Origin of the sequence: Rothia sp. CCM 9418 (genome assembly GCF_048512825.1) — a bacterium.
Lineage (GTDB): Bacteria > Actinomycetota > Actinomycetes > Actinomycetales > Micrococcaceae > Rothia.
This window is the reverse complement of sequence record NZ_JBLXXX010000003.1, coordinates 1-230686: the sequence shown is the minus strand read 5'-3', so window position 1 is coordinate 230686 and position 230686 is coordinate 1. Positions and strand designations below refer to the sequence as shown.

Genomic DNA, 230686 nt, shown 5'->3' with positions numbered 1-230686 from the left:
GAGGGGTTGAACACGCCCGTTGGTGCGGGAGGTTCATATGTTTCTGGCGGACAACGTCAACGTATCGCGATTGCTCGCACTTTATTGACACAGTCTCCACTTCTTTTGATGGATGAACCGACCGCACATCTAGATGCCCCAGCAGCACGTGCTCTAATCGCAGAAGTGTCTCGTGGAACTAAAATAGATGCGGCCACGATGAAACATGTTGCTCAGCCTGGTTCCGGTCTTCAAATACCGCCAGCAGTCGTCTTAGTCTCTCATCGACGAGATGATATTGAAGCCTGCGACCGTATTGTTGAACTATCACCCTAACCCGTAGATACAAGAATGCCGTGGCCACTCATCTTCATGGGCAGCCACGGCATTCTTGTAGCAGAACACGTTATTTTCTACGAGAAGAGTGTTCCTTCAAGAGATAATTCAGCTTCACCTGAAGTTTTCTGGGAGGTTTGTTCTGCTCCAGAAGAACTACTGTTCGCTTCTGTTCCAGAGTTCGGCAACAACCATTGAGTGTATTGATATGAGGAACCTACCGTAGCAATAGACTGGGTGAGGGGGATACCTGAATCGTCACGAGCAGAAAACTCCGTCGGAACAGCTCGTGCTACACCTGCAGGGCTAACAGCTTTTAATGGTCCGCGACCAACGAAAGCTAACCTCAAAGAGGACTCACCCGATAAGAGACGGTGACAGCGAACGCCACCGGTGGCGCGTCCCTTCTGCGGGAACTGCTCAAGTTCTGTGACTTTTGCGCTATCTTCAGTACCGCCTTGAGCAACTGTTATAACAACAGCATCACTATGAGAAGGCGTAACACCAAAAGCAATGACACGGTCTTTTTCAGCTAGTTTGATACCGGCAATACCGCTACCACCTTTGCCTTGAGGACGTACCTTATCTGCTGTGAAACATAATAACTTCGCCTGCTCTGTCACAAACGTCAGAACATCATCCTCATGTGCGCATACTGCCACCGAGATAACCTGATCTTTAGGTTTAAGCGCAATAATATCCCAGCTATCAGCATTGAGCGGGTAATCAGGATTAACTCGTTTAACAACACCTTGAGCGGTGCCTAAAGCAATAATTTGATGAAGCGGAGCCAACCCAATAATCTTTTCAGAACGCCCTAACGAAACAATCTCGTCTAAAGGAACGCCACTAGAAAGTATTGGTGTCCCTTGAGAATTCTCAAGAACAGCAAGATCCATAACGTTTACCCGAACCATACGCCCTAATGAGGTAACTGCTGCTATCTCAGAACGGGCACTAGTAGCAATCACTGAAACTAACGCATCATGTTTGAGACGTTTTGTTGAATCTGTGAGTGCCACAAGACCATCAGGATACGGCGTACTTCTACCAATACGCCCCGTTGTAGAAAGAAGAACCCAACACGGGTCATTCGCAATTTCTAAGGCTAGGCTACCGCGTGCAATCTTCTGGTTAGAAGAGCTCTTTGCCTGAGCAATTTCTTCAGCTAAACGATCTTTTGATGTCAGAATCGTGCGTCGATCTGTCCCATAAGTATCTGCTACTTCTTGCAACTCATCAGAGACAACAGTATGTAACCGTTTCTCATGCGTTAAGATATCCTCTAATTCTGCAATAGCATGAAGCAACTCATCACGTTCTTTTTCTAAATCAAGACGAGAATACTTTGTGAGCTGACGGAGACGAACCTCCAAAATATAATGTGCCTGAACTTCACTTAAATCAAAGACCGTCATGAGACGGGCTTTAGCCTGAGAACTCTCATCCGAAGAACGAATAATTTGAATGACCTCATCAATATCAATAATCGCGATGAGAAGACCCTCAACTAAATGAAGACGTTTTTTCTTCTGTTCTAGACGGAACACGGTACGCCTGCGAACGACCTCAATACGATGGTTAACGTAGACACGCAAAAGATCTAGAAGACCGAGGGTCTGTGGCTGCCCATGTACTAAGGCAACATTATTAATGCCAAAGGAATCCTCTAAAGGAGTGTATTTGTATAGTGAGGCAAGAACAGCTTGAGGATTAAAACCATTTTTAACCTCAATGACCATACGCAAACCATTCTTACGGTCTGTCAGGTCTGCTACATCAGAGATACCTAGAAGTTTCTTTTTTTGAACCCCATCTTTAACTTTCTCAATAACTTTTTCAGGCCCTACCATATACGGTAACTCCGTAATCACAATGCCTTGTTTTCTGGCAGAAACCTGCTCAATAGTGGCTTTGGCACGTGTTTTAAAAATACCGCGACCATGAGCATAAGCATCTTTGATACCGTCAAGACCAACAACGGTTCCGCCGGTTGGAAGATCAGGCCCAGGAATAAACTTCATGATTTGAGAAAGCGTAGCGTCAGGGTTCTCAATCAGGTACCGCGCCCCAGCAATCACCTCACGAAGATTATGCGGAGGCATATTCGTAGCCATGCCTACTGCAATTCCCGAAGAACCATTGACTAACAGATTAGGGAAAGCAGCGGGCAAAACAGAAGGCTGCATCAATTGGTTGTCATAATTGGGAACAAAATCGACAACATCCTCATCTAAATCTGCTGTAAGCGCTAGAGCTGAAGACGCCATACGCGCTTCTGTATATCGAGATGCTGCAGGCCCATCATCTAAAGACCCAAAGTTGCCATGACCATCAACAAGAGGCATCCTCATCGCAAAAGGCTGCGCTAAACGCACCATTGCATCATAGATAGCACCATCACCATGAGGGTGAAGTTTACCCATCACCTCACCAACAACACGAGCACTTTTCACATGCCCTTTAGCAGGAGTCAAACCCATCTGCTGCATCATATACAAAATCCGTCGCTGTACCGGTTTGAGACCGTCTCTGGCATCAGGCAAAGCTCGGGAATAAATCACCGAATACGAGTACTCCAAAAAGCTCGTTTCCATTTCGGAAGATACATCAATATCGACAATGTTTTCTACGATATCTTCAGGGTAATCATCCTGCAGAGTTGTGCCGCGGCGGGCCATATAAACCTCTTCAATAGCTGACGGGGTAGGGTCATAAACATTCTACCGTTCGGTTCTGAGAATACTGTTCTTTGAAAGAACCAACACAACAGCAAATGCGCTCATGAGGATACCAAAGCCAAGAATGTCATAACAATGACCAACGAACTAGAACCTGTACGGTTTACAATAAATAAATATCTTATACACCTTGGAGGGATACCCATATGAGCAGTCCTCGTCTTAAATCTTTGGAAGAATCCATTACCAGATTAGGATTTTACCCAGAGCTGACAACAGACGCGGTAATAGATGGGTTAATAGGGCAAGATCCCCAATCACATCTAGTTCACCTAGAAACTCACTTTGAACACGGTACCATTCACCGACACATCACAGTATTAGCCTTAACCCAACACTATTTACTAGTAGTGCACCTCGATGACCACGAACATCACCAACCAGATGAAACAGCAACACACCTAAGCGTTGAGAGCTTTTCTATAGAACATCTAAAATCTGTATCTGCGAACTATGTATATCTGAACTCTTCTGAATACCAAAGCGGAACTATTCCATCTGAAGTGTCCATTGACATTGCTTGGACAGGAGCTCAACGCCTTGACTTACAACCGGCAGATTGCCCTGACCCTCAATGCCAAACTAACCACGGGTATACAGGTTTAGCGGTATGTGAAGATATCTCTTTACGTATTAGCTCAACAGCTGACGGAGAAGAATCTGTGAGACAAGCGTGTAACTTTGTGCAAGCCTTAAGAAAAGCGCAACGAGAAGCAGGGAGATAACCTCAATGTTCACAGATTATTGCGGAGTACCCCTGCCAGCTTCCGCACCCTACGGCAGCGCCACTATCGCTGACCTCTTCGAATCAGCCGGAACACTCGTAAAACAACGCACTATCACACCCGACCCCCACCCTGTATGGGGAGAAGGCGCTCATGACGCCATTGGCTTAGCCCAACGTTTAGAACAAGCTGGAATCGATCCTCATAAATTCCGTAGCATCTGTGTCGTGATGGTCGACGGGCTAGGAGAAGACCTTCTCCAAAAATATTCCTCGTATGCGCCATACCTGAAAAAATCTATTTCTTTAGGGACATTACACTCCGCAATACCTTCGACCACAGCAGCTTCACTGACTTCTTTTGGAACAGCTTTACCACCTGGAATACACGGAGTCGCTGGGTACGAAGTACGCAACCCCGAAAACGACACCGTGGTTAACCACCTCTCAGGGTGGGACACCTCCATTGACCCATATCAATGGCAACCATACCCCACCGTATTCGAACGCTACGAAAAACATTGCAATGTCGCAACAGTCTCCTTGAGCCGATACCAAAAGTCAGGGCTAAGCCAATTCGGATTACGCGGAGGAGAATTCTTCCATGCTCAAGCACCAACTGGAAGAATAACCCTTGGCACGAGTCTTCTCTCATCACGAAAACCATCTCTTGTCTATATGTATTGGGGAGAAATAGATCAAGCTGGCCATCGCTTTGGGACAGGCTCCACACAATGGCTTTATCAGCTAGAAGAACTAAATCTTTCGCTCAGAAAATTAGCAGAAAGAGTCCCCGCTCAAACGTTACTACTTTTATCGGCAGACCACGGAATGCTCGATATCGAACGCGAACACCGGTACGACTATTCTGCCGACCAACATCTGATTGATAACGTACGACTTACCGCAGGCGAACCCCGAATGGTTCAGCTCTACCTTAAAGACAACTCCAAAACTGCCAAAGAAAAAACTCTCAACGATTGGGCTGAACGTTGGGGAGAAAAAGCCTGGATTATTGATACTGAACAAGCCTGCGCACAGGGACTATTCGGTTCTGAGGTACGAGATCATGCGCGCGCTCGCATCGGTGATATTTTGATTGCTTGCCGTGAACCTATCGCCCTATACGATAAACGTCGTGCTAAACCTCATGCATTTGAGATGGTAGGGCAACATGGTTCTCTCACAGAAACAGAGACAACAGTTCCATTACGCGTATTACCTACACAGTAAATAGAGGGGAACACTTTTTGAAGTGTTCCCCTCTATTTATTTAGCCTCCTTGCACAGGGGCATGCGTTGGTACGTTATTTGCTTCTGGCGGTCTTACCGGAGCAGTAGGAGCGGTATTCTTCGTATCATCTTGTGTTGCGGCAGGAGCAGACGGCCCAGATGGAACGGGCTGAGGCTGTGCTGGTAACGATGAAGATGCTGGTGCTGTCGTAGGGTTCTGCTCAATAGTTTCTGTAGGCTCTTGGGTGGGAGTATTTTCTTGAGCTGTTGGCTCAGGTGCAGGAGTGCTTTCGGCAGATTCTTCTGAGGGGGTAGGCTCTGCGGTTGCGCTCTGAACGCTGGGCTCAGGTTCTTGAATAACAGGTGGCTGAGGTTCAAGAACAGGCGGTGGCGCTTGTTCAATAGGAACTTCTGGTACTGGTGGGTCTACGTACTCAATAGTTCCTGGTGCTACAGGTGCAGGAGTAGGGTCAAGATATTTAACTTCAGGCTTTTTAACTGTATGAGTGGGCGCGGGGGCTGGGGAGAACGTTGCTGAAGGTGAAGCGCTTGGTGTTGGAGTTGTTGTGGCTGGTTCTTCGACAGTGTGAGTGTTCGTCGGCGTAACGCTATCTGAACCGTGGTTGAAAGCGTAGACGGTGGCGATACCAGCTAGAAGAAGTGCGCCTACACCTAGAGCACCGAATACTAACCCTTTGCGTGATGTCGTTTCGGCAGTGGATTCTGCGGCTGCTTGGGTGAGGACGTCTCGTTCGTGAAGTGATCCTGTTGCGATAGCTCGTTGCCTCGCTGCTTTTTGTGCAGTTAGCCCAGCAATAGCTGCTTGACGAGCACGATACTCTGCTTCTTTTTGTTTGCGAGCTTTTTCTTCAGCATGTTGCTCGTTGCGTTCTCTAATTTTTTCGGCAAGGCTTTTCTTCTCAAAAATTGTTCCGTTTCTGAGCAATTGGTGGGAGAGAGAATCGTCTTCAGCGCCTTGTTCCACCGTATGGAGTGAATCTTCGGTGACATAAATATAACCGGGTTGTGCGATAGCCGTGATAGGTTCTGTCTGGGCTGATACATCATCTGAACTTTTATCCTGAGTATTTTTTGTTTCAGGGGTGTTGCTATCAGATTCGTGCTTTTCTAATGGTGCAGTGTCTTCTGATGATGTATCTATATGTTCAGAGTCATCGGAAGCTGTTGAATCAGCGCGACGTCGAGGGTTGGTCATATATGTACCTATCTGGGTGGTTCTCTCTATGTGCTAGTGATTGAGGCAAAGTCTTAAGACTTTACCGTTCATAGTACATTCTACGGATAAAGAGTAAAAATATGAGTCTTTATACCCCAAGAATGCTCTATCTCTGATGACGGGCTGTTAGAGAACCTGAACGTGTGTGGGTTAGCCTTGCCCTGGTGTTGGATTTTGAATCGGTGCAGGGGCAACGTTGTTTGCTGGTGGAGCTGGCGCTATAGGCTGAGCGGGTGCCACCGGTTGAACCGGCTGCACAGGAGCCACAGGTTGGGCGGGCGCTATAGGCTGGGCAGGTGCTACAGGTTGAACCGGCTGCACAGGAGCCACCGGTTGAACGGGCGCTACAGGCTGAACCGGCTGAACAGGAGCCACCGGTTGAACGGGCGCTACAGGCTGAGCAGGAGCTACAGGTTGAACCGGCTGAACAGGAGCCACAGGCTGAGCAGGAATAACAGGATCAGTCTCGACTTCTGGGGCTTCTTCTATAGGCTCCGGAACATCTGGCGCTACCGGCTCAGCTGGAACAAATTCTTCAGTTACTTGAGGAACCTGAACCTCAGGAGTCGGCGAAAAAGTCGGAGTCGGTGATAGAGATGGGGTAGGAGAATCTGAAGGGCTCGCTGTCACAGACGGTGTAGAGCTTGGGGTAGAAGTAGCATCCACATTTGGTGAAACTGACACTGTATGCGTTGTATTCTCACCAGCAGGAGAGATACTTGTCTCGCCCATTGGAAAGAACGTAAAAGCGGCTACAGACAATCCCAAAAGAGAGACCCCTAAAAACCCAAGAAAGGCCGTTCTCGTATGTTTTTTATGGGGAAGTTCGGTAACTTTAGGACCTGTCGGTAAATCAGGGATATGATCAGGTTCTTCAACATCTGACAGATGCTTAGGGGAATAAGAATGACTCATACAGTTATACCTAAAATATTGACTGGCGACTTTTAACGACGCTGGTTACCAAAAATAATGTCGTCCCAACTTGGTACAGAAGTACGCTTTGAACGAGATGAAGAACTTTCTGACTTCGAAGCATTGTCATTCGAAGCGCTGTCAGATGCTGAAGGCTTAGATGAATCAACAGAGTCCTCATCCGCAGCCCTGCGCTGTTGCTCAACATCAGAAGAACCAACATTTGTTGTTGACGCCTCTTGCAACTCAACATTTTCTCGAACAGATGTGTTCTCAACAGCAGGTGTTTCATCATTCGTGGGCTGAGACTCTTGCACCTCTCGATGCTCAGAAGAACTAAGAGCTTCTTCTGTGCGAGTACTTTTGCGAGTACTGCTACTACGGGCGCGTTCAAGCAATTCTGCAAGTTTACGTTCGCTAGCAGATGCAAAGTCACGGGTTCCTGCACCGTCAAGAGACTGTGATTTTTCGAGGGGAGTATCTACTGTTTGAGACTGTTGAAGGCGCTTAGCAAGTTCTGATTCGTCAGAGTGCACTGAGATATCTGAAAATTCTTCCACCGTAGTATGAGGCTCTTCTTCTGCAGTGTCATGCTGAGAATGAGACATCATCCCGGGAACTGGGGCGTCTTCTGGGTCTGCACGTTCCATCAAGAAATAAGCGGCCTCATTGGACGCATAGACGCTCTGATTTGCAGGGTTATACGTCCATCGTGCGGGGAAAACGACGGTTTGCGGAATGCGCTGCTGCGCATCATCACTTAGCTCAATATCAGCGCTAATGCTCCATTGTCCAGATTCTTGCTGATACGTGCTCCACTGAGCATCGTCAAGAGGGAGGTTGAACTTTTCACCAACACGCTCCATTAACTCATCTAAGGAAAGAGCCGGAGCATCTGAACGGCCATGAGATAGAACTGCCGGAGAAATACGTACAGCACGTGCTGCTGCGATAATATGGGCACGTTCTGCAATAATGGGCCACTCATACCGACGTACGCGCTCTGCTTCCCAACCAGATTCCTCAACGATTTGTTCAACACTTGCTCCTTGACGGAAACGAGCCTGAATATCACGGGGACCAAAAACACCGTTGCCAGGGCGACCGCGAAGAGGCTGAATGCGGCGAGCTTTAGCAATGCTGGTCCGTAGATTCTGATCGATAGGAAGAATATAACGTTCCCCCTGAACAGATTCTAAGACGAGGTGCTCACCGTCATCATGGATACCAGATAGTCGCAGCTCAAGCATGTTATCTCCTTGTTGGCAATAAAGTTCAAGAAAAGATTACCCCGAGACGCCCGTAACGCGCAGGAAACAACCACTCAAAAAACTAAAAAATACGTTTTTAATATGGGGTCACCAGCACAAAACTCTCCATAAGGTGTAAAAAAAGTCACATATTCAAAGATTTACACCCGTGAAAACCGCGAAAAATAAGGGTTCTTCCCCCAAAATAAGAGCCAATAGAAAAAATAGATAGCTTCCACAGCAAAAAATAGCTGTTTCTTACTAGACAACAGACAATATTTCGTGAAAAATGCTACGCGTTACCGGAAACTAAAGTAATACGTCTTTACTCAGCTCAGGTAACATTGTCCCACAGACTGCAGAAACTTCCCTAACGTACGATGGAAGGTATGCCTAAACACACGGAGCGTGAAAAACACTTTGGCTACAGACTACGACACACCTCGTAAACAGGACGAAGAAAACAACGAAGAATCATTTGAAGAGCTCAATAATCATCGCTCAGAAATGCAATCAGGTGCTGTTGACGAAGACGAAAATGCGGCAGCTGAAAGTTTTGAGCTACCCGGTGCTGATTTGTCTAACGAAGAACTCAACGTCGTTGTTCTTCCCGCACAAGATGACGAATTCACCTGCGGTTCTTGCTTCCTAGTGCGTCACCGTTCACAAATCGCTCATGAAGACGGCGGAATGCAATACTGCATTGATTGTGAAGGCTAAAACAGGCGCCACTTAAATACTGGGGCGGGGAAGAAACCCAATGGTTTCTTCCCCGCCCCAGTGTTTGCAGAACTCTTAAGATTCAGCTAAAGGATTGTCAGGAACGTCTTTTCCCTCATTGAGAATTTCAACAATACGTTCAGGATGCCGGCTAGAAGCTAACCAATAAGGGGTTGGATCAGCCGGATCAACAATATGGATTCGAACTTTTGGCTCAATCCAACCGCGAAAACACATAAAAGCACGACCATCTAACGCTGGACCTGCAACAACTCGCGCAGCATCACCATAAAACGCTTCAGCGTATCCCACATATTCGCGTTCAATCTGTGCCCGACCAACACGTAATACTCGAGGCGTAATCTCGATTCTTGGAGAAGAGACAAAAAGAACGCCACCGATGAGAAGCATCATGAAAATACCCACCACAATGCCAATAGGAATATTGATCGGGGCGGCAACAAGATAACTTGCACAACCCACACCAATAGCTACTAGCCACGTACCAAAACCGGGGGAGAGCCGTTCATAGTAGAGAACGTCAGTGGAATCAGAAGACATACATAAACCTTTGAGTGATAGCGAATAAGCATTAGCTGTGACAACTATCTTAGCGATATTTAACTGGTGATACTGGCTTCTGTTAGGCGCTTTGAGTTAAGAACCAAAGAACTCTATAACCATGAAACACCGAAGAACCATCAGATAGAGAGACATCACACGAAGTACTCGAACGATGCAGAATTCTAGTACAGTGAACTACTGTGACTGAATCTATTGATATACCCCTAAAAATGCTCGATGAAGGTATCCCCGCTCCATGCTATGCCCACGACGGCGATGCTGGCGCAGACCTTCGCTCTACCATTGATACCGTTCTCGCCCCCGGCGAACGCAAAATGATACCTACTGGTGTCTCCTTAGCGCTACCTGACGGATATGTAGCGTTAGTACACCCTCGTTCTGGTCTTGCTGCCAAACACGGTATCACCATCGTTAACGCGCCAGGAACCGTGGACTCCGGATACCGTGGAGAACTTATCGTGTGTTTACTCAACACCGATCAAACTGAAGAATTTACTATTAACCGTGGTGACAGAATCGCTCAAATGGTGATTCAACGCTTTGAAAAAGCAAAATTTATTGCGGTGAAGGAACTTCCCTCATCTGAACGAGCTGAAGCAGGGTTCGGCTCAACTGGCGTTCGCTAGAATAATGAGGAAACACCATAGAATTGCTGTACAGGTAAGGTAAAAGACATGTTTGGGTTTGGAAAAAAGAAAAAACACGAAGAATCAGCTCAACAGAACCTAGAACAGGTCACAGAGCAAGAAGAACAGCTCACAACAGAAGAGCCTAAAGCGCCATCAGAAGCCGAAGAAACGGCTCAAATGCCAGAAGAATCTCCTGAGGAAGAGCTCACCACCTCTTATCTCTATGATCGTTCTGCCGGACCGTGGGATGTCTCCGAACAGCAAGAAACAGAAGGCTACATGGACTTTGGTGCAATGCGCATCAAAATGGTCAACGGCCTCAATATGCGTTTAGACATCGAACAAAAAAGTCAACAACTTGTTGCCGTAACCCTCACCAAAGGTCAAGGCACCTTACAAGTACAGGCTTTTGCGGCACCTAAATCACGGGGAATTTGGGACGACATCCGACAAGAAATTGCCAACTCAGTACGTGAACAAGGCGGAAGCGTGCAAATCCTTGACGGGTCGCTAGGTCGACAACTCGTCTCCCGTATTTCTGCACAAACACCAGATGGACGTAAAGGCTTCAGAGTGGCTCGCTTTGCCGGTGTGGACGGACCTCGCTGGTTCCTTCGCGGAGTATTCGCCGGAGACGCTGCAATCAAACCAGAAGCCGTCGCCGAAATGGAAGAAGTCTTCCGCTCGATTGTGGTGGTTCGCGGACAAGACCCTCGTCCTCCTCGTGAACTTTTACCGATGACGGTTCCTGCCTCTATTCAAGAAGCCCAACAACAGGCACAACAACAGTCATCAGTTCAGGGGAAAGAAGAACCCCCTAAAATGCCTCGTCGTGGACCAGAAATCACAGAAATAGGATAAAAAATGGTGCCTACTGCGGCAGAGAATACTAGCCATGAATCAGTTCCGCGAAAACGTTTAGAACGTTATCCGGAACGTTTTCGTGCGCGTGTGGGTGGACGCGTCGTTCATGTGACGTTATCTGCACCAACAGAGCCACCACGATACACTGCCGTACTTGAAGTGCGCCGTTCTAAACCGCTGGCTCCTTCTAACTATCATCAGCTAACGGGAATCCCCATTATTGAGGTCCTTGAAGAAGATTCTGACGACGAAACTCAAGAAGTTATCGCCGATGACGACGATTCTCCTGAAGAGACTCTCACCGATATCGAAGAATATAATATTCCTCAATATCGTGTGAGCAGTTATCCGAAAACACCTGCCCCGCTATACCCAGAGTTTCCCCCTCTTGCTGAAGGCGATTACCTAGAACTCATCTGGCATGGGCAACGAAATGTTCCAGGTATTGTTGCTGGCACCTATATTCGCTGCAGCGGGATGCTTTCTCAACGGGTAACGCCTCACCGCATGTATAACCCACGATATGAAATCGTTCCATCTCATATTGCCTACGAAGAGAAACACAAAACACGATGACTCAAGAACAACCTTCTCAGCCTCAAGAAGATACCGCAGAAACTGCTCACAAAAAATCTTTGAACTTGAGTGCAGCATTTGAACAAGCGGGTACTCAACTACGACGTAAAGATAACGGACACGTCGATGTTCTTCACGCTGTAGGCGGTATTCGAGGTCTCGCTGAAGCAGCCCTTCCCGGGCTGGTCTTCTTGATTCTCTTCATGAGTACTGAAAAGCTCTTTATCGCTTTAGGTTTTTCCTTGGGTGTAGCTGGAATTTTTGCGTTCCTTCGTCTGCTACAACGAGATACCTTGATGCAAGCATTATCTGGTTTTATAGGTGTTCTCATCTGTGCTATTGTCTCGTATCGTTCAGGTAGCGCTACAGAGTTTTACACACCGGGTCTTTATCTTAACCTCATTTACGGTGTTGTTGTAGGTGCGTCTATTGTGGTGCGTTGGCCTATTCTGGGACTTTTTTATAGCTATATTCGTGGTGAGCAAGGTACCTGGCGTCAACGTCCAGAACGCCTACGAGCATATAATTGGGCAACAATTATTCTGTGTGCGATGTTTTTTGTGCGCCTTGCCGTGCAAGTTCCTCTATACCAGATGGACGCTGTTGCGGCGTTAGGTATTGCTCGTTTAGTGATGGGAATACCGCTATATTCTTTGGTCTTGTGGATAAGCTGGGTGATTTCTAAGCCTCAGGAGCAACAGACATTTTCCGCATAAAATGAGCTAACGTTCTCTGCGCCAAGATTTTAGAACAAGAAAACTCGTGTACGGTATGCATAGGCAAGGCTGTACACGAGTTTTCTTTTTAGCTAAAGAGAGCTTTAATGTCTTCTTCGCCATCGGCAGTGGTGATGAAGAATAGTTCGTCTTCACCTTCGATGGGTTCATCGGGGCTAGGGGGACGAGGAACACCATCCCGTAGTATGGCGGTTAGCGTGGTGTCTTCTGGCCAATGGATTTGAGATACGGTGTGCCCAATGATGGGGTGATCTGAAGGGACCGTGTATTCTACAAGCATTGCACCACCGGCTTGAAGCTGAAGCAAACGAACAACGTCACCGACTTCTACTGCTTCTTCAACCAAAGCCGTCATCAATCGTGGGGTTGACACCGCGACGTCAACACCCCATGACTCATCGAAGAGCCATTCATTCTTGGGGTTATTTACTCGTGCGATAGTGCGGGGTACACCATATTCTGAACGTGCTAGTAAGGACACCACGAGGTTTGATTTATCGTCGCCGGTGGCCGCAACAATAACGTCTGCTATTTCTGGTTTGGCTCGGCGAAAGACAGAGAGCTCGCACGCATCTCCAATAATCCATTGCGCATTGCGTAACTCAGAACGTCCAATGACTTCGGGTTTCTTGTCAATAATACGAACGTGGTGTCCATGTGCGGTGAGTTCTTTTGCGATGGAAGAGCCGACGGAACCTGCACCAATAATGAGAACGTGCATCGTGTTTATCTCCTGTCGTTTTCGTCGGTTGATTGTGCAGGTGGGGCAGCAAGAACTCGAGATATTTCACCAATATCTTCGGTGCGCATCATCGCGTGGACGACGTCTCCGTGCTGGTAGCTCGAGTCTGCACGAGGGAGGATGCCTTCACCGAAACGGGTGATATAGGCAATGCGAACCTGCGCGGCAGCTTCAATATCTGTAAATGGTCGTCCTGCCCATTCTTCGTGGAGCTGTAGTTCTGCAAGAATAAGTCGGCCTGAGGCTTCTCTGAAATCTCCTGTCATGGTTTGTTCTGGCAAGATACGTCGCAGCACTTGGTCTGTGGACCATCGCACTGCGGCGACGGTAGGGATTCCGAGTCGTTGGAAGAACTCTGCACGGTTGGGATCATTAATACGGGCAACGACGTGGGAGACACGAAAAGTTTCTCGAGCGACTCGAGAAGCAAGAATGTTCGAGTTATCTCCAGAGGAGACTGCAGCGAACGCATAGGCCTCTTCAATGCCAGCACGTTTGAGGGTTTCTCTGTCGAAACCTACTCCAGTAATTTTTTTACCAGAGAAGTCTTTACGTAATCGGCGGAAGGCTTGTTCGTCTTGGTCAATAACGGCAACAGTATGACCTGAATCTTCGAGGGTATGCGCAAGCATGACACCGACTCGGCCTGCTCCCATAATCACAAAATGCGGCATATTTGTCTCCTCTAAAAGCCCTCGCCATTTGCGTGCAACCTATAGCCTATTCTAGTTTTTGTGATGACGCTAAGCCTCTGAGGATGATTTTAGTGTTTTTTGGGCGGGGTAGCTGTTTTTTAATCTCTGAAATGGCTACTCTTAGAGGCTGTGAACAAAGTATGGGGACACATCAAACGTTCTATTTGGGGACGACCAACGCACCGAGCAAACGTGCGTTTTCTTGCGTTGCCTAAACGCCGTGCTTTTTCACTTTTTGGGGCAGATAGTGTTTCGTCGGTTGCTTACGCTCCAGACGAGATTATTCTTATGCTTTCTTTAACTGGTGCTGCGGGGCTTGTTTTTTCACCTCTTGTCGCTATTGGTATTGCTTTGACGTTGCTGATTGTGGTGGGAACATACCGTTATAACGTTAACCAGATTTCTGAGCATGGTGAATACGAGCTTGTCTTGCACCGTTTAGGGCCGACTCCTGCTTTGGCTCACGGCGCGTCTTCTATGGTGGATTATGTGCTGACTGTGGCTGTCGCAATATCTGCTGCTACTCACTATCTTTTGACGATTTTTCCTCATCTCGTGCCACACCAACATTATCTTGCAGCGTTGTTGGTTATTGCCGTGACTTGGTTGTGTATTCGAGGGCTTCGTTTTACAAGTAAAGCTTCGATGGTTCCAACCTACGCATTTTTGGGGATTCTTGCTTTTACCGGTGTGGTAGGCATCTACCAGTATTACACCGGTACGTTAGCGATGGCAGAAAGTAGCACCTATTATGTGATTCCTCGTGGTGGTTTAGAAAGCGTTGTGAGCGGTTTAGGGCTCGTTTTGTTGTTGGCACGGGCTTTTTCCTCCGGTGCTGTTGCGTTGACTGGTGTGTCAACGATTAATAGTTCTGCTAAGTTTTTTGCGGCTCCTCAGAAACGTAACGTTGCTACTGTTTTGATGATTTCAGGGTTTGTCTCTTCAGCTCTTTTATTGTTGGTGATGTTCCTCGTTCACGCGATTGGTGCGGTGGTCGTTCAAGAACCCGAAAAATATTTAATGGTTCAAGGACGTCTCGTTGGCGAGGGCTTCCGACAAAAACCGTTGTTGTATCAGGTTGCTGAAACGATTTTTTCCGGCTCTTTAGTACCTGTTCTTCTAGGGTGTGCAACGGTGGGTATTTTGCTGACTGCCGCATGTACTGCTTTCGCTGGTTTTCCTTTGCTGACTTCTTCTATCGCCGAGAATAAGTATCTACCGGTGCAGATGAGAGCGCTTCATTCTGCTCGTCTTCACGCGAATTCGGTACTTGTTTTGGGTGCTTTGTCTGTGCTTCTGGTGTTTATTTTTGGTGCAGATATTAATGCGTTGATTCAGATGTATATTGTGGGGGTTTTTACCTCCATGTGTTTGACTCAGAGCGCTATTTTGAGGCATCGCTGGCAGCAGTTGCGTGTTACTTTAGAGCGTTTTAAGCGGCGTAAGTTGATTCGTGATGTGTTGGTGACTTCTTTTGGTTTGGTTGTCACGGCAGTGTCGATGCTTGTGGTGCTTTTGACGAAACTGACTCAGGGCGCTTGGGTGAGCCTCATTCTTATTCTTTTGACGATGGGAATGATGACATTGATTCGCCATCATTATGATTATGTAGATAAGGATTTAATGTTGTCTCAGGATGAAGAGTCATTAGAGCAGGCTCGTGCGCTTCCTTCACGAGTGCACGCTGTGGTGTATATTCCTCGTTTACGTAAGCCGGCGGCACGTGCTTTAGCGTATGCGCGTGCTTCTAGAGCTTCGACGATTAGCGCTGTTGCTATTAACGTCGCTGAGCAGAGCACGAAGGAGTTACTGAAGAAATGGGATACACTAGGTGTTCCTGTTCCGCTTACTATTTTAGATTCTCCATATCGTGATAGGGTCACTCCGTTGATTGAGTATATTCGGCAAAAGAAAGCTCAGTCTCCTCGCGATATTGTGGTGGTGTATTTACCGGAGTACGTGATTACTCGGTGGTGGGAGCGTTCTATTCATCGAAGAACGGTGCATAAGCTTGCTCAACGTCTGCGTCATGAGTCTGGTGTTGTTATCGCTCATGTTCCGTGGTCTGTCGGTCAAGAACAAGGAATCATTCAATAATGCTTGAGGCTAGGCACCTTTTATAGGGACAATACTTTAAAGTTGTTGGTGCTGGCTATTCATAAGACTAAGGACGCTATGAGCACAGTAGATTTTCATGTGGGTGCGATTTTTCGTGTACGACCGGAACGGGTCGCTCACGGCGGGTTTTTTGTTGCCCGTCATCATGGACGGGTTATTTTTGTTCGTCATGGTGTAGTCGGTGAGGAAGCAACAGTTCGGATCACGGGTATTGGACCGAAGGAGCGTTTTTTCTTTGCCGATGTTATCGCGGTTGAGTCGCCGGCGCCTGCCCGTCGTGATGGTGTGTGGGAGCCTGCAGATGCTCTAGTTGCTGCCCAAGAGGGCAGATTGCCGGTGGGCGGTATGGAGTATACACATTTATCACCTGCCGTACAGAGAGAATATAAACGTGAGATTGTTCGAGAACAGTTGATTCGCTTAGGTGCGATGGACGCTTGTGATTCTGTATTAGAGGACTTAGTTGTTCAGCAGTTACCTGGGGGAGAATACGGGACACGAACTCGTATTCATTATTCTGTTACTGAGCAAGGTCGTATTGGGATGAGTCCTTATCGTTCTGCTGAGGTAGTAGCGGTGCAAGGATGCCCGCTAGAGGATGCTGCCATGGGGCAGTTACGTCTTCATGAGTTAGAGATTCCTGATGTTGCTCGGGTTGATGTTGCGGTGTCTTCAACGGATGAGCGTACCGTTCATTTTACTTTGCGTGATGGTGTATCTGTTGCCTCTGTGAAAGATGATCTTCTTGCGCAGTGCCAGATGTTGTGGTCAGATCTTTCTGGGGTGAAGCCTTCTATTCTTTGTTCTGCCGTTAACCGTTCTGGGGGGCTTTCGCAACCTGTGATTTTATATGGCCAAGAGACTTTGCATGAGTCGTTTGAGCTGTCGGGTCGTACTTATAAGTGGGAAGTTTCTTCTCGCGGTTTTTGGCAGAATCATCGTTGGGCGGCTCAGACTTTAAGCGCTGCTGTGTTAGAGGCTTTGCCGAGTTCTCTTAAAGGCGCTACGATTTACGATGTTTATGCTGGCGCTGGTTTGTTTACCGCTCTTGCTGCTGATGTCGTGGGTGCTAAGGGAACTGTTTTGAGTGTTGAGGGGTCTGCGATAACTCATAAGAATGCTCGATATAATTTTGCTGTTCCAGATGGTTTTTCTCGTACTGATCGTTCTGCTAAAACTCATATTGAGGTGCGTCGTGGTGACGCTCGGAAGGTTTTGGAATCTACGGTACGTCAGGTGAAAGCAGGGGAGTTTAAGGCTCCTGATGTTGTTATTCTTGATCCATCTCGTGAAGGTGCTGGTCGTGGTGTCATCCGTCAGATTGATATCTTGGCCCCTGCGCGCGTTATATATATTGCGTGTGATCCTGCGTCTTTGGGGCGTGATACAGGGTATTTACGCGCTTTGGGTTGGCAGATGGTTCAGCTGAGTGCCTTTGACATGTATCCGAATACTCATCATGTGGAGTCTATTGCAGTCTTCGAAAAGACACATAAGGGTGAATAGTATCACATTTTGTGTATTTCTTTGATATTTTTATTCTAAAAGTCGCTCTATTAAATAATCAGAAGCTTTCGCACCCCTCGAAAACCGCTAGTTTTCAGGGGTGCGATTTTTGTCTTGAAAAATATTTTTTGAAAAAAGACGTTCTATTTAGTCACGTTTCTTTTGCGAAAAACAACTTTGAGTGTGACACGGTACACTAGTCAATGATAAGAGTTAGTGTCAATGTGTCTCTAAGAATCGCATCACACCAGCACACAAACCACAGGTAGCGTCCACACACGCACTATCTGAAGGTAGAGAACGAACATAGAGACCACACCACACAAACTTTCCATAACAGTGTCGAGAGGAGTCCCACATGAGCACTGTGGATAGCTTTAGTTCCAAAGGCGCACTAGAAGTCAAAGGAACAACCTACGAAATCTATCGGCTCAACGCCGTCAAAGGTGCAGAAAAACTTCCATACTCACTGAAAGTTTTACTCGAAAACCTCCTACGCACCGAAGACGGTGCAAACATCACAGCAGAGCACATCCAAGCTCTCGCCCAATGGAACCCCAACGCAGAACCTAACACCGAAATCCAATTCACTCCTGCACGAGTCATCATGCAAGACTTCACCGGTGTTCCCTGCGTCGTAGACCTTGCCACCATGCGAGAAGCAGTTAAAGACCTCGGCGGCGACCCCAGCAAAATCAACCCACTAGCACCAGCCGAACTGGTGATCGACCACTCCGTGCAAATTGACAACTTCGGAACATCCGAAGCTATCACCCGCAACATGGACATCGAATACCAGCGCAACAGCGAACGCTACAAATTCCTCCGCTGGGGACAAGGCGCCTTTGACGATTTTAAAGTTGTCCCACCAGGAATGGGCATCGTCCACCAAGTCAACATTGAGTATCTGGCACGCACCGTCATGGCACGAGAAGTCAACGGCACCCTACGCGCATACCCCGACACCCTCGTCGGAACCGACTCGCACACCACCATGGTCAACGGTCTTGGGGTGCTCGGATGGGGCGTCGGCGGTATCGAAGCAGAAGCCGCCATGCTCGGACAGCCCGTATCCATGCTGATTCCACGCGTCGTCGGATTCAAGCTCACCGGCTCCATCCCCTCCGGTGCAACCGCAACAGACGTGGTACTCACCATCACACAAATGCTTAGAGAACACGGCGTCGTCGGAAAATTCGTAGAATTCTACGGTGAAGGCGTCAGCCAAGTTCCACTAGCTAACCGTGCAACTATCGGAAACATGAGCCCAGAATTTGGCTCCACCGCAGCAATGTTCCCCATCGATGAGGTCACACTAGAGTATCTACGCCTGACCGGACGCACTGAAGAACACATCGCATTGGTCGAAGCCTACACCAAAGAACAAGGACTCTGGCACGACCCACGTCAAGAAGTTCAATACTCCGAGTACCTCGAACTCGATCTTTCTGCGGTCGTACCCTCTATCGCTGGACCAAAACGTCCACAAGACCGTATCGAACTCTCTTCCGCACGCGAACAATTCAGCAAAGACATCCATAACTACACCCAACCTGGCAAAGAACACCAAGAAGTTGAAGTGTCCATGGCTGACGGGCGTCACTTCACCCTTAAAAATGGTGCCGTCTGCATCGCCTCCATCACCTCTTGCACTAATACATCTAACCCCTCAGTGATGATGGCAGCCGGTGTCCTTGCACGTAACGCGGCGGCCAAAGGACTTACCGCCAAACCTTGGGTCAAAACCTCTATCGCCCCAGGCTCTAAAGTTGTTACTGACTACTACGAAAAAGCTGGACTACTACCGGATCTCGAAGCACTAGGCTTCTACGTTGTCGGTTACGGCTGCGCCACCTGCATCGGAAACTCTGGTCCACTCGAACCTGAAATCTCCGAAGCCATCCAAGAGAATGACCTCTCTGTCACCGCAGTACTCTCCGGCAACCGAAACTTTGAAGGCCGTATCTCTCCAGACGTGAAAATGAATTACCTCGCTTCACCGCCGCTGGTTATTGCCTACGCGCTGGCAGGAAGCATGGAATTCGACTTCGAGAACGACACACTCGGCCAAGACCACGACGGAAATCCCGTCTACCTCAAAGACATCTGGCCACACCCTGCTGAAGTCGAAAAAATCATTGCAGAAGCAGTCGACACCGAGATGTACACCAAAGAATACGGAACCATCTTTGACGGTGACGAACGCTGGCAATCTCTTGAAACACCCACCGGAAACACCTTTGACTGGGACGAAGACTCCACCTACGTGCGCAAACCCCCATATTTTGAAGGTATGAGCATGGACATCGAACCGGCTCAAGATATTATTGGCGCTCGCGTGCTCCTCAAATTGGGGGACTCCGTAACCACTGACCATATTTCTCCTGCTGGTTCTTTCGCCGCTGATACTCCTGCCGGGCAATACCTCATCAAAAATGGAGTAGAACGTAAAGACTTCAACTCTTATGGTTCTCGTCGCGGTAACCATGAGGTGATGATTCGAGGAACCTTCGCTAATATTCGTATCAAGAATCAGCTACTGGACGGTGTTGAAGGTGGATTCACCCGAGACTTCACTCGTGATGGTGTGCAAAGTACCGTTTATGATGCTGCGCAGAACTACCAGCAAGCAGGTATTCCGTTGGTTGTCTTAGGTGGCAAAGAATACGGTACCGGTTCTTCTCGCGACTGGGCGGCTAAAGGTACAACTCTTCTAGGAGTTAAAGCTGTGATTGCTGAATCCTTCGAGCGTATTCACCGTTCAAACCTTATTGGCATGGGTGTTCTTCCGTTGCAATTCCCTGATGGAGAATCACATGAGTCACTGGGCTTGGACGGAACAGAAACTTTCACAATTTCTGGTGTTGAAGCACTCAATGACGGAGTAACTCCACGAACTCTGACTGTTACGGCTACTGCTGAAGATGGCACCGATACCGTCTTCGACGCTGTTTTGCGTATTGATACGCCTGGTGAAGCAGACTATTACCGTCACGGTGGTATTTTGCAATATGTGCTACGTAACCTTGTGAGAGAAAGCTAAAGAATCTGATTCTTTTATCGCATTCTTGAGTGTTGCGTTTCTATAAGAGAAATCGCCAGCTCATGGTTTCTGTATCTCTCGGTATGAGATGGTACTAAGCTATGAGCTGGCGATTTTTATTCCAAATTATATATTTTTTTAGATGAGCATTTGAGAGGAAAGAAAACGTCCTGCTCAAAACCTGTTAAGATAGTTTTTATGCTAAAACAACCCATCTGGAGCGCGGACTCACCGAATTTGGTGATACACGGGGATAACCTTAAAGTCATTGAACATCTGCCAGATGAGTCGTTTCAGCTCATCTACATCGACCCTCCCTTTAATACTGGAAAAGTTCAGAAGCGTCAGAGTCTGAAGACTGTACGTTCTGATGACGGCAACAGGGTGGGATATCAGGGGCAGCGTTATCAAACCATTAAAGGTGATATTGCCAGTTACGATGACTCTTTTGCAGATTTTTGGTCTTTTCTTGAGCCTCGTCTGCAAGAAGCTTGGCGTCTACTTAAACCAGAGGGAACTCTTTACCTGCACCTTGATTATCGAGAAGTTCACTATGCAAAAGTTCTTTTAGACGGACTATTTGGCAGAGAATGTTTTTTGAACGAGATTATTTGGGCTTATGACTACGGTGCTCGGACTAAACGACGTTGGCCCACAAAACATGACAATATTTTGGTTTACGTCAAAGACCCTAAAAAATATTATTTTAATAATCAAGAAGTTGACCGTGAACCATATATGGCTCCGGGGCTAGTAACTCCCGAAAAAGTTGCTAAAGGTAAACTACCTACTGACGTGTGGTGGCATACGATTGTTTCCCCCTCCGGTAGAGAAAAAACAGGCTACCCAACCCAAAAACCTTTAGGTGTTCTGCGTAGAATCATTCAAGCCAGCAGCGCGGAGCACGACTGGGTTCTTGACTTCTTTGGGGGAAGCGGAACGACTGGTGCTGCCGCGAGGGAGCTAAACCGTCGTTTTATTCTCATCGACCAGAATAAACAAGCAATTGATGTGATGCAGAAACGTTTTGAAAACTCTCCACCTGCTGAACCGTCATCGCAAGAGGCTGTGCCTGCTCCTGTGCGTTTTACGGTATTTCGGCAACGACCAGTTCGTTTGGTCGATAGAACATAAAAGATTATGATGCTCTACGTCGAGCAGTAAATAACGAACTATTTGGTGGCTTTAGCGTTCATAAATCGTTGTAGCCTTACCACAGCGGGTATCCTTGTATAATTATTGTTTCTATTTCGGGCCTCGTCTAAGGCACTGTGAACTAGTGCAGATACGACCTATCGGTGTTTAAAGGAGAGCAAGATGGGACTACTAGAGAATATCTCTTCCCCTGAGGATCTGCGGAGCCTATCACGGGATCAGATGAATACACTAGCTCAAGAAATCCGTGAATTCTTAATTAAACACGTTGCCCAAACTGGTGGACACCTTGGACCTAATCTTGGTGTCGTCGAATTGACACTTGGTATTCATCGGGTCTTTAACTCTCCTGAAGACTCCATTATTTTTGATACTGGGCACCAGTCTTACGTTCATAAGCTTGTTACAGGGCGTCAAGACTTTCAGACTTTACGCCAAAAAGGCGGTTTAGCGGGATACCCCGACCGTTCCGAATCTATTCACGATATTGTTGAGTCTTCTCATGCCTCATCTTCTTTGAGCTGGGCAGACGGTATTTCTCGGGCTCACGCACTCCAAGGAAAATCAGAGCATTATACGGTAGCTCTTATCGGTGATGGTGCGTTAACCGGTGGCATGGCTTGGGAAGCAGTGAACAACATTGCGGCTGATAAAAATCGTCGTGTGGTAATTATCGTTAACGATAATGGTCGTTCTTATGCTCCGACTGTTGGCGGTTTCGCTAATCATATGGCAGAGCTACAACAAGAATTTCAAAAGCATTTAGACTCTGTTCGTCTTGACCGTCGTTATGATCGAACCCTCGATAAGATGCGTCGTGGGTTGCAATCTACAGGGCCTCTGGGACAGATGCTTTATCGCGGCTTACACGGAATGAAAGCTGGCCTAAAAGATATCGTTGTTCCTAACGGACTTTTTGAAGATTTAGGGATGAAGTATGTCGGCCCTATTGATGGACACGACCAAGAAGCTGTTGAACAAGCTCTCAAATCTGCTAAAAACTTTGCTGGTCCAGTCATCGTGCACGCAATTACTGAAAAAGGTCACGGCTATGCTCCCGCCCGTGCTCATGAAGACGACCAATTCCATGCTGTTGGCAAAATTGACCCAAACACCGGTATGCCGTTATCTTCTTCTGGAGGTCAGTCTTGGACGAGTGTTTTTGCCCAAGAGATTAAAGACATCGCAGATGAACGTGAGGATATTGTTGGCATTACAGGAGCTATGTTAATTCCTGTTGGTCTTAAACCGATGGCACAAGCACATCCTGAGCGTGTCATTGACGTTGGTATTGCCGAGCAACACGCTGTTGCAATGAGCGCTGGGCTAGCTTACGGCGGTTTACACCCTGTAATTGCTCTCTACGCGACCTTCTTAAACCGAGGCTTCGACCAGCTTCTGATGGACGTTGCTTTGCACAAAGCTGGGGTGACTATTGTATTAGATCGTTCTGGCATTACTGGACCTGACGGCCCAAGCCATCACGGCATGTGGGACTTAGCGTTATTGCAGTTTATTCCGGGTCTGTATTTGGCTGCTCCTCGAGATGAACTTACTTTACGAGAAGAACTTCGTGAAGCTGTCAATATTAATAATGCGCCAACCGTGATTCGGTATCCCAAGGGGAATGTTGGTGCACCCATTGCGGCAATTGAACGATGTGAAGACGGTGTAGACGTGCTGGCACGTAACGGCGACCGTGATGAGAGAACCGGCCAACGCGACGTACTGATTGTTTCAGTGGGTGCGTTAGCACCTTTGGCGTTAGAAGTATCTGAAGCGTTAGCTCAAGCACAGGTGACAAGTACGGTGATTGATCCTCGATGGGTCATGCCTGTCGCTGATTCTGTGGTGGATGCTGCTCGTGAACATCGTATTGTGGTGGTGCTTGAAGACGGCGTTCGTGCCGGTGGCGTAGGCGCAAGAATCCGTCAAGTGATGCGTTCGCACGGTGTAGATACTGCTCTCAATGAGGTCGGTTTGCCTGTTGAATTTATTGCACATGCTTCTCGTGGCGAAATTTTTGAAGACGTCGGTTTAACTGTTGAGAAAATTACTGCCGATACCTTAGCTCAGCTTGCAGGGCAGATGGTTCCTTATGCGCGAACTAAAGGTGAGAAGCCCAAGCACGCAAAGAAATAACAAGGACTGTACCTTAAAATTCTTGGGGTGTTGGGATACCAAAATTTGGTATCCCAACACCCCAAGAACGTTAAAATTATGAGAGATTACCCAAAGATGTTGACGATATCGCCAATGAACTTAAGGATAAGGGTAGCTACCTGAATAATTTGGTTAAAAATCTCCATGAGGATGACCTTTCTGCGTTGGCATAAGCCAAAAAAATATAAGGATGTATTAGTGAAGGACTTAGGGAAACCTTACTAATGCACCTGAATATATCATTAGAAAGCTTCTGAAAGCTAGAGGAAGATAGTACCTTAATTAGCCCACAAAAATTCTGCCGTCTTTTACTTCTGTTGGATATTCAGGAAGCTGAGTAGGTGCAGGCCCTCCGATGACAGTGCCGTCAGCGATTGAAAACTGCGATGCATGGCAAGGGCAGGCAAGAATCGTTGCTTGTACATTGAGCTGACACCCTTGATGTGTGCAGGCCGAGCTAAAAGCCTTGAAAGTCCCTTCTTTTGGTTGGGTAAGCATAACGGTAACGCCTTCCGCCGTAGCTTTATAGGCTCCACCAACCGGAACGTCAGAAACGGATGCCATATCAGTGGGTTTCTGAGGCCCTTCGGCCTCTTGAAGCTGTGTATTCTCTTGAGCACAAGCGGTCAACGCGACACCTGCGGTGCCAACGCTTAGACTACCGAGTATAGTACGGCGACTCATCCCTTCATGGGGTATACCTGACATGATTTCTTCCTAAAAATAGTCTGAATAATGGGGTTTATGGTGTGTGAAACTTTTCGAATAACGGTAGCAAAACTGGCATCGTAAGTTGAACCTGCCACGGGCGAGCATCGAGTGCAATGAGCTCATTCTCGAGAGATTCCGGTGAGGACATATCAGGCAAATTCCAACAAACTCTACGTAACGTATCAGGAGTCAAAATATTATTGTGCGGAATCTTTATATCCTCGGAAAGCTGATTAACAGCAATCTTCGCTTCTTGAATGAGTGCTAGAGACAGCGGGCGACGGCACTCCCATGATTTAAGCGGAGGCGGACCTTGCGAGGGAATGGTGAAAGGAACATAATCTTTTTCTTGGCGCACTCGAGCAATAGCCCGTATCCATCGCGGTGCTTCACGAGCTAAAGCTCGTGTTTGGAAGCCTGGAATTTTTAGTAGTTGAGGAACGGTTCGAGGCGTCTCTAAGGCTGCTTGAACCAATGAAGCATCGGGAAGAAGACGTTTAGCTGCAATGTCTTTACACTCTGCTAGATGCTCTCTCTCGTACCATAGGTTACGTAAAACTGTTAGCTGAGCTCGCGTAGAAAGCTCATGAATACCTTTTGTCTTACGCCACGGATCGCGTGGTTTCTGCGGATGATTAGTGCGAACAATATAGTCGAATTCTTCCAAAGCATATTGAAGTTTCCCCTGCTCCCTCAATACTTCTTCGAGAGCATCTCGTAAATCGACGAGAATTTCAACGTCTAAGGCCGCATAGATGAGCCATTCTTTGGGTAATGGGCGAGAGGACCAATCTACCGAGGAGTACTCTTTTTTGAGGGTATAGCCTAGAAGCTGTTCAACCATAGAAGCTAAACCGACTTTTTGGTATCCAGCTAGACGTGATGCTAGCTCTGTATCAAAAATACGTCGGGGGATTAGCTCTAGTTCTCTGAGGCAAGGGAGGTCTTGCGTGGCAGCGTGAAGTACCCATTCTTGCGGTGCAAGGAATTGATAGAGAGGTTCTAAATCTATGGAGGCTATGGGGTCAATAAGAACAGGCGCTGTTCCTGCACGTTTGAGCTGTATCAAGAATGCGCGTTGACCATATCGAATACCTGAAGCACGTTCAGTGTCGATAGCTACAGGACCTGTGAGCGCTTTAAGCCGCTCAAGTGCACGGGTGAGACCAAGCTGTGTGGTGATGACAGGAGGAACACCGCTCGCGGGGGCTTCTAATAAGATAGGCGTTGTTGATGAGGGGCATGAATCTTCTGCATAGCTATCAGCTGCGGTACGTATGCGAAACTCATCTAACAAAAAATCACTACCTTGTGTATGTACGCTCAGATGCGAGGTGCCGTATATAAATTCTTTTCTATTCTAATCTGTTGTTGTTGGTGTAAACGATAAACAAAGCGAGTTAATACAGTACCGTTGGTCTGTTGGAGTGTTGTATCCTTCACCTTCGAAGACGTGGCCAAGGTGTGAATCGCACGCTGAGCACCGTACTTCCACACGTACCATGCCGAGAGAATAGTCTTTGATATAGCGGATTCGATCTTCTGCTAAAGGGCTGAAAAATGATGGCCAACCACAGTGCGTCTCAAATTTTTCGGTGCTACGGAATAACTCTGTATTACATGCTTTACATGAGTAGATACCTTCGCCTGTGTGGTTCCAATACTCTCCGCTGAAAGGTTGTTCTGTTCCGCCTTGACGCAATATTCTGTACTCTTCGGAGCGTAGTACTGTTTTCCAGTCTTTGACGATTTTTCCGACTTCAGGGTGTTCAGCATTCATGATGTCCTCGCGTATTCGATATTGTGTGGTAGTACCGGTCATCTGAATTTTACTCGTTCTACCTGCTCAAATGTGGTGGCTTATGTTGGCCTTGTCGAACGAAAAAGAACAGGACACTGTGAGAAAGATAACCTAAAGTGGATTGATGTTCGGGTTTGTCACTTATGATTAACGTGGCAATTAGTTGAACCGACGAAACCAACTAAGAGCGGAGGAAAAATGACCGACTCTCAAAAACAAGAAGTAGCCATATCAGATAACTCGCTACTACTCATTAGCGGTGTTGCTCGAAAAGCAGCACGCACAGGTGCTCTCGCAGGAGCTGCTATTACTGCTACCGGCATGCTATCAGCTGCTGCACTTTCTACCTACTTTGCACGACAAGTGGTGGTACCACCTAGCCGACCTGAAGAAAACCTTAAAGTGTTTTCTGTTGGTTATCCTGTAGAACCACGACGAGAAGACGAACATCCTACTACTATCACTCTTAACGCGACACCGGCTACACGAGCACCCGGTGAATACGGCCTCTACTTCGACGGTGGTACACATTTTGCTCATCTTGGTGAAGTGCTTTCTTACCAACCGTATGAAGAAAAAGTGGTTCGTCGTGTCATCTCCGTTGAATCTGGTGATTTATCAAAAATTGTTCGAGGGCGACTTTCTGGAGTTATCGCACGAACACCGGAAACTGCGGGGTATCGTGCTGAAGAAATTACCCTGAACTTGCCAGTAGGTGAAGCTCCTGCTTGGTTGGTTCACCCTCAAGCAAGCTATCGCGATTATCCTCAAGAGTCGACTCCTAAACCTTCTACGACATGGGCCATTATGGTTCATGGTATGGGCGTAACTCGTGCAGAGACTTTACGCGCCCTTGAGGCAACTCAAAGCCTAGGGCTTACCTCTTTGCATATCTCATATCGTAATGACCGTGACGCTCCGCCTTCAGACGACGGCCGCTATGGTTTAGGGTTCACCGAATGGCAAGATGTTGATACTGCCATTGAATACGCTCTAGAACATGGTGCTCAAGACGTTGTCCTCTTCGGATGGTCTATGGGTGGTGCAATTAGTTTGCAGACTATGGATAGAGCACGTCATCGTCGTGCAATTAAGGCTCTTGTCTTAGACGGACCGGCTATTGATTGGCTTCAACTCATCGAGTACCAAACAAAATATAACCGTCTGCCATTGCGTATCGGAGAGCTAGGCATTTCGATGATTTCTAAACCTGCTCTAAATATCTTTACCGGACTTAAACGTCCAATTGAGCTATCGAAGATGTCTTGGACTCGCCGCCCCGGCGATATTCGAGTCCCAACTCTGATTTTGCATTCTTTGGACGATACATATGTTCCAGCATCTAGCTCTCAAGAGATTGCCATGAAATCTCCGTTAGTGGACTTTATCCCGTTCTTTGGAGCAACGCACACACGTGAGTGGAACGTCGATCCTCAGAAATGGACGAATACTGTTATTGATTGGCTAAAAATTCGTCTCGGATAGTTGTTTCTCTGCGTCGCTGTTATCGAAGGTGGGTGTTTGCTAGGAGAGTAAACACCCACCTTTTTGTTGCATTGCGGGGGATATTAGGAGAGAGCAATTTTGGCGTAGGTGCCGTTTGTAATAGCTAATAAGTCTTGTGGGCTTAGCTCAACGTCTAGACCGCGTTTACCGCCAGAGACAAGTACTGTTGCAAAATCTTCAGCGCTGCTATCGAGTAATGTGGGGTGCGCTATTTTTTGTCCGATAGGGGAGATTCCACCAACAACATATCCGCTACGACGTTCTGCAATTTTTGGGTCTGCCATAGTCGCATTTTTCCAGCCGAGAGCTGCTGCCGCCGCCTTAAGATTGAGTTTTCCGGCAACGGGTACGATACAGACGGCATAGTTGTTATCGTGGGCAATCATGAGGGTTTTAAAAACTTGTTGTTCGCTTCGACCTAAGGCTGTAGCAGCTTCTAAACCGAACGAGGTCTCACCCTCACGATGTTCATATTCTCGTGGCTCAAAAATAATTCCAGCTTGGCTAAGTGCTTGTAACGCTGCGGTAGCTGTTGCTACGTTTTTCTTTTTCTTTGCCATGATTTCCGTACTATGACTTTCTGTGTTGTGGTGCTTACTTGGTATCTACCCTAGAAATGAGAGAGTGCTTTATCAAGAGTGCTATGAAGTAACACGGGTCATAGTTGGGTTTTTAATGAGGTAAGGAATTACACTGGTTGAGAACTTAAAACAGCATGACAACGATGCTGCTGTTTCCAAGCCAAGTTTTCAAGGAAGATACCCTATGGCTTCATATACGCACCTGATAGAACGTCGCCCAAATGTTTCGGCACAAGAACTACTTGCAGGATTTCGCCCTTCAGAGCGTTTTGGTGAGGTGTCTTTTGACACGTACCGCCCAGATCCCAGTCAGCTAAGTCAGGCTCAGGCAGTAGAGACCTTACGTGCTTTTGGTGCTACGGTAGCACCTACTCAAAAGAGCGGAGGATTTTTCTCGCGGCTTTTTGGGTCTTCCTCCTCATCTTCACAGAAGAAAACTGGCATATATCTTGATGGTGGTTTTGGCGTCGGTAAGACCCACCTTTTAGCCTCTTTGTGGCACAGCGTTGAAGGCCCAAAGGCTTTTGGCACTTTTGTGGAGTATACGAACTTAGTAGGGGCTTTGGGGTTTCGTTCCACCGTGGATGCGCTGAGTTCTTATCGTCTGGTGTGTATTGACGAATTTGAGCTTGATGACCCGGGCGATACGGTGTTGATGTCTCGTTTGATGCGTGAACTATCTGATGCTGGTGTTCGTTTGGCGGCAACATCGAACACTTTGCCTGGAGCTTTGGGGCAAGGGCGTTTTGCTGCGGCAGATTTTAAGCGGGAGATTCAGGTTCTTGCTGAACAATTTGATGTGTTACGGGTAGATGGTGAGGATTATCGCCATCGCGGTTTACCTCAGGCGCCTGAGCCTGTTGTGTTGGGTGCTGAAGAATCTTGTGCTCAGCAACGTTTTAGCGGGAGCGATGTAGTTGCCTGTGACGATTTTTCTGCGGTTATTGAGCATCTATCGGTGGTTCATCCTTCGCGGTATCGTCAATTATTAGATGGTCTTAGCGGTATTGTGTGGAAGAATGTTCAGACGATTACGGAACAGTCAGTAGCTCTTCGTTTCGTTGTTCTTGCTGACCGTCTTTATGACAAGGATTTGCCGATTATCTCTTCGGGTGTTCCTTTTGACCAGGTGTTTACGGAGGAGATGATGAATGGCGGATATCAGAAGAAGTATTTTCGTGCGGTGTCACGTTTAACGGCGTTGGCTCGTGAAGGAAATGGCTAAGGTCGCTACCGCAACACACCCAAAATGTGATGTATTGCACGATATGAAATATGGGGGTGTTTATGGTGTAAAAACTCTAAATACCCCTGTTTTTCCTTGAAAACACGGGGAATGCGGCGTGTTGTGTGGCGATTTGGCAAGAGTGAAAAAAGTGTGTAAAGTATTTACCTGTCAAGCCGAATGCAAGATGTTTTGTTGAGGTGTTGATATGCGGTTGTAGCTCAGTTGGTAGAGCACCACCTTGCCAAGGTGGATGTCGCGAGTTCAAGTCTCGTCAACCGCTCGCATGATGCTTATAAAGAGCACACGCCCTAGCTTCTAGCAAGGCTCGGTGAGGTGGTCGAGTGGTTAGGCAGCGGCCTGCAAAGCCGTGTACGCGGGTTCAAATCCCGTCCTCACCTCGCAGACATTATTTATAATGTTTAAGCGCGATTAGCGCAGCGGTAGCGCGTTTCCCTGACACGGAAGAGGTCACTGGTTCGATCCCAGTATCGCGCACAAAATGACCCCAGTTCTTGTAAAGGAACTGGGGTTTTGTGCTACCTGTAAGAAATACTCAGAAGTTGCAAAAAACAGTTTGCACAATACGTTTTTTGTGTGTATAGTATTTACTCGTTGCGCGGTTGTAGCTCAGTTGGTAGAGCACCACCTTGCCAAGGTGGATGTCGCGAGTTCAAGTCTCGTCAACCGCTCCAAAGCAGATAAGACCTCCAGAAACATCTGGAGGTCTTATCTTTTATTCACCATCAAAAAATTTGACCGCTTCAACTCCAAAAGAGTAGAGTTTTGCAGGGTAATCTGAGTAGTTGAACCTACAGAAAATACCCCTCTCAAGTCTTGCAACTTGCACCATGAGCTATCAAATCACTTGAACACCTAAGGTATAACGTGACATCGCCGAAACTAGCATCTGACACCGACCACGGCAGAATGTATGCACGAACTGAAGGCGGAGCTCTCGAAGTTCCTTCCATTACCACTATCATCGGGCAACAAGCTACAGATTTGAGCGGATGGCACGGATACATGGCAGCAAAAGCAGCCCTAGAAGACCGCCGTTCCTATCGAGTATCACAATCCTCAGGACTAAAATTCGCCATCATACGCGACGCCGCACAAGCCTCAGAAAGATATAGAGACGAAGCCGCCGCCCGCGGAGACCGCGTCCACAACTACGCCGAAAATGTTGCATTAGCAAAAATGGGCAAAGAACACCGCACCGAAGAATGCCGTGAAATACTTGTTAGCAACGGAGAACAAGCCTACGCAGACCGTTTCGATGAATGGTGGGATATATACAACCCCCGCCCACTAGCAACTGAAGTAACTATTTGGAACCATAGCGTCGGATACGCCGGAACACTCGACCTCGTCGCTGAAATCGCCGGACACATATGTATCATCGACTACAAAACTAAAGGAACCGACCGCAAAGGACGAGTCAAAGCTCTCGACCCTAAAGTCGTCATGCAACTCGTAGCAGGACTGAAAGCTGAAGAATATATCAGTGATGAAACAGATAACCTCTGGAAGCCGTGGGAATACTCAAAAGCACCTATCCTCATGGGAGTTGCCCTGGGGCAAACACAAGTCGTTCCACAACAAGCGAATCCGGTAACCTTAGAAAAAAACTGGTATAGATTCTGCGCTCTCAAACGCGTCTGGGACTGCACCCGCGATCTGGCAGAAAACGGGGCAGAAGCTCTAATGCCCGTTGTGCCACCACCTGCTACACCAACCACTACACCTATAACACACCTAGGCTAGAAAGAAGACACATGCCGATTCTTAGCATCCGCACCGTCGGAGACCCCGTACTACGTACCGTTTGCGACCCCGTAACAGTTTTTGACAAAGACCTCAAAACTTTAATTCACTCGATGCTAGATACCATGTACGAAGTCAACGGAGTGGGGCTTGCCGCACCACAAATTGGCAACACCAAACGTCTCTTCACCTACGGAAATATTGATGGACAAGAAGGACACATCATCAATCCTGTTCTAGAAATCGGAGAAGAACCTCAAGAAGGGTCAGAAGGCTGCCTATCAGTACCCGGTCTTTCCTCACCAACACCACGCACCAACTGGGCGCGTGTAACAGGCGTGGATTACAATAACCGTCCAATCGTCTTAGAAGGCGAAGGACTGTTCGCCAGAATGTTGCAACACGAAACAGACCACCTCGACGGACATCTTTATATCGATCGGCTCGTTGGAGAAGAACGTAAAACCGTGATGCGTGCAATTCGTAGTTCTAACTTTGACCATGTTACTGAACGTACCCAACGAGAACGAGCTACACGAGTTTCCTCCGGATTCGGCACCAATACCCAACCTGGCAGTAGTGCCTTTGGCAGTTCTTTCCTGAAAAAATAAGGTATGAGTATGAAAGTTTTATTCGCTGGAACACCAGAGACTGCGGTAACAGCCTTAGAAGGGCTTTTGACATCACCGCACGAAATCGTTGGAGTGCTGACCAGAGAAGATGCTCCGCAAGGACGTAAACGTGTGCTAACGCCCTCACCTGTTGCCCGTCGAGCCGAAGAGCTAGGGCTTCCCATCATCAAGGCAAATCGTTGGAGTCTAGAGGTTCAAGAGCAAGTGCAAGCACTTAAACCTCAGGTTGCCGCAGTAGTAGCTTATGGAACAATACTTCCTCAATCTGCACTAGATACACTCGAACATGGGTGGGTTAACCTTCACTTCTCAAATCTTCCTTTGTGGCGCGGTGCTGCGCCTGTTCAACGTGCCTTGATGGCGGGAGAAGATGAAATTTTCTCGTGTACTTTCCTCCTTGAAGCGGGGTTAGATACGGGCCCAATTTTCATGCAAGAATCTGCCCGTGTTCAAGGAGATGACACCGCAGCAGATATTCTGCACCGTCTTGCTCTGAGCGGAGGCTCCCTCCTATCCCAAACTTTTGAGAAGATTGAACAAAATATTGCTCCGCAGCCTCAGCAAGGTCAGCCCACGCACGCAGCAAAATTAGATGTGAGTGATGGAAAAATTACGTGGTCGGATACCACCGCAGAGATTATTGCACGATGTCGAGGTGTTATCCCTGAGCCGGGAGCTTGGTGCATGCTAGAACAGAACCGTATTAAAATAGCTATGGTTCGACCTAGTCTCGAAAAAGCAGCAGGCGAATACGGGACGGTACGTGTCCTTGCTAAAAAAGTTGTTGTTAGCTGTTCTGATGGTTGTGTAGAACTGACTCAAGTGCAGCCGGCAGGAAAGAAAATGATGAACGCTGCCGATTGGGCGCGTGGACTTGGAAAAGCTCTCAACGAACAGAAAGTAGTGCTGTCATGAGCGCAGAAAAACCTCGCCAGAAAAAATACTCAATTCGTTCTTCTCGTCAAGGAGAAAACACTGAATTAAAACGTGGCGGGGGCGGTCAAACCCGCCGTAACGCGCAGGGACGTGAACGTAACCGACGTGCTCAGCACGAACGTGCTTTCTCCGCTAGCGCGCCAAGGGCTCGCCGTCGCACCTCAGACCCCGCACGAAAAACAGCGTTTGAGGTCATTAATTCCGTGGCGCTTTCAGATTCTTACGCTAACCTTGTGCTACCTCAAACTATTCGTAAACATCGCCTAGACCAACGTGACGCTGGCTTTGCCACAGAGCTCACCTACGGAACGTTGCGTTATCAGGGTCGTTATGACGCAATTTTAACTCATTGTGTAGACCGCCCTTTAGAAAAAACAGGCGCTCAGATTCTGACGTGTTTGCGTATGGGGGTGCACCAGCTATTAGCGATGCGTGTTCCGGCGCATGCGGCGTTGAACTCTACCGTGGCGTTAGCCCGTGCCGAAATTGGAAGCGGACCTGCACACTTCATTAATGCGGTACTCCGTCGAGTCTCCGAAAAAACTCCAGAACAATGGGAAGAACTTTTAGTTTCAGAAGCGAAGGATGAACTGCATCAATTATCGGTGAGTTATTCGCATCCGACGTGGATTGTGCGAGCTTTCCGTCAAGCGTTAGTCGCTCATGGGCGTGACGTTCACGAGATTACCAAACTTTTAGAAGCTGATAATCTCGCTCCCGTTGTGAATCTTGTTGCTTTACCACAGTTAGGTTCTTTAGACGAAGCCTTAGCAAAAGGTGCTCAAAAAGGTGAACTTGTTGAGGGCTCTGCTCTTTACTCTCAAGGCGATTTAGGGCGTTTAGAGAGTGTTCGACAAGGTACAGTGCGTGCTCAAGACGTTGGATCTCAGCTTGTTGCTCGTGCTTTAGCGCAGGCTCCATTATCTGGAAAAGATGAGGCGTGGTTAGACCTTTGTGCAGGGCCTGGCGGTAAAGCGGCTCTATTGGGTGCTTTGGTTCAAGAACGTGGTGGTGTCCTGATTGCTAATGAATCAGCACCACATCGAGCAACTCTTGTTGAGAAATCTCTTAAGCCTCTTGATTCTCAACGGTATCGAGTGCTTACTGGAGATGGACGCGCTATCGCTCAGACTCTTAAGGCTCAGCCACATGTGCCAGAGCAGCTGCGTTCAAGTATGCTTTTTGATCGTGTCATGGTTGATGTGCCCTGTTCAGGGCTTGGTGCTTTACGTCGTCGCCCAGAGGCACGATGGCGTAAAAGTCCCCGTGATATAGCGGAACTTTTGACATTGCAGAAACAGCTTTTTGACGCTGCCGTGCAACAGACACGCTCTGGTGGGCTGATTGCGTATGTGACGTGTTCTCCTCATATGGCAGAAACTCGTAATATTGTTCAGGATATTCTGCGTGCTCACGATGTGCAGCTTCTTGACTCGGCTCAGGCGTTAGCTGAGGTTGCGTTAACAGATGCTCAAGGGCAATCTTTGCTTTCGGGTGAACGTGTTGTTGGTTGTGCTGTAGAGGGGAGCGGCGCTACGGCAACAACCGCTCAGCTGTGGCCTCATGTGCATGGAACGGATGCGATGTTCTTTGCTCTCTTTCAGAAGAAATAGATTTTCTTTTCTCTGACTTGAGCTGGCAGGGTTCTCTCAGGGGTATTTTGGGTATCTTTTCGGTTGTCGTGCTTGTTTTGAGTGTGCTATCAAGGCAGAATTGAACAGTGTTCAATAATACTTCTGATACCGAGAACAGTGCCAATAATCTGAAGAATATTCTGGCTCATCGCGATCGTGGAATGCTTTGGCACCCTTACGCCCCGTTAGAGACTAAACCTCTCTACGGAGTGTTATCTGCCCAAGGTACTCAACTGCAACTACAAGACGAAGAGGGCTTTACTCATACCGCTCTTGATGCGATGAGTTCATGGTGGTGTCAAGTTCACGGCTACTCTCATCCAGCATTAAACCAGGCATTGAGAGAACAAATAGAAAAATTTTCTCATGTGATGTTTGGCGGTCTAACACACGAGCCTGCAATTAATCTTGCAGAACGTCTTGTTCGTCTTGCACCAGGGGAACTCAACCACGTTTTCTTAGCTGATTCTGGGTCTGTGTCGGTAGAAGTGGCGCTCAAACTTGCTGTGCAATATCAGCGTGCGTTAGGACGCCCCACCAAAAACCGTTTTCTTGCTCTAGAAGGCGGATATCATGGGGACACTATCGGTGCAATGAGCGTATGCGACCCTATCGGAGGTATGCACAGTGAGTTCAGAGGGTTTATCCCAGAACAGCTCTTTGCGCCACGACCTCCTAGCGCAACTTACGATAACGCGCAGCAACAATGGTCCGTCAACGAACAATCTCAGCATAATTGGCAGAAAACGACGGAAGCTATCATCGCCAAAGAACATGATTCTTTAGCGGCTATTGTGGTTGAACCTATTGTTCAAGGGGCAGGTGGCATGCACTTTTACCACCCCCATACGTTGAATACTTTGCGTGAGCTTGCCGACCGTTATGAGCTCCTTCTCATTTTTGATGAGATTGCAACAGGTTTTGGACGCACTGGAAAATTTTTCGCTACCGAATGGAGCGATATTGTTCCCGATGTTATGACCGTCGGTAAAGCACTCACCGGAGGGTATCTGACTCAAGCAGCAGTGCTCGTGAGCACTAACGTCGCTTCAACAATTAGTGATTCTGAACATCGTGCTCTTTTGCATGGGCCAACCTTTATGGGTAACCCGTTAGCAAGTGCCGCTTCTTGTGCTTCCTTAGATTTGTTGACGGGAGCTCTTGAAGGATACCCACTGTCGTGTTGGGAGCAGAGCCTTCCTCGCCTTGAACAAGCCCTTAACTGTTCTTTAGCGCCAGCACAATCTTTAACATCTGTGCGTGATGTGAGAGTCCTTGGCGGTATCGGCGTGATTGAACTTTACGAGGATGTTCGTATTTTTGAGCTTACACAGGCAGCTCTTCGGAGAGGCGTGTGGGTGCGACCTTTCCGTAATTTGGTTTACACGATGCCTCCTTATATTGCTACGGAAGAAGAGGTACAGCATATTGGTCGTGCCCTCGTTGAATCTGTTGCAGAGGTGCACGGAGAGTAAGAATAATGTTTGAGTTACTAGAACATGTGAATGATGAACGACACCGACCTTGGTATGAGTGTTCTGTCGTGCATATTGTGGGTACTGATACAGATGTTGGTAAGACTATCGCTACAGCAGCTTGCGCGGCTGCGCTCATTGCTCATGGTAAAACTGTAGCAGTCTATAAGCCTGCTCAAACGGGGGTTCAGCCCAATATGCCGGCAGATGCTCAACTAGCAGCGTATCTTAGTGGTGCTGATTCCTATGAGGGGGTGCGTCTACCTGATGCGATGGCTCCTGTGGCGGCAGCAGAAAAAAATGGTTGCGTTTTGCCTTCTCTCGATGAGTACGCAAAAACAATTCATCAACTGCGAGATAGCTATGATGTGGTGATTGTTGAGGGTTCTGGGGGAGTAAGTGTTGATATTGGCACTGCCGTGAATTCGAGAGGGTGGGGGCATCAAGCTGATTTAATGTCCTTGATAGCTGAAGATGTTCATGATTCTTGTGCCGTAATTGTGGCACGTATTGGGCTGGGAACTCTTAACCACACACTTTTGACCTATGAGTATCTTCGTGTTCGTTCGCTTAACGTGGCGGGGGTTTTGATTGGGGCTATGCCGTCATCTCCAACAGAGATACATCGAAGTAACCTTGATTTTTTGGTGCGTTTAGGGTGCCCCGTGCTCGGTGCTATTCCTGAAGGTGCTGGAAAATCTTTTGTGGTGGGAGAAGACACCGAGTTTGTGCATTGCTTCGATGAGCTGCAGGAGTTTCGGAAAAATGCTTCTCGCTGGTGTGGGATAGAGTAGTGTTGAAGGCGTTTTTCAGAGAACGCTCAGAGCTTTTGGAACGGAAGAAAGAACCATGGACTGTCATATTCACCCCTCTATTTTGAGTGCAGATTTTGCGAACTTTGAACGTGACTTACAGCGTATTAGCTCAGCAGACGCTGTTCACGTTGATGTGATGGATAATCATTTTGTTCCGAACCTTAGCTGGGGTCCTGCTGTCGTTAAACGTCTTCGTGAGGTTTCACCGTTGCCGTTTGATGTACACCTCATGATTGAAGATGCTGACCGGTGGGCGCCAGAATACGCGCAGATGGGTTGTGAATCTGTTACCTTTCATGCTGAAGCCGCTCAAGCGCCTATTCGCTTAGCTCGTTCTTTGCGCGCAGAAGGGGCACAAACTGGTATGGCGTTACGTCCGGCTACCGCAGTTGAGCCGTATCTGGATATGTTGAGCGAGCTAGATATGTTGCTGATAATGACGGTTGAACCTGGTTTTGGTGGGCAGGCGTTCTTAGAGGTCACGCTTCCTAAGATTCGTCGAGCGGCAGAAGCAATTGCCGGTTCTGGTGCTCAGCTGCGTTTACAAGTTGATGGTGGTATTACCGAAGAAACGATTGTGCGCGCGGCAGAAGCTGGCGCTGATACTTTTGTTGCTGGTTCTTCTGTCTTCGGGGCAGAAGACCTGTCCGCTGCTATTAGTGCTCTACGAGAGAAAGCTCGTACCGTATAGCCCTTGGGACGCGTCGATAGGGCATGTTATGACTTGAACAACTCTTGAGCGATTGTTGTCCTCAAAAGATATTGGACTCTTTCACGTCTTGAAAACAGGTTACCCTAACCATAAAATATGGTTATCCTTATTTCTTGAGGGTGCTAGGAACCAGCTCAGAGATGACAACAGAGGCAGGAGTTCTCCAGTGGGAAAACGCGGCGCACGACGAGCAGCACATACCCCTTTAGGTTACGCCTGGGAAAAATACCATAACGGACAAAGATTCTTCCGCATACAAGATTATCCAAAAGCAATTCTCTGCTTTGAAAACGCTCTCAACGATTTTGTCCAACTAACAGATCAAGAAGGCGAAGCCACCTGTTGCTCAGCCCTAGCTGCAGCCTACGGCAATAACAACATGTACGAATTCGCTTTACCTTTTGCTCAACGAGCTATTAGCCTCTTTGACCTACTAGGGCGGCAAGAAAAAGTTGCCTCTCAACGTCAGAGTCTTGCACTCATCTATTTAGGTTGCGAACAAACAGAACAAGCTGAACAATGCTACCGTCAAGTTATCGACGACTTTGAAAATATCAAATATTTTGAAGAAGCAGGACGTAACGCGCACACCTTAGCTAATATGCTGGCACATCGACAAGAACTCGACCAAGCGCGACGTCATTTTCATCGAGCAATTGGGTTGTATTATCAAGTGCCACGAGAAGCTGTGGAACATACACAAGCTATAGCGTTGATGCAGCTTGCTTTCCTTGAAAAACTGAGCGGAGACTACGACGCTTCAAAACTGCTCTACACAGAAGCTCTCGAAATCTTTGAACGATACCAGTCGTATTGGGAGGTCGGAACCTGCTACGAAGGGCTAGCTATCGCAGAATATAGTACTGGTGCTCCTCACGTGGCTGTTGTTCACGCAAAAACAGCGCTCGACGTTTTTCAACAGCACGGGTTTAGAGAAGACGCGCTACGTGCTCGTATCAACTATCAAGCCGTGCAAATAGCCATCGAAGATTTATGCAGACAACATCAAAATGACGATACATAAATTAATATGACGCCAGATGATAAATATCTAACATCGTGTGAGTTGCGGATGTTTTTCCTAGCGAAACTGTGCAATAATCGAAGGCGCAATAACAACATCGTGCTCCGGGACCCGGTGAAAATCCGAACCGGCGGTGATAGTCCGCTAACTTACCTCAAAGATCATTTTTGAGATAAGCCTGATTGGTGAAATTCCAATACCGACAGTACAGTCTGGATGGAAGGTAGCACGAGCAAAACGGCGTAGAGACACTCCTATATCCAAAGTGCCTCTACAAGAACTCTATGTAAATACGCCCTCATCACATCAATGGCGTATTCGATACGAGGTAAACCCCGCTTTGTTCTTCCCGGAGCCTCCGCGAAAGGGAAAAACATGGATTTTCTGCGGTGGCTCTTCGACGCACAACTTCACATTGGCGATCAAACGCTTCTAGTGCGCGAAGTCCTCGGTAACATTTTTGGTCTAGCCTCAGCCTTGGGCGGTATGCGCCGTAAAGTCTGGGCATGGCCGGTTGGAATAGCGGGTAATCTCTTACTCTTTACCGTATTCCTTGGAACATTCTTCGGCTCCATCAACACCATCAACATGCTAGGACAAGCCGGACGACAAGTCATGTTCATCATCGTCTCTATCTGGGGATGGTACCGGTGGAAAACATCAAAAGACAACGGCTCTTCTGCTGTCATCCCCACCTGGGCGACAGCAAAAGAACGTACTCTGCTTATCATTGGTATGCTTGCAGGGACAGCAGCCCTTACCCCTATCTTTAGGGCACTAGGCTCATACGAACCCGTGTGGTCTGATGCATGGATCTTCACAGGTTCCCTCCTTGCCACCTATGGTATGGCCAAAGGATGGGTTGAATTCTGGCTCATCTGGGTAGCCGTAGACATCGTCGGTGTCCCACTTCTTTGGTCTGCCGGATACTACGCAACAGCGCTCATGTATGTCTTTTACGGTGGATTCACTCTCATGGGATTCTTCGTTTGGTGGCGCGCTCGCAACCGTGAAGCAGCTCAAATCGCGTTGGAAACACAATTTCCTGACCCAACTGTCGATAGAATCCGCACCTAAAGTCAAGAACTTGCTCGTTCTATACTTTTAGAGGTTGAGGGTGGTCGCTTCCACAGCGTTGGAAGCTACCACCCTCAACTCTTATGACAAAGTAACCACATCAGAAAACTGCCTAGTTCTGATGTGAATAAAATAGTAATGGTCATCATACTGTTCTATAGTCGCGGGTGCGCCTCTTCTGAGACAAACTGTCTTAGAGTGGGAAAGGTGAAAAACTTTGAATCTCTCTTTGCTGAACTCACCGAAAAAGCTCGTATGCGCCCAGAAGGCTCTAAAACCGTTGAAGAGTTAGACCGTGGTGTGCATGGTATTGGCAAAAAAATTGTTGAAGAAGCTGCTGAAGTGTGGATGGCTGCCGAGTACCAAAGCGATGCAGAATTTGCAGAAGAAGCATCTCAGCTGATTTATCACCTTCAGGTGATGATGATTGCCAAAGGCCTCACCCTCGAAGATGTCTATAAATACCTCTAAAACCATTCATAAGGATGTTCCATGTTACGTGTAGCTGTACCCAATAAAGGATCTTTATCTGAAGCGGCGAGCCGTATGCTCAAAGAAGCCGGCTACCTGCAACGTCGTGACAGCAGAGAACTCGTCATCGTTGACCAAGAACATCACATTGAATTTTTCTACCTACGACCTCGCGATATTGCAGTGTACGTCGGTAAAGGAACCCTCGACGTCGGTATTACCGGACGTGACCTACTACAAGATTCTCAAGCATCAGCGATTGAGAGTCTTGCCCTCGACTTTGCAAAATCAACATTCCGTTTTGCTGGGCCACAAGGACAATTCCAGAATATTCAAGAACTTGCTGGTAAGCGTATCGCAACGTCTTACGCTCAGCTTGTTCGTCAATATCTACACGAACAAGGTATTGAAGCTAACATAATCCGTTTGGATGGAGCCATCGAATCTTCAATTCGGTTAGGTGTAGCTGACGCTATCGCAGATGTTGTTGAAACAGGAAACACTATGAGGGCCGCTGGTCTTGAACCTTTTGGTGAACCGCTGATGCACAGCGAAGCTTTACTGATTCGCCGTCAAGAAGTTGAAGATACACACGGACTTGAACGGCTCATTAGCCGTCTTCGTGGAGTTCTCATTGCACGCCAATATGCTCTTGTCGACTATGACATCCCTGAAGCATTATTACCGCAAGCATCCGCTCTCACACCAGGTTTAGAAGCCCCGACTATCTCGCCTCTTGAACGAGAAGGGTGGGTTGCTGTGCGATCTATGGTTTTGCGTCAAGAAACCAATAACATCATGGACCAGCTATACGATATTGGTGCGCGCGCTATTCTCGTCTCTCCGGTACAGGCGGCACGTCTCTAACCCACCCTACACAATGTTGAGGACGCTCTTCTTCGTAAGCTGAAAGCTTCAACCCTTCATAGTAGGTAACAGAACAAGGTAAAGGAACAAATAATTCTATGGGCGTTGCTATTCGCGTGATTCCATGTCTTGACGTCGATCAAGGACGAGTGGTTAAAGGGGTTAACTTTGAGGGGCTACGCGATGCTGGCGACCCCGTCGAATTAGGCGCCCAATATAATGAAGCAGGTGCCGATGAACTCACATTCTTAGATGTTACGGCCTCAACTGCCGATAGAGAAACAACATTTGACGTTGTACAAAAAACAGCAGAAACTGTTTTTATTCCGCTGACCGTTGGCGGGGGAGTCCGAAGCGTAGACGACGTCGATAAGCTCCTGCGGACCGGTGCAGATAAAGTGTCTATCAATACTGCAGCCATCAACAACCCTCACCTTATCAACGACATTTCTGAACGTTTCGGCTCTCAGGTGCTTGTCTTATCAGTAGATGCTAAACAATCTGAAAACACTCCTTCTGGATACGAAATTACCACTCACGGTGGTAAAACAAGTACCGGAATTGACGCCTTAGAATGGGTTGCCGAAGCTGAAAAACGTGGTGTTGGAGAAATCTTATTGAACTCTATTGACGCTGACGGAACGAAAACAGGCTTTGACATTCCTATGATTCAAGCTGTTCGATCTGTGACAAAACTTCCGCTCATTGCTTCTGGTGGGGCTGGTGCACCGGAGCATTTCCCACCGGCAATTGAAGCTGGTGCAAATGCTGTTCTTGCGGCGTCCATCTTCCATTTTGGTGAGGTGAGCATCGCTGAAGTTAAAGATGCGATTCGAGATGCTGGATATGATGTTCGCTAAAAAATGAGGTTAGGAAAACTGAATGATGGACAGCTCATACTCATCTGAAAAAAATGTACCTGAAGAATATATAGCGGACCTAAGCTATAACGATCAAGGTCTCATTGCCGCAATTATCCAACAATATGACACCGGCGAAGTACTGATGTTGGGGTGGATGAACCAAGAAGCTTTACGACGGACCCTGAACGAAGGACGGGTGACGTTCTGGTCTCGCTCTCGCCAACAATACTGGCGCAAAGGTGACACCTCAGGACACTACCAATATGTTAAGTCAGTATCAGTAGACTGCGATAAAGATGCTCTCCTTCTACAAGTTGACCAGATAGAAGCAGCCTGCCATACAGGACAACGGACGTGTTTTTTAACAGGGGGAGAACTTCCTGCAACCGTCCTGCCAACACCGGCCACACAATAATAAGCTATGTTGAAGGGTTCTGCTAAGACCTTCAAAAGACTTACAATAGCGATACAGCATCTTCCAGCTAAAACCAACGCAGAGGACTTCACCGCATATGCAAGATATGGGCATTATTTCCCCCAGCTTTGAACAATTTCAAACGTTAGCGAAGACTCGTCGTGTTATCCCTGTCTACACTAAGATTCTGGCAGATTCACTAACACCTATCGGCCTTTACCGTGCTTTGGTGCTACGTGAAGGAAAAGCACAACCTGGAACATTCTTACTTGAATCAGCAGCAGAAAATGCTCAATGGTCACGCTACTCATTTATCGGTGCTCATTCGCGCGCAACCCTAACCACATCTGAAGGAAAAGTATTTTGGCAAGGTGAAACACCAGCAGGAGCACCAACTGACGGAGACCCTGTCGAAGCCATCCAAAAAACCCTCAAAACATTACATACCGAACGTTTTGACCATCTTCCCCCACTCACCAGCGGACTGGTCGGCTATCTTGGGTGGGACGTCGTACGGCACTGGGAAAACCTCCCACACCGACCACAAGACGACATTCAACTACCTGAATTCGCCCTTAACCTTGTCTCAGACATGGCAATACACGATAACACTGACGGTACCGTAACCCTGATTGCCAACGCCATTAACTTCAACGGTACCGACGATAACGTTGAACAAGCCTACGAAGACGCTGTCGAACGCGTCCACCGTATGCTTGATAAACTTTCACAACCTTTAGAACGTTCAACCGTATCTGAACTATATGGCACCAATAACGTTGAACATACGCTCGCCCGAACTCAATGCTCTATGACAACAGAAGAATTCCTCAACGTCGTAGAACAATCCCGCCAAAACATTATCGATGGCGACGTATTCCAACTCGTTCTTTCACGTCGATTCACCGTAGAGAACCATGCAGAACCACTAGACGTCTACCGGATGCTACGCCAATCTAACCCCTCGGCATACATGTACCTATTCAACTTTGAAGACACCGAAGGGCAACCTTTCCATATTGTTGGTTCATCACCAGAAGCGCTAGTAACCCTCAAAGACGGTGTTATATCGACACACCCCATCGCTGGTTCACGTCCACGTGGCGCAAACCGCGAAGAAGACTTCAAACTCAGCGAAGAACTCCTTGCAGACCATAAAGAACGCTCAGAACACCTCATGCTCGTTGACTTAGCACGCAACGACCTCTCCCGTGTAGCAGTACCCGGATCAGTAGCTGTAGAACAGTTCATGGAGATTGAACGTTTCAGCCACATTATGCATATCTCCTCTACCGTCACTGCACAAAAAGGAGAAGACTACGACGCCTATGATGTTCTTCGCGCAACGTTCCCCGCAGGTACACTTTCAGGCGCTCCCAAACCACGTGCTATGCAACTGATTGACCAATACGAGCCTCAAAGCCGTGGAGTGTATGGGGGAGTGTGCGGATATTTTGATTTTGCTGGCAACATGGACATGGCCATTGCTATTCGCACCGCTTTACTCAAAGGCACACGCGCCTATATACAAGCAGGAGCAGGACTCGTTCTAGACTCTGACCCATCATCTGAAGAACAAGAAACCTGTCATAAAGCAGCAGCACCTTTGCGCGCCGTTGCGTTAGCAGCTGGAATGAAAAGACTCTCTACACGAGCTCAACAGCTAGATAACTGAGAGATCACCTATGCTGACTTCTTTATACACTCGTTTAAACCTCGCTAAAACAACATTTCTAACGCTCATATGTGCAGGTATCACCTTCGGCGCAACCTTACCTAGCTGGATTGACATTCGCATCAACACCGCACTGATTGCTTCAATAGTGCAGGTTGCCGGTTCAGAGGCAGCCCCCGCCGTAAGTTCCCTCTCCCTCGTAGCTTTAGCCGGCATGCTCGTCATTCGTTTAGCCTCTACACGAATTGCGCGTATCGTCGCCATCTTACTGTCCCTGACTGGTATTGGAATGTGCGCATCCATCATTTCAGTACTCCTGGACCCTACTTCTGCTTCGACAACACCAGTAGGAAAAGCTACCGGACTATCGCAGGTCGCAGCAGATTACACCATCACCTTCTGGCCCTGGGTGTCTTGTCTTGGCGCAATCCTCATTACCCTTCTTGGACTATACCTGTTCCTAGCACTGGCACATTGGCCGAAGAAAAGAAAATACGATAGAACAACCCAACCCGTCACTGACGAAATAGACGACATTGATACTTGGGATTCTCTCAGTGCTGGGATTGACCCCACGGCAAAAAAGCTAAGAGAAAGCTAAGAGTAGAGGGTAAAACCACGCAACATAGCGCATAAATCTAAGCTGTTATTGACACTATCGACTAGAATCATCAATAGGTTTATTTCCTCCGCAAAGAGGAACACACACGTACAAGGAGAAACAATGGCTAAAGAGCAGATCGTGCTTTCACCAGAGATCCCATACCCCAACCACGGAAATACCGTTGCTTCATGGGGAATGTTCTCTGTGATGATTCTCGGTGCACTCATCTCTGCACTAGGCTTTGACTTTGGACATCCATTCTTTTTCTGGCTTGGTCTTGGAGTAATCGTCCTCGGCGCATTCGTCGGTTGGGCTCTCAAAGCTGCAGGCTACGGCCAAGGTGGGGCAAAGACTAAATACACCGGACACTAAAAGTTCCGTATATGACCTCTTATATAAGCGTCTCGCCCTCGGCGGGACGCTTATTTCATAGGAATTACTATCACCAACCAACAACTATTCTTTTTTCTGATGAAGGAACACTGGCATGGCAACAGTCTTAGAAAACATCATCACAGGTGTACGTGAAGACCTCAAAGAACGCATAAAACATACCCCGTTAGAGCAGATACAACGCCAAGCCCAAAACCAAAAACCTGCACTAGAAGCGCTAAACTATCTACGCCCCACCAACACCTTTAACGTCATCGCAGAAGTCAAAAGAGCCTCTCCCTCTAAAGGAGAACTCGGAGAAATCCACGACCCCGCCGCCCTCGCACAAGCCTATGAACGTGGGGGAGCTAGTATCATCTCCGTTCTTACTGAACAACGACGCTTCAAAGGAACACTCAACGACCTCAAAACAGTACGCGAACACGTTAATATCCCCATACTACGCAAAGACTTCATCATCGACGAATACCAGATTTGGGAAGCACGAGCCTACGGCGCTGACCTCATCCTCCTCATCGTCGCAGCACTGGATGACCAAACACTCAAAGAATTTCTAGAACTCACCCATAAACTAGGGATGAGAGCACTCATCGAAACACACACACCAGAAGAAATTGAGCGCGCCAAAACACTAGGAGCCCACATCATCGGTGTTAATGTACGAAACCTCAAAACTTTAGAAGTCAACAACTCACACTTTGCAGAACTAGCCCAACTACTCCCTCAAGACGCTGTCATCATCGCAGAATCTGGTGTCTCCACAGCCCAAGATGTTACAGACTACGCATTACACGGGGCACAAGCCGTCCTCGTCGGAGAAGCACTCGTTCGTTCCGGAGAACCCGAAAACACTGTCCGAGAATTCAAACAAGCCGGACACACCGGACGTACACAATACCTTCAACAGCAGAACGCCTAAGACCCAACTCACTCAACAGCTCTATAACAGAAAACGAGGCATAACGGTGACAAACCAACTTGCAGATAACTTTTTGAAAGGGAACTCTTCTTCCCTCAAAAATGCCCCCGGCCCTTACTTCGGTCAATACGGTGGTCAATGGATGCCCGAATCTTTAATGATGGCAATGACCGAGCTAGAAGAAACCTTCGAATCTGCAAAAAATGATCCAGCATTTATGGCAGAATTCCAACGCCTCAGCCACGAATACTCCAACCGCCCATCACTACTAACCGAAGTACCACACTTCTCAGAGCACGCTCACGGGGTACGTTTCTTCCTCAAACGAGAAGACCTCAACCACACTGGCTCACACAAGATTAACAACGTTATTGGCCAAGCGCTCCTAGCACGACGCATGGGAAAAACCCGTCTCATCGCAGAAACAGGAGCCGGACAACACGGTGTAGCAACAGCAACAGCCGCCGCATTATTCGGCATGGAATGCGTCATCTACATGGGTGAAGAAGACACCGAACGTCAATCCCTCAACGTGGCACGCATGCAACTTCTTGGGGCACGAGTTATCGCCGTTCAAAACGGTTCACGAACCCTCAAAGACGCCATTAACGAAGCACTACGCGACTGGGTAGCAAACGTCGACAACACCCATTACCTCCTTGGAACAGCAGCAGGAGCACACCCTTTCCCTGCCATGGTGCGTTTCTTCCACGACGCCATCGGCACTGAAGCCCGAGAACAAATCCTCGAAGCCACCGGAAAACTTCCCGACGGTATCGCAGCATGCGTTGGCGGAGGCTCCAACGCTATTGGAATGTTCCACGCTTTCCTTGACGACCCCGATGTAAAAATCTATGGCTTTGAAGCAGGCGGTGACGGCATCGATACAGACCGTCACGCAGCAACCATTAACCTTGGAAAACCTGGCATGCTTCACGGCGCGATGACATACCTGATGCAGAACGAAGATGGACAAATCATCGAATCCCACTCAATTTCTGCTGGACTCGACTACCCCGGGGTCGGCCCCGAACACTCCTACCTCAACGACATCGGCAGAGTCAGCTACCAGCCCGTTACCGACACCGAAGCCATGGACGCATTACAGCTACTATGCCGTACCGAAGGTATCATTCCTGCTATCGAATCTGCCCATGCGCTCGCTGGCGCTCTGCGCGTTGCACGCGAATGGGCTGCCAACGACCCTGAAACTGCTTCCGACAAAGTGATGGTGGTATGTCTTTCAGGTCGTGGCGATAAAGATATGGGAACAGCCCTAGAATGGTTCGGCCTAGGTAAAGCCATCCCTTCATCATCTTTAGTGACTGGAAATAAAGAAGCTATGCACGAAGCTCAGAGCGTAGAGAGCGAGAACAACTAATGACGTATCGTGATTATCTATCAGAAGGCGTTCGGTATTCTGTACATCATAATTCTTTTCCGCCGGCTCCAGCTGGGTCGGCGTTGAAACGACGCCTTGAAGAATGTCGTGAACAAGGACGTGCTGCCCTCATCGGTTACTTACCGGTAGGCTACCCCACCGTTGACGAATCCATTCAGGCTGCTATTGCGTTAGGACGTAACGGTGCAGACATTATTGAACTAGGTGTCCCTTATTCTGATCCAGTGATGGACGGCCCTGTTATTCAAAAGGCAACAGCACACGCCATAGAGAACGGATTTCGTCTAAAAGATGTGTTTCGTGCCGTACACGAAATTACTGAGGCCACCTCTGCTGTTGTTGTTGTAATGACCTACTGGAACCCCGTGTTAAGTTATGGTGTTGACGAGTTCGCTCGTGATCTTTCAGCAGCCGGAGGAGCTGGAATTATCACACCAGATCTCGTCCCTGACGAAGCCTCCGCATGGTTTGAGGCCTCCGAAAAGTATCAGTTAGATCGTGTTTTCTTAGCTGCTATTTCTTCTTCTGACGAGCGTTTAGCGATGATTTCTCGTGCTTCTAGTGGCTTCGTGTACGCGGTCTCTGTCATGGGTGTGACGGGTATGCGCCAGTCCGTGAACAATGCTGCTTCTGAACTGGTGCAGCATTTACGTAAAGCGGACGCTCCAGCAGTTTGTGTTGGTTTGGGTGTTTCTCGCCGTGAACACGTTGAAGAAATCGGGCAATATGCTGATGGTGTGATTGTGGGGACTGCTCTTGTGAAAGCTCTAGAATCTGATGGCGTTGAAGGAGTCGCAGTTTTGACGCGTCAGTTAGCAGGTAAGAACGATGAATAATACGGTGTTAGAGGCTTCTATTCCGTCCCCATCTGTTAGTAGTTTTCATGTAGGTGGTCTAACCATTCATTTTTATGCTTTATGCATTTTGGTGGGTATTTTCTTGTGCTTGAAACTTACAGCCTACCGTTGGAAGTCATGGGGGCAAGATCCTGAACGTATCTGGGATATCGCGTTATGGTCTTTCCCCTTTGGCATCGTGGGCGCTCGAGCTTACCACGTGCTCATTACTGACCCTGCAAGTTATTTTGGTGCAGGTGTTAATCCTCTCAACGTCTTTAAGATATGGGAGGGCGGAATCGGCATTATGGGTGCTATTTCTTTAGGTTCTTTAGGTGCTTGGATTGCTTGTCGTCGTTATGGTATTTCTTTTGCGCTCTTTGCTGACGCTGTTGCCCCCGGTATTCTTTTAGCTCAGGCCTGCGGACGTTGGGGTAACTGGTTCAACCAGGAGCTGTTCGGCAAACCGACTACTCTGCCGTGGGGCTTAGAAATTTCTTCTCATTCTCCAAATTTTCCGCATCAATACCCTGCCGGTACGCTCTTTCACCCAACTTTTCTGTACGAATCGTTATGGAATCTTTGCGGTGTCATGCTCTTATTGTATTTAGGTCGTAAGTCGGTGCTTGTTTTAGGTCAGACTTTTTGGCTCTATGTGTTGTACTACGGTGTAGGACGTATCATTATCGAGATATTCTGGCGTATTGATACTCCTCATTATGTGCTGGGTCTTCGTGTTCATGTGTGGACTGCTGGTTTGCTGATTGTTCTTGGTCTTTGTGGTCTGATCATCGCTAAGAGGCGTGCTCGTCAGCGTGCTCTTATAGACGCGGCTCAAGGGGTCTAAACTTCAGCTCCGTAATATTGTTCTGGGAGAAAACCAGACGATGTCCTGCCCACAATATATGTTGTGGGCAGGACATCGTCTTTTAAGGTATAGAAGTTTTATGATGCGGTGAGGTGTACTCTGCTATTGGTCTGTTCAATGCCCCGATACTCGTGGGTCACGACAATAGCAATCCCTCCGTTACGGCAATGTTCTTGAAGAAAATCGAGAACACATTGCGCGTGGTAATCGTCTAATGCTGCTGTTGGTTCGTCAAGAAGGATTATAGGAGTCTCGCGGACTGCTGCTCGTATAATCCCGATAGGCTATTTGGTGATCTTATCGTTTGCTAGTTGGTAGGGGTGTTTTCGCTTTTTCTAGGGTTTTGGTTTAGGGCTTTTATTGCTTGGGTTTTGCTGTTGAGGATTGCATCGATAACGGATATAACGGCTGCTCGTTCTGAATCAGTGAGGTCTTTTGCTCTTTCTGGGAGGATGAAAGGCTCTCCTCCTGCTGGTGGAAGTTGAGCTAGGAATCTCAACTGCGCACGGTCTAAACCTAATACTTGCCCTAAAGCGTCTAATACTTCGGGGTTAGGCTTAGCAGGAATCTGACCCGACAAATACCTGTGTATCGTCGTTTTCCCTATGCTGTATCCGAGCTGTTCAGCCCGATGTGCAATATCTTGCAGGGAATAATTATGCTTGATTGAAGCTTGCTTTAACGTTTTTGAAAGATTTTTCACGTTCCTATTTTTTCCGCAAAAAATCCATTTGACAAGACCATTGGATATTTTTTGTCCACTTTCTCACCGTTTGTTAACCAGTATTTACGGTGGAAATATAAAAAATGTTGCCGAAAAGGTGGACAACTTGTCCACGTTATGGTTATAGTTTAATTGTTCCGCTTTTCAGGAAATAGGAACAGGATGTTTGATAAACGAATAGTGTGGCTACTTTGAAGATATAGAAAGGAAAATATGACAACAAAAATGCGCGTGCAAGTGCGCTCTGAAAACTTGCGTGACACATTGAAGCTTCGGCGATTTACTTACCGTGATTTGGAGAAAGTGACGGGTATTCCGAAAGCTTCGATAGCAAAATTGGCTACAGGCGGGCAAAAAACATGCTCTCTAGAGAGAGCTATGAAAATTTCAAAATATCTATGCGTTCCGTCCGAAACCATTTTTTTTGTCAAAAATATTCCACATTCCAAGAACGAAGAAAACGGTGATTATCAATGACCAAACTACTAACGCCGGCTCAGGTATCTGAGATAACCGGCTTCAAAGAAAAAACCCTCGCCAACTGGCGTTCGCAAGGAAAACAACTGCCTTACTGCAAAATAGGGCGCTCAGTTCGTTACCGCGCCAGCGATGTTGAAGAGTGGATACGCAAAAATAAACCTAAAAAAGTCTACAAATAGGTATTATCTCATCGACGTAGAAATAAGCCTTACTCTAAAACACCGAAGACATTACGGGCAGGGTGCGTCCACCACACTACAAAAGAGTAGTTCCCCGATATACTCTTATCCCGTGATAACAACATATTTTGAGGACTGCTTACAGGGGAGAAGCTGTGCCACAACGGTCCAGCTAGAAAGATGAGCTGTGTTAAAACCCTCTGGACTTCCATAACGGTCTTGGCTCATCACAAAAAATACTGTTGAGACGCCTTTCTTTCACTGTGTACGTCTTGTCGCTAAAAATAAAAATATCCGAGACATCCAACTATTTAACTATCAGATACTAAGCCGTCTCACTATCTGGTGCATTAATACGAAGAATTACCCCTTTTGAAACAAAACAAGGCACAATAACTACCAGAAGATAGATAGAACATACCCAAAAACTAGCGTCTTCTACCGGTGAACGTGAAAACGTAACAACATTGACTCCACCACACACAGGAATCAACTGCACCACAACAAATCCACCACTGATAACACCTATACCCATCAGTAAACGGAACATACCCCATCGCTGCAATGGCGCGGCTCAAAGACCTTTAACTCTTATCCCACACCCAAGAGTTAGAGCCTATGCGCATACACGATGCGGATATATCAAACTTTGTGCCGTACCACCACCGAAACCTCGTTCACACACGTGCCCTAACGCATGTGAACGACCCGCCGTGGAGAGGAAAAGGCCTTTGAAAAACCCAACATCACACACCCCAACACAGAGCAAACACAACTCCACCACACCACCGTCACCCTTCCAAACATTTGCCGCAATACCTCAAGCGCAAGGGCTATACCACCCCGACAACGAAAAAGACGCCTGCGGACTAGCGATGGTTGCAACGATCAACGGTCAAGCCAGCCACGATATCGTTGACCACGCACTCACAGCACTGCGTCGGCTCGAACACCGAGGAGCCGTCGGAGCAGACGAAGGCACCGGCGACGGCGCAGGAATCCTCCTACAACTACCCGACACATTCTTCCGCGCCGTACTAGACTTCTGCCTACCAGAAACCGGAAAATACGCAGCTGGAACAGCGTTCCTCCCCGCTGACGAAGAAAACATCAGCGAATACAAACAATCACTAGAAGACATCGCCCACGCAGAAGGACTCAAAGTCCTCGGCTGGCGAGACGTGCCCACCAACCCAGAACTTGTTGGAAAATCAGCACGCGCCGTCATGCCTCACTTTGTACAGATGTTCATCGCCGAAGCAGAACCCGAAGAACACGACGCCGTTGCCGCACCCTTCACCGGACATATCCCTATCATCGACCTCGACACAACATCCGCACAACAACAACTAGACCAAAAAGCTTTTCGTCTACGTAAACGCGCACAGCACAAGCTCGGAGTATATTTTCCGTCCTTCTCTACACGAACCATCGTGTACAAAGGAATGCTAACCACCGCACAACTAGAACCCTTTTATCCTGATCTCTCAGACCCCAGATTTCAGACAAAACTTGCTATCGTCCACTCACGATTTTCAACGAACACCTTTCCCTCATGGCCGTTAGCGCAACCCTTTAGAACCATCGCACATAACGGCGAAATCAACACCGTCAAAGGCAACCGTAACTGGATGCGAGCGCGTCAATCACAGCTCAAATCACCATTGTTAGGACGAAACCCCGAAGAATTATTTCCCATCTGTTCGGCGGGTGCTTCAGATTCTCAGTCTTTTGACGAGGTTGCAGAACTGCTGTTGCTCTCTGGGCGTAGCGCGCCACAAGTGATGATGATGATGATTCCTGAGGCGTGGGAAAAACACGAGGATATGGACGAAGACCTCCGAGCCTTCTACCAATATCATTCAACGTTAATGGAACCATGGGACGGCCCAGCAGCCGTAGCCTTTACCGATGGTACACGGGTTGGTTCTGTTCTTGACCGTAACGGGTTACGACCAGCACGCTACTGGGTGACTGATGAAGGTCTTGTTGTTCTTGCATCTGAAGTGGGCGTTATCGATATTGACGAGAAGAATATCGTTCAGAAAGGTCGAGTCAGCCCAGGAAAGATGTTCTTCGTCGATACAGAACAACAACGTATCATCTCAGATGAAGAAGTTAAAAAGAGCGTAGCGAATAGTCACCCATGGAAAAAATGGGCGTCAGAGTCCATTATCAATCTTGCCGATTTACCTGAACGTGAACATATTCGTTACCCTCGTTCATCAATGACTCTGCGCCAACAGACTTTTGGGTACACCACTGAAGAACTTAAAAAGATTCTTGCCCCCATGGCACAACATGGTGCAGAGCCTATTTACGCGATGGGAACGGATACTCCTATTGCGGTTCTTTCGTCACGTTCACGATTACTTTTTGACTATTTTGTGCAGTCTTTTGCTCAAGTAACGAATCCTCCTCTTGACTCTATTCGTGAAGAGCTTGTTACGTCCTTGAAGACATCGGTAGGTCCTAATGGGAATATTCTTCGTAATGGGCGTGTACATACTCGTCATATTGGTTTAGATTTTCCCGTTATCAATAATGATGAGTTGGAAAAGATTGCTCACCTCACTGATGAGGATGGTATGGGTATTGCCCTGAAAGTTCGGGGTCTTTATAACCCTGCTGGGGGAGAAGACGCTTTACGTGCTCGGCTGAGTGAAATTTGTGAAAAGGTGTCTGCCGCTGTTAATCGCGGTGTGGAGCATATTATTCTTTCTGATCGTCATTCTAATGCGCAGTGGGCGCCTATCCCGTCGTTGCTGTTGACGGCGGCGGTTCATCATCACCTTTTGCGTTCTGCAACTCGCACGAAGGCGTCTTTGGTGGTTGAAGCTGGTGATGTTCGCGAAGTGCATCATATTGCCACTTTGGTTGGCTATGGTGCTTCAGCGGTGAACCCGTATCTTGCCATGGAGTCGGTGGAACAGCTGGTTCGAGATGGTGAGATTGAGTCAGTTTCTGAGGACGAAGCTGTTAAGAACTTGATTAAGGCTTTGGGTAAAGGTCTGCAGAAGATTATGTCGAAGATGGGTATTTCTACGGTATCTTCGTATTGTGGTGCTCAGACTTTTGAAGCTTTGGGTTTATCTGAGCGTCTTGTGAGCGAGTATTTTCCAGGGACTCATTCGCAGATGGATGGTGTGGGTCTTGACGTTATTGCTGCTGAAGTGAAAGCCCGTCATGACCGTGCTTATCCTCAAGGTGGGGTAGCTGTTCCACACCGTACTTTAGAAACTGGCGGTGAATATGATTGGCGTCGTGATGGTGCCTCCCACTTGTTTAACCCTGAGACTGTTTTCCGTTTGCAGCATGCAACCAAAACGGGGCGCTACGATATTTTCAAGTCTTATACAGAACGTGTAAATGATCAGTCTAAAGAGCTGATGACAATACGTGGGTTATTGTCTTTGAAGCAGGATCGCCCTCCGATTGATATTTCTGAGGTAGAGCCGGTGAGCTCTATTGTGAAGCGTTTTTCGACGGGTGCGATGTCGTATGGGTCTATCTCTCAGGAGGCTCATGAGACTTTGGCTATTGCGATGAACGCTTTGGGTGCAAAGTCGAATACTGGTGAGGGCGGTGAAGATGTTGAACGGCTTCTTGACCCGCAACGGTGTTCAGCTATTAAGCAGGTTGCTTCTGGTCGTTTTGGTGTGACGTCTTTATACCTAACACACGCCCAAGATATTCAGATTAAGATGGCTCAAGGCGCTAAACCTGGTGAAGGTGGGCAGCTCATGAGTCAGAAAGTGTACCCGTGGGTGGCGAAGACCCGTCACGCGACAGCTGGGGTGACCTTGATTTCGCCACCTCCTCATCATGATATTTATTCTATTGAGGATTTGGCACAGCTGATTTATGACCTCAAACGTGCCAACCCGCAGGCTCGTATTCATGTCAAGTTGGTGTCTGAGGTGGGTGTTGGAACGGTTGCTGCCGGTGCAACGAAAGCTAAAGCCGATGTCGTGCTTATTTCTGGTCACGATGGTGGTACTGGTGCTGCTCCTTTGAACTCCTTGAAACATGCTGGAGCACCATGGGAGTTAGGTCTTGCTGAGGCTCAACAGACTTTGATGATTAACGGTTTACGTGACCGCGTAGTTGTGCAAGCTGACGGGCAACTAAAAACCGGTCGTGACGTGATAATTGCTGCTCTATTGGGTGCAGAAGAGTTCGGTTTTGCAACAGCTCCACTCGTGGTGGAGGGCTGCATTATGATGCGTAAATGCCATTTGGATACCTGCCCAGTGGGGGTTGCGACACAGAACCCGACGCTTCGCGAACGGTACACCGGTAAAGCTGAGCATGTTATCAATTTCTTTAAATTTATTGCTGAAGAAGTTCGTGAATATTTAGCGCAGCTGGGATTAAGAAGCCTAGACGAGGCTATTGGACGCGCCGAACTTTTGGATACTTCTGCCGCTATCGAACATTGGAAAGCTGACGGTTTAGACTTATCGCCTATTCTGCGTTCAACGTTTGAAGAGTACGCGGGTCGGGGAGTGCGCCATAGCCGTGAACAAGACCATGAACTGGATGCTCATATCGACCACCATTTTATTCGTGCGGCTTCTGCCACTTTTGAGCACCGTCAGAAGACTCAAATCACTCGTGATGTGGTGAATACTGATCGTTCTATCGGCACAATGCTAGGACATTATGTGACGAAAACGTTTGGTACTGACTTATTAGAACCAGATACGATTGACCTTCATCTGAAAGGACATGCTGGTCAGTCTTTGGGTGCGTTTATTCCTCAAGGAATGACTATTCGATTGGTTGGTGACACCAACGATTATGCTGGTAAAGGCCTATCTGGTGGACGAATTATTATCCGCCCAGATGAGAACGCTCCTCTTATCGCTCATGAAAATGTTGTGGCAGGGAACGTTATCGGTTATGGCGCTACCAGCGGTGAACTGTTTATCCGTGGTGTTGTAGGTGAACGTTTCTTAGTGCGTAATTCTGGTGCTACTGCTGTTGTTGAAGGAATCGGTGACCACGGTTGTGAATATATGACAGGTGGCAGAACCCTGATTTTGGGTGAGACAGGACGTAATTTTGGTGCTGGTATGAGTGGTGGTTATGCATATGTACTAGATCTCAACATGAAGAATGTGAATAAAGATTCTCGTGAGCAGGGCGAACTATTGTTTTCCGCTTTATCTGAAACAGATTGTTCAGAGGTTCGCCAACTTTTAGAAGAGCACGTACAACACACTGGGTCGCATCTGGGCCAACAGCTTTTAGCAGATGAAGAGGACACCATGCGCCGTATCACGAAGGTTGTGCCGCGTGATTATGCGGCGGTTTTGAGCGTTCGTCAGGACGCTCAAGCTCAAGGTGAAGACCCTAACTCGATGGCTGTGTGGAAGAAGATTTTGGAGGTAACCCGTGGCTAATCCTCGTGGCTTTCTAGAAGTAACAACTCGTCAAGACCGACCTAAACGTCCTGTGCCTGTGCGTATTATGGATTACCGTGAGGTGCAGGTTCGCCCAAACGAGGCTGTTATCCGTCAACAGACATCGCGTTGCATGGATTGTGGTGTGCCGTTTTGTCATGCTGGGTGTCCTTTGGGAAATCTTATTCCTGAGTGGAATGATTTGGTGTGGCGTGGTCGTACCCGTGAAGCGGTGGAGCGTATGCACGCAACAAACAATTTTCCGGAATTTACGGGGCGCGTGTGCCCAGCTCCGTGTGAGTCTTCTTGTGTGCTAGGTATTAATCAGCCGGCGGTCACTATTAAACAAGCTGAGTATTCTATTGGTGAAGCTGGGTTTGCTGAGAACCTGATTGAGCCTATTCTTCCTGCACGTATGTTAGATAAGACGGTTGCTGTGGTGGGCTCTGGTCCAGCTGGGTTAGCGGCTGCTCAACAATTAACGCAGGCTGGTTTTACGGTTGCTGTTTTTGAACGTGACGCTAAAATTGGTGGTTTGTTACGCTATGGTATCCCTGATTTTAAATTAGAGAAATCTGTGGTGGAGCGTCGTCTTGCAGTGATGGAAGAAGAAGGCACTCGTTTCCGTCCCGGCATTAATATTGGTACTGATATTACGTGGGATGAGTTACGACGACGATATGACGCTGTTATTGTTGCGACAGGGGCAACAGCTCCTCGTTTACTGGACATTCCGGGCGCTGAGTTATCTGGTATTTATCCGGCAATGGATTATCTCAAGGACACGAATCGTTTTGTCTCAGGGGAGAGCTCTTCACTGAGCATTGACGTTACCGGTAAGAACGTGATTGTTTTGGGCGGTGGAGACACTGGATCTGACTGTATCGGTACGGCTGTACGCCAAGGAGCAGCATCTATTACGACTCTTGCAATTGGTGAACAGCCACCGCTTGAACGCTCTGATAGTGAACCATGGCCGATGTTTCCAAAAGTATTTGAGGTGTCTTCTTCTCATGAGGAGGGTGGAGAGCTTCGCTATTTAGCGTCAACCGTGGAGTTCGTTGGTGAGAATGGTGTTTTGACAGGTCTTAAAGTTGCTAAGACGCAGTACCTACCTAATGGCCGTCGTGTCCCTGAACCAGGTACCGAACATGTTATCCCTGCTGATATCGTGTTTTTGGCGTTAGGTTTTACGGGGCAAGATTCTCGAACTTTAGAAGAACAAATTGGTGCGTGCTATGACAAACGGTCAAATGTTGCACGAGATGAGAACTATATGACGAATGTTCCTGGCGTGTTTTCTTGTGGTGACGCTGGCCGCGGACAGTCCCTGGTGGTGTGGGCTATCGCTGAGGGGCGTGCAACAGCTGCCGCAGTTGAGCGGTATCTTACCGGTTCCACTTTCTTACCTGAACCGGTGTCTCCTCATGATCGCGGGTTTACGCTTCTTTAAGAGACGGTATAAATAAATCTATGTGGTGGGGTAAAAGATATCTCTTACCCCACCACATAGAGGAGAACAAACATTGTTATTGTTGAGTAGCTAACGTTTGTAGGACGTGCTCGACTAACGGTTTAACAGCTATTGGGTCAGAATAGTTTACTTTTCCCTGTTCAAAGCTTTTAAGCATTTGTTCTTGAGCCTGAGAGCGTTGAGGTTTTGCCGCTATTGCTGCACGTACCCCCATCATGAGCGTTTTATGTTTCATGCTGAGTTTGGTATGGTCTAGTCCTCCACGAAAATGGAAAATTTTAGCGTTCTCCGTTAACGTTTCGCCATAGTTCTTTATCACCATATTGTCTAACTTTTGGCGGCTACTACCTTCAAGCCCGTTAAAAGATACGGTAAAAAACACGCGTGGGACTGATCGCAATAGTTCAGCGTATTTTTGTGTTGTTTTTGCTCCTGTCAAAAATGTTCCATAGTCGCTAGCTCCGATAAGAACAATATCTGCTGATTGAATATTTTCTGCGCAGAGCTGTTCTGTAGCGCAAATCGTTACGTTGATAGTGTTGTCATGGTTAGTTAACGCTTCGGATATCCAGTGTGCATATTCTGTGGTGTATCCGTACTGGCTACCGGCTGAGATGAGAACACGTGCTCCCATGAGGATACGCGCCTTAGCTTTCTACGTTGGGGGAGAGATACCCTGCGACTGTTTCGACGAGGGGGAAGATGTCTTCACGGTTGGTGTAGTCTCCACCACCATTGTCGAAAGATTCAATCATCTGTTTGTCGTATTCGTTCGCGTGAGGCTTGAGACGATATGCGGTGCGAACTCCTGCTAGAACAGTTTTGTGAGTTTTCGTCATTTGGGAGAGGTCTAGTCCTCCGCGGAAGTGGTAGGTGGGGCAGTTTCCTGCGACGTCTTCTTTATAAGATTTCATGACGCGTTTGTCGAGGTATTCACGCGGGTATACGGCTAGACCGTTGAAACATACGGTGAAGAAGACGCGGTGCGGAACTTTGAGCATTGCTTCACGGCGTTTGCGTAATGTTGGAGCGCCGGTGAGGAACCCTCCAAGGTAACTTGCCCCGACGATGAGTACGTCAGCAGATTCGATGAGCTCGTCGGTGGCTTCTGCAATGGGGCTGAGGCTAATGTTGGGGGACTGGTCGAGAGTTTGGAGTTCTTCTGCAATCCAGCGGCAGTACCGTTCTGTAAATCCGTAGTTTGAGCCGAAGAGGATAACGACGTTTTGGGTGCTCATGAGTCTCACGTTTCTTTCATGCCGGTAAGGCGTGGTTTGCGGTGCTTTTATATCTCAAGAATAAAACAAGTTGAACGGCGATGGAACATTTAACGAATAAGATGTGTGTTTTTGTGGGAAATAGGCTGGTTTTATGAGTTATTTTTCTCATTTCTGGGACAAAAAGAAGGTTTATGCCCGTATAATGAGGTATGCACCCGGAGAGATGCTAAGAATATCTGTGAATGTGTGGGAATGTTATTTTTTGTGGCTCATTGAACGCACTATCGCAAGATGTTCTATCATCCCCCTTGTTGTCGCACCCCCAAACTTACTAAGGTTGTATACATGAGACGCGCAAAAATTGTTTGTACTATTGGTCCGGCAATCTCCTCTGAGGAGAAAATTAAGGCAGCTATTGAAGCTGGCATGAACGTCGCCCGCCTTAACATGAGCCACGGCGACCACGATGTTCACACAAATTCCTACAAGAACATTCGTAAACAGAGCAAAGCGCTCGGTAAAAACGTTGCCATTTTGGCAGACCTACAAGGCCCAAAGATTCGCCTTGAAACCTTCAAAAACGGTTCTGAAGTTCTAGAACCTGGTGATACTTTCAAAATTACGACCGAAGACGTTGAAGGTACCAAAGACATCTGTGGTACTACCTTCAAAGGACTCCCTGGAGACGTCGCTCCCGGAGACACCCTGCTCATCGATGACGGAAAAATTCGTCTTGAAGCCATTGAAGTAACTGACACGACAGTAACAACACGCGTTGTTGTTGGTGGGCCTATCTCCAACAATAAAGGTATTAACCTTCCCGGTGTTGCGGTATCTATCCCCGCATTGACCGAAAAAGATGAACGCGACCTTCGCTTCGCTTTGAAACTTGGTGTCGACATTATCGCTCTTTCTTTCGTGCGCTCTGGCGACGACATCGCTCGTGTTCACGAAATCATGGACGAAGAAGGATTCCGCATCCCCGTTATTGCGAAGGTTGAGAAGCCTCAGGCTGTTGACAATCTTCAAGACATCGTCGATAAGTTCGACGGTATCATGGTCGCTCGCGGTGACCTAGGCGTTGAATATCCTCTTGAAGAGGTCCCTCTCGTCCAGAAGCGAGCCATCGAACTTGCTCGCCGTTGGGCTAAGCCTGTTATCGTGGCAACGCAGGTTCTTGAATCAATGATTCATAACCCCACTCCAACTCGTGCAGAAGCATCTGACTGCGCTAACGCTATCCTTGATGGCGCAGACGCCGTCATGCTTTCTGGTGAAACATCTGTGGGCGAGTACCCGATTATCACCATTCAGACGATGGCTCGTATCGTCAAATCCACTGAGGAACGTGGCTTGTATCGCGTGCCTGAACTAGGCACTTCTCCTAAGACTCGTGGTGGCGCGATTACTCGTGCGGCAGTGAACGTTGCTGATCAGCTCAATGTTGATTACATTACCGCGTTCACTCAGTCCGGCGATACAGCTCGCCGTCTTGCACGTTTGCGCCCATCGAAGCCTGTGATTGCATTTACTCCTGATCCTAAGGTTCGCGCATTCCTTGCAATGCTTTGGGGTGTAGACGCGGTAGAAGCTGCGAGCGTTGCAAACACTGATGAGATGACAGGCCTGGTCGACCAGTACCTCTTGGCTCAAAAAATTGCTGAACCTAATCAACTCATCGTTATGGCGGCTGGTTCGCCTCCAAGCGTTGCCGGCTCAACCAACATGTTGAAAGTTCACCGTATTGGTGACTTGGATGACGCTGGTGCTCTTCTTCCTGAAGAGAAAGAGAAACTCGGCCCCTGGGGTGAAGATTCCTAGCATCGTCACTCTCTAAGGTTTTATCCTGATACGAGAAGAAGCCCTGTCCTATGTTCTGTTTATGAGCGAGGATGGGGCTTCTTTCTGTTGTGTTGTGAGGCATTAGATAAAGTATTTTATGATTTCGACTCTTTCGATTTCACTTTTGCGTAGTGATGGTGTATCGTAGAGGAGTGCTCTTAGCGCAGATGCGCCCAAGTGGCGGAATTGGCAGACGCGCCGCACTCAAAATGCGGTTCTTAGGAGTGTGGGTTCGAGTCCCACCTTGGGCACACAATAAACCCTCTTCTCTCTTGTAGAAGAGGGTTTTTTATTGGTATCAACCCATCGGTAAGGTGTTATTTTGTGTTAGGGGAGAACGCTCTATTCTCAGAAAAACCTGTAAAGGGTAATTTTGAGGCTTAACTTTCTCTCTGTGAGATTCTCAATAGAAATATCTTTTGAGTCTACGAGAGATGTTTCACCGAAGGTGTGATTCCTCTACGTTTAAACTCTGCTTGAACTTCTGGGCGAGCGTCGATTGCTTCTAATGCTTCAACGGCGCAGTGGTATCCGGCCCATGTGCTGCCGTAGACGATAGGTTGGTGTTCTCTCCAGTTAACGTATAGTTCAGGGTCTATGGAGATAGCGTATTGGTATACGAGTTCAGCGACCCATAGGGCTGTTTCGCTGTCTCCTCCGCCTCCAGTATCGCAGTCGTGTTTTAGATGTTTGGGGAGCTTTTTTCTAACGTGTTGATTGAAGTCGTATGCGACGTTTTCGAGTTTATAGAGGTCCATACTCTTTTTTGTCCCGCAAGTTAATTGATGTGTTAAGTTTTTTGAGTGATTTTATAAGTTTGAACTTAGCTAATAAGAATGGTATCAATTATCGCGATAATGGCAGCTCTTTCTGAATTTCTTTCTCAAAAGAAATACGAACATAAAAATATTTTTAAACATCTGTTCGTAATGCACCCACCAGCTGTTAAGACGACATCACAGCTACCGACCTTTGAGTTGCCTTTGCGTCAGTTTTCAGGTTGTTTTATCGTTGATGAGGTTACAGTGGTGAATATTACGGACTTTTTTCTTCACGTGCTGAACAGATAGCTAAGCAACGTGTCAAAATTATAAAGTAAAAGGGTCGGCAGAGAGCTAGGAGTTTGTATGTCAGAGAAGACATCTTCCACAGAGGAAACAACACATACCGTTATCGTCGCAGAAGACGAAGCGCTCATCCGTATGGACATCGTTGAGATTCTTCGAGGACAAGGATACGACGTCATCGCAGAAGCTGATAACGGAAAGACTGCTGTTGAACTCGCTGAGCGATACCGCCCTGACGTTGTCCTCATGGACGTAAAAATGCCCATTATGGATGGTATTACTGCTGCTGAAGAGATTACACAACGACAGATTGCTCCCGTTGTATTGTTAACCGCCTTTAGCCAAAAAGAGCTGGTAGATCGTGCCACAGAAGCTGGTGCAATGGCATACGTGGTTAAACCCTTTAGCCCAAATGAGCTCATCCCATCTATCGAAGTTGCGATGAGTCGTTATGAACAGATTAAGGCTCTTCAAGCTGAAGTTGAAAGCATTAAAGAACAGTTTGAAACACGGAAAGCTGTGGACCGTGCAAAGTCTTTGCTTATGACAAAGATGGGGGTAACAGAGCCAGAAGCATTCCGCTGGATTCAAAAAACGTCAATGGATCGACGTATCTCTATGCGTGAAGTTGCTGAGACTATCGTTGAACAAATGTCTAAATCATAGGTTTTACTAGACATAAAATCATGGTGGGGTTATCGCTTTTCAAATGAGCGATAACCCCACCATGTTGTGTTATGGGCAAAAATTATTTTTGTGAAGGTTTTGTGCCAATACCCCATAGCGTAATAGCGCTACAGACTGCTAACGCAAACCACCAATAGCTTCCGTGTTGCATCGCAGTAACAGCAACAAGAATGGTCAGGAGGAGAAAGACCATCCCAATTTTTTCCCGCATGGACGTTATCCTTTCTGAGCAGAATGAACGATGTTAGGAACAACCATATTAGTCATTCTGCCGCTGCTGATAAGCTTTCCATTCTCGTCGGTAATATCAATGTGGTGGACCAGCTGTGTTCTACCAAGTTTAACTGCGGTGCAGGTTCCTGTCACAAGACCACTGACGGCAGAGCGTAGGTGAGTAATATTCAGTTCTGTACCGACTGCCATGGTTTTCTCATCAACAGCCATATTTGAGGCAAAGGAGCCAAGGGTTTCTAAGAATGCTGCGGATGCGCCACCGTGTAGCAGTCCTGCTGGTTGGGTGTTTCCTGATACTGGCATTGTTGCAACAGTTTTTTCTGCAGAGAGTTCAAGGAAGCGGATACCAAGTTTAGGGATAAGCTCTCCTAAACCTAGCGGACCGAAACGGTGTACTGAATCTTCCGGTATTCCATGCTCAATCAATGATGCGCGTACGTCGTGAGGTAATTCGTTCATAGTCTTCATTATGCTCTTTGTTTTTCTGAGGTGCTAGTGAACATAGGGGGAGTGAACGTGGTGTGAGAAAGAATAAGCGTCTAGGATAGAACCTGTGACTACACAAGAATCTGCTAAAAAAACTCAAAAACTTCTACTGATTGACGGTCATTCTTTAGCTTTTCGGTCTTTTTATGGGACTCCAGCTGATGTTTTCGTTAATGCTCAAGGACAGCACACAAATGCGGTTCATGGTTTCCTTTCAACGTTGTTGAGCCTTATTAAAAGTGAAGAACCATCGCATATTGTTGCTGCGTTTGATTTATCGGGTGGCACATTTAGAACACGTGAATATAGTGAATATAAGGGTGGACGTTCGGAGACTCCTCTCGAATTTTTTGGGCAGGTTGAGCTAATTCAGCGTCTTCTTGATTTGTTAAATATCCCTTGGTTAACTGTTCCTGAATATGAAGCAGACGACATTATTGCGACGTTGACAAAGACTGGCCGTGAGAGCGGATATCAAGTATCTATTGTCTCTGGTGATAGGGATTCTTTTCAGTTGATTTCTGATAACGTCACGGTACTTTATCCTGTGACGACGGGGCCGCAGAAAGGTATCCGTCCTATGGATGCGGCTGCTGTGCAAGAGAAATATCTTGTACCTCCTCATTTGTACCCCGATCTTGCTGCGTTGACAGGTGAGAAAGCAGATAACCTGCCAGGTGTACCTGGTGTGGGGCCTGGTTTCGCCGCAAAATGGATTAATGAATACGGTGATTTAGAGAGTATTTTTGCCCATGCTGACGAGATTAAAGGCAAAAAGGGTCAGGCGCTTAGGGAACATATTGAGGATGTGCGTCGTAACCGTCGTTTGAATCGTCTGGTTGATGACCTCGAACTGCCGCTTGAGTTATCGGATATGAGTGAGTATGGTCCGGAAGACCATCAACGTCTTGACGAATTTTTTGATGAGTTAGCGTTTAATTCTATTCGCCGTCGTGTGGGTGAGGTTTTCCCCGCCGTAGCGGAGCAGGGCACGACCGTATCTGCACTGTCTTTTGATACGACAGTTGAGACGTGCTCTTCTGATGACGGAGATAAAGTTTTACGTCAGTTCTTGGACACGGCGACTGATGTTATTGCTCAGGTGGAGCGTTCAGAATCTGTGCCGGAACGTTTGAGCTGTGCTGTGACGTTATATCCTGTTGTTTCTGAGTCTGCTCAGCAGACGGGCCTAGCTCATGAGCGTGATCTTTTAGGTGCTGTTTTAGTTGCTGGAGCTTCTAGCGTATGGCTTGACTTTACTGCGATGAGCCCAGAAGTAGAGAGTGCTTTTGCTCGTTGGTTAGCAGATGAGTCTCAACCTAAAATTCTTTTCGACCTCAAACAGCACTATAAGACGTTGAACGCGCGAGGCTTTGACCTTGCTGGGGTTGTTGAAGACCCGATGCTGAGTTCTTATGTGTGCGGGTATATTCCTTCAGCTCGTAAACGTGATTTTGCGACGATGATGGATGCCTTGTGCCAAGAATATTTGGGGGTTTCTCTTCCTCAGGAGCCAGTATCGGAGGAGCCTCAAGCAGAGCTTTTTGTGTTAGAACCTTCTGTCCCCTTTGAGTATTGCGCTCTTGTTGCTCGCCATATTCAAGAGTTGGCGTACCGTTTGCATTATCGGATGGTTGATGATGAGCAGCTAACGCTTTATCAGGATATTGAGCTTCCTATGGCAGAGATTTTAGCTCGTATGGAACAATCTGGTATCGCCGTTGATTCTGCAAAGATTTCTGAGCTTAAGGACTACTATGATTCTTTCGTACGTCAGGCAACTGACGAAGCGTATCGTTTGATTGGCCACGAAGTGAATCTGAGCTCTCCTAAACAGCTTCAAGGAGTTCTTTTTGAAGAATTAGGACTGCCCAAGACTCGCAAACTTAAGTCGGGGTATTCTACTGATGCTGAGTCTATTGCAGATTTGATGACTAAAGTGAATCCTGATACTGCCGGAGCGCAATTTTTGGCTGCGTTGCAGACCTATCGTGACTTTACCAAGCTCAAACAAACGGTTGAAGGTCTAGAAAAAGCGACGGCTGCTGATGGTCGGATTCATACGACTTTTCAGCAAAATGTTACAGCGACTGGGCGATTGTCTTCTACGGAACCAAACCTTCAGAACATTCCTATTCGTTCTGAGCAAGGACGTAAAATCCGTGGGGTCTTTATTGTTGATCCGCATTCTGTTGATGGAACATCATATGAGACTCTTCTAACTGCAGATTATTCGCAGATTGAAATGCGCATTATGGTGCATCTAGCTAAGGACGAGAAGCTAATTGAGGCTTATCAAAGTGGTGAGGATTTGCATCGCTTTGTTGGTTCAGAAGTATTTGATGTGGCTCCTGAAGAGGTGACATCACAGATGCGTGCCAAAGTTAAGGCAATGTCTTATGGGTTGGCGTATGGGTTGTCTCGTTTTGGTCTTTCAAAACAACTCGGTATTCCTGTTGATGAGGCTGGCGAGTTAACGGTGAACTATTTTAAACGTTTTGGCAATGTGGGGCGTTTCTTGCGTTCAACGGTTAAGCAGGCTCACCGTGATGGTTATACTGAGACGATGTTTGGACGCCGTCGTATTCTTCCCGACTTGGGCAGTTCAAATAAGCAACGTCGTGAGGCTGCTGAACGTGCAGCGTTGAATGCTCCTATTCAGGGTACTGCTGCGGATATTGTCAAAATTGCGATGCTTAATGTTTATCGTCGTCTTAATGATGAGAAGCTTAAGAGCCGTATGCTTTTGCAGGTTCATGACGAATTGATTTTAGAAGTTGCCTCTGGTGAGCTTGAACAAGCTCGCCGTATTCTAGGTGAAGAAATGAGCACGGCTGTGGAACTTTTGGTACCTCTTGATGTTCAGGTTGGTTCTGGTACTTCTTGGCAAGAGGCTGGACATTAGGGGAAGCGTTCTTTGGTCATGACTTCTATAACAAATTCGATGCCTTCGCGTTCTCCTCGGGATGTTGAGGTCATTTATTTACAGATGTTTTCAGATCCAGGGGAGTTTTCGGGGTTTCCTGAAGGCGTGTATGCTCAGCGGGTGATGCATCCTCAGCCGGAGTTTATTCGTTGGTTGTATAGCGTCGTTGGTGGGCCTTATTACTGGTACGAACGTTTAAGCTGGTCTCGAGAGCAGTGGGACGACGAACTGAGCGAAGTTGGCAGTGAACTATGGGTTCTTTATGTGGAGGGAACTCCTTGTGGCTATGCGCAGTTAGATACTCAGGTTATTCCTCGTTCTGATGATGAATTTGGCTCTGATGTGGAGCTGCTCTATTTTGGTTTGATGCAATGGGTGCATGGTAGGGGGCTGGGTAAAGCCTTTTTGGAGTATGTTCTTACTGCTGCATGGAAGATGTCCTCTTATCACGCTATACCTGAAGTGCAACGTGTGTGGGTGCATACATGTACTTTAGACGGGCCATACGCTCTGAAGAACTATTGTCGTAGGGGGTTTAAAGAGTATCGTCGTGAGGTCTACCATGAGCTAGTTTGTGACGTTCCGATGTCGTCGTGGGAGTCGATGTTTAGCCGTTGATAACGCAATGGGGAAGTAACATACCATATTTGTTGTGAAATAAACACCTGAAATAGTGTGGCTATGATTGACCATCTTGGGTGTAACCCCCTAGAATCAACGATGTGGGCGTACTATGCGCTCACATAATTGTCCGAATAAACGCTTGGTACAGAGTGAACCACTCGTGGTGGATACTGCGTCGGAACCTGATGAGTGAAAGATATTTTTTATCAGAGGCTCAAAAGATATGTTTTGTATGCGGGGGACACCTGACTGTATCAACCTACCAAATCTATCCTATTGGAGCCCTTTACTATATGAGCACCAACACTCCTCAGGTTGCTATCAACGACATTGGAACTGAAGAAGACTTCCTCAAAGCCGTTGATGAGACCATTAAGTACTTCAACGATGGCGATCTAGTCTCCGGCGAAGTTGTTAAAGTTGACCGCGACGAGGTTCTTCTCGATATCGGTTACAAGACCGAAGGCGTTATTCCCTCACGCGAACTTTCCATCAAGCATGACGTCGATCCCGGCGAAGTTGTTTCCGTTGGTGACGAAGTTGAGGCTCTCGTCCTAACTAAGGAAGACAAAGAAGGCCGTCTCATCCTTTCTAAGAAGCGTGCACAGTACGAGCGCGCATGGGGCGACATCGAACAGGTTAAGGAAAACGACGGTGTCGTTACCGGTACTGTTATCGAGGTTGTCAAGGGTGGTCTTATCCTCGACATTGGTCTTCGTGGCTTCCTCCCTGCATCTTTGGTTGAGATGCGTCGCGTTCGTGACCTTGCACCTTATATCGGTCAGGAAATCGAAGCAAAAATTATTGAACTTGATAAGAACCGTAACAACGTTGTTCTCTCTCGCCGTGCATGGCTTGAACAGACTCAGTCTGAGGTTCGCTCCACCTTCCTTAACCAGCTCGAAAAGGGTCAGGTTCGTAACGGTGTTGTATCCTCTATCGTCAACTTCGGTGCATTCGTTGACCTTGGTGGCGTAGACGGTCTTGTTCACGTTTCTGAGCTTTCTTGGAAGCACATCGATCATCCTTCTGAGGTCGTTGAGGTTGGCACCGAGGTTACCGTTGAGGTTCTCGAAGTTGATCTTGACCGTGAGCGTGTTTCACTCTCCCTCAAAGCAACTCAAGAAGATCCTTGGCAGGCATTTGCTCGTACTCACGCTTTGGGTCAGGTTGTTCCTGGTAAGGTCACCAAACTTGTACCATTCGGTGCATTTGTTCGTGTTGAAGATGGCATCGAAGGTCTCGTTCACATCTCTGAACTTGCTGTTCGTCACGTTGATTTGGCTGAGCAGGTTGTTTCTGTTGGTGACGAACTCTTCGTTAAGGTTATCGACATTGATCTTGACCGCCGTCGTATCTCCCTCTCCCTCAAGCAGGCTAATGAGGGTGTAGATCCTGAAGGTACTGAGTTTGATCCTGCACTTTACGGCATGGCAGCTGAGTACGACGAAGAGGGCAACTACAAGTACCCTGAAGGCTTCGACCCTGAGACCAACGAATGGCTTGAAGGTTTTGAAGCTCAGCGTGCAGCTTGGGAACAGCAGTATGCTGATGCTCAGGCTCGATGGGAAGCTCACAAGGTACAGGTTGCAAAGGCTCTTGAAGCTGACGCAGAAGCTATTGCTAACGCACCTGCTGAGCCTGCTGCTGAGGTTGAAGCTGCTCCTTCTTCCTACTCCTCTGATAGCAAGTCAGAGTCCGGTACTCTTGCTTCTGATGAGGCTCTTGCAGAACTTCGCAAGAAGCTCACCGGCAACTAATTAAGTCTTTATGAGGGGTTTACCTCTCATAAGTCCTTGATCAAAGGTTGTTCTTCCTACCTTACTGGTAGGAAGAACAACCTTTTATTTTTTTCTTGAAAAAGCTGGGAGTTCAGGAGTATAGTACACCTTGTTAGTGATGGGCGACATAAGCCGCCTCTTGCCAGCTAAATATACATAGCGAATAAATCTTTCATATCAAGGGATGATAAGTGATAGCAAAGAAACTCGAAAACAAGGTTGCTTTAATTACTGGAGCTGCTCAAGGAATGGGAGCTGCTCATGCGCGTTTATTCCACGAAGAAGGCGCTCGTGTAGTAATCACTGATATCAATGCCGAAGAAGGTGAAAAATTAGCGGAGGAATTAGGTCAAAACGCTTTGTTCTTGTCCCATAACGTTACTTCTTCAGACGATTGGGAACGTGTTATTGCTGAGACCGAAAAACACTTTGGCACTTTAGATATTCTGGTCAATAACGCCGGTATTACGATGGCGAAGTCACTATTTGATGTGAGCGTTGATGAGTATACAAAGATTTTTAATATTAATCAGCTCAGCGTATTTCTTGGAGTAAAGTACGGTGCTTCATTGATGAAGAAAAATGGTGGCGGAAGCATTATCAATATTTCTTCTATCAACGGCTTAGTGGGTGGTGCAGTCGGATACACCGATACTAAATTTGCTGTGCGTGGTTTGACTAAAGCTGCTTCGTTGGAACTTGCCCATCACGGTATTCGTGTGAACTCTGTTCACCCCGGTGTTATTGCGACACCGATGATTATGCAAGAAGATACGATGGCTGCGGTTAAAGAGTTTGAGAAGACTATTCCTCTGGGACGTATCGCTCAGCCAGAGGAAGTTTCTAAGACTGTTCTCTTTCTTGCAAGTGATGATTCTTCATACTCAACTGGCTCAGAATTTATCCTTGACGGTGGCTTAACTGCCCGATAAATCATATAGAGATAAGGGTGCTCTTTGATGATAGCGGTCAAAGAGCACCCTTATCTCTACGCTGTCATGTTTTACGGGGTGTCTACCCATATTGAGCCGTCCCAGCTGAGGGACTCTTCGCCAGCACTGATGTGGGCAATACATTCTTTGAGGTATTCTACTTTCTCTGCCGTCACACCAACGCTCATGTAGGCTTTTTCTGCGTCGTATTCGGTATCAATGATATGAAATCCTAGGTGTCGTATTTCATGATCGCGTTGTCCGACGAATGCATGTGAAACAGGAAGTTTTGCACACAGCAGTTTTTGACGAAGAAGAAATTCTGAGCTGTCAAGAACATGAGTGACAGCTTCAGAATAAGCTCGTGTAAGCCCACCGGCACCTAGTTTAATCCCGCCAAAATATCGTACGACAACAACACAAATATCTGAGATAGGGGCTTTTTGTGCCGTGTCTCGTGCAAGTATTGCTTGGAGCATCGGTATTCCTGCTGTACCTGCTGGCTCTCCATCATCAGAGGATCGTTGGATATCGCGATCTGCTCCAATCACAAACGCTGAGCAGACGTGTCGTGCATCGTGGTAGCGTTTTCTTAGAGAAGTAATGAACTCTCGTGCTTGGGTTTCGTTTTCAACGCGAAGAGCGAAACCCAAGAAATTGCTTCTTTTAATTTCAAGATCAGCACGGTATTCATGTGCGTGTTTTGCTAGAACAGTGTATCGGTGAGCACGAGTATGGTCTGTTGTCTGCATCTAAAACATTTTACTGCACACGATGAGAACGCTCGTTTTCTGTGTAATGTTTGGCTGTAGTGTTCTGAGATGTGTTTTTGGTGTGCGGATGAGGTAGAACATGAACATCACGTACTCATAGTCGTTACGATAGGTTAGAGAGTAGCTGTATGGGTGTGTTGATTGAGAGGAGAAAAATGTTAAGGACTGCTTTAACGGGTGGAATTGGTGCTGGAAAATCTACTATTGCGCAGATTTTTTCCTCCTATGGGGCTCATATTGTTGACGCTGATGCTTTAGGGCGTGAGCTTATGCAGGCGGGGGAGAAGACTTTTGACGAGGTTATTCGTCTTTTTGGCTCAGATATTCTGTGCGAAGATGGGTCGTTGAATCGTGGGCGTTTGGCTCAGAAAATTTTTTCTGATGAGCAGTTACGTGAAACTCTTGAGCGTATTATGCACCCTGCTATTCGTGAACGTGCTGTAGAGAAAATTGCGAATATTCGTCGTATTTATGGTGATGATGCTATCGTCATTGAGGATATTCCACTTTTAGTAGAGACTGGGCAATATCATCATTTTGATAAAGTCATTGTGGTTTATGCTGATCTTCCTGTACGCCTTGAGCGTCTGAAAAAGTATCGTGGGATGTCTCGAGAGGATGCTTTGAACAGAATGTCAGCTCAAGCTAGTGACGCTCAACGGGCAGAGGTCGCTCATTGGGTTATCGACAATTCGGGTGATATTGCTTACACTAAACAGCGTGTTTTGGAGGTTTGGGAGAGTCTTTTAGCCTCTTCTGACGCCAAAAATAATCAGTAGTATTATATTTTATAGAATTGTTATAATTCCTAGTCAGATGCTTTCTATTGACTCTAAATAGTCGGAATAAAAAGTCATATTTAACATTTCTTTGTAAAATATGCGTACTATTAAATACGTTGTCCTCTCTGGATGAATTTGCGGTGGGGTGGAATCAACGAGCGCCGCAAAGTACGCACATATCCACCGGGTTTTTGCTGTGTTGAGCAAAATACACAACAGACTAGGGCTTAGAACAAGCCCTCCTATTTTCTTTATGTCAGCAGCATTTATTATGCTTTTTACTCTGGCAATGGTTGTTTTCCCAAAGCCTATGGCTGAGATTTTTGGTGTTACGGCATCATTTATTATTAAATATCTTGGTTGGTTTTATGTTTTAGGGAATGCTCTTTTCTTTATCTTCCTCATCTATATCGCATGCAGCCGTTTTGGGCGTGTCAAACTTGGCCCCGATGATGCGGAACCAGAATATTCCGGTATTGCATGGTTCGGGATGCTATTCGCTGCTGGTGTTGGCGCGGTACTTCTTTTCTGGGGTGCAGCAGAGCCTATTAGCCACTATGCTAACCCTCCATATTCTGGGATTGAACCGCAATCTGATGCTGCCGCTATTGACGCGCTGTCAATAGCAAACTTCCACATTGGCTTGTTCATGTGGGTTATTCTGACTGTCCCTGGGCTTGCATTTGGGTATTTTACGTATAAACGTAAACTTCCTCCGCGTGTATCTTCTATCTTCCAACCACTGCTCGGCGAAGGTATCCACGGCCCTATCGGAAAAGTCATCGACGCAATCTCGATTATCGCTACTGTCTTTGGTATTGCTGTTTCCGTAGGGCTTGGCGCCTTACAGATTAACTCCGGTATGAACATCATGTACGGTCTTCCGGTAGGTGGGTGGATACAGGCTGCCATTATTGCCATCATCACTGCTGCAGGTATCTGCTCTGTGCTAATGGGGATGGACAAAGGTGTGAAGCGTTTGTCCTACATTAACATCATGATGGCTATTGCCTTGTTGCTCTTTATCCTTATGACGGGAGCAACACGACTAGCAATTACCGGAACGATTGAATCTGCTGGCCACTTTATTCAAAAGCTCCCTGTAATGATGTTCTTCAACGATACTTTCGCAGATACTGGCTGGCTTGGTTCTTGGACTGTCTTCTATTGGGCATGGACCGTAGCTTGGGCACCTTTCGTTGGGCTCTTTATTGCAAAGATTTCTCAGGGTCGTACTATTCGCCAATTTGTAATTGGTGTTCTTGGAGCCCCCAGCGCATTTACTCTCATCTGGATTGGTGTCTTTGGCATGAACGCCTTTGACATCGAACGTAACCACGGTGGAACTCTTGTCCAAAAAGTGGTCAATGATGGCGATATTCCTGCCGCACTTTTCGAATTTTTGGGTCATTTCCCCTTCTTCCCCGTGATTGCAGCACTAACACTTCTCGTGATTACTATCTTCTTCATTACCTCTATTGACTCTGCTGCTTTGGTCATGGACGCTATTTCTAACGGCCACGAAGACCCTGCACCAAAACGTCAAGGCGTTTTCTGGGCTTTGTGTATAGGTCTTGTGTGTGCAGCGATTCTTGTCTCCAGCGGAGACGACGGACTAAACCTCTTGCAACAGGTCATTATTGTGATTGGTCTTCCTGTATGGATTCTGGGTTACCTTGAGATGTGGATGATCGTTCGTGCTCTACGTGAGGACGCAGGGGAGTTACCTCCGATGCGGACTCGTCAGTGGAAGCAAGTTCTTCCTATCGAGGAATACCATCGTCGAGCGCAAGAAGACTTCTCTTCTATTGAAGATGTTGTGATGCGCCCTGAGTTTGAGGTAGGGACGGAACCAGAATATGAGTCTCTTGTTCCTAATACGGGTCAGATTCCTGTGATTACTGCAGAAACAAAAACTGAAGATTCTCAAGAATCAGCTAAAAGCTCATTAAAGAAAAAATAGTTGGGTTATAGAACAATCTAGCTTGAATATGTTCTGAGCATATTGAACCAATAAGTCTTAGAACGTTCAATGATAGGGCACATAGTTAATATAAAACATTAACTATGTGCCCTATTATTATCATTGTTTAACGTTTTACGAGATTAAAGAATTAACTTATTGTTTAAGTATCTTCTTGAGGGCATTGACATATCTGAAGCGATTCAACGAAATAGTTTTAGTTCAATTCCATCTTAAATATGTCATTGATAGTACAGGTATTCTTATACAACTAATCAGGTACAAAAACATTACATATACTGAATCACTACAATATGACGATAATATGAGCGCTGAATGCCCACCAGCCACTGAGGTGCAGTAAAATTAACAACTATGAGCCTAGCGCAAAACATCCAACGAATTGTCGCACCCTTTAACGTTATCTCTGAATATCAGCCAGCGGGAGACCAACCCAAAGCGATTGCAGAACTGACTCAACGCGTCAATAGCGGAGAAAAAGATATCGTGCTACTGGGTGCCACCGGCACCGGAAAATCTGCAACAGCAGCATGGCTCATCGAATCAGTACAGCGCCCAACACTTATCATGGTGCATAATAAAACTCTCGCTGCTCAACTTGCGCAAGAGCTTCGAGAGCTGCTCCCGCATAACGCTGTCGAATACTTTGTTTCCTACTACGACTACTACCAGCCAGAGGCGTATGTGCCTCAAACAGATACTTTTATTGAAAAAGACTCATCTATTAATGAAGAAGTAGAACGACTGCGCCACTCTGCAACCAACTCTTTGCTTACTCGACGTGACGTTGTTGTTGTTTCTACCGTATCGTGTATCTATGGGCTCGGAACACCCGAAGAATATATTGAGCAAATGGTCACCCTCAAACGAGGAGAAGAACTCGATCGAGATGAGTTGCTACGTCAATTCGTGGCCATGCAATACACCCGAAACGATATTGACTTTCACCGGGGAACTTTCCGCGTTCGTGGAGATACCGTAGAAATTATCCCCATGTATGAAGAGAACGCAGTCCGTATTGAATTCTTCGGAGACGAAATAGAAACTATCTACACTCTGCATCCGCTCACCGGAGAAATTATCCGTGAGGAAGAAGAAATGTACGTTTTCCCTGCCTCACACTACGTAGCAGGTGAAGAACGCATGAAAATTGCTATGCGCAGTATCGAAGAGGAACTGCAAAGCAGACTTGCAGAACTTGAAAGTCAACAAAAACTTCTTGAAGCCCAACGCCTACGCATGCGTACCCAATATGACCTCGAAATGATGGAACAAATGGGTTTCTGCACTGGAATTGAAAATTATTCTCGACACATTGACCAACGTGAAGCAGGTTCCGCACCACACTGTCTACTCGATTATTTTCCCGATGACTTCCTCCTCATTATCGACGAATCTCACGTGACTGTCCCACAAATTGGTGCCATGTACGAAGGTGACATGAGCCGAAAACGTACTCTTGTAGACTTTGGCTTCCGACTACCTTCCGCAATGGATAACCGTCCCCTCAAATGGAATGAATTCCTTGAAAGAATCGGACAAACAGTATATCTATCGGCTACACCCGGAAAATACGAACTATCCCAAGCCGACGGATATGTTGAACAAATCATTCGCCCAACAGGACTTGTCGATCCAAAGATTATTGTTAAACCCACCCGCGGACAAATTGACGACCTTCTAACGAATATCCGAGAACGTGTCGAACGTGACGAACGTATCCTCGTTACCACCCTCACCAAGAGAATGGCAGAAGATCTTAGCGAATACCTCGCCCAAAACGGGGTGCGCGTAGAGTACCTTCACTCCGATGTGGACACTCTCCAACGCGTAAACTTACTACGACAACTACGCCAAGGTAGCTTTGACGTTTTGGTCGGCATTAACCTTCTTCGTGAAGGGTTAGACTTGCCAGAAGTCTCTCTTGTCGCCATCCTTGACGCAGATAAAGAAGGCTTCCTCCGTTCAACAACGTCACTAATTCAAACGATTGGTCGCGCCGCACGAAACGTCAGCGGAGAAGTTCACATGTACGCCGACAAAATTACGCCGTCCATGCAAGTAGCTATTGACGAAACTAACCGACGACGTGAAATTCAACAACGTTATAACCAAGAACACGGTATCGACCCACAACCTTTACGCAAAAAAATTGCGGATATTACCGACCAGCTCGCTCGCGAAGAAGAAGATACTCAACAACTCCTGAACCAGCACGTCACTAAAACACCGCGAGCTGCAACAACCCCTCAAATACGCCAAAATCGTTTGGCGAGCGCACCAGCTGAAGACCTGACGCAGCTCATACAGGAGCTAACTGAGCAAATGATGACAGCGTCTGAAAACCTTCAATTTGAGATAGCTGCACAAATTCGTGATGAGCTACAAGAACTTAAAAAAGAATTGCGTCAGATGCAACAGGCAGGTCATGCCTAAAGAGTGCAAGAGAACTTGCAAAATGCGGTAGAGTATTTTGAGAGCAAGGGAGTATCCCACAAATCATTTTTCGTCAGCACGAGAGCCAAAGAAGTCGCTCCGGAGAATGTGCCCTTGAGGCGGGAGAGACTTGTGGTATTTGACGTATCCAACCACAAGAAAGGCTCCCCGTGGATATTAGTGGGCTGCAATGGTCTATTACCCTCATCTTTATTGTTTTGCTTCTCGCATATGACTTTATTTTTCATGTGCGTAAAGCTCATGAGCCAACTATCCGTGAAGCTGCCATTTGGTCGGCTATCTATATTGGTGTAGCGCTCCTCTTCGGTGTTTTCATCTTGATAGTTGATGGTGGCACCTACGCGGCAGAATACTATGCTGGGTACATTACGGAAAAAGCGTTGAGTGTTGATAACCTTTTCGTTTTCCTGATTATTATGGCGAGCTTTAAAGTTCCTAGAGAAGACCAGCAAAAGGTGCTACTGTTTGGCATTATTTTTGCGATGTTGGCGCGCGCAATCTTCATTTTTGCTGGTGCAGCGTTGATTAATACGTGGAGCTGGCTCTTCTACATTTTTGGTATCGTTCTTATTTACACTGCAGGGAACCTGATTAAAGATGAGATTTCTGCAGAGAACGAAGAAGATGAAGCGAATAATATTGTCATCCGTTTAGCGAAGAAGTATTTTAAAACTTCTGAACACTACGATGGTGATAAGCTTTTCACCATCGAAAACGGTAAAAAAGTGATGACTCCAATGCTGCTGGTGATGGTCGCTATCGGTGGAACAGACTTACTCTTTGCCTTGGACTCTATTCCTGCGATTTTTGGGTTGACCCAGTCGGCGTATATTGTCTTTACTGCAACGGCGTTCTCCTTGATGGGTCTGCGACAGCTGTACTTCCTGATTGATGGTTTACTTGACCGTCTCATTTACCTCTCGTGGGGTCTATCTCTGATTCTTGCCTTTATTGGTGTAAAACTGGTGATACATGCCCTTCACGAAAATACTTTGCCTTTTATCAATGATGGTGAACCTATCCATGTGGTTGAAGTATCCATTGGTGTTTCTCTCGCAGTGATCGTCGGGGTGCTCTTGGTGACGGTCTTAGCGTCTTTGTACTCGCCTAAAGGGCAAGCCCTAGCTATTATTCATAAGGTGACGGCATTGAGCGAAAGTTATCTTGCATTGCCTGAGGATGCTTCTATGAAAGAACGTGCAAAGATTAAAGATGAGCTAGAACGTTACGCTAAGAAGTCGCGTGCTATTAAACAAAAATATCGTGATGAACTCATCGATTCTGAACAAGATTATCAAGACCTTGTTCACCGTGCTCGAGGTAAACACGAGGACTACATTCAAAACTAACGCAGTATCGTTAAAGGTGTGGGTTGCAACCTGTACAGGTTGCAACCCACACCTTTACTCTATCTCTGAGGAAAGATAACGCAAAAGATAATTGCTTATCGGGTTGTTGGGTCAATCAACGTTTTTTGTGCTGTCTCAAGCGCTCCCGTTTGTGACGCTCTTGTGGTGTTTGCAAAAGCAGAACCAATAATGGTTACCTGAGTATTTCCCTCGTGCGCCCAGAACCCAACGGATTGTCCAGGGTCATTTCTCGTACGGTTAAAAGACTGACAGCCAATAAGTTGTGTGCCTGTTGCATTGCGTTCAACATGGAATCCATGAGCCTCAGAAGTTTGCGCTTCACCTGATATGTTCTCTGCATAACCATTCGAGTCAGCGATACAGTTCATCAGCGAATTATTCCCTAATGAAAGAACGAAGCCATGGCCACCGTTATCTTGGGCATCGCACTGGTTGAAGGAGTTTCGAGTGCCTTTAATATAGTATCCGGCACCGGCTTTAACAGACTCGTCAAAGCTCATGGAACGTTTAGAATACCAACTTTTAACCTGTGAGAACGAACAGTTAGAGGTGTACACTTCAATCGCTGCGGCATCAAGATGCTGCAAATTTGCTGACGAGAAATCAAGCATATGAAACATGTTATCTGCAGCTGTTGGTGAATTTGTATCGCCGACGGTGAGCGCTGTCCTCAAAAAACGACGTCCTCGTATCTGAGACACCGTGCAACCTTGGTCGTCTGGGCCCTTGAGCTTAATGCCCATATCTAAGTCCCAAAGAGTAATTCCCGAAATTCGGTGAGCAGCATCAGGATCTGGGGGATTATCCCCATTAAACGTGTTGTAAAGAATCCCAACTGTATTAGGGATAGCTTGACGATGTTTATAGGGGTCTTCTCCTGGTTTAATGCTGAACTGATGAAGGCCAGTACGATAAACAGGTTCTTTAGAGGGGACGGTATCTTCGCCAATCCGAAAAACACCGGCGAGCTCTTCCCAATCACCAACGGGCATAAATTGTGTGGAATCGCCAACACCCATAATAGAGACTTGGTGTTTGAGCACAATGCCAGAAGAATCTACGGGGTATCTTCCTGGAGGGAAGAGGATACTACCTCCACCAGATTGAGCTAACTGATCGATGAGCTCATTAATACGGTGGTTGACCGGCTCTGAAGAATCGGAGGCAATACCTTGTTCATCGGCACGATAAAAGCGCGATGGTGCTTGAGCATACGCCGAAGACGACGAATGAAAAGCAGTTGCAAGGACACCAACGGCAGAAGCGCCAAGAAATTGAGCGCGAGAGACCACAAACCCTCCAAAAGGGAAAAATAGCGAGTGAATTACTGGAGTGTGGGTGCCATCTCGTGCTGGGGGGTATTCTTAGCGCATGTCTGCGAGAAGATTTTTGAGATGTCCCAAAATTAGTGTACCGTCTGTACCCAAACCATCGTGATGATGCGTATGTGATGTCCACACTTTTGTATTTTTAACCCACTGAGCAGTACTCATAGAATGTGCATAATCCACATAAATATCGGGAGTATATGCGGCAGCCGCTAAAGGCACCTCATTAGACGCTAACTGTTCATGAGAATATAGCGGGCCCCAATCATCTTTCTGCGCCAATGCATCAGCCAACTCTGCTAACGGCTTCAACGCGGTATCTTGCTCAAAAAGCCACGGGAAAATATGCTCACCGGTAAAAAGAATCCTTGAAGCATCAGGGCTAAATTCTGGACGTTTCTTTGCCATACGAGCAGCAGACCAATTTGTTGGGGCAGGAGATGGCGAACCACCCTGAGCTGGACCATCAGCATAAATTGACTCATGTAAAAGAGCGTACAAAGGGCTAGACCTAAAACTCAGAACTTGTTCTGCTTCGCTCAAGAACTGTGCTGAGAGGTGGCTTGTTCCTTCAGCAAAAGCAGATTCAAGTAAATAATGCAATCCATGCACTCGGCTATTACCACCAAGATACTGCCCGAGCATTTGGAAACGAGGAACAGTCAGACGCTCTCCAGAAGGGAGATACACCTCGTTTTCTTCCACGAAGGAGGCGACACGACGAGCTAACTCTTCATCTTCGGGATACCACTGATAAAACTGTTCATTACGTTCATAAACACGGTCTAAAGTGCTCTGATACACCTGATCAATGGAAGCTCTCAACGGTGCCAGACCGGCGGTCATACGAGAATCTTTGAGAGACTCAGGAACAAAGCTTAAATAGCTGAGGGTCAAGAATCCACCATAGCTTTGCCCCATCGTCGACCAACGCTGGTCTTTCCGACCAGCGCAAAGAAAACGACGCACCACTTCAGCATCAGCAACAATAGAATCTGCTCGAAAAAGTTCACAATAAGCAACTTGCTGTTCGATAGAGCGTCCTTGCTGAATCGTCTGAGCGGTGAACGCAGTAGAAAGACCTGTTCCACGCTGGTCTAAAAGGACGAGCCGATGAGTTTTGCTAAGCTCCTGCACCCACCCTTGATCGCTAAGCAGACGAGGACTCTTACCACCTGGGCCGCCTTGGAGATAAACCATCAGAGGACGTTCGTCGACTGAAGTTGTCAGCTCAGGAGAAACATTAATGACTTCGCGAGCAAAAATAGTCAGAGTTTGCTTAGCAAAAGGATGCTCTAACGCCGCATCCATTCCTAACGATAAGGCAAGACCGTGAGTGGCGGGAACCTCAAACCAATGATCGATGAGGTGAAAAGAACCTACCGTATGAGTTGTTCCCTGCCGATGTGAAGACGATGGTAATGAGAGAATCATAAGAACCAACCTTTAGAAAAATATAACGATAAAACATAAAACACGGTGATGAAGAGGTCATCCTCACGAATGATTAAACCCTACGTGAAGGATACGGATTACGGGTTCACCCAACTCATTTGAAGCTGCTAAGTCTACAAGAGCACTCATACTAAAATCATGATGTTCTTCAGGATCAGAGAAAATTTGGCGAACAGTCCACGTTCCCTCTGTGCGTTCTGCACTTTTATCAACCGTGAATAAATGGGGAGAACGAGCTTGAGAATCGGTGTAAAGATCCTCATATTCTTCAAAATAATCGTCCATGGCTTCTGCCCAGCGGTCTTCATCCCATCCGTGAGCGCTATCGAGCTCTCCGAGCGTCCGTTCTTGCTCCTGAGCAAAAAGTTCAACCCTGCGAAAAAGAGCGTTACGGACCATCACAGTAAAGGCACGTGGATTATCTGTGAGCTGAGGGGGAGTCTCATCAATAACGTGGTTGTGAGGCTGCACAAAATTTTCTGTCGATGAAGACGCTAAACGTTCCCACTCATCAACAAGAGAAGAATCTGTTTGTCGGATGAGCTCTCCGAGCCATTCGATGATATCTGTGAGTTCTTCGGTGAGAGCTTCTTGGGGCACTGTTTGCCGTAAAGCTTTATACGCATCAGATAGATATCTGAGAAGCACACCTTCAGAGCGTTCTAGCGAATAGAACTGAACATAGGAAGAAAAGTCCATGGCCCGCTCATACATATCACGAACAATAGACTTGGGGCTAATATCGTATTCTGTCACCCACGGCGCACCAGAACGGTACGTCTCAAAAGCCTGTGTAAGAATATCTTCTAAAGGTTTTGGATAGCTGATGTGGTCGAGTTCGTTCATCCGCTCCTGATAATCCAACCCATCAGCTTTCATCTGAGCGAGAGCCACAGACTTCTCTTTCTTCTCTTGCATATGAAGAACCTGATGAGGGTTCTCTAATGTTGCTTCAAAAATAGACAGAACATCTAAGGCATAGCTTGTCGACGAACGATCTAATAATGATAATGACGCTAAAGCAAAAGGAGACAATGGCTGATTCAACGCAAAATTATCGTGAAGGCTCATCACCAGACGAACAGTCCTACCGTATTCGTCTGGGGCATCCAATTTTTCGACGATACCTCCTGCAAGGAGTTCTCGATAGATGCCGAGAGCTTTTTTAATGAGCTGTCGTTGTCGGGCTGGAGACTCGTGATTATGGCGTAGGAAATGTCGCGCCACCATAAAAGGATTCTCATTCCGTTGAAGAATGTTAAGCACCATCGAATAGGTCATATCGAAGGAACTTGTTAACGGTTCAGGCGCAGAAGCAACAAGCTGATCGAAAGTTTTTTCTGACCAGTTAATGAAACCTTGTGGTGCTTTTTTCTTTTTACCGCGTAGGGACTGTGCCATTCGTTTAGTGTCGCCGTTAAACTTCTCCGCTGCTTTAGCTTCAAGCCGTCGGTTTTCAATCTCGTGTTCAGGGCCTTGCACCACCACCGTTCCAGCCGTGTCATAACCGGCGCGTCCAGCGCGTCCTGCAATCTGATGGAACTCACGCGATTTAAGCTTCCGAGAGCGTCTACCATCAAATTTTGATAGCGCCGTCAAAAGTACGGTACGAATAGGGACGTTAATACCAACACCAAGAGTGTCCGTGCCACAGATTACTTTGAGAAGACCTTCTTGCGCTAATTGCTCAACAAGGCGACGGTATTTCGGCAACATTCCAGCATGGTGGATACCGACACCATTCTTGACTAAGCGTTGAAGTACTTTTCCAAACCCCGGAGAGAACCTAAAAGAATGGAGCCGCTCATTAATACGTTTTTTCTCATCGGCAGTAGCCACAGCAACGTTGAGTAGCCCCTGAGCTGTCTCTACTGCTTGAATCTGTGAGAAATGCACAATATATACGGGAGCTTGATGCGTATTAATAAGCTCTTGCACCGTCTCTTGCAGAGGCTCCATCGAATAATAAAAATGCAGTGGAATTGGTCGCTCGTTGCTAGTTACTAACGCAACATCACGGCCAGTACGCTCTTTAAGCTCTTTTTCAAAACGTGTAGTATCACCTAACGTTGCACTCATCAAAAGGAACTGAGCTTGTGGAGCATCAAGTAGCGGAACTTGCCAAGCCCAGCCTCGTTGAGGGTCCGAATAAAAATGGAACTCGTCCATAATGACTTGCGAGAATTGTGCTTGTGAACCTTCACGTAAAACAATATTGGCAAGAATCTCAGCGGTACAACAGATAATTGGAGCTTCAGCATTAATAGAAGAATCTCCGGTAACCATACCGACGTTTTCTGCCCCAAAAATATCGATGAGATCAAAGAACTTTTCAGATACAAGAGCTTTCAACGGCGCTGTGTAATATGACCGATACCCTGTTGCTAATGCCGTGAAATGCGCAGCAACAGCGACCGTTGATTTGCCGGAGCCTGTGGGGGTTGCCAAAATAACATGAGAACCTTGAGCGAACTCTAAAATGGCTTCATCTTGCGCGGGGTAAAGTTCCATGCCACGGGAACTAATCCACTGACAAAACGCATCATATATTTCGTCAGGCGATAGAGGATTTGAACGAAAATCCGCACTTGCATAATTTTCTGGATGTTGTGCTAGCTGAGGGCTGAGATACTCAAGAATTTTTTTCATGGTTTTCCTAGTCTATACCGCAACAACACCAAAAAATATATCAATCATAGTCGAGAGCTTAACAGCAGAAAGATAAGACTCCTCACCGTCGCGTAGGAGGGAAATACTTCATCATGTTACAAAAGGAAAAGAACAATAACTTTCTTCTTTTGGCATAGAGCACCTTATGATAGTTCTACTTCATATGTACGTGAATCATCGGTCCTTCTTTTTTGAGAAAGTTGATAACCTCTAGTGGCATCTTCTGAGCAGCAACAGAATCGTCCGTCGACGCAGGTGTCGTTTCGTCTTCGTCCTCCGGGGGTTCGCTACAACTCATTTCGCTGGTATTTACCTTTCGTCAGTGAAACACTTGCTGGGATAGCAACAATTTTTCTTCCAGCCTTTATCGGGAATATCATCAGCGCCCACGCTCAAGGGGACAGCTCATGGGCTTGGAAACTCACCACCGGTTTGAGCATCCTCATCGTACTCTTGATCGCCAACGAATATATTGGTTGGGGCACGGCCTTTAGAAATATTGCGGCCTTAGACCGAGACTGGAAACGGTACGCTTGCTCCTATATTCCTCACCTTAAAAACACTTCAGACCCAGGGAATATTATTACGGTCGTCAACAAAGACACCAAAACGGTTGCCTACCTTTATCAGCCTCTTATGACGGCGATGAGCGGACTAAGCATCATCGTATTAGGTGCCGTTCAATTGTGGCTCATTAACCCTCTTATCGCGGTGGTCTCTTGCGCTGGTGTGCTGCTAACACTCGTCACTATTACCGTTATCTCTCGTTTTCTTGAAAAACGTGCCGCCTATGCTCGTGAAAAAGTTGGTGTGAACACCTCCTACGCTTCTGATATTTCAAGTGCGCTAAGAACTATTGTCGGACTTGGGGTACAGCAAACAATGATGAGCCGATACCGTCAAACCGCTGTAGAAGTCCGTCATTCGCAGCTTTCCTATCAACGTTTGCAAAGTTGGAGTGCTTTTAGCCGAGTCTTCCTGATTGGCATGACGACCATGGCGGCTGTTGCTCTGGCACTTCGTGGAGAAATCATCGATGCACACTGGGTAACCACTATTCCTGCTGAACAGTTAGTGACCGTCACCGGAATCATCTCGATGATGGTTTCACCTGTATGGTCAATGGAATTTTTCTTGTACATGTGGCGTCAAGCTCGCGTCTCACTTTCCCGCATCGAAGAACTTAAAGAACGCACCCAAAAAACATTTCATCATAATGGGGATAAGCCTGCGACCCAAAACTATGAGAGTAACCTATCTTCAGGAAGAGTTCATTACCTTAACCCGAAAAAATATCAGCTCAGTGCCGAACACCTTGCTGACGTTCTCACTCAAGAACTGCAACAACGCTACGGGGCGCATAACGTTCTTCTCTCTCGCTCTCAACCGATGATTTTTGCAGGAACGCTAGAAGAACATCTGCAATTGGGGCAAACAGAAGAAATGACTCAAGAACGTATGAGCCAGCTCCTCGAGCTCAGCGATGCTCAAGAAATTGTTCATAGGCTAGACCCACAACGAACCGGAGATTATGCTCAATGTCTGATTAACTCTGAAGGCACTAATCTTTCAGGAGGGCAACGTCAGCGACTAGGGTTAGCTCGCGCTTTGGCACAGAATAAAACACATCTGGTTCTTTGCGAACCCATTAACTCCGTAGACGAGCCGAGCCAACGTTTCATCCTCGACCGGTTAGAAGAAGAATGTTGTGAAGATGGCCTTCTGGAACATCTTCACGGCGTTTATATTGTCAGTACTACTGTTGAAACAGAAAAACGTAGAATCCTTCAAGAAAGCATGTTCGATGGCTAAACTTCTTCCTATTGCTCCGGCACAAACAACATGGAAAATCGTTGCTCGATCGATTTTTGCGACACCTCAACGCGTATTCTGGATTTTTATACTGTTTACTCTTTCCTCGCTAGCTACTCTCATAACACCTTGGTATATCGGAAAACTGGTTGATGCCGTACTTAATCAGGAACTGCGCACCTACCCCTGGCAATCTTTGGCATATATCGCTATCTCTGTTGTGATATCAGCATGGTTGACGCGTCAATGGCTCTATCAAAGTCAAATTATTGGTACACGAGTTCACCAAGATTTAGGTGTTCAACTGGTTGAGTCGTCGATGAGCCTCGACGCTCAAACTATTGAAGACGCCGGAAGCGGAGACCTCGTATCCCGTATCACCAACGATTTAGAAGCTATTCGAGATATCATTACCAGCGGTATTCCAGAACTCACCGCCACCATTATTCGTATCTTTATTTTTTGTGGCTCTATTTTTGTGTTATCTGTGCCGTTAGGTATGGTGACCATCCCGATGCTATGCTTTCTCGCAATAAGTTTGGGGTTTTTTCTGCCCAAAATTGCTCAGGGAATGCTGAACATTGCCGGACGATCTTCAGAACTGACTACCGTCATGACAGAAAACGTTCGAGGTGCACAAACTATCCGCTCTTTAGGTGTGAGCCAACATCGTCAAATAATACTTGACCAGCGTATTGACGCTTTTTATGACGACACCTACCGTCTTGTCCAAGTGCGTGCCACGTTCTGGGCGGTAAACGCCTTCAACAACTATCTTCCGCTATTGCTCACCATGTTGTGGGGATACTATTGTGTGCAGCAGGGTTGGGCTACTTGGGGTGAAGTATCTACCGCCGCAATTTTGATGTTCTCTTTACGAATCAACGTCGAAATCATGACTTTTTGGATTACCAGAATGCGTGAAATGACCGTAAGTATGGGGCGTATTTGCGGGGTGATTGACCTATGCTCACAACAGCAACATCGTCGCCAACAGAATCACCAAAAATACTCTGAAACAGTACCTCACACAGCTACGGTACATATTGAACAGATGAGCTATGGTTACACTCCTGATAACCATGTGATTCACCATATTGACCTAGACATCCCTGAAAGACAGTCTTTAGCTCTCATTGGACGTTCTGGTTCTGGTAAAACAACTCTCGCACGGCTAATCGCTGGGTCGTTGACAGCATCTTCCGGGCAGATTGCTGTTCTGGGCGAACGAGTAGGCGACGGGCGATACCCCACCACACCGGCCGCAGACGGTCGCCCCCGACTACTAATTTGCACCCAAGAAGCTCACCTGTTCCTTGGAACTATTGCAGAAAACCTTAATATGGTCTGTACTCAGGCGTCAGAGGCTGAAATGTATCACGCCCTTGAAGCTGTTGGTGCCTCATGGATTCACCACTTCAATGACGGATTACACACCCGAGTTGGGGGAGAGCACTCCGCCGACAACGCGGTAACCCTCAGCGAACAGCAGATACAGCATATTGCTTTAGCTCGTATCGTTTTAGCTAATCCACATGCTGTGATTTTGGACGAATCAACAACTGCCTTAGAGCTAGAACAAGCACGTCAGAGCCTGAACGCTATCTTTAAAGACCGAACGGTTATCATTATTAGCCACGATGCACGTATTACGAGCCTTGCCCAACGGGCAGTGCTTTTAGAAAACGGCAGTATCGCCGACATAGGTGAGACCGAAGAGATTTTGCGTCAAGCTTGAACGGTACAACGCCAAAAAGTTCTTCACGAACCATAGTGTTTTAGGTCATGTTCAACATAAGATAGGAGACGAGAAAAACTCTCAACAGAGAAGGAACACCTCATGGCACAACCATTTCCTAGCGACCTAGAAATCGCACAGCAAGCAACCCTCAAACCAATTAACGAGATTGCTCAACAAGCAGGCATCAACGAAGACCGCCTCGAAAATTATGGAAAGTACGTAGCAAAAGTTCTTCTAGACGAAACAACTAATGCGCACACCGCACAAGCCCGCAATTCCAAATATATTGTTGTTACTGCCGTAACACCGACCCCACTTGGTGAAGGGAAAACCGCAACCTCTGTCTCACTAGCTCAAGGAATGGGACAGATTGGTAAGAGTGCAATGCTCACCCTACGACAGCCCTCCATGGGACCTACGTTCGGTATCAAAGGAGGCGCAGCCGGTGGCGGATACTCTCAGATTGTCCCCATGGAAAAGCTAAACCTTCACCTCACCGGAGATTTCCATGCGGTAACAGCCGCACATAACATGCTCGCAGCCATGATTGATAACCACCTGCATCACGGCAATGAGCTAGGCATCGACTCCCGAAGTATCTCATGGCGTCGAGTTCTCGACATCAACGACCGCTCCTTACGCAACGTCGTCATCGGGCTTGGCGAGAGAATGGACGGAGTCCCTCGAGAAACCGGCTTCGATATTACTTCCGCCAGCGAAATCATGGTGATTCTTTCTCTCGCAAAATCTCAGCAGGACCTCCAAGAACGCCTTGGCCGTATCGTCATCGGATACACTCATGAAGGTGAGCCCGTTACCGCCAAAGACCTCAAAGCAGACGGTGCGCTCGCCGTTATTCTTTCTGACGCGATACACCCCAACCTCATGCAAACCCTTGAACATACTCCCGCACTGATTCACGCAGGCCCCTTTGGTAATATCGCCACAGGAAACTCCTCAATCCTTGCCGACTATGTTGGGCTTGAACACGCGGATTACGTGATTACAGAAGCTGGCTTCGGTGCAGATATGGGGGCAGAACGCTTCTTCAACGTCAAATGCCGTGTATCAGGTCTTAAACCTGATGCAGCAGTTCTTGTTGTGACTGTACGTTCACTCAAATCTCATTCTGGACGATACACCATCACACCGGGCAAACCTCTTCCACCAGAGCTTCTGGAAGAGAGCCCACACGATGTAGAAGCTGGCGCAGCAAACCTCAAAAAACATTTAGATATCGTTCGCAGCTTCGGAGTACAACCTGTCGTTGCCATCAACGCTTTCCCTAGTGATTACCCTTCAGAGCATGAGGTGATTGCGCGTATCGCCGAAGAATCAGGTGCCCGTGTTGCTATCCATCGTGGCGTTGCTGAAGGTGGACGAGGGACTGTAGAACTTGCAGAAGCAGTCGTTCAAGCATGTGAAGAATCGCATGAGCTCACCTACACCTACAATGACAACGACTCCCTCGCTGAAAAGATTCAAAAAGTTGCTGTCAACGTATATGGCGCAGACGATATTGAGCTGAGTGCATCTGCTCGAAAACAATTACGTCGTTTTGAAGAGCTTGGTTACGGGAAACTTCCGGTTGTTATCGCCAAAACACACCTTTCAATATCTTCTGACCCCAAACTCAAAGGCGCACCTACAGGTTGGACTATGCCCGTACGCGAAGTGCGTCTGGCAGCGGGGGCCGGATACGTTTACGCCATTTGTGGCACCATGCGCACCATGCCCGGGCTAGCTAAATCTCCAGCAGCTGAGCGCATCGGTTTTGACGCAGAAGGAAAAATTACTGGACTGTTCTAAACCAACAGTTTGTACTCCTATCACGACAAATAGCTGGTGGTGGAGAACCTTGCAAGGTTCTCCACCACCAGCTATTTGTACAACATAGTGTGTTTGACTACCAGCCGCGCTCTTTCCACTGCTCTAGAGACGGACGCTCCTGACCTAACGTCGTGCCCTTCCCATGACCTGGAAGAACCACCGTGTCATCCGGAAAAACATCAAATAATTTTGTGGTGACATCATGGAAGAGAGAACAAAAATCTTCTGGAGAATCTGTTTTACCAACTCCACCAGGGAAGAGAGAATCGCCAGAGAAAATAACTGTCGGAAGACCCTCAGCCGTGAGAACACATGCAATAGAACCAGGGGTATGACCTACTAAAGAAATGGTTTCTAAACGATACGAAGAATACTCAAAACGCTCTTGACCATGAAGCTCGTGATGTACCCGATAATTTTCTTGGGACTCAATAGCCTGAATATCTGCTGCCCCAGCATACGTTTTTGCACCAGAGCTCTCAGCAACAGCTTCTAAAGCGCGGATATGATCCCAATGCCCGTGGGTTGTAAAAATAGTCGTAATCCTTGCCGAACCGCCACCATCTAAAACATCATGGCATGCAACGTCACGGGCAAAAGAACATAGACGTTCAGCATCTGCTGCAGCATCAATCATGACCTGCTCACCACTACGAATATCGGTGAGTAGATAAACATTATTTTCCATCTGCGAGACGGACAACGAACGAATCGTTATATCATCAGTCGAAAAAAGAAGAGTACCGAGAGAATCTGTCATGGTATGTAGTCTACTTGGAAAACTTGCTCTACCAGAAGCTCTATGACAGACCAAGACACTAACCGCTCCAAACTAAAACCCCAGCATCCTAGACGAAAAAGAATCCCCATGAGTGAAGTTATATGCGTCAAACTTTTGCACCCCTTGCAACGTAGAGTAGTCAAAGCACCAGAAAACACTTAGAATATATCTTCGAACACATAGATAGTTTTAAGACTGAGGAACACTATGGCAGAGACAACTGCACATCAACAAAACCAAGAACATATCCACGTTCAAGGTGCACGAGAAAACAACCTCAAAAATGTAGACCTCGTTATACCAAGAAACTCCATGGTCGTTTTCACCGGACTCTCCGGCTCCGGAAAATCTTCACTAGCGTTCGATACCATCTTCGCTGAAGGGCAACGCCGCTACGTAGAATCCCTTTCAGCCTATGCACGAATGTTCCTCGGACAAGTAGATAAACCTGACGTAGATTTTATTGAGGGCCTATCGCCAGCAGTTTCCATCGACCAGAAGTCTACCTCAAAAAACCCTCGCTCTACCGTCGGAACTATCACCGAAATCTACGACTATATGCGCCTTCTCTGGGCACGTATCGGACACCCGCATTGCCCCGAATGTGGAGAAGAAATCTCACAACAGAGCCCTCAACAAATCGTCGATCAGCTCATGGCACTACCCGAGAAAACCCGTTTTCAAGTGCTATCTCCCGTCGTCTCAGCACGTAAAGGAGAATTCGTCGACCTCTTCCTAGAACTCTCTGCACAAGGTTTTTCTCGCGCTCGCGTCGACGGAGAGAACATTCAACTTTCTGACCCACCAAAACTCGCTAAACAATATAAACACACTATTGAGGTTGTCGTAGATCGTCTTGTCATTAAAGACAGCATCCAACAACGTCTCACAGACTCCATCGAAACCGCTCTTAAACTGAGCGAAGGAAACGTGCTCATTGACTTTGTCGATGAAGATGAAAACTCACCGACACGTACACGACGTTTTAGCGAACATTTAGCATGCCCTCAAAATCATCCTGTGCAAATGGAAGAAATTGAACCGCGTGTGTTCTCCTTCAACTCCCCATTTGGTGCGTGTTCTGCTTGTGACGGTATTGGGTTTACTCTCGAAGTCGATGAAGACCTGATTATCCCTAATCCTCAAGCAACGATTCGTGAAGGTGCAATTGCTCCGTGGTCACAAGGTAAAGCAACCTCCGAATACTGGATACGTTTGCTAGAAGGCCTTGCACAGGAACTTGACTTCAGCCTTGATACTCCATGGAATAAACTTCCCGCAAAGATTCGTCAGAGCATTCTTAACGGTAAAGATTATAAGGTTACTGTCTCGTATCGAAATCGGTTTGGACGTGAACGACGCTATACCTCTGGTTTTGAAGGCGTCTACGCATACATTAAACGTAAACACGAAGAAACCGAATCTGAATGGTCTAAAGACCGTTACGAACAATATATGCGTAACGTTGCGTGCTCTACCTGTGGGGGAGCACGTCTCAACCGCACGATACTGGCGGTCACTGTAGGCGGAGCTTCCATCGCCGATATTACGGAGATGCCGCTACGAGAGGCTCTTGAGTTCATGCGTTCACTTTCTTTGAGCGAACGTGAAGCGCACATCGCCGACCTCGTACTCAAAGAGATTGACGCGCGTTTGCAGTTCTTACTTGATGTGGGACTAGACTATCTGACATTAGGGCGTGCTGCGTCTACGCTCTCAGGCGGTGAAGCGCAGCGTATTCGTCTGGCCACTCAAATAGGCTCTGGCCTTGTTGGTGTTCTTTATGTTTTAGATGAGCCTTCTATTGGGCTTCACCAAAGAGATAATCGACGTTTAATTGAGACGTTAACAAAATTGCGGGACATGGGAAACACTCTCATCGTGGTAGAACATGATGAAGACACCATGAAAGAAGCGGACTGGATTGTGGATGTTGGTCCTGGTGCTGGTGAACATGGTGGGCGAGTCGTTCATTCTGGAACCTATGAGGAGCTGCTCAACAATACAAAATCGCTGACTGGCGACTATATGGCAAAGCGTCGTGTCATTGATATTCCCAAGGATCGTCGTGCCATTGATAAAAAACGTATGCTCAAGGTATGCGGAGCACGCGAAAACAACCTCAAAAATATTGATGTTTCGTTCCCTCTCGGTGTTTTAACCGCGGTGACGGGTGTTTCTGGTTCAGGTAAATCCACCTTGGTCAATGACATTCTTTACACGGCATTAGCTCAGAAACTTAACGGAGCTAAGCAAGTGCCTGGACGTCATACAAAAATTGTTGGTTCTGAACATCTCGATAAGATTATTCACGTGGACCAATCTCCCATTGGTCGTACGCCTCGTTCTAACCCTGCAACATATACTGGGGTTTTTGACCATATTCGTAAACTTTTTGCTGAGACTCAAGAAGCAAAAATACGTGGTTATCTTCCTGGCCGTTTTTCGTTTAACGTCAAGGGTGGACGATGCGAGGACTGTTCTGGCGATGGAACTCTTAAAATTGAGATGAACTTCTTGCCAGATGTGTATGTTCCGTGCGAAACCTGCCACGGCAAACGATATAACCGCGAGACCTTAGCGGTCTTGTACAAAGGTAAGAGTATCGCTGACGTTCTTGAAATGCCGGTTGAAGAGGCTGCTGAATTCTTTGCCGCTTTTTCTCCCATTGCCCGCCATCTGAATACTTTGGTTGATGTGGGCTTAGGCTATATTCGGTTAGGGCAGCCTGCTACAACATTGTCGGGTGGAGAAGCTCAGCGTGTTAAACTCGCATCTGAATTGCAGAAACGTTCTAATGGGCGTTCTATCTATGTTCTTGATGAGCCAACAACGGGTCTGCACTTTGAAGACATCCGAAAGCTACTACATGTACTTCAGGGGCTTGTTGATAAAGGAAACTCTGTCATCACTATTGAACATAATCTTGACGTTATTAAATCTGCTGACTGGGTGATTGATATGGGTCCTGAAGGTGGTAGCGGTGGCGGAACTGTGATTGCAGAAGGTACTCCCGAAAAAATTAGTACGGTTGAGGGTTCTCATACCGGCGCTTTCTTAGCAGAATTGTTGAACTGACCTTCTCGGGTGTGTTACCAAAATATCTGAGATTGATTTTCAATGGCCATGCTACGTTATGTACGCATAAGGTGAGCTTACGGTTGCTATGATTCTTCTAACTGACTATGGAAAATATGATGTCTTGGGATGTTGATAACAAATCTCTAAACATCGTGGAGGGAAGCTGATGCGACTATATCAGAACACTCAAAAGACCATTACTTTTCTTTTAAGAACTGTATTTCGCGCACGGGTGACAGGATTAGAGAACTTTCCTGAGCGTGGGCCTGTGATTGTGGCTTCTAACCATTTAGCTTTTTTGGACTCCGTGATTATTTCAGCTCTCATGCCTCGGAGAGTGGCGTTTCTGGCAAAATCAGAATACGTTAACACTCCGGGGATACGCGGGAAAATCATGAAGAAGCTATTTGAAGTCATTGATATTATTCCGGTGAATCGTTCTGATCGTTCAGAATCGATGAAAGCCTTAGCGCGCGCCTTAGAGGTATTAGAAGAAGATCGCGTATTTGGTATTTATCCGGAAGGTACACGTTCTTTAGACGGACGTTTATATCGTGGAAAAATTGGTGTGGCATGGTTAGCGCATATGACAGGTGCTCCGGTTATCCCTATTGGTCTAATTGGTACTAATCGCCTTCAGAAACAGGGCTCGATGATGGTTTATCCTCGACGTTTTACTGTGCGTGTGGGAAAACCGTTATATTTTCCTCGCACTGGTGAAAAAATGAGTGGGAAGATGCGTCGAGAAACAACCGATAAAATCATGGATGAAATTGCTCAGCTTTCGGGACAAGCTCGAGAAAATGTTTATAACGTTTCGCCTTCAGCGTCTCGCGATGGAGGAAAAGTTTAAGGCTATCGTAGAGAAAGGTTACGTGTGGCAGATCCAGCAAGTTATCGTCCTGCATCGGGGCAGATACCTACCTCGCCGGGGGTTTATCGTTTTCGTGATGAACACGGCAGAGTAATCTATGTTGGAAAGGCTAAAAACCTTCGCAATCGCCTGAACTCGTATTTTCAGCAGGTCTCAGCGTTAAGCCCTAAAACTTATGCGATGGTGCATGCTGCTGCTTCGGTGGAGTGGACTGTTGTTAAGAATGAGATTGATTCACTTCAATTAGAGTACACTTGGATTAAAGAATATAAGCCACGATATAACATCGTTTTTCGTGACGATAAAACATACCCGTATCTTGCGATTACGATGAAAGATGCTTTCCCTCGTGTGCAGATTATGCGCGGAGAGAAGAAGAAAGGTGTCCGATATTTCGGTCCGTATACACAGGTTTGGGCTATCCGAGAGACCTTGGAGACTCTACTAAAAGTATTTCCATTGCGTACCTGTTCTGCTGGTGTGTTTCGTCGTGCTCAAAAAACAGGACGTTCGTGTCTTCTGGGATATATCAACAAGTGCTCAGCGCCGTGTATTGGTCGTATCTCTGAAGAGGAGCACTATGAATTAGCGCAGCAGCTATGCCGTTTTATGAGTGGTGGTTCTGAGAAGTTTATAGCTGAGCTAAAACAGCAGATGAAGGCGGCTGCCGCTGAACTAGATTTTGAGAAAGCTGCTGGTTTGCGTGATGACCTTCTAGCATTAGAGAAGGTTTTTGAACGGAATACGGTTGTTCTTGCTGATAGTACTCACGCCGATTTTTTTGCTTATGCAGGTAATGAGTTAGAGATTGCGATTCAAGTATTTTTTGTTCGTGCGGGCAAGATCCGTGCTCAGCGCGGGTGGATTGTTGAACGCTCTGGTGAAGAAGAGGACGCTGCCTTAATAGAGAAGCTCTTGATGCAAGTCTATGGAGAATATGTGTTGGGGGAATCAGGAGAGCATGATGACCAAGAACGAAATGAGTTTGAGATTCCTCCTCATATTGTTGTTCCGGTTCTTCCTGAGAATCAGAGCCGTTTAGAGCAATGGCTTTCTCAATGTCGTGGTTCGTCGGTGCGGATTACGAGCTCTCCGCGTGCAGAGCGCCGTGAGCTGTTAGAGACCGTTGAAGAAAACGCACAACAGTCTTTAGCTGTTCATAAGTTACGTCGTGCTGGAGATTTGACGACTCGTTCAGCGTCTTTGGTGGAGCTTCAAGAAGCTTTGGAATTGGACGTTCCTTTATTGCGTATCGAATGCTATGACATTTCTCATATTCAGGGTTCGCATGCGGTAGGGTCAATGGTTGTTTTTGAAGATGGGCTACCTCAAAAAAATCAGTACCGTAAATTCACAATTTCTGAAAAGAATGCTGGCGATGATGTTGGCAGCATGTATGAAGTCATTACACGACGTTTTAAAAGATATCTTCACGAAAAATCTGAAGGGACGAAAAATTCTTCTACCTCTGACTCGGGTATAGAGCGCTCTACACCAAAGTTTGCGTATCCTCCTAACTTGCTGTTAGTGGATGGTGCGAGCGCTCAGGTGGCTGCAGCTGAACGTGCCCTAGCAGATTTGAATATTGAGGGTGTATATGTTGCGGGTATTGCTAAAAGACTAGAAGAAATATGGGTTTTAGATGATGAGTTTCCGATTATTTTGCCTCGTTCGTCGCAGGCTCTTTTCTTGATTCAGCGTATTCGTGATGAGGCTCATCGTTTTGCAATTACTTTTCATCGTTCTCGCCGTGCCAAGGCTATGGTGGCTTCTGTACTATCAGGTATTGATGGTCTGGGGGAGAAGAAGCGTCAGGCATTATTGGATTATTTTGGGTCTTTAGCAGAAGTCAAAAAAGCTTCGTTGCAAGAGCTTCAACAGGTGCCAGGTATTGGTCCTGCTTTGGCTCAAAAAATTATGGATTATTTTATGGTTGAGGTAGGGGAGTCTGACGTTGATACGAGGGGTGTTGATATGTCTACGGGAGAACTTTTAGATAGCTAAGTTTTAGTTTCATCATGTACGGTAGTAGCTAGGAGTAGCATCAGTGTAAACTAATACATATTTTAGTTTTGGAGATGTTCTCAGAGCTGACGAAAGAGACAAAGCTATGGTTGATACTCATAACCTCGAAGTAGTGAGGGAAAAACGTCCTGAGATTCTCGTCGTAACGGGTATTTCTGGGGCTGGACGAAGCACCGCTGCCAATGTCCTCGAAGATGAGGGTTGGTATGTTGTTGATAATATCCCACCGCAGATGTTGCAGGCTCTAGCTGATTTGGTGATGCGTGCCCCTGATGCGATGCCGCGTCTTGCTATTGGTATTGATGTGCGGGCACGTGCGTTGTTTAATGATTTGCCGAGTGCTATTGATACCTTGCGTAAGTCTAATGTGAACTTCCGGATGTTGTTCCTTGACGCTAAAGATGAGGATATTATCGCTCGATATGAGTCTCAGCGTCGTCCTCATCCGTTACAGGGTGAAGGGCGTGTTGTTGATGGTATTGCTCGTGAGCGTAAGATTTTTGAGGCTTTGAAAGAAGCCGCTGATTCTGTGATTGATACTTCTGGAAAGAACGTGCATGAGCTCGCTCATGTGATTCGTTCGATGTATTCTTCGAGCAAACCTGGTGTTTTGAATCTGACGGTTATGAGCTTTGGATTCAAATATGGTGCTCCGACTGATGCGAACTATATGGCAGATATGCGTTTTATTCCGAATCCTCATTGGGTTCCGGAATTGCGCCCTTACACTGGTGAGGATGCTCCAGTTCGTGACTATGTGATGGAGAACCCTGGAACGATAGAGTTTCTTGAGAACTATATGAAGACTCTGAAACCTGTTCTGAAGGGGTATCGTCAAGAGGGTAAGCATTACGCCACGATTGCTATTGGTTGTACCGGTGGTAAGCATCGTTCTGTTGCTGTTTCTACAGAGATTGCTCGTCGTCTCCGTGAATTGCCTGATGTGAATGTGAATCTGCAACATCGAGATATGGGGCGAGAATAACAGTGAGCATGTATCAGTTACCTACCGCTCCTATTAAGTTACCTGAGAATCTGAGAACTTTTAAAGATCGTTCTCGTCGTCATCGTCCGGTAAAAGTTGCTGCTCTTGGTGGCGGGCATGGGTTGTATGGCTCGTTATCTGCTTTGCGTCACGTGACTTCTGATTTGACGGCTATTGTGACGGTTGCTGATGACGGTGGTTCTTCTGGTCGGTTACGTCAAGATTTTGGGGTGTTACCTCCAGGAGATTTGCGTATGGCGTTGAGCGCTTTATGTGATGATACTGATTGGGGTCGGACGTGGCGTGATGTGATGCAGCGTCGTTTCCATTCGACGGTTCAGAATCCTTCGAGTGGTTTAGAAGATCATGCTTTAGGCAATCTGTTGATTGTGACCTTGTGGCAATTACTTGAAGACACTGTCGCTGGTTTGGACTGGGCTGGGGCTTTGCTGAATGCTCGTGGTCGGGTTCTGCCGATGTCTTGTGAACCGTTGGTGATTGAAGGCGATGACGTCCGTTATGATGATGCTGGAGTGCCAGTGGTCGATCATGTTGTCGGTCAGGTTAATGTTGCTAAGGTGGCTCGGGCTGAGAATGTGAAGCTCACTCCTGAAGGCGCTGAGGCTTGTGAAGAGTCTGTTCAATCGATTCTTGAAGCTGACTGGGTGATTCTTGGTCCTGGTTCTTGGTTTACGTCGGTTCTTCCTCATCTATTATTGCCGGGGATTCGCGATGCGTTATTGCAGACTGAGGCGAAGATTTGTGTGGTGATGAATCTTGAGCTGGAGGATCGGGAGACTTTGGGAATGAGTGCTTCTGAGCATCTTCGTATTTTGCGTAAATACGTTCCAGAATTTAGGCTTAACGCGGTGATAGCGGATTGTGACGGTATGGGCTCACCTGATGAGCTTAATAAGGTCGCGGTTGAGCTGGGCGGTAAGGTTTTTTGGAGATCTGTGCGTAATAGTGTGGAAAGAAACGTGCACGACCCGCTTAAGCTTGGAGCGGCCTATCAAGAAGTGTTTAGAACTTATTTGTCGTAGCGGTATTTCACTGTTGTTTATGAAGGTGACATCGCATCTATATGTTTTTGGAGGAATTGCCGTATGGCACTAACGGCTTCGGTTAAAGAAGAACTTGCCCGTTATGAATCGACGAAGTCTTCGGTTCGTAAGGCTGAGGTCTCAACTATTTTGCGTTTTACCAGTGGTTTGCATTTGGTGTCGGGCAAGATTGTGATTGAGTCTGAGGTGGATCTTGAATCTACTGCTTTGCGTTTGCAATATAACATTGCTGAGATGTATGGGCGTGAGTCTGAGATTACGTCGGTCTCTGGTGGTGGTTTACGACGAGGTGGCCGTTATATTGTTCGTGTCACTAGTGGCGGTGAAGCATTGGCTCGTCAGACTGGTCTTTTAGATAGTCGAGGTCGTCCTGTGCGTGGTTTGCCTCCTGCCGTGGTGAACGGTTCGTTAGCTGATGCTGAGGCTGTGATGCGTGGTGCGTTTTTGGCACATGGGTCTTTGACGGAGCCTGGTCGTTCTTCAGCATTAGAGTTTACGTGTCCTGGTCCGGAGGCGGCTCTTGCTTTGGTTGGTGCTGCTCGGCGTCTTGACGTTATTGCTAAGGCCCGTGAGGTGCGTGGCGTGGATCGTGTTGTCGTGCGTGATGGTGAGACTATCGGCATGTTGTTGGAACGTATGGGTGCTAATGAGACGTTGAATAGTTGGCGTGAACGTCGTGCCCGTAAAGAAGTTCGAGCTACGGCTAATCGTTTGGCTAATTTTGATGATGCTAATTTGCGTCGTTCTGCTCAGGCTGCTGTTGCGGCTGGTGCTCGTGTGGAGCGTGCTTTGGAGATTCTTGGTGATAGGGTTCCGGAGCATTTGCGATATGCGGGGGAGTTGCGTGTTGCTCATAAGCAGGCGTCTTTGGATGAATTAGGGCGTTTGGCTGATCCGCCTATGACCAAGGACGCTATCGCTGGTCGTATTCGTCGTTTGTTAGCTATGGCGGATAAGCGTGCTTCTGAGTTGGGAATTCCTGGTACAGATGCTGGTCATGGTGATTTGTAGCCTGTAGACATAAGCAAGGCTCATGGGTCTGAGGTTTTGCCTCAGGCCCATTGTTTTTGTGGGATGAGTACACACATCAATGTGGGGATGTGTGTGTATTGTGTATGTTGCTATTCCTCTTTGAGGGATAAAAACTGTAAAAGGCACGAAAAACAACAGTTGTTTTGGGGATAAAACGGAGTTTTCCAAAAATTCACCAAATAAAACTACAGAAACACACCCAAACTCACATATTTTGTCGTAAGATATTAATAGAACCGGACGGAAGCCCAAGGAACTTTAGGGCTAAACCACATAAGGTAAGGTTCTAAGGTCGAGAAAGTGAGACTTTCGCTTTCCGTCCTCTAATAATTCACTGAATAATGAGGAGTTTGATTCCCAGTGACTGTACGTGTAGCAATTAACGGCTTTGGCCGCATCGGTCGTACCTTCTTCCGCGCAGCAGCAAAAGATGGCGCAGGATTCGAAATTGTCGCAGTTAACGACCTAACTGACGCAAAAACTTTGGCACACCTGCTCAAGTACGATTCCATCATGGGCACCTTCGAAAGTGATGTTCAGGTCAAAGACGGCAACCTTGTTGTCGATGGCAAAGAAATCAAGATTCTTGCAGAGCGCGAGCCTGCAAACCTTCCTTGGGCAGACCTCGGCGTAGACGTTGTTCTCGAATCCACCGGTCTTTTCACCGACGGCACCAAAGCTAAAGCTCACATCGAAGCTGGCGCAAAGAAGGTTATTCTTTCTGCACCCGGTAAGAACATCGACGGCACCTTCGTCATGGGTGTTAACGACAGCGATTACGATTCTGAGACTATGCACATCGTCTCTAACGCATCTTGCACCACCAACTGCCTCGCACCTATGGCAAAGGTTCTCAACGACAAGTTCGGTATCGAACGCGGCTTGATGACCACCATCCACGCATACACCGCTGACCAGCGCCTACTCGATGCACCTCACCGCGACCTTCGTCGCGCACGTGCAGCAGCGTTGAACATGGTACCTACCTCCACCGGTGCAGCAGCAGCAGTTGGACTCGTTCTTCCTGAACTCAAGGGTAAACTTGACGGCTTGGCAGTTCGCGTTCCTACCCCCACCGGCTCTGTTGTTGACTTGACCTTCGAAGCTTCTAAAGAAGTTACCGTTGAAGAAGTTAACGCAGCAGTACGTGAAGCAGCTGAAAGCGAATTCGCAGGCATCATCAAGTACAACGAAGACCCCATCGTCTCCAAGGACATCGAAGGTGAGCCTATCTCTACCGTATTCGACGCACCTTTGACCAAGGTTATTGGTAACCAGGTTAAGGTCTTCGCATGGTACGACAACGAATACGGTTACGTATCACGCCTTGTTATGTTCACCAACAAAGTCGTAGCAGCTCTCTAATCTAGACTGCCTTTTAGGTACTTTGTCTCAACCAACTGTATTGGAGAAGAACATCATGGCACACGCTCTCGATGAACTCATCGCTGAAGGTGTATCGGGCCGTCACGTTCTCGTTCGCTCAGACTTGAACGTGCCACTTAAAGGCACCACCGTTACGGACGACGGACGTGTTAAAGCATCATTGCCAGTTTTGAAAAAACTAGCAGATGCCGGAGCACGTGTTATCGTTACCGCTCACCTCGGCCGCCCCAAAGGCAAAGTGGATCCACAATACTCCATCGCGCCGGCAGCTGCACGTCTTGCAGAACTTGCAGACTTCAACGTTGTTGTTGCAACTGACGTTGTTGGCGAAGACGCTCAAGCTAAAGCTGCTGCTTTGAAGGACGGCGAAGTACTCGTTGTAGAGAACGTTCGTTACGACGCACGTGAAACCTCAAAAGACGATACTGAACGCGGCGCATTCGCTGACGAGCTCGTAGCGCTCACCGGCGAAAACGGAGCATACGTTGACGACGCCTTCGGTGCCGTTCACCGTAAACATGCATCTGTCTACGATGTTGCAAAACGTCTTCCTTCCTACCTTGGCGACCTCGTCAAAAAAGAAGTTGATGTTTTGGCAAAGACCCTCAACAATCCAGAGCGTCCTTTCGTCGTGGTCATGGGTGGATCCAAAGTTTCCGATAAGCTTGCCGTCATCGACAACCTCATCGGTAAAGCAGACACCCTACTCATCGGCGGCGGTATGGGCTACACCTTTGCAGCTGCACAAGGCTACAAAGTAGGTAAGTCCATCCTCGAAGAAGACCAAATCGAGAACGTTCAGCGATACTTGAAAGAAGCTCCTGAAAAAGGAACCGAAATCATCATCGCAAGCGACATCGTTTGGTCTGACGACTTCTCTAACGACGCAAACACCGAGATTCGCCCCATCGAAGACCTCGAAGGCGGAAAACTCGGAGCTGAAGCAGAAGGTCTGGATATCGGTCCTAAAACCCGTGAAATCTTTGCTGAAAAGATTAAGGGCGCTAAGACCGTATTCTGGAACGGCCCAGTTGGTGTCTTCGAAATTCCAGCATTCTCTGAAGGAACCAAGAGCGTTGCGCAAGCACTCGTCTCTTCAGAAGCATTCTCTATTATTGGCGGCGGCGACTCAGCTTCAGCTGTTCGCAACCTCGGTTTTGACGATGCACAGTTTGGACACATTTCCACCGGTGGTGGAGCTTCCCTCGAATACATTGAAGGTAAGACTCTTCCCGGATTAGACGCACTAGGTGCCTAAAAATATCTAGAGATGGCGGGTTACCTTTGGTGACCCGCCATTGTCGTATAACAGCACCAGTAGATATGCTTAGAGACGTAAGCTCTTCAAAACCGTAAACTAACTCGGTGCTCACATCTAGACGTATTTTAACATCGCCGCATTAGCGGAGAAAAGGACTCAACAAATATGACCCGCAAACCTTTTATTGCCGGTAACTGGAAAATGAATATGGATCACACCCAAGGTGTGACTTTGATGCAGAAGCTTGCGTGGACTCTTGACGACGCAAACTTCAACTACGACAACACCGAAGTTGTTGTGTTTCCACCCTTTACCGATATTCGCTCCGTGCAGACCCTCGTAGATGGGGACAAACTTCAGGTACGATACGGGGCACAAGACCTATCCGATAAAGACTCTGGCGCATACACCGGAGATATCTCCGGAGCATTCCTCTCAAAACTCGGTGCACGCTATGTTCTCGTCGGACACTCAGAACGTCGTACCATCCACGCCGAAAGCGATGCTATCTGCGCAGCAAAAGTACAAGCTGCATACCGTCACGAACTCACGCCCGTCTTGTGTGTTGGTGAAGGGCTAGAAACTCGTGAAGCTGGAAACCACGTTGAATTTACTCTAGAACAGCTTCGTGGCTCCATTGAAGGACTCACCGCAGAACAAGCTGAAACACTTGTGATTGCATACGAACCAGTATGGGCAATCGGCACCGGAAAAGTAGCAACTTCTGCTGACGCTCAAGAAATGTCTGCAGCAATCCGAGCCGAAATGGAGAAACTCTACAACGCTGACGTCGCTGAAAAAGTTCGTGTACTCTACGGCGGATCTGTTAAAGCGACTTCTGCACCAGAAATTTTGGCAGAAAACGATGTTGACGGCGTTCTTGTCGGTGGCGCTTCTCTCGATGCTGTTGAGTTCGCTCAGATTGCACATTTCGACGCACGCTAAATAATCTCAAGGGGCTTAAACTTCTGGTGGTATATACAGAACATCAATATCACCAGAAGTTTAAGTACCTATAGATGGCGAAGAAGTTCAGAATATAGAAGAACTCATTAGCCATCGGAGCAAAAATTAGCGTATAGTTTTCTTGTGCCCTTATCGGGCTTAATACACAATTGCGGACGAAAGGCTCTCGTGGAGACTCTCAAAATCACGTTGATGGTGATTATCGCTATTGCGAGCGTACTAACAATCTTGTTGGTGCTCCTGAACCGTAGCAAGGGCGGCGGCCTTTCAGATATGTTCGGAGGCGGCATGACTACCTCCCTGAACTCATCAGGATCTGCCTCAAAGAACCTCGTGCGACTAACCATTACGGTTATCCTCATCTGGGTATTTGCTATTGTCAGCTACGGTTTGGTGCTTCGTTTCGAAAGCGCAATGGTCTAAAGAAAAGTTTTTATATAACAACATTAAAGAGTTGGGGTTCTCACTAATAGCAGTGAGAACCCCAACTCTTTTTTACTTCTTTAAAATTCTATAGGACATCTTCGCAATACCGTACCACTATTTCTGGTGAGCAGAATCTGTGATGAGAATAGTCGTTCGTTCTAATGCCCTCGCCCCACGAGCAGGTGTCTGGCGAAGCATTTGAGCTGTAATTTTCTCATACGGTAAATCTCGCGTCTCTACGAGTCGAGAAGCCGCCTGAATCTTATCTTCGCCAGAGATTAAGAACCATATCCGACGAGCATAACAAATAACAGGTAGCGTCAACGAAACTCGAGTACTTGGAGGTTTAGGAGACTGATGGATAGCAACAGCAATATTTTCGGTATCGAACACTTCATCCCGCTCAGGGAACAACGAAGCAATATGCCCATCTGGGCCCATTCCCAAAAGTAGAACATCAAAAAGAGGAGTTCTCTGATGAGCTGAAGAATGTTCTGCTAACTCACGAACATATGCCTTTGCGGCTTCTTCTGGGCTATCAAAAACATCACTAGCACCCATACGATGAATATTGCCAGAAGGAACAGAAACCTGTGAAAAGAAGGCATCATATGCCTGCTTTTCGTTACGGTCGTCATGCCCCGTCGGAAGGAAACGTTCATCAGACCACCAAAAATGCACGTTCTCCCACGAAAAGTTCTCTAAAAACTGAATATAGTGGGGGAGAGTCTCTAACAATTTAGTGCCCATACTGCCACCGGTGAGACACACATCAGCACGGTTGCGTGCACGTAAAGACTCTTGTATTACCTCAAAAAAATGCTGAGCCGCATTTTGTGCAAGTTCTTCTGGCGTTGTATAAGAAATAATTTCCGGCTTTTTAAGCATCGAAAGGCTCCGTCCATTCTACGCCTTCAGGTTTATCTTCATCGCTGTTCAGCTCAACCAAAATATTACCTTGGTGGAGAGCCTCTTGTAAGACTTCACCATAGACTTCATCGGGGTCAAGACGTCGAAGTTCCTCCGCTAAACACTCAGCAAGGGTCCGCACTGGAAGAGCAATCTGCTGATGAGGAGTACCGGGAGAGGACACTGTAGCAATATTTGTTTCAGGACGATCTATCACAATCGAACCGTCTTCACGTTCTAAAACAACTCGATACAAACCACGTTCTAATTTAGTAGTTGCCAAATGGACCTGCGCATCGAGCCGATGACCAAGCCACGCACCAAGCAAAACAACAGAAGGCGATTGAGCAGAACCATAAACCACAACTCGTGTAACCTTTTGAGGTGGCACCTGATCTAGAATAGCCGCTAATTGTATTCTCCATAAGGTGAGTCTGCTCCATGCAAGATCAGTATCACCAGCAGAATAACTTTCAGAAAGTTTTTCCAACGTAATCATCGGATCTGCCTCACGGGCAGAGTCGGTGATACGGCGCTGAGCTATCCGACCGATAGAATGTCGTGCTGGATGATCAGGAACAGAATGTGGCCACCACACAACAATAGGAGAATCTGGTAGGAGCAACCCCGAGATGAGAGATTCTGTTGCGTGAGCAGCTTGCCCCCAACCTCTCAACACAATGAGGTCAGAAGCTCCAGCTTCTCCACCAACCTCAATCTTTGCATCTAACCGGTTCTTAGCGTCTGCGTCTTCACTAATATGCATGATGATACGACAAGGATGCTCATGAGATGCTCGCTGAGCAGCTTCTAACGCGGCAGAAGAATGCCCAGGATCAGCCAAAATGACGAGGGTAAGAACTCGACCCGATGTGGTATTACCAGTCTCTTCGCGAAGACGCGAGATTTCTTTTTCAATACGAGCAGTATCTGTCTGTTCAAGATGAGAAATCATGGGCGTCTCCAAACACGATGATCACGAGCTAATAGTAAGTGAGCAGATTCAGGCCCCCAAGAACCGGGAGCATAAGGCTCCGGCTTAACCTGGTGTTCTTGCCAATACTGTTCAAAAGGATCAAGAATTTTCCATGACAGCTCAACTTCTTCATGGCGGGGGAACAAAGGCGGTTCACCCAACAGAACGTCGAGGATAAGACGCTCATAGGCTTCAGGAGATTCTTCTGTGAAAGAATGGCTATACCCAAAGTCCATGTTCACGTCTCGAATCTCCATCTGAGTTCCAGGAACTTTAGAAGAGAACCTAATAGTGATACCTTCATCGGGTTGGACTCGAATCACGATAGCGTTCTGCCCAGCATCATCACTATTGTTAAATAGTAGATTAGGTGACTTTTTAAGTATTAACGCAATCTCCGTTACACGTCGCCCAAGACGCTTGCCTGTCCGTAGATAGAACGGCACGCCCGCCCAACGTCGAGTATTAATATTGAGCTTGATTGCAGCAAAAGTTTCTGTTCGAGAATCCGCCGGAATATCTTTTTCGTCAAAGAAACCATTTGCTTCTTCTCCACCTTGATAACCACCGGCATATTGCCCAATAGCAAAAGCCTCTGCAAGGTTCTCTGGAAGAGTCACCGCATCAAGAACTTTCTCTTTTTCTGCGCGTAGATGATGAGCGTTAAAACTAATGGGCTCTTCCATGGCTGTCAAAGCTAATAGCTGTAAAAGATGATTTTGAATGACGTCTCGAGCTGCGCCGACACCATCATAATAGCCTGCCCGCGAACCAATACCGATAGGCTCTGCCATCGTAATCTGTACATGGTCGATATAGTTAGCGTTCCAAAGTGGCTCAAACATCTGATTAGCAAAACGCATTGCCAAGATATTCTGTACTGTTTCTTTGCCAAGATAATGGTCGATACGGAATACCGAATCCTGAGGGAACACCGACTCAACAATAGAGTTAAGCTCTCGTGCAGACTCTAAATCGTGCCCAAAGGGCTTCTCAATAACAACACGACGCCACTCACGTGAGCCTTCTTGTTGCTGTGCTAACCCGTGCTTTGCAAGCATCTGAAGGACCTGCTCAAAAGCTTTGGGCGGTATTGACAGGTAGAATGCGTGGTTCCCTTGAGTTCCACGGCTCTCCTTCAGCTCGTCGAGAGTCTGTTTGAGCTGCTCAAACGCGTGGTCATCGTCAAAAGCACCTTGAACAAAGCGGATACCAGAAGAGAACTGGTTCCATACATCCTCCCTAAAAGGAGTTCTAGAATGTGCTTCGACTGATTCGCGCACTTGATGACGGAAATCATCATCTGACCACTCGCGACGCCCAAAACCGACAAGACCAAAATTAGGAGGAAGCAAACCACGATTGACTAAGTCATAAACCGCGGGCAGTAGCTTTTTACGAGCAAGATCGCCGGTAACTCCAAAAAAGACCAGAGAACTCGGGCCGGCAACGCGACTCAGTCTTTTATCGCGAGAGTCCCTCAACGGGTTAGTTTCGTGACCGTTAGGCACAGTACATATTCCTTAGAAAGATTGTTGTGTATTGGCGGCAACCTCTCCATCGTAGGGGAAGCTGCCGCCAAGAGCGAGTTCGCGCCAGTAGGGTGATGACGCCTAACGCTAGAAGATTATGCTGAAGCTAGTGCTTGACGAATAGTTTCGAGAAGCTCTTCCCACGAAATATCGAACTTCTTAAGTCCTTCGTCTTCCAAAAGCGTAACGACCTCTTGATACGAAATACCTAGAGACTCGATAGCGTTAAGGATTTTATCGGACTCATCGTAGGTAGAGGTAATGGTATCTCCCGTAACAACACCATGGTCATAAGTCGCTTCAAGAGTTTTTTCGGGGACAGTATTAACACATTGAGGTGCAACAAGACCCGTAACATACAAAGTATCAGGAAGCGCTGGATCCTTGGTTCCAGTGGAAGCCCATAGCGGACGCTGAATATTCGCACCAGCTGCGGCGAGACGTTCCCAACGCTGTGAAGAGAATGCTTCTTCAAAAACCTGATAGGCCAAACGAGCGTTTGCCAAACCAGCTTTACCTTTGAGAGCTTTAGCCTCGTCTGTGCCGATAGCCTCAAGGCGAGCATCAATCTCAGAATCTACACGAGAGATAAAGAACGAAGCTACAGAATGAATCTTTGACAGATCTTTACCATTTTCTAATGCTTGCTCTAAACCAAGCATATATGCATTGATTACTGCGCGATAACGGGATAACGAGAAAATAAGCGTCACGTTAACAGAAATGCCTTCAGCTAGAGTTTGAGCGATTGGCTCAAGACCTTCTTCTGTAGCTGGAATCTTAATCATCACGTTTTCGCGATCAACACGAGAAGCTAAGGCCTTTGCCATAGCTGCAGTTTCAGCTGACTGACGAGCTAGACGCGGGTCTACCTCGATAGAGACGCGACCGTCGCGTCCTTGAGATGATTCATAGACAGGAGCAAAAATATCGCAGGCTGCTCGGACATCATCTGTTGTAATAGTAAAAACAGCTTCTTCAACGTCTACGCCTTCTTCTGCAAGTTCTTTAACCTGCTCAGAATAAGACTCTCCGTGGGCAAGTGCGCCAGCGAAGATGGTGGGGTTGGTAGTTACACCTGCAACATTGCGAGAAGAGATAAGTTCTTCAAGGTTCCCAGAGGTGATGCGCTCACGGGAGAGGTCATCGAGCCAAATAGATACACCAGCATCGGTGAGTTTTTGGGTTGGGGTCGTCATCAGTACATCCTAACGGTGATAGAGAGTGTCAAAGTTTATCGGGTTGCTGCGGCAGCAATAGATTCTTGAGCTGCTTGTACAACAGCTTCTGGGGTAATACCGAATTCACGGTAGAGAACGTCTGCACCAGCTGAAGCTCCAAAATGTTCTAGAGAGACAGCGCGGCCGGCATCGCCAAGGATGTCGTACCAGCTCATCGCAGATCCTGCTTCAACCGTAACTCGAGCTTTAATTTCTGGAGGGATAACGCTATGGCGATATTCTTCAGGCTGTTGAGCAAACCATTCACGAGAAGGCATGGAGATAACGCGTGCAGCTACTCCCTGTTCCTTCAACAAAGAACGTGCGCTAAGTGCAATTTCTACTTCTGAACCAGTCGCAATAAGCAGAACATCAGCAGTGCCTTCTGTCTCGGCAAGAACATAACCGCCACGTGCAGTACCTTCCGCCGAAGCAAATTTTTCACCCTCAGCTTCAGGATGAAGGTCTTCTCGTGCGATATTCACAAGATTCTGTCGTGAAAGGACCAACCCCACCGGACGATCTTGAATTTCAAGAACTTTACGCCACGCAACTGACGTCTCATTACCGTCTGCAGGGCGCACAACATCCAATTGAGGAATTGCTCGCAAAGCTGAAAGGTGTTCTACCGGTTGGTGCGTTGGACCATCTTCTCCCAAACCAATGGAATCATGAGTCCACACAAAAATATTAGGTACGCCCATCAACGCCGCAAGACGAACTGCCGGACGTTGATAGTCAGAGAACACAAAGAACGTGCCATTGAACGGGCGAGTAGGCGAAGAGAGCGCTATGCCGTTACAGATAGCTGCTGCAGCATGTTCACGGATACCAAAGTGCAAGACTCGACCATATGGGCTGGCATTCCAACTATCAGTGCTACGAGAAACAGGATTGAAAGACGACGCGCCGTCAATAGTGGTGTTATTAGAACCAGCAAGATCCGATGAACCGCCCCAAAGCTCAGGGAACGTATCAGCAATAGCATTAATAACTTTTCCAGAAGCAGCACGTGTTGCAATGCTTGAGCCAGCTTCAAAGGTAGGGAAAGCCTGCTCATAGTTTTCTGGAAGCTCACCGGCATTTAGACGCGCATAAAGTTTAGCTTCTTCAGGGTGCTCCTGCTGCCACTTTTCAAAGAGAGTCTCCCACTGCCGTCGAGACTGTTCTGCACGTTGCTGAACACTGCGGGTATGCTCAAGAATCTCATCATCAATATAGAATGATTTTTCAGGGTCAAAACCAAGAATTTCCTTTGTTGCAGCAACCTCGTCAGCACCGAGCTTAGAACCGTGAATACCGCCGGTATTCTGCTTATTGGGTGCAGGCCAACCAATAATAGTGCGCAGCTCAATAATACTAGGCTTATCTGTAACTTCTTTAGCCCGTGCAATCGCAGCATACAGCGCTTCGAGGTCTTCAACATAGTTACCGCTACTTGTCCAATCAACACGTGCAGTATCCCAGCCGTAGGATTCGTAACGCTTGAGAACATCTTCAGTGAAAGCAACATCGGTGTCGTTTTCAATGGAAATGTGGTTACGATCAAAAATAACAATCAGATTTCCAAGCTCCTGATGCCCAGCAAGAGCAGATGCCTCAGCGGTCACACCCTCTTGAATATCTCCCTCAGAAGCAATCGTATAAATAGTGTGGTCAAAAGGTGACTGACCAGCAGGAGCTTCAGGGTCAAATAGCCCGCGCATCCGTCGTTGAGCATACGCGAAACCTACAGCTGAAGCTAAGCCCTGTCCCAATGGGCCTGTTGTAATCTCGATACCGCGAGTATGACCATACTCGGGGTGACCGGGAGTGAGCGCGCCCCAAGTGCGAAGCGCTTTAAGGTCTTCCATCTCAAGACCATAACCACTCAGGTACAGCTGAATATAAGCGGTAAGTGAGCTGTGACCGGGGGAGAGAATGAAACGGTCACGCCCTGCCCAACGATCATCACGAGGATCATGGCGCATCACCTTCTGATACAGCAAATATGCCACGGGAGCTAAGCTCATTGCAGTACCGGGGTGCCCCGAACCTACCTTCTCAACAGCATCCGCTGCTAAGATTCGGGCAGTATCAACAGCTCGTTGATCCTTCTCCGTCCAATTGAGTTTCTGATCAAGATGTGGCACGTTGTCTCCCTTTCATAGAGATAGTGATGAGATACAGCGGTTACAGGAACGACATTAGTACAAATAGTTCAGGATGTTTAGCTGCACAACTGCACATTAAGTTAGTTCTAAGGATAATTGAAAATACGGCAGGAAGAAGGACTTTCTAAGACTTCTCGTGATGTCGGTTCTGTTCCTTGATATATCGCGTGCTTTATTATGATTATTCTTCTAAAAGGTATAGCATTAGTTTGACAGTCCGCTCCTTTAACGTGCTCAAAATCGGTTGTATGTATCCCCAAAGTAGAGGCGACACCACCGAAAAGAGTTCAAGAGTGAGGACTTAATCTCACCCGAGAATATTTCACCATATGAAATAAACAACGGGAACACTAACTACACACATACAACGATTCTGGTAGGGAGCCCAACGTTAGTGAAGGGTCTAAATACACATCGCGTCACTGAAGCTCACGCAACAGCATCAGACACGCCCAAAGGATCGCACAAAGTGAGCCTTATGCGTAAGCTCATCGCCTATATTCACCTGACAAAGCCTCAGGTCATTGAACTTCTGCTAGTGACAACCGCTCCAACCATGATGTTTGCAGCGGGCGGTATGCCCCCATTCTGGCTCATCATCAACACCATGGTCGGTGGAGCTATGGCAGCTGGCGCCTCTGGCGCCTTCAACTGTTATATCGACCGAGATGCAGACCGTCTCATGAAAAGAACAGAACGTCGCCCACTCGTCACCGGAGAGGTCAGCGATAAAGAAGCACTCATCTTCGCATGGGCCTTAGCGATCATCTCTATCATCTACCTATGGGTATTAGTTAATCCTTTTGCCAGCATGCTAGGGCTCATCGCTATCCTCCTTTACGTTGTGTTCTACTCGCTTTACCTTAAACGTCGTACCACCCAAAACATCGTTTGGGGAGGACTGGCCGGATGTATGCCCGTATTTATTGCATGGGCTGCCGTCGAAAACACCATCAGCTGGGCAGCAGTAGTCCTTTTCACCGTCATCTTCCTCTGGACACCCCCACACTACTGGCCACTATCTATGAAATACGCCGAAGACTACCAACGAGCAGGAATCCCCATGCTCGGAGCTATCGCACCGGCTAAAAGTGTCTCTGTGCAAGTCGTCCTATATTCTTGGGCCATGGTTATCTGCTCCTTGCTCCTAGTGCCACTGGGTGGGGCAGGATGGGTTTATACTCTCACGGCTATTGCCAGTGGTGCATGGTTCCTCTACCACTGCCACCGTCTGCACGCTTTAGCTATTGCTGGAAAAGCAACAAGCAGAACCGCAATGACCGTATTTCACGGCTCCATCACCTATCTCACCGTACTCTTTATCGCGGTGGCGATTGACCCATTCGTCGGACAGGCACTGATTACCTTATAAAACACCACATAACAAAGGAGGGGTGCCCCAGAACATCTGGGGAACCCCTCCTTTATGCATCCATCTATCTTTACACAATACGGCGCTGTTGAGCTAATCTTCGTGACGGCTGAGAAGCCATAACAAGCTGACGTTCTGCAGCAGTAATAGCTGCCCACGTAAATAAGGCAGAGCCTAATAGGTGCATCTCTACCAGCCATACAGGAAGACCATTAAAGAACTGTATGTACCCAACAACCCCCTGATAGACGACAACAGCTAGAACCCAATACCAGCTACGGCGTAGAGCCTGAGACCACTGATATTTTCGTGCCAAATAGAGGGAACTAAGAATAACCATAAGATAGGCCCACACTGAGAAAGAATGCATACGAGTTACAACCCACGGATTAAACGCATGTCGGTGTGCGCTAGGATCACCGGCATGAGGTCCGGTGCCAGTTGTTACCGTGCCCATAAAAATAAGGAAACATACCAGCACCAAACTAGTCCAACCCAAATACTTGAGAAAAACTGCACCCTGAGGAAGGGAACTATCGAGAACTCCCTCACTTTCAATAACGCCTGAAGCAAAATATCGACGTACACGGTTGAGATAACATGCACCCAAAGCAATCATGATGGCAGAAAGCATGTAATGCGCTGTAACCATCCATGGATTGAGTTTAAGCAGAACAGACAAGCCTCCCACAACAGCTTGAATAGGGATTCCCCAAAGCAACAAGAGAGAAAGATTAAAAAGGTCCGAATATTGGTGTCGTGAGTGAGATAAACCCGTAAAAAGTTTCTTCCACCATTGAGACAGCGAGGATGCTTCAGGCATGGCAATTCGAAGAATTGAGAGAAACGTCAATCCCGTAACAATAATTAAGACAAAGGTCAGCATTCGATTGCCAAACTCTACAAGACCATGAATACCCATCTCTGGTGTCGTTGTCCACGAACCAGAAGACGTACATTTAGGCCAGGTATCACACCCCAACCCCGAACCGGTCAGTCGCACGACACCACCGGAGACAATTAAAACGATATTAGCGATAACCACAGCATAGGCCATCCTCAGAACATAAAGATTTGGTGTACGCGGCAGGCACACAGAAGCAACACGTTCTTTTAGCTCGCGAATATGTTTTTGTAGCTCATGAATAGGTTCTGTTAACGAAGACAAATAAACCACCTTCAAAGGGGATTGCAGGGTGTGATGTATTTATGCGGACCAGCGGAAAAACTTTGTAGCTAAACCGATACAAAGTGCCGTCCACATAAGAAGTACAAGATGAGGAATCAGAGCAAACTCATGAGCTAAAAATTCGGCTCGTAGAGCATTACCTAGAGCGCCGGAAGGGAGAATATCCACCAACCTTCCCAAAACACTCGGTAAATGATGTGTAGGTAATAAAGTGCCACCGACCGCTGCAAGAACAGCCCACGCCATATTAACGATGGCCAACGTTGCTTCAGCACGCACCGTCCCCGCAATGAGCAACCCCAAAGACGTAAAAGACGCTGCACCTAATAATAATGTGGGAAGAGAAGCCACTACGGCACCCCACTGAGGAGACCAACCAAGCGTCAACGCCACCAACACAACAAGAATGTACTGAAGGCATAACACTCCTAAAACAGCACATACTTTCCCAACAATAAGACCAGTTTTACCGAGAGGAGTCGTCGACAAAAAACGCAAAACACCATAACGGCGGTCAAAACCTGTAGCGATACCCTGTCCCGATAACGCAGTAGAAATAACACACAACGCAAGAACGCCTGGAACCGCAATGTCAATGCGAGTGCTTTGTAGTTTTTGAGCAAAAGAATCTAAGAAACTTGTCCAGCTCATCACATAAAGAGCCATCATCGGAAACGCAATGTTGAGCATCAGCTGTTCACCATTTTTCAACATGGCAACAAGCTCATATCGCCCCTGTGCACGTAAGCGTGTACTCAAAGAAGCTGAACGCGGTGTCGAAATCATGATGAGGACGTTTCCTTTCCTGCGATATCAAGAAAGACATCTTCGAGGGTTCGTGAAGAAAGTTCCATACGTTGTGGAAGAATGTTACGGGCCGCTAAAGTAGCCGTCAACTCAGCTAAAACGGGGGGAGTAATCTCACCGGTTAGAGTATAAGAACCAGGATGCGCGGTACTTAACGTTAAACCTTTCGATAAGGTCGGTAGGAGTTGCATCATGCTCAACGATTCATCAGAGAGCGAAAAGTGAAGCGTTTTAACATCTGTTGCTGACTGCTCAACAAGTTCAGGAACAGTTCCTTCTAATACGTTCCGTCCGGCACCAATAATATAAACATAATCGGCGAGCCTCTGAGCATCATCCAGCAGATGAGTTGTCAAAACAATAGCAGTACCCCGCTTTTTCTGCTCGGTAATTAAATCAAAAACTACCTGACGAGAATGTGGATCAAGACCTGCCGAAGGCTCATCGAGAAAGAGAATCTCAGGTTTCCCAATAAGAGCTGCTGCAAAAGCAACCCGTTGGCGCTCGCCGCCTGAAAGCCGTCTAATGCTGGTGCCGTTAAAAGTGTCAATGCCTAGCCTCTGAATGAGTTCATCAAGAGGATACGTCTGCTGATACATTGTCGCGATGTGTTCAAGCAACGGAATAGGGCGCAAAGATTGAGGTAATCCGCCATCTTGTAACATGATGCCAACTCGCGCCCGAAGCTCTGTAGAAGCACCCCACGGGTTATGTCCTAGAAGATGAATTTCTCCGCTTTCGGGTTTTTGAAGCCCCTGCGCACATTCTAAGGTAGTAGTTTTTCCTGCGCCATTAGCACCAAGTAAAACGGTTACTTCTCCGGCAAGAGCTTCAAGGCAGATTCCATCTACTGCTCGAACTGTCCCTCGATGCGTTAGATGATGAGGGTGTTTTTTGCGGTAACTCTTTGAGGGCTTATATTCTTTGACTAACCGAGAAATTCTCAGTGAGGAGGGTTTCTCCCTACTGTCCCGTGAACTCTTGTCTCTATCTTGTGGCACCGTATCATTCTACGTGCTCACACTAGAGTTTTTAGGTAATCGATAACCGAAAACTCCTTAATGATGCCTGTAAAAACCTTGGAAATACCTGTCTATTTCCCTTTCATAAGTTTGCGACACTACTCTAAAAAATATTTTTCTTGTTGTGCACGGTAGTAAAAATTATTCTCAAAAAAGATTTTTAAAACAGCGTATAATTTACAAATTAGCTAGTCAAAGCACATTTTATTGTCTTTATTGACCCTTGTAAAAAGGTGGTAGCCTCATTGTTTGAGGGTGTCAACCAGCGTCAAAAGTTCCCATCTGCACCTAAGTGTGACACTCCTCTAATCTGAAGATAGGTAAACCTTACTAGAGAACTACTCATAATTAGGACATACTTTAGTTGTGTATTCAGCGAATCAAACTTCCAAAAAGAAGGTACCTGGTACGCGCAATGCAGAGACAGAAGAAAAAACTCGAGACAGAGTTTTGCGTGGCGTACTTAATCACGGTCCAGTTTCTGCTGCTAGTCTCGGCGAGGAACTCAATCTCACTCCTGCAGCGGTGCGTCGTCACCTCGACGCACTCGAAGCAGAAGAACTCATTGTCGTAGCGCCTCTCAAACAATACGGAGCCGGCGCAGGACGCCCTGCCAGACGATACGTTATTGCACCCCAAGGGCACACCCAGCTTGGCAACGACTATCTCGACATCGCTCGAGAAGCACTCAAAATGTTGCAACAACAAGTTGGAGAAGACGCACTACGCGCATTCGCCTCAGCAAGAGCTTCAGAGATGGAACAAAAATACCGTCCCATCGTTGAAGCGGCAGGGGAGAACATCGCAAACCGTGCACAAGCCCTTGCCGAAGCAATGACCCGCGACGGCTTCGTCGCAACCGCACAGGTGATGGAACTCCCACGCGGCAGGACACTGCCTCGCCACCTACTGGCAAGTATTCAACTCTGCCAAGGGCACTGCCCAGTGCGAGACCTCGCAGAAGACTTCCAAATCTTCTGCGACCAAGAAACCAAAATTATTGCTGACTTACTGGGAGTAGACGTCCGCCGTCTATCCACCATGGCAGCAGGAGCACACGTGTGCACCACACACGTACCTCTAGCACGTGACATGAGTGAAAACAGCGAAATACAGGCAAAGAAATAAACATTCTTTCGACCATCACACAACTGATAGATTTCCTACAAGAAAGGCCATGATGACTGAACAAGTTGAACGTAACGTCAACAACACCGTCATTTCAGAGATTCTCGAGGCCAACCCTGAACTCGAAGGTATCGGTACCTACGAGTACGGTTGGAAAGATTCCGACGTAGCTGGTGCAACTGCTAAACGTGGCCTCGACGAAGATGTTGTACGCGACATCTCTGCAAAGAAGAACGAACCCGAATGGATGCTCAAAATGCGTCTTAAGGCACTCAAATTCTTCGAACGTAAACCCATGCCCACATGGGGTGCAGACCTATCAGAAATTGACTTCGACAACATCAAATACTTCGTGCGTTCTACCGAACGTCAAGCAGAAAGCTGGGAAGACCTTCCCGAAGATATTCGCAACACCTACGAAAAGCTCGGTATCCCCGAAGCAGAACGTGAACGCCTCGTTGCAGGTGTCGCAGCCCAGTACGAATCTGAGGTGGTCTACCACCAAATTCGTGAAGACCTCGAAAAACAAGGGGTCATCTTCGTCGACACCGACACTGCATTACGCGAACACGAAGACATCTTCCGCGAATACTTTGGCACCGTTATCCCCACCGGCGACAACAAATTTGCTGCACTGAACACCGCAGTATGGTCTGGCGGGTCTTTCGTCTATGTTCCTCCTGGAGTCCACGTCGAAATCCCTCTCCAGGCATACTTCAGAATCAATACTGAAAATATGGGACAGTTCGAACGTACCCTCATCATTGCTGATGAAGGATCTTACGTTCACTACATTGAAGGCTGCACCGCACCTATCTACAAGTCTGATTCCTTGCACTCAGCTGTTGTAGAAATCGTGGTTAAAAAGAACGCACGTGTACGCTACACAACCATTCAAAACTGGTCCAATAACGTATACAACCTCGTTACCAAACGCACCATCTGCCATGAAGGTGCCACCATGGAATGGGTCGACGGTAACATTGGCTCTAAAGTCACCCAAAAATACCCCGCCGTATACATGGTTGGTGAACACGCTAAAGGCGAGACACTGTCCATCGCATTTGCTGGTGAAGGACAACATCAAGATACTGGATCCAAGATGGTGCACATCGCCCCAAACACCTCTTCCTCTATTATCTCTAAATCCATCGCACGTAATGGCGGACGCTCCGCATACCGTGGCTTAGTGCAGGTTCGTGAAGGCGCATCACACTCCAAATCAAACGTTGTCTGTGACGCGCTGCTTGTCGACACAATCTCTCGTTCGGACACCTACCCCTACGTGGATGTACGAGAAGATGACGTCACCATGGGACACGAAGCAACCGTTTCTCGTGTTTCCGAAGAACAATTGTTCTACCTCATGCAGCGAGGACTAAGCGAAGAAGAAGCAATGGCCATGATTGTTCGCGGATTCGTAGAACCTATTGCTCGTGAGCTTCCTATGGAATACGCTCTTGAACTCAATCGCCTTATTGAACTTCAAATGGAAGGATCTGTGGGCTAACGATGACAGCTAAAGAAACCATCACCCATAACTCTCCTGCAATCCCCGGAATGGACGATGAAGGAGAAAAACTAGCGACTGAACACGCACATGACGACACCCTACGTGTTGAAACTCAAAGCGTGGACTCTTCACGTGCAGGTCGTAAAACCTCATATCGAGTAGAAGACTTCCCTGCGCTCACAGGACGTGAAGAAGACTGGCGTTTTACCCCTCTCAAACGTCTCAAAGGTTTACACACCGACGCACTGACTGGAACACCGGTATCAACATCTATCGACGCTCCAGACGCCGTACTGGTTGAGACTGTCTCACGAGAAGATTCTCGTATCGGTTCTGCCGGTATCCCCGAAGATCGTGTTGCAGCGAACGCATGGTCACACTTTGCAGAAGCAACTGTGCTCACTATTCCTCAAGAAACTGAGCTAGACCAGCGCATCAACGTAGAAATTCACGGCGAACACAGCGAACCTACTGCACAACATCTACTTATCGAGACGAAGCCTTTCTCTCGGGCTGTTGTTGTACTACGTCATACCGGTTCTGCAGTGTTGAGCCAGAACGTTGAGTTCGTCGTCGGCGATTCCTCCACCTTGACCGTTATCTCCCTTCAAGAATGGGATGACGACGCAGTTCACGCATCAGCACAATACGCTTCCCTCGGACGTGACAGCCGATTCAAACACGTGAGCATTTCACTCGGTGGAGACCTCGTTCGTGTCACCCCCTCAACGAAATTCAGTGCGCCCGGTGCCGAAACTGAGATGTACGGACTGTACTTTGTCGATGCCGGTCAGCACCTTGAATCACGACTCTTTGTCGATCACAGTGTTCCTCGCTGTAAATCCCGTGTGACCTATAAGGGTGCGCTTCAGGGACGTAACGCCCACTCCGTATGGGTTGGCGACGTCTTAATCGGTAAAGAAGCTGAAGGAACCGACACCTACGAGCTCAACCGTAACCTTCTTCTTGAAGACGGACCTCGTGCAGACTCTGTGCCAAACCTAGAAATTGAGACTGGTCTTATCGAAGGTGCCGGACACGCATCAACTACAGGTCAGCTCGATGAGCAGCACCTCTGGTACCTACAAGCTCGCGGTATCCCCGCAGACGAAGCTCGTCGCCTTGTCGTGCGTGGATTCTTGAACGAAATCATTCAGCAAGTACGTATCCCTGAGTTGGAAGAACAACTCATGCAAGCTCTTGAAGCAGAACTTGCAATCAGCAATAACTAACGGTTACGACGGTACAAAAGTTTTTAGGAGAACAATGTCTACTCTCGAAATTAAGGAACTCTACGTTTCTGTCATCCTTGACGATGAAAACTCTAAGCAGATTCTCAAAGGCGTTAACCTCACCATTAACTCCGGTGAAATCCACGCTATTATGGGCCCCAATGGTTCTGGCAAATCTACTTTGGCAGCAACTATCGCCGGACACCCTAAATACCGTGTAGATTCCGGTGAGATTCTCCTCGACGGTGAAGACGTCACAGAAATGTCTGTTGACGAGCGTGCTCGCGCAGGTCTTTTCCTTGCTATGCAGTACCCCGTCGAAATTCCCGGTGTAACAATGTCCAACTTCTTGCGTTCTGCAAAGACCGCTATTGACGGACAAGCACCAGCTCTACGCACCTGGACAAAAGACGTCAAAGAAGCGATGAGCAAGCTCAAAATTGATGCAGACTTCATTTCTCGTAACGTCAATGAAGGCTTCTCTGGCGGCGAGAAGAAACGCCACGAGATTCTTCAGCTTGAACTGCTCAAACCAAAATTTGCTGTTCTTGACGAAACCGACTCAGGTCTTGACGTTGACGCATTGAAGATTGTTTCTGAAGGTGTCAACCGTGCACACCAAGATAACGATATGGGTGTTATGCTCATTACTCACTACACTCGTATCCTTCGTTACATCAAGCCTGAATTCGTTCACGTTTTTGTTGACGGACACATGGTAGATCAAGGCGGACCCGAACTTGCAGACCGTCTAGAAGAAGAAGGCTACGTTTCCTACCTCGGTAAGTAACGAACGAAAGGGACCTACCCCATGGACGAGACAACCGCAGCTGGTCGTCCCTCACAAGAGGAACTTGAAGAAGTCCTCAAAAACGTGATTGACCCAGAACTTGGAGTCAACATCGTCGACCTCGGCCTACTCTACGGTATGCGTTGGAATGACGAAGGCATCCTTGTTCTTGATATGACACTCACAACAGCCGCATGCCCGCTACAAGACGTCATCGAAGAACAGGTTAAACAAAACCTGGAGCTTATCCTTGACGCTTGGCATGTGAACTGGGTATGGATGCCACCGTGGGGCCCTGAACGTATTACCGAAGACGGACGCGATATGATGCGCGCTTTAGGGTTTAATATCTAATGACTTCATGTATAGATTAGAAACCCATATGTGATTGCCTTGGTGCAAGAATGAAAAGTTATTCTTGCACCAAGGCAATCTGTTCTTTAACAGGGTGTTCTACAGCTCTATTATCAAAGAACGCGTAGAAGACGAGGTGTTCTTGATAAGTCGTACTAGACTAAATAAATACGTTTACTTTAGGTGAAAGGTTTTTCCTTGATTACTGTTTCTGACCTCGAGCTAAGAGCCGGAGCTCGTCTGCTCATGGAAGATGTAAACTTCCGTATTGATAAGGGCGATAAAATCGGCTTAGTGGGACGTAACGGCGCTGGAAAAACCACCATGACCAAAGTTCTTGCAGGGGCAACATTGCCAGCCGGCGGCGAGATAAAACGCCAAGGAAAAATCGGGTACCTTCCTCAAGATCCAGCAATTGAGGACATGTCTCAACTGGCAAAAGATCGTATTTTCTCTGCTCGCGGTTTAGACGGAATATCACGTAAAATGCGTCAAGCCCAAGAAGAAATGGCCAGCGAAGACCCTGCCATCTGTGCTCGCGGAATGCGCCGGTATGACCGACTTGAAGCAGAATTCATCGCCGGTGGAGGATACGCTGCCGAATCAGAAGCTGCATCAATTACCAATAACCTTGATTTACCTGAACGTATTCTCAACCAGCCACTGTCGACACTTTCTGGCGGTCAACGTCGACGTGTCGAATTAGCACGCATCCTATTCTCTGACGCAGATACAATGCTTCTTGACGAGCCAACCAACCACCTTGACGCTGACTCTGTGATGTGGCTTCGAGAATTTCTTAAAAACTTCCAAGGCGGGCTGCTCATTATCAGCCACGATGTGGAGCTGATGGAATTAGTCGTCAACAAGGTGCTATACCTTGACGCGAACCGCTGCCTAGTTGACGTCTACAACATGAGCTGGAAAAACTACCTAACACAGCGTGAACAAGACGAAGCGCGACGTAAACGTGAACGAGCTAACGCACAGAAAAAAGCTTCAACCTTGATGGAACAAGCCCAGAAAATGCGCGCCAAAGCAACTAAAGCAGTGGCTGCTCAGCAAATGATGAAACGTGCCGAACGTCTAATGCGTAGCGTAGAAGAAGAACGGGCTGTTGATAGGGTTGCCGCCATCCGTTTCCCTTCACCTGCACGATGCGGTAAAACCCCCATTACGGCAGAAAGTCTCTCAAAATCATATGGTTCTTTAGAGATTTTTACGGACGTAGATCTAGCTATTGACCGTGGCTCTCGCGTGGTGATTCTCGGACTCAACGGTGCCGGAAAAACTACCTTACTTCGTATGCTCGCTAAAGTCACTACCGCTGATACCGGTGAAGTGCATTATGGTCACGGCGCCAAAATCGGGTATTTTGCTCAGGAACATGAAATTCTTGACCCAGAACGGTCCGTAGTTGAAAACATGCGTTCTGCCGCACCAGATCTCGACGATACTAAGGTTCGCACTATCCTAGGATCCTTCTTATTCTCTGGAGACGATGTCGACAAACCCGCAGGCGTACTCTCTGGTGGCGAAAAGACTCGACTATCTTTGGCTACCTTGGTTGCTTCCTCAGCAAATGTTTTACTACTTGATGAGCCGACAAACAACCTCGACCCCGCATCTCGTGCAGAGATTCTTAAAGCTCTAAAAACATATGAGGGTGCAATTGTCATGGTCTCACACGATGAAGGTGCGGTAAAAGCTCTCAAACCAGAACGTGTACTGCTTTTACCAGACGGTGTCGAGGACCTCTGGAGCAAAGCGTATGAAGACCTCATTAGTCTGGCATAAGCATCGACTAAAACTTGATAAAACCGGTTAAAGATATGAGCGCCCATACCACATAGAACATCAGAGCCACGGCGAGAAATTGCTCTCGTCGTGACCCTGACACCCCAAGAATAGGTAACGCCATATTGCCAGATTTTTTCCAGAAAATGGATGAAATAGGAGCTTTGACAGTTAACGGCCATAATAGGTTAACTCCACGTCGAGTCAGCGCGTCTCCCAGAATATGAACGCTTGAACCCACACCAATGACTAGAGGGAAAAACTCTATAGGCTGTGAAGAATAATAGGCGAAAGAAGCAACAGCAACAGCACCTATCCAACCACCTGGTGCACCAAAAGTTCGTAATGCTAGACCACCGGCATACGCAACCAGAATAATAGATACCCAAGGAACTCCCCACCACAGGTAGTGAGGAGAACTCAGTGCAAGAGCCCAAAAGATTCCCACACCGATTAACGAATGAGTGCCTTGACGATGACCACCACTTATACGTTGTATAACTGCACATGTCCAACGAGATATAGGCGGTATGGAATGTGCAATAGTACCGTTTTTATGGTCAATATCTGGGAGCATTCCTGCCCCTGCACACGCTAATGTCGTCACGAGTATGGTTGGACGATCACTGATAGGAACAACGCCATGATGGACTAACGCTAACCACACGGCTGCAGCGCTTAGAGAATGTGTATAACCCATCATAATTATCTCGCTCTCATCAACAGCAAAGATAAAAGATTAACATATTCTCTAGTCAGAACGCTATTATGGGGTAGAAATTATGGGTTATCATACATTTCTAATAAAGCATCCTCTTCTTCCTCATCACTGGGGCGAGCACGCTTTTTCTGAATTCTTGGGCGAACAATAGATTTCATATGGGCCGGCATATCATCTGCCATTTCCATTTTACGAAGAACAACTTCTTCATCTTCTTCGCCAATATAATTTCCATGTTCATCGTAAAACTGGCGATAATATTGCTCTAACTCCGCAGCAACTTGGCGATCAATTTCGTCATTGCGTACTTTTTGACGAGCTAACCAAATAAAGGCAATATAACTCATCGCCGCAAAAACATACCATTGCACCGAATATGAAAGATTCGGTCCAACATCTAATTCTGGTTCTTTAAGTTTCTCCGGAGCAACGGGGGGAGCAGGGGATTCCGATACGAGGATTCCATAAGCGCCTTGAGCAATATCTAGCCCAGTACGTTCGGCTGCCTCCGCTAAATTAATAGACGGAATCTGCCCCGATGGAGAATCTTTACCAGTTGATAACTCACCACGATGAACTCTAACAACGACGGAAAGGTGACCTGCTGGAGCCGGAGGAACCTCAATATTTTCAGCTGCAGTATCAAAAAGTTCTGCAGGAATCCAACCACGATCCACCAGCACGACCGTCGAACTATCAGATACTCGAAAAGGAACTAACACCTCAAAACCGTTGAGACCTTCAAAAGGTCGGTTGCGCACAAGAAGCGTCTGGTCTGGAACATACTCTCCACGAAGACTTACCGGATGCCACTGTTCAGATATCTGAAAATCATCAAAGATATGAGGTACTTCCTCAAAAGGATACGCAACAGCATGATAGTTATCTGTAATCAGAGAATTTTTATAATCTAAAGCTTCTTTACGGCTCATCTGCCATTGCGCAAGATAAAGGCACAACAACGAAAATAAGATACAAAAAATGAAACCAGCAATCCACTTACCAGAGAATAAAAACCTGTACACCATTGCCTCATGCTTTCAAGACCTAAAAGAAGGATTATGCTTGCTTCACCACTACGTAAGGGAACCTCACACTAGTCTACCTTGAAGCACAACTCTCGCAGTACGCTACAGCTCATCCTCTGCAGAAAAAGGCAGAACCTCTTTTAAAAAGGAACGCGAACTTAGAAAATCTTCTAAGAACTGGCGGTGCTCAGAACACGCCAACCACACTTTTCGCCGTTCAGAAGTATGAACTTTAGGATTATTCCACAGTAATTTCCACTGGGCTATTTCTTGGCAACCACGACGAGAACAATACGATAAAGGAGCCTCTACCGGACCCTCCGGAAGCTGTCCCGTATCCGATAACGCACCTAAAATATCCACTTAAACATCACGCCCTAGAGAATCCGAAGGAGGAATAACCTCACCATCAATAACCCACACCTCAGCTGAGTCATTCTCATCAGAGGTACGGTTCCTCGAATCCTGACCCATATCAGTACAAAGAGCTAAAGGCTCCTGACTAGGAACATGATAGGGCGAAAAATCACCACCAGCGCCACGATGATGCCCATTAGCAACTACTACAGCAAACCACGGCAAAAGAGCAGCACCTATAAAGAATACGACAGACACCCACCCGTGAGTAAGTACCGCACCAATAATGCATACCACGCGCAAAGCCATCTTAATGGAGTATAAACGCCACCGATAATCGACACTTTCTGAATGAGGACTAGGAGCGTGAGTAATGGAATACACCTCAGGCTCAGATGAACCGACATACCCTAATTGTTCGATATCTTCTGCTGTCCAATATTTCTTTGACACGGAACCTCCTTCCCTCAACCTCAGAGAGCATCATGCACACACCAGTCTAGAACTTTAACCGAAGAACACAACAATTTTTATGACACTTAAACTAGCAAGTGCAACTAAGAATAGAATTCTGCACAAAACCCCACAATATCTTCAAAAAAGCTTTTAGCCGCAAAAACAACTCCAGTAACCAAAGCCCAAAAAGCGTAGTATTACCCACAAGACACTACGACCAAACCACCAGAAAAGAAAAATAATGACCGAACAAACACCCAAAACTATCCTCGTCACCGGTGGAAACCGAGGTATCGGATACGCTATTGCACAAGCGTTCAAAGCTCAAGGCCACAACGTCTGTATTACCTACCGCAGTGGAGAAGCGCCACAAGAATTCTTCAGCGTCAAAGCTGACGTAAAAGACACCAAATCCCTCAACGACGCCTACGAACTCATCGAAAAAACCTACGGGCCAGTAGAAATACTCATTGCTAACGCCGGTATCACACGCGACACTCTCCTCATGCGCATGACCGAAGAAGATTTTACCGACGTTATCGACACTAACCTCACCGGAGCTTTCCGCGTAGCACAACGAGCCGTCAAAGGAATGCTTAAACTTAAACGAGGACGTATTATCTTCATTTCCTCCGTCGTAGGACTCTACGGAAGTGCCGGACAAACAAACTACGCAGCCTCAAAATCTGCCCTTATCGGAATGGCACGCTCCATCACCCGAGAACTCGGCGCTCGCAACATCACTGCTAACGTCATCGCCCCAGGCTTTGTTAACACTGAAATGACTGCCGCTCTACCCGAAAAAGTTCAACAACAATATCGAGACGCTATCCCTGCCAAAAAATTTGCTGAACCAGAAGATATCGCACACGTGGCAACATGGCTTGCCAGCGAACAAGCCCACTACATCAGCGGTGCAGTAATCCCCGTAGACGGCGGATTAGGCATGGGACACTAACAACGCTTTATCGAAAGGTACTAAGACGATGACAGAACTACACCAAAAACACATTATTATTACCGGATCTTCGAGAGGAGTCGGAGCAGATACCGCAGAAATCCTTGCCAATCAAGGAGCAAGAGTCGTTGTTAACTATCGTTCTAAAGCTCCAAGGGCACAAAAAGTTGTGCGCACAATTCACGAAGCAGGTGGCGAAGCCACCGCCATTGGTGCAGACATCACGGTAGAAGCTGAAGCGCAGAAACTGATTCATGATGCAGTCGCAGCATACGGCCCTATTGACTACCTCATTCTTAACGCCTCAGGCGGCATGGAAAGTGGAATGCCAGAGGACTACGCTATGGTTCTTAACCGTGACTCGCAACTACGTCTAGCCCGTTTAGCCACAGAACATATGAACCAAGGATCACGTATCGTCTTTGTGACTAGCCACCAAGCACATTTTATTCGTGACGTTCCTACGATGGCAGAGTACCAGCCTGTAGCTGAATCTAAACGTGCAGGAGAAGATGCTCTTCTTGCAGAGGTGCCAGCACTGCAGAAACAAGGAATCTCTTTAGTTGTTGTCTCTGCTGACATGATTGAAGGAACTGTTACTGCGACGCTATTAAACCGTCTGCATCCGGGGGCGCTAGAACAACGCCGCGAAGAGGCAGGAAAACTCTATACCGTTCATGAGTTTGCTCAGGAAATTGCGCGGATGGTGACAGAAGATGTCCCCAGTGGGCATATTGAATTAGTCGGTGGCGCACAAGGTTTTATCAAATAGAGTTTTTATTGTTGAGTCTCTTTCGAACAGAGTAATTCTTATCGAAGGGGACTCTTCATTTTAAAGACCCATAAAATGTTGCACCGCATCTAAACGTAAGAAATTGAGCTGAACATCAGATGCTAACTGAAGTGAAGGCTTCGCGCAAAAAGCAATTCCTAAAGCCGCTTCCTCTAACATGAGAATGTCATTGGCTCCATCCCCAATTGCAACAACATGCGATAACGAAACATTCTCTTCTGCCGCCCACTTTTGAAGATATAAGCGTTTGGTTTCTGGTGTTACCACCTCACCTACGACTTTTCCAGTGAGCGTTTCATGAACAATCTCTAACGTATTAGCCTGAGCATTATCAAGTCCAATACGTTGGGATAAAGGACGAAGAATCTGTATAAAACCACCAGAAACAGCCGCAATCTTATGGCCTTTCGAGTGGAGAGAATCAATAAGGCGCAAAACTCCGGGGGAGAGCGTTAACTGGTGTGTGACCTGTTCAATGGCTTCAACGGAGACTCCAGCAAGGGCTTTCACCCTCTCTTTGAGCGATTCCTCAAAAACAAGGTGACCGTTCATGGCACGTTCGGTGATGTACTGTACGTGCTCTGCTTTACCAGCGTGCCGTGCCAGTTCGTCAATCACTTCTTCTCGGATGAGTGTTGAATCAACGTCTAAAACTATGAGCTTTTTTGCGGAGGTATAGAGTTCTTCTTGGACGACATGAACACTTAACGTTGCAGTATTCTTCACCTGCTGGTTAAGTTCTTTTCGTAGTTCTTGTATTGAACCCTCATAGTGTGCGCATACTTGTACCATCTGGTAACCGGGGCCGGACGCTTCTTGTGAATGGTGAATGGGGGAGAACACCTCTGATGTTTGGTTGGAATTTACCGATAAAGAAGGTGTGGCTGAAACTATCTGAGAGAGGTGGGAGTGTTGTTGCAAAAAGAACTCTGGTTCGGTGCATAAGGAAGTTATACGTACGGCAATGCTCATAAGAGTTAGTGTACTCAGCCTGATGAGATAGAGAGCGTAACTATGGCCATATAACAGAAGTATTGTTCGTTGAATGTCCAAAGAGAGTGTTGAGAACCGTTAGAGTTAAAGATATGAGCGCAGTTCTTGATTTTGTACAGGTAGATGTTGTCCGTCAGCAAAAGAATCTTTTGCACCATGTTAACTGGACGGTCAACGAAGGTGAGAAATGGATTGTCCTAGGCCCAAATGGCGCAGGAAAGTCTACTCTTCTTGCTATTGCTGGTGCACGTTTGCACCCAACGAACGGGATGGTAGATATTCTTGATGAGATTTTAGGCGCTGTAGATGTCTTTGACTTGCGTCCACGTATTGGTATTTCTTCTTCCTTGCTTGCCGCAACCATTCCTGATGATGAGAAAGTTCTTGACGTTGTCTTGACGGCAGCATACGCGGTCTCAGGGCGTTGGAACGAAGACTACGATACTTTAGATAACACACGTGCAGAAGAATTGCTACGTGACTGGGGTATCGCGGATTTAGCACAGCGTCGTTTTGGAACCTTGTCGGAAGGCGAAAAGAAGCGTACGTTGATTGCTCGAGCATTGATGACAGACCCCGAACTTCTTCTTTTGGACGAGCCCGGCGCAGGCATGGATATAGCCGGACGTGAAGATTTAGTGCAACGTCTACACCATCTAACACAAGACCCGTATGCTCCAGCGACTATTTTAGTAACTCATCATCTTGAAGAAATCCCTGCCGGCTTCACTCACGCTCTTTTACTCCGAGAGGGTGAAGTCATCGCTTCTGGTGAGATTGCTCAGACCATTACAGCAGAGAACTTGAAAAAAACTTATGGTATGGATTTTGAACTGACTATTAACGCTCAAGGGCGTTATTCTGCTTTCGCAAAAAATTCTTAACACACAGTTAAAGCTGTTGTGCATGGTGTTTTAGGTAAGAAAGAACCTTCTTAATAATGGGTAGAAAAAAGCAGCTTTCTGAGCAAGATATTTATGAGCGAAAACAGCGGGTCTTCTCCTGCCCAAATGTTCTTCCTCTTCGTGAGATGAGCATCAGACACAAAGAATATTTTCATGCATTGACTGACGTTCATTTACGAAAACTAGCAGAACCTCAATGGGGCATTTATATTGCAGAATCATCAAAGGTGATTCGCCGATCCGTAGCTGTTGGGCATCCTATTGTAGCTATGGTCATGAGCGAAAAATGGGCTGACGGTCTTTTAGATGTAGTTCTTTCGCACCCTGAGACGGTATGTTACGTTGGCAGTGAAGAAGAACTGGAAGGAATTGTCGGTTTTCACTTGCACCGTGGCGCTCTTGCTGCGGTACGTCGCCCTGAACCGTTGAGTATCAATTCTTTGGTTTCTGGTGCTCATCGTATTGCAATTTTAGAAGATATCGTGGACCACACGAATGTTGGCGCTATCTTTCGTTCAGCTGCCGCGTTATCGGTAGATGCGGTTCTGGTAACTCCCCGATGCGCTGATCCACTATACCGTCGTTCTATCCGTGTTTCGATGGGAACAGTATTTCAAGTTCCGTGGGGTCGTCTTCAATCGTGGCCTGAAGATCTTGAACTCCTTCATACGTTAGGTTTTCGTAGCGCCGCTTTTGCCCTATCTCAAGATTCGCTGTCTCTTTCGGAACTTTCTGCACGTGATGACGAGAAACTTGCACTCATATTTGGTTCTGAAGGTCACGGGTTGACGTCTAAAACTTTGGCTGCAGCTCAAGATACTGTGATGATTCCGATGGCAGCTCAGGTGGATTCTTTAAACGTTGCAGCTGCTAGCGCGGTGGCTTTCTGGGAGACACGTTATCAAAAGTGACGTATTTCTTAGAGTTGGTACGCCATCTTCTCGTAAGAAGTGATATCGTTATTAGCTGGTTGTAAAACTACTAAAATATTCGTTTTAGTGACTCATCATAGTTTCTGGCAAAATCCAGAGACACTAAAGAAAGTATAATTATGAAGGCTGAAATTCACCCAGACTACAATCCCGTTATTTTCCGCGACCTTGCATCTGGCAAGAGCTTCCTCACCAAGTCAACCATGACTTCTGCTAAGACTGAGAAATGGGAAGACGGCAACGAATACCCTGTTGTTGAGGTTGAAATTTCCTCTGAATCCCACCCCTTCTACACTGGCAAGCAGCGCATTATGGACTCCGCTGGTCGTGTTGAGCGATTCAACGCACGTTTCAAGAACTTCGGTAAATCCGCATAAGTTTAGATTGAGAAATCAGAATCACACCTCACACAGGTTTTTGTCACCTGTTGTGGGGTGTTTTTCTATATTCGGTAGCTACAATGAGAGTGAACGACTCTGTTTTTCGCATCGTCGTATCGCACCTGAAACACTCAAACCTTAGGAGAACACACATATGGCAGAACCATCACCGGAGACAGCCCCACAGAAAAAAAGCAAAAAAGGAAAAATCACATTGGGTGTATTGCTCACCCTTTTACTGATTCTCGGCATTGCCGGCTGCTCCTACGTCGCTTCCATCAGCTCAGCATGGAATAACGGTACTCAGAAGTTTAGTGAAGAACAGGTATTCCCCGGCGATGATGGTGCTGTCAACGAAGAAACCCTCAAAGAGTTTAAGAAAAACTATGAAGCTGCGCAGACTAAAGTAACAGAATCTGAAGACGGTAAACAGGAGGAGCAATCTAAGGATTCAGATACCTCAGATACTCGTGCTTCACACGATAAAGGAAAAGTCGTTAATTCACAGGGTATCAATAACGTTACCGAACAAGATTCTGATGGCGATGGTATCCCAGACTCTGTTGAAGGTGGGGCCGTAACTCCTCGCCCAGCCGCAACAGGAGCAAAAAATATTCTGCTCCTAGGTAGCGACTCTCGCGCTGGAACTCCAGAATCAATCCACGTGAGCGGACAGAGAGCTGACACCATCATGATTCTTCACGTTCCCGGTGGGGGAGCTGACCCTTACCTGATTTCCATTATGCGTGATACTTGGGTTAATATCCCCGGATATGGTGCTGCAAAAATTAACGCTGCACTCAACTATGGTGGCGTGGGGTTACAAATTGCAACACTCGAACAGCTCCTCGGCGTGCGTATCGACCACGTTGCTGAGATTGATTTCTCTGGCTTCAAGAGCCTTACTGATGCTCTCGGGGGTGTAACTGTACAGGTTCCTTTCAACTTTACTGCTGACTCTTATAGCTTTACTGCAGGGCCTAACCATATGAACGGTAACCAAGCCCTTGCTTTTGTTCGCCAGCGCTATGCTTTTAGCGATGGTGACTATCAACGTGTACGTAACCAGCGTGCATTCATGCGCGGTTTGCTCCAAACAATTACTTCTAAGGGAGCTTTCACCAGCGCAACAGAGCTTCGCTCCGTGATTGATTCTATTGCACCGTACGTCACCGTAGATAGTGGCCTAAACGCATCTACGCTCTTCTCCATGGGAGCACCTTATATCTCCTCTGGCGGTACTCGGATGCATATGCTCACTCTTCCTAATGCTGGAACGGGTTGGTCTGTTGATGGTCAGTCTATTGTGGTTCTTGATAGCAACGCGACAGCTGCACTTTCGCAAGCATTACGCTCTGATACCATGGGGTCATATACCGCAGTCTATGGTGAAGACTAAAATCTTGTGAATCTTTGATATAGACGATTTATGAGTAAGGCGGGTACGAGATTCCTCGTACCCGCCTTAGGTTTAAAAACTTTTGAGCATAGAAAAGGGGTTCTTTCTCCATCGCTGGCTATGGAGAAAGAACCCCGAAAATTTATGGGGTAAGAAATGCTACTTGTGGTGTTCTTCTAAATCTTCTTCATAATGTTCGTATTCTTCATGATCTTCAGGAGCTCTTCCCATAAATAGAGCAAGAAGTGCTAGAGAAAAACCTAAGACAATACTGATGAGTCCAAGCATCGGATAAGAAAAAATGAGGAACACACCAAAGAGTAATACTGCTGCACCTACAACCCCCATCAAAATGGATACCCGTCGGTTAGGATTTAACTCGGTAAACGTATCGTACTCTTCAACGGATTCTTCTTCGGAATGATGACGAGCAGAACTGAACGGGCTCACAAAACCAGAACGCTTTTTCCGTTGAGGAGTTTGAGCGTCAATTTCACCTTGAGTCGGTACATAGACCGTTGTTACTTCATACTCATCAGCTGGGCTCAAGAGCTCTGGAACGTTATTAGGTAGTTCTTCGTACCATTCCGCTGGTAAATCTTCTGCACGAACGGCTTGTACCGTGAGCGACAGCTCAAAGGAATTACCACGAATCGTTCCCCACGCACTCGTGAGCTTATTCTTTTCAAAAGCATAACGAATCACGGGCGCTAATTGTTCAGACATCTGAGTGCTCAGGCGCCCTACTTTTTTACGGTCGTGGAATACTTCTACTGAATCAATAAAGCTACCGTCTCCTTGACGTAGACGATTTGCTTCAAGCGTGAGAATGACGCGTCCTTCACCGCTCGGCGGAAGAATCGAATGAAGATACTCTGCATGGTTTTTCTCATCAAGAACCTTCATAGAAGGGCCTTGAGGAAGGAGAGCTGCTTGCGTGGGGGCATTATTGAGCGGGAACAAAGACCCCGGTGCGCTCAACGAAAGAATACCGGAACTTTCGATCATATTATGCCCAGATTTTCTTCGAGCAACGGCAGACAGCTGTAAATGCGCTACCGCATCATACCCAGAGGCGATAACGCGAGTAATGGGATTCCAATAGGTTTTAGAATCATGAGGATGCAAACGACCGATTTTAAGTTCGTCAACGTAAACAGCGATGCTACCCGGTTCATAAGGGTTATCCGGTTCTGGTACTAGACGAGCTTGTCCATTCCATACGCGTTCACGATCCATCTGGAGCTCTTCAAAGACCTGAAGAATCTCGGCATCGTAGAAGTCATGAGTAATGACTTCAACTGTTCCACGATCACCCAGTGCATAATCGGTCAAAGTGTTGCTCCTTTATCCTACAGTTTTACTCACCTAATAGCTTCTCATGAATTGCCGGTTTAGCACTAACAATTTAGCGCTAAACCGGCAACAAGTTTTTCAGATGAGAGTATTTACACAGACTCTGCGTTGAATTGCTGTGCTTTGAGGGCACGTTTGCTTTGATCAAGATGCTCTAGAATCAAACGACGTAAAGCTCCCGGCGCTTGACCGTTGTGTTCAAGCCACTGTTGGGCTCCTACGATAACAGGATTTTGCTCTACTGCTTGATCTGCTTGGAGATTAGCTGGAGGGAACAACCCAGAAACAGTACGTGTCGCCATGCCAATTGAACGGTTTTCCCACACACCATTGAGAGCATCAAAGTACTGCTGAATCAATGACGGGCATAACCGGTATCCTCCTTGCTGGAATCCGCGTGCTGTTGCTGTGAGAATATCGTTAGATACATCAGTTTGGGTCAGAACACGTTCAAAAGCTGCCATTTTAGAATCTTGATGCGGTAAAGAAGCTTGAGCCTGAGCGTAGCTGCGTTCCGAAATGGAACCGGGTAACTGCTGCTGTTGCTGTTGAAGCTCTTCTACGGTGGTGAGCCCATGAACGCTTAGAGCAATTAGCGCGTTCCACCCTAAAGTGGAGTTAAGCTCTAGCCCGGGAATTTCAGTAGACGTGATGGATTCTTCAGAGCTAGCATAACGAGCAATATGGCGTACTAGGGATTCTCCGTTGAGACTGTGGGCGCTTGCTTCTAAGAAAGCGCGAGTAATGATTAGCTGCTCGTCACTTCCCTCCGGTGCCTGATACAAGGCTGTTTTAAGAGAATCTGTGAACTGATCCCATAGCTGTTTTCGAAGAGCCGGTTGCGCATAACTTGAAATAGCAAGGTTTGTTTGAGCTAAGAGGTTTGACAGAATGACAGAAACCGGTTCTGAGCCGAGTGTCTTTTCGACTGCTGTTAAAAACTTTTCAACTTCAAGGGACCCGTCTCTGACTTGATTCCACAAGCTGCTCCAGATAATGCCGCGTGTAAGGGGATTCTCAATAGTATGTACATGTGATAGTGCAAGTTCTTGACCGTTTTCCTTGCTAATAACAGTTTTGGCATACGTCAAATCACCACTATTGAGTACCAAAAGTTCTGCTTGCGCGACGTGTGTTCTTTCTTCCTCATTGAGTGGCAATTCCATGTCTTCAACGGGGCCAGCTGGAATAGAACATTCGATAAGGCTCGTTGAGATAAGCTGATCCTCCTGAAGCTGGAATGTTTCTAGGAGCAGATGGTGTGGCCTTCCAAGTTCTGTGGGGACGTCTTCTGGTAGAAGCTGAGAAATCGTTAGTGATTTAAACTCTTGTTGCTGAGTGTAGTGACGTTCCACGATGAGGGTGCTTAACCCACTCGTCTGTAACCATGCTTGCGCCCATGTGTAAACGTCTTCGGTGGAGCATTCATCGAGTACTTCAAGAAAATCGTTGAGGGTGGTGTTTAATCCTGCATAACGTTGAAAATAAAGACGTGATGCTGCGATGAAGGTATCAAATCCGACATAGGCAACGAGTTGTTTGAGTGCTGAGGAACCTTTTGCGTACGTGATTCCATCAAAGTTTTGTTTTGCAGCTTCAAGGTTTTGGATATCTGCCACAATGGGGTGGGTCGTTGGAAGCTGGTCTTGAGTATATGCCCACGCCTTACGTTGGTTAGCGAAGGAGACCCAAGCATTATTAAAGCCTGCCGCCTCATGTGCGCCAAGAGTGCCCATATATTCTGCAAATGATTCTTTGAGCCATAGGTCATTCCACCATTTCATGGTGACGAGGTCCCCAAACCACATGTGAGACATCTCGTGGCAGATGACGTTCGCTCGTGCCTCATATTGAGCTTCTGTTGCTCCAGATTCAAAAATGTAGGATTCGGTGAAAGTAACAAGCCCAGGGTTTTCCATAGCCCCAAGGTTGTACTCGGGTACGAACGCTTGCTGGTATTGGGGGTAGGGGTATGGGGTGTCAAAGAGCGTCTGGAAGAAATCTAGTCCAGCTTTGGTGATGGTAAAGATATTGTCGTAGTCAAAATATTCTTTTAGCGATTGGCGACAATAGGCTACGAGTTCAAAGGATGAGTCTGAGACTTTTGTGCGTGGGCTGTAGTGTTCGTACGCTGCAAAGTATTCACCGGCGAGGATTGTCGTGATGTAGGTTGAGATTCTTTCGGTGGGTGCAAAGACTCGTTTAGTGATGTTTTCGTTTGTGGGGTCTGGTATTTCTTCTATGAGTGGGGCGTTTGATGAGACGACCCAGTCTTTAGGGGCTGTAATACGGAAATTGAAGATTGCTTTGAGGTCGGGCTGCTCAAAGTTTGGGAAGACTCTACGGCAATCTGCTGGTTCGTATTGGGTGTAGAGGTAGATTTTTCCGTCTTTGGGGTCGAGATAACGATGTAGTCCTTCGCCCGAGCGTGAGAAGAATGAGCGCCCATGAATGGTGAGGATATTTTCTGCGCGTAATTCGGTGAGCACAATGCGTGAACCTACAACACAGTCATTAATGTTGAGTGTTTTTCCGTTGAGTTTAACGCTTTCAACGCTGTGGTGGATGTAGTCGATAAATGTTTCGGCGTTTTCTGTTGCTGTGAAACGGACTGTTGTTACTACGGGGTAGGAGTCGAATGTTGTGTCTTTGGCGTAGGTAAGGTCGATGAGCACGTCGTAGCTGTCGACGGTGAGTAGTTCTGCTCTGGCGCTGGCTTCTTCTTGGGTTAGGTTTTCATTCATCACAGTTTTAATGTATCGGATAGATGGGGTCGATGAGGAGTTTTTAGGTGAAGTAAAAAAATTTATTCTCTTAAATATGTTCTTGACTAGGTGTTTTTCTGTAAATATGGCTACTGTTAGCGTGTATGTGACGAGCGTCGCTGTAAAAAATGCTGTTTCAAGTTGCAACCCCGTTTCGGGTCGTGTAGATTATTACCTGTTGTCGAGAGATGTTACGAAAAGTCAACATCACTATGTCACCTGCGCGGGTGGCGGAATAGGCAGACGCGCTAGCTTGAGGTGCTAGTCCTCGTATTAGAGGGTGGGGGTTCAAGTCCCCCTCCGCGCACAACAAATTTGAAGCCCCTACGGTAACCGTAGGGGCTTCAATGCATTTAAAAGCACTACAAACATCAGGGGAGGGGTAACCTTCCCTAACAGTTACCCGCTCAAGATATATTCGTTTGACTACCGTCTAGGGTTTTTGCATTGTTACCTCTTCTTGGTCACCATCAGGTGTTGTGACAGTGTAATGCAAGGTTCCATCTTGAGAATATCGGAAAGTTTTTGTCAGTTCACGTGAGGTTTGAGAAGACTCTGCATCTTTCTCTACTGCTGTCTGCGATACCCATGTGTAGTCACCTGCCGCCTGAGGAGCCTCAAAGCTACCTTCCCAATACAAAGTGCGCGCTCCATCTTCTTCATGAACCCAATGAATACTAATGGTGTTGTCATGAACAAGAGCTTCTAACCATATGCCGTCAGTTTTGGGGTTTCTCTGGCTCCACGTACCCGTCAAATTTGGGGTTTGAGTATTCGTGTTCTGCCTTGTTGCTGCATTAGAGCTGTTCACTGTTGTGTTGGTTGACTGGTCGGGATTCTCTGATTTTTGAGAAGAACTGCTGCATGCACACACGCTGCATGTCAGAAGAATTACAGCAAGAGATGCTGACAGGTGTTTCATATTTCCTCACATGTTATTTAGGGTTACCTAAGTTAATAAAGATAATAGGTTAGAAAAAGAAAAACAGTTAATTACTGTAGATTAAAGAAAACCCTGTTGGTGCCTCATCAAGGTGAGGTACTAACAGGGTTTTTCTGGATATGAAGGAATTTTAGAGTACCAGCGATAGAGCGAAGACCCAGAGGCACGTCCATGCTAAGAGCACGACACTATATTTAAATGCTGCAGAAGTAATCTTTGACTCTTCACCAGATAGTCCTACAGAGGCAGCTGCAATAGCAATGGATTGCGGGGAAACAATTTTAGCCATCACGCCACCTGTAGTATTTGACGCAACGAGAAGGGTAGGGCTTGTTCCAATCTGTTGTGCAGTGGTTGCCTGTAACGCGGCAAAGAGGGTGTTGTTATTAACGACAGATCCCGTTACGAATACACCAATCCAGCCAATAATAGGGGAGAGCAACGGGAAAATAGATCCTGCTGCCGCAACTGCTAGAGCGATAGAAGAGCTAAGGCCTCCAAAATTCATGACATTTGCTACCGCCATAACGAGGCAAATCATCACAATAGGCTTCCATAGTTGTTTAACTGTTCCTTGGAGCTCTTGGATAGCAGCGCCGATGGTGATATTTGAGGTAACAATGGTTAGTAACGCTGCAATAAAAATAGCAGTTCCTGAAGCGGAAAGGATGCCCCAACTAAAGATTGCCGACATCGGTTTAGGTTCTGCAACAATAGGGGCTACTTGGAGAATACTCTGGTGCAGATAGGGCATAGAGAACTTAATGGTTGTGAAGTCTAATGGTCCGCCGACAGCCCAAAGAGCTTTCATAAAAGGTGTAGACCAGAGCAGAATCATTCCTGAAAGAATGCAGAAAGGGCTCCATGCTTTTGCTACTTCTACAGCTGTAAATGTCGGGGCATTTTCTGATGTAATTTCTGGTGCCCCAGATTCTCGGTAGATATGCGCAGGTTGCCAACGGCGCATCACAAGAGCGAGGATTACGAGTCCAATAAGGGGCGGAATAATATCTGCTAGCTCTGGCCCTAGCGTCCAAAGCATAAGTGCCTGTAGCCCTGAGACCACAAAACCGATAATGAGTGCAATGAGCCCAGTTTCTTTGACTGCTCGAATTCCGTCTTGAACAAAGACGAGAATGAGCGGAATAAGTGCGGTCGTGAGCTGAATCGTGAGAATCATTTCGACACTTAACGCAGATAGCTCGACGGACCCCTGTTTTGCTCCAACGATAACAGGAATACCAATTGCTCCATATGCTCCGTAAGCAGCATTTGAAATAAGAGCATAGACAGAAGCTTTAATAGCATCGAATCCTAATGTTACGAGAAGTGCAGCGCAGATTGCGATGGGGATACCAAAGCCTGCGGCACCTTCAAGAAACCCTCCAAAACAGAATGCGATGAGGAGGACTTGGATACGTTGGTCAGCTGATACGGCAGAGATAGAATCTTGAATAATTTTGAAGTTTCCAGCTCTGACTGCAATGCGGTAGAGCCAGACCGCCATGAGAACAATCCACCCAATAGGCCATAGTCCACCGAGCGCACCATATGTTAGTGCAGATAAGGACGCTGTCCACGGCATATGGAAGACAGCGACAGCGATGATTAAGGCGCTGGCTAGAGAAATACTTGCTGCTTTGATACCAGTGAGTTTGAAGACCGTTAGTCCCAGAAGAAAGATGATAATTGGTAGTGCTGCGATAACGGCTGAGAGCGCACTTGAGCTGAGCGGGTCATAAATCTGTTGCCACATGCGGCGTTCCTTTCGGGTGAAGCAAGGGGCATCTTTATGTGTTGTGAAAGGGAATATATGGTGTGTGGTTAGATGCCATATTTGAAGTTATCACTGTTGTTTTATCTTTCACTAGTGAAATGTTTGGATGTTTTCGGTGGTTGAGTCCACCATAAAATTGTTGTTTTGATTGGTTTTAGTTGATTTTCTGCACCAGTTTTGACTATTAGTGTCTTAGACTCTAAGAAGAATATTGTGACGAATGGTACAAATAGTGCCGAGTAACAATCGTTCACAATGCTAGATATGGTGATCCTGTCATACTTACTAAGGGTTTTGTAATATTTTTTTCATGATAGAAAATGTGACCAATGCCAAAAAGTAACCTTTAAGCGTTGTTTTTTAGCGGGTTTTTGAAGCGATTATCAACTATTTACCCGCTAATTATCAAACGAAAACCCAAAAACCCAACATAAACCCTCATGTTTTCGTGCCATACTTGTTATGCCATGTCCCAGCTAACAAAATTGAAAGGAAAGCCATCATGGCTTCACACTCACATAAGAGAACCAAGCTTGGCGTTATTGGTGCAGGCGGAGTAGGATCTGCCGTCGCTTATGCGGCAACATTGCGTGGCACTGCAGATGAAATCGCCATCTACGACATTGCCGGAGAACGAGCCACCGCCGAAGGGCTCGATATTGCTCACGGAAGTATGTTCGCCTCCGAAGCAATTGTCTACGGTGGAGATGATATCGAAGTACTACGAGACTGCGACCTCATTATTGTCACAGCAGGAGCACGACAAAAACCAGGGCAACCACGCCTAGAACTAGCTGAAGCTAATGTAAAAATCTTTGAAGCAATGCTTCCTAAAGTCATGGAAGTAGCACCCGAAACAATGCTCATGATTGTCACAAACCCCTGTGACGTTCTAGCTGTTGTCGCACAAAAAATTACTGGACTTCCCACCAACCGTTGCTTTGCTTCCGGAACCACACTAGATTCTTCTCGCCTACGTTGGCTTATCGCCAACAAAGCTGGTGTGGCTATCAAATCTGTTCACGTCAACATTATTGGCGAGCACGGCGACTCGGAATTTCCCGTATGGTCAAGTGCCAATATTGGCTTCGTGCCCCTCGACGAATGGACAACACACGGCGAGCGCGTCTTCACGGACGAGGTTAAAGCGGCCCTTGGAGAAGAAGCTATGAAGGCTGCATATCGCGTTATTGAAGGTAAAGGTTCCACTAACTACGCTATCGGCATCTCAGCTGCTCGTATTGCTGAAGCCATTTTGCAAGGGGAGCAAGCGGTTCTGCCTGTTGCGACCCAGCTGAAAGGATATTACGGCATCCACAGTGAAGCTGCCGTTTCGTTACCGTCGGTACTTTCCTATAACGGCGTAGAACGAGTTCTCGAAATGCCTCTTAACGATGAGGAACTGCAAAAACTCAAGAATTCTGCTGACGCCATTAGCGCTTCCCTCGCTTCTTTGGGGTACTAAACATCATCAAAAATAGACGGTGGTAGAACAACTTAGCTCTACCACCGTTTACTTTTAAAAAGCCGATACATTGTTACCGGTAGGTTATTTTTGCTTATTTGAGTACGATATCTCACGTTCTTAGAACTTTTCTTCCTAAATAGTACCGTGTAGCTACATTTCACGATAACGTTCTATATATGAGTAACGACCCTCGCGCTGCACTGTCAGTTTTTACCAATGCTCTTGAAGAGCATCTTACCGCTATCATTAACCGACGCGGTGAACATGACCCTGCAATCGATAACGCCTATGTGGCCATTGCTAATGCTTTTGAGCGTTATGAAGAAGTCCTCTTTGATACATATGAGGAAGTAACACCCCTTGAGGTATATATCGAAGATGACGATGATGACTATGAAGATTTTGATGACGAAGACATTGACTATGAAGAAGAAAACTAATTTTTCTTTCAACTTATAAAATACTGTTAAATTCGAGACAGCGACCCTATAGGGTCGCTGTCTCGAATTTAAAGCGCTAGAGTCTGTTAAGTGGAATGGATTCAAGCAATAATCCTTGGCTTAGTTCAAGGTCTTACAGAGTTTCTACCGGTTTCTTCATCCGGTCATATTAGATTTGTCAGCCAGCTTTTACCAAATACTTCTGATCCCGGTGCAGCCTTTACTGCTATTACACAATTAGGCACAGAATCTGCGGTACTAGTATTCTTCTGGCGCGACATCGTACGCATTATCAGCAAATGGTTTGGTTCTTTACGTGGAACAGTCGACAAAAAAGACCCAGATGCACGGATGGGTTGGTTTATTATTATCGGCTCACTTCCTATTGCGCTGCTAGGTTTAGGTCTCGAAAAGTATATTGACACAACCTTCAGGTCACTATGGATTACCGCCACAATGCTCATCGTTTTTGGCGTATTTATCGCTATCGCAGACCGCGTCGGTAAAGAACAACGAACCCTCGACAAGCTTAATGTCAAACACGGTATTATCTATGGTTTCGCTCAAGCACTCGCTTTAATTCCTGGCGTCTCACGTTCTGGCGGAACTATTACTGCCGGCCTATTGATGGGGTACACACGCGAAGCAGCTGCTCGATACTCGTTCCTTTTAGCTATTCCGGCTGTATTCGCTTCAGGCCTATACAAGCTCTACGGTAGCCTTTCGGAAGGCTTCAACGGATACTACGGTTTTGGCTCAACGATGGTAGCAACATTGGTTGCATTTGTGGTCGGATACCTCATTATTGGATGGTTCCTCAAATACGTATCACATAACAGTTACACCATCTTTGTCTGGTACCGTATCGTCATCGGTGTAACACTATATGTCCTTTTAGGCTTCGGCGTACTATCAGCGCATGCCTAAACACTGATGAGAGATTACTTTCTCAACCATAATATTGCGTGAAATATCACGAAAGACTGTACCCGCTTACCTCATTCAGAGGTAAGCGGGTATTCTTTGAACTACAACACACAACGAAAGGACATCTGATGAGAGCGTGGGAATATGCATCGGTTCCGACACTACCTGGGCAAGCTCCACAACCTACTATCTTTGACAGCTCAAAGGGAGAAAAAACCCTCACCAAAACTCCTCAGAATACCGCAAGCTTATACGTCTGCGGCATTACCCCCTACGATGCAACCCATATGGGACACGCTTCTACCTACGTTGCCTTTGACGTGCTACACCGCGCGTGGCTCGATGCAAAAATTCCAGTAACATACGTCCAAAACGTCACCGACGTTGACGACCCACTACTAGAAAGAGCTGAAGCCACCGGAGTGAACTGGGAAGACCTCGCACAAGAACAAATTGAACTGTTCAGAAGCGATATGCAAGCACTGAACGTTATTACACCCACACACTATATCGGTGCTGTGGAATCTATTCCTTGGGTCATTGAAGCTGTTACAGAACTGCTTGCAAAAAACCTTGCCTACACCGTCCCCGGATACACCGAAGAAAACGGAACAACTCACCCTGACGGTGACATTTACTTCGATATCAAAGCAGCAGAACACTACGCACCAGCAGACCCCGAACACTGGAAACTCGGAGATATTAGCGGGCTCACGAGAGAACAAATGCTCAACATTTTTGGAGAACGCGGTGGAGACCCTCAACGCCCAGGGAAACGAGACGAATTAGATCCTCTACTGTGGCGTGTTCACCGCGAAGGCGAACCAGCATGGGACAGTGCCACTTTAGGGAAAGGACGCCCCGGATGGCATATTGAATGTACCACCATCGCACAAAAATTCCTCCCTTCCCCTTTTACCGTTCAAGGCGGCGGATCTGACCTCCAATTCCCACACCACGATATGGGAGCAGGACACGCTTACACCCTGAACGATAAACCCATGGCTCACCACTATGTGCACACCGGAATGGTCGGACTAGACGGTGAAAAAATGAGTAAATCCCTTGGAAATCTCGTACTCGTCTCTACCCTCAGAAAAGAAGGCACTAACCCTAACGTTATCCGCCTTGCTATTATGAGTAACCATTATCGTAGCGACTGGTTCTGGACTGAAGACCTCCTCGAAAAGGCACAACAACGTTATAAGCTCTACCAACAAGCCCTCAGCTGCGCGTTATCTGAAGAGACTGACGAAGAATCCCAAACACTCGTACAAGATGTTAGAGCACTGCTAGCAGACGACCTGAACACTCCAGAAGCCCTTGAACGAATTGATCAATGGGCACACCACATCTGCCACAACGGCGGCAAAGGAGGAAAACTCGTGCGTGACTTACTTGAAGCACGTTTAGGTATCTCCTGCTAAATACTTGTTTTTACTCCTCACGACGGCGAAGATATTGCTCTAATTCAGCAGCAATATCTTCGCCACTGAACTGCACAAGATTCTCCGACTGCGACTCTAACTCGCGCACATAAGCAGCGAGCTCTGGGTCTTCCTCCAATAACGCCTCTGCACCGTCTTCCCACGCCTGCACCTCCTGAAGAATACGACCGTGCGGAACCTGAATATCTAAAATAGATTCCACCGTCTGTAAAAGCGCAAAAGTCGCCTTAGGATGAGGCGGCAAACCCGCATAATGAGGGATAGACACCCAACAGCTAACATCAGTCATAGGGTAATCCTCCGCCATCAACGCAAGAACACCAACAATCCCCGTCGGACCAGAATAAGACTGCACCTGCACACCTTCAAAGGCTCGCAACTTAGAAGTATAACTACTAACTGAAACAGGAAAAGGGCGAGTATGGGGAATCTCTTCCAAAAGACTGCCCAAGAACAACAAATGATCAACAGAAAGTTGTTGCGCATACTGCAATAACGCCGTTGCAAAACTACGCCACTGAACATTCGGTTCAGGCCCAGAAACCACTAACAACTGAAGATTTTCACGAACCTGCAACGCCACACAACGAAGCTCTGGCCAAATAATTTTTCCAGTACCATCAGCAGAAGACTCCAGACGAGGACGCGACTCCGTAAAACTATAAAAAGATTCTGTATTAAATCCAGCAATAGGCTCTGCCGGAAAAACTCGCATCAAATAGTCAATAACCTCTGTCGCCGCAGAACCTGCATCATTCCAGCCCTCAAAAGCACATAACATCACCGTGCATGGCTGCTGATCAGCTTCCGAAAGAGAATAAATATTATGAGGAAATTTTTTGGCAGTAGACACAAACAACATTCTACGCCCATTATCTTCCACGACTCACACCAACGCCACGTGAGATATCACCGCATACACTAGAGTGAGAAAAGGCCTAGCACACCACCATGAGGACGAGGACAAACACCTTGAGAAGACCTTCAGAGCTCAACATCGCAACACTCTTCGGTATCCCCATCTATCTTCGAATATCATGGTTTATCTTCATGGCAATAACCATCTTTGGATACGCCACTTACCTCACCCAAAAAACAACCTACATCACAAACTGGACTGCAGCACTAACCACTTCTACAATACTGGCGCTACTTATCGCCCTCGGGGTGCTTATCCACGAATTAGCACATGCTCTTACCGCACACCTTTTCAACCTTAAAGTTCACTACATCTCAATGACCCTATGGGGTGGAATCACAAGAAGCGACCAAGGCCGCCCTCTTAGCTCCATCCTCATATCCCTTGCCGGACCAACTATCAATATCCTGTACGCCCTACTCCTTGGAATACTAGAACCCCTCACAACAGAGCACAACATCAGCCTAGGAATACTACTAGCGAGCCATATTAACCTCCTCATCGCTCTTTTCAACCTCATTCCTGTATACCCACTCGACGGAGCACACGCTCTAGAAGCGTTCATCACTCTTACCAGTAAAAAACGATCCACCGGAATTTTCTACACCGCCCTCATCGGATTACTTCTTTTACCGTTAGTCATACTCTTCCTGGTGACCTCAGAAAATATCACCTCACCCATATATCTGCTGGTGACAGCATTCTTAAGCATCACCCTTTGGAAAAATTCATACCCAGCACTACAACGCATCGTGACTCAAAAAAGTAGAAACTACCCCATCAGCGCAGCAAAACTGTCACGAAAAACCATCCGCATTTCACCAGAAACACCTATTCAAGAGTTCCTCAGCACCTGGAACCACCATGATGTACCCATCTACCAAAAACACGACACCATCTACTGGGTAGACCCTGCAGTCCTCACCTCCATCGAACACACCGGCCCCAACGACGACCAACTACTTCAAAACCTTCTCAACAAGCCCCTCAAAACCATCTCACATCCGAGCGCCCCCGAATACATACCCTATACAGCCTTACACCTAGACTTACGCGAACACTTTTACGAATACCATCGAAAACAGGTACCAGATTCCATACATACCAGCGAACAACCTATTGCGTGGATGACAACAACACCACAAAAACAACAAAGAATCTTGTTCTATCAAGACTTCATCTAAAAACACCGCTAAATGTTAGGTCAGCCTCATTGAACAACAACATGCAACACCTCAGCCTAGTATCTGAGAGAATAAATAAAGAACACTAACCTAACAGCAGCTCATGAGCCTTATATACCTCAAGGAGAACAACTCCCTATGACCAATCATGCCCCCACCGGAAGCAACAACCGTCGTGGACCTTTCCGACCCGGAGAACGCGTACAACTCACCGACGAACGCGGAAAGATTACTACCATCACCCTAGAAACTAACGGGGCATACCACTCTCATCACGGTTTCTTCACCCACGAAGAACTCATCGGAAAAACCGAAGGAACCGTTATCGAAAACTCCTCGGGGCTAAAAATTCAAGCATTCCGACCACTCTACCGAGATTTTGTCCTCTCCATGCCCCGCGGGGCAGCCGTAGTGTACCCCAAAGATGCTGGACAAATCGTTACTATGGCTGACATCTTCCCTGGCGCTCGCGTTATCGAAGCAGGCGTAGGCTCTGGTGCGCTTTCTATCGCCCTTCTACGAGCTATCGGCGATTACGGACACCTCCGCTCTTTTGAACGTCGAGAAGAATTTGCAGAAATCGCACGAGGAAACGTCGAAACCATGTTTGGTGGACCGCATCCGGCGTGGGACATTACTTTAGGAGACCTTGCTGAAACTCTCGGCGACGTTGAAGAACCTGGAAGCGTAGATCGCGCTGTTCTTGATATGTTAGCTCCTTGGGAATGCCTTGACGCAGTAGCACAAGCACTAACACCAGGCGGCGTTATCATCTGCTACGTAGCAACCGTAACGCAGCTTTCTCGAGTTGCTGAAGCTCTCCGTGCAGACGGCCGATTTACTGAGCCTGAATCGCATGAGACTATGGTTCGCGGTTGGCACGTTGAAGGTCTGGCTGTTCGCCCCGACCACCGTATGGTGGCACATACTGGGTTCCTCATCACCGCTCGTCGCCTTGCTGACGGCGCAGAACGACTTGCTCCGAAACGTCGCGCTTCAAAAACAGATTTCTCAGAAGAAGACCTTAACGCATGGACTCCTGCAGCTCTAGGCGAACGCAACGTTTCTGACCGAAAATTACGCAGGGCAGCACGAGACGCACAAAATCTTGCTGAAAAATCTGCACAATCAACAACCCATACACCATAAACCTGATTCGATAGGGGGCGCACCCTCATCTATCGTTAGAGACCTATCCGCAGAATCTGGTACGAATCATGACTGACTCAACGAACAAAACTGTTTCATCCCAAGACTACGAGAGAGTGCTACGTCAGCTCAGTGTGTCAACAGACAGCCGGCGTAACCTTGACCGACAGCTTCGAGAAGCCGGAGAACGAAACCAAAAACTTGTTTTCGCGCTTGGTAAAACTAAAGCTGAAATCGAACGGTTACGTTTGAGCCTCTCCCAAGAAGTCTCCCCACCTTTGAACTCTGCTGTCGTTTTAGCCGTCAGCTTAGGGCGGATGACATACGACGACCTTGCACAGGGCGTTACACCGGCAGAAGCAGAAGAATACGTTGATGTCATGCTTTCTGGGCGACGAGTGCGCATCACCTGCTCACCATTATTAGACATTACAACGCTTGCCCCAGGTATGACAGTCCTGCTCAATGACCAGACTCAAGCAGTCATCAGTCTCGGCTACGAAAACTATGGTGAAGTTGTTACTTTACGTGAGGTTCTCGATAATGAGCGTGTGCTCATTGACCTTGGACAACAAACAAAGACTGTTGCCCGAGTCAGCGGCGCGATACAGACACAAGAACTTTCAGCGGGGGATAACCTCACCTACGATTCACGTATTGGGATGGTGCTTGGACGAGTTCCTCGCTTAGAAGCGCAACAACTCGTTCTTGAAGAGGTTCCTGACATCACCTACGAACATATTGGTGGTCTAAATACCCAAATCGAACAGATTAAAGATGCTGTTGAGCTTCCTTTCTTGCACCCTGATGTTTTCCGCCAATACCAGCTATCACCACCACACGGTATCTTGCTGTATGGTCCTCCCGGTAATGGAAAGACCTTGATTGCTAAAGCCGTTGCAAATTCTCTTGCAAAAAGGGCAGCAAGCGTGCACCCTAAGGAAGCGAAAACTGGGTACTTTCTCAATATCAAAGGCCCCGAACTTCTTGACAAATACGTTGGCGAAACGGAACGACAAATCCGTGATATTTTCACCGCTGCCCGTGAAAAAGCAGAAGAAGGAAACCCCGTTGTCGTCTTCTTCGACGAGATGGAATCACTCTTTAGAACACGTGGCACCGGTCGTTCCTCTGATGTCGAGACAACAATTGTCCCACAATTATTGACTGAAATTGACGGTGTTGAACGGCTCGATAACGTGATTGTCATCGGAGCAACCAATCGTGAGGACATGATTGACCCCGCAGTGCTACGACCTGGACGCCTTGACATTAAAATAAGAATTGATCGTCCCGATATTCACGGTGCCCGAGAAATTTTTAGCCTCTATATTACAGAGGACCTTCCTCTTGGAGCGACTGACCAACAAGGCGCACAAAACGCTAGCGAAACAGTGCAACACCTTATTAACGGTGCGCTAAACCAGCTTTTTGAAGACTCTGCACATAACAGGTATCTACACATCACGTTAGACAACGGCCAAACACTTTGGCTTAAACGAGGAGATTTTCTTTCGGGGGCAGTCATCCGAAATATCGTTGATACCGCAAAAAACTATGCTATTAAAGATGAACTACGAGATGGTACCCGCGGCATAACACAAGAACATATCAACCGAGCCATTGCTGCAGAATTTGGTGGGCACCGAGAGATACCCCCGTTGTCAGAGATTGAACAAGTATTAGCTCAACGCCATATTCGAGAGAACATTGTCTCTGTCGAACCTGCATACTAACCAAAGCTACGCTCAGCCGAAAAAACAGGTAGAGCGTTACCTCAAGCATCGTCTCAAAGGAGCATATTGTGAGCGTACAGCGCATTATCGGAGCAGAAACCGAATACGGGATTATTGCCCCTACCCACCCTCACGCCAACCCGACGATGCTTTCTGCCGAAGTGGTTGATACCTATAACAAACTATTCCGCCGAGAACTTTCTGCACAAAATAGTTCAACAATATGGGAATACGACTCTGAAACACCCCTACAAGACGCCTACGGGCACACCCAAGAAGAACAATCCGCTCATCCCAGCCAGCTCACCCACCAAAGTGCGGTACTCACCAGCGAAGATATTGCTGCAGAAGCATTGTTAGAGTCAGGTGCGTATGCAGAACGCCTTGACCCTGATGCCGTTACCATGAACGCTATCTTGCCAAACGGTGCACGCCTCTACGTTGACCACGCACACCCCGAGTATTCATCACCGGAAACTTCTTCACCGCGGGACGCCGTACTATGGGACGCTGCTGGAGATTATCTTGCAGCACGAACCATTCAAACTCTTGAAGAAACAGCAGAAGAGACAAAACTACCTAACCTGCAACTCTATAAAAACAATACTGATTCCAAAGGTCAATCCTATGGTTCGCATGAAAACTATCTGATTCAACGAAAAATAGACTTTGATAAACTCTCTGAAGCGCTCTTACCGTTCTTTGCAACACGACAGATTATGACTGGTGCTGGACGTGTTGGCATCGGCACAGCTTCTGAAAAACCTGGCTATCAGATTTCGCAACGAGCCGACTTCTTCGAACGGACTATCGGCTTAGAAACAACGATTCGTCGTCCAATGATTAATACTCGCGACGAACCACACGCAGATTCGGATAAATATCGACGTTTACACGTCATTATCGGAGATGCAAACCTCTCTCATTATTCGAACCTTCTCAAATTTGGTACTACTTCTTTAGTATTGAACTTGATTGAGAACCATCAAGCCCCTCAAATAGCATTAGCTGACCCCGTCAAAGCCATGCACACCGTCAGCCACGACCTAACCTTGAAACAGCAATTACCGTTAACGAACGGCACATCCCTAACAGCTATAGAGATTCAACGACTGTATCTTGAAGCTGCACAAAAATATGAACAAAACCCAGATTCGCACACACAAGAAATCTTAGATCTCTGGGAGAAAACCCTCACTCTCTTAGAAACTGACCTATTCGCTTTAGCTGACACTCTCGATTGGGTCGCAAAATACCAGCTCATACATCAATATGTTCAAAAAGGTGTTAACTGGGATAACCCCAAATTACAAGCTATCGATCTTCAATACGCAGATATCCGCCCACATAAAGGCCTGTACTATAAGCTTGTTCAGCTAGGCAGAATGAAAACGCTATTTACACCAGAACAGATTGCTTTTGCCAGCCACTACCCACCAGAAGACACCCGCGCCTATCTACGAGGCACGATGATTCGTCGATGGCCAGAAGAAATACTCAGCGCCAACTGGGACACCATAGTAGCAAGAAGCCCCTGGGATACTGTTGTTCACCGGTTGAGATTAGATGAACCTAAGGCATACACTAAAAAGAGTATCGAACATCTACTAAACGTCGATAATGCGAGCACCCTAATTGACCAACTTAACCACGAAGGAGAATAACAATGGAACGCCAACGCATACAAGCGCAGCAACAACAAAACCTTGTAGAAGAAACCCCCATCAACATTGCATCTCAGAGCACTGCGATTAACCAAGACCTCATCGTAGAAACAGATGACCTCCTAGCAGAAATTGATGGTCTTCTTGAGGAAAACGCTGAAGACTTTGTTAAAGGGTTCGTCCAAAAAGGTGGAGAATAAACACTCCATCACCCAATAAAATATCGGTGATTTCACTTATTGAGAGCACCCTCGTTGACAGAATAGAACTATGCAAAAACGAATCTTCGGAATAGAAACCGAGTACGGAATCACCTACGTACCTGACTCATTAGGTCCTATCGGACCAGAAGAAGCCTCAAGAATACTTTTCAAACCTGTTGTAGATACTTGGCGCTCTACAAATGTCTTTCTTCCGAATGGTTCAAGGCTCTATCTTGATGTAGGATCTCACCCCGAATACGCTACCGCCGAATGCACAACAATCACAGATTTGATTGCCCAAGATAAAGCAGGCGAGGTCCTCTTCGCTGACCTCGTCAATCAAGCACAAGACACCTTAGAAGCAGAAGACCATCACGGCAGAATTTACTTATTCAAAAATAACGTTGATTCTGCGGGAAACTCTTTTGGCTCACACGAGAACTACTTACTTGAACGAAAAGTAGAGTTCGCAAAACTCACAACAAGTCTTATACCTTTTCTGATTACTCGACAAATCATTGCCGGCGCAGGAAAAGTGCACCCGCAAGGAGTACCAGAATGGGCTCCACGTCCTCTCGGGAAAGCCGGAGAACCTAGCTATTCTTTCTCACAACGAGCAGACTACATTTGGGAAGGCGCCTCTACTGCAACCACTCGCGCTCGCCCTCTCATTAATACTCGTGACGAGCCGCATGCTGATGCAACGTTGTACCGTCGCATGCACGTGATTAATGGTGACTCAAATATGTCGGAGACAACGTCACTTCTTAAGATTGGCTCTACGGATATTGTTCTTCGAATGTTAGAGGATCATTATCCTCTTCGTAATTTTGAGATTTCTGATACGGCAACTGCTCTACGCGTTGTTTCACATGATTTGAGCGCTCGGGAACCATTCCCGTTACGTGATGGTTCTTTCTGCTGTGCGTTAGATATGCAGCGTCATTACTTGGATTCTGCGAGGAACTATATTGAGCACCATGGTGCTCACCACGAGCATGTTCCGTATGTTCTGGACTTGTGGGAGCGTACTCTTCAAGCCATTGAAACGGGGGAGTACAGCAGTATTGATACAGAGATTGATTGGGCTATTAAGAAAAAACTCCTTGATTCTTATATTGCTCGAGGAGCTAGCGGATATGCTGATCCACGTATCGTCCAACTTGATTTTGCCTACCACGATATTGACCCTGACCGTGGTATTTTCAATGTCTTAGCACGCGCAGGACGAGCACAACGTCTCCTTAATGCAGAGAGTATTCAACGGGCTACCATGGTTCCTCCAGAAACTCGCGCTAAAATTCGTGGTGAGTTTATTCGTGCTTCTCGTGCAGCAGGGGAGCCGTTTACTGTGGATTGGGTACACTTACGCCTGAATAATAAGCCTCAATTTAATATTGTGTGTCAAGATCCTTTTGAGGTTTCTAACTCTGAGGTGCAGGCTCTTTTAGAAACTTTGCGTCATAATAGTGCTCAACAGTGGGCTCCTCCTTTTGTCTAGATACTGTTACAGTTTTTAGTGAGGGCTTCGTGTCTTATGAGCTCCTAGATTGTATAACCAACAGAAAGTCATATTTCGTGCCTAAGAAAATTGTATTAACTACTGCCGGAATCGTTTTATCTTTAGCGTTGTCTGCCTGTTCAGGCGGAAGTGATAATAACCTAGATAAGGTATCTTATGATCTCAAAGATGCGACAGCCGCTCCTTCGGTTTCTTTTGCGACTCCTTTTAGCGTGGGGAAAACTGAAACGCACCTTATTTCGGAAGGTGATGGAGATTCAGTAAAAGACGGAGATACGTTGCTGATCCAAGCAACAATTTTTGACGGTAAAGAAGCTAAAGAGCTTGGTACAACCTATGAGTCAAAGCCTCTGATGATTTTGGTGGGAGAAAAGCTTAAAGAGAACGCGCCAGAACTATATTCGATGCTAACAGAACACAAAGTAGGTTCTTCTTTCTCCTATTCAACAAATGTTGTTAGCTCTGAGTCAGGAGCATCTCCTTCGACTGCTCCTGCTGATTCACCAACTAATGTTGAGGTGTATACCGTCGTTCAGAAGCTTCTCCCCGAAGCAACTGGAAAGGCGCTGGATAAAAAAGACTGGAATAAAGCTTTAGAGTCTTTTGACATTGCAGATAGTGGCGCTGGTGTCATCAAACTTAAAGATGACCGTGGAGATGCTCCTAAGGAACTTGTTACACAGGACCTCATTGAAGGTTCAGGGCGTACCGTTGAGAGTACAGACCAAGTATATGTCAAGTATGAGGGCGTCCGTTGGGAAGATGGGAAGTCCTTCGACGGCAATTATAACGGTGATCCTTTAGACATCTCATTGGGCGGCGTTATTAAAGGCTGGAAAGAAGGACTATCTGGTCACAAAGTTGGTTCTCGTGTGCTTTTGATTATTCCGCCTGAGCTTGCTTATGGGGAAAATCCAGCAAGTGGTGCTCCTAGTGGCGCTCTCGTTTTTGTTGTCGACATTCTTGGAGCTATGCCGACGCCAGAAGCTGTTATCGCTCAGCAGAAGGCCGCTGAAGAAGCTCATCAGAAGGCAGAAGAATCAAAGAGCGATGAAACGCCAGCTCCTGCGGAATCAAAAGCTGAAGCTCCAGCGGAGAACGAACCCACTCCGGAAGCCTCTACGCCTGAAGAATCACCGGCTCAATAAAAATCTTTGAATAATTAACAGAGGAGAAGGATTATTATGTCTTTTGGTAAACGCGAACTCGATCGTACTAAACCTGAAATTGATTTCCCTGCCAATGGCGCCCCAGAAGAACTGGTCATCATTGATCAAATTATTGGAACAGGCCCCGAGGTTGAGGCAGGAAACGCTATTTCTTGCCACTATGTGGGTGTTGCTTTTTCAACGGGTGAAGAATTCGATGCTTCCTGGAATCGTGGCACTCCACTAGAATTCCGTGTTGGTGTCGGTCAAGTTATTCAAGGCTGGGACCAAGGACTACTGGGCATGCGCGTTGGAGGACGACGTCGTTTAGAAATCCCCGCTGAACTTGCCTACGGTGAACGTGGCGCCGGTGCCGCTATTGCGCCGGGGGAGTCCCTCATTTTTGTTGTAGATCTTTTAGACGTTCGTCAATAATTTTAGGAGGTCCCATCTTGAGAGATAGCGTTTCAGATGGGGTCTTTTAAAAACCTTAAGCAAACTCCACGGTGTTTTAGGCAGTGTTTTTACGGTTTTAGCCGTAAATGGTTTATATACTATGAAATATGCCTTGGTGGTTTTGGATAGTTTTATGGAGTGTCTTAGTTCTGGTATCAGTTCTTTGGCTGGCATTTCACGCCTACCGAATGATTCTTAAAGGAGCTTCGGCTTTTGAAGAGTTTTTACGGTTGAGCGATAACTGTGCTAAAACCTGGGAGGAATCTGCTGCTACTGCTACTCGTTTAGTGAAACGTACATCTCCTCCGGCTATTTTTACGCCGGTATCTGAGAGCTACGCTTCGTATGAGCAAGGTAAGAAACAGCGTCAACAAGAACGAATCTCGCGTAGAATACAGAAGCGAGATACACTCGGTCAGCCACAACGCGTGGGCGACCTCTATCGAAACACACGAAAGGGTGCTGATTCTCATGGGTAGACTATTTGACAGCCCGGTACACCTCCTCATCTTGGTGGTTGTTATTCTTCTAGTTTTCGGTGCTCCTAAGCTCCCTGGAATGGCTCGTAGCCTTGGCCAGTCGATGCGCATCTTCAAATCAGAAGTTGAGGGCATGAAGAAAGACTCTAAGAAGAATGCAACTCCTACTGCTACTTCTGAAGATGAGGTTGTAAGTGGCGAAGTGATTGATAACAAGCCTTCACATACTGAATCTGAGACAAAATAAAGAGAGCTGCTTCTAACTAGTAGACCCGCGCCCCTTTACTCTGTATTGAGGGTGCGGGTTTACATGGTTGTGCTGGTACAAGTTTTTTAGGGTAAGAATGGCACGGGAACATAGTCGTAAGAATAATCCTCAAGCAAATATGGAGTTGAAGGAGCATATCCGCGAATTCAAAAACCGAGTCATTAAATCTGCGGTTGCTACCTTATTGACGACTATTGCTGGTTTCTTTCTTTATATGCCTTTTATCGAGGCAATCTCTGTTCCTATACAGGAGCTGCAAAAAGAGGGCCGTTTAGCTTCTTTGAACTATGACACCATCCAATCAGGCTTCGGTCTTTTGGTGTCCGTATCGTTATATATTGGCATTGCTCTTGCCTCTCCTGTATGGCTATACCAGCTTTGGGCTTTTATTACTCCTGCCCTGTATAAAAAAGAACGTCGCTATGCTCTAGGCTTTATTTTTAGTGCTGTACCGATGTTTGTTTTAGGGCTCATTGTTGCGTGGTATAGCTTCCCTGGCGTGGTAACAGCTTTCACGTCGTTTACTCCCACTAACGGCACTAACGTGATGACAGCAGAAATATACATATCCTTCCTCGTGAAGTTTATGCTTTCCTTTGCTTTGGCTTTTGTGACTCCTGTTATTCTCGTTGGTTTAAACTTCATCGGTCTGCTATCTGGTAAGACCGTGCTCAAATCTTGGCGTTGGGTTGTTATTTTTATTGCAACAATTTCTGCAGCTACAGCTCCTGGCAATGACGTTGCTACCATGTTCTATCTTGCTGCTCCATTGATTGTTTTCTTCTTTATCGCAATTCTTATCTGTCTATGGTCAGATAAGCGTCGAGCTAAAAAACAAGCAAAACTAGCACAAGGACTCACTGATGAGGAACTCAATAGAGCTACAAGCGCTGAAGAGCTTGAACGCTTGGGACGTGAAGAGCCTACTACCCAAGAATAAAATCATAATATTGAAATAAAAGAGGGGTGAACGAGAATCGTTCACCCCTCTTTGTTTCAGATGCGATAGGGTAGAAAACAACACTGATTGACTCACACAGGCTGTTACGTTGTAGAAAATGCGCCATCCTACGACGTCACTAAAAATATGATGGAGAAGATGATGGATAATGGCAGCTTTAACCTTTTAGACGATTTTGCTCATACGTTGAACTTCCCGCTGGATGGTTTTCAGCGAGATGCGTGTATGGCGATTGAACAGAATAAAAATGTTTTGGTTGCTGCTCCTACTGGTGCGGGCAAAACACTTGTGGGTGAATTTGCTATACATCGTGCACTTCATGAGAGGAAAAAGGCGTTTTACACGGCTCCTATTAAAGCTCTCAGCAACCAGAAGTATCATGATTTAGTGAAAATCTATGGTGAGGATGCTATTGGGCTACTTACCGGCGATACGTCAATTAATTCTGAAGCGCAAATTGTCGTGATGACAACTGAGGTACTTCGAAATATGCTGTACGATGATTCTTCTACCTTGGAAGAACTCGGCTATGTGGTGATGGACGAAGTGCATTACTTAGCTGATCGTGCGCGCGGTGCTGTGTGGGAGGAAGTGATTATTAACCTTCCTGAAGATATTCTTCTAGTGTCTTTATCAGCAACGATTTCAAACGCTGAAGAATTTGGAGATTGGTTAGATACCGTCCGCGGAGAGACTCAAATTATTGTTTCTGAGCATCGTCCCGTTCCTCTTCTGCAACATATGATGGCAGGCGGAGAACTTTTTGATATGTTTGCTGATGAGAAAGATCCTCGTTTAGCAAAATATCGTTCTGCACAAGAAACGTCTAAAGGGTATGTTATTAACCCGAGGCTACGTCAGCTAAAGTCTTCTCCTCGAAATAGTCATTATGGACGTGGTCGCCACGGCTATAAATCTGGGTATTCTCGTCATCCGCGGACGATACCGGGGCGAATTCCTCGTTATCAAATACTCCAGAATTTAGATAAGAATGCTCTTCTTCCAGCTATTTACTTTATTTTTTCTCGTAATGGTTGTGATGACGCGGTCAAACATTGCATTGCGCGAGATGTACGTCTTACAACAGACCGAGAACAACATAAAATTTTAGAGTACGTGACTGAAGCTACTCGTCATCTTGACCATTTAGATCTCCAAGCGTTAGATTTTTATAGCTGGAAAGACGGTCTTCTTCGCGGAATTGCTGCACATCATGCTGGCTTATTGCCGTTATATAAGGATGTTGTGGAAAAACTCTTTTCTCAAGGTCTGCTTAAGGTTGTTTTTGCTACAGAGACTCTTGCTTTAGGTATTAATATGCCAGCACGTTCTGTTGTTCTTGAAAAGTTAACAAAGTTTAATGGAGAAAACCATGTAGATATTACTCCTGGACAATATACACAGTTAACCGGGCGTGCTGGACGTCGAGGAATTGATATTGAAGGTCATGCTGTCGTGATATGGAAACGCGGTCTAGACCCTGACCATGTTGCATCACTTGCTTCGAAAAGAACCTATCCCTTGGACTCTTCTTTTAGCCCTACCTATAATATGAGCGCTAATTTAGTAGCACGATTTGGAACCTACGAAACCAAGAAAACTCTCGAATCGTCCTTCGCTCAGTTTCAGGCCGATAAGTCTGTTGTGGGGGTAGCTCAGCGTGTACGTAAAAATGAGCGCGCCTTAGCGGGATACCAGAAATCATTATCGTGTGAACGTGGTGACTACTTTGAATATGCGCAATTGGTACGTGCTGTTAGAACGGAGAAGAAGAATCTTGAGAAGAGACGTCGTAGCTATATAAAAGCTGTTGCTCTTGAATCTTTAAAATCTTTGCGTTCTGGAGACATTATAGAATTGCCCGGTGGACGTTATCGCGGTTATGCAACAGTTCTTCAATGTAGAGAAGCCCGAGACGGTGTTCTTGAAGTTGATATTATCAATGAGAAAGCTCAGCATAGAGCTTTACCTAGCTCTAAAGTTGAGGCTCCCATCGAACCTGTTTCTTATGTAAAGATTCCGCGTAAGGTACGGGGTCGAAGCGTTAAAGAGCGCCAAGATATTGCATCTCGTATGAGAACTGCTCTATACGAGGGGCGTCCTCCCCGCCGGGATACTTCGTTGTCATGGGAAGGCTTCCCATCTTCTGACAAGCTAGAAAATTTGCGTCAGCAAATGCAGGAGCATCCTTGTCACGAGTGTCCTGACAAGGAAGAACACGCCCGTTGGGAAGAACGTTGGCGTAAACTTGACGCTACCACTCAAACTCTTCGTCGGCAGATTGATACGAGGACTAATACCATTGCTAAGGTCTTTGAGCGTATTACTAGGCTACTTGAAGATTATGGGTATATGTATCATGATGAACATGATTATTATTTGACAGAAGCCGGAGAGAACTTACGTCGTCTGCATGGAGAGCGGGAGTTTTTGCTATCTCTTTGTTTAGAGGACGGTTTCTTAGACGGATTGGATTCTGCCGCGACTGCTTCTGTCATATCGGCTGTGGTATATCATTCAAAGAGTGGGGAATACGTACCGTTAGAGAAGTACCCGCACCGCTCTATCGAGTTATCTCTCCAGAAAGTGTATTCTCATTGGGAACAGCTGAGTTCTTCTGAAAGACGTTCTCGTTTGCCGGTAACATCAGCTCCTGATTTTGGTTTTGTATGGTCTACTTACCAGTGGGCTAGGGGTAAATCTTTATCTGAGGTTCTTGAGCACGCTGATATGTCTGCGGGAGATTTTGTGCGTTGGATGCGTCAGGTCATTGATGTTCTTAACCAGATTTCTCATGTTAGTGTTTCGGACGTTCAGCTTCGTACTCAGTGTGAAGCTACAGTTCTTTTGATTCGTCGTGGTGTTGTCATGACTGAGCTTGAGGGACGGTAGGTAAAAATGTCTTCTTCTCTTCTTTTATGTCATTCTGGTTTAGTTCATACCCCTGTTGATCCCGAAGCGACAGCTGTTCTTATTGACGGTGCAAATATTGAGTGGGTAGGTTCAGAAGCAGGGGCGCGTTCTCTTTACGATAGTCGGATGCAACGCGTCGATATGGGTGGACGCCTTTTGTGCGCGGCTTTTAGCTTGGGGATGGCACGTGTTTCTACCGTTATTGAGGCTGAAACGTTAACGAGGCATTTATTAGAGCACGGTTATGGGGGAGTTACTTATAATGTTCCTGCCGATATTTTTGATGAGGTGTCTTCTCTCTTATCTAGAGTAGGGGTACACGGATACCTTTATTGTGAAGTTAACTCTTTAGGTGAGGTTGAATCTTTATCTAGGGGAGTTGACCGTATTTCCCTGTCTGCTACCTGTTTGGAACTAGAGGAAATCCTTGAGGTTGCAGCTTCGAGAAACTATCACCTTTCAGTACACGTTGAAGGAGAAGGCGAATATCAACCTTTCATCAAGCGTTTAGTAGACCAAGAACTACACCATTTCCCTTCAATACGCTGTGACGGTGTTCGCTATCTGAGCCAAGAATCCATCATGCAATGCGTAGAGTATAAAATTTCTTTAGGCTTTACTTGCTACGTTAATGAAGACGTCCATCGTTCATTATCTGCCGCAATTTCTTCAGGTGCAGTTACTTTCTGCGGTTCTGATCCGAATTCTTCTATGCCTGAAATTTTAGGATGGAATTTAATCCATCAATTCATGGAACACAACACGCCTGAGATTTCTGTGACATCACGTGGCATGTTTCATACATTAACTCGTAGCGTGTATCGCAGCTTAGGGGAGCCCTCAAGCTTTCATGGGCAGCTGGTCCCTTCTACGCCGGCGGATTGTGCTTTGTGGGAGATTACTTCTCTTGAATCACCCCAGAACCAAGGAATAGCGCAGAATTGGAGCACCGATCCTCGTTCTCGAGTTCCTTCTTTGCCGTACCTTCAGGAAGCGAATTTGCCAGTTTTATCGTCGCTATATATTGGCGGTCAGCTTATTTTGAGTAAATCGTCTGCAAAATCATGGCCTAGGCTCACCTAAAACTACCAGAAGACCTGTGTGAGAACTTATATACTGGTATCTGAATTTTTCAAAGCGCTCTTTTAAAGCGCACAAGGAGTAATGGCTAATGCGTGTATTGACGGTGATTCCTACATACAACGAAAAAGAGAACCTTCCTGTTGTTGTAAGGGAGCTTCGTGCAGCAGTTCCAACCTGCCATATTTTAGTGGTAGACGATAATAGCCCTGATGGTACTGGTGATCTTGCTGATGAGATTGCTGCTAAAGATTCTCAGGTTCATGTATTGCACCGTGCTGTCAAAGACGGTTTAGGTGGAGCATATATCGCTGGTTTTAAATGGGGTCTTAGCGAAGGGTACGATGTCCTTGTTGAGATGGATGCAGATGGGTCTCACCGCCCAGAACAATTACCTGCGCTTCTCAAAGCCATTGAAAATGGTGCGGATTTAGCTATTGGCTCTCGTTACGTTCCTGGTGGAAAGACTGAGAACTGGCCTATTCATCGTCAGATTTTATCTCGTGGCGCAAATCTTTACACCAAAATCATTTTAGGTACAAAGATTAATGATATTACTGCCGGGTATCGTGCTTTCCGTCGAGGGGCGATTGAACGTTTGCTTCTAAACGATACAGATTCTAAAGGATACGTTTTCCAGGTTGATCTTGCATGGCGAGCAGAACAAGCTGGACTCAATATTGTTGAAGTTCCGATTACTTTTGTTGAACGTGCTATTGGCACATCAAAGATGGATAGTTCCATCATTCTTGATTCGATGACCAAAGTGACAGGCTGGGGGCTAACTTCTCGTTATGAGAAGGTAAAACAATTGGCTGGTTCTTTGCTCGGTAAATCATAAGACATTTGCTATCAGGTGTGATGCGAGAAGTCGTCGTATCACACCTGATGCGTTAAAGATGATGGGGGGTGTTTCGTCACTAACTAGTGACGAAACACCCCCCATCATCTTTGGCTATAGAGGCTTTCTAGGAAAGCGAATGACGTTGTCTATAGTAGTCGATACGTTGCTGGAGGGTGTCTTCTAACTCCTCAATACTGCGACGTTCTAGAAGCATATCCCAGTGTGTGCGAACTGGTTTTTCCTGGGATTCCTCTTGATCGCCTTCACCGTTGACGAGGTATGCTTCATCTCCAGATTTTGCAGTCCACGTTTGGGGAATGTCGGCTTCTTGAGCAAAGGTGACAAAAACTCGCTCACCTTTTTCTGTTCGGTATTCAACTCGCTGTCGGGGAGCTGGCTCAACGCCTGCCTCAGTTTCCATCGACTGCGAACCAAGACGCATACCACGTAGGCTGCGATCGCTCATTTAATATCCTCCAAATGTGTTGGCTGAACCTCTATGAGAAAAACAGATAGGGGCGTAAAATATGCTGACTCACGTTAAGTGGGTCAAAGAAACATTATAGACCTTTTCCCTCTGTCGAATCTACCTATGAGGGCGAACCTGGTTTATTTTCAGTGGGAACTTCGATTCCGGTATTGAGTTTATCTAGGTTTGGGTTGAGGTCTTCTGGAGTGACTTTAATGATGTCCGTTTCGACGAGGGGCTCTTCAGCATTTTGTGCAGAAGGCTCTTGAGCTGTTTCTGTAGTGGCCATAGAATTTTCGGTGCTAAAGCTCTTTGGGTCAAAAGCATTTCCTAATCCGCGGAGGGCTTCTCCTAGTTCTGTAGGAATAAACCAGAGTTTGTTTGCATCACCTTTGGCGAGTTTTGGAAGTGTTTGTAGATATTGGTAAGTGAGCAATTTCTGTGAGGGGTTAGCTCGGTGAATAGCGTTAAAGACTTTTTGGACAGCTTGAGCTTCTCCGTCCGCACGAAGGATTGCTGCTTTTGCGTCACCTTCGGCAGTGAGAATTTGAGATTGCTTCTGACCTTCAGCGCGAAGAATTGCCGCACGGGAGTCGCCTTCAGCGGTAAGAATTTGAGATTGCTTCTGACCTTCAGCTGTTAAGATAGCAGCACGACGATCTCGTTCTGCACGCATTTGTTTTTCCATAGAATCTTGGATTGAAGCTGGTGGCTGAATCTCTTTAATATCCACGCGTGAAACACGGATACCCCAACGGCCAGTTGTACTATCGAGCACGCCTCGTAATTCGCTATTGATTTGGTCTCGAGAGGTAAGTGTTTGTTCAAGGTTGAGTCCACCGACGACGTTACGTAGCGTTGCTGAAGTGAGTTCGTCGACTGCGTGGATGTAATTGGTAATTTCGTAGGTGGCAGCTTGTGGGTCTGTTACTTGGAAATATACGACCGTGTCAATTCCTACTACAAGGTTATCTTCTGTGATAACTGATTGCGCTGGAAAGGATACAACCTGTTCGCGTAAATCAATGAGGGGGAGTACGCGATCAATGAAGGGTACTGTGACGTGAAAACCTGGGTTGAGAGTAGTGTGGTATTTTCCGAGTCGTTCAACGATTCCTGCGCTGGCTTGGGGAATGATTCGTACTGCGCGTAAAAGAATAACTGCTACAAGAACAGCAAGTGATGTGAGGACAATTGTTAGCGGCATGGTATGCACAACCTTTCTCTGGTGCGTCTATCGGTGCGGTTTTAGGAGTTATGTTCGCCGATATACGCTGTTGCTCCTTTAATTTTCAAAACATAAGCATTTTGAGAGGGGGAGAAACTTTTATTTTTATCTACTGAACGTGCTGTCCAAGTGTCTCCAGCTAGCTCGACAAGTCCTGAATGTGAAGTTACTTGTTCAAGGATTTTAACTTCTTGTCCGATAAGTCCTGCGGTGTTTGTCGCAATATTTGGGGTGTTTTTATTAAGTCGGTGGATGAGCTTTGGGCGTGCAGCAAGTAAAAGCACAATACTGAGTACCGCGAAGATAAAGACTTGAATGTTGAGTGATTCAGTAAAAAGTGTTGAGGCTGATGTTCCTAAGGCTGCTAATGAAAGCATAAGGAAGAAAAAATCAAGGGAAAGAATCTCGATGATTGCCAGTAGGATGGCTGTGAGAATCCAAAAAGCCCAGAGGTGGTTAGTGAACCAATCAAACATATAAAGCTCCTTTTGCGGTATATCTTCATTATATTCTTATCGGCAAAGAAGAACCTAGTAGTTTTCACTTATACCCACTTTTCTAGATAGCCGATAATCTACATTATGTAAAGTAGATATATTTTTATACTCCCCAACTGTGCACGCGTCGCAACTCTTTGAAGCTTTTTCATGCGATAAACCACCGATGAATAATCTTGACAGACGACCGGTCATAAAACAGCGCTCTACCTGTCTTATGAAAATTAATGACACGACTGTCAATATATCTAAAAACCTTGTTGTGCCAGAGAGATAATGCAGATATATATTTTTATGGAAGGATATTCCTTATGGCCACTCGTTCTCGAACTCGAGGTTCTCTGAACCCTCATCTTAGTACTGCCATCGACATCTTAATGATTCTGTTCTTTGCTGGAATTGGCAGACATAATCACCATGAGCCTTTGTCTGGAACTTTCTTGACCGCTATCCCCTTTCTTTTAGGATTCTTAGCGATTCGTTTTGTTCCATTCGTTAAAGCTCGACCATTCTCCCTTATTTCTGGTGTTGCAATATGGGCTTCTGTTCTTATTATGGGGCATTTATTGCGACTTGTTTTTGGTGGTGGAACAGCATGGAGCTTCTTTATCGTGAGCGCGATTGTCTTAGCATTCTTCTTGGTGGGCTGGCGATGTGTGCTTCTCCTGCTTTCAAAAACAGTTTTTAAACACAAGCGTTGGAGACTTTCCTAAAAAGTTCTTATAAAGTTAAGGCTCTAAGGGTTGCAGGGATGTATCACGCTGCAACCCTTAGAGCCTTAGTTAAACTTTTACTATAAGGTTTTATTTCTTGAAATTAATCCAAGCTTCAAGCTTTTCTTGAGCTTTACCCTCTGAAAGAGTTTCTTGAGCTGTCGCTACAGCGAGGCTGAATCGCTCCTTAAAGCTCGTGAGCTCTCCCGGCGTTTGATACGCCATAAATCCTATTGCTGAGTTGAGGACAACAGCATCATAAATGGCACCCTCACTAATCTTTCGAGACATTACATCTGAAAAAACCTGCGCATTGTAACGTGCGTCCGCCCCGCGCAAATCCTCTAACGGGTGGTATGTCAATCCAAAATCTCGAGGGTCAAATACCTGATGCTTAATCTCACCTCGGTAAATCTCCCAGATATCTGACGGCCCGCTGACCGTAATTTCATCTAAACCATCATGTCCTCTAAATACCAGTGCATGATGGTTTTCTCGTTGCGCAAAAACCCCCGCAATTTTTTGTGCAACATCTTCGCGAGCTACTCCAATAGCTGATGAAGTGACCTGAGCTGGATTCGTGAGTGGTCCAAGAATATTGAAGACAGATGGCACTCCCATCTGCCGTCGGACAGGGGCAACAAAACGCATCGAAGGGTGGAATACTTGCGCAAAAAGAAAAGCAATGCCGACCTCCACGCTGCACTGTTCAATTTCTTCGACGCTTAAATCTAAAGGAACGCCTAAGGCTTCGAGAACATCAGCTGAACCACTAGCCGACGATGAAGCCCTATTGCCGTGTTTGACAACAGGAACTCCACTAGCAGCAATAACAACAGCGGACATCGTTGAGATATTGACCGTATTTTGCTGATCTCCCCCAGTACCAACAATATCTACCGCACGCTGGTTAATCTGCGGATGGACGGCTTTGGACACCATTCCTTGAGAAAGAAGCTCAAGTTCTCGACTACTCTCCCCCTTCATATGTAAGCCCATAAGAAAGGCTCCCATGACGCTGTCGGGAGTTTGTCCTGTCATGATTTGATCCATGGCCCATAAGGCTTGTTCTTTGCCAAGTTCTTGGGACTTTTGTAAAGAGTTGAGAATGGATTTCCATGAGATTGCTGTCTGAGTCATACCCTGATTCTAGAACAAAGAACTCGATGAGCGTTTTTCTTGAGGGCAAAACAGTGCAAATGAGGTGCGCGGCATGAGAGTTACGTCAAGTTTACAGACATCGTGTCGCTATCTTCTGAAGAAAGATTTACCGCAAAACCGCGGAAAATAAGGGTTTTTTGCAACACACCTACTACTTTAAGGCCTAGGTTCTTGGTCTGAACGGTGTTTTACAGACATAATGTCTATGTGACAACTGCAACCCAAACTCCAAGTAAGTCGGCCCATCCGACTCTTAACCGTCCGAACAACGTCGCCGTAGGCACCGTTGTGTGGCTCGGTTCTGAGCTGATGTTCTTCGCCGGACTATTCGCAATGTACTTCACACTACGCGCTTCACGCCCCGACATCTGGGCAGAGAACGTAGTGTTTTTGGAAGTCCCACTAGCTACTTTTAACACCATTGTCTTGGTGCTGAGCTCCGTGACCTGCCAATTCGGTGTTTTCAAAGCTGAGCAACTCAAGCCTCGCCGTACCGGTTCCCTGTTGAACGTCAAGGAATGGGGCATGGTCGAGTGGTTCCTTCTAACCTTCGTCATGGGTGCATTCTTTGTTTCCATGCAGGTTTACGAATATGCAACCCTCGTATCTGAAGGCGTAACCATCGCCTCTAGCGCATATGGCTCAGCGTTCTACATCACCACCGGCTTCCACGCGCTCCACGTGACCGCGGGACTCGTAGCGTTCCTATTCATCATTGGCCGCGCATACGTGGCAAAACGCTACGGTCACTACGAAGCAACGAGTGCCGTTGTTGTTTCCTACTACTGGCACTTTGTTGATGTCGTCTGGCTTGCGCTTTTCGGTGTTGTCTACTTCCTACGATAAGTAGAAAATACGAACGAAAAACCATAGCTCAACAGATTATTCAGCACACACACAACTAAGGAACTATTCGACGTGAAGGCAATTTCTCAGAAGCGGCGTCATCCGCTTGCAGCCCTCGTGTTACTTCTTTTTGCTCTAGTTCTCACCGGTGGCCTCTATGCAGTTGCCACGGCTACAAACGAAGCAAGAGCAGAAACTAAGAACACCTATACTGCAGAACAGGTTGAAGCAGGACAAAAACTCTTTGTCTCCAACTGTGCAACATGCCATGGTGCAAATGCAGAAGGAACTGCAGACGGTCCCTCCCTCATTGGCGTAGGCGCTGCTGCTGTTGATTTCCAGGTAGGAACTGGACGTATGCCTCTGCAGATGCAAGGTCCGCAGGCTCAAACTAAACCAGTACAGTTTAATAAAGAAGAAACTGCTCAACTAGTCGCTTATGTTGCTTCCCTCGGCGTTGGTCCAGCAATCCCCGAAGACGAATATCTCGATGTGTCTAAAGGTAACGCTGCTAACGGAGCTAAAGTCTTCTTAGCAAACTGCGCTATGTGCCACAACGCAGCAGGTGCAGGCGGTGCACTAACTCGCGGCAAATGGGCGCCTTCACTAATGGGCGTCGAAGAAAGCCACATCTACGAGGCTATGGCAACCGGACCTCAGAACATGCCAGTATTCAACGACGCAAACATCACTCCAGAAGAAAAGCGTGACGTCATCACCTACCTGAAGTCTCAGGAATACAACGTCTCCCCTGGCGGCTTCAAAATTGGCTCTCTTGGCCCTGTGGCTGAAGGTCTACTCATTTGGACTGTTGGACTAGGCATTGTTCTAGTATTTACCATCTGGCTAACATCACGTTCTGCTTAAAACAACACACACATAAGATTTCGTACCAAGGAAGATTTGAGGCAACACATGGGTAACCATAGTGACGGTGTACAGGAACATTCCTCAGCCGTAGTTACCTCTCACGAGGAAAGTAAGGAGAAGTTCAGTGATCCTGGACTGCCTCCGCACGCTCCGCGCCTGACCGACGTGGACCCCAAAAAAGCTAAAGCCGCAGAACGCCAGGTTATTGCTCTGTTCATCATTTCGATGCTCGGATCAGTACTCTTCTGGTTTGCGTACTTTGGTGTTCGTATCGGCGGAGACTACTACGACGTATTGAACCCAGCCGCGACAGACCAGCTACGTCTGCAAAATCTGTTGCTCGGCTTGGGCATTGCGTTTGCAATGTTTGGTATCGGTATCGGTATCGTCCATTGGGCACGTACCTTGATGCCTGATCACGAAATGATGGAAGAGCGTCACGCCGTTCGTACCGAAGAAGATCGTGCAAAAGCTCAAGAAATCATCGAAACTGTTATCGAAGAATCCGGCATTAAGCGTCGTCCACTGCTTCGTAACACTCTCATCGGCTCTATGATTCTTGCTCCACTAACCTTCGTCACCTTCCTTCGTGACCTAGGCCCAGCAGATCCAGCTGTCCTCAAATATACTCTCTGGGATAAGGGTGTCCGTCTTGTACGTGACCCTTCTGGAACACCTATTAAGGCATCCGACGTTACTATCGGCTCTGCATACCACGTGCTTCCAGAAACTCTGGTTTCCGTATCTCACGAAAATGGATACCTCGAAGAGAAAGCAAAAGCAGTTGTTCTGCTTATGCGTCTTGACCCAGCTGAGCTGAAAGTCTCTAAGGGCCGTGAAGACTGGAACGTTGACGGCATTATCGCTTACTCCAAAGTGTGCACCCACGTAGGTTGCCCTATCGCTCTTTACGAACAGCGTACGCACCACCTTTTGTGCCCTTGCCACCAGTCCACCTTTGACGCTGCTGACGAGTGTAAGGTTGTGTTTGGCCCAGCCGGTCACGCACTACCCCAGCTTCCTATTACCGTAGATGATGAAGGCTACCTCGTAGCCCGTAGCGACTTCAAAGAGCCTGTTGGTCCCGCTTATTGGGAACGTGCACAACACGTTAAAGAGATGGCAGGTGAACAATAAAAATGTCACATACTACTCAGACTGAATACACTCCAAAAACTTCAACCGGTCGTATCGCGAACTTTGTGGACTCCCGTGTTGGACTCTCTGGAATTGTTAAAGAGTTTGGTCGCAAAATATTTCCCGACCACTGGTCCTTCATGTTCGGTGAGGTTGCTCTTTATAGCCTCGTAATCCTCATCCTCTCCGGAACGTTCTTGACGTTCTGGTTCAACCCTTCAACAGCTTCAGTAGCCTATGATGGCTCCTACCTGCCGATGAAGGGCACTGAAATGTCAGTAGCCTTCGAGTCTGCACTCCATATCTCCTTTGATATTCGTGGTGGTCTTCTGATTCGTCAGATTCACCACTGGGCAGCGTTGATGTTCATGCTCGCTATCTGCATCCACATGCTTCGCGTATTCTTTACCGGTGCTTTCCGCAGACCACGCGAGCTGAACTGGGTTGTTGGCTGTGTTCTCTTCATCCTCGGCATTTTTGCTGGATTTACCGGATACTCCCTACCCGATGATGTTCTTTCTGGTAATGGTCTACGTATTGTCGATGGCATCATGATGGCGATTCCAGTTGTGGGAACTTATCTGTCTCTCTTCTTCTTCGGAGGAGAATTCCCTGGACATTACATCATCGGACGTCTCTACTCCTTGCACATTATGATCATCCCCGCGTTGATTCTTCTATGTGTAGCTATTCACCTGTTCATGGTTGTTGTTCACAAACACACCCAGTACCCTGGACCTGGACGTCGTGAAGATAACGTGGTGGGCTTCCCTGTTGGCCCAGTTTACGCTGCCAAAGCTGGCGGTTTCTTCTTCATCGTCTTCGGAATCATCGCGTTTTTGGCGGCGACTTTCACCATCAACGCTATTTGGAACTACGGACCTTACGATCCCTCCCCTGTTCAGGCAGGTACTCAGCCTGACTGGTACGTTGGTTTTGGCGATGGTGCATTACGTCTCTGGCCTGGCGTTTGGCCATTCCATTGGGAATTTGAATTCCTCGGTGGCACTTGGGTCCTGAACGTTCTTCTCCCTTTTGCCATGGCTGGCGTTATCATCATGTTCATGTTCGGATGGCCGTGGATTGAACGTTGGGTTACTAAAGACGATAAGGAACACCATATTCTTGATCGTCCTCGTAATGCTCCTTTCCGTACTGGAGCTGGTGTTGCTGGCGTTATCGGATATAGTGTTTTGATGATTGCAGCGTCTTCTGACCTCATCGCAACTCACTTCCATGTATCTTTGAACGACGTTGCTTATTGGCTACGAGTCCTATTCTTCATTGGTCCAGTCATTGGTTATATGATTACTTATCGTCTGTGCTTATCGCTTCAGCGTAAAGACCGAGAACTTGTCTTGCACGGTATTGAAACTGGTCGCGTTGTACAGCTTCCTCACGGTGAATTTATTGAGGTACATAAACCACTAGATGAGTTCCGCCGTTACAAACTGGTTGCCTTTGAAAACCATGAAGTTATTCCTGCCCAACCTAACAAGAAGGGTAAGATTTCTTTGATAGAAAAGACTCGTGGCAAACTATCTCAGCTATGGTTTGAAGATAGAGTTGCTCCGGTAACTCCTGTTGAGCTTGAAGCAGCACACCATGATTACGGTCATGATGAGCTGGATTCTCATTCATCAGGTGGAGCTCTCGAGAAGTAAAACATACTTCTTCTTCATAAGGGGTGGCACTGGCTAAAATAGCCAGTGCCACCCCTTATGTTTTATACAGACCGTTATGAATTTCACCGTGAGGCCTCACAATAGCTAGAAGAAGTATCACCAAAACATCAGCCCGAGCCCACTCCATCTCTTCAACACACCGCGTACGCTTCATCTTCGCAACCTGTTCCCACTCAGCAGCCCTCTGCTGTCACTTCCCCACCTCAGCTACCGGTTCCGGCGAACAACGCCCTGTAATCCGCCGTTACCCTTGTCTGAGGTTGCCGGAATTATCTAGAGTGTTTGTGAGAAGTTCATGCGTGAGAAGTACACCTCCGAAACAGGCTCACAGAGCTAGGAGCCTATGACTGAGCAACTGCGTGAGTTTCATGGCTGAGATTGGGCGTAAGGGCGGGAGGCCGAAGAACAGAAGCCCAGTGCGCGGCCTTAGCGAAAGGCTCACGCGCTGGGAAGGGCGTGAAGAATGCCTTAGCCGATCGGCCGCAGAGCGCAGATTCAGGCTTTGAAAGAGGACGGGTATAAGCAATGCGAAGTTGCCGAAAAATGGGTTTAGGTATTGCCACAATCAAATGTGCGGGGAACTGAGCTGAAAGGTATTATTCCTAGCTTAGTCAGGGTATGACCGCTTTATTCCCTTTCCCCACCTTGTCCCTCACTCCTTCAACGTTCCTACCGCCTGGGCAATCGAGGTTCTTGGATGCTCCTCACGGTACCTCCTAATTTCCTTAGCAGACGGGTATGGTTGATTCTTTTCCTTCCTCCGAGGAATTTTCTCAAAACTGCCGTCTGAGGCAATAACAAAGACAGCTAGAGCCACAAGCATTAAAGCTGCTAGATGCTGCTGAAGTACAAGGTTCACACCTGCTCCAAGAAGTACTATCGAGAGGAAGCTTGTTCTTCTTCAATTGTTCGTTCTTCCTTTCGCACCAGAGCATCTTCACTCTAGTGATTGGCGACATTTAAACCCCATCACACACTTTATACAAGTCAACTTACTACATCGCAAACTGATAAAGGAAACAACAAACTCCCTAGTCAGCAAGCTCTCAAAAAACTTACGTAACATTCTTACTGTCGGGGTGCTAAGTGACAACACCACCGAGCCTTGACGGAGCAGTACTTAGCCCAACCAACACCTATACACCCCTAGAAATACCGAACCACCACCCAAAACCTCAGCGCCCCACCAAAATGAAAACCCAATTTACTTACACACGTCTGGCACTGAGGTACAACCCGTAAAGAATCTTCCCCCTGACTTACAGCAGACCTCAAAACCGTCAATACAAAGCATGGGCGAAAACACAAAATACTGCCCCGTGTGCTCTAAAAACCTCAGCAAAAGCCAATACTCTATACCTTTATTGCTCAGGCTTATACAAAACCAAAGCCTCGATAAGCGTGATACTCAAGCGACCAGTCTATAAGCACCAATTCAGATTCTTAGAACCTCTTAGCGTAAATGGTGTGCTTTAGTCGAAGATGTTTTGTACTCAACTCCATGTTCTTCTCATAATGGAGGACATAAAAAATGGTGTTCTAGGTTCATAATGAACCTAGAACACCATTGACAATGATGTCTATAGCCAGCTCTATTAGTGAGCGTGATCTCCACGGTTATATTCGTAGACCCAACCGACACAAGCTAGAACCGATAGCGGAAGCGCAATGCCTACAATCCACCAGCCCAAAGCTAAGCCAATCACTAATAGTGCGCAGACTGCCGCAATCACAATAGGCCACCATGACCAAGGAGAATAGAAGCCATAGTCTCCTGCAGCTTCAATAATTTCTCCATCTTCGTTGTCATTAGGCTGATCCGGATGCAATTTATCGGTGTAGAACAAGAACCCCGATAGGAACAAACACATAATGGCAGTAACCATAATTGCGGGGAAACCTGCTAAATCAGTGAACTTCGACATGAAACCGTAGACAAGTCCAACGGGGATGAGGAAGACTCCGATGATTCCAAAAAGCCAAGCAATACTCTTCATCGTTACTTCCTTTCTCCACTTGCCACAGCCTGACGAGCAGCCATCGCAACATCAACGTTAGTTGAGAGCTCTGGGTGATGCAGGTCAAGAGCTGGACGTTCAGAACGGATACGTGGCAAAGCGGTGAAGTTGTGACGAGGAGGTGGGCAAGATGTCGCCCATTCCAAGGACGCACCGAAGCCCCATGGGTCATCAACTTCAACCTTGGTTCCATAGCGTGCTGTGATGTAAACATTCCAGAAGAACGGAATCATCGATACTGCAAGAATCATGGAACCAATAGTGGAGAACTGATTCATCCACGTAAAACCATCTTCAGGCATGTAGTCTGCATAACGACGAGGCATACCTACGACACCTAACCAATGCTGGATAAGGAAGGTCATATGGAAACCTGTAAATAGGAGCCAGAAATGAATTTTACCTAGACGCTCGTTGAGCATTTTTCCAGTCCACTTAGGCCACCAGAAATAGAAGCCTGCGAACATGGAGAATACTACTGTACCGAAGATAACGTAGTGGAAGTGTGCTACCACAAAGTAGGTATCTGATACGTGGAAGTCTAGTGGAGGTGTTGCCAAAATAATACCGGTCAAACCGCCGAAAAGGAATGTTACCAAGAACCCGAGAACCCAAATAATGGGTGTCTCAAAGGTAATTGATCCTCGCCACATGGTGCCAATCCAGTTGAAGAACTTCATACCGGTGGGAACACCAATCATCATGGTCATGAAGGAGAAGAACGGCAACATTACTGCACCTGTAACGTACATATGGTGTGCCCACACCGTTACAGAGAGAGCAGCAATCGAAATCGTTGCAAAGACTAGACCTTTATAACCAAAAATAGGTTTACGGGAGAATACCGGAATAATCTCAGAAACAATACCGAAGAATGGGAGTGCTAGAACATATACCTCGGGGTGTCCGAAGAACCAGAAGAGGTGTTGCCACAGAATAGCGCCACCATTTTCAGGGTCAAAGATATGCCCGCCAAGACGACGATCCATTCCCAGCGCAAAAAGAGCAGATGCTAGAGGGGGGAAGATCATAATGATCAAGATGGAGGTGATAAGTGTCGTCCATGTGAAAACGGACATACGCCACATCGTCATACCCGGAGCGCGCATGCACAAGATAGTGGTAATGAAGTTGACTCCACCCATGATAGTTCCAAAACCCTGAAGGGCAAGACCGAAGACCCAAAGGTCTCCACCAATGCTTGGCGAATAGGTTGTGCTATTCAACGGTGCGTATGCGAACCAACCGAAGGAAGCCGCACCTTGAGGAGTGATAAACCCAGCAATGGCAACAAGAGAACCAAAGAGGAAGAACCAGAATGCTAATGCGTTTAGTCGTGGGAACGCAACGTCTGGAGCACCAATTTGCAAGGGAATAAGGATGTTTGCAAAACCGGTAAATGCAGGGGTACCAAACATGAGAAGCATGAGGGTTCCGTGCATAGTGAACAGCTGGTTGAACTGTTCTTTAGTTTGCAAGAATTGCATACCAGGTTCAAAAAGCTCAATACGCATGAGTAGAGCCATGATACCTGCAATGCAGAAGAAGATGAATGATGCTATAAGGTACATGTACCCAATAGTTTTGTGGTCAGTGGAAGTTATCCAATTGACGAAAATTCGCCCTTTAGATTTAGGTACCACGCGGGGGGCAACCTGACCCCCATCCGCTGAGTATTCCAAGCTAGTCACGGGTCACCTCTTAGTTTCGGATGTTTTGATTAGGATTACGGTTGTATTCATCACCGAGAATACCCTGAGTTTCAGGGTTTGAAGCCAATTTCTTCATATAAGCTTCGTATTCTTCAGGAGAAACAACCTTGACGTTGAAGAGCATTTCCGAATGGTATTCGCCGCAAAGCTCTGCACACTTACCAGCATATGTAGCTTCTTCAGCACCAGTGGTGAAGTACATGTGGTTGGTCATACCAGGAACGGTGTCTCGTTTTTCCAAGAAAGCAGGAACCCAGAATGAGTGAATAACATCGCGGGTTTTAAGAACGAGATCAACAGTTGAATTCGTTGGCAAATATAGAGTTGGAAGAGTCTCTTCGACTCCTTCGGAACCGTCAACGTTCAAATGTGCTTGAACACCTGAAGTGTGCACATTGGAATCTAGGTAGTTGAAGTCCCAAGCCCACTGCTTGCCATACACTTCAATGGTGACGTCAGGGTTATCAGATTTTGGTGCAGTGATTTGACGTTCAGCAGTATCAGAGAACGTAAACAAGCTGACAATCATGATAACCGGAATAATGGTGTAGAAGATCTCCAGAGGAGCGTGGTAGCTCAGCTGGCGTGGATAACCGGTTTCATTTTTGCGTCGACGGTAGGCAATAATGCACCAAAGCATTAGTCCCCATGTAATCAACCCAACAACGATGGCAGCAGCCCAAGATCCAATCCATAGATCCATGATGGTGTCTGCGTTATCGGTAACTCCACGCTTCGTGGGCAACCAACCCACCTCTGCCTGATCTGAACAACCTGTCATCAGCAATACAGAAGCTGAGGCAATGGCGCTAGTAGCCAGTGCCTTGAGCTTAATACTGCCGGTTCGATGCTGCGAACTCACAGACGGCCCTTCCTTTTAGCGGTGTGCGTGCTATCTAAGACGAAAACTGTGTGTGGACAGAAAACGCCTCTAAAAATTCTTTCAGTATGAGCTTACCTTGATTCTGCTCATTCTGCTGACACTGTGTCACTGAACTTGTCGCTATTTCTTAACTATTTCGGTATTTTTACTCTTTTAAGAGGGATATCGGGGTTGTTAGTAGATCTTATTAACCTCAATATCCCTCTCAAAACTTTGTCATCACGACTCTTAGTGGAAAGAATCTCCACAAGCACAAGAACCTTGTGCATTGGGGTTGTCGATAGAAAATCCCTGTTTTTCAATGGTGTCTTCAAAATCAATGGTTGATCCATCGAGATAAGGAACACTCATTCGGTCAACAATGACTTCTACCCCATCGAAAGAACGGATTGCGTCTCCATCGAGGACTCTTTCGTCGAAGTACAACTGATAAATTAGCCCTGAACAACCTCCTGGCTGAACAGCGACACGTAGACGCAAATCTGTTCGGCCCTCTTGTTCTAGTAGGGCGCGTACCTTCTGTGCCGCAACGTCAGTCAGATTGACTCCGTGTGTGGGAGTGTCGGTGGTTACTGTTTCGGTCATTACCAATTCCTTCTCTTAGTGGATTAGCTTGCATAAAGCAGACTAAAGGTATGTGCTACTCAATATCCTAGAACATAAATACTCTTATCAGTATTCCTTGAAGCTCTAACGTGTTGAGAGACATTGTTCGTTGAAGAAAACGAAAGCACTATTGGCTCAGGTGGCTAATCATCAAAGCCTCAGCCAAAATAGCGCGCTCAAAATCAGGAAGATATAGAGACTCGTTTGCGCTATGAGCGCGAGTATCTGGATCTTCAATTCCGGTAATCAGAATATGAGCCTCAGGGAAGACCTCTTTGAGGTCTGCAATAAACGGGATAGATCCGCCCATGCCTGTTTGTACGGGCTCAACATCCCAAGCGGTGTGCATTGCGGCTAAAGCAAGCTCAACGCTGTCTTCTGTTGGGTCTGCGCTGAAAGGCTGTCCACTATCTGATGCCGTATATCGAACTTCTGCACCCCACGGAACATGCTTAAGTAAGTGCTCTTCAAGTTTCTGGTGCGCTTCTTGAGGGTTTTGTCCCGGTGCGAGTCTCATGCTTAACATTGCTCGAGAACTTGCTGCAATAGTATTTGAAGACTCAGCTACTGATGGAATATCCATTCCAATAATAGAGATAGCTGGTTGTGCCCATAGGCGCGAGGTGATGCTTCCTTCTCCTGCAAGAGTTACTGAATCAAGGATTCCTGAGTCTTGACGGAAGTCTGCTTCTGGGTATTCAACCTCAGGTTCAGGTGCATAAGTTAAACCTTCAACTGCTACTGAACCTTTAGCGTCGTGTAATGTGCTCAACAAGCGAACTAAAACAGTATGAGCATCCAACATTGGGCCACCAAACATACCAGAATGAACAGCATGATCACCCACCCGAACTTCCACTGCTCCACTGGCAACACCACGTAAGCCCGTCGTTAAAGCAGGAACACCCGCACGCCAATTCGCCGAGTCAGCAACCACAATCACATCGCTAGCCAACTTCTCACGATACTTCTGAATAAACGACGTAAAACTCGGCGAACCAGCTTCTTCCTCTCCCTCAATAAAAAGAGTTACTCCAGCTAAAAATTGTTCACCAAGTACCTCGCTCACAGCACGAAACGCAGACAAGTGAGCCATAATGCCAGCTTTATCGTCAGCTGCCCCGCGACCATACAACCGGTCACCTTTGCGAGTAGCCACAAAAGGCTCAGTATCCCAAAGTGCGCAATCACCAACCGGCTGAACATCGTGATGGGCATAAAGCAAAATGGTGGGATACCCTTCAGCAGCAGGCTTCGTTGCAACAACAGCAGGCATACCCTCTTTTTGATCAGGCCCATACGAGGCGCTAAGAATCTCTACCTCTGGAAAACCAGCAGCTAAAGCTAACTCCTTGACCTTCTGAGCGCTACGAGTAACCTCAGAAAGATCAAAACTTTCCCACGCAATAGATGGGATAGCAACAAGATCTGTCAACTCTTGAAGAGTCTGCTCAAAATCCTGACCAATCTTCTCTTGAAGAGCCTGACGATACGGAAAACTAAACTTTGATTCAATACTCATAGATATAACATTACGCGGTTATGAGCGTTCTTGCAGATTCTCCGATATTCTTAGAGAGTGTTTGGACGTAAAAAGAAATCTAGTGAACAAGAGCCCCTGGTAGAAGAAACCACGGTAGCTCCCAATGAAGACCCCCAAAACCCGCATTACACTGCACCCAAAGGGCGACCAACCCCTTCTCGAAAAGAACGAGAAGCAGCACGGAAAAAACCTCTCATACCGGCTGATAGAAAAGCCGCGAAACAAGCAGAGCGAGAAGCCATCCGTGAACAACGCCTACGCGAAAACAGAGCAATGCACACCGGCGAAGAACGGTATCTACCGGCACGAGATAAAGGACCTCAACGTCGCTATATTCGTGACTATGTAGACGCCCGATTCAACATTGGTGACTTCATGATTCTTGCTGTCATCTTTATCTTCGTTCTGGGACTATTTACCCCTCAACTACGCTTCATCTCCACTGCTCTTATGTGGCTATTCATCCTCATCTGGGCACTCGACAGCTGGATGATGTGGCGTAAATTGAAGAAGAAACTCCTCGAAAAATTTTCAGACATCGAACCAGGAAGCGCATTCTATGCGGTCAATCGTGTCTTAATGATTCGACGCTTCCGCCTACCGAAACCACAGGTTAAACGCGGAGAATACCCACGATAAAAAACCTATAAAAATGCTCCGTGTTCGTTTACTAGAAAGTAAACGAACACGGAGCATTTTTATATATTAAGAGCGTAAAGCCAATAAATCCTTATTAATGCGGTGAGCCCACAACGGCCCCTCATACAAGAACGCAGTGTACCCCTGAACTAAATCAGCTCCAGCATCCAAACGTTCCTGAACGTCCTGAGCATCAGTAACTCCGCCCACTGCAATAATCGACAAACGCTCACCCACATATTCTTTGAGCAAACGAATAACCTCTAACGACCGAGACCTAAGAGGCCTGCCCGAAAGACCTCCCTCACCACAAGCTGCAACTTCTTCTGCAGAAGAAACCAAGCCTAGATTCTCTCGAGCGATAGTCGTATTTGTCGCGATAATTCCGTCGAGCCCTAAATCAACAGCTAACTGTGCAATATCTTTAATATCTTCATCCGCAAGATCCGGAGCAATCTTCACCGCCAAGGGAACTCGACGAGAAGAGACAACCCTATCAGCCTCAGCCCGAACAACTTCAAGTAACGGACGTAAAGATTCCACTGACTGCAAAGAACGCAACCCCGGAGTATTCGGAGAGCTAACATTGACAACTAAATAATCAGCCTGTGGCGCCAACGTACGCGTACTAATCTTATAATCTTCTAAAGCGTCTTCCAAAGGTACAACTTTTGTCTTCCCGATATTGACCCCCACAATAGGCCGCACCTGCTGAGAATCATATTCAGCATCAATATCAGCTCTTGCACTAGCAATACGCGGACCAACTGTCGCTGCACCATCATTATTAAATCCCATGCGATTAACCACCGCATAATCTTTGACTAAACGGAAAAGACGTTTGGGCGGATTGCCCGGTTGAGCATGCGCCGTAACAGTACCAACTTCAACATGCCCAAAACCTAAATCAGTTAAAGCGTTAATAGCTCGAGCCTCTTTATCAAAACCAGCAGCCAAACCAAAAGGAGACGGAAAATCTAATCCCATGACGGTGGTCTTAAGCTGCGGATGAGGCCACAAAAAACGACGACCCAAACGAGTCACCCCAGAAGCCCTGAGGAATCGGATACCCCAATAACCCACCCTATGGGCTTTCTCCGCGTCCATAGGGACAAAAATAACTTTGAATAAGGCAGGATAAATCCTCATAACAACCTCTTTACCATCAGCAATACAACGCTACAACAATTCTAACGTTTCAAAAAATTTAAGACTAACGCCCCGCAACCTGATCTACCGCACCACCATAACGACGATCACGGCGAGCATACTGCTCAACAGCATCCCACAGCACCAAACGGTCGACATCTGGCCACAACACATCAAGAAACACCAGCTCTGCATAAGCACTTTGCCACAACAAGAAATTTGAAGTACGTAACTCCCCCGAAGACCGAAGAAACAAATCAACATCAGGTACTTCTGGATGATACAAATACCGCGCTAACATCTTCTCATTCACAGACTGCGGTTTAACCACCCCTGCAGCAACATCTTGAGCAAGAGCTTGAGCAGCGTCTGCAATCTCAGCACGCCCACCATAGTTGACACACATAACTAACGTGCATACCGTATTATTTTTTGTCTGCTCCTGACAATATTCCAGCTGACGGATAACAGATTTCCAAAGCTTTGGCTTACGTCCTGACCACAGAACCCTAACACCCCATGACTGCAAAGTATCTAACTGACGAGTCAAAACTTCCGTCACAAAACGCATAATAAAACTGACTTCATCAATACTGCGACGCCAATTCTCTGTAGAAAAAGCATAAGCGGAAACGTACGGAATGCCCATCTCAATAGCACCAGCAACCACATCAACAAGAGAATGCTCCCCCGCTTTATGGCCCTCATTACGAGGCAAACCGCGTTGATTAGCCCAACGCCCATTACCGTCCATCACCACCGCAACATGACGCGGAACAAACTGACTCGGAATCTTCGGGGCAACAGCCCCAGAAGGGTGCGGATCAGGAAAAACAGGCATAACTACATATCCTTTTTCAACAGGGAGAACGATTTAAGAGGTTTCTCTAAATGCCATTGTACGTACCCAGAGACAAAAGAGAAGGCAGCTCGAGATAACAACTCCGTATCTAACTGAGCCAATCTCCCCCATTGAGAATGACTAACAAGTATCAAATACTGACGAACATCCTCTGACATCACAAAAACTTTAGAATGAACAATAGAACGACTACACACGTTACATACAGCACCATATTCTGATGCAAACCGCCACGGACCCTCACAACCATCACAAATAGCACAAGAATCTAGTGAGAAACCCCAGCCAGCATACCCTAATGCACGGAGCACATAAGAATTAAGAACATCATAAGGACGAAGACGCTCTTGAGCTAAAGCAGACAAAGCACCAGCTAAAAGAAGAAAATGAGACTCAACAACCTCACCTTCAAAAGAGGTTAACGCCTCAGCAACCTCGCTCAAAGCAGAAGCAACAATATAGGAAGAATAATTACCCATAATTGCACCTGTGTAAGCACGCCGAGTCTGAACCTGCGTCACCGTCGCTAAATTTTTACCTGACCGTAAAGACACATCAACGTACATAAACGGCTCAAGCCGACCACCAAAAGCAGAACGTCCTTTACGCACACCACGAGCCACCGCATGAACCACACCATGAGAACGGGTCAAGAGAATGATAATACGGTCGCTCTCCCCCAAAACTTGGGTCCTCAATACTAATGCCTGATCCGTATACGAACGCGACGTTGAAGCTACCGTACTCACAACAGCCATTATCTCATATCCCCGAAAGAAGAACAGAAAACCGGCACAAGAACTCTTCAAGCTCCTACGCCGGTTTCCCTAGCAATATCAGAAAAATTTTAGCCTTCTTCACGTAAAGCACGGTTCACCGCAGAAGTAAGAGCCTTTAACGAAGACCACGTCGTTGACGAGTCAATACCGATACCCCATAACACACGATTGCCAACAGCTGCCTCAATATAGCTAGCAGCCTGAGCCTCTGACGTTGAAGATAACGTATGCTCAGAATAATCAAGCACCCTCAAATCAACACCTTCAGACTGGAAAATAGACTGCATCGCATGAATGGGTCCGTTACCCGTACCAACTCGTTCAAAACGGCGACCAGCAACATTCAACCCCACACGCAAGGTCGTCACACCACCGGCTTGAGACTCTACAACCATGGAATCCAAATAGAACCTTCCCCAACGCTGAGCGACATCATGATGAGGTAAATACTCATCATTAAAAATCCTCCAAAGATTCTCAGACGTAACTTCGCCACCCTCAGCATCTGTCTGAGCCTGAACAATCGACGAAAACTCAATCTGCGCACGGCGAGGTAAGTCTAAACCAAAATCTTTCTTCATAAGATAAGCGACCCCACCCTTACCAGACTGAGAATTTACACGAATAACAGCCTCATAACTACGGCCAACATCTCGCGGATCAATCGGAAGATACGGAACCTCCCACACCAAATCGTCAATGCTCTTTCCTTGTTGCTGAGCAGCCTTCTCCATTGCTTCAAAACCCTTTTTAATAGCGTCCTGATGAGAACCAGAAAAAGCCGTGAAAACGAGGTCTCCACCGTATGGAGAACGCTCATGTACCGGAAGCTGATTACAATACTCAACGGTACGACGAACCTCATCAATTTGAGAAAAATCAATCTTAGGGTCAATTCCTTGCGTAAACAGGTTTAACCCTAAAGTAACTAAATCGACGTTACCAGTGCGCTCGCCATTACCAAACAAACATCCCTCAATACGATCTGCTCCGGCAAGATACCCAAGTTCTGCTGCAGCAACTCCTGTTCCTCGATCATTATGAGGGTGCAAAGACAAAATGACGTGTTCTCGATGTTCAAGATGTCGACTCATCCACTCAACAGAGTCAGCATATACATTCGGAGTTGCCATCTCCACCGTTGCCGGAAGGTTAATAATCACTTCACGTCCGGGGCCGATGCCTAACTCGTTTGTTACCGCGTTGCAGACTCGTGCAGCATATTCTAATTCAGTTCCAGTAAAAGACTCTGGTGAATACTCATAGGTGATTTCTGTGCAAGAAGCGTATTGTTCCTCATATTTCATGCACAAGCGTGCACCGTTAAGGGCAATGTCTAAGATGCCGTCTTGATCTTGATTAAAAACAACCTTGCGCTGCAAAACAGAAGTAGAATTATAAAAATGAACAATGGCTCGTTGAGCCCCTGCAAGAGCCTCAAAAGTCCGTTCAATGAGATGCTCGCGGCACTGCACTAACACCTGAATCGTGACATCGTCAGGGATATGTCCACCCTCAATAAGAGTACGAACAAAATTAAAATCAGTTTGTGAAGCAGACGGAAACCCTACCTCAATTTCCTTATATCCCATCCTCACAAGTAGCTTAAACATTGCTAGTTTACGTTCGCTATCCATGGGATCGATAAGTGCCTGATTACCATCTCGTAAATCGACAGCGCACCAACGTGGTGCCTGCGTCGCAACCTTATGTGGCCACGTTCTATCAGGTAAGTCAACAGCAATCTTTTCAGAAAAAGGGCGGTACTTATGTACTGGCATAGGGGAAGATTTTTGAAAATTTTTCATGGTGTATGATGCCTTAGCTTGAAGAAAAAGAAAGATCGGAAACAAAACTCCGTAACGACTCTCCGAACTCGTCAATACTGAATTTTAGGGGTCGTTACGGCAACTAAGGAGAAAATAAGAAATATGTATCACCTCTTGAACGTACCACGAGAGTGAAATTCCTCAAGAAAACAACTCTCCCCCATTCCAATATATGAAAAGGGTGTGTAGCTTTATGACAAAGCTACACACCCCAATATTTTTAACGCTCAACCCTAATATTCATAGGATTGCTGGCACTTTACCTGATCAGCAGTTTGACCAGAAGCATCACCAGCAATAGACGTTTCTTTCTGCGAAAGAACATCCCCCGACGTGAAATCCTGACCAATCACTACAGTCACAGCATCATAAGAAGCCGATCCTTCAACCGCCGTAATACCGAGTTTTTGAGCAATCTGCTGAGCTTGTCCCGCGTAACCAGCTGGATAATATACCGCTGAAGCCGCGTATTCAGTATCAGAATGTTCTGCCGTAATATGTGAATATCCCAAGGAAGCGACCACTTTTTCAATATCCTGTTCACGATGTTCAGCGCCTGAAGCGTTAAGCACCGTAATCGGAACAGAATAATCTAAAGAGACCTGCTCCTCAGCTGCCTGCTCAGGTTCTTGAGTCTCTTCTGTTGGCGCTTGTTCCGGAGTAGGAGCAGGCTTATCCGTCAGTCCACGATCCTCGCGAAGACGTTCGAATAGGTCTTCTGAAGAAGGAGCCAATTGCAACTTATTTGCATCATAAAGATATGGCTCATGCGGAACTGTCGCAAAAACTACTTTGCTCAAATCTATGCCAGCAAACATGGTGCCAATATTGACAAGGGTTGCCGGATTCGTCAATCCTTTATCTACCGTGACGTTCTGGGTAATAGCCTCAGCAATATTAAATAACTGAGTAGGGTTCGTCAACGTTCCCTCTGATTTAACCTTACGTAGAAGAGACGCAAGAAAACTTTGTTGAGCAGCAATTCGACTGGTATCACTACCATCACTATAACCGTGACGAGAACGCAAAAATGCTAGAGCCTGTTCCCCCTCTACCGATGAAACGCCTGCAGGTAACTTCAAACCGCTGTAGGAATCATCGATAGCTTGGGTGACACATACCTGAACGCCACCAACAACATGAGAAAGAGCCTTGACCGCATTAAAATCGACAAGCATAAAATGGTCAATATTAATACCGGTCAAAGAACTAATGGTTGCTACCGTACAACCAGGACCACCGTGATTGAGCGATTCATTAATCTGCAGTCCAGAAGCTGCTGGATAGACCATTCCCGTGGTAGGGCTCGTGCATTTGGGGATGTCAACGATGAGATCTCGTGGAAAAGAAATAACCGAAACGTTTTGACGGTCTTGGCTGACCTGAACCAGCATCATCACATCTGAACGGGCCCCAGAATTAGCGTCTTCCAAACTACCGTAAGCAGCATTGTTGCCAGCTCGTGTATCTGAACCAATGACAAGAATATCTAAAGGTCCATCGCTGAGACGTCCATTAGCATATTCACCAATGTTCAGTGACGCTGTATGGACATTAGTACGCAGACGTAAAAGATTAACTCCTGCTACTGCCACCATAAAAAGAAACACTCCAACGCAGGACAAAGCAATCCATCGGTAAGGGCGGGAACGTACCGGCTCTTGACGCATGTGTCGCCCAAACCCTACAAGACGATTCGGGCCGGAAGAGTTCTGCTTCGGATGTGTCACTGATTCTCCCATCAGAAAATACTAAAAATAATGGTTTGGGTCATATCTATATACTCAATCATCGTTACCGTTGATAAATTTCATCAGCGGTCATCATGATTACTTAGAACCCTAGTCTTCCTAATGCACGCGGGTCACGTTGCCAATCTTTTGCAACCTTCACATGAATATCTAGATACACTTTAGTGCCTAATAATGCTTCAATATTTTTACGGGACTCTGCACCAATTTCTCGGAGTCGAGACCCTCCTTTGCCGATAATAATTGCTTTTTGAGAAGGGCGTTCAACGAAGAGATTGACATGAATATCAACCAATGGGTTATTTTCGGGACGACCCTCACGAGCCTGCATTTCTTCAACAGTAACTGCTACTGAGTGAGGCAGTTCATCTCGTACACCTTCAAGTGCAGCTTCACGGATGAGCTCAGCAACGAGGGTGACCTCTGGCTCATCCGTCAGTTCACCTTCCGGATATAACGGCGGGGAATCTGGTAAGAATGTTGAGAAAAGTTCAGCCAGCTGGTCAACCTGATAATCTTGAACAGCTGAAACAGGAATGATCGAAGCCCATCCGCCCTGACCATCAACAATAGGGGCATTAAGCTGAAAATCTTGCCCACGACGACGTGCTTTTTCCCGTTGTGCAGCAGGACCGCTATTCTTACGGAACGGAAGATCCTCAGTAGTGTTTTTCTTGTGGGTGGACTGTGTACGCCATTGAGCGCGTTGGGTGCGCTGGGCGCGCTCTGCGCTCATGACCTCTTCACCTAAGGCCTGAACCGCGAGTAGATGCTCGGCAAGCTCTGCCGAAGAAACTTTATCCGCCTTAGTCACAATAGCTACGATTGGTTTATGCCCTACAGCTGCAATTTGAGAAGCGATATAACGGTCGCCAGGGCCAATTTTTTCATCAGCAGGAATACAGAACCCAATAACATCAACTTCAGAAAGCGTCTGAGCAACCATATCGTTCAAACGCTCGCCTAAAAGAGTGCGGGGACGATGTAGCCCCGGTGTGTCAACGAGAATTAACTGAAAATTATCCTTATGAACTATTCCACGAATCGTGTGACGAGTCGTCTGCGGACGGTTCGACGTAATAGCAATTTTTTGGCCTACAAGCGCATTTGTCAACGTAGACTTACCAGCGTTTGGACGCCCAACAAGAACCGCGAAACCTGCAGAAAAATCTTCCGGAAAAGTGGAAAGCTCCACACAAACTCCCTTAATCAATGAATATAACTATTCTTTATACTCTACCGTGATAAAAGGCAAGCAGCACCTAACTACTCCTGTGCCCTCCCTCTAAATCTGCTTGAGAACTACTTGAAGCACTATCTGCTATCTCTTCTGCCTCTTTGTGATCGACAGACCATACCAATAGAGTGCCAATCTGATTACGGCGACCACGAACGCCAATAGCACGGATACCAATACCGCTGACCACAACACTGCTACCAATAATAGGAACCTTACCAAGATGCTTCGATAACAAACCTCCGGCAGTATCTACCTCTTCATCATCAAGTTCAATGTTGAAGAGCTCCCCTAGCTCTTCAACGCTAAGACGAGAGCTAATTTTGAACGTTCCATCTAATTCAGCTTTTACCTCGGGTGTTTCTTGGTCATATTCGTCAGAAATATCACCAACAAGCTCTTCAATCAGGTCCTCAAGAGTAACCAATCCAGCAGTACCACCATACTCATCAACAACGATAGCTACATGCGTAGATTCTCGTTGCATCTGACGTAACAAGTCCATGACTCGTTTAGATTCTGGCTCAAACCGAGCAGGACGTAAAAGTGAAGCAACCGTATGAGTAGAAGATTCGCCTTGCCCTGTTACCGCAGCCTCAACCACGTCTTTGAGATAAAGGAAACCTTGAATATCATCAAAATCTTCACCTAAAACAGGCATTCGAGAATATCCAGAACGCAAGAAAAGATTGATGGCATTTTCTAAAGTCTCATCAATATCCATGGTGACCATATCTGTGCGCGGGACCATCACCGAACGAATACGCGTCTCATCCAACTCAAAAATAGAGTGAACCATCTGTGCTTCTTCGTTTTCAATGGTTGATTGAGTACTAGCTCGATCAACGAACTTTTTCAACTCATCTTCGGTGAAATATCCTGCACGAGTTGGTTCATTCTCAGAATCTTTATGACGTTGAATCACCGAACCTGGTAAAGGCCCCAATACGAAACGTAAGAAATACACCACTGGATAAAAACGGCGAACATACAATTCAGGGTGTGTACGTCCTGACTTCTGTGGCGCCACGGTAAAGAAGAAATAACTGACCGCAGACATCACGAGACCTGTTAGTAGCGCACTAATCCATACAGTATTCCACAGTAATTGCAATACTGTAAATGCTGCTACTACCGCAAATGTTTCAAAAATGCCACGCCACAGTCGAACCGAAAAAATATAAGGATCAAGAAAATCAGCAATCGCAGCGAGTTTATTGGTTCCCCGCTCTTTACTGAGATGCTCCATCTCTGTTGAAGGAAGATACGTAAAAGCAGTTTCTACAGCGCGTAGCACATATGCACAGCCAATAAAAAATATCAGTAAAACAGGAAGAAGAAAGAAAGCCATAAGTTTAATACCGTGTTTCTACAGGTGCAGGACGTCCTAAGAATGCTTCGAGAATGGAACGCTGAAGAGCGAACATCTCTGCTTCCTCTTCAGCATTTGCGTGGTCATAGCCAAGACAATGCAAAATCCCATGTACTGTCAACAGGCACATCTCATCGATAGTGCTATGCCCCGCTTGTTGACCCTGACGAGCAGCTACTGTAGGGCACAAAACAATATCGCCTAAAATACCAATGGTGGGGTTCTCTGGTGTCCCAACGCTGAGCTCATCCATAGGGAAAGACATGACATCTGTTGGTCCGGGAAGATCCATCCATTCAAGATGGATACGTTCCATCTCTGCTTCACCTACAACAGCTATAGAAAGTTCTGTGTCTTCTGAAATGTGCAGATGCTCAAAAGTGTGGTGCACTAAATTTGTAATCGTCTGCTGGTCAAAGGAAGCAAAGGATTCTCTCGTCCACTCGTCAGCAGAATCCTCAAGAGACTCAATATCAAAATCAATAGGCATTAGCTGTCCTTCTCTGCTTCAAAACCAGTTTTCTCTAGCAACTTTTCTGCAGCTGCTTCAATTGTCTGACGTTTAACCTTGCGTTGACGTTTACGTTCCATAGCAGTTTTGTCTTCGTCCCAGCGGTTATAGGCAGAAACAATATCAGAGACTAAAGCATGACGTACAACGTCTGTCGCATCAAGAATTGAGAAACTAATATCATCGATGCCTTCAAGGATTTGACGTATCTGACGTAATCCGGAGGCCTGACCATGAGGCAAATCAACCTGAGTAATATCGCCCGTAACCACAATTTTTGACCCAAATCCTAGACGTGTAAGAAACATCTTCATCTGCTCAACAGTAGTATTTTGGGCTTCATCTAAGATGATGAAAGCATCGTTCAGCGTACGCCCACGCATATAGGCTAAGGGGGCAACCTCAATAGTTCCAGCTTCCATAAGTCGTGGAATAGACTCAGGGTCTAACATATCGTGTAATGCATCATAAAGAGGGCGAAGATATGGGTCAATTTTATCGTTGAGAGATCCTGGCAAGAAACCTAGCCTCTCGCCTGCTTCAACAGCGGGGCGTGTCAAGATGATGCGGTTAACTTCTTTAGCCTGTAAAGCTTGAACAGCTTTAGCCATTGCCAGATAAGTTTTTCCGGTACCAGCAGGGCCGATACCAAAAATAACGGTATTATCGTCGATAGAATCTACGTATTTCTTCTGGTTAATGGTTTTCGGACGAATACTTTTGCCACGTGAGCTAAGGATATTTTGAGACATGGCAACAGCAGGACTTGCTAATTCAGCCGAAAGCATCCCAATGATTCGTGAAATAACCTCAGTCGTAATCGGAATAGATTGCTTACTGAGATGGCACAACTCCCCTAACAGCCGAATAACGGTCGTTACGAGTTCAGAATTTCCAGTAATGAGTAAATCTAAGTTTTTGGGTTGGATTGTAATTCCTGGGAATTTATCTTCTAATAACGTCAAAAAACTATCTGAAGGGCCTAACACTGAGACCATCTCATGATCAGAAGAGAAAGAAAAAGTACGTACAACAGATAAAGGACGATCTTGATGGGGATGTATTGCGGTGATAGGGTTCTCTTGCACTAGTGCTCCTTAAACTCCACTGGTCAATAGTCTATCGGGATGCTGGTCTTCTGCGGAGTATGAAGCCAACGAAAATACTTCTTCCCTATACGAAAAAAATTAGAAGTGGGCTTCTACCATATTTGCGAAATCGTATTAATAACGCACAGTGCGGCACTTCCTGCGGTAGAAGATCGTAATACGTGTTCGCCTAAGAGACAGACTGCGGCTCCAGCTTTTTCAAATGCCTCAAGCTCCTGCTCAGATATACCACCTTCTGGGCCAACAACAAGATAAATACGTTGAGGTAAACTCTCTAACTCCGAGATGTGCTGGGTCAATAGGCGTGTTCCTTGCTCATGCAAGATAATAACCATAGCACCGTGCGTAACCTCTTGTGCGATACGTTCAGCTAAATCGTGTGAAGATACAAGATTTTCGACCTGAGGTATCCAGCTACGTCGTGCCTGCTTTGCCGCAGCACGGACGGTGTTATTCCATTTCGTGTGAGCTTTTACTGCTCGTTCTTTTTTCCAACGAACGATAGAGCGGTCAGCGCTCCAAGGAATGACTCCCCAAATACCTAATTCAGTGGCGGTCTCTATCGCCAATATGTCTCTATCCTGTTTAGCTAACGCTTGAACAAGAATAATTTCGGTTGATGGTTCTTCGTGCAAAATAGTGTTTACACGAACTTCTAACCCATCCTCAAGATATGAGAACACTTCTGCTTCGGCTCGGGTACCTTTACCGTCAGCAAGGTCTATGTCCTCACCTATCTCTAAACGTTTCACGACTTTAGCATGATGCCCCTCTACCCCCTGCACAGCGATAAGCTGCCCTGAAGTTGCTGACTGAAGTTCATCAGAGGAAACATAGAAAATAGGTGAGGTCACAGAATATCCTTTGTACTTTTTAACGATCGAAACGTTCTTTGAAACGTGAGAAGAAACCGTGCTTCTCACGTACTGTTTCACTAATTTTGAGGTCTTCTTGACGGCTCTGAGCAAATTGTTGAAGCATTTCGCGTTGCTCTTCAGTCAAATTCGTCGGTGTTTTGACCTGGACATGAACTTTGAGCGAACCTCGATCTGCTCGATCAAAATGAGTCACTCCTAATCCTTTAAGCGTGACAACATCTCCAGATTGAGTACCAGCTTTAATGCTTACGGTTTGTGGACCATCAAAAGTTTCTAAAGTGACTTCTGTACCTAGGGCAGCTGCCGCCATACTAATAGCGATGGTGGCATGTAAATCATCATCTTCACGTGTGAAAGTATCGTGTTGATTGACGCGAAGATCCACATAGAGGTCTCCTGCTGGTCCGCCTGCTGTACCGGCCTCACCATAACCGGCTAGACGCATACGCGCGCCGGAAGAAACACCAGCCGGAATTTTAATGGTGATGGGCTTCCGTTCTCGGACTCGTCCTTCACCGTAACATTCTGGGCAGGGGCTTTGAATAACAGTGCCGAAAGTATTACAAGATGGGCACGCGACAGGCTGTACTACAGTTCCAAGGATAGATTGAACTTGTCGTTGCATATATCCTTGTCCACGGCAGGTGTCACAGGTGACAGGGGCTGTTCCTTCAGCGCAACCGTCACCATCACATTTTTCGCAGGTTACTGCGGTATCAACGGTAATAGGTTTTTCTGCACCAAATACGGCATCTTCAAGGCTGATACGAACCGTAATGCGAGCGTCTTGACCCTGACGTGTTCGGCTTGTAGGGCCCTGTTGCGGTTGGTTAAAGAAGGTCTCAAAAATATCCGAGAATCCGCTAAAACCTCCGAAGTTCGCGCCTCCGAATCCGCCTTGTGCCTGTCCGTTTTCGTTGCCGGTCTGGTCGTAAATACGTCGTTTATCAGGGTCAGAGAGAACATCGTGGGCATGTGATACGCGTTTGAACTCTTCAGCTGCTTCTGCCGAGGGGTTAATATCGGGGTGAAGCTGACGAGCTTTTTTACGGTATGCCTTTTTGATTTCTTCGGGGCTTGCATCAGGGGAAACACCTAATGTTTCATAGTGACTGCTCACTCACATCATCCTTATCGTGTGTTGCTATGTGTTGAAAGTATTTTGTAGAAATTCTAGTCGTTGAGAACTAACTACCCAAAATTTTTGAAAGATATTTTGCTACGGCTCGTACTGCGGCTGTACTTCCTGCATAATCCATTCTGGTTGGGCCAACAACCCCAAGCTTAGCGGTACAACTAGGCGAACTATATACAGAAGTAACGATAGACGTTTCGCTCAGAGGGGCCGCACTATTTTCTGTGCCAATACGCACAGCGTATCCTCGTGGGTCTTGAGCCATCTCAGCTAATAAATGCAGCATCGTTACTTGTTCTTCTAGAGCTTCTAAGATGGGTGCGATGCTGGTGCTGAAATCTTCTGTTGCTTGCGCCAGATACGAAGTTCCAGCAATAAGAAGTTTCGAGGTATCTTTGGGTGAAAGCAGTTGGCCTAACGCATCAAGAACCCCGTTCTCTAGGCTATGAGGAACATCACGAGAGGAAGGTAATGAAGCTAAGAGGGAACGTGCAACCTGATATTTCTGTTGCTGACATTTTTCGATGAGTCGAATTCGAAGCAGCTCAAGCTCTTCTTCCCTATACCGTTCAACTTGCGCTAGTCGTTGGGTGAGCTGCCCAGAGTTGCTAATCAACATTACCGTTACATGATGTTCTCCAACAGGTATTAGCTCAATATGTCGAACAACATTCTCCGGTGCAGAGGGGTACTGAAGAATCGCAACCTGCTGAGTTAGCTGCGACAGTATTTTAACTGTCTGTGTAAGTATTTCATCAACACTGTCATAAGAGTCTAAAAGACGGTGAATCGCACGTTTCTGCGCAGTCGAAAGAGGACGAGGATTAGAAAGCTCATCCACGAAGAAACGATACCCTTTTTCTGTGGGGATACGTCCCGCGCTCGAATGCGGTGCTGAGATGAGTCCCTGCTCTTCAAGGATAGACATATCGTTACGAACCGTAGCGCTAGAAACGCCTAAATGATGGCGTTCGATGAGCGCTTTAGACCCCACCGGTTCGCGGAAACTGATATAGTCCTCAACGATTGCTTGGAGGATCTTATGCTGACGAGATTGCGTCACGGAACCTACCTTGAAATAGAGAGAAATTAGCACTACTGCACTTTAAGTGCCAATGTAACTGTAGTACTGAAACCTATCAAAACCCTAGCGCGTACGCTCAGGGCTAATGGAATAAAATACTTACTATGGAAAATTACTATGCGTGGGGTGCTCAAGAACTCAACCAACTACACCAAAGAAATCAACCAGAGATACAAGAAGTTCATCTGGTTCAAGGAATGCTCCTTGAAGACGTTCATAGTGGTTGGGTTGGGATTGCTAAAACGTATGAGCGTATCGGCGCTGAAGGTATGGTGGGATTAGAAGACGCTCGAGGGAAAATTAAAACTTTTCCCTTAGGATTTGGCTTTCTTCTTGAAGGAACTCCTGTCAAAGTGCTACCCCCACGGGCACATGCCACTCGTTCTGTTCCTAAAATTAGTCGCTCTGGATCTATCGCCGTAGAGAATGCGCCGGCACAAGTTGCCCGCGCCTCACGTATCTGGGTCGAAGGTATCCACGATGCAGAACTGGTTGAAAAAGTATGGGGGCATGACCTACGAGTTGAAGGTATTGTGGTAGAACCTCTACACGGTATTGACGACTTGCCTGATGCGGTTCGTGAGTTTTGCCCTGCACCACACCGACGATTAGGTGTTCTTGTTGACCATCTAGTAGAAGGTTCTAAAGAAAGCCGCATTGTGGCTCAGGCGTTACAGATACCTGGTGCTAGGAACAACGTGCAGATTGTTGGACATCCTTTTGTCGATATTTGGCAGGCTGTACGTCCTCAACGACTAGGAATAAAAAAATGGCCAGTTATTCCTCGTGAAGAAGAATGGAAAAAAGGTGTACTCAAAAGGCTAGGATTGCCCTGCACGAGTCAAGAAGATGTTGCTCAGGCATGGAAAAAGATTCTAGGACGAGTGAACTCTTATCAAGATTTAGAACCTACTCTGTTAGCTCCGGTTGAACAATTAATCGATTTTCTGATGGAATCACCTGAGTAAAGGTTCAGCTGCGCCAAAGGTCTCGACTAAAGTGAAGAAAAAGATCACAAAAGTTCTTCTACATTGAACACATCAGACCTAGAATGGATTGTAATCTTTTATCTCGTAATCATTTAGCCTGTCTCGCAACTTTTAGAAGAGTGAGTGTTTTTTGAAAACTGTTGTATCCCCTGACTCTAAGTTTGAGGGTTCATCCACACCTATGAACAAGTTAACGGTCCAACAGGATCGCAACATCGCAACCCTCGCCCACTTTGGAGGCGTCATTGGTTGCATCCCCTCGGGTATTATTCTTTACCTCTACCGAGGACGCGGACCTTTCGCCGAACAAGAAGCTCGTGAAGCATTTAATTTCACCCTCTTGCCCTCTATCGTCATCGTGTTTTCGGTACTTTTTGCTGGAACACCTAAAATTGGTTGGCTATTTGGCCTCATCGCAGCATTGACGTGGACGTATCTTGCGTTCATGTCTTTACGCGCTGGAATTAAAGTCAACCGATCTAACCCCTACCAATACAAATTCAATACTTTTCTCTTTGAACGTATCGTCTCACTGACAGAGAAGAAAAAATAATCCTGTCAAAAATCAACTGTGGGTGGTGTGCATCGCTTATAAGCGACGCACACCACCCACAGTTTTATCAGAACACCTCGAAAGCAAAAAAATTATTCTGGAAGCAGTTCTCTGGTGACCGCATCACCTAATAAACGCCCCTGAAGAGTCAGCCCCACAACACCGCGTTTAAGCTGCTCATCGTCAATAAGCCCCTGATTTTGCAGCCACTGAAGCTTCCGGTTGAGAATTTCAGTACCATGAACTTTGGATAACGTCTCATAGGGAATACCATCAACAGTACGGAGCTCCAACATCACCTTTTCAAAAAACTGCGTCTTTTGATCAAGAATTTCACGAGCTGCTGCCGGTGAATCTCCTTGCCGAAGACGATGCGCGTAGGTTACGGGATGTTTAACATTCCACCAGCGTGTACCAGCAATATGAGAATGTGCACCAGGGCCAATTCCCCACCAATCTTGGTTACGCCAATACGAATAGTTATGAGTACTCCGATAGCGTGGTGCCTTTGCATAATTAGAGACCTCATACCAGTGGTATCCGGCCTCTGTGAGTAGTTCTTCTGCCAAAAGATACATATCTGCCATCAGGTCTTCATCTGGCATATGATACTTGCCTCGACGAATCTGAGCAGCAAGTTTTGTGCCATCTTCAACAATGAGCGAATACGCAGAAATATGGTCAGGCTCGTAACTAATTGCAGCTTCTACAGAACGTCTCCACTGTTCGAGCGTCTCACCAGGAGAACCATAAATCAAATCAACAGAAGTCTGTAATCCCTCGTGAGAAGCCCACGAAACAACTTTCGGAACATTCTCTGGCGTATGAGTTCGTTCAAGAACCGAAAGAACTTCAGGGACAACTGACTGCATCCCAATAGAAACACGCGTAAACCCGCCTGAAGCAAGCACCGCGAAATCTTTTTCTGATACAGAATCCGGATTAGCCTCAGTCGTAACCTCAGCCTCCGGAGATAAACCAAAAAGTTCGACAGCGTGACGTAATATTTTCACTAAATCTGCTACTGGTAATTTTGTGGGTGTCCCTCCCCCAAAAAATACCGTATTCATCGGACGTTCCGGAACCCCTGAACCTGTTAAGACCCGCTGAGCAAAGTCTAACTCTGTTATAGCGTCGTTTGCATACGTAGCTAAACCGACACCTTGCCCAAAATCTTCGGTAGCGTAGGTGTTAAAGTCACAATAGCCACATCGGATAGAACAAAAAGGTACGTGAACGTACAGACTGAACTCTTGATGCTTACTAGCTGCAACAGATTCGGCGGGTATCATTCCATCACTAGGAGCAGGAATACCTAAAGGTTGCGCCGGAGGGGTCACTTCTTAGACTTGTCCTTAGCTTCTTCAGTTGAGGATAGAGCCGCAATGAACGCTTCCTGTGGGACCTCTACCCTGCCGACCATCTTCATACGTTTCTTACCCTCTTTTTGCTTCTCCAAAAGCTTACGTTTACGAGAAATATCGCCACCATAGCATTTGGAGAGAACATCTTTACGGATAGCACGAATGTTCTCACGAGCAATAATACGAGAACCAATCGCGGCTTGAATAGGTACCTCAAATTGTTGACGAGGAATCAGTGTTCGTAGTTTTCCTGTCATCATCACACCATAAGAATAAGCCTTATCTCGGTGCGTGATAGCAGAGAACGCATCTACTTTCTCACCTTGTAAGAGAATATCGACCTTCACCAAATCAGCTTCTTCTTCCCCGTCAAATTTCCAGTCGAGGGACGCATAACCACGGGTACGTGATTTGAGCTGATCAAAGAAATCAAAAACAATTTCTGCAAGAGGAATACGGTACCGTAGCTCAACACGATCTTGAGATAGGTAGTCCATCCCACCCATGATGCCACGTCGTGATTGGCAAAGCTCCATGATTGCACCGATAAACTCGCTGGGAGCAATAATCGTACAAGCAACCATAGGTTCCTTAATCAGCGCTACTTTTCCTTCGGGAAATTCGCTGGGGTTTGTCACCCGTCGAGAAGTTCCGGATTCATCAACTACATCGTAGATAACGTTAGGCGCGGTAGAGATGAGGTCTAGGTTAAACTCTCGTTCGAGGCGTTCACGCACAATTTCAAGGTGTAGGAGACCTAAGAATCCGCAACGGAAGCCAAAGCCCAACGCGGCGGAGGTTTCTGGCTCATAAACTAATGCCGCATCGTTGAGCTTGAGCTTATCAAGAGCATCTCGAAGCGCCGGATAGTCAGAACCATCAATAGGGAACAGCCCCGAAAAAACCATCGGTTTGGGGTCTTCATATCCTCCAAGAGAGTCTTCAGCTGGATGGTGAGAGGACGTAACGGTATCACCGACGCGAGACTGGCGTACATCTTTCACACCGGTAATAAGATACCCGACCTCTCCGACTCCAAGACCTTTCGACGGGATAGGCTCTGGAGAAATAACACCAATTTCTAATAGGTCGTGTTCTGCGCCGGTAGACATCATTTTAATTTTTTGACGAGGGCTTAGCTTTCCGTCAACTACACGAACATAGGTGACGACTCCTCGATAAGAATCGTAAACCGAATCAAAAATCATGGCGCGTGCTGGTGCCTCAGCGGAGCCTTGAGGGGCAGGAATCAGCTCAACAATGCGGTCAAGAAGTTCTTCAACGCCTTCTCCCGTCTTACCAGAGACTCGTAAAACATCTTCTGGTTCAACTCCAATAAGATTTGCTAGCTCTTCAGCGTATTTATCAGGCATAGCAGCTGGCAAATCAATTTTGTTGAGAACTGGAATAATTGTTAGTTCGTTTTCCATCGCTAGATATAGGTTAGCGAGTGTCTGCGCTTCAATTCCTTGAGCGGCGTCGACAAGCAGTAATGCACCTTCGCATGCTGCCAGAGAGCGAGATACCTCATAGGTGAAGTCAACGTGACCGGGGGTGTCAATCATGTTCAAAGCGTAGGCCGTGCCATCAACTTCCCATGGCATGCGAACGGCCTGTGACTTGATGGTGATTCCCCGTTCGCGTTCAATGTCCATGCGGTCAAGGTACTGTGCTTTCATATCGCGCGGTGTAACAACGCCGGTTGCTTGAAGCATGCGGTCAGCCAACGTAGATTTCCCGTGATCAATATGAGCAATAATGCAGAAATTACGAATAATTTCTGGTGATGTTGCCGCGGGAACGGGAGCATTGGCAGCTAGAGGTGACACGTAGGGCATTCCTTTCAGCCGCAGAAACCTGCGAATAATATGATCATCAAATATCTAGTTTCCCATGTTTTCTGTTTTTCTGCTGTCTAAGACGTGATAAACACTGAAGATAATGGCGGTAATCTCAATAACAAGCAGACAACGATGGTCAAAACAGTTATGTTAAGGGAATGAAGTTTAATATTTCAACGGTGCGCCGTATCATTAGTCTTGCTCAAAGAGCCTACCGAGAATTCCAGAAAATTCAGCAAGGACCAGCAGATTCTGCACCTCGTCGAAGCTCTGGTAGCGACACAACCCGTCGTGAAGATTTTGCGGCTCGATACCCCGGTGATTATCGTGGCCCTGTACATTCTGAATATTCTCCCCACCTTGACGGAGAGCCAGACCCCGGTGAAGTGGTGTGGACGTGGGTGCCTTATGAAGAAGACCACACTCGAGGAAAAGACCGCCCCGTCATTCTCATTGGAAGAGATGGACAATACTTATTAGCTTTGATGCTAACAAGTAAAGACCATACCAACTCAACTCATCGAGATCGAAACTATATGGACATCGGCTCAGGGTCTTGGGATAAAAGCGGACGTGCCTCTGAAGTGAAGCTCGATAGAATTATTCGAGTAAACCCAGCAGATATGCGTCGAGAGGGTGCAGTGATGGATAAAACCACTTTTAATCGCATTCATCAAGCATTAGCCCATCGTAGTGCGTGAGAGGATTCTCAAACAACACGGTAAATGTGGGGAATAACTCTACTGACTCTGCCATAAGTTTCTGCTAGAGTTTCCTATGTGTGTCCGATGGTCATCGGGCACTGCTGATCGGTTGCCATAGGCATCCCCACGCCGCTCAGTCGATGATCGATCAGCGTAGCCCTCACCGACCAATTAGACAAAAAGAAAGTTTTAATCGTGGCTAATATTAAGTCCCAGAAAAAGCGCATCCTCACCAACGAGAAGGCTCGCCTTCGTAACAACGCTTACAAGTCTGAGCTAAAGACCGCTATCCGCAAGGTTAACGAAGCTGTTGAGGCGCAGAACGTAGAAGAAGCAACTGCTGCACTTCGTTTTGCAAGTCGCAAACTGGACAAGGCTGTTTCTAAGGGCGTTCTTCACAAAAAGACCGCTGCTAACAAGAAATCAGGTCTTGCTGTACGAGTAAATAAGCTTTCCTAATTTCACTTATCGTTCTCGGACGGTAATTGTCTATTAGTGAAGTGATGAGTAGTCCCCGGTAAGTTAACTTACCGGGGACTACTCATATCCAAAGACTATACCGGAGTCGTTATGAACGACTCATCGTAAGAATTGCCTTTTCAAGCGCAAATAAGGGGTCGGTACTCTCCCCTTTAAGCTGGGCATCAACTTCTGCTAAGACACGAAAAATTTCCGCCAAATCTTGCTCTGAAAAACGTCGCGAATCACGTTGAGCCTGCTCAACCTGCCACGGAGCCATCTTGAGTTCTGCCGCTAACGCTGCAGCATTCCCACGACTTCCATAGACTCTAGCAATATGACGCATACGAGCAGCTAAAGCCCCGACAAGAGGTATAGGATCGACACCGGTTGCTAAGGCATGACGTAAAAGCCTCAACGCTAACCGACTATTACCAGAGACCACAGCGTCAGAAACTTTAAAAGCTGTTACTTCTGTTCTTCCCCCATAATACTTATGAACAAGTTCTTCAGTAACAACATCAGGAGCGTCGCTCATTAGCTGAGAACAGGCAGAAGCTAACTCTGCTGTATCAGCACCAGTAGCCGCTACCAGAAGCTGAACTGCTTTAGCCTCAATAGTTTTTCGATGATCTTTAAACTCCTGAGAGACAAACTCTAACTTCTCACGGTCTGTCTTGAGAGGTTTACACTCCACCAGAGGAAAAGACTCCGATGCACGGAAAAAATCAACTAATTTCTTCCCCCTGCTGTTCGAAGCATTATGAGACAACACCATTGCTATATGAGTCTCAGGACGTTGAAGATAATCCATCACATCATGAAGAAAGTCCTCGCTCATCGAAGAAAGCTGATCGACCTCAATAATTTTTGAAGTACTAAACAATGACGGACTAGCAGCTGCAGCGAGTTCCCCTCGCCGATAGTCCTTTGCCGAAATCTCTACTCGATCAGCATCTGGATAATGCTTCATAAACTGCGCACGAATCCGTGTCTTTGCACGCGAAATAAAATATTCTTCACTACCCCATAACAACGTTGCTGGCGCTACCTGAGCTGACCGCCACGATACTGCAGAATTAGTAGAAGATGAACGAGTCTTCCTCGCCATAAAATGTGCCTTTCAACGTGACCAAAAGATAAAACTTATTTTCTCACAGAAGTACCTGAAGACTTTTCTTTAAACAACATCACAAAGAACGAAATAAAGGTTAGAAGCATAACAGCTCCTAGCGTAATTATCACGCTCAACATACCAGAGGGAACTTCAAGAGAACTAAACGGCAAGCTGGTAATACCCCGTGCAATCAACACTAATACATGAGCAGGGAACCAACCTATCTGTAGCAGCATATCAACAACCCAAAACCATCGACATAACCAACAACATAAGACTAATAACCCCACGACACTTAACGGAAGAACACAGATACTGGCAAACATATTTGCAAGAACCGTATATGGTGTAATTTTTTGCGTCAAAAGAACAAGCAACGGCGCACACCATAATGAAGCTGCTAAAGGAATCGCCAAAAGTTCAGACAACCATAAAGGAAGATGCCACGACAAGATATTAACCAGAATAGGTGCAAATACTATGAGTGCACTAGATGAGATAACAGAAAGAGAAAACCCCACACTGATTGATAGCTCAGGAGCATACACTAAAAGAACGATGACGCTCAACGACAAAAGATGCAACGAATACTTCATACTCCCCCGCAATACGGTATATGCCCCAAGTACACCCATAACCCATGCCCTGAGTACCGAATCTTCCCAACCTACTACGGCAGCATAAAAGAACGTCGCCATAGAAGCAACGAAAATACTATAAGAACGCACAAACCTAAAATACGTTAAAAATCGATAAAATAGCACAAAAATAAACGCAATATTTGCCCCTGAAACAGCAGTTAAATGTGTTAACCCAGCAACTCGAAACTCTCGACGATTCTGTGCGGGAAGCTGACTATCATCCCCATAACCCAATCCCAAAATTAAAGATCCCTCTGCTGGGCCGACTCTAGACGAGGCATAATGTGAAAGTCTCTCCTGAGATTCCTTAAGGAAAGAAGAGCTACCTTTCGATAACGGGTACACCTTAACCGAACTTAACTGAAATTGCGGTATGGAATTTTCTGGAACACCAATAACCTTTACAAACGTCCCCTCCTCAAACCTCTTTGAGGAGAAGAAGGTCATAGGAAGATTCAAAGATTTAACGTGCTTTAACGAAGGATGAAAAACTTTCTCCGCATGGAGGTACACCACATAACGGTGTGAAGCTATCTGGGAAGAACGCTGAACACTTCCCCAAAAACGTGCAGAACTCCCCTCAAGCTGCTCAAGAACATGAACCGAACCTGTAATATCTCTGGAAGATAGGTTTAGTCCCTGACAACAAACAGCCAAAAACACACTAGATAAAGTCAAACATATAGAGAAGAACACCCTAAAACGCTGTGGACCTAAAAAGAAGCCCCATACAAGAGAACACAACACACCTCCACCGACAACAAGAACATTATTCGATAATCCAAACCCTGCATAAGTCATCAACGTATAAACCCATATGAAAAATGCAGCTAAAACTAATCGAAAATCATGGTACGAAGAAACTACACGAATACGAGATATCATCACTAAACTCGTACCAAAGGCCGAAGACGTTCAAGAAGTGCCGGTCCGATACCTGAAACACTTTCTAATTCAGTAACATCACGAAAACCTCCATGAGCCTGCCGAAACTCAATAATTTTTTGTGCCGTGGCTGGACCAACTCGAGGAAGAGTCTCTAACTCCTCAGCAGAGGCTGTATTAATATTCACTAGAGACGATGAAATACCATCAACTTGACGATGAGACGTCGACGTCTCTGAGAACATATCGCTACTCTGCCCCTGAAAAAGAACACGTATCTGCTGCCCATCAGAGACTTTCGACGCCAAATTAATAGAATCTGAATTCGCGTCTTCTACCAACCCCTGAGCTGCTGAAATAGCATCAGCCACACGACTCTGGTCAGGAAGTTCATAGAGCCCCGGAGACTTCACCGCACCCACGACATGAACCCACACCGAGGAAACTGAAAGCGCAGAAGGACTACTTCCCGAAAGCTCTTCTACCGAAAAATCGGTTGGATGGGACGAAACTTCTTTTTCTGGAAACAATACCTCATCAGATGAGGACGAAAAGAACACCCAAGCACCAAGAACCGCCAAGACAATAGCTAAAACAACGACGATGCTCCAAGGAACTTTCCACCTTAAAACTTGCTGACCATAATGTTCGTGAGCGTCGATATCAGGCTCGCCCAGCTCCTCGTACAGGCTTATAGAACGTTCCCCACCATCAATATGACGGGCACGATAAAGCCGATGCATAGGGGCAGATTCTGACGAACATGAATCAACCTCAGCGTATGAGTTTCGAAACGACGAACCAGAAAAACTTTTCATAGAACTGAGTTTAAAAAATCACACATCAGACCGCTGACTTGATAGAAAAATGTGGATAACACTCCAGAAATATCTATCTATTCACAATATCTGGTGCACCAATATCGTCACTAATACACTACAACCGCCACAGCACCTAACCCCGCATGAGCAGCAAGAACCGTAGGCAACGGAACAAAAAAATCTGGATCAATATGATAAGAAGAAGCCCAACGCCGAGCTTCCAACTCCTGAGCACAATAATGAACGGCAACAATACTTCCTGTCGGAACAGGTGTAGCCACATGTTCAAGCTGATAGTTCTCCACCTTTTTACAAGCAGCACGTTCACACACGACCTCTGCTAAAAGAGCTTGCGCTCGCTCCAAAGAGCGAGGGCGATGAAGATACATCAACCTGCCCTCACGAATGCTCCCAACCGGACGAACCTGCAACATCTGTCCCACTCTCGCAAGCGCTGGATGAACTCTCCCACTACGGCGTAAAGCATCAAGAGTTGGAACATAGAAAAAGATATCCGTATTTTCAAGCATTTCCACTGCTACTTGAGATAGTTCAGAAGCACTAAAACCTTGAGAAACCATCGTGTGCAGATACGAGACAACATGGCCTAATGCCATGCCCACAGTTTGCGAGTCGATGACGTGCACAGGGATTGGGCTATGTGTAGCAGCCGTACACGCAAAAGAATACGCACTTGAAAGATGACGAGACAGATGCAAAGAGATAATAGCCTCATAACCTTGGTACGCAAAAGCCTCATAAACACGTCGAAAACGTTCTGGGGAGGGAGCTGAGGTATGCACTTTTTGCCCTAAAACATGAGCAAGAACTACGGCTTCTTGTTCCTGCACAGAATGTTTATCTGACGGTGCAAACCTCTCAGAAACTCGCTGATCATCAATAAAGACATCTAAGGGAACCATTGCAAAACCGCCATAGCCCATGAGATGACGAAGGGTACGTTCATCTAAAGCCGATGACGAATCTGTCACAATAGCAATACGACGGACCATACTCCTTGTGCCTCCCTAGAACTTAAAACGTATGTGGGTGTGAAAGTTATACTTTCACACCCACATAGGTCACTCTACTAAGCGGTAACGATATTGACGAGCTTAGGTGCTCGAACAATCACCTTAACAACCTGAGAATCACCGATAAGACGTTGAATCGTCTCCGAGTTCAAAGCCATCTGTTGTAGTTCTTCTTCACTAATTTGTGGAGAGACCTCAAAACGCTCTTTGACTTTACCCTTAATCTGGACGATAGCAGTCACCATCTCATCAGCAAGTAATGACTCATCGACCTGTGGCCAACCGGCAGTCAGTACGGGAGCATCATGACCTAAAATATGCCACATATCTTCTGCCGTATATGGTGCATACAAAGAAAGCAAAATAGCAATAGTTTCAGCTGCTTCACGAACTGCAGGATCAGCCGGACCTACGCCGGAGTCAATGACCTTACGGGTCGCGTTCACTAATTCCATGGTCTTTGCAACCATGACGTTGAATCTACCGCTCTCGATATTCTCGGTAGCATCACGAACCGTGCGGTGTACGAAGTACCGTAAATCTTTATCTCCGCTCTGATAATCAATACCAGGGTCTGAAGTAACATCCGCGGCAATACGCCATGCACGAGCCAAAAACTTCTGTGCACCACCGGGAGAGACATCCGCCCAGTCAATATCATCTTCTGGTGGAGAAGCAAAAATCATGGTTGTACGAACAGCATCGACACCGAATGTATCGAGCTGTTCACCAAGGTTTACACCATTGCCCAAAGACTTAGACATGGCTTTACCTTGGTTGAGAACCTGTCCCTGATTCATCAAAGAGGCAAAAGGCTCATCAAAATCAATCATGCCCAAATCGCGAATGACCTTGGTGAAGAAACGTGCATACAGTAGATGCAAAATTGCGTGCTCTACACCGCCGATATACATATCAACCGAGCCCCACTGCTGGACGTCTTCCTTATTAAAAGGTGCTTTATCTTCATCCGGTGAGAGGTAACGGAGGAAATACCACGAAGAATCCACAAAGGTGTCCATCGTATCAGAGTCACGTTTAGCGCTCTTGCCACATTGTGGGCAGTCTACAGTATTCCACTGCTCGGCTGCCGCTAGAGGAGACTGACCTTTAGGTGCAAGTTCATCACCCTTGAGGTCTTCTGGCAAACGAACAGGAAGCTGATCCTCTGGAACAAGAACTTCCCCACAGTCATCACAATGAATAATAGGAATAGGAGTGCCCCAGAAACGCTGACGAGATAGCAACCAGTCACGTAGACGGTAAATGACTTTACCCTCGCCCGTTCCAGCAGCCTCAATCATCTCGATAGCCTTCTTGATAGCTTCGGCCTTATCAAGCCCAGTAAGCTCGCCAGAATTGATAAGTTTTCCGTCGCCGGTGGTAGCGACACCTGAAGTAGCTGGGTCTTCTTCTCCCGTGTCCACCACCGTTACGATGGGAAGGTCAAAGGCCTTCGCAAATTCAAGGTCACGTTGATCATGAGCCGGAACAGCCATAATTGCGCCGGTTCCATAATCTGCAAGAACATAATCGGAAGCCCAAATAGGAAGTTTCTTTCCCGTCAACGGGTTAACTGCGTATCGTCCCGTGAAGATACCAGTCTTCTTGCGCTCTGTAGACTGACGATCAATATCAGAAAGAGCTTTAATCTGTTCACGGTATTCTTCTAGAGCTTCTTGCTGGTCTTCTGCAATGATTTCTAGAGCAAGCTCAGAATCTGCAGCAACGACGAAGAAGGTCGCACCGTATAGAGTATCTGGGCGAGTGCTGAAAACATTGATGGAGGTTTGATCTTTCCCTCCGCCTGCTTCAATATCAAAACGAATTTCTGCGCCTTCAGAGCGACCAATCCAGTTCTTCTGCATGGCCAAAACACGATCTGGCCAATGGCCTCTGATTTGTTCCATATCGTCCAGAAGCTCTTGAGCATAATCAGTAATCTTGAAATACCACTGATTCAGAGACTTCTTGGTGACCTCAGATTTACAACGTTCGCATGCGCCATCAATGACCTGCTCGTTTGCGAGAACAGTCTGGTCCTTAGGGCACCAATTCACCTGTGAGAACTTACGATAGGCAAGTCCTTTACGGTAAAACTGTTGGAAAAGCCATTGCGTCCAACGATAATATTCGGGGTCTGACGTGTGGATACGTCGGCTCCAATCCACCATAATACCGTAGCGTTTGAAAGACTCAGCCTGAGTTTCAATATTCTTATACGTCCACTCACGAGGGTGGGTATTGTTCTTGATAGCAGCGTTCTCTGCTGGCAGACCAAAAGAATCCCAACCAATAGGGTGAAAAACTTCAAAGCCCTGCTGTTTCCAATAGCGAGAAGTAACATCGCCAACAGCAAAAGCTTCTGCGTGACCCATATGAAGGTCGCCAGAAGGATAAGGGAACATATCGAGGACGTACCGTTTTTCTCGGTCTTCATCACCCGTTAGGTTAAAAATCTTAGTTTCTTCCCAATAGGGCTGCCATTTTTGCTCAATAGCGCGGAAGTCATACGACTTTTCCGTGTTTTTAGTAGCTTTCACCTCAGCTGACACAGCGATTTCCTTTGGTTGTTGAACGTCGGTACGATGAGCTTCAATGTGCTGTGTGTTATGCACATGCGACAAAACTTTAAATGCTCTTAGATTATCTTTAGTCTATCGTGAAAACACCTTATAGATGACCAGCCCACCAGTTATTGTTGCCATAGTCTTAAAGGTACAAGAATTTTTAAGAGCACACTGGACAGAAAGCGATGTAGTATCTCATGGGCGTCACCGAACAAAATATTTTTGAAGTTCCTCCCGCCTCCTACCCCCATGGGACACCTCAAAACCTCATGATTAATGGAATATCTACCTGGTACTGGGAATACGGAAATCCCAAAGGAGAGCCCTTACTTCTCATCCATGGTTTTAGAGGTGACCACCACGGATTAGAGCTCATCGGTTCGTCTTTATCTGAATACCGTGTCATCATCCCCGATTTACCAGGATTCGGAAAAACAGAAGCCTTCCCCTCTGACCAACACAACATTGATGCTTACGGACAATGGTTACATGCTCTGATGCTCTCTCTGAGCCATCAACAACGTTCTATTTATCTCATCGGGCACAGCTTCGGATCCATTATCTGTAGCTACACCGCATCTACATACCCACAACAGGTCAAAAAGCTATCTCTTATTAACCCGATTAGCCAATGCCCGCTTAAAAGTTCTGCTCAAGCGCTAACCTTAGCCGTTCAGGGGTACTACTGGTTAGGTTCCCGCCTTCCCTCATTCTTAGGGATGCCTTTACTCCGTTCAACAATCATCACCCGCATCATGAGCGAAATCATGATGAAAACAAAAACGCCACAACTACGATCTTTTATCAATACTCAGCATCACCTATATTTTGGTTCCTTTGCCAGCGCCCAAAGTGTCTATGAGGCCTATAAAATCTCAACACAGCACACTGCCGCAGAATATATTGGTCATGTACCTGTACCAGTACACATGATTGTTGCAGAAAAAGATGATTTGGGTACACTCGAAACACAACACCTCATGTACCAGAAGATACGTCAAGGAAAAATCGATATTATCCCTGAGGTCGGTCACCTAATTCATTACGAGACACCTCGATACGCTGCACAACTCATTCGGAGTTTTATCATGGAAGAGAACGCATGAGACTCATTATTGACGCCCGTTACACCCGATACGGTTTTCACGACGGCATCAGCCGCTATACTGCGTCGTTACTTGAAGCTCTCAAAAAACTTCACGATGAACAGCACCCTCTATGCGCTAACCTCGAGATCATCATGGCAATTAGCGATAGAAGACAGCTTAAAATGCTCCCTGATTTGGACTATATTCTCGTATCATCTCCGACAAGTATTCGCGAACCGTTTATTGCACGAACCTTAAACCGATACCATCCAGATGTAGTTTTTTCTCCCATGCAAACTATCGGGAGCTGGGGTAGAAAATTCAGTTTGATACTCACCCTGCACGACCTCATCTACTATGAGCACCCAACTCCCCCCAGTTTTTTGCCTCGTCCTATCCAATGGGGCTGGAAACTCTTTCACCGTTCTTATACGCCACAACGTTTGCTCCTCAACCGTGCCGACGCCGTAGTAACAGTTTCACAGACAAGTGCTCAACTAATTCGGCAGCACCAACTCACACAAAAACCATTACACATCATTCCTAATGCTGCCGCCACAGACAGCATCGTGAGCGAAGAACAAGCACAAGAACGTATCGCTCACCGCCAAAAGACTCTCCTCTATATGGGATCTTTTATGGAATATAAAAATGTTGAAACCCTCATGATAGCGATGAAAGACCTACCGGAGTATCGACTATTATTACTCTCCCGTATTAACGAACGCCGTCAGCAAGAACTACAAAAATATGCTGCTGACAACATCGAGTTTTGTCACGGAGTGAGCGATGAAGAATACCAGCGTCTCCTCGCTCAAAGCACCGCATTACTCACAGCATCCCGAGCCGAAGGATATGGGTTACCTGTCGTTGAAGCTCAAGCTCAAGGATGCCCCGTCGTCATCAGTGACATCGAAATATTCCATGAAATTGCCCCTCATGGGTTGCACTGTAACCCAGAAAAACCGCAAGAATTTGTTCAAGCTATTAGAGCTTTAGAAGATACTCAGTATTATCAGCAAGTAGTTCACGATGGACTCTGCGATGCACAACGTTTCTCCTGGGAAAAATCAGCACTAAAGCTACTTACGGTTTGCAACCAGCATCATAAGAGCTAACGGCTAGAAAATATCAAGGCCATCGCAACGAATCTGCACAGGCTCACACTGACGTATAGATTGCGAAGCACGTGACGTGCGCAGATGATGAGTCACTTCTGGTGCAATACTAAAGTTAAAGAAAAGAATAGTTCGATACTGATGTGATTCTTGATCTTCTTCCGCCCAATAAAGACTATGATCGTGCACCTCTAAGGGTCCGCGAACAATGACCTCTTCTGGCAAAGACAACGAGGAGACAAAAGACTCTACCGCCTGTTCACTGCCACTAATAGCTGCAGTACGAACCGCCGGAGGTAAAGAGAGCTCCTGTCGTTCTGAAAGCTCTCGAAGGGCAAAAGCTGGCGAATCCCAACGAACCAAAGACTCTAAAGCCCTCGATTGAGAAGCCGTACAAATAACGGTTCCGCCTTCAGCTGCAGAACGAACTAAAGCTGAAGCATTGAACCAAGAACGTAAAGCAATTTCTGGCGCACGCAGAGAATCCCGACGTAACATCGAATCTGCGTCAAGCAATAAAGCGGCACTATAACCGCCCTCTGCTACAGGTTCTGCCCCAGAAGTTGCAATCACCAGTGCGGCAGAAGAACCCACTGAAGTTCGGATGTGTTCTCCGCCTGAAGAAATAATGGGAACCCCCGGAAACGCTCTTCCTAATTCTTCTGCCGTACGTAAAACACCTTTAGCGTTGCTTCGCCATGTATGAGAACCACACTCAGAGCAACTCCATTGTTGAATAAGACGTCCGCACCACGTGCAATTTGGGATAGCACCAGAAGCAGTTACGGAGACGCTTCCATGACACTCAGGGCATCGAACTGGCATTCTGCAACGCTGACATGACAACGACGGGATATACCCAGAACGTGCGACTTGAACTAAGACTGGCCCCTTCTGTAACGCTGCGCGAGCTGTCTCAAAGGCAAGATGAGGAATACGAGCCTTAGCTGCTAAAGGATCACGTGCTAACTGGTAGTCGTCTCCTACTGGTACAACTCGTGGAGCATAAGCACGCACAATCTCACGGTGAGCACCCAAAAAACTAGCCCAACGTGTACGAACTAATCGAGCCGACTCACTGCTCAGACAATAGCTGGCAAAAAGAGCTGCACATTGTTCTTGAACAGCTCTTAACGTAAGAACATCACGCACATGACAATACGGAGCTCGCTGTTCTATATGGTTAGCATCACCATCGTCCCAGCACACAACTAACCCAAGACGATGAACAGGAGCATATGCTGCTGAACGTGTACCAATTACTAACGAGACTTCACCCGAGCGTACCTTAAGGAAAGAACGATAGCGCTCTGATGGCTTATCATGTGCCGTCAGACGAACAAAACTGTCTGCATCTACGTATTCTAAAAGCGCATCGCTCAGACGTTCTAAAGATTTCTTATCCGGAACAACAGCTAAGGCGCCTTGACCAGATGCAATAGTACTTACTAAAGCAACAGCAAGAATATCTTCCCACGCTGCTGAAGCAGTAGGAAGAGTATTCATAACGGCTCGGGCAGGTACAGCAGAGCTAACGTCTTCAAGGAATTCTAATCCCCCGTCATATGGTTCAAAAAGAGCAGTATTTAGCTCCTTTTTAAGGTGGATAGGGGGTGTCGTTCGATGAAAGAACTCTGGTGACTGGTTAAGAAATTTCTCTTCCACCCCAACCACTCGTGTTGGAATTGCTAAACGTAAAACATGAGGAAGAACATTTGCGTAACGGTCTGCAAGAGTATCAGCTAACTGAAAAATTTCTGGAGATACTAAAGAAACAGGCGAAATAACCTGATCAATGTACCGCATATTGCCATCATAATCAGTGCTATCTTGACGAGATTCGATATAACCCATCAAGTTTTGACCATTGAACTGAACTTTGACTTTCACTCCTGGTTGAGCAGTCTCAGCCAATGATTCAGGAACTAAATAATCAAAAGCTCGGTCAAGATGCGGGACGTCCGTTTCTAATATCACCCGAGCAACAGGGAATTGCTGGGCAAGAGGATTCTCTTGACCCGTCATATCGGTGATATTGAGGGTCCCTGCAAACAAATCTGTTTGCAGGGACCCTGCAGAAGAAACGTTCGTCATAGAACCTAGTATATTTAGAGATTCGCTGCGGCGCGTAATTCTTCTACGCGATTTGTTCTCTCCCACGTAAAAGTTTCTTCTTCACGGCCAAAATGACCATGAGCAGCTGTTTTTGCGTAAATGGGGCGACGAAGCTCCAAATCACGGATAATAGCTAGAGGTCGTAAATCAAAGACTTCACGAATGGCTTGTTCAATCACCACAGGATTTACTTTTTCTGTTCCAAAAGTCTCAACATATAGACCAACGGGAGAAGCCTTACCAATGGCGTAAGCAACCTGAACTTCTGCACGATCTGCAAGACCAGCAGCAACAACGTTCTTTGCAACCCAACGCATTGCATAAGCGGCAGAACGATCAACTTTTGAAGGGTCTTTCCCGGAGAATGCCCCTCCACCGTGGCGAGCAAACCCGCCATATGTGTCAACAATGATTTTTCGTCCGGTAAGTCCCGCGTCGCCAACTGGGCCGCCCTGAACGAACTGTCCGGCAGGGTTGATAATAATTTTGGCCTGAGAACTATCAAAATCTAAATCTTGCAGTACCGGAGAAATAACATGTTGACGAATGTCAGCTTCAAGTTCACCTAAATCATAGTCTTTGGTGTGTTGGGTTGAAACAACAACGGTATCTACCGAAACAGGGGTGTTGCCATCATAACCGAGTGTAACTTGAGTTTTTCCGTCTGGTCGTAACCGATCAAGAGTCCCGTTTTTACGTACAGCCGTAAGCTGTTCAGAAAGTCGGTGAGCAACCCAGATAGGAGCAGGCATGAGTACTTCAGTCTCATTTGAGGCATACCCAAACATGATGCCTTGATCCCCTGCACCTTGACGGTCTAGCTCATCTTCAGAACCGGTACGTGTTTCCAGAGAATGATAAACACCAGCATTGATATCAGGAGACTGTTCACCAATAGATACCGACACACCGCAGAACTCACCATCAAAACCGTGGGTAGAAGAGTTATATCCAATATCAAGGATGGTCTTACGCACGATAGAGGGAATATCGACGTACCCCGTGGTTGTGACCTCACCGGCAACATGCACTTGACCGGTGGTTACCATGGTTTCAACAGCCACGTTTGCGTGAGGGTCTTCGGTGAGAAGAGCATCAAGAATAGCGTCTGAAATCTGGTCACAAATTTTATCGGGGTGACCTTCAGTAACAGACTCGCTGGTAAATAAACGAAGATGAGAAGGATGAGAATTCACGTATTTACTCTACTTAGTTAGACGGGATAAAAGGGAAATATTAATTTTTATGCACATGTTGCGCTATATGGAGTAATAAGGCTTGAGCAACATCTTCTTTTGAGCCAGTGACCTCAACAGCGGTAGCTAAATCTTGTGAAAGTAGCGTCACTGAATTGGTGTCGGCACCAAAACCGAGTGTTTCTCCGACCTGATTAACTGCAAGATAATCGCAACCTTTTCGTTTCAGTTTTTCGCGGCCGAGCTCTAGCACAGTTTTTTCTTGGCTGCCGGTTTCAGCAGCAAAACCAACAATAATTTTTGGTGCTTTCGGATCAGATTGTTCTTTCCGCTGAACCATCTCACGTAGAATATCAGGGTTTCGAACAAGTTCTATCGTGGGAGCTTCTTGAGCGTCATCTGTTTTCTTGATTTTATATTCGGCATAATGTGCTGGACGGAAATCAGCAACTGCAGCAGCCATGATGAGAGCATAGGCGCCCTCACTATACTGATGAACAGCTTGTCGTAATTCTTCTGTTGTTGAAACGTCAACGTACTCTACGGTAGAGGGAACTGGCACTTGTAGATGGGCGCCGATAAGAGTAACTTTTGCACCCAAAGCATGAGCTACGTGGGCCAATGCTACGCCTTGTTTTCCAGAGGAACGGTTTCCTAAGAACCGTACAGGGTCTAAAGGCTCTCGAGTTCCGCCGGCTGTGATAACAATATGTTTTCCTTCAAAAGGGCGAGAACCGGTGTCGACTTGAGCGTTTTGTTTTAGGATGTTGAGAGCTTCCTCAAAGATATCCTCAGGTTCGGGCATTCTACCAATACCTGAGTCTTTTCCTGTGAGACGTCCAACTGCTGGCTCAATAACGTGGTAACCGTATTCTTGAAGTTTTCGAACATTGTGCACGGTTGCAGGATGTTCCCACATTTGAGTGTGCATTGCAGGGGCAAGAATCACTGGCGCGTGAGTAGTAAGCACCGTTGCGCTAAGAAGATCATCTGCTCGACCAGAAGCTAACCGTGAGAGAAGGTCGGCCGTAGCCGGGGCGATGATAATGCCGTCAGCTTCCTCTGCCTGCTTAACATGGTTTACTTCAGGTACTCGCTCAAAAACAGAAGTTGCCACAGGATTACCGCTGAGAGCTTCAAAGGTAGCCTTACCCACAAAGTTCAGAGCAGTTTCTGTGGGCATAGCGATAACCTCATGCCCAGCTTTTGAAAAGAGACGAAGGAGGGACGTGGCTTTATAAGCCGCGATTCCTCCTCCGATACCAATAACTATACGCATAGTGCGTTCTTCTCAGCAGAAACCGAAAGCCTTATTCGGAGTCTTCGGCGTCTACGTATTCTACGATAGGTGCTGCCTCAGAATATTCTTCAGTGTAAAAACCACCGGTCAAGAAAGCTGAGGGAGCCTCCTCAGGAATGAGATCGCCGTTTTCGTCAAACGTTCCTTCGCTGACATGGCGGGCTTCAATGAGACCTTCATTAATTTCACGCATCGCAACAGAAAGTGACTTTTCGTTTGGTTCGCTGTCTACGAGAGGACCAACATGATCGAAAAGATTTTCGTGCATCTGAGAGTAGTATGCGTTAATCTGGCGGGCACGACGAGCGCCAAAAATCACCAGACCATACTTAGACTCTGCTTTTTCAAGTAGCTCATCTGCGCTAGGGTTGATGATTCCTTCTTCATTGTGTGCGTTAGCCACGAATACTCCCATAAGATTGACAACCAGCAAGCTTCATCGAAACGAACTTGCCTAAGACAAAAAATAAGTATATCTAAAAGCCTGATAAAAAGCACTCTAGGATAAAAAATATTATGAGGGATGAGAATACTCGTACTGAATATTCTCATCCCTCATAGAAGTTTTATGCTGAGGTTTTCGTCAGACCCATAAGCTCAATGATTTCTTGAGCAGCTTGTTCAACAGTATCGTTAATCACTGTGTGATCAAACTCTGGTTCAGCAGCCAACTCAACTTTTGCCGTATCTAGACGTTGTTGCTGTTCCTCGGCAGATTCAGTGCCGCGGCTTACCAGGCGGCGAACGAGTTCTTCCCAGCTAGGTGGAGCGAGAAAAATCAGTCGAGCTTCTGGCATGCTATTACGTACCTGACGGGCGCCTTGTAAATCAATTTCTAGCAGGACGTTCTTCCCTGACTCAAGAGCGCGAGTAACCATATTCTTCATGGTTCCATAACGATATTTATTATGAACCTGCGCCCACTCAAGCATCTGGCGATTTTCTACCATTGAGTCGAATTCCTCATCGGATACGAAATAGTAGTGTATGCCTTCTTCCTCGCCAGGTCGAGGGTCTCGTGTGGTGGCTGAAACTGAGAACCATACATCTGGATAATTCTCACGAATATACTGCGAGACAGTGCCCTTACCTACTGCGGTAGGGCCCGCTAGAACAGTGAGTCGAGGTGTAGTGTTCTCAGTCATTGAAAACCGCCTTTAGCGTTCGAGGAAATCGATTAATGCGCGTCGCTGGTGTACACCTAATCCGCGTAAACGGCGGGACGGCGCAATATTAAGTTCTTTAAGAATTGCGTTAGCGCGAATCTCACCAATGCTTGGAAGAGCCATCAGCAAATCTGTCACTTTTAGTCTACTCACAGCTTCTTCGCTATCGGCTCGTTTGAGCACTTCTGCGATAGTTGTCTCACGTTTTTTGAGAGATTCTTTAACCTCAGCGCGAATGGTGCGAGAAACTTTAGCTTTTTCGCGAGCTGCTGCGCGTTCTTCTTCGGTGAGTGGGCGGAGTGCCATACTAATTCCCCTTAGTGTAACTATTGTGGCGTGTTATGTTTGCGAACCTGTCTTTAGTGGTTTGTTCAGCACATGACGCGAATATGCGTCATGTGCTGAACAAACCACCTCTGACGTGTATTAATCTAACACTTTAGGGTACGTTATCAGATATTTCTACTAGATGATGCTTAGATTAAGTCAGATTATTTAGACCAATCACTCCTAATAAACGACGAATTATTATATTCTGTCATTTAAGTTATTTTTGAGATTTTCTTGCGAACTTTCAATCGCATCGATAAGTCCCTCAAGAGACGGACCCCGAGACAAAACTCCGCGACTAGAATTGACCAAAACTTGTGATGGGCAACCAGAAAAAACCTCATATAATTGTTCAGCCGTAGCGCCTTGCGCCCCATAGCCCGGAGCTAAAATTGGGCCATTGAATCCCGACAAATCAATTGAAAGTAATTTCAAAGCATCAGCTACAGTGGCTCCCACCACCAGACCGCAAGACCCCATCCGTCGCCACGACTGCCTAGCATTTCGCTCCTGAGCAGAACGAATCACCTCCGCAGCAACAGAACAATCTCCCCCACGATGTTGAACACTCTTACCCTCAGGATTAGACGTTAACGCCAATACAAAAACACCGCGCCCCTGAGCCTCAGAAAGCTCCAAAGCAGGAGCTAAACTCCCAAACCCAAGATAAGGGCTAAGCGTGAGCGCATCACTTGCAAGAGGTGAAGAATCATCCAACCACGTGTGAGCATAAGCGCTCATCGTAGAACCAATATCCCCACGTTTGGCGTCCGATATCACCAAAAGACCCAGACTCTGCGCATACTGGACACAACGCTCCAAAGCGAGGAAACCAGAAGAACCGTAACTCTCAAAAAAAGCAACCTGTGGCTTGACCGCAGCGACCTTCCCCGCACATGCTTCAAGAACCAACCGCGCAAAACGTTCTACGCCATCGGCTGTTGCGGGAAGACCCCATTGTTGCAAAAGCTGAGGATGAGGATCAATACCTACGCACAAGGGACCATACTGCTCCATTTTCTGAGCCAGTACATCACCAAAACCTACACGCGGATTACGCATCAACTACCTCCTCAGCCTCACCTGAACGACGGTTCTGCTCAGCCTTCAACGAAGCACTATGCTCTTGTAACGTCATAACATCCCAGCTATGCTCACGCATCGCTTGAATTGCTTGTACCGTTGCACCAAACTCCGAGACTGTTGTCATTACAGGGCAACCAACAGAAGTCGCTGCTGCACGAATCTCATACCCATCACCGCGCGCATTCTCACCGCCAGAAGGCGTATTAAGAATCAACGAAATCTCACCTTCAGTAATCATCTGAACGATAGACTTCTCATCAGCAGATGTCTCAGCAATTTTTGGAACAACCACAGAATCAACACCATTACGACGTAACACCTGTGCCGTACCACCAGTAGAAATAATTTCAAAGCCAAGACTTTGCAACATACGAACATAAATAATCGCGTGACGCTTATCCCTATTCGCAATAGAGACAAAAACTTTACCCTCCGTAGGTAGCGCCCCACCAGCAGCGCTCTCTGCCTTCGCAAAAGCCGTATCAAAATGGCGATGCAAACCCATCACCTCACCAGTAGAACGCATCTCAGGGCTTAACAACGAATCCACTACCACGCCCTCAGGAGTACGGAAACGACTAAATGGAAGCACCGCCTCTTTCACCGCGATAGCCGTATGAGACGGCAAAGAAGCTCCATCCATGGTAACCGGCAAAACACCTTCAGACTGTAGCTGAGCAATACTCTTACCCATACCAATTAACGCTGCTGCCTTAGCTAACTGAACGCCTGTAGCCTTTGACACGAAAGGAACCGTACGCGAAGCACGAGGATTAGCCTCAATCACATACAAAACATCAGACTGCACCGCAAACTGAATATTAATCAGTCCACGAACGTTGACGCCACGAGCAATCTTAAGCGTCGCTTCCTTCACCTGAGCAATAGTGTCAGGGCTCAAAGTAATTGGAGGCAAAGTACATGCTGAATCGCCAGAGTGAATACCAGCTTCTTCAATGTGCTCCATCACACCGCCAAGATAAAGCTGCTCACCATCGTATAAAGCATCCACATCAATTTCGATAGCGTCTTCAAGGAACTTATCAATCAGCGCAGGCTGTGAAGGCGAAACTTCCGTGGCGTTCTCAAGATAACGAGCCAATTGCTTAGGCTCATACACAATCTCCATACCACGACCGCCCAAAACATAGGAAGGACGAACCAGCACCGGATAACCAATCTCATCAGCGATACGACGAGCATTCTCAAAAGTAAAAGCGGTACCATTCTTTGGTGAAATCAGCTCAGCTTCTTCAAGAACTCGCGAGAATTCACCACGATCCTCTGCCAAGTCAATAGCTTCTGGAGATGTTCCAAGAATTGGAACACCAGCTTCTTTCAACGCCTGAGCTAGTTTCAACGGAGTCTGCCCACCCAACTGGACAAAAACCCCAAGAAGACCTCCCGTACGACGCTCTGCATCAATAATTTCTAAAACATTCTCGAGCGTAAGAGGCTCAAAATACAGACGGGTTGAAATGTCATAATCAGTTGACACTGTCTCCGGATTACAGTTAACCATCACCGTCTCATATCCCGCTTCACGCAACACCAGCGAGGCATGAACACAAGAATAATCGAATTCGATACCCTGACCAATACGGTTCGGTCCAGAGCCTAAAATCATCACAGATGGTTTTTGGTGTGGTGCAATCTCGTCTTCCATATCGTAAGAAGAATAATGATACGGAGTAAAAGCCTCAAACTCCGCAGCACAAGTATCAACCGTTTTGAAGACCGGACGAATACCTAAGGCATAGCGGATACCTCGGACAATTTCCTCTGAGGAACCCACGATATGTGCAATCTGCGCATCAGAAAAACCATGTCTCTTCGCCAGACGTAGAGTCTGCTCATCAAGGTTTTTATGGTCACGAATCTGCTCTGCAACCTCATTCAAAAGAACAAGCTGGTCTAAGAACCAAGGATCAATACCCGTTATCTGATAGAGTTCATCCACGCCCACACCAATAGCCAAAGCCTGCCGAACATCATGAATTCGTTCTGCCGTCGGTGTAGCACAGCGACGGAGTAACTCTTCACGTTCAACACCAGTTATAGAGGAATCCTCAAAACTAAACTCCGCACCCTTCTGCTCCAAAGAACGCATAGCTTTCTGTAGAGCCTCCGTAAAGTTACGGCCTAACGCCATAGCCTCACCCACTGATTTCATGGTTGTTGTCAAAGTCGGGTCAGCTGCAGGGAACTTCTCAAATGCAAAACGCGGAACTTTAACAACAACATAATCTAATGTTGGTTCAAAAGACGCTGGAGTTTTTTGTGTAATATCATTGGGAATCTCATCTAAGGTGTACCCCAATGAAAGCTTTGTCGCAATCTTTGCAATAGGGAATCCTGTAGCTTTAGAAGCCAAAGCAGAAGAACGAGACACACGAGGGTTCATCTCAATGACGATAATACGTCCACTGTGAGGATCAACCGCGAACTGGATATTACATCCACCCGTATCAACACCAACCTCGCGAATAACGTTAATAGAAATATCACGAAGCTTTTGGAACTCACGGTCGGTAAGGGTCAACGCTGGGGCAACAGTAATGGAATCTCCAGTGTGTACGCCTACTGGGTCAAAGTTCTCGATAGAACAAATAACAACAACGTTATCGTTCTTATCTCGCATCATTTCTAACTCGTATTCTTTCCACCCAAGAATAGATTCTTCTAAAAGAACCTCACTCGTGGGGCTGTACTGAATACCAGCACCGGCAATACGGTACAAGTCTTCTTCGTTATAAGCCATACCCGAGCCTAAACCGCCCATCGTAAAGGAAGGGCGCACCACCATCGGATAACCTAGCTCTTCAGCTGCTGCCAAAGCTTCTGGCATGCTATGAACGATGACCGAACGAGCAGACTCACCACCAGCACGTTCTACGACACCCTTGAACTTCTCTCGGTCTTCACCAAGATTAATGGCTTCAATATTCGCACCAATCAGTTCTACCTGATACTTCGCTAAAACGCCTTGGCGGTCAAGGTCAATTGCGGCATTGAGGGCTGTCTGCCCGCCAAGAGTTGGCAAAATAGCGTCAGGACGTTCTTTTTCAATAATTTTTTCAATAACTTCTGCATTGATGGGTTCAATGTATGTTGCATCAGCAAACTCTGGGTCAGTCATAATCGTCGCAGGGTTTGAGTTCACAAGAATCACTCGGATTCCTTCTTCCTTGAGAACTCTAAGCGCCTGAGTGCCGGAATAATCGAACTCGGCTGCCTGCCCAATCACAATAGGGCCAGAACCGATAACGAGCACAGAGTTGAGGTCTTTTCTACGTGGCATTGTCTACAAAATCCTTTGTGAGTTTCCTAGTTCTGGTGTTGTTTCATCAAATCGATAAAGCGGTCAAAGAGATACGCCGCATCATGTGGTCCAGCCGCAGCCTCCGGATGATACTGCACTGAGAAGGCTGGAATATCTAAGCAACGTAATCCTTCAACAACACGGTCGTTGAGGCCGATATGAGAAACCTCAACACGACCAAATTCCTCACATGGAGCCAGCACCACCTCATCAAGAGGCGCGTCCACTGCAAAGCCATGATTTTGGGCTGTAATCTCTACTTTGCCTGTTGTCTTATCAAGAACCGGTTGGTTAATCCCACGATGCCCAAAAGGCAACTTATATGTACCAAAACCTAAGGCACGACCTAACAATTGGTTACCAAAGCAAATACCAAAGAACGGAATAGAAGAACGAAGAACCTGTTGTAGAAGTTCAACCTGCTGGTTGGCAGTAGCGGGGTCTCCTGGGCCATTTGAGAAGAACACGCCGTCAGGTTTGACCGCCTGAATATCCTCAAAACTTGATGCGGCAGGTAAAACATGAACACGAACACCACGACGTGCGAACTGTTCGGGAGTCATCGATTTAATACCTAAGTCAAGAGCTGCTAACACCCCTTGAATGGGGCCGTCCCACCCGAAGTCTTGTGGCTCAACGGTATACGCCTGTTCAGAAGAAACGCTTTCAGCAAGCTGTCGTCCCTGCATCGGCTCAGACTCTTGCACCATCGTCAACAGCTCAGATACCGGACGTTGTGCGTACTCCCCCGAAAAAATACCAGCACGCATTGCCCCAGCAGAACGTAAATGACGGGTGAGGGCACGAGTATCAATACCTTCAATGCCGACAATTCCCTGCGCTGAAAGGTAATCGTCAAGAGAACCTTCACTACGCCAATTTGAAGGACGTCGAGCAGCATCTCGTACAACGTATCCGGCAACCCAAACCTGACGCGATTCCGCATCCACAGCGTTAACACCAGTATTTCCAATATGAGGAGCAGTCTGCACCACAATTTGACCAGCGTAAGAAGGGTCAGTGAGAGTTTCTTGATAACCGGTCATACCGGTAGAAAAGACGGCCTCACCGAGAGTCTTCCCAACCGTTCCATACGCCTGTCCACGGTAAACATTGCCATCTTCTAATACGAGAAGAGCCGGTTGGTGATGAGTTAGATTAGACATCAACTAACTTCCTTATATAGTGTTTTGCGATAATTCGCATCAATCATTGAGGGCTAAAGAGCTGGAAGAGAATCCTTCGCCTGAGGTGCTCTTAGAAGAATTTCTTTTTGAATACTTTCTTGTTCTTGCGGGTGCAATAGCCTAAACCCCGTATCGACAGCAGTGCTATTGAACATCCACGAGATGATGAGAAGACCATCTTTTTCCACAAACTTTCCGTTAATGCCTGACTCTTGGCGTACTGCAATAACATCGCGATAAGGAATCCATAGGTGTTGTGCACCTTCTCGGGATAAGACAAGTCCTTCATCAAAAATGAATAACTCAGCTCGGGATTTAACACCTAAAGTGTGCACTGCAACGCGGGCTAACCAATCCCCTAATAGCGTTGTAACAATATACGTCCCAGAAACAACCGCATCAGGCGGTAACTCATCATAGCGTTCTGGTACCGGCGCTAAAGGGCCTAGCTCACCTTGACGTCTTTTACGTGCCGACCAGCCACGCCACATCAAAAGGCAAGCTAAGACAACAACACCGATACATACGAGCGTGGGGAAAAAATATTTTGACATTGTTTAGAGGCTATTCCCCTCGGCCGGTTGCACACGAGGTGTTGCTAATGCTCCGTCCAAAACCGTAGGGTGACCGGCAAAGAAGGTTGCACGAACAGCGCCGGGCAGTTCTAAGCCTCTATACGGGTTATTTTTGCCCCGTGTTGCTTGCTCTGCCGGATTAATCACGCGTGTTGCTTGAGGATCGTAGAGCACAATATGCGCCGGTTCACCTACCGCGATAGGCCGCCCCTGCTCTACTGCGCGACCAATATGTGCCGGACGGAAACTCATAATTTCTGCAACACGTTCCCAGCCAATAAGACCAGTATCAACAAGCGTTTTCTGAACAATTGACAATGCTTGTTCTAAGCCCGTCATACCATTGGCAGCACAAGCCCATTCGCAATCTTTAGACTCTATTGGGTGTGGTGCATGATCTGTGCCAATAATATCAATCGTTCCATCTGCAACCGCCTGACGAAGAGCCATAACGTCTTCTTCGGTTCGCAAAGGAGGATTCACCTTATACACGGGGTCATAGCTCCGAACAAGTTCTTCTGTCAAAAGCAAATGATGAGGTGTCGCTTCAGCCGTCACCTGAACACCGCGAGATTTAGCCCAACGTACAATTTCTACTGCACCGCGTGTTGAAAGGTGACAGATATGAACACGAGAGTTCACGTGTTCAGCTAGAAGAACATCCCGCGCGATAATGGATTCTTCAGCTACAGCAGGCCATCCTGCTAAACCAAGTTCTGCCGAAACTTTGCCCTCATTCATTTGTGCGCCTTCAGTTAGTCGAGGCTCCTGAGCATGTTGGGCAATGACACCATCGAAAGTTTTGACATATTCTAATGCTCGACGCATCAGTGCAGGATCCCAAACGCACATCCCATCGTCTGAGAAAACTCGAACTTGTGCACGAGAATCTGCCATCGCGCCAATAGCGGAAAGACGCTCCCCTTGGAGCCCTATAGTCACAGCGCCAACAGGGTAAACCTGCGCCCAACCTGCTTTTTTACCAAGCTCATATACTTGTTCAACAACTCCTGCAGTATCGGCTACTGGTTGTGAATTTGCCATAGCAAAAACCGCTGTATAACCGCCTAAAGCTGCCGCTTGAGTTCCAGACTCAACCGTTTCAGAATCTTCTTGTCCAGGTTCTCTCAAATGGGTGTGCAAATCGACAAGACCAGGCAAAGCAATGAGACCTTGTGCCTCAATTATTTGAGCGTCATCAGCGGTTAAAGCTGTGCCTATCTGCACAATTTTTCCTGCGTCAATGAGGATATCTGCTGTATCTTGACCAAGAATAGAAACATTTTTAATGAGATATTTTTCTGTCATGTTCTCTCGCTATGGGTGAATCTGTGTGTTATTTGAAGAGTAAAGTTCGCTACCGTCTTGGCCAGTCATTAGCATATAGAGCACCGCCATGCGCACAGAGACTCCGTTATTGACCTGGCGAAGAACCCACGATTGTGAAGAATCTGCTGCAAGAGAACTAATCTCAAGCCCGCGGTTCATTGGGCCCGGATGTAGAACGGCTGTCTGTTCTCCCGAACGTTCTAAAGCTTTGAAACGTTCAGGGGTAAGCCCCCATAATCGGGCGTATTCTTCAACGCTAGGGAAGAACGCAGCATTCATACGTTCTTTTTGAATACGAAGTAGCATTACCGCATCAACACCATGCGCTAAGGCCTGATTAAAGTTGTAGTACACCTGAACTGGCCAATGATCAATATCATGAGGTAAAAGAGTAGGTGGTGCTATAAAAATAACCTCTGCTCCTAATGTGTGTAGAAGCCAGAGGTTTGAACGAGCAACACGAGAGTGAAGGATATCGCCAACAATAGCGACACGCATTCCCTCAAGTGCAGCACCTCGAGTGGGGATACCTGATAGCTGATACTGAAACTGTCGAAGTGTCATCGCATCAAGAAGGGCTTGTGTTGGGTGAGCGTGTGTGCCGTCGCCAGCGTTGAGAACTGGTACATCTGTCCAACCTGCTTCTGCCAAACGCTGAGGTGCCCCTGATGCGCTATGACGAATCACAAACGCATCAGCATTAATTGCGGCTAATGTCTGAGCAGTGTCTTTAAGGGATTCACCTTTAGAGACAGAAGAACCTTTAGCAGCAAAATTAATGATGTCTGCGCCAAGACGTTTTTCGGCTGTTTCGAAAGAAAGCCGAGTGCGAGTAGAGTCCTCAAAAAAGAGGTTCACCACAGTACGTCCTTGTAAAACAGGAAATTTTTTCACCTCCTGACGACCAATTTCTGCCATATAATCGGCGGTATCGAGAATACTAATCGCCTCTTCGCGAGTTAATTCTTTGGTGTCTAATAAATGACGCATGGTTTCTTATTCTCCGCTGTTAGGGTGCAAAATCTCAACACGGTCGGTGCAACCATCAATTTCTTCGAGATACACACGAACGAGTTCTTCAGACGAGGTTGGTAAATTTTTGCCAACATGATCTGCACGAATAGGTAGCTCACGGTGTCCCCTATCCACCAGAACAGCTAGACGCACACATGCCGGACGCCCGTAGTCTTTGAGAGCGTCTAGACCTGCTCGAATAGTTCTACCGGAGTATAAGACGTCGTCAACTAGGACAAGATTCTTTCCATCAATACCAGATTCGGGTAGGACCGTCGGTAAAGGAGTCTTCTCAGGTTTTGAATTGAGATCATCTCGGTATTTTGTAATATCTAATTGACCGAGGCATAGCTGAGGATTAAAAGACGAATCAGTGCGCGCAATCTTTTCTGCTAAGCGTTGCGCTAATGGTGCGCCCTTGCGCTGAATCCCCACAAGGACAAGATTTTCTGCACCACGATTTCCTTCAAGGATTTCGTGAGCAATACGTGTCAAGGCACGGTTAATATCGGCTTCGTTAAGAATGGTACGACCCATCGCTGGGTAGAATTCACTCATCTGCCGGCCTCCTTCCCCGCCTCACGGGACGGACTTAAAGGTTGCTTGCTTTATGGAGCAATCTATCATGTTTTATCTTGGCAAAGCTGCAAGAAGAGATGTTTTGAGAAAAGTTTTTGAGAAAAACGATGAAGTTATCCGGTAAATCAGCACGTCACCACGCATAAAACGGTGGGGTGGCCACATAGTGTAGCCACCCCACCGTTGAAAGATACTTTTATGCAAGAAGCGTAGGTTTAACTTGACGCAACCGCTCCAAAAGACCATTGATGAATTTAGGTGAATCGTTAGTCGAAAGCACCCGAGCCAGTCCCGTTGCTTCTGAAATAGCAACAAGATCTGGAACCTCATCATTATAGATAAGTTCCCATGCGCCGATACGCAAAAGAATACGATCTACGCTAGGCATACGGTCCATGGTCCAGTCCTGAGAGTACGTTTCGATATACTCACGAATCTCTTCGTCATGTTCTTGTACACCGCGCACAATCTGCTCAGAGTACGTAGAAATCTGCGCGGAAGTATGTAAACGACGACGAGTCAATACGTCTAGAATCTCATCATCTCGTTGCTCAGCTTCAAAAAGAACTTCAACTGCTCTCAATCGAGCTTTAGTTCGTGAATTCACGTATTTTATGCCCTGTTCTTCTAGTCGTTTACACGACCAAGATACTCACCAGTACGAGTATCAACCTTAACTTTAGTACCAGTCTCTAAGAAGAGTGGAACCTGAATCTGAGCACCAGTCTCAACTGTTGCAGGTTTCGTTCCACCTGTAGAACGGTCACCTTGAAGGCCCGGCTCAGTGTACGTAATCTCAAGAACAACAGATGCAGGAAGCTCAATGTATAGTGGCTCACCCTCATGCATCGCGATAGTAGCAACCTGAGACTCAAGAAGATAATTTGCTGCGTCACCAACAACAACCTGAGGAACGTTAATCTGATCGTAAGTTTTTACGTCCATGAAAACGTAATCATCACCGTCTTGATAGAGATACTGATAATCAGAACGATCAACAGTAGCAGTATCGACCTTTGCGCCAGCGTTAAACGTACGATCGACAACTTTGCCGGAGGTTACATTACGCAACTTGGTACGAACGAACGCTCCACCTTTTCCTGGCTTGACGTGCTGGAATTCGATAACCGACCAGAGGTTACCATCAATCTTAAGTACAACGCCGTTCTTAATGTCAGCGGTAGTAGCCAACCGACTCTCCTTCAAATATATGGGAATTATCAATAATCAAATGATTCTTAGCCATTGTAACGCTTCAACGAGATAAAGACAGCTGTATTGGACGAAGAAACATAAAATAGATGCTCCCCTGTGCCAGAACACACAGCCTTCATCATATAGATGAGGGTCTATAAAGCCTACGAGGTAGAAGAAATCTCTTGATACGTCGCAAACAATAATGAATCGTCAGGAACCTCATAAATACGAGGTGAACCATACCCCTCAAGAAGGACGAAACGAAGCAAATTTCCGCGCGCCTTTTTGTCACGACGCATCGACTCAATCAGCTGTTGCCAACGGTCCCCACGATAACTCACCGGAAGACCCACCGACTGACAAATGCGACGAGTACGCTCTACCACTGACTCATCAACATACCCTGCAGCCAAAGATAACTCAGCAGCAAAAACCATACCGACCGCAACTGCCGCACCATGACGCCACTGATAACGTTCAACCCGCTCAATAGCATGCCCAAAAGTATGCCCATAATTCAGGAATTCTCGAAGACCAGACTCCTTTAAATCCTCAGAAACAATACGAGCTTTGACACGAATAGAACGTTCAATAAGATCACGAATCACTACAGACTGAGAATCCCGTAAAGCATCAGGATTGCCTTCAACAATATCGAGAATCTCAGGATCAGCAATAAACCCACATTTAATGACCTCTGCTAAACCCGTCAATAATTCGTGAACGGGCAAAGTCCGTAACGTTCCTAACTCGCATAAAACAGCTGCCGGAGGATAGAACGTACCGACCAGATTTTTTCCCTCAGCCGTGTTAATAGCTGTTTTTCCCCCGATGGCAGCATCTACCATACCTAATAAAGTCGTAGGGATATGAACAACCTTCACACCACGCAACCAAGTGGAGGCCACAAAACCTGCCACATCGCTGACTGCTCCGCCACCAATAGAGATAATTGCATCAGAACGAGTAAAATCATTCTTCCCTAGCACCTGCCAGCAGAAACCTGCTACTTGAAGATGTTTTCCCTCTTCTGCATCAGGAATCTCCGCACTAAAAGAGTCGTAACCAGCTGAACGTAAATCTTCCATGACCAGTTCACCGGTAGAACGCAAAGCCCTCGGATAAATCATCAACACACGACGAGTTTGAGCACCTAGAATAGTAGGAAGCTGGGATAAAAGGTGATGTCCTACAAAAACATCATAGTTTTCTTGCGGGCTATCTCCCGTCACCGAAATAACGGTTGGTTCCATATTATTGCTCATGCTGTTACTCCCCCACGAGTACATAAAATAAATTGTTGGACTTCTGCAGCAATCTCTGAAACAGGACGAGACCCCCGAACATCTAACGTATAGCTTGCTAACTGCTCATAACGTTCTTTACGTAATTGAAAAATCTCATTCCACCGCTGGATAGGATCCCCCTGTAAAAGAGGTCGTGTCTTATTCCCCAAGATTCGTGGGCGAACAGTGTCAGCATCGACTTTCAGATAAATGACACATTCATTTTTGAGTTTCTGTGCAACCTGATCACTCATTGGAGCGCCCCCGCCTAACGAAAAAATACTATTGCGATATTGCGGAGACTCAAGAACCTGAAAAATTGTTTCACTCTCAACTTTACGAAAATATTCTTCACCCAAAGTGTCAAATATCTCTGGTATTGAACCATATTGTTCCGTAATTAGCTGATCGGCATCCAAAAACTGATACCCATAAAAACGAGCGCAATGCATCCCTATATAAGACTTGCCAGCAGCCATCGGTCCAATAAAAACCACCGGACGACGACGATCTAAGAACTCTTCTTGAACTTCACGTACATGCTGAGGATCTGGCGATGAAATACTTACACGTTCTCGAGGAAGATGCTGAGATGACATGAGCGTCTAGCTATCCCAACCAGCAACATTAGACTCCCAGCTCAAAGACTCCGGAATAGCAGCAAGATAAGCATCCATATTCCGTCGAGTCTCAGGAACAGAGTCCCCACCAAATTTCTCTAAAGCAGCTTCAGCAAGAACTAGCGCAACCATCGCCTCCGCAACAACACCAGCGGCGGGTACCGCACATACATCTGAGCGTTGATGATGAGCTTTGGCCACTTCACCAGTAGAAGTATCAATAGTTTTCAAAGCCTTAGGCACGGTGGCAATTGGCTTCATTGCAGCACGAACTCGCAGAAGATCTCCGATGCTCATGCCACCTTCAATACCTCCGGCACGATTCGAATCACGAGTAACACCATGAGTGTTCACACTTATCTCGTCATGTGCTCGAGTTCCTGGACGAGAAGCAGTTAAGAACCCATCTCCCACTTCAACACCCTTAATGGCTTGAATGCCCATTAACGCTGCAGCAAGACGCGCATCAAGACGACGATCCCAATGAACATAAGAACCAAGCCCTGGAGGAAGACCATACGCAAGCACCTCAACGACACCGCCAAGAGTCTCACCATCTTTATGAGCGGTATCGACGGCCTGAACCATTGCCACAGAAGTGGCTGAATCAAAGCAACGTAATGGGTCAGCGTCAAGTGTCGCGACATCAGATGGACGCGGACGAGGTGCTTCCTCCGGAGTGCACACATCAGCAATTGCCGTCGTATGGCTTACGAGCTGTATGCCTAAAGCTTTAAGAAGCTGAGAAGCAACAACACCAAGAGCAACACGTGTTGCGGTTTCACGTGCAGAAGCCCTTTCTAAAACAGGGCGTGCTTCGTCAAAATGATATTTCTGCATCCCCGTAAAATCGGCATGCCCAGGTCGAGGGCGAGTCAACGGTGCGTTGCGGGCACGCCCTTCAAGTACCTCAGGATTTACGGGGTCAGCACTCATGACATCAACCCATTTGGGCCATTCTGTATTCGCAATTTCTAAGGCAACAGGACCACCCAGTGTTTTACCATGACGGACACCGCCTAAAATGCGAACCTGATCCTCTTCAAACTTCATACGTGCCCCACGCCCATAACCTAGACGACGTCGAGCTAAAGCATCACGTACCATCTGCGAGGTAAGTTCTACACCTGCGGGCACGCCCTCAATAATACCGACAAGAGCTTCACCGTGAGATTCACCGGCTGTGAGCCAACGCAACATGCTCTGACTTCCTTTACATATGTAGTGTGATAACCAAAAGTTCTTCTCTAGACACTAGAGTACCCAGAAAATAAACCGAATAAAATTTTTGATGTCTTCACATGAAAAATTGTGTTAACGGCACGAGCCAAGATGCTCAATAGAATAAACGTTCACGGGTAACTGTTTTCGCGGTAACAAACCAATAGCAGCACACATTGCATTCATCATCTCAAGCTGTTCAGGCAACGTGTCTTCTAAAGAATGTCCCGTAAAAAGCTTCACTTGGTCGATGGCCTGATACATCAGCATATCTAAACCAGAGACGATGACGCCACCAGCTTTCTCCCAATACGAAGCAATAGTAGAAGGCCACGGATTGTAACTGACGTCTAAAAGAACACCGCTAAGAGAAGACTTCAAGGCGGGGGCAAATTGGTCGGCCACACCAGCAGGCAAAGTAGAGATAACAGCCTCATACATCGGATGCCGTGAAGCAAAATCCTCAAAATGGCAAACGTTAAGACGTATTCCCAGCTTCTGCGCTAAACGAAGGACTGTCGAGGCTCTCTGCACAGAACGTACATAAAGATCTACGTCAATAGAACCTAAAAATGCTAATGCCATCAGCGCAGAAGTAGCGGTTCCTCCCCCACCAAGAATAGCTCTGGGCGAGTTCGTTGATTCACGAACACCAGCATAATCAAGCGCATTGACGATTCCAGAAACATCCGTATTATGACCAATAGACTGTCGAGAAGAGCCCTCACCGTGCCAATACACAGTATTAACAACGCCGAGAATCTTCGCAAAATCAGTAAGCTCATGAAGACTTTCAACGACAGCATTCTTAAGTGGCATTGTCACAGAATAGCCAACCACATTTTCGGTTAGAGCAGGTAAAAACCGTTCTGGAAGTTCTTCAATGGATGTTCTCCAACGAAAATAATCAATCTCATATCCCAGATGCTCATATGCAACCTGATGAAGGCTCGGAGAAAGCGAATGTTCAATAGGATCACCTAAAACAAAAGCTTTCTTCCGAGCATTCATTAAACCACCTATCTTAGGTGCATTTACCAGCATGATTACGACACCATCTATCGTATTCTTCAACGTTCTTAAGATGTTCACTGTAGGTCTTAGCAAACTTCGTTTCGCCAGTATCAAGATTGACAGTCACCCAGAAATAGTAGTCATTCTTATCGGGGTTTGCGGCGGCGTCGATAGCGTTAGTGCCTGGTGAACCGATAGGGCCTGCAGGAAGTCCCTTATAATAGAACGTATTATATTTATTTGACGGATCTTGCTTCTGCTCATTTGTAATATGAACGGTCTTCTTTCCTAGACCATAAGCAACCGTAGCGTCAGACTGAATGTACCCGCTAGTTTCCCCATCAGGGTGGTTAATACGGTTTTCAATCGCCCCAGCAATAGCTTTGTAATCGGGGGTAACACCTTCAGCCTCAACAATAGAAGCTACCGTCAAAACATAGAAGGCTTTCTCATCGCTCTTAACACCAGCATCAGATAACGCTTTCTTCGTCTCATTGACAATACTCTGCATAATATCTTTGATATCTGTTCCCTGATCAAAACGATATTCACCAGGATGCATCCAACCTTCTAGAGAAGGGAAATTAGCAGGAACACCAAGACTTTGAGGATTCTTATTAAATTTGTCGAGCTCATCTCGAGAAACACCAGTAGCTTGAGCAATGATATCCAGAGACTCTCCAATACGAAGAGTCTGAGCTAAAGCAATATACACCTGATTTGTCTCATGCAAACGTAAAAGAATGTCTAGTGCAGATTGGCTACTCATCTCTTCTTGAAGGTTATACTCACCAGGCTGAATATACTTTTTCTCCCCCATATCGCTATAGACGGAAAGGAAACGATCTGCATCCGCAATAACGCCCATCTTTTCTAGCTGGTTTGCAACACCAATGGTGGAAGCACCCGGAGCAACTGTGAAGCTCACGCTTGTCCCATTACCACTACCACTAAAATCTTTGCGTTTAAACCACCCTAGCTGAGGGCTAATAATTGCAATAATCATGACTACCGCAATAGTAAAAACAAGCCCCGCGCTGAGCATAGTATTACGCCTACGGAGACGAATTTTACGTCGTTGTTCAGGAGTGAGCAGATCATGCTCAACAACTAAACCGAGGATACCCTCACGTTCATCTTCTTCAGAGGGACTCAAAATCATCTTGAGGTTCTCTGGCTCATCACGGTGAACTGAACGTTTCGGCGATCGGCTCGAGTTCGTTTTATTGCTCACTCAAGTTCTCCATATCGTTTTTCGTCTGTGCTATTGAGGAAATTTCCTCAACACATTCTATTGTCTGAGGCTCCACTAAAAAACCAGCAACATGGTTGCCTGCTTTTAGCGTGTCTAGGCAATACTGCAAAATATTGACTGCAGCTACCTGATCCACCATTGTCTTAAAATCTCGTGAAGATACTCCAGCCTCATGCAAAGTACGATGAGCACTAACCGTCGTTAAACGCTCATCCACTAACCATACGGGGATGGAGCACCCTTCTGCTATAAGCTCAGTGACCAAATCTTGAGCATAAGAACGAGCCATAAGCGTTGACGATGATTCTCCACCGCTCATGGTCTTAGGTAAACCCACGAAAATTTCTGTTACTTCGTGGACTTTCACCAGGGTGCGCAGGACTCTACGATCAGAGTTCTTTTTAAGGTCTCGACGTAAAGTCTTGAGCGGTGTCGCTAGAATTCCATCTCTATCGCAGAGGGAGAGTCCGACGCGAGCATTACCCACGTCGACTCCCATGCGCACTCCTGGTGTAAAAGTCATATGTTAAGCACTGACTTTCGCAAGTTCAGAACGAATAGCTGTGAGTGCATCATCAACCTTAGTTGGGTCTTGTCCGCCACCTTGAGCCATGTCGTCTTTACCGCCACCGCCACCGCCGAGGACACCTGCAGCAACACGAACCAAAGCTCCAGCTTTAACGCCGTGTTCACGAGCACCTTCGTTAGTTGCTACGAGAACAACCGGGCGACCATTATTAACAGCTGTTACTGCAACAACAGCAGGCTCTGAGCCTAGACGTTGACGCAAATCCATTGCAAGATTACGTAACTCATTCACTGATAGTTCACCAGCATTATGAACAAGAGCTCGGATTTGTCCGATGAGTTCTGCTGAGGCAACAAGTTTTCCGGCTTCAGCTTGAAGTTTTTCAATACGAAGTTTCTCGAGCTCTTTTTCCACGTTCTTAAGCTTTGTCAGGGTCTGAGAAAGACGTTCTGGAAGTTCAGCAGAAGATTGTACTTTCATCATGCCTGTCAGCTGGTTAACAAGAGTACGTTCTGTTGCCAAATGGTTAAAGGAGCTATATCCGACAAGCGCTTCAACACGACGGTTACCAGAACCAACAGACTGTTCTGAAAGCAATGTCAAAGAACCAATCTCTGCAGAGGATGATACGTGGGTTCCTCCACAAAGTTCACGGGAGAAATCTCCACCAATTTCAACAACACGTACGGTGTCACCGTATTTTTCTCCAAAGAGACTCATCGCACCGAGTTTCTTTGCCTCATCTAGCGGCATCTCTTGTGTAACAGTCTGCAAATTATCACGAATTGCGGTGTTAGCAACTTCTTCAATTTCACGTTGTACAGATTCGGAGAGCCCTTCGCCCCATGCGAAATCAAAACGCAAATAGTCTTCTTTATTGAACGATCCACGTTGAGTTGCTTCATGACCTAATACTTGGTGTAGCGCTGCATGCACAATATGCGTACCAGAGTGAGCTTTTTCGCCATCACGACGACGACGTTCGTTAACCTGTGCAACTACTTCAGCACCGGCAAGAGCCTCACCTTCACGGACTACGCCACGGTGCACACTCAAACCTTTAACAGGTTGTTGCACGTCTTCAACGTCAATCACAAAACCGTTACCGCTGATGTATCCGGTATCGGCCGCCTGACCACCAGCTTCAGCATAGAAAGGAGTTTCGTCCAAAACAACTTCGATACGGTCCCCTGCATGAGCAGCCGGAACAGTCATGCCATTGACCAAAATAGCACGTAGAACAGTTGGTGTTTTAAGTTCTTCATAACCAGTGAAGACAGAGCCACGTTCATTAGCAAGCTCACGCAATGCAGAAAGATCTGCGAAAGCGCCTTTTTTCGCTTTCGCGTCTTTTTGTGCACGAGTACGTTGCTCTTCCATGAGCTCGCGGAAAGCTTTTTCGTCGACTTTCACGCCGGCTTCTTCAGCCATCTCCAACGTCAAGTCAATGGGGAAACCATAAGTATCGTGCAAGGTGAAAGCTTCAGTACCAGAGACGATAGAGCTACCTTTTTTAGCTTCCTTAACGGCTTCTTCGAGGCGCTCAGTACCGGATTCGATAGTTCTTAAGAATGCCTTTTCTTCTGCATACGCAATACGTGAAATACGTTCGAAGTCTTCAACAACAATCGGGAACGCTCCACCCATGGCATCACGAGAAGCAGGGAACAATACGGGCAGGCATGGCTCAGTTACCCCTAACAATCGCATCGCTCGAATAGCGCGACGCATCAGACGGCGAAGAATATATCCGCGACCTTCGTTAGAGGGAGTCACACCGTCAGCAATGAGCATCAGTGAAGAACGGATATGGTCTGCGACAACACGCATACGTACATCGTCTTCGTAGCCTTCATCCTGAGCTGTTTCAGAGCCGTGATAAGTCTTACCAGATAGTTTTGCAGCTGCATCAAGTACGGGACGAACCTGATCTGTCTCATAGAAGTTTTCAACACCTTGCAATAACATTGCAAGACGCTCTACGCCTAGCCCGGTATCGATATTCTTCTCAGGCAAGTCTCCAAGAATCTCAAAGCTATCTTTTCCGGTACCTTCACCACGCTGGTATTGCATGAACACAAGGTTCCAGATTTCAATATAGCGGTCATCATCAACAGCTGGACCACCATCTTTACCATAGGCAGGTCCACGATCATAGAAAATCTCAGAGTCAGGGCCCGCAGGACCAGGCTGACCAGTAGACCAATAGTTTTCTTTCATGCCCATACGCTGAACACGTTCAGCAGGTAAACCGACGGTCTTCGTCCATAGCTCGTAGGCTTCATCATCGCCTTCGTAAACGGTAACCCAAAGACGTTCTGGCTCAAGTCCAAAACCGCCCTGATCAACAGATGTTGTCAGTAGCTCCCATGCCCAAGGGATTACCTCTTTTTTGAAGTAATCACCGAAAGAAAAGTTGCCAGCCATCTGGAAGAACGTTCCGTGGCGAGCTGTTTTACCTACTTCTTCGATGTCAAGGGTGCGAATACATTTCTGCACGGAAGTTGCTCGGCGATAAGGAGGAACTTCACGGCCCAAGAAATAAGGAATAAAAGGAACCATACCGGCGATGGTAAACATTGCACCTGGCTCGTTGGAAACAAGCGAGGCGGAGGGAACGACTGTGTGACCGCGTTCTTTAAAGAATTCAAGCCATCGCTTTGATATTTCCTGTGAAAGCATGAAGCTATATTCCTAACCTATGATGATGAATAAATGATGAATAAATGTTCTAAAAAATATATAAAAGGCTACTACACCCAATATGCTCTAAGTCTCGCTAGAAGAATGACCTTCGAAAAAGTCTTCACCTAACTGACGGTCACGGTAGACCCTGCGTTCCGTGCCGGAGAATGAAGAACTCGTAGAATGTGGTATTAGTTCAGTGTTATCAGAATTCTCTGCTACCGCCCAAGAATCTAAGGAGCCTGGACGAGCCTCATTCTTTTGCTCCTGAAACTTTTGTTTCAGCTGAGCTTCGCGCTCTTCCATCCCACTTTTTACTTGAGCAGCAAATTGAGTTGCTTTTAGGGCGACTTTTTGAAGAGGCTGACCCCACGGAGAATCAAAGAATCGGGACACTTGAGCCTTCCGTCCAGAAACTGAAGATAACTCTGATGAAGTTCGGCGAATCAACGCTTGGCTCACATCTGTTGTTTGATTAATACGTTGCGCCAGATACCCAGCAACTGCACCACCAGCTAGTAGAGCTGCACTCTTCCAGAACCCCATTATGGACGCTCCTTAGGTGTTGCAGATGCGGTGCCTTGCTTATCTGCTCGCATAGCTTTACGTACACCGTAGGAGAAGGAAGCAACCTTAATAAGAGGTTGCCCAACAGTTGAGGTAACTAATGAGGAAAGAGCAGATACGTTTGCTGAGGCATCAGAAACGTTATTCGTAATATCGTCCACTTTTTCTAATTGGGTATTGGTGGTTGTAACAGTTTTTGTCACTTCTCTAATTAAGGGGGTCGTTTCCCCGTTGAGAGAACGAATCGTTACTACCAGTTCGTCAAAAACTTTTCCCAATTTAATAATAGGTAAGGCTAGAAGCGCTACAAGTATTGCAAATACTGCCGCAGCAATAAGCCCGGCAATGTCTCCACCGCTCATAGATCCTTCTTTCCTAGTGTGTACAGTCTGCGCCTCAATATCAGAAATTAAGAACACGAATTGATAACAATACTACTGCATGGAATAAGATACAGACGATTTATTTTCAGGTTATCGTGTTTTCTCATCTTTTTAGGAGCACACGTTAACTTCAGAAAACGACGATTACATCAAAAACTGACGTATTTAAAACGGACAACCCGTGCCCTCTTCCAATGATGGAAGAAGCACGGGCTGAACGAACGTATGTTCTATGCCAAACGTGAGTAGTATTCAACGACAAGCTGCTCTTCGCAGGTGACCGGAATCTCTTCGCGCTTAGGCAAACGATCGAGTTTAGCGTGGAGCTTCTCAATCTCAACGTTGAGGTACGCCGGAGTATCAGGCAGAACATCTTTATGTGCACCGGTAGCAGCTACCTGGAAAGGAGCCATCTTCTCAGATTTAGGGTGAACGTGGATGAGCTGACCTGGCTTCACGCGGAAGGAAGGACGGTCAACACGAACGCCGTCAACCATAATGTGACGGTGAACAACAAGCTGACGTGCCTGAGCAATGGTGCGTGCAAAACCGGAACGCAAAACAAGTGCGTCAAGGCGAGTTTCAAGAATCTCAACCATGTTCTTACCGGTCTGACCTTCAACGCGCTTAGCTTCGAGGTATACGCGACGCATCTGAGCTTCGCGAATGTTGTACTGAGCGCGTAGACGCTGCTTCTCGCGAAGGTGGATTGCATAGTTGGAGTCAGCCTTACGACGGTTACGACCATGCTGACCAGGGCTGTAAGGACGACGTTCGAAGTACTTTTCTGCCTTAGGAGTCAGCGCAATACCAAGAGCACGAGAATGACGCACGGTACGGCGGGTGCGGTTATTTTTAGCCACAATTTACCTTTCATAGCGGTTGGTAGCACACAAAACAGCTAGTGTGCCGACCATTTATTCTGATGGATTGGCCTCCAAAATATCCGCACACGATTTTGTGCGGTGGAGAGTGTGAAGCAGCCGCACTTCAGACACTGCAACCTATTTGGTGATCACATCGAAATGTGCGTTTTAGATAGGCTTGCCAACCACGGTTCTACCTTACCGTACATGTCTATGAACACCTACACATCTTAGGTGTATTTTCTCACACCTATTTTTCATGGTTTTTTCGTGAGGATTCACGAACTGAAGACCCCCGCAAAATTTTTGCAATAGCTCTCAAACGACTAGCAATATTCTTTTCTGCGCCGTACTCTGTGGGGTGATAATATTTTCTGCCTAATAAATCATCCGGTAAATATTGTTGTTCAGCCACACCAAAAGGAACATGATGGGGATAAATATAATCACGACCGTGCCCCATTTGAGCTGCACCAGGATAATGGCTATCACGAAGATGTAAAGGAACAGCGCCACCTTTACCAGCTTTTACATCTGTTAAGGCTTGAGAAATACTCGCAATGACAGCATTAGATTTAGGCGCCGTTGCAAGGTGAATGGTTGCTTGAGCAAGGTTAAGACGAGCCTCTGGCATACCCACAAGCTGAACAGCTTGCGCAGCATTAATAGCTGTTGTTAGCGCTGTCGGGTCAGCCATACCGATATCTTCACTAGCATGCACAACTAAACGGCGAGCAATAAAACGAGGGTCTTCCCCAGCGGTGAGCATCCTTGCAAGATAATGTAATGCAGCATCAACGTCTGAACCGCGAATAGACTTGATAAAAGCGCTAATAACGTCATAGTGCTGGTCACCGTTACGGTCATATCGGATAGAGGCTTGATTCAGTGCTTCTTCAGCGTGTTCTAAAGAAACGACGAGAGGGCCCAAGTTTTCAGATTCTTCTATAGATTCTTGTTTCGGTAGTTTTTCTTGCCCATAGGCAGCCGCTACAGCTGCTTCTAAAGCGGTTAACGCTTTACGAGCATCACCTTTTGATAAGGCCACAAAATGTTCTAGTGCAGGTTCTGATATATGGACTTTCCCACCAAAACCACGAGAATCTTCAACTGCTCGAACTAATAGCTGACGAATATCCTCATCCTGTAAAGACTCTAAAGTTAGCACTAAAGATCGTGACACTAATGGAGAAATAATAGAAAAGGAAGGGTTCTCTGTTGTTGCCGCAACAAGAACAACCCAACGGTTTTCAACTCCGGGAAGTAAAGCATCCTGTTGCGCTTTAGAGAAACGATGAATCTCGTCTAAGAACAATACAGTAGTTGTTCCATACATATCACGATCGAGTAAGGCCTGTTCCATCACCTGACGGACATCTTTAACTCCAGCCGTTATCGCAGAAAGTTCTACGAATTTTCGTCCACTACCACCAGCAATAACATGCGCTAAAGTAGTTTTTCCTGTGCCTGGAGGACCCCATAAAATCACGGATTGTGGGCCAGCTGGACCAGCCGATTCTCCAGCTAAAATTCTTAAAGGAGCACCCTGATGAAGAAGCTGTTTCTGCCCGATGACTTCATCTAAGGTGCGCGGACGCATCCGCACCGCTAAAGGTGCCTGAGTAAAAGATCGAATTGGTTCAGAGGACGGTTCTTCGTTATCGTTATCAAGGGTAAAAAGAGAATCTGTCACGTTGCTATCCTACCCTTGTCCTTCGTCGCACAAAGAATTTTATAGCTCATCACTATCAAGAATGATTGTTACTGGCCCATCGTTAATGAGACTAACTTGCATATCAGCACCAAAAATTCCTTCAGAGACTTCCGCTCCTAAATCTTTGAGATGTTGGACGTAGCTATTAAATAGAGGTTCTGCAATTTCTTGACCAGCAGCAGCTGACCAAGAGGGACGTCGCCCACGACGAGAATCCGCATATAAGGTAAATTGGGACACCGCTAAAATGGGTGCACCGATATCTGAGCAGCTTTTCTCACCCTCAAGAAGACGCAATTTCCATGTTTTCTCCGCAAGTTTTTTGACAATCTCAGGGGTATCCGTGTGTGTTATGCCAACTAACGCTAATAGTCCAGGACGGCTAATAGCACCAACTTGTTCTCCACCTACACAGACCTTAGCTTGTTGTACCCGTTGAATAACGACTTTCATAAAAACCTATTTCTTCTAGCGCCTAATATTGAACAGCCATTTTCTGTTCTCTTTTCTTGAGGCTACCGCTTTTTTTAAAAACATCTTAAACATTAGTTTTCTACTTCTCGAATATCTCGAGTAGTGCCCATCGCACGACCTTTAACCCAATAGGCGTGAGAATGCATAAAAGTTTTAGAAACAGAAGCCTCTTTAAGAAGATATCTTCGGGTGGGCAAAAGAACTTTAGCCTCACAAACAAGATGAGGGAACCAACCTTGCCAATCCCAGCTTTTCGTCTTCTCCAGCATTGCCTCTGGAGTAGGTTCAATCCAATGTACCGTGATATTTTCTCCGGAGCATAACGGGATACTTTCATCACTTTCATGCCAGCGAGATAACCAAATCTGTATGGGGAAACGTCCCTCTAAACGTTCAACTACAGCATTGATATAAGGGATACCTGCAGCGTCAGCGATAAACACAAAACCTTGAGGCGTCTCAGAGGGTACCTCAAAAGGATGAGAACCGTAATAAGAGAACTCAAAAGTATCCCCAACTTGTGCGTGAGTAGCCCAATAACTACCTGGGCCATACGGAGTGTGTAAAAGGAAAAAGAGGGTGAACTCCCCTGTTTGCTCATCAACGTTAGTAACCGTGTACCCGCGCATCTCTTCTTTATGGGGATTCTCTAAAGAAGGAAACCAACAGCGAAGGTACTCCCCCTGTGCAGGACGGACTTCATGAACAAAATCTGGAGAGCTCACTCTTAGAGCGAGCATACTAGGGCTATGCTGCCAGATACGACGTACCGTACATGAATAATCTCCTGCACGTAGAACTTTTAGAAGTACACCACATATACCGCGCCCCATGAGATACCCCTTCTTCTCGTCATCAACGAAAGCTAATGAGTCCAGTATGCCAGAGAACAAGAATAAAAGTTAGGTCAACCTTATTT

At 46.7% G+C, this 230686-nt stretch carries 202 protein-coding genes, 6 tRNA genes and 1 riboswitch (1 of these 209 cut by a window edge); of the genes, 112 read left to right on the top strand and 96 right to left on the bottom strand.

Annotated features, from left to right (window positions below; all coding sequences use genetic code 11):
* Positions 1-315: the 3' portion of a thiol reductant ABC exporter subunit CydC gene (gene cydC, locus ACN083_RS05610; RefSeq protein WP_419101849.1), read on the top strand. Its footprint begins 3351 nt before the window's first position; the window shows 315 of its 3666 coding nt (coding positions 3352-3666); its start codon lies off the left edge, out of view; it ends in the stop codon at positions 313-315.
* 77 nt (positions 316-392) lie between these two features.
* On the opposite strand, the gene ACN083_RS05605 is transcribed toward cydC, so the two are convergent.
* Entirely contained in the window at positions 393-2996 is a 2604-nt protein-coding gene (locus ACN083_RS05605; RefSeq protein ID WP_419101848.1) for a DNA gyrase/topoisomerase IV subunit A, read from the bottom strand.
* 206 nt (positions 2997-3202) lie between these two features.
* On the opposite strand from ACN083_RS05605, the gene ACN083_RS05600 reads away from it, so the two are divergent.
* Both ACN083_RS05600 and ACN083_RS05595 read left to right on the top strand, forming a co-directional pair.
* On the top strand, positions 3203-3781 hold the full coding sequence (locus ACN083_RS05600; RefSeq protein WP_419101847.1) for a DUF5998 family protein: 579 nt from the start codon (positions 3203-3205) through the stop codon (positions 3779-3781).
* Positions 3782-3786: 5 nt separating this feature from the next.
* On the top strand, positions 3787-5013 hold the full coding sequence (locus tag ACN083_RS05595) for an alkaline phosphatase family protein (RefSeq protein ID WP_419101846.1): 1227 nt from the start codon (positions 3787-3789) through the stop codon (positions 5011-5013).
* 40 nt (positions 5014-5053) lie between these two features.
* On the opposite strand, the gene ACN083_RS05590 is transcribed toward ACN083_RS05595, so the two are convergent.
* The 3 genes from ACN083_RS05590 to sepH form a co-directional block, all read right to left on the bottom strand.
* Entirely contained in the window at positions 5054-6229 is a 1176-nt protein-coding gene (locus tag ACN083_RS05590) for a hypothetical protein (protein WP_419101845.1), read from the bottom strand.
* 171 nt (positions 6230-6400) lie between these two features.
* Entirely contained in the window at positions 6401-7165 is a 765-nt protein-coding gene (locus ACN083_RS05585; RefSeq protein ID WP_419101844.1) for a hypothetical protein, read from the bottom strand.
* A 32-nt stretch (positions 7166-7197) separates the two neighbouring features.
* Positions 7198-8415 (bottom strand): septation protein SepH, encoded by a 1218-nt coding sequence (gene sepH / locus ACN083_RS05580; protein ID WP_419101843.1) that lies wholly within the window; start codon positions 8413-8415, stop codon positions 7198-7200.
* Between the two features lie 420 nt (positions 8416-8835).
* Here sepH and ACN083_RS05575 point away from each other — a divergent pair, with 420 nt between their 5' ends.
* Positions 8836-9135 (top strand): DUF4193 domain-containing protein, encoded by a 300-nt coding sequence (locus ACN083_RS05575; protein WP_419101941.1) that lies wholly within the window; start codon positions 8836-8838, stop codon positions 9133-9135.
* Between the two features lie 75 nt (positions 9136-9210).
* On the opposite strand, the gene ACN083_RS05570 is transcribed toward ACN083_RS05575, so the two are convergent.
* On the bottom strand, positions 9211-9696 hold the full coding sequence (locus ACN083_RS05570) for a DUF3093 domain-containing protein (RefSeq protein ID WP_419101842.1): 486 nt from the start codon (positions 9694-9696) through the stop codon (positions 9211-9213).
* 203 nt (positions 9697-9899) lie between these two features.
* Between ACN083_RS05570 and dut the strand changes: the two genes are divergently transcribed.
* The 4 genes from dut to ACN083_RS05550 are packed head-to-tail and all read left to right on the top strand — an operon-like array spanning position 9900 to position 12505.
* A complete protein-coding gene (gene dut / locus ACN083_RS05565) occupies positions 9900-10346 on the top strand; it encodes a dUTP diphosphatase (RefSeq protein WP_419101841.1) in 447 nt (148 codons plus the stop codon).
* A gap of 48 nt (positions 10347-10394) precedes the next feature.
* Positions 10395-11210, top strand: a complete 816-nt coding sequence (locus tag ACN083_RS05560; protein ID WP_419101840.1) for a DUF3710 domain-containing protein — start codon at positions 10395-10397, stop codon at positions 11208-11210.
* Positions 11211-11216: 6 nt separating this feature from the next.
* On the top strand, positions 11217-11789 hold the full coding sequence (locus tag ACN083_RS05555; RefSeq protein WP_419101839.1) for an asparaginase: 573 nt from the start codon (positions 11217-11219) through the stop codon (positions 11787-11789).
* Entirely contained in the window at positions 11786-12505 is a 720-nt protein-coding gene (locus ACN083_RS05550) for a DUF3159 domain-containing protein (protein WP_419101838.1), read from the top strand. The genes ACN083_RS05555 and ACN083_RS05550 overlap by 4 nt, the downstream gene beginning before the upstream one ends.
* An 88-nt stretch (positions 12506-12593) precedes the next feature.
* Here ACN083_RS05550 and ACN083_RS05545 read toward each other — a convergent pair whose 3' ends face one another.
* Positions 12594-13247 (bottom strand): potassium channel family protein, encoded by a 654-nt coding sequence (locus tag ACN083_RS05545; RefSeq protein WP_419101837.1) that lies wholly within the window; start codon positions 13245-13247, stop codon positions 12594-12596.
* A 5-nt stretch (positions 13248-13252) separates the two neighbouring features.
* Entirely contained in the window at positions 13253-13942 is a 690-nt protein-coding gene (locus tag ACN083_RS05540) for a potassium channel family protein (protein ID WP_419101836.1), read from the bottom strand.
* A gap of 150 nt (positions 13943-14092) precedes the next feature.
* On the opposite strand from ACN083_RS05540, the gene ACN083_RS05535 reads away from it, so the two are divergent.
* From ACN083_RS05535 to dxs, 5 genes are all read left to right on the top strand, one after another.
* Positions 14093-16060, top strand: a complete 1968-nt coding sequence (locus ACN083_RS05535; RefSeq protein ID WP_419101835.1) for an APC family permease — start codon at positions 14093-14095, stop codon at positions 16058-16060.
* A gap of 78 nt (positions 16061-16138) precedes the next feature.
* Positions 16139-17587 (top strand): class I SAM-dependent RNA methyltransferase, encoded by a 1449-nt coding sequence (locus ACN083_RS05530; RefSeq protein ID WP_419101834.1) that lies wholly within the window; start codon positions 16139-16141, stop codon positions 17585-17587.
* Between the two features lie 358 nt (positions 17588-17945).
* The gene (acnA, locus tag ACN083_RS05525; RefSeq protein WP_419101833.1) at positions 17946-20630 is read left to right on the top strand and encodes an aconitate hydratase AcnA; all 2685 of its coding nucleotides are present in this window, start codon (positions 17946-17948) and stop codon (positions 20628-20630) included.
* Between the two features lie 198 nt (positions 20631-20828).
* A complete protein-coding gene (locus tag ACN083_RS05520) occupies positions 20829-21764 on the top strand; it encodes a DNA-methyltransferase (protein ID WP_419101832.1) in 936 nt (311 codons plus the stop codon).
* 183 nt (positions 21765-21947) lie between these two features.
* Positions 21948-23927: a 1-deoxy-D-xylulose-5-phosphate synthase gene (gene dxs, locus ACN083_RS05515; RefSeq protein WP_419101831.1), complete on the top strand. Its 1980-nt coding sequence runs from the start codon at positions 21948-21950 to the stop codon at positions 23925-23927.
* Positions 23928-24230: 303 nt separating this feature from the next.
* On the opposite strand, the gene ACN083_RS05510 is transcribed toward dxs, so the two are convergent.
* From ACN083_RS05510 to msrB, 3 genes are all read right to left on the bottom strand, one after another.
* Positions 24231-24656: a Rieske (2Fe-2S) protein gene (locus ACN083_RS05510; protein WP_419101830.1), complete on the bottom strand. Its 426-nt coding sequence runs from the start codon at positions 24654-24656 to the stop codon at positions 24231-24233.
* 34 nt (positions 24657-24690) lie between these two features.
* Positions 24691-25956: an HRDC domain-containing protein gene (locus ACN083_RS05505; RefSeq protein ID WP_419101829.1), complete on the bottom strand. Its 1266-nt coding sequence runs from the start codon at positions 25954-25956 to the stop codon at positions 24691-24693.
* A gap of 63 nt (positions 25957-26019) precedes the next feature.
* Complete coding sequence (msrB, locus tag ACN083_RS05500) at positions 26020-26481, bottom strand: peptide-methionine (R)-S-oxide reductase MsrB (RefSeq protein ID WP_419101828.1); 462 nt, start codon at positions 26479-26481, stop codon at positions 26020-26022.
* A gap of 177 nt (positions 26482-26658) precedes the next feature.
* Between msrB and ACN083_RS05495 the strand changes: the two genes are divergently transcribed.
* On the top strand, positions 26659-27945 hold the full coding sequence (locus tag ACN083_RS05495; protein ID WP_419101827.1) for an alpha/beta hydrolase family protein: 1287 nt from the start codon (positions 26659-26661) through the stop codon (positions 27943-27945).
* Between the two features lie 83 nt (positions 27946-28028).
* Here ACN083_RS05495 and ybaK read toward each other — a convergent pair whose 3' ends face one another.
* Positions 28029-28526 (bottom strand): Cys-tRNA(Pro) deacylase, encoded by a 498-nt coding sequence (gene ybaK, locus ACN083_RS05490; protein WP_419101826.1) that lies wholly within the window; start codon positions 28524-28526, stop codon positions 28029-28031.
* A 205-nt stretch (positions 28527-28731) separates the two neighbouring features.
* Here ybaK and zapE point away from each other — a divergent pair, with 205 nt between their 5' ends.
* The 25 genes from zapE to lgt all read left to right on the top strand — a co-directional run bounded on the left by zapE (position 28732) and on the right by lgt (position 49136).
* Entirely contained in the window at positions 28732-29772 is a 1041-nt protein-coding gene (zapE, locus tag ACN083_RS05485) for a cell division protein ZapE (RefSeq protein WP_419101825.1), read from the top strand.
* Between the two features lie 210 nt (positions 29773-29982).
* Positions 29983-30055: transfer RNA gene (locus ACN083_RS05480), tRNA-Gly, on the top strand.
* Between the two features lie 47 nt (positions 30056-30102).
* A tRNA-Cys gene (locus ACN083_RS05475) sits at positions 30103-30173 on the top strand.
* A 25-nt stretch (positions 30174-30198) separates the two neighbouring features.
* A tRNA-Val gene (locus tag ACN083_RS05470) sits at positions 30199-30270 on the top strand.
* 121 nt (positions 30271-30391) lie between these two features.
* Positions 30392-30467: transfer RNA gene (locus ACN083_RS05465), tRNA-Gly, on the top strand.
* 193 nt (positions 30468-30660) lie between these two features.
* The gene (locus ACN083_RS05460; RefSeq protein ID WP_419101824.1) at positions 30661-31539 is read left to right on the top strand and encodes a cytochrome; all 879 of its coding nucleotides are present in this window, start codon (positions 30661-30663) and stop codon (positions 31537-31539) included.
* Between the two features lie 11 nt (positions 31540-31550).
* Positions 31551-32150 carry a peptide deformylase gene (gene def, locus ACN083_RS05455; protein ID WP_419101823.1) on the top strand — a complete coding sequence of 200 codons (600 nt, stop codon included), beginning with the start codon at positions 31551-31553 and terminating at the stop codon, positions 32148-32150.
* Positions 32151-32159: 9 nt separating this feature from the next.
* Entirely contained in the window at positions 32160-33086 is a 927-nt protein-coding gene (fmt, locus tag ACN083_RS05450) for a methionyl-tRNA formyltransferase (protein ID WP_419101822.1), read from the top strand.
* Entirely contained in the window at positions 33083-34720 is a 1638-nt protein-coding gene (locus ACN083_RS05445; protein ID WP_419101821.1) for an RsmB/NOP family class I SAM-dependent RNA methyltransferase, read from the top strand. The genes fmt and ACN083_RS05445 overlap by 4 nt, the downstream gene beginning before the upstream one ends.
* A gap of 107 nt (positions 34721-34827) precedes the next feature.
* Positions 34828-36216 (top strand): adenosylmethionine--8-amino-7-oxononanoate transaminase, encoded by a 1389-nt coding sequence (gene bioA, locus ACN083_RS05440; RefSeq protein WP_419101820.1) that lies wholly within the window; start codon positions 34828-34830, stop codon positions 36214-36216.
* A 5-nt stretch (positions 36217-36221) separates the two neighbouring features.
* Positions 36222-37010, top strand: a complete 789-nt coding sequence (gene bioD / locus ACN083_RS05435; RefSeq protein WP_419101819.1) for a dethiobiotin synthase — start codon at positions 36222-36224, stop codon at positions 37008-37010.
* A gap of 55 nt (positions 37011-37065) precedes the next feature.
* Positions 37066-37722, top strand: coding sequence for a ribulose-phosphate 3-epimerase (rpe, locus tag ACN083_RS05430; protein WP_419101818.1), 657 nt, complete (start codon positions 37066-37068; stop codon positions 37720-37722).
* A 187-nt stretch (positions 37723-37909) separates the two neighbouring features.
* Positions 37910-38767 carry a tetratricopeptide repeat protein gene (locus ACN083_RS05425; protein WP_419101817.1) on the top strand — a complete coding sequence of 286 codons (858 nt, stop codon included), beginning with the start codon at positions 37910-37912 and terminating at the stop codon, positions 38765-38767.
* 96 nt (positions 38768-38863) lie between these two features.
* Positions 38864-39000: riboswitch (FMN riboswitch) on the top strand.
* Between the two features lie 142 nt (positions 39001-39142).
* A complete protein-coding gene (gene pnuC / locus ACN083_RS05420) occupies positions 39143-39844 on the top strand; it encodes a nicotinamide riboside transporter PnuC (protein WP_419101816.1) in 702 nt (233 codons plus the stop codon).
* Between the two features lie 207 nt (positions 39845-40051).
* Positions 40052-40315 carry a phosphoribosyl-ATP diphosphatase gene (locus ACN083_RS05415; protein WP_419101815.1) on the top strand — a complete coding sequence of 88 codons (264 nt, stop codon included), beginning with the start codon at positions 40052-40054 and terminating at the stop codon, positions 40313-40315.
* Between the two features lie 21 nt (positions 40316-40336).
* The gene (hisG, locus tag ACN083_RS05410) at positions 40337-41182 is read left to right on the top strand and encodes an ATP phosphoribosyltransferase (protein WP_419101814.1); all 846 of its coding nucleotides are present in this window, start codon (positions 40337-40339) and stop codon (positions 41180-41182) included.
* A gap of 98 nt (positions 41183-41280) precedes the next feature.
* On the top strand, positions 41281-42042 hold the full coding sequence (hisF, locus tag ACN083_RS05405) for an imidazole glycerol phosphate synthase subunit HisF (RefSeq protein ID WP_419101813.1): 762 nt from the start codon (positions 41281-41283) through the stop codon (positions 42040-42042).
* A gap of 25 nt (positions 42043-42067) precedes the next feature.
* Positions 42068-42460, top strand: coding sequence for a phosphoribosyl-AMP cyclohydrolase (hisI, locus tag ACN083_RS05400; protein ID WP_419101940.1), 393 nt, complete (start codon positions 42068-42070; stop codon positions 42458-42460).
* Between the two features lie 97 nt (positions 42461-42557).
* The gene (locus tag ACN083_RS05395) at positions 42558-44135 is read left to right on the top strand and encodes an anthranilate synthase component I (protein WP_419101812.1); all 1578 of its coding nucleotides are present in this window, start codon (positions 42558-42560) and stop codon (positions 44133-44135) included.
* Between the two features lie 10 nt (positions 44136-44145).
* Positions 44146-44736, top strand: coding sequence for a Trp biosynthesis-associated membrane protein (locus tag ACN083_RS05390; RefSeq protein WP_419101811.1), 591 nt, complete (start codon positions 44146-44148; stop codon positions 44734-44736).
* Positions 44737-44859: 123 nt separating this feature from the next.
* Complete coding sequence (locus ACN083_RS05385) at positions 44860-45111, top strand: HGxxPAAW family protein (RefSeq protein WP_419101810.1); 252 nt, start codon at positions 44860-44862, stop codon at positions 45109-45111.
* Positions 45112-45226: 115 nt separating this feature from the next.
* On the top strand, positions 45227-46051 hold the full coding sequence (gene trpC / locus ACN083_RS05380; RefSeq protein ID WP_419101809.1) for an indole-3-glycerol phosphate synthase TrpC: 825 nt from the start codon (positions 45227-45229) through the stop codon (positions 46049-46051).
* Between the two features lie 46 nt (positions 46052-46097).
* On the top strand, positions 46098-47432 hold the full coding sequence (gene trpB / locus ACN083_RS05375) for a tryptophan synthase subunit beta (protein WP_419101808.1): 1335 nt from the start codon (positions 46098-46100) through the stop codon (positions 47430-47432).
* A complete protein-coding gene (gene trpA, locus ACN083_RS05370) occupies positions 47432-48289 on the top strand; it encodes a tryptophan synthase subunit alpha (protein ID WP_419101807.1) in 858 nt (285 codons plus the stop codon). The genes trpB and trpA overlap by 1 nt, the downstream gene beginning before the upstream one ends.
* Positions 48282-49136 (top strand): prolipoprotein diacylglyceryl transferase, encoded by an 855-nt coding sequence (gene lgt / locus ACN083_RS05365; RefSeq protein WP_419101806.1) that lies wholly within the window; start codon positions 48282-48284, stop codon positions 49134-49136. Before trpA ends, lgt begins: the two co-directional genes overlap by 8 nt.
* A 328-nt stretch (positions 49137-49464) precedes the next feature.
* On the opposite strand, the gene ACN083_RS05360 is transcribed toward lgt, so the two are convergent.
* A complete protein-coding gene (locus ACN083_RS05360; RefSeq protein ID WP_419101805.1) occupies positions 49465-49860 on the bottom strand; it encodes a hypothetical protein in 396 nt (131 codons plus the stop codon).
* A 234-nt stretch (positions 49861-50094) separates the two neighbouring features.
* Between ACN083_RS05360 and ACN083_RS05355 the strand changes: the two genes are divergently transcribed.
* The 4 genes from ACN083_RS05355 (at position 50095) to ACN083_RS05340 (ending at position 57401) form a co-directional block, all read left to right on the top strand.
* Positions 50095-50358, top strand: coding sequence for a helix-turn-helix domain-containing protein (locus ACN083_RS05355; RefSeq protein WP_419101804.1), 264 nt, complete (start codon positions 50095-50097; stop codon positions 50356-50358).
* A complete protein-coding gene (locus ACN083_RS05350; protein WP_419101803.1) occupies positions 50355-50540 on the top strand; it encodes a helix-turn-helix domain-containing protein in 186 nt (61 codons plus the stop codon). Before ACN083_RS05355 ends, ACN083_RS05350 begins: the two co-directional genes overlap by 4 nt.
* 731 nt (positions 50541-51271) lie before the next feature.
* A complete protein-coding gene (gltB, locus tag ACN083_RS05345; RefSeq protein ID WP_419101802.1) occupies positions 51272-55948 on the top strand; it encodes a glutamate synthase large subunit in 4677 nt (1558 codons plus the stop codon).
* Positions 55941-57401 (top strand): glutamate synthase subunit beta, encoded by a 1461-nt coding sequence (locus ACN083_RS05340; protein ID WP_419101801.1) that lies wholly within the window; start codon positions 55941-55943, stop codon positions 57399-57401. Before gltB ends, ACN083_RS05340 begins: the two co-directional genes overlap by 8 nt.
* 76 nt (positions 57402-57477) lie before the next feature.
* Here the strand turns inward: ACN083_RS05340 and ACN083_RS05335 are convergent, their stop codons facing one another.
* The gene (locus ACN083_RS05335) at positions 57478-58056 is read right to left on the bottom strand and encodes a flavodoxin domain-containing protein (RefSeq protein ID WP_419101800.1); all 579 of its coding nucleotides are present in this window, start codon (positions 58054-58056) and stop codon (positions 57478-57480) included.
* Positions 58057-58069: 13 nt separating this feature from the next.
* Positions 58070-58660 (bottom strand): flavodoxin domain-containing protein, encoded by a 591-nt coding sequence (locus tag ACN083_RS05330; protein WP_419101799.1) that lies wholly within the window; start codon positions 58658-58660, stop codon positions 58070-58072.
* 327 nt (positions 58661-58987) lie between these two features.
* On the opposite strand from ACN083_RS05330, the gene pyk reads away from it, so the two are divergent.
* Complete coding sequence (gene pyk, locus ACN083_RS05325) at positions 58988-60463, top strand: pyruvate kinase (protein ID WP_419101798.1); 1476 nt, start codon at positions 58988-58990, stop codon at positions 60461-60463.
* Between the two features lie 192 nt (positions 60464-60655).
* Positions 60656-60735 (top strand) — tRNA-Leu (locus tag ACN083_RS05320).
* Positions 60736-60909: 174 nt separating this feature from the next.
* Here ACN083_RS05320 and ACN083_RS05315 read toward each other — a convergent pair.
* Positions 60910-61242: a hypothetical protein gene (locus ACN083_RS05315; protein ID WP_419101797.1), complete on the bottom strand. Its 333-nt coding sequence runs from the start codon at positions 61240-61242 to the stop codon at positions 60910-60912.
* Between the two features lie 99 nt (positions 61243-61341).
* Here ACN083_RS05315 and ACN083_RS05310 point away from each other — a divergent pair, with 99 nt between their 5' ends.
* Both ACN083_RS05310 and ACN083_RS05305 read left to right on the top strand, forming a co-directional pair.
* Complete coding sequence (locus tag ACN083_RS05310) at positions 61342-61554, top strand: hypothetical protein (protein ID WP_419101796.1); 213 nt, start codon at positions 61342-61344, stop codon at positions 61552-61554.
* A 57-nt stretch (positions 61555-61611) separates the two neighbouring features.
* Positions 61612-62217: an ANTAR domain-containing response regulator gene (locus tag ACN083_RS05305; protein WP_419101795.1), complete on the top strand. Its 606-nt coding sequence runs from the start codon at positions 61612-61614 to the stop codon at positions 62215-62217.
* Positions 62218-62299: 82 nt separating this feature from the next.
* Here the strand turns inward: ACN083_RS05305 and ACN083_RS05300 are convergent, their stop codons facing one another.
* Positions 62300-62449 (bottom strand): hypothetical protein, encoded by a 150-nt coding sequence (locus ACN083_RS05300; RefSeq protein ID WP_419101794.1) that lies wholly within the window; start codon positions 62447-62449, stop codon positions 62300-62302.
* A 5-nt stretch (positions 62450-62454) separates the two neighbouring features.
* Positions 62455-62931 (bottom strand): PaaI family thioesterase, encoded by a 477-nt coding sequence (locus ACN083_RS05295; protein ID WP_419101793.1) that lies wholly within the window; start codon positions 62929-62931, stop codon positions 62455-62457.
* A gap of 94 nt (positions 62932-63025) precedes the next feature.
* Between ACN083_RS05295 and polA the strand changes: the two genes are divergently transcribed.
* From polA to ACN083_RS05275, 4 genes are all read left to right on the top strand, one after another.
* Entirely contained in the window at positions 63026-65863 is a 2838-nt protein-coding gene (polA, locus tag ACN083_RS05290) for a DNA polymerase I (RefSeq protein ID WP_419101792.1), read from the top strand.
* A gap of 18 nt (positions 65864-65881) precedes the next feature.
* Entirely contained in the window at positions 65882-66502 is a 621-nt protein-coding gene (locus tag ACN083_RS05285) for a GNAT family N-acetyltransferase (protein ID WP_419101791.1), read from the top strand.
* Between the two features lie 299 nt (positions 66503-66801).
* Positions 66802-68268 (top strand): 30S ribosomal protein S1, encoded by a 1467-nt coding sequence (rpsA, locus tag ACN083_RS05280; protein ID WP_419101790.1) that lies wholly within the window; start codon positions 66802-66804, stop codon positions 68266-68268.
* A 212-nt stretch (positions 68269-68480) separates the two neighbouring features.
* Positions 68481-69221 (top strand): SDR family NAD(P)-dependent oxidoreductase, encoded by a 741-nt coding sequence (locus ACN083_RS05275; RefSeq protein ID WP_419101789.1) that lies wholly within the window; start codon positions 68481-68483, stop codon positions 69219-69221.
* 71 nt (positions 69222-69292) lie between these two features.
* On the opposite strand, the gene ACN083_RS05270 is transcribed toward ACN083_RS05275, so the two are convergent.
* A complete protein-coding gene (locus tag ACN083_RS05270; protein ID WP_419101788.1) occupies positions 69293-69973 on the bottom strand; it encodes an IMPACT family protein in 681 nt (226 codons plus the stop codon).
* 176 nt (positions 69974-70149) lie between these two features.
* Here ACN083_RS05270 and coaE point away from each other — a divergent pair, with 176 nt between their 5' ends.
* The 4 genes from coaE (at position 70150) to ACN083_RS05250 (ending at position 76566) form a co-directional block, all read left to right on the top strand.
* Positions 70150-70773, top strand: a complete 624-nt coding sequence (gene coaE / locus ACN083_RS05265) for a dephospho-CoA kinase (RefSeq protein WP_419101787.1) — start codon at positions 70150-70152, stop codon at positions 70771-70773.
* 256 nt (positions 70774-71029) lie between these two features.
* Positions 71030-72739, top strand: coding sequence for a BCCT family transporter (locus ACN083_RS05260; RefSeq protein ID WP_419101786.1), 1710 nt, complete (start codon positions 71030-71032; stop codon positions 72737-72739).
* A gap of 375 nt (positions 72740-73114) precedes the next feature.
* Entirely contained in the window at positions 73115-75196 is a 2082-nt protein-coding gene (gene uvrB, locus ACN083_RS05255) for an excinuclease ABC subunit UvrB (RefSeq protein WP_419101785.1), read from the top strand.
* Positions 75197-75366: 170 nt separating this feature from the next.
* Positions 75367-76566 (top strand): TerC family protein, encoded by a 1200-nt coding sequence (locus ACN083_RS05250; RefSeq protein ID WP_419101784.1) that lies wholly within the window; start codon positions 75367-75369, stop codon positions 76564-76566.
* Positions 76567-76661: 95 nt separating this feature from the next.
* On the opposite strand, the gene ACN083_RS05245 is transcribed toward ACN083_RS05250, so the two are convergent.
* From ACN083_RS05245 to ACN083_RS05235, 3 genes are all read right to left on the bottom strand, one after another.
* Positions 76662-77879, bottom strand: a complete 1218-nt coding sequence (locus ACN083_RS05245) for a hypothetical protein (protein WP_419101783.1) — start codon at positions 77877-77879, stop codon at positions 76662-76664.
* Between the two features lie 72 nt (positions 77880-77951).
* Positions 77952-79349, bottom strand: a complete 1398-nt coding sequence (locus ACN083_RS05240; protein WP_419101782.1) for an alpha/beta fold hydrolase — start codon at positions 79347-79349, stop codon at positions 77952-77954.
* A 63-nt stretch (positions 79350-79412) separates the two neighbouring features.
* Entirely contained in the window at positions 79413-82019 is a 2607-nt protein-coding gene (locus tag ACN083_RS05235; protein WP_419101781.1) for a DEAD/DEAH box helicase, read from the bottom strand.
* Between the two features lie 234 nt (positions 82020-82253).
* On the opposite strand from ACN083_RS05235, the gene ACN083_RS05230 reads away from it, so the two are divergent.
* From ACN083_RS05230 to ACN083_RS05220, 3 genes are all read left to right on the top strand, one after another.
* Positions 82254-83852, top strand: coding sequence for an ABC transporter transmembrane domain-containing protein (locus ACN083_RS05230; RefSeq protein WP_419101780.1), 1599 nt, complete (start codon positions 82254-82256; stop codon positions 83850-83852).
* Entirely contained in the window at positions 83845-85590 is a 1746-nt protein-coding gene (locus tag ACN083_RS05225; protein WP_419101779.1) for an ABC transporter ATP-binding protein, read from the top strand. Before ACN083_RS05230 ends, ACN083_RS05225 begins: the two co-directional genes overlap by 8 nt.
* Before the next feature lie 102 nt (positions 85591-85692).
* Complete coding sequence (locus tag ACN083_RS05220; RefSeq protein WP_419101778.1) at positions 85693-87402, top strand: formate--tetrahydrofolate ligase; 1710 nt, start codon at positions 85693-85695, stop codon at positions 87400-87402.
* 97 nt (positions 87403-87499) lie between these two features.
* Here the strand turns inward: ACN083_RS05220 and ACN083_RS05215 are convergent, their stop codons facing one another.
* Positions 87500-88183, bottom strand: a complete 684-nt coding sequence (locus ACN083_RS05215; RefSeq protein ID WP_419101777.1) for an MBL fold metallo-hydrolase — start codon at positions 88181-88183, stop codon at positions 87500-87502.
* 228 nt (positions 88184-88411) lie between these two features.
* Here ACN083_RS05215 and uvrA point away from each other — a divergent pair, with 228 nt between their 5' ends.
* The 10 genes from uvrA (at position 88412) to secG (ending at position 101301) form a co-directional block, all read left to right on the top strand.
* Positions 88412-91282, top strand: a complete 2871-nt coding sequence (gene uvrA, locus ACN083_RS05210) for an excinuclease ABC subunit UvrA (RefSeq protein WP_419101776.1) — start codon at positions 88412-88414, stop codon at positions 91280-91282.
* A 169-nt stretch (positions 91283-91451) separates the two neighbouring features.
* Positions 91452-92138 carry a lysophospholipid acyltransferase family protein gene (locus tag ACN083_RS05205; protein ID WP_419101775.1) on the top strand — a complete coding sequence of 229 codons (687 nt, stop codon included), beginning with the start codon at positions 91452-91454 and terminating at the stop codon, positions 92136-92138.
* A gap of 24 nt (positions 92139-92162) precedes the next feature.
* A complete protein-coding gene (gene uvrC / locus ACN083_RS05200) occupies positions 92163-94163 on the top strand; it encodes an excinuclease ABC subunit UvrC (protein ID WP_419101774.1) in 2001 nt (666 codons plus the stop codon).
* A gap of 106 nt (positions 94164-94269) precedes the next feature.
* Positions 94270-95169 (top strand): RNase adapter RapZ, encoded by a 900-nt coding sequence (gene rapZ / locus ACN083_RS05195; RefSeq protein WP_419101773.1) that lies wholly within the window; start codon positions 94270-94272, stop codon positions 95167-95169.
* A gap of 8 nt (positions 95170-95177) precedes the next feature.
* Positions 95178-96212 carry a gluconeogenesis factor YvcK family protein gene (locus tag ACN083_RS05190; protein WP_419101772.1) on the top strand — a complete coding sequence of 345 codons (1035 nt, stop codon included), beginning with the start codon at positions 95178-95180 and terminating at the stop codon, positions 96210-96212.
* A gap of 63 nt (positions 96213-96275) precedes the next feature.
* Complete coding sequence (whiA, locus tag ACN083_RS05185) at positions 96276-97244, top strand: DNA-binding protein WhiA (RefSeq protein WP_419101771.1); 969 nt, start codon at positions 96276-96278, stop codon at positions 97242-97244.
* Between the two features lie 381 nt (positions 97245-97625).
* The gene (gap, locus tag ACN083_RS05180) at positions 97626-98630 is read left to right on the top strand and encodes a type I glyceraldehyde-3-phosphate dehydrogenase (protein ID WP_419101770.1); all 1005 of its coding nucleotides are present in this window, start codon (positions 97626-97628) and stop codon (positions 98628-98630) included.
* 55 nt (positions 98631-98685) lie between these two features.
* On the top strand, positions 98686-99909 hold the full coding sequence (locus ACN083_RS05175) for a phosphoglycerate kinase (RefSeq protein WP_419101769.1): 1224 nt from the start codon (positions 98686-98688) through the stop codon (positions 99907-99909).
* 168 nt (positions 99910-100077) lie between these two features.
* The gene (gene tpiA / locus ACN083_RS05170; protein WP_419101768.1) at positions 100078-100857 is read left to right on the top strand and encodes a triose-phosphate isomerase; all 780 of its coding nucleotides are present in this window, start codon (positions 100078-100080) and stop codon (positions 100855-100857) included.
* 189 nt (positions 100858-101046) lie between these two features.
* Positions 101047-101301, top strand: a complete 255-nt coding sequence (secG, locus tag ACN083_RS05165) for a preprotein translocase subunit SecG (protein ID WP_419101767.1) — start codon at positions 101047-101049, stop codon at positions 101299-101301.
* Positions 101302-101418: 117 nt separating this feature from the next.
* Here secG and pgl read toward each other — a convergent pair whose 3' ends face one another.
* The 5 genes from pgl to tkt all read right to left on the bottom strand — a co-directional run bounded on the left by pgl (position 101419) and on the right by tkt (position 108073).
* A complete protein-coding gene (gene pgl / locus ACN083_RS05160; protein WP_419101766.1) occupies positions 101419-102192 on the bottom strand; it encodes a 6-phosphogluconolactonase in 774 nt (257 codons plus the stop codon).
* Positions 102185-103168: a glucose-6-phosphate dehydrogenase assembly protein OpcA gene (locus ACN083_RS05155; protein WP_419101765.1), complete on the bottom strand. Its 984-nt coding sequence runs from the start codon at positions 103166-103168 to the stop codon at positions 102185-102187. Before ACN083_RS05155 ends, pgl begins: the two co-directional genes overlap by 8 nt.
* Complete coding sequence (gene zwf, locus ACN083_RS05150) at positions 103165-104700, bottom strand: glucose-6-phosphate dehydrogenase (protein ID WP_419101764.1); 1536 nt, start codon at positions 104698-104700, stop codon at positions 103165-103167. Before zwf ends, ACN083_RS05155 begins: the two co-directional genes overlap by 4 nt.
* A gap of 116 nt (positions 104701-104816) precedes the next feature.
* Positions 104817-105920, bottom strand: a complete 1104-nt coding sequence (tal, locus tag ACN083_RS05145) for a transaldolase (protein ID WP_419101763.1) — start codon at positions 105918-105920, stop codon at positions 104817-104819.
* A 35-nt stretch (positions 105921-105955) separates the two neighbouring features.
* Entirely contained in the window at positions 105956-108073 is a 2118-nt protein-coding gene (tkt, locus tag ACN083_RS05140) for a transketolase (protein WP_419101762.1), read from the bottom strand.
* A gap of 415 nt (positions 108074-108488) precedes the next feature.
* Here tkt and ACN083_RS05135 point away from each other — a divergent pair, with 415 nt between their 5' ends.
* On the top strand, positions 108489-109466 hold the full coding sequence (locus tag ACN083_RS05135) for a heme o synthase (RefSeq protein WP_419101761.1): 978 nt from the start codon (positions 108489-108491) through the stop codon (positions 109464-109466).
* Positions 109467-109536: 70 nt separating this feature from the next.
* Here ACN083_RS05135 and ACN083_RS05130 read toward each other — a convergent pair whose 3' ends face one another.
* From ACN083_RS05130 to ACN083_RS05120, 3 genes are read right to left on the bottom strand one after another with little or no spacing between them, the layout of a single operon-like run.
* Positions 109537-110634 (bottom strand): COX15/CtaA family protein, encoded by a 1098-nt coding sequence (locus ACN083_RS05130; RefSeq protein WP_419101760.1) that lies wholly within the window; start codon positions 110632-110634, stop codon positions 109537-109539.
* A gap of 39 nt (positions 110635-110673) precedes the next feature.
* Positions 110674-111441, bottom strand: coding sequence for an ABC transporter permease (locus ACN083_RS05125; protein ID WP_419101759.1), 768 nt, complete (start codon positions 111439-111441; stop codon positions 110674-110676).
* Positions 111438-112463: an ABC transporter ATP-binding protein gene (locus ACN083_RS05120; RefSeq protein WP_419101758.1), complete on the bottom strand. Its 1026-nt coding sequence runs from the start codon at positions 112461-112463 to the stop codon at positions 111438-111440. The genes ACN083_RS05125 and ACN083_RS05120 overlap by 4 nt, the downstream gene beginning before the upstream one ends.
* Before the next feature lie 387 nt (positions 112464-112850).
* Between ACN083_RS05120 and ACN083_RS05115 the strand changes: the two genes are divergently transcribed.
* From ACN083_RS05115 to ACN083_RS05090, 6 genes are all read left to right on the top strand, one after another.
* On the top strand, positions 112851-113612 hold the full coding sequence (locus tag ACN083_RS05115) for a helix-turn-helix transcriptional regulator (protein WP_419101757.1): 762 nt from the start codon (positions 112851-112853) through the stop codon (positions 113610-113612).
* A 52-nt stretch (positions 113613-113664) separates the two neighbouring features.
* The gene (sufB, locus tag ACN083_RS05110; RefSeq protein WP_419101756.1) at positions 113665-115122 is read left to right on the top strand and encodes a Fe-S cluster assembly protein SufB; all 1458 of its coding nucleotides are present in this window, start codon (positions 113665-113667) and stop codon (positions 115120-115122) included.
* A 2-nt stretch (positions 115123-115124) separates the two neighbouring features.
* Complete coding sequence (sufD, locus tag ACN083_RS05105; protein WP_419101755.1) at positions 115125-116357, top strand: Fe-S cluster assembly protein SufD; 1233 nt, start codon at positions 115125-115127, stop codon at positions 116355-116357.
* Between the two features lie 34 nt (positions 116358-116391).
* Positions 116392-117147 carry a Fe-S cluster assembly ATPase SufC gene (gene sufC / locus ACN083_RS05100; protein WP_419101754.1) on the top strand — a complete coding sequence of 252 codons (756 nt, stop codon included), beginning with the start codon at positions 116392-116394 and terminating at the stop codon, positions 117145-117147.
* 21 nt (positions 117148-117168) lie between these two features.
* A complete protein-coding gene (locus tag ACN083_RS05095; protein WP_419101753.1) occupies positions 117169-117501 on the top strand; it encodes a metal-sulfur cluster assembly factor in 333 nt (110 codons plus the stop codon).
* Positions 117502-117699: 198 nt separating this feature from the next.
* A complete protein-coding gene (locus ACN083_RS05090; RefSeq protein WP_419101752.1) occupies positions 117700-119298 on the top strand; it encodes an ABC-F family ATP-binding cassette domain-containing protein in 1599 nt (532 codons plus the stop codon).
* Positions 119299-119305: 7 nt separating this feature from the next.
* Here the strand turns inward: ACN083_RS05090 and ACN083_RS05085 are convergent, their stop codons facing one another.
* The 4 genes from ACN083_RS05085 to ACN083_RS05070 all read right to left on the bottom strand — a co-directional run bounded on the left by ACN083_RS05085 (position 119306) and on the right by ACN083_RS05070 (position 121857).
* On the bottom strand, positions 119306-120001 hold the full coding sequence (locus ACN083_RS05085; RefSeq protein ID WP_419101751.1) for a metal-dependent hydrolase: 696 nt from the start codon (positions 119999-120001) through the stop codon (positions 119306-119308).
* A 77-nt stretch (positions 120002-120078) separates the two neighbouring features.
* Positions 120079-121047: an SURF1 family protein gene (locus ACN083_RS05080; RefSeq protein WP_419101750.1), complete on the bottom strand. Its 969-nt coding sequence runs from the start codon at positions 121045-121047 to the stop codon at positions 120079-120081.
* A gap of 102 nt (positions 121048-121149) precedes the next feature.
* Complete coding sequence (locus ACN083_RS05075) at positions 121150-121410, bottom strand: acetone carboxylase (protein ID WP_419101749.1); 261 nt, start codon at positions 121408-121410, stop codon at positions 121150-121152.
* Complete coding sequence (locus ACN083_RS05070; protein WP_419101748.1) at positions 121411-121857, bottom strand: DUF3099 domain-containing protein; 447 nt, start codon at positions 121855-121857, stop codon at positions 121411-121413.
* Between the two features lie 244 nt (positions 121858-122101).
* Here ACN083_RS05070 and ACN083_RS05065 point away from each other — a divergent pair, with 244 nt between their 5' ends.
* Positions 122102-122818: a beta-ketoacyl-ACP reductase gene (locus ACN083_RS05065; protein WP_419101747.1), complete on the top strand. Its 717-nt coding sequence runs from the start codon at positions 122102-122104 to the stop codon at positions 122816-122818.
* A 28-nt stretch (positions 122819-122846) separates the two neighbouring features.
* Positions 122847-123590 (top strand): SDR family oxidoreductase, encoded by a 744-nt coding sequence (locus ACN083_RS05060; protein ID WP_419101746.1) that lies wholly within the window; start codon positions 122847-122849, stop codon positions 123588-123590.
* Positions 123591-123650: 60 nt separating this feature from the next.
* On the opposite strand, the gene serB is transcribed toward ACN083_RS05060, so the two are convergent.
* Positions 123651-124583 (bottom strand): phosphoserine phosphatase SerB, encoded by a 933-nt coding sequence (gene serB, locus ACN083_RS05055; RefSeq protein ID WP_419101745.1) that lies wholly within the window; start codon positions 124581-124583, stop codon positions 123651-123653.
* A 113-nt stretch (positions 124584-124696) separates the two neighbouring features.
* Between serB and ACN083_RS05050 the strand changes: the two genes are divergently transcribed.
* The 4 genes from ACN083_RS05050 to ACN083_RS05035 all read left to right on the top strand — a co-directional run bounded on the left by ACN083_RS05050 (position 124697) and on the right by ACN083_RS05035 (position 128220).
* Complete coding sequence (locus ACN083_RS05050; RefSeq protein ID WP_419101744.1) at positions 124697-125488, top strand: ABC transporter ATP-binding protein; 792 nt, start codon at positions 124697-124699, stop codon at positions 125486-125488.
* A 56-nt stretch (positions 125489-125544) separates the two neighbouring features.
* Entirely contained in the window at positions 125545-126420 is an 876-nt protein-coding gene (locus ACN083_RS05045; protein ID WP_419101743.1) for a TrmH family RNA methyltransferase, read from the top strand.
* Between the two features lie 140 nt (positions 126421-126560).
* Positions 126561-126818, top strand: coding sequence for a type B 50S ribosomal protein L31 (locus ACN083_RS05040; RefSeq protein WP_419101742.1), 258 nt, complete (start codon positions 126561-126563; stop codon positions 126816-126818).
* Between the two features lie 157 nt (positions 126819-126975).
* Complete coding sequence (locus ACN083_RS05035; RefSeq protein WP_419101741.1) at positions 126976-128220, top strand: LCP family protein; 1245 nt, start codon at positions 126976-126978, stop codon at positions 128218-128220.
* Positions 128221-128379: 159 nt separating this feature from the next.
* On the opposite strand, the gene ACN083_RS05030 is transcribed toward ACN083_RS05035, so the two are convergent.
* The gene (locus ACN083_RS05030) at positions 128380-129555 is read right to left on the bottom strand and encodes a hypothetical protein (RefSeq protein WP_419101740.1); all 1176 of its coding nucleotides are present in this window, start codon (positions 129553-129555) and stop codon (positions 128380-128382) included.
* Positions 129556-129668: 113 nt separating this feature from the next.
* Complete coding sequence (gene pepN, locus ACN083_RS05025) at positions 129669-132320, bottom strand: aminopeptidase N (RefSeq protein ID WP_419101939.1); 2652 nt, start codon at positions 132318-132320, stop codon at positions 129669-129671.
* A gap of 242 nt (positions 132321-132562) precedes the next feature.
* On the opposite strand from pepN, the gene ACN083_RS05020 reads away from it, so the two are divergent.
* Positions 132563-132648 (top strand) — tRNA-Leu (locus tag ACN083_RS05020).
* Positions 132649-132774: 126 nt separating this feature from the next.
* Here ACN083_RS05020 and ACN083_RS05015 read toward each other — a convergent pair.
* Positions 132775-133263: a hypothetical protein gene (locus ACN083_RS05015; RefSeq protein WP_419101739.1), complete on the bottom strand. Its 489-nt coding sequence runs from the start codon at positions 133261-133263 to the stop codon at positions 132775-132777.
* 151 nt (positions 133264-133414) lie between these two features.
* Entirely contained in the window at positions 133415-135040 is a 1626-nt protein-coding gene (locus ACN083_RS05010) for an L-lactate permease (RefSeq protein ID WP_419101738.1), read from the bottom strand.
* 523 nt (positions 135041-135563) lie between these two features.
* Here ACN083_RS05010 and ACN083_RS05005 point away from each other — a divergent pair.
* The 4 genes from ACN083_RS05005 (at position 135564) to mshC (ending at position 139323) form a co-directional block, all read left to right on the top strand.
* The gene (locus ACN083_RS05005) at positions 135564-136526 is read left to right on the top strand and encodes an L-lactate dehydrogenase (RefSeq protein ID WP_419101737.1); all 963 of its coding nucleotides are present in this window, start codon (positions 135564-135566) and stop codon (positions 136524-136526) included.
* A 179-nt stretch (positions 136527-136705) separates the two neighbouring features.
* Positions 136706-136969, top strand: a complete 264-nt coding sequence (locus ACN083_RS05000) for a hypothetical protein (protein WP_419101736.1) — start codon at positions 136706-136708, stop codon at positions 136967-136969.
* 90 nt (positions 136970-137059) lie between these two features.
* The gene (locus tag ACN083_RS04995; RefSeq protein WP_419101735.1) at positions 137060-137896 is read left to right on the top strand and encodes an undecaprenyl-diphosphate phosphatase; all 837 of its coding nucleotides are present in this window, start codon (positions 137060-137062) and stop codon (positions 137894-137896) included.
* Between the two features lie 128 nt (positions 137897-138024).
* Positions 138025-139323 carry a cysteine--1-D-myo-inosityl 2-amino-2-deoxy-alpha-D-glucopyranoside ligase gene (gene mshC / locus ACN083_RS04990; protein WP_419101734.1) on the top strand — a complete coding sequence of 433 codons (1299 nt, stop codon included), beginning with the start codon at positions 138025-138027 and terminating at the stop codon, positions 139321-139323.
* Between the two features lie 10 nt (positions 139324-139333).
* Here mshC and ACN083_RS04985 read toward each other — a convergent pair whose 3' ends face one another.
* On the bottom strand, positions 139334-140197 hold the full coding sequence (locus tag ACN083_RS04985) for a proteasome assembly chaperone family protein (protein WP_419101733.1): 864 nt from the start codon (positions 140195-140197) through the stop codon (positions 139334-139336).
* 119 nt (positions 140198-140316) lie between these two features.
* Here ACN083_RS04985 and ACN083_RS04980 point away from each other — a divergent pair, with 119 nt between their 5' ends.
* From ACN083_RS04980 to ACN083_RS04915, 14 genes are all read left to right on the top strand, one after another.
* Complete coding sequence (locus ACN083_RS04980) at positions 140317-141447, top strand: site-2 protease family protein (RefSeq protein WP_419101732.1); 1131 nt, start codon at positions 140317-140319, stop codon at positions 141445-141447.
* A 138-nt stretch (positions 141448-141585) separates the two neighbouring features.
* Positions 141586-142596, top strand: coding sequence for a tRNA (adenine-N1)-methyltransferase (locus tag ACN083_RS04975; RefSeq protein WP_419101731.1), 1011 nt, complete (start codon positions 141586-141588; stop codon positions 142594-142596).
* Positions 142597-142664: 68 nt separating this feature from the next.
* Entirely contained in the window at positions 142665-144332 is a 1668-nt protein-coding gene (gene arc, locus ACN083_RS04970) for a proteasome ATPase (protein WP_419101730.1), read from the top strand.
* A gap of 68 nt (positions 144333-144400) precedes the next feature.
* The gene (gene dop, locus ACN083_RS04965; RefSeq protein WP_419101729.1) at positions 144401-145996 is read left to right on the top strand and encodes a depupylase/deamidase Dop; all 1596 of its coding nucleotides are present in this window, start codon (positions 144401-144403) and stop codon (positions 145994-145996) included.
* A gap of 2 nt (positions 145997-145998) precedes the next feature.
* The gene (locus ACN083_RS04960; RefSeq protein WP_419101728.1) at positions 145999-146196 is read left to right on the top strand and encodes a ubiquitin-like protein Pup; all 198 of its coding nucleotides are present in this window, start codon (positions 145999-146001) and stop codon (positions 146194-146196) included.
* A gap of 70 nt (positions 146197-146266) precedes the next feature.
* Positions 146267-147700, top strand: coding sequence for a Pup--protein ligase (gene pafA, locus ACN083_RS04955; RefSeq protein WP_419101727.1), 1434 nt, complete (start codon positions 146267-146269; stop codon positions 147698-147700).
* Positions 147701-147777: 77 nt separating this feature from the next.
* Entirely contained in the window at positions 147778-148869 is a 1092-nt protein-coding gene (locus ACN083_RS04950; RefSeq protein WP_419101726.1) for an FKBP-type peptidyl-prolyl cis-trans isomerase, read from the top strand.
* Between the two features lie 36 nt (positions 148870-148905).
* On the top strand, positions 148906-149304 hold the full coding sequence (locus ACN083_RS04945; RefSeq protein WP_419101725.1) for an FKBP-type peptidyl-prolyl cis-trans isomerase: 399 nt from the start codon (positions 148906-148908) through the stop codon (positions 149302-149304).
* A 209-nt stretch (positions 149305-149513) separates the two neighbouring features.
* The gene (locus ACN083_RS04940; protein ID WP_419101724.1) at positions 149514-149804 is read left to right on the top strand and encodes a hypothetical protein; all 291 of its coding nucleotides are present in this window, start codon (positions 149514-149516) and stop codon (positions 149802-149804) included.
* Positions 149797-150051: a Sec-independent protein translocase subunit TatA gene (gene tatA / locus ACN083_RS04935; RefSeq protein WP_419101723.1), complete on the top strand. Its 255-nt coding sequence runs from the start codon at positions 149797-149799 to the stop codon at positions 150049-150051. Before ACN083_RS04940 ends, tatA begins: the two co-directional genes overlap by 8 nt.
* Positions 150052-150148: 97 nt before the next feature.
* Complete coding sequence (tatC, locus tag ACN083_RS04930; protein ID WP_419101722.1) at positions 150149-151012, top strand: twin-arginine translocase subunit TatC; 864 nt, start codon at positions 150149-150151, stop codon at positions 151010-151012.
* An 87-nt stretch (positions 151013-151099) separates the two neighbouring features.
* Positions 151100-153925: a DEAD/DEAH box helicase gene (locus tag ACN083_RS04925; RefSeq protein ID WP_419101721.1), complete on the top strand. Its 2826-nt coding sequence runs from the start codon at positions 151100-151102 to the stop codon at positions 153923-153925.
* Positions 153926-153931: 6 nt separating this feature from the next.
* Entirely contained in the window at positions 153932-155029 is a 1098-nt protein-coding gene (locus ACN083_RS04920) for a hypothetical protein (protein WP_419101720.1), read from the top strand.
* A gap of 88 nt (positions 155030-155117) precedes the next feature.
* Positions 155118-155867: a polyprenol monophosphomannose synthase gene (locus ACN083_RS04915; protein ID WP_419101719.1), complete on the top strand. Its 750-nt coding sequence runs from the start codon at positions 155118-155120 to the stop codon at positions 155865-155867.
* 127 nt (positions 155868-155994) lie between these two features.
* Here the strand turns inward: ACN083_RS04915 and ACN083_RS04910 are convergent, their stop codons facing one another.
* From ACN083_RS04910 to ACN083_RS04900, 3 genes are all read right to left on the bottom strand, one after another.
* On the bottom strand, positions 155995-156336 hold the full coding sequence (locus ACN083_RS04910; protein WP_419101718.1) for an RNA polymerase-binding protein RbpA: 342 nt from the start codon (positions 156334-156336) through the stop codon (positions 155995-155997).
* A gap of 124 nt (positions 156337-156460) precedes the next feature.
* Entirely contained in the window at positions 156461-157546 is a 1086-nt protein-coding gene (locus ACN083_RS04905; RefSeq protein ID WP_419101717.1) for an SPFH domain-containing protein, read from the bottom strand.
* A 41-nt stretch (positions 157547-157587) separates the two neighbouring features.
* On the bottom strand, positions 157588-158043 hold the full coding sequence (locus ACN083_RS04900; protein WP_419101716.1) for an NfeD family protein: 456 nt from the start codon (positions 158041-158043) through the stop codon (positions 157588-157590).
* 332 nt (positions 158044-158375) lie between these two features.
* Here ACN083_RS04900 and ACN083_RS04895 point away from each other — a divergent pair, with 332 nt between their 5' ends.
* Positions 158376-158777, top strand: coding sequence for a DUF3054 domain-containing protein (locus ACN083_RS04895; protein WP_419101715.1), 402 nt, complete (start codon positions 158376-158378; stop codon positions 158775-158777).
* Between the two features lie 90 nt (positions 158778-158867).
* Here the strand turns inward: ACN083_RS04895 and trpD are convergent, their stop codons facing one another.
* Positions 158868-159917, bottom strand: coding sequence for an anthranilate phosphoribosyltransferase (trpD, locus tag ACN083_RS04890; protein ID WP_419101714.1), 1050 nt, complete (start codon positions 159915-159917; stop codon positions 158868-158870).
* Positions 159918-160145: 228 nt separating this feature from the next.
* On the opposite strand from trpD, the gene ACN083_RS04885 reads away from it, so the two are divergent.
* The 4 genes from ACN083_RS04885 to ACN083_RS04870 all read left to right on the top strand — a co-directional run bounded on the left by ACN083_RS04885 (position 160146) and on the right by ACN083_RS04870 (position 164455).
* A complete protein-coding gene (locus tag ACN083_RS04885; RefSeq protein WP_419101713.1) occupies positions 160146-160784 on the top strand; it encodes a cytochrome c oxidase subunit 3 in 639 nt (212 codons plus the stop codon).
* 72 nt (positions 160785-160856) lie between these two features.
* Entirely contained in the window at positions 160857-161651 is a 795-nt protein-coding gene (locus ACN083_RS04880) for a c-type cytochrome (protein ID WP_419101712.1), read from the top strand.
* Between the two features lie 48 nt (positions 161652-161699).
* Positions 161700-162791 carry a Rieske 2Fe-2S domain-containing protein gene (locus ACN083_RS04875; protein ID WP_419101711.1) on the top strand — a complete coding sequence of 364 codons (1092 nt, stop codon included), beginning with the start codon at positions 161700-161702 and terminating at the stop codon, positions 162789-162791.
* A 2-nt stretch (positions 162792-162793) separates the two neighbouring features.
* On the top strand, positions 162794-164455 hold the full coding sequence (locus ACN083_RS04870; protein WP_419101710.1) for a cytochrome b: 1662 nt from the start codon (positions 162794-162796) through the stop codon (positions 164453-164455).
* Positions 164456-166071: 1616 nt separating this feature from the next.
* On the opposite strand, the gene ACN083_RS04865 is transcribed toward ACN083_RS04870, so the two are convergent.
* The 5 genes from ACN083_RS04865 to ACN083_RS04845 form a co-directional block, all read right to left on the bottom strand.
* A complete protein-coding gene (locus ACN083_RS04865; protein ID WP_419101709.1) occupies positions 166072-166473 on the bottom strand; it encodes a cytochrome c oxidase subunit 4 in 402 nt (133 codons plus the stop codon).
* A 2-nt stretch (positions 166474-166475) separates the two neighbouring features.
* Positions 166476-168185, bottom strand: a complete 1710-nt coding sequence (ctaD, locus tag ACN083_RS04860) for a cytochrome c oxidase subunit I (protein WP_419101708.1) — start codon at positions 168183-168185, stop codon at positions 166476-166478.
* Positions 168186-168195: 10 nt separating this feature from the next.
* Positions 168196-169068 carry a cytochrome c oxidase subunit II gene (coxB, locus tag ACN083_RS04855; RefSeq protein WP_419101707.1) on the bottom strand — a complete coding sequence of 291 codons (873 nt, stop codon included), beginning with the start codon at positions 169066-169068 and terminating at the stop codon, positions 168196-168198.
* A gap of 249 nt (positions 169069-169317) precedes the next feature.
* Positions 169318-169674 (bottom strand): HesB/IscA family protein, encoded by a 357-nt coding sequence (locus tag ACN083_RS04850; protein ID WP_419101706.1) that lies wholly within the window; start codon positions 169672-169674, stop codon positions 169318-169320.
* Positions 169675-169822: 148 nt separating this feature from the next.
* On the bottom strand, positions 169823-171217 hold the full coding sequence (locus ACN083_RS04845) for a dipeptidase (RefSeq protein ID WP_419101705.1): 1395 nt from the start codon (positions 171215-171217) through the stop codon (positions 169823-169825).
* Between the two features lie 57 nt (positions 171218-171274).
* On the opposite strand from ACN083_RS04845, the gene ACN083_RS04840 reads away from it, so the two are divergent.
* The gene (locus ACN083_RS04840) at positions 171275-171877 is read left to right on the top strand and encodes a DUF3043 domain-containing protein (protein WP_419101704.1); all 603 of its coding nucleotides are present in this window, start codon (positions 171275-171277) and stop codon (positions 171875-171877) included.
* A gap of 66 nt (positions 171878-171943) precedes the next feature.
* Here the strand turns inward: ACN083_RS04840 and ACN083_RS04835 are convergent, their stop codons facing one another.
* The 12 genes from ACN083_RS04835 to hrcA form a co-directional block, all read right to left on the bottom strand.
* A complete protein-coding gene (locus tag ACN083_RS04835) occupies positions 171944-173026 on the bottom strand; it encodes a quinone-dependent dihydroorotate dehydrogenase (RefSeq protein WP_419101703.1) in 1083 nt (360 codons plus the stop codon).
* A gap of 64 nt (positions 173027-173090) precedes the next feature.
* Positions 173091-173867 carry an isoprenyl transferase gene (locus ACN083_RS04830; protein WP_419101702.1) on the bottom strand — a complete coding sequence of 259 codons (777 nt, stop codon included), beginning with the start codon at positions 173865-173867 and terminating at the stop codon, positions 173091-173093.
* 2 nt (positions 173868-173869) lie between these two features.
* Positions 173870-174646: a DNA repair protein RecO gene (gene recO, locus ACN083_RS04825; protein WP_419101701.1), complete on the bottom strand. Its 777-nt coding sequence runs from the start codon at positions 174644-174646 to the stop codon at positions 173870-173872.
* Positions 174647-174735: 89 nt separating this feature from the next.
* Complete coding sequence (leuA, locus tag ACN083_RS04820; RefSeq protein ID WP_419101700.1) at positions 174736-176475, bottom strand: 2-isopropylmalate synthase; 1740 nt, start codon at positions 176473-176475, stop codon at positions 174736-174738.
* 254 nt (positions 176476-176729) lie between these two features.
* Positions 176730-178226 (bottom strand): LCP family protein, encoded by a 1497-nt coding sequence (locus tag ACN083_RS04815; protein WP_419101699.1) that lies wholly within the window; start codon positions 178224-178226, stop codon positions 176730-176732.
* 103 nt (positions 178227-178329) lie between these two features.
* On the bottom strand, positions 178330-179442 hold the full coding sequence (locus ACN083_RS04810) for a GTPase Era (RefSeq protein ID WP_419101698.1): 1113 nt from the start codon (positions 179440-179442) through the stop codon (positions 178330-178332).
* Positions 179443-179509: 67 nt separating this feature from the next.
* Positions 179510-180835: a hemolysin family protein gene (locus ACN083_RS04805; protein WP_419101697.1), complete on the bottom strand. Its 1326-nt coding sequence runs from the start codon at positions 180833-180835 to the stop codon at positions 179510-179512.
* A 4-nt stretch (positions 180836-180839) separates the two neighbouring features.
* Positions 180840-181346, bottom strand: coding sequence for an rRNA maturation RNase YbeY (gene ybeY / locus ACN083_RS04800; RefSeq protein ID WP_419101696.1), 507 nt, complete (start codon positions 181344-181346; stop codon positions 180840-180842).
* A complete protein-coding gene (locus ACN083_RS04795; protein WP_419101938.1) occupies positions 181346-182365 on the bottom strand; it encodes a PhoH family protein in 1020 nt (339 codons plus the stop codon). Before ACN083_RS04795 ends, ybeY begins: the two co-directional genes overlap by 1 nt.
* Before the next feature lie 203 nt (positions 182366-182568).
* The gene (locus tag ACN083_RS04790) at positions 182569-183330 is read right to left on the bottom strand and encodes a 16S rRNA (uracil(1498)-N(3))-methyltransferase (RefSeq protein WP_419101695.1); all 762 of its coding nucleotides are present in this window, start codon (positions 183328-183330) and stop codon (positions 182569-182571) included.
* A gap of 19 nt (positions 183331-183349) precedes the next feature.
* The gene (gene dnaJ, locus ACN083_RS04785) at positions 183350-184474 is read right to left on the bottom strand and encodes a molecular chaperone DnaJ (RefSeq protein ID WP_419101694.1); all 1125 of its coding nucleotides are present in this window, start codon (positions 184472-184474) and stop codon (positions 183350-183352) included.
* 67 nt (positions 184475-184541) lie between these two features.
* Positions 184542-185552, bottom strand: a complete 1011-nt coding sequence (gene hrcA, locus ACN083_RS04780; protein ID WP_419101693.1) for a heat-inducible transcriptional repressor HrcA — start codon at positions 185550-185552, stop codon at positions 184542-184544.
* A 125-nt stretch (positions 185553-185677) separates the two neighbouring features.
* On the opposite strand from hrcA, the gene ACN083_RS04775 reads away from it, so the two are divergent.
* The gene (locus tag ACN083_RS04775) at positions 185678-186541 is read left to right on the top strand and encodes a DUF3097 family protein (RefSeq protein WP_419101692.1); all 864 of its coding nucleotides are present in this window, start codon (positions 185678-185680) and stop codon (positions 186539-186541) included.
* A gap of 202 nt (positions 186542-186743) precedes the next feature.
* Complete coding sequence (locus ACN083_RS04770; RefSeq protein WP_419101691.1) at positions 186744-187115, top strand: DUF4870 domain-containing protein; 372 nt, start codon at positions 186744-186746, stop codon at positions 187113-187115.
* A 92-nt stretch (positions 187116-187207) separates the two neighbouring features.
* On the opposite strand, the gene hemW is transcribed toward ACN083_RS04770, so the two are convergent.
* Both hemW and lepA read right to left on the bottom strand, forming a co-directional pair.
* Positions 187208-188407 (bottom strand): radical SAM family heme chaperone HemW, encoded by a 1200-nt coding sequence (gene hemW / locus ACN083_RS04765; RefSeq protein ID WP_419101937.1) that lies wholly within the window; start codon positions 188405-188407, stop codon positions 187208-187210.
* A gap of 44 nt (positions 188408-188451) precedes the next feature.
* Positions 188452-190308, bottom strand: coding sequence for a translation elongation factor 4 (gene lepA, locus ACN083_RS04760; protein ID WP_419101690.1), 1857 nt, complete (start codon positions 190306-190308; stop codon positions 188452-188454).
* A 170-nt stretch (positions 190309-190478) separates the two neighbouring features.
* On the opposite strand from lepA, the gene ACN083_RS04755 reads away from it, so the two are divergent.
* Both ACN083_RS04755 and rpsT read left to right on the top strand, forming a co-directional pair.
* A complete protein-coding gene (locus ACN083_RS04755) occupies positions 190479-191021 on the top strand; it encodes a type II toxin-antitoxin system PemK/MazF family toxin (RefSeq protein ID WP_419101689.1) in 543 nt (180 codons plus the stop codon).
* 198 nt (positions 191022-191219) lie between these two features.
* Entirely contained in the window at positions 191220-191483 is a 264-nt protein-coding gene (gene rpsT / locus ACN083_RS04750; protein WP_419101688.1) for a 30S ribosomal protein S20, read from the top strand.
* A gap of 109 nt (positions 191484-191592) precedes the next feature.
* Here the strand turns inward: rpsT and holA are convergent, their stop codons facing one another.
* The 5 genes from holA to leuS form a co-directional block, all read right to left on the bottom strand.
* On the bottom strand, positions 191593-192594 hold the full coding sequence (gene holA, locus ACN083_RS04745; RefSeq protein WP_419101687.1) for a DNA polymerase III subunit delta: 1002 nt from the start codon (positions 192592-192594) through the stop codon (positions 191593-191595).
* A gap of 35 nt (positions 192595-192629) precedes the next feature.
* On the bottom strand, positions 192630-194042 hold the full coding sequence (locus ACN083_RS04740) for a ComEC/Rec2 family competence protein (protein WP_419101686.1): 1413 nt from the start codon (positions 194040-194042) through the stop codon (positions 192630-192632).
* A gap of 86 nt (positions 194043-194128) precedes the next feature.
* Positions 194129-194869, bottom strand: coding sequence for a helix-hairpin-helix domain-containing protein (locus ACN083_RS04735; protein WP_419101685.1), 741 nt, complete (start codon positions 194867-194869; stop codon positions 194129-194131).
* Positions 194870-195054: 185 nt separating this feature from the next.
* Positions 195055-195960, bottom strand: a complete 906-nt coding sequence (locus ACN083_RS04730; protein ID WP_419101684.1) for a DegV family protein — start codon at positions 195958-195960, stop codon at positions 195055-195057.
* A gap of 77 nt (positions 195961-196037) precedes the next feature.
* Positions 196038-198581 carry a leucine--tRNA ligase gene (leuS, locus tag ACN083_RS04725; RefSeq protein WP_419101936.1) on the bottom strand — a complete coding sequence of 848 codons (2544 nt, stop codon included), beginning with the start codon at positions 198579-198581 and terminating at the stop codon, positions 196038-196040.
* A gap of 167 nt (positions 198582-198748) precedes the next feature.
* Here leuS and ACN083_RS04720 point away from each other — a divergent pair, with 167 nt between their 5' ends.
* Both ACN083_RS04720 and ACN083_RS04715 read left to right on the top strand, forming a co-directional pair.
* Positions 198749-199657: an alpha/beta fold hydrolase gene (locus tag ACN083_RS04720; RefSeq protein ID WP_419101683.1), complete on the top strand. Its 909-nt coding sequence runs from the start codon at positions 198749-198751 to the stop codon at positions 199655-199657.
* The gene (locus tag ACN083_RS04715) at positions 199654-200757 is read left to right on the top strand and encodes a glycosyltransferase family 4 protein (RefSeq protein ID WP_419101682.1); all 1104 of its coding nucleotides are present in this window, start codon (positions 199654-199656) and stop codon (positions 200755-200757) included. Before ACN083_RS04720 ends, ACN083_RS04715 begins: the two co-directional genes overlap by 4 nt.
* Positions 200758-200760: 3 nt before the next feature.
* Here the strand turns inward: ACN083_RS04715 and ACN083_RS04710 are convergent, their stop codons facing one another.
* The 28 genes from ACN083_RS04710 to ACN083_RS04575 all read right to left on the bottom strand — a co-directional run bounded on the left by ACN083_RS04710 (position 200761) and on the right by ACN083_RS04575 (position 230600).
* A complete protein-coding gene (locus tag ACN083_RS04710) occupies positions 200761-202851 on the bottom strand; it encodes a primosomal protein N' (RefSeq protein WP_419101681.1) in 2091 nt (696 codons plus the stop codon).
* A gap of 14 nt (positions 202852-202865) precedes the next feature.
* Entirely contained in the window at positions 202866-204068 is a 1203-nt protein-coding gene (gene metK / locus ACN083_RS04705) for a methionine adenosyltransferase (RefSeq protein ID WP_419101680.1), read from the bottom strand.
* Between the two features lie 40 nt (positions 204069-204108).
* The gene (coaBC, locus tag ACN083_RS04700; RefSeq protein WP_419101679.1) at positions 204109-205347 is read right to left on the bottom strand and encodes a bifunctional phosphopantothenoylcysteine decarboxylase/phosphopantothenate--cysteine ligase CoaBC; all 1239 of its coding nucleotides are present in this window, start codon (positions 205345-205347) and stop codon (positions 204109-204111) included.
* Positions 205348-205378: 31 nt separating this feature from the next.
* Positions 205379-205783 carry a DNA-directed RNA polymerase subunit omega gene (rpoZ, locus tag ACN083_RS04695; RefSeq protein ID WP_419101678.1) on the bottom strand — a complete coding sequence of 135 codons (405 nt, stop codon included), beginning with the start codon at positions 205781-205783 and terminating at the stop codon, positions 205379-205381.
* 151 nt (positions 205784-205934) lie between these two features.
* Positions 205935-206513, bottom strand: a complete 579-nt coding sequence (gmk, locus tag ACN083_RS04690; RefSeq protein ID WP_419101677.1) for a guanylate kinase — start codon at positions 206511-206513, stop codon at positions 205935-205937.
* 12 nt (positions 206514-206525) lie between these two features.
* The gene (gene mihF / locus ACN083_RS04685; RefSeq protein WP_419101676.1) at positions 206526-206840 is read right to left on the bottom strand and encodes an integration host factor, actinobacterial type; all 315 of its coding nucleotides are present in this window, start codon (positions 206838-206840) and stop codon (positions 206526-206528) included.
* 222 nt (positions 206841-207062) lie between these two features.
* A complete protein-coding gene (gene pyrF, locus ACN083_RS04680) occupies positions 207063-207926 on the bottom strand; it encodes an orotidine-5'-phosphate decarboxylase (protein WP_419101675.1) in 864 nt (287 codons plus the stop codon).
* Complete coding sequence (gene carB / locus ACN083_RS04675) at positions 207919-211251, bottom strand: carbamoyl-phosphate synthase large subunit (RefSeq protein WP_419101674.1); 3333 nt, start codon at positions 211249-211251, stop codon at positions 207919-207921. The genes pyrF and carB overlap by 8 nt, the downstream gene beginning before the upstream one ends.
* A 26-nt stretch (positions 211252-211277) precedes the next feature.
* Positions 211278-212438: a glutamine-hydrolyzing carbamoyl-phosphate synthase small subunit gene (carA, locus tag ACN083_RS04670; RefSeq protein WP_419101673.1), complete on the bottom strand. Its 1161-nt coding sequence runs from the start codon at positions 212436-212438 to the stop codon at positions 211278-211280.
* Between the two features lie 53 nt (positions 212439-212491).
* Positions 212492-213013: a hypothetical protein gene (locus ACN083_RS04665; RefSeq protein ID WP_419101672.1), complete on the bottom strand. Its 522-nt coding sequence runs from the start codon at positions 213011-213013 to the stop codon at positions 212492-212494.
* 3 nt (positions 213014-213016) lie between these two features.
* The gene (locus ACN083_RS04660) at positions 213017-214342 is read right to left on the bottom strand and encodes a dihydroorotase (protein ID WP_419101671.1); all 1326 of its coding nucleotides are present in this window, start codon (positions 214340-214342) and stop codon (positions 213017-213019) included.
* Between the two features lie 9 nt (positions 214343-214351).
* Positions 214352-215353, bottom strand: coding sequence for an aspartate carbamoyltransferase catalytic subunit (locus ACN083_RS04655; RefSeq protein WP_419101670.1), 1002 nt, complete (start codon positions 215351-215353; stop codon positions 214352-214354).
* Positions 215354-215359: 6 nt separating this feature from the next.
* Positions 215360-215935, bottom strand: coding sequence for a bifunctional pyr operon transcriptional regulator/uracil phosphoribosyltransferase PyrR (gene pyrR / locus ACN083_RS04650; RefSeq protein ID WP_419101669.1), 576 nt, complete (start codon positions 215933-215935; stop codon positions 215360-215362).
* A 217-nt stretch (positions 215936-216152) separates the two neighbouring features.
* Positions 216153-216563 (bottom strand): transcription antitermination factor NusB, encoded by a 411-nt coding sequence (gene nusB / locus ACN083_RS04645; RefSeq protein WP_419101668.1) that lies wholly within the window; start codon positions 216561-216563, stop codon positions 216153-216155.
* 20 nt (positions 216564-216583) lie between these two features.
* Complete coding sequence (efp, locus tag ACN083_RS04640) at positions 216584-217147, bottom strand: elongation factor P (RefSeq protein WP_419101667.1); 564 nt, start codon at positions 217145-217147, stop codon at positions 216584-216586.
* A gap of 167 nt (positions 217148-217314) precedes the next feature.
* A complete protein-coding gene (gene aroB / locus ACN083_RS04635) occupies positions 217315-218418 on the bottom strand; it encodes a 3-dehydroquinate synthase (protein ID WP_419101666.1) in 1104 nt (367 codons plus the stop codon).
* Entirely contained in the window at positions 218415-219038 is a 624-nt protein-coding gene (locus tag ACN083_RS04630) for a shikimate kinase (protein ID WP_419101665.1), read from the bottom strand. The genes aroB and ACN083_RS04630 overlap by 4 nt, the downstream gene beginning before the upstream one ends.
* Before the next feature lie 6 nt (positions 219039-219044).
* Positions 219045-220259: a chorismate synthase gene (aroC, locus tag ACN083_RS04625; RefSeq protein ID WP_419101664.1), complete on the bottom strand. Its 1215-nt coding sequence runs from the start codon at positions 220257-220259 to the stop codon at positions 219045-219047.
* 114 nt (positions 220260-220373) lie between these two features.
* Entirely contained in the window at positions 220374-221291 is a 918-nt protein-coding gene (locus tag ACN083_RS04620) for a shikimate dehydrogenase (protein WP_419101663.1), read from the bottom strand.
* A 13-nt stretch (positions 221292-221304) separates the two neighbouring features.
* Complete coding sequence (gene mltG, locus ACN083_RS04615; RefSeq protein ID WP_419101662.1) at positions 221305-222528, bottom strand: endolytic transglycosylase MltG; 1224 nt, start codon at positions 222526-222528, stop codon at positions 221305-221307.
* Positions 222518-223072 carry a Holliday junction resolvase RuvX gene (gene ruvX / locus ACN083_RS04610; protein WP_419101661.1) on the bottom strand — a complete coding sequence of 185 codons (555 nt, stop codon included), beginning with the start codon at positions 223070-223072 and terminating at the stop codon, positions 222518-222520. The genes mltG and ruvX overlap by 11 nt, the downstream gene beginning before the upstream one ends.
* A gap of 3 nt (positions 223073-223075) precedes the next feature.
* Positions 223076-225760 carry an alanine--tRNA ligase gene (alaS, locus tag ACN083_RS04605; protein ID WP_419101660.1) on the bottom strand — a complete coding sequence of 895 codons (2685 nt, stop codon included), beginning with the start codon at positions 225758-225760 and terminating at the stop codon, positions 223076-223078.
* A gap of 87 nt (positions 225761-225847) precedes the next feature.
* Positions 225848-226309, bottom strand: coding sequence for a peptide chain release factor 4 (locus ACN083_RS04600; RefSeq protein WP_419101659.1), 462 nt, complete (start codon positions 226307-226309; stop codon positions 225848-225850).
* Positions 226309-226692, bottom strand: a complete 384-nt coding sequence (locus ACN083_RS04595; protein WP_419101658.1) for a DUF948 domain-containing protein — start codon at positions 226690-226692, stop codon at positions 226309-226311. Before ACN083_RS04595 ends, ACN083_RS04600 begins: the two co-directional genes overlap by 1 nt.
* Before the next feature lie 251 nt (positions 226693-226943).
* Positions 226944-227576 (bottom strand): 30S ribosomal protein S4, encoded by a 633-nt coding sequence (rpsD, locus tag ACN083_RS04590; RefSeq protein WP_419101657.1) that lies wholly within the window; start codon positions 227574-227576, stop codon positions 226944-226946.
* A gap of 253 nt (positions 227577-227829) precedes the next feature.
* Positions 227830-229272 carry a replication-associated recombination protein A gene (locus ACN083_RS04585; RefSeq protein ID WP_419101656.1) on the bottom strand — a complete coding sequence of 481 codons (1443 nt, stop codon included), beginning with the start codon at positions 229270-229272 and terminating at the stop codon, positions 227830-227832.
* A 39-nt stretch (positions 229273-229311) separates the two neighbouring features.
* Entirely contained in the window at positions 229312-229746 is a 435-nt protein-coding gene (gene dtd / locus ACN083_RS04580) for a D-aminoacyl-tRNA deacylase (RefSeq protein ID WP_419101655.1), read from the bottom strand.
* A 92-nt stretch (positions 229747-229838) separates the two neighbouring features.
* Positions 229839-230600: a siderophore-interacting protein gene (locus ACN083_RS04575; protein WP_419101654.1), complete on the bottom strand. Its 762-nt coding sequence runs from the start codon at positions 230598-230600 to the stop codon at positions 229839-229841.
* Positions 230601-230686 lie beyond the last annotated feature (86 nt).

What these genes read in the sequence shown, in the direction of transcription:
- ACN083_RS05605 (WP_419101848.1), bottom strand. Translation starts at nt 2,996, where the DNA reads ATGGCCCGCCGCGGCACAACTCTGCAGGATGATTACCCTGAAGATATC.
- ACN083_RS05600 (WP_419101847.1), top strand. Translation starts at nt 3,203, where the DNA reads ATGAGCAGTCCTCGTCTTAAATCTTTGGAAGAATCCATTACCAGATTA.
- ACN083_RS05595 (WP_419101846.1), top strand. Translation starts at nt 3,787, where the DNA reads ATGTTCACAGATTATTGCGGAGTACCCCTGCCAGCTTCCGCACCCTAC.
- ACN083_RS05590 (WP_419101845.1), bottom strand. Translation starts at nt 6,229, where the DNA reads ATGACCAACCCTCGACGTCGCGCTGATTCAACAGCTTCCGATGACTCT.
- ACN083_RS05585 (WP_419101844.1), bottom strand. Translation starts at nt 7,165, where the DNA reads ATGAGTCATTCTTATTCCCCTAAGCATCTGTCAGATGTTGAAGAACCT.
- sepH (WP_419101843.1), bottom strand. Translation starts at nt 8,415, where the DNA reads ATGCTTGAGCTGCGACTATCTGGTATCCATGATGACGGTGAGCACCTC.
- ACN083_RS05570 (WP_419101842.1), bottom strand. Translation starts at nt 9,696, where the DNA reads ATGTCTTCTGATTCCACTGACGTTCTCTACTATGAACGGCTCTCCCCC.
- ACN083_RS05560 (WP_419101840.1), top strand. Translation starts at nt 10,395, where the DNA reads ATGTTTGGGTTTGGAAAAAAGAAAAAACACGAAGAATCAGCTCAACAG.
- ACN083_RS05550 (WP_419101838.1), top strand. Translation starts at nt 11,786, where the DNA reads ATGACTCAAGAACAACCTTCTCAGCCTCAAGAAGATACCGCAGAAACT.
- ACN083_RS05545 (WP_419101837.1), bottom strand. Translation starts at nt 13,247, where the DNA reads ATGCACGTTCTCATTATTGGTGCAGGTTCCGTCGGCTCTTCCATCGCA.
- ACN083_RS05540 (WP_419101836.1), bottom strand. Translation starts at nt 13,942, where the DNA reads ATGCCGCATTTTGTGATTATGGGAGCAGGCCGAGTCGGTGTCATGCTT.
- ACN083_RS05530 (WP_419101834.1), top strand. Translation starts at nt 16,139, where the DNA reads ATGAGCACAGTAGATTTTCATGTGGGTGCGATTTTTCGTGTACGACCG.
- acnA (WP_419101833.1), top strand. Translation starts at nt 17,946, where the DNA reads ATGAGCACTGTGGATAGCTTTAGTTCCAAAGGCGCACTAGAAGTCAAA.
- ACN083_RS05520 (WP_419101832.1), top strand. Translation starts at nt 20,829, where the DNA reads ATGCTAAAACAACCCATCTGGAGCGCGGACTCACCGAATTTGGTGATA.
- dxs (WP_419101831.1), top strand. Translation starts at nt 21,948, where the DNA reads ATGGGACTACTAGAGAATATCTCTTCCCCTGAGGATCTGCGGAGCCTA.
- ACN083_RS05510 (WP_419101830.1), bottom strand. Translation starts at nt 24,656, where the DNA reads ATGTCAGGTATACCCCATGAAGGGATGAGTCGCCGTACTATACTCGGT.
- msrB (WP_419101828.1), bottom strand. Translation starts at nt 26,481, where the DNA reads ATGACCGGTACTACCACACAATATCGAATACGCGAGGACATCATGAAT.
- ACN083_RS05495 (WP_419101827.1), top strand. Translation starts at nt 26,659, where the DNA reads ATGACCGACTCTCAAAAACAAGAAGTAGCCATATCAGATAACTCGCTA.
- ybaK (WP_419101826.1), bottom strand. Translation starts at nt 28,526, where the DNA reads ATGGCAAAGAAAAAGAAAAACGTAGCAACAGCTACCGCAGCGTTACAA.
- zapE (WP_419101825.1), top strand. Translation starts at nt 28,732, where the DNA reads ATGGCTTCATATACGCACCTGATAGAACGTCGCCCAAATGTTTCGGCA.
- def (WP_419101823.1), top strand. Translation starts at nt 31,551, where the DNA reads ATGCCGATTCTTAGCATCCGCACCGTCGGAGACCCCGTACTACGTACC.
- fmt (WP_419101822.1), top strand. Translation starts at nt 32,160, where the DNA reads ATGAAAGTTTTATTCGCTGGAACACCAGAGACTGCGGTAACAGCCTTA.
- ACN083_RS05445 (WP_419101821.1), top strand. Translation starts at nt 33,083, where the DNA reads ATGAGCGCAGAAAAACCTCGCCAGAAAAAATACTCAATTCGTTCTTCT.
- bioD (WP_419101819.1), top strand. Translation starts at nt 36,222, where the DNA reads ATGTTTGAGTTACTAGAACATGTGAATGATGAACGACACCGACCTTGG.
- rpe (WP_419101818.1), top strand. Translation starts at nt 37,066, where the DNA reads ATGGACTGTCATATTCACCCCTCTATTTTGAGTGCAGATTTTGCGAAC.
- pnuC (WP_419101816.1), top strand. Translation starts at nt 39,143, where the DNA reads ATGGATTTTCTGCGGTGGCTCTTCGACGCACAACTTCACATTGGCGAT.
- hisG (WP_419101814.1), top strand. Translation starts at nt 40,337, where the DNA reads ATGTTACGTGTAGCTGTACCCAATAAAGGATCTTTATCTGAAGCGGCG.
- hisF (WP_419101813.1), top strand. Translation starts at nt 41,281, where the DNA reads ATGGGCGTTGCTATTCGCGTGATTCCATGTCTTGACGTCGATCAAGGA.
- hisI (WP_419101940.1), top strand. Translation starts at nt 42,068, where the DNA reads ATGGACAGCTCATACTCATCTGAAAAAAATGTACCTGAAGAATATATA.
- ACN083_RS05395 (WP_419101812.1), top strand. Translation starts at nt 42,558, where the DNA reads ATGCAAGATATGGGCATTATTTCCCCCAGCTTTGAACAATTTCAAACG.
- ACN083_RS05390 (WP_419101811.1), top strand. Translation starts at nt 44,146, where the DNA reads ATGCTGACTTCTTTATACACTCGTTTAAACCTCGCTAAAACAACATTT.
- ACN083_RS05385 (WP_419101810.1), top strand. Translation starts at nt 44,860, where the DNA reads ATGGCTAAAGAGCAGATCGTGCTTTCACCAGAGATCCCATACCCCAAC.
- trpC (WP_419101809.1), top strand. Translation starts at nt 45,227, where the DNA reads ATGGCAACAGTCTTAGAAAACATCATCACAGGTGTACGTGAAGACCTC.
- trpA (WP_419101807.1), top strand. Translation starts at nt 47,432, where the DNA reads ATGACGTATCGTGATTATCTATCAGAAGGCGTTCGGTATTCTGTACAT.
- lgt (WP_419101806.1), top strand. Translation starts at nt 48,282, where the DNA reads ATGAATAATACGGTGTTAGAGGCTTCTATTCCGTCCCCATCTGTTAGT.
- ACN083_RS05355 (WP_419101804.1), top strand. Translation starts at nt 50,095, where the DNA reads ATGACAACAAAAATGCGCGTGCAAGTGCGCTCTGAAAACTTGCGTGAC.
- ACN083_RS05350 (WP_419101803.1), top strand. Translation starts at nt 50,355, where the DNA reads ATGACCAAACTACTAACGCCGGCTCAGGTATCTGAGATAACCGGCTTC.
- ACN083_RS05335 (WP_419101800.1), bottom strand. Translation starts at nt 58,056, where the DNA reads ATGGGAGCACGTGTTCTCATCTCAGCCGGTAGCCAGTACGGATACACC.
- ACN083_RS05330 (WP_419101799.1), bottom strand. Translation starts at nt 58,660, where the DNA reads ATGAGCACCCAAAACGTCGTTATCCTCTTCGGCTCAAACTACGGATTT.
- pyk (WP_419101798.1), top strand. Translation starts at nt 58,988, where the DNA reads ATGAGACGCGCAAAAATTGTTTGTACTATTGGTCCGGCAATCTCCTCT.
- ACN083_RS05315 (WP_419101797.1), bottom strand. Translation starts at nt 61,242, where the DNA reads ATGGACCTCTATAAACTCGAAAACGTCGCATACGACTTCAATCAACAC.
- ACN083_RS05310 (WP_419101796.1), top strand. Translation starts at nt 61,342, where the DNA reads ATGGCAGCTCTTTCTGAATTTCTTTCTCAAAAGAAATACGAACATAAA.
- ACN083_RS05305 (WP_419101795.1), top strand. Translation starts at nt 61,612, where the DNA reads ATGTCAGAGAAGACATCTTCCACAGAGGAAACAACACATACCGTTATC.
- ACN083_RS05300 (WP_419101794.1), bottom strand. Translation starts at nt 62,449, where the DNA reads ATGCGGGAAAAAATTGGGATGGTCTTTCTCCTCCTGACCATTCTTGTT.
- ACN083_RS05295 (WP_419101793.1), bottom strand. Translation starts at nt 62,931, where the DNA reads ATGAACGAATTACCTCACGACGTACGCGCATCATTGATTGAGCATGGA.
- ACN083_RS05285 (WP_419101791.1), top strand. Translation starts at nt 65,882, where the DNA reads ATGACTTCTATAACAAATTCGATGCCTTCGCGTTCTCCTCGGGATGTT.
- rpsA (WP_419101790.1), top strand. Translation starts at nt 66,802, where the DNA reads ATGAGCACCAACACTCCTCAGGTTGCTATCAACGACATTGGAACTGAA.
- ACN083_RS05270 (WP_419101788.1), bottom strand. Translation starts at nt 69,973, where the DNA reads ATGCAGACAACAGACCATACTCGTGCTCACCGATACACTGTTCTAGCA.
- coaE (WP_419101787.1), top strand. Translation starts at nt 70,150, where the DNA reads ATGTTAAGGACTGCTTTAACGGGTGGAATTGGTGCTGGAAAATCTACT.
- ACN083_RS05260 (WP_419101786.1), top strand. Translation starts at nt 71,030, where the DNA reads ATGTCAGCAGCATTTATTATGCTTTTTACTCTGGCAATGGTTGTTTTC.
- uvrB (WP_419101785.1), top strand. Translation starts at nt 73,115, where the DNA reads ATGAGCCTAGCGCAAAACATCCAACGAATTGTCGCACCCTTTAACGTT.
- ACN083_RS05240 (WP_419101782.1), bottom strand. Translation starts at nt 79,349, where the DNA reads ATGATTCTCTCATTACCATCGTCTTCACATCGGCAGGGAACAACTCAT.
- ACN083_RS05235 (WP_419101781.1), bottom strand. Translation starts at nt 82,019, where the DNA reads ATGAAAAAAATTCTTGAGTATCTCAGCCCTCAGCTAGCACAACATCCA.
- ACN083_RS05225 (WP_419101779.1), top strand. Translation starts at nt 83,845, where the DNA reads ATGGCTAAACTTCTTCCTATTGCTCCGGCACAAACAACATGGAAAATC.
- ACN083_RS05220 (WP_419101778.1), top strand. Translation starts at nt 85,693, where the DNA reads ATGGCACAACCATTTCCTAGCGACCTAGAAATCGCACAGCAAGCAACC.
- ACN083_RS05215 (WP_419101777.1), bottom strand. Translation starts at nt 88,183, where the DNA reads ATGACAGATTCTCTCGGTACTCTTCTTTTTTCGACTGATGATATAACG.
- uvrA (WP_419101776.1), top strand. Translation starts at nt 88,412, where the DNA reads ATGGCAGAGACAACTGCACATCAACAAAACCAAGAACATATCCACGTT.
- ACN083_RS05205 (WP_419101775.1), top strand. Translation starts at nt 91,452, where the DNA reads ATGCGACTATATCAGAACACTCAAAAGACCATTACTTTTCTTTTAAGA.
- rapZ (WP_419101773.1), top strand. Translation starts at nt 94,270, where the DNA reads ATGGTTGATACTCATAACCTCGAAGTAGTGAGGGAAAAACGTCCTGAG.
- ACN083_RS05190 (WP_419101772.1), top strand. Translation starts at nt 95,178, where the DNA reads ATGTATCAGTTACCTACCGCTCCTATTAAGTTACCTGAGAATCTGAGA.
- whiA (WP_419101771.1), top strand. Translation starts at nt 96,276, where the DNA reads ATGGCACTAACGGCTTCGGTTAAAGAAGAACTTGCCCGTTATGAATCG.
- ACN083_RS05175 (WP_419101769.1), top strand. Translation starts at nt 98,686, where the DNA reads ATGGCACACGCTCTCGATGAACTCATCGCTGAAGGTGTATCGGGCCGT.
- tpiA (WP_419101768.1), top strand. Translation starts at nt 100,078, where the DNA reads ATGACCCGCAAACCTTTTATTGCCGGTAACTGGAAAATGAATATGGAT.
- pgl (WP_419101766.1), bottom strand. Translation starts at nt 102,192, where the DNA reads ATGCTTAAAAAGCCGGAAATTATTTCTTATACAACGCCAGAAGAACTT.
- ACN083_RS05155 (WP_419101765.1), bottom strand. Translation starts at nt 103,168, where the DNA reads ATGATTTCTCATCTTGAACAGACAGATACTGCTCGTATTGAAAAAGAA.
- tal (WP_419101763.1), bottom strand. Translation starts at nt 105,920, where the DNA reads ATGACGACCCCAACCCAAAAACTCACCGATGCTGGTGTATCTATTTGG.
- ACN083_RS05125 (WP_419101759.1), bottom strand. Translation starts at nt 111,441, where the DNA reads ATGATTTCGACACCGCGTTCAGCTTCTTTGAGTACACGCTTACGTGCA.
- sufB (WP_419101756.1), top strand. Translation starts at nt 113,665, where the DNA reads ATGACTGAACAAGTTGAACGTAACGTCAACAACACCGTCATTTCAGAG.
- sufD (WP_419101755.1), top strand. Translation starts at nt 115,125, where the DNA reads ATGACAGCTAAAGAAACCATCACCCATAACTCTCCTGCAATCCCCGGA.
- sufC (WP_419101754.1), top strand. Translation starts at nt 116,392, where the DNA reads ATGTCTACTCTCGAAATTAAGGAACTCTACGTTTCTGTCATCCTTGAC.
- ACN083_RS05095 (WP_419101753.1), top strand. Translation starts at nt 117,169, where the DNA reads ATGGACGAGACAACCGCAGCTGGTCGTCCCTCACAAGAGGAACTTGAA.
- ACN083_RS05085 (WP_419101751.1), bottom strand. Translation starts at nt 120,001, where the DNA reads ATGATGGGTTATACACATTCTCTAAGCGCTGCAGCCGTGTGGTTAGCG.
- ACN083_RS05080 (WP_419101750.1), bottom strand. Translation starts at nt 121,047, where the DNA reads ATGGTGTACAGGTTTTTATTCTCTGGTAAGTGGATTGCTGGTTTCATT.
- ACN083_RS05065 (WP_419101747.1), top strand. Translation starts at nt 122,102, where the DNA reads ATGACCGAACAAACACCCAAAACTATCCTCGTCACCGGTGGAAACCGA.
- ACN083_RS05060 (WP_419101746.1), top strand. Translation starts at nt 122,847, where the DNA reads ATGACAGAACTACACCAAAAACACATTATTATTACCGGATCTTCGAGA.
- serB (WP_419101745.1), bottom strand. Translation starts at nt 124,583, where the DNA reads ATGAGCATTGCCGTACGTATAACTTCCTTATGCACCGAACCAGAGTTC.
- ACN083_RS05050 (WP_419101744.1), top strand. Translation starts at nt 124,697, where the DNA reads ATGAGCGCAGTTCTTGATTTTGTACAGGTAGATGTTGTCCGTCAGCAA.
- ACN083_RS05045 (WP_419101743.1), top strand. Translation starts at nt 125,545, where the DNA reads ATGGGTAGAAAAAAGCAGCTTTCTGAGCAAGATATTTATGAGCGAAAA.
- ACN083_RS05040 (WP_419101742.1), top strand. Translation starts at nt 126,561, where the DNA reads ATGAAGGCTGAAATTCACCCAGACTACAATCCCGTTATTTTCCGCGAC.
- ACN083_RS05035 (WP_419101741.1), top strand. Translation starts at nt 126,976, where the DNA reads ATGGCAGAACCATCACCGGAGACAGCCCCACAGAAAAAAAGCAAAAAA.
- pepN (WP_419101939.1), bottom strand. Translation starts at nt 132,320, where the DNA reads ATGAATGAAAACCTAACCCAAGAAGAAGCCAGCGCCAGAGCAGAACTA.
- ACN083_RS05015 (WP_419101739.1), bottom strand. Translation starts at nt 133,263, where the DNA reads ATGAAACACCTGTCAGCATCTCTTGCTGTAATTCTTCTGACATGCAGC.
- ACN083_RS05010 (WP_419101738.1), bottom strand. Translation starts at nt 135,040, where the DNA reads ATGTGGCAACAGATTTATGACCCGCTCAGCTCAAGTGCGCTCTCAGCC.
- ACN083_RS05005 (WP_419101737.1), top strand. Translation starts at nt 135,564, where the DNA reads ATGGCTTCACACTCACATAAGAGAACCAAGCTTGGCGTTATTGGTGCA.
- ACN083_RS05000 (WP_419101736.1), top strand. Translation starts at nt 136,706, where the DNA reads ATGAGTAACGACCCTCGCGCTGCACTGTCAGTTTTTACCAATGCTCTT.
- mshC (WP_419101734.1), top strand. Translation starts at nt 138,025, where the DNA reads ATGAGAGCGTGGGAATATGCATCGGTTCCGACACTACCTGGGCAAGCT.
- ACN083_RS04975 (WP_419101731.1), top strand. Translation starts at nt 141,586, where the DNA reads ATGACCAATCATGCCCCCACCGGAAGCAACAACCGTCGTGGACCTTTC.
- arc (WP_419101730.1), top strand. Translation starts at nt 142,665, where the DNA reads ATGACTGACTCAACGAACAAAACTGTTTCATCCCAAGACTACGAGAGA.
- ACN083_RS04960 (WP_419101728.1), top strand. Translation starts at nt 145,999, where the DNA reads ATGGAACGCCAACGCATACAAGCGCAGCAACAACAAAACCTTGTAGAA.
- pafA (WP_419101727.1), top strand. Translation starts at nt 146,267, where the DNA reads ATGCAAAAACGAATCTTCGGAATAGAAACCGAGTACGGAATCACCTAC.
- ACN083_RS04945 (WP_419101725.1), top strand. Translation starts at nt 148,906, where the DNA reads ATGTCTTTTGGTAAACGCGAACTCGATCGTACTAAACCTGAAATTGAT.
- ACN083_RS04940 (WP_419101724.1), top strand. Translation starts at nt 149,514, where the DNA reads ATGATTCTTAAAGGAGCTTCGGCTTTTGAAGAGTTTTTACGGTTGAGC.
- tatA (WP_419101723.1), top strand. Translation starts at nt 149,797, where the DNA reads ATGGGTAGACTATTTGACAGCCCGGTACACCTCCTCATCTTGGTGGTT.
- tatC (WP_419101722.1), top strand. Translation starts at nt 150,149, where the DNA reads ATGGCACGGGAACATAGTCGTAAGAATAATCCTCAAGCAAATATGGAG.
- ACN083_RS04920 (WP_419101720.1), top strand. Translation starts at nt 153,932, where the DNA reads ATGTCTTCTTCTCTTCTTTTATGTCATTCTGGTTTAGTTCATACCCCT.
- ACN083_RS04915 (WP_419101719.1), top strand. Translation starts at nt 155,118, where the DNA reads ATGCGTGTATTGACGGTGATTCCTACATACAACGAAAAAGAGAACCTT.
- ACN083_RS04910 (WP_419101718.1), bottom strand. Translation starts at nt 156,336, where the DNA reads ATGAGCGATCGCAGCCTACGTGGTATGCGTCTTGGTTCGCAGTCGATG.
- ACN083_RS04905 (WP_419101717.1), bottom strand. Translation starts at nt 157,546, where the DNA reads ATGCCGCTAACAATTGTCCTCACATCACTTGCTGTTCTTGTAGCAGTT.
- ACN083_RS04900 (WP_419101716.1), bottom strand. Translation starts at nt 158,043, where the DNA reads ATGTTTGATTGGTTCACTAACCACCTCTGGGCTTTTTGGATTCTCACA.
- ACN083_RS04895 (WP_419101715.1), top strand. Translation starts at nt 158,376, where the DNA reads ATGGCCACTCGTTCTCGAACTCGAGGTTCTCTGAACCCTCATCTTAGT.
- trpD (WP_419101714.1), bottom strand. Translation starts at nt 159,917, where the DNA reads ATGACTCAGACAGCAATCTCATGGAAATCCATTCTCAACTCTTTACAA.
- ACN083_RS04875 (WP_419101711.1), top strand. Translation starts at nt 161,700, where the DNA reads ATGGGTAACCATAGTGACGGTGTACAGGAACATTCCTCAGCCGTAGTT.
- ACN083_RS04870 (WP_419101710.1), top strand. Translation starts at nt 162,794, where the DNA reads ATGTCACATACTACTCAGACTGAATACACTCCAAAAACTTCAACCGGT.
- ACN083_RS04865 (WP_419101709.1), bottom strand. Translation starts at nt 166,473, where the DNA reads ATGAAGAGTATTGCTTGGCTTTTTGGAATCATCGGAGTCTTCCTCATC.
- ACN083_RS04850 (WP_419101706.1), bottom strand. Translation starts at nt 169,674, where the DNA reads ATGACCGAAACAGTAACCACCGACACTCCCACACACGGAGTCAATCTG.
- ACN083_RS04845 (WP_419101705.1), bottom strand. Translation starts at nt 171,217, where the DNA reads ATGAGTATTGAATCAAAGTTTAGTTTTCCGTATCGTCAGGCTCTTCAA.
- ACN083_RS04835 (WP_419101703.1), bottom strand. Translation starts at nt 173,026, where the DNA reads ATGAGGATTTATCCTGCCTTATTCAAAGTTATTTTTGTCCCTATGGAC.
- ACN083_RS04830 (WP_419101702.1), bottom strand. Translation starts at nt 173,867, where the DNA reads ATGCCTGTTTTTCCTGATCCGCACCCTTCTGGGGCTGTTGCCCCGAAG.
- recO (WP_419101701.1), bottom strand. Translation starts at nt 174,646, where the DNA reads ATGGCTGTTGTGAGTACGGTAGCTTCAACGTCGCGTTCGTATACGGAT.
- leuA (WP_419101700.1), bottom strand. Translation starts at nt 176,475, where the DNA reads ATGAAAAATTTTCAAAAATCTTCCCCTATGCCAGTACATAAGTACCGC.
- ACN083_RS04805 (WP_419101697.1), bottom strand. Translation starts at nt 180,835, where the DNA reads ATGGCTTTCTTTCTTCTTCCTGTTTTACTGATATTTTTTATTGGCTGT.
- ybeY (WP_419101696.1), bottom strand. Translation starts at nt 181,346, where the DNA reads ATGCCTATTGATTTTGATATTGAGTCTCTTGAGGATTCTGCTGACGAG.
- ACN083_RS04795 (WP_419101938.1), bottom strand. Translation starts at nt 182,365, where the DNA reads ATGGTCTCAGTGTTAGGCCCTTCAGATAGTTTTTTGACGTTATTAGAA.
- ACN083_RS04775 (WP_419101692.1), top strand. Translation starts at nt 185,678, where the DNA reads ATGGAAAATTACTATGCGTGGGGTGCTCAAGAACTCAACCAACTACAC.
- ACN083_RS04770 (WP_419101691.1), top strand. Translation starts at nt 186,744, where the DNA reads ATGAACAAGTTAACGGTCCAACAGGATCGCAACATCGCAACCCTCGCC.
- hemW (WP_419101937.1), bottom strand. Translation starts at nt 188,407, where the DNA reads ATGATACCCGCCGAATCTGTTGCAGCTAGTAAGCATCAAGAGTTCAGT.
- ACN083_RS04755 (WP_419101689.1), top strand. Translation starts at nt 190,479, where the DNA reads ATGAAGTTTAATATTTCAACGGTGCGCCGTATCATTAGTCTTGCTCAA.
- holA (WP_419101687.1), bottom strand. Translation starts at nt 192,594, where the DNA reads ATGGCGAGGAAGACTCGTTCATCTTCTACTAATTCTGCAGTATCGTGG.
- ACN083_RS04740 (WP_419101686.1), bottom strand. Translation starts at nt 194,042, where the DNA reads ATGACTTATGCAGGGTTTGGATTATCGAATAATGTTCTTGTTGTCGGT.
- ACN083_RS04735 (WP_419101685.1), bottom strand. Translation starts at nt 194,869, where the DNA reads ATGCATCGGCTTTATCGTGCCCGTCATATTGATGGTGGGGAACGTTCT.
- ACN083_RS04730 (WP_419101684.1), bottom strand. Translation starts at nt 195,960, where the DNA reads ATGGTCCGTCGTATTGCTATTGTGACAGATTCGTCATCGGCTTTAGAT.
- ACN083_RS04720 (WP_419101683.1), top strand. Translation starts at nt 198,749, where the DNA reads ATGGGCGTCACCGAACAAAATATTTTTGAAGTTCCTCCCGCCTCCTAC.
- ACN083_RS04715 (WP_419101682.1), top strand. Translation starts at nt 199,654, where the DNA reads ATGAGACTCATTATTGACGCCCGTTACACCCGATACGGTTTTCACGAC.
- ACN083_RS04710 (WP_419101681.1), bottom strand. Translation starts at nt 202,851, where the DNA reads ATGACGAACGTTTCTTCTGCAGGGTCCCTGCAAACAGATTTGTTTGCA.
- coaBC (WP_419101679.1), bottom strand. Translation starts at nt 205,347, where the DNA reads ATGCGTATAGTTATTGGTATCGGAGGAGGAATCGCGGCTTATAAAGCC.
- rpoZ (WP_419101678.1), bottom strand. Translation starts at nt 205,783, where the DNA reads ATGGGAGTATTCGTGGCTAACGCACACAATGAAGAAGGAATCATCAAC.
- gmk (WP_419101677.1), bottom strand. Translation starts at nt 206,513, where the DNA reads ATGACTGAGAACACTACACCTCGACTCACTGTTCTAGCGGGCCCTACC.
- mihF (WP_419101676.1), bottom strand. Translation starts at nt 206,840, where the DNA reads ATGGCACTCCGCCCACTCACCGAAGAAGAACGCGCAGCAGCTCGCGAA.
- pyrF (WP_419101675.1), bottom strand. Translation starts at nt 207,926, where the DNA reads ATGCGTAATCCGCGTGTAGGTTTTGGTGATGTACTGGCTCAGAAAATG.
- carB (WP_419101674.1), bottom strand. Translation starts at nt 211,251, where the DNA reads ATGCCACGTAGAAAAGACCTCAACTCTGTGCTCGTTATCGGTTCTGGC.
- carA (WP_419101673.1), bottom strand. Translation starts at nt 212,438, where the DNA reads ATGTCTAATCTAACTCATCACCAACCGGCTCTTCTCGTATTAGAAGAT.
- ACN083_RS04665 (WP_419101672.1), bottom strand. Translation starts at nt 213,013, where the DNA reads ATGTCAAAATATTTTTTCCCCACGCTCGTATGTATCGGTGTTGTTGTC.
- ACN083_RS04660 (WP_419101671.1), bottom strand. Translation starts at nt 214,342, where the DNA reads ATGACAGAAAAATATCTCATTAAAAATGTTTCTATTCTTGGTCAAGAT.
- ACN083_RS04655 (WP_419101670.1), bottom strand. Translation starts at nt 215,353, where the DNA reads ATGCGTCATTTATTAGACACCAAAGAATTAACTCGCGAAGAGGCGATT.
- pyrR (WP_419101669.1), bottom strand. Translation starts at nt 215,935, where the DNA reads ATGAGTGAATTCTACCCAGCGATGGGTCGTACCATTCTTAACGAAGCC.
- aroB (WP_419101666.1), bottom strand. Translation starts at nt 218,418, where the DNA reads ATGAGCAATAATATGGAACCAACCGTTATTTCGGTGACGGGAGATAGC.
- ACN083_RS04630 (WP_419101665.1), bottom strand. Translation starts at nt 219,038, where the DNA reads ATGTCATCTCAGCATCTTCCTCGAGAACGTGTAAGTATTTCATCGCCA.
- aroC (WP_419101664.1), bottom strand. Translation starts at nt 220,259, where the DNA reads ATGTTGCGTTGGCTCACAGCCGGTGAATCTCACGGTGAAGCTCTTGTC.
- ACN083_RS04620 (WP_419101663.1), bottom strand. Translation starts at nt 221,291, where the DNA reads ATGAATGCTCGGAAGAAAGCTTTTGTTTTAGGTGATCCTATTGAACAT.
- ruvX (WP_419101661.1), bottom strand. Translation starts at nt 223,072, where the DNA reads ATGACTTTTACACCAGGAGTGCGCATGGGAGTCGACGTGGGTAATGCT.
- alaS (WP_419101660.1), bottom strand. Translation starts at nt 225,760, where the DNA reads ATGCTTTCACAGGAAATATCAAAGCGATGGCTTGAATTCTTTAAAGAA.
- ACN083_RS04600 (WP_419101659.1), bottom strand. Translation starts at nt 226,309, where the DNA reads ATGGGGTTCTGGAAGAGTGCAGCTCTACTAGCTGGTGGTGCAGTTGCT.
- ACN083_RS04595 (WP_419101658.1), bottom strand. Translation starts at nt 226,692, where the DNA reads ATGAGCGGTGGAGACATTGCCGGGCTTATTGCTGCGGCAGTATTTGCA.
- dtd (WP_419101655.1), bottom strand. Translation starts at nt 229,746, where the DNA reads ATGAAAGTCGTTATTCAACGGGTACAACAAGCTAAGGTCTGTGTAGGT.
- ACN083_RS04575 (WP_419101654.1), bottom strand. Translation starts at nt 230,600, where the DNA reads ATGGGGCGCGGTATATGTGGTGTACTTCTAAAAGTTCTACGTGCAGGA.